The organism is Amorphoplanes digitatis (assembly GCF_014205335.1).
Classification (GTDB): Bacteria; Actinomycetota; Actinomycetes; order Mycobacteriales; family Micromonosporaceae; genus Actinoplanes; species Actinoplanes digitatus.
The window spans coordinates 7,586,199-7,811,172 of the sequence record NZ_JACHNH010000001.1 but is presented as its reverse complement, the minus strand read 5'-3'; the positions used below and the strand labels follow the sequence as shown (position 1 = coordinate 7,811,172).

The 224,974-nt window shown below is 71.7% G+C and carries 216 protein-coding genes, 3 tRNA genes, 1 other RNA gene and 3 pseudogenes (2 of these 223 only partly in view); 119 read left to right on the top strand and 104 right to left on the bottom strand.

Features of this window, described 5'->3' with window-relative positions; all coding sequences use genetic code 11:
* Window positions 1-163: the 3' end of an acetoacetate--CoA ligase gene (locus tag BJ971_RS34440; protein ID WP_184997473.1), read on the top strand. It extends 1,781 nt beyond the left edge of the window; 163 of the gene's 1,944 nt are visible here — the last part of the coding sequence; its start codon lies beyond the left edge, outside the window; its stop codon occupies window positions 161-163.
* Here the strand turns inward: BJ971_RS34440 and BJ971_RS34435 are convergent.
* Window positions 134-862: a TIGR03089 family protein gene (locus BJ971_RS34435; protein WP_184997472.1), complete on the bottom strand. Its 729-nt coding sequence runs from the start codon at window positions 860-862 to the stop codon at window positions 134-136. The two genes, BJ971_RS34440 and BJ971_RS34435, sit on opposite strands and share 30 nt — an antisense overlap.
* A gap of 172 nt (window positions 863-1,034) precedes the next feature.
* Here BJ971_RS34435 and BJ971_RS34430 point away from each other — a divergent pair, with 172 nt between their 5' ends.
* Together BJ971_RS34430 and BJ971_RS34425 are read left to right on the top strand one after the other, a co-directional pair.
* Window positions 1,035-2,180, top strand: a complete 1,146-nt coding sequence (locus BJ971_RS34430) for a glycosyltransferase family 4 protein (protein WP_184997471.1) — start codon at window positions 1,035-1,037, stop codon at window positions 2,178-2,180.
* 46 nt (window positions 2,181-2,226) lie between these two features.
* Window positions 2,227-3,345 carry a mannose-1-phosphate guanylyltransferase gene (locus BJ971_RS34425; protein ID WP_184997470.1) on the top strand — a complete coding sequence of 373 codons (1,119 nt, stop codon included), beginning with the start codon at window positions 2,227-2,229 and terminating at the stop codon, window positions 3,343-3,345.
* Between the two features lie 9 nt (window positions 3,346-3,354).
* Here BJ971_RS34425 and BJ971_RS34420 read toward each other — a convergent pair whose 3' ends face one another.
* Genes BJ971_RS34420 through cofD form a run of 3 tightly spaced genes read right to left on the bottom strand, consistent with a single transcriptional unit; the run spans window position 3,355 to window position 5,896 of the window.
* Entirely contained in the window at window positions 3,355-3,906 is a 552-nt protein-coding gene (locus tag BJ971_RS34420; protein ID WP_184997469.1) for an NUDIX hydrolase, read from the bottom strand.
* Complete coding sequence (locus tag BJ971_RS34415; protein ID WP_184997468.1) at window positions 3,903-4,940, bottom strand: coenzyme F420-0:L-glutamate ligase; 1,038 nt, start codon at window positions 4,938-4,940, stop codon at window positions 3,903-3,905. The genes BJ971_RS34420 and BJ971_RS34415 overlap by 4 nt, the downstream gene beginning before the upstream one ends.
* Window positions 4,937-5,896, bottom strand: a complete 960-nt coding sequence (gene cofD / locus BJ971_RS34410; RefSeq protein WP_184997467.1) for a 2-phospho-L-lactate transferase — start codon at window positions 5,894-5,896, stop codon at window positions 4,937-4,939. The genes BJ971_RS34415 and cofD overlap by 4 nt, the downstream gene beginning before the upstream one ends.
* A gap of 116 nt (window positions 5,897-6,012) precedes the next feature.
* Here cofD and BJ971_RS34405 point away from each other — a divergent pair, with 116 nt between their 5' ends.
* The 3 genes from BJ971_RS34405 (at window position 6,013) to BJ971_RS34395 (ending at window position 10,220) form a co-directional block, all read left to right on the top strand.
* Window positions 6,013-7,041 carry a hypothetical protein gene (locus BJ971_RS34405; protein WP_184997466.1) on the top strand — a complete coding sequence of 343 codons (1,029 nt, stop codon included), beginning with the start codon at window positions 6,013-6,015 and terminating at the stop codon, window positions 7,039-7,041.
* Window positions 7,042-7,156: 115 nt separating this feature from the next.
* Window positions 7,157-9,673 (top strand): bifunctional FO biosynthesis protein CofGH, encoded by a 2,517-nt coding sequence (locus BJ971_RS34400; RefSeq protein ID WP_184997465.1) that lies wholly within the window; start codon window positions 7,157-7,159, stop codon window positions 9,671-9,673.
* Window positions 9,674-9,962: 289 nt separating this feature from the next.
* Window positions 9,963-10,220 (top strand): WhiB family transcriptional regulator, encoded by a 258-nt coding sequence (locus BJ971_RS34395; protein WP_015619224.1) that lies wholly within the window; start codon window positions 9,963-9,965, stop codon window positions 10,218-10,220.
* A 33-nt stretch (window positions 10,221-10,253) separates the two neighbouring features.
* On the opposite strand, the gene BJ971_RS34390 is transcribed toward BJ971_RS34395, so the two are convergent.
* Entirely contained in the window at window positions 10,254-10,739 is a 486-nt protein-coding gene (locus tag BJ971_RS34390; protein ID WP_377885551.1) for a metallopeptidase family protein, read from the bottom strand.
* 175 nt (window positions 10,740-10,914) lie between these two features.
* Between BJ971_RS34390 and BJ971_RS34385 the strand changes: the two genes are divergently transcribed.
* Window positions 10,915-11,280, top strand: coding sequence for a DUF3499 domain-containing protein (locus tag BJ971_RS34385; RefSeq protein ID WP_184997464.1), 366 nt, complete (start codon window positions 10,915-10,917; stop codon window positions 11,278-11,280).
* A 4-nt stretch (window positions 11,281-11,284) separates the two neighbouring features.
* Here the strand turns inward: BJ971_RS34385 and BJ971_RS34380 are convergent, their stop codons facing one another.
* On the bottom strand, window positions 11,285-12,094 hold the full coding sequence (locus BJ971_RS34380) for a polysaccharide deacetylase family protein (protein WP_239087627.1): 810 nt from the start codon (window positions 12,092-12,094) through the stop codon (window positions 11,285-11,287).
* A gap of 168 nt (window positions 12,095-12,262) precedes the next feature.
* Complete coding sequence (locus tag BJ971_RS34375; protein ID WP_184997463.1) at window positions 12,263-13,699, bottom strand: aldehyde dehydrogenase family protein; 1,437 nt, start codon at window positions 13,697-13,699, stop codon at window positions 12,263-12,265.
* 98 nt (window positions 13,700-13,797) lie between these two features.
* Between BJ971_RS34375 and BJ971_RS34370 the strand changes: the two genes are divergently transcribed.
* The 14 genes from BJ971_RS34370 (at window position 13,798) to hpf (ending at window position 30,725) form a co-directional block, all read left to right on the top strand.
* Window positions 13,798-15,114, top strand: coding sequence for a GAF domain-containing protein (locus BJ971_RS34370; RefSeq protein ID WP_184997462.1), 1,317 nt, complete (start codon window positions 13,798-13,800; stop codon window positions 15,112-15,114).
* Between the two features lie 59 nt (window positions 15,115-15,173).
* Entirely contained in the window at window positions 15,174-16,697 is a 1,524-nt protein-coding gene (adh, locus tag BJ971_RS34365; RefSeq protein ID WP_184997461.1) for an aldehyde dehydrogenase, read from the top strand.
* Window positions 16,698-16,700: 3 nt separating this feature from the next.
* The gene (locus BJ971_RS34360; protein WP_184997460.1) at window positions 16,701-17,075 is read left to right on the top strand and encodes a DUF779 domain-containing protein; all 375 of its coding nucleotides are present in this window, start codon (window positions 16,701-16,703) and stop codon (window positions 17,073-17,075) included.
* A gap of 70 nt (window positions 17,076-17,145) precedes the next feature.
* Complete coding sequence (locus tag BJ971_RS34355) at window positions 17,146-17,832, top strand: endonuclease V (RefSeq protein WP_184997459.1); 687 nt, start codon at window positions 17,146-17,148, stop codon at window positions 17,830-17,832.
* 80 nt (window positions 17,833-17,912) lie between these two features.
* A complete protein-coding gene (locus BJ971_RS34350; RefSeq protein ID WP_184997458.1) occupies window positions 17,913-19,292 on the top strand; it encodes a phosphomannomutase/phosphoglucomutase in 1,380 nt (459 codons plus the stop codon).
* 51 nt (window positions 19,293-19,343) lie between these two features.
* Complete coding sequence (locus BJ971_RS34345) at window positions 19,344-19,526, top strand: Trm112 family protein (protein ID WP_023358964.1); 183 nt, start codon at window positions 19,344-19,346, stop codon at window positions 19,524-19,526.
* On the top strand, window positions 19,526-20,749 hold the full coding sequence (locus BJ971_RS34340; protein ID WP_184997457.1) for an SIS domain-containing protein: 1,224 nt from the start codon (window positions 19,526-19,528) through the stop codon (window positions 20,747-20,749). The genes BJ971_RS34345 and BJ971_RS34340 overlap by 1 nt, the downstream gene beginning before the upstream one ends.
* A complete protein-coding gene (locus BJ971_RS34335; protein ID WP_184997456.1) occupies window positions 20,746-21,708 on the top strand; it encodes a cation diffusion facilitator family transporter in 963 nt (320 codons plus the stop codon). Before BJ971_RS34340 ends, BJ971_RS34335 begins: the two co-directional genes overlap by 4 nt.
* Before the next feature lie 20 nt (window positions 21,709-21,728).
* On the top strand, window positions 21,729-22,916 hold the full coding sequence (gene manA / locus BJ971_RS34330; protein ID WP_184997455.1) for a mannose-6-phosphate isomerase, class I: 1,188 nt from the start codon (window positions 21,729-21,731) through the stop codon (window positions 22,914-22,916).
* 1,860 nt (window positions 22,917-24,776) lie between these two features.
* Window positions 24,777-25,466 (top strand): MtrAB system response regulator MtrA, encoded by a 690-nt coding sequence (gene mtrA, locus BJ971_RS34325; protein WP_184997454.1) that lies wholly within the window; start codon window positions 24,777-24,779, stop codon window positions 25,464-25,466.
* Between the two features lie 54 nt (window positions 25,467-25,520).
* Window positions 25,521-27,209, top strand: coding sequence for an MtrAB system histidine kinase MtrB (gene mtrB / locus BJ971_RS34320; RefSeq protein ID WP_184999258.1), 1,689 nt, complete (start codon window positions 25,521-25,523; stop codon window positions 27,207-27,209).
* A complete protein-coding gene (locus BJ971_RS34315) occupies window positions 27,206-29,029 on the top strand; it encodes an LpqB family beta-propeller domain-containing protein (RefSeq protein ID WP_184997453.1) in 1,824 nt (607 codons plus the stop codon). The genes mtrB and BJ971_RS34315 overlap by 4 nt, the downstream gene beginning before the upstream one ends.
* Before the next feature lie 9 nt (window positions 29,030-29,038).
* Window positions 29,039-29,863, top strand: coding sequence for a ComF family protein (locus tag BJ971_RS34310; RefSeq protein WP_184997452.1), 825 nt, complete (start codon window positions 29,039-29,041; stop codon window positions 29,861-29,863).
* Window positions 29,864-30,104: 241 nt separating this feature from the next.
* Window positions 30,105-30,725 carry a ribosome hibernation-promoting factor, HPF/YfiA family gene (gene hpf, locus BJ971_RS34305; RefSeq protein WP_184997451.1) on the top strand — a complete coding sequence of 207 codons (621 nt, stop codon included), beginning with the start codon at window positions 30,105-30,107 and terminating at the stop codon, window positions 30,723-30,725.
* A gap of 42 nt (window positions 30,726-30,767) precedes the next feature.
* Here the strand turns inward: hpf and BJ971_RS34300 are convergent, their stop codons facing one another.
* Both BJ971_RS34300 and BJ971_RS34295 read right to left on the bottom strand, forming a co-directional pair.
* Window positions 30,768-31,901, bottom strand: a complete 1,134-nt coding sequence (locus BJ971_RS34300) for a GNAT family N-acetyltransferase (RefSeq protein WP_184997450.1) — start codon at window positions 31,899-31,901, stop codon at window positions 30,768-30,770.
* Complete coding sequence (locus BJ971_RS34295) at window positions 31,898-33,040, bottom strand: GNAT family N-acetyltransferase (protein WP_184997449.1); 1,143 nt, start codon at window positions 33,038-33,040, stop codon at window positions 31,898-31,900. The genes BJ971_RS34300 and BJ971_RS34295 overlap by 4 nt, the downstream gene beginning before the upstream one ends.
* 183 nt (window positions 33,041-33,223) lie before the next feature.
* Here BJ971_RS34295 and secA point away from each other — a divergent pair, with 183 nt between their 5' ends.
* Window positions 33,224-36,112 (top strand): preprotein translocase subunit SecA, encoded by a 2,889-nt coding sequence (secA, locus tag BJ971_RS34290; protein WP_184997448.1) that lies wholly within the window; start codon window positions 33,224-33,226, stop codon window positions 36,110-36,112.
* A gap of 114 nt (window positions 36,113-36,226) precedes the next feature.
* Here the strand turns inward: secA and BJ971_RS34285 are convergent, their stop codons facing one another.
* The 3 genes from BJ971_RS34285 to BJ971_RS34275 all read right to left on the bottom strand — a co-directional run bounded on the left by BJ971_RS34285 (window position 36,227) and on the right by BJ971_RS34275 (window position 37,662).
* Window positions 36,227-36,808 carry an Rv3235 family protein gene (locus tag BJ971_RS34285; RefSeq protein WP_221478899.1) on the bottom strand — a complete coding sequence of 194 codons (582 nt, stop codon included), beginning with the start codon at window positions 36,806-36,808 and terminating at the stop codon, window positions 36,227-36,229.
* A gap of 108 nt (window positions 36,809-36,916) precedes the next feature.
* Window positions 36,917-37,129: a helix-turn-helix domain-containing protein gene (locus tag BJ971_RS34280; RefSeq protein ID WP_184997447.1), complete on the bottom strand. Its 213-nt coding sequence runs from the start codon at window positions 37,127-37,129 to the stop codon at window positions 36,917-36,919.
* 26 nt (window positions 37,130-37,155) lie between these two features.
* Window positions 37,156-37,662, bottom strand: coding sequence for an Lrp/AsnC family transcriptional regulator (locus BJ971_RS34275; RefSeq protein ID WP_184997446.1), 507 nt, complete (start codon window positions 37,660-37,662; stop codon window positions 37,156-37,158).
* 93 nt (window positions 37,663-37,755) lie between these two features.
* On the opposite strand from BJ971_RS34275, the gene BJ971_RS34270 reads away from it, so the two are divergent.
* Complete coding sequence (locus tag BJ971_RS34270) at window positions 37,756-38,178, top strand: rhodanese-like domain-containing protein (protein ID WP_184997445.1); 423 nt, start codon at window positions 37,756-37,758, stop codon at window positions 38,176-38,178.
* Between the two features lie 97 nt (window positions 38,179-38,275).
* A complete protein-coding gene (locus BJ971_RS34265; protein ID WP_377885585.1) occupies window positions 38,276-38,779 on the top strand; it encodes a DUF6912 family protein in 504 nt (167 codons plus the stop codon).
* Between the two features lie 5 nt (window positions 38,780-38,784).
* Here the strand turns inward: BJ971_RS34265 and BJ971_RS34260 are convergent, their stop codons facing one another.
* A complete protein-coding gene (locus BJ971_RS34260; RefSeq protein WP_239087860.1) occupies window positions 38,785-39,831 on the bottom strand; it encodes a hypothetical protein in 1,047 nt (348 codons plus the stop codon).
* A 127-nt stretch (window positions 39,832-39,958) separates the two neighbouring features.
* Here BJ971_RS34260 and pruA point away from each other — a divergent pair, with 127 nt between their 5' ends.
* The 10 genes from pruA to BJ971_RS34210 all read left to right on the top strand — a co-directional run bounded on the left by pruA (window position 39,959) and on the right by BJ971_RS34210 (window position 49,336).
* Complete coding sequence (gene pruA, locus BJ971_RS34255) at window positions 39,959-41,587, top strand: L-glutamate gamma-semialdehyde dehydrogenase (protein WP_184999254.1); 1,629 nt, start codon at window positions 39,959-39,961, stop codon at window positions 41,585-41,587.
* A 278-nt stretch (window positions 41,588-41,865) separates the two neighbouring features.
* The gene (locus BJ971_RS34250; protein WP_184997444.1) at window positions 41,866-42,381 is read left to right on the top strand and encodes a PadR family transcriptional regulator; all 516 of its coding nucleotides are present in this window, start codon (window positions 41,866-41,868) and stop codon (window positions 42,379-42,381) included.
* A 66-nt stretch (window positions 42,382-42,447) separates the two neighbouring features.
* On the top strand, window positions 42,448-43,560 hold the full coding sequence (prfB, locus tag BJ971_RS34245) for a peptide chain release factor 2 (RefSeq protein ID WP_184997443.1): 1,113 nt from the start codon (window positions 42,448-42,450) through the stop codon (window positions 43,558-43,560).
* Window positions 43,561-43,723: 163 nt separating this feature from the next.
* Window positions 43,724-44,404, top strand: coding sequence for a cell division ATP-binding protein FtsE (ftsE, locus tag BJ971_RS34240; protein WP_184997442.1), 681 nt, complete (start codon window positions 43,724-43,726; stop codon window positions 44,402-44,404).
* Between the two features lie 63 nt (window positions 44,405-44,467).
* Entirely contained in the window at window positions 44,468-45,343 is an 876-nt protein-coding gene (ftsX, locus tag BJ971_RS34235; protein ID WP_184997441.1) for a permease-like cell division protein FtsX, read from the top strand.
* A 134-nt stretch (window positions 45,344-45,477) separates the two neighbouring features.
* The gene (locus BJ971_RS34230) at window positions 45,478-46,740 is read left to right on the top strand and encodes a M23 family metallopeptidase (protein WP_239087861.1); all 1,263 of its coding nucleotides are present in this window, start codon (window positions 45,478-45,480) and stop codon (window positions 46,738-46,740) included.
* Between the two features lie 57 nt (window positions 46,741-46,797).
* Window positions 46,798-47,274, top strand: a complete 477-nt coding sequence (gene smpB / locus BJ971_RS34225; RefSeq protein ID WP_184997440.1) for an SsrA-binding protein SmpB — start codon at window positions 46,798-46,800, stop codon at window positions 47,272-47,274.
* Window positions 47,275-47,319: 45 nt separating this feature from the next.
* Window positions 47,320-48,015 carry a cellulose binding domain-containing protein gene (locus BJ971_RS34220; protein ID WP_184997439.1) on the top strand — a complete coding sequence of 232 codons (696 nt, stop codon included), beginning with the start codon at window positions 47,320-47,322 and terminating at the stop codon, window positions 48,013-48,015.
* A gap of 54 nt (window positions 48,016-48,069) precedes the next feature.
* Window positions 48,070-48,448, top strand: a transfer-messenger RNA (tmRNA) gene (gene ssrA, locus BJ971_RS34215).
* A 279-nt stretch (window positions 48,449-48,727) separates the two neighbouring features.
* Window positions 48,728-49,336 (top strand): hypothetical protein, encoded by a 609-nt coding sequence (locus BJ971_RS34210; RefSeq protein ID WP_184997438.1) that lies wholly within the window; start codon window positions 48,728-48,730, stop codon window positions 49,334-49,336.
* Between the two features lie 57 nt (window positions 49,337-49,393).
* Here BJ971_RS34210 and BJ971_RS34205 read toward each other — a convergent pair whose 3' ends face one another.
* The 6 genes from BJ971_RS34205 to BJ971_RS34180 form a co-directional block, all read right to left on the bottom strand.
* Window positions 49,394-49,843 carry a SitI3 family protein gene (locus BJ971_RS34205; RefSeq protein WP_184997437.1) on the bottom strand — a complete coding sequence of 150 codons (450 nt, stop codon included), beginning with the start codon at window positions 49,841-49,843 and terminating at the stop codon, window positions 49,394-49,396.
* A gap of 32 nt (window positions 49,844-49,875) precedes the next feature.
* Window positions 49,876-51,081 (bottom strand): CdiA C-terminal domain-containing protein, encoded by a 1,206-nt coding sequence (locus BJ971_RS34200; RefSeq protein ID WP_184997436.1) that lies wholly within the window; start codon window positions 51,079-51,081, stop codon window positions 49,876-49,878.
* Entirely contained in the window at window positions 51,078-51,389 is a 312-nt protein-coding gene (locus BJ971_RS34195; protein WP_184997435.1) for a type VII secretion target, read from the bottom strand. Before BJ971_RS34195 ends, BJ971_RS34200 begins: the two co-directional genes overlap by 4 nt.
* On the bottom strand, window positions 51,386-51,766 hold the full coding sequence (locus BJ971_RS34190; RefSeq protein WP_184997434.1) for a YbaB/EbfC family nucleoid-associated protein: 381 nt from the start codon (window positions 51,764-51,766) through the stop codon (window positions 51,386-51,388). The genes BJ971_RS34195 and BJ971_RS34190 overlap by 4 nt, the downstream gene beginning before the upstream one ends.
* 68 nt (window positions 51,767-51,834) lie before the next feature.
* Complete coding sequence (locus tag BJ971_RS34185; RefSeq protein WP_184997433.1) at window positions 51,835-52,200, bottom strand: GntR family transcriptional regulator; 366 nt, start codon at window positions 52,198-52,200, stop codon at window positions 51,835-51,837.
* Window positions 52,197-52,976 (bottom strand): hypothetical protein, encoded by a 780-nt coding sequence (locus BJ971_RS34180; RefSeq protein ID WP_184997432.1) that lies wholly within the window; start codon window positions 52,974-52,976, stop codon window positions 52,197-52,199. Before BJ971_RS34180 ends, BJ971_RS34185 begins: the two co-directional genes overlap by 4 nt.
* Window positions 52,977-53,115: 139 nt before the next feature.
* Here BJ971_RS34180 and BJ971_RS34175 point away from each other — a divergent pair, with 139 nt between their 5' ends.
* Complete coding sequence (locus tag BJ971_RS34175) at window positions 53,116-54,231, top strand: hypothetical protein (RefSeq protein ID WP_184997431.1); 1,116 nt, start codon at window positions 53,116-53,118, stop codon at window positions 54,229-54,231.
* Between the two features lie 51 nt (window positions 54,232-54,282).
* Here BJ971_RS34175 and BJ971_RS34170 read toward each other — a convergent pair whose 3' ends face one another.
* Window positions 54,283-54,957 carry a DUF6891 domain-containing protein gene (locus tag BJ971_RS34170; RefSeq protein WP_203709736.1) on the bottom strand — a complete coding sequence of 225 codons (675 nt, stop codon included), beginning with the start codon at window positions 54,955-54,957 and terminating at the stop codon, window positions 54,283-54,285.
* A 169-nt stretch (window positions 54,958-55,126) separates the two neighbouring features.
* Here BJ971_RS34170 and BJ971_RS34165 point away from each other — a divergent pair, with 169 nt between their 5' ends.
* Window positions 55,127-57,220 carry a GGDEF domain-containing protein gene (locus tag BJ971_RS34165; protein ID WP_184997429.1) on the top strand — a complete coding sequence of 698 codons (2,094 nt, stop codon included), beginning with the start codon at window positions 55,127-55,129 and terminating at the stop codon, window positions 57,218-57,220.
* Window positions 57,221-57,319: 99 nt separating this feature from the next.
* Entirely contained in the window at window positions 57,320-58,324 is a 1,005-nt protein-coding gene (locus BJ971_RS34160) for an esterase/lipase family protein (protein ID WP_184997428.1), read from the top strand.
* A 31-nt stretch (window positions 58,325-58,355) separates the two neighbouring features.
* Here BJ971_RS34160 and BJ971_RS34155 read toward each other — a convergent pair whose 3' ends face one another.
* Entirely contained in the window at window positions 58,356-59,162 is an 807-nt protein-coding gene (locus BJ971_RS34155) for an S-methyl-5'-thioadenosine phosphorylase (RefSeq protein WP_184997427.1), read from the bottom strand.
* 125 nt (window positions 59,163-59,287) lie between these two features.
* On the opposite strand from BJ971_RS34155, the gene BJ971_RS34150 reads away from it, so the two are divergent.
* The 7 genes from BJ971_RS34150 to BJ971_RS34120 all read left to right on the top strand — a co-directional run bounded on the left by BJ971_RS34150 (window position 59,288) and on the right by BJ971_RS34120 (window position 63,066).
* Window positions 59,288-59,845 (top strand): YqgE/AlgH family protein, encoded by a 558-nt coding sequence (locus BJ971_RS34150; protein ID WP_184997426.1) that lies wholly within the window; start codon window positions 59,288-59,290, stop codon window positions 59,843-59,845.
* Window positions 59,846-59,917: 72 nt separating this feature from the next.
* Window positions 59,918-59,990, top strand: a tRNA-Ala gene (locus BJ971_RS34145).
* Between the two features lie 661 nt (window positions 59,991-60,651).
* Window positions 60,652-61,170 carry a hypothetical protein gene (locus BJ971_RS34140; protein ID WP_184997425.1) on the top strand — a complete coding sequence of 173 codons (519 nt, stop codon included), beginning with the start codon at window positions 60,652-60,654 and terminating at the stop codon, window positions 61,168-61,170.
* A gap of 4 nt (window positions 61,171-61,174) precedes the next feature.
* A complete protein-coding gene (locus BJ971_RS34135) occupies window positions 61,175-61,531 on the top strand; it encodes a hypothetical protein (protein ID WP_239087613.1) in 357 nt (118 codons plus the stop codon).
* Between the two features lie 90 nt (window positions 61,532-61,621).
* Window positions 61,622-62,035: a YbaB/EbfC family nucleoid-associated protein gene (locus BJ971_RS34130; protein WP_184997424.1), complete on the top strand. Its 414-nt coding sequence runs from the start codon at window positions 61,622-61,624 to the stop codon at window positions 62,033-62,035.
* Between the two features lie 4 nt (window positions 62,036-62,039).
* The gene (locus BJ971_RS34125) at window positions 62,040-62,351 is read left to right on the top strand and encodes a type VII secretion target (RefSeq protein ID WP_184997423.1); all 312 of its coding nucleotides are present in this window, start codon (window positions 62,040-62,042) and stop codon (window positions 62,349-62,351) included.
* 13 nt (window positions 62,352-62,364) lie between these two features.
* Window positions 62,365-63,066, top strand: coding sequence for a WXG100 family type VII secretion target (locus BJ971_RS34120; protein WP_184997422.1), 702 nt, complete (start codon window positions 62,365-62,367; stop codon window positions 63,064-63,066).
* On the opposite strand, the gene BJ971_RS34115 is transcribed toward BJ971_RS34120, so the two are convergent.
* Complete coding sequence (locus tag BJ971_RS34115; protein WP_184997421.1) at window positions 63,044-63,451, bottom strand: hypothetical protein; 408 nt, start codon at window positions 63,449-63,451, stop codon at window positions 63,044-63,046. The genes BJ971_RS34120 and BJ971_RS34115 overlap by 23 nt on opposite strands.
* Window positions 63,452-63,541: 90 nt before the next feature.
* On the opposite strand from BJ971_RS34115, the gene BJ971_RS34110 reads away from it, so the two are divergent.
* A complete protein-coding gene (locus BJ971_RS34110; RefSeq protein ID WP_184997420.1) occupies window positions 63,542-64,447 on the top strand; it encodes a TIGR03621 family F420-dependent LLM class oxidoreductase in 906 nt (301 codons plus the stop codon).
* A gap of 12 nt (window positions 64,448-64,459) precedes the next feature.
* On the opposite strand, the gene BJ971_RS34105 is transcribed toward BJ971_RS34110, so the two are convergent.
* Window positions 64,460-65,107 (bottom strand): GntR family transcriptional regulator, encoded by a 648-nt coding sequence (locus BJ971_RS34105; RefSeq protein ID WP_184997419.1) that lies wholly within the window; start codon window positions 65,105-65,107, stop codon window positions 64,460-64,462.
* 73 nt (window positions 65,108-65,180) lie between these two features.
* Between BJ971_RS34105 and BJ971_RS34100 the strand changes: the two genes are divergently transcribed.
* Window positions 65,181-66,482, top strand: coding sequence for an outer membrane protein assembly factor BamB family protein (locus BJ971_RS34100; protein WP_184997418.1), 1,302 nt, complete (start codon window positions 65,181-65,183; stop codon window positions 66,480-66,482).
* Between the two features lie 7 nt (window positions 66,483-66,489).
* On the opposite strand, the gene BJ971_RS34095 is transcribed toward BJ971_RS34100, so the two are convergent.
* The 13 genes from BJ971_RS34095 to BJ971_RS34035 all read right to left on the bottom strand — a co-directional run bounded on the left by BJ971_RS34095 (window position 66,490) and on the right by BJ971_RS34035 (window position 79,748).
* On the bottom strand, window positions 66,490-67,998 hold the full coding sequence (locus BJ971_RS34095) for a ricin-type beta-trefoil lectin domain protein (RefSeq protein ID WP_184997417.1): 1,509 nt from the start codon (window positions 67,996-67,998) through the stop codon (window positions 66,490-66,492).
* Complete coding sequence (locus tag BJ971_RS34090) at window positions 67,995-68,672, bottom strand: prepilin-type N-terminal cleavage/methylation domain-containing protein (RefSeq protein WP_184997416.1); 678 nt, start codon at window positions 68,670-68,672, stop codon at window positions 67,995-67,997. The genes BJ971_RS34095 and BJ971_RS34090 overlap by 4 nt, the downstream gene beginning before the upstream one ends.
* Window positions 68,672-70,456 carry a putative Ig domain-containing protein gene (locus BJ971_RS34085; protein WP_260415192.1) on the bottom strand — a complete coding sequence of 595 codons (1,785 nt, stop codon included), beginning with the start codon at window positions 70,454-70,456 and terminating at the stop codon, window positions 68,672-68,674. Before BJ971_RS34085 ends, BJ971_RS34090 begins: the two co-directional genes overlap by 1 nt.
* 111 nt (window positions 70,457-70,567) lie before the next feature.
* Entirely contained in the window at window positions 70,568-70,789 is a 222-nt protein-coding gene (locus tag BJ971_RS34080; protein ID WP_184997414.1) for a hypothetical protein, read from the bottom strand.
* A gap of 2 nt (window positions 70,790-70,791) precedes the next feature.
* Window positions 70,792-71,394 carry a type 4a pilus biogenesis protein PilO gene (locus tag BJ971_RS34075; RefSeq protein WP_184997413.1) on the bottom strand — a complete coding sequence of 201 codons (603 nt, stop codon included), beginning with the start codon at window positions 71,392-71,394 and terminating at the stop codon, window positions 70,792-70,794.
* Window positions 71,394-72,104, bottom strand: coding sequence for a PilN family protein (locus tag BJ971_RS34070; protein WP_184997412.1), 711 nt, complete (start codon window positions 72,102-72,104; stop codon window positions 71,394-71,396). Before BJ971_RS34070 ends, BJ971_RS34075 begins: the two co-directional genes overlap by 1 nt.
* Window positions 72,104-73,129: a type IV pilus assembly protein PilM gene (gene pilM / locus BJ971_RS34065; RefSeq protein WP_184997411.1), complete on the bottom strand. Its 1,026-nt coding sequence runs from the start codon at window positions 73,127-73,129 to the stop codon at window positions 72,104-72,106. The genes BJ971_RS34070 and pilM overlap by 1 nt, the downstream gene beginning before the upstream one ends.
* A gap of 17 nt (window positions 73,130-73,146) precedes the next feature.
* Window positions 73,147-73,932 carry a prepilin peptidase gene (locus tag BJ971_RS34060; RefSeq protein ID WP_184997410.1) on the bottom strand — a complete coding sequence of 262 codons (786 nt, stop codon included), beginning with the start codon at window positions 73,930-73,932 and terminating at the stop codon, window positions 73,147-73,149.
* Between the two features lie 78 nt (window positions 73,933-74,010).
* On the bottom strand, window positions 74,011-74,484 hold the full coding sequence (locus tag BJ971_RS34055) for a type II secretion system protein (protein WP_184997409.1): 474 nt from the start codon (window positions 74,482-74,484) through the stop codon (window positions 74,011-74,013).
* A 98-nt stretch (window positions 74,485-74,582) separates the two neighbouring features.
* Window positions 74,583-75,812: a type II secretion system F family protein gene (locus BJ971_RS34050; RefSeq protein WP_184997408.1), complete on the bottom strand. Its 1,230-nt coding sequence runs from the start codon at window positions 75,810-75,812 to the stop codon at window positions 74,583-74,585.
* A 1-nt stretch (window position 75,813) separates the two neighbouring features.
* A complete protein-coding gene (locus BJ971_RS34045; protein WP_184997407.1) occupies window positions 75,814-76,950 on the bottom strand; it encodes a type IV pilus twitching motility protein PilT in 1,137 nt (378 codons plus the stop codon).
* 128 nt (window positions 76,951-77,078) lie between these two features.
* Complete coding sequence (locus BJ971_RS34040) at window positions 77,079-78,761, bottom strand: GspE/PulE family protein (protein ID WP_239087615.1); 1,683 nt, start codon at window positions 78,759-78,761, stop codon at window positions 77,079-77,081.
* A 21-nt stretch (window positions 78,762-78,782) separates the two neighbouring features.
* A complete protein-coding gene (locus BJ971_RS34035; protein ID WP_239087616.1) occupies window positions 78,783-79,748 on the bottom strand; it encodes a GlxA family transcriptional regulator in 966 nt (321 codons plus the stop codon).
* A gap of 71 nt (window positions 79,749-79,819) precedes the next feature.
* On the opposite strand from BJ971_RS34035, the gene BJ971_RS34030 reads away from it, so the two are divergent.
* Together BJ971_RS34030 and BJ971_RS34025 are read left to right on the top strand one after the other, a co-directional pair.
* A complete protein-coding gene (locus tag BJ971_RS34030; protein WP_184997405.1) occupies window positions 79,820-81,145 on the top strand; it encodes an MFS transporter in 1,326 nt (441 codons plus the stop codon).
* A gap of 98 nt (window positions 81,146-81,243) precedes the next feature.
* On the top strand, window positions 81,244-81,774 hold the full coding sequence (locus tag BJ971_RS34025; RefSeq protein WP_184997404.1) for a snapalysin family zinc-dependent metalloprotease: 531 nt from the start codon (window positions 81,244-81,246) through the stop codon (window positions 81,772-81,774).
* Window positions 81,775-81,807: 33 nt separating this feature from the next.
* Here the strand turns inward: BJ971_RS34025 and BJ971_RS34020 are convergent, their stop codons facing one another.
* Window positions 81,808-82,125, bottom strand: coding sequence for an STAS domain-containing protein (locus BJ971_RS34020; RefSeq protein WP_184997403.1), 318 nt, complete (start codon window positions 82,123-82,125; stop codon window positions 81,808-81,810).
* 102 nt (window positions 82,126-82,227) lie between these two features.
* On the opposite strand from BJ971_RS34020, the gene fxsT reads away from it, so the two are divergent.
* Window positions 82,228-84,648: an FxSxx-COOH system tetratricopeptide repeat protein gene (gene fxsT / locus BJ971_RS34015; protein WP_184997402.1), complete on the top strand. Its 2,421-nt coding sequence runs from the start codon at window positions 82,228-82,230 to the stop codon at window positions 84,646-84,648.
* Between the two features lie 9 nt (window positions 84,649-84,657).
* Here the strand turns inward: fxsT and BJ971_RS34010 are convergent, their stop codons facing one another.
* The 3 genes from BJ971_RS34010 to fxsA are packed head-to-tail and all read right to left on the bottom strand — an operon-like array spanning window position 84,658 to window position 88,030.
* On the bottom strand, window positions 84,658-86,343 hold the full coding sequence (locus BJ971_RS34010) for a putative bifunctional diguanylate cyclase/phosphodiesterase (RefSeq protein ID WP_239087617.1): 1,686 nt from the start codon (window positions 86,341-86,343) through the stop codon (window positions 84,658-84,660).
* Between the two features lie 57 nt (window positions 86,344-86,400).
* Window positions 86,401-87,867, bottom strand: a complete 1,467-nt coding sequence (locus BJ971_RS34005; RefSeq protein ID WP_184997401.1) for an aKG-HExxH-type peptide beta-hydroxylase — start codon at window positions 87,865-87,867, stop codon at window positions 86,401-86,403.
* A 7-nt stretch (window positions 87,868-87,874) separates the two neighbouring features.
* Complete coding sequence (fxsA, locus tag BJ971_RS34000; RefSeq protein WP_184997400.1) at window positions 87,875-88,030, bottom strand: FxSxx-COOH cyclophane-containing RiPP peptide; 156 nt, start codon at window positions 88,028-88,030, stop codon at window positions 87,875-87,877.
* A 241-nt stretch (window positions 88,031-88,271) separates the two neighbouring features.
* On the opposite strand from fxsA, the gene BJ971_RS33995 reads away from it, so the two are divergent.
* Window positions 88,272-88,487, top strand: coding sequence for a hypothetical protein (locus BJ971_RS33995; RefSeq protein WP_184997399.1), 216 nt, complete (start codon window positions 88,272-88,274; stop codon window positions 88,485-88,487).
* Complete coding sequence (locus BJ971_RS33990; RefSeq protein ID WP_239087618.1) at window positions 88,477-88,872, top strand: hypothetical protein; 396 nt, start codon at window positions 88,477-88,479, stop codon at window positions 88,870-88,872. Before BJ971_RS33995 ends, BJ971_RS33990 begins: the two co-directional genes overlap by 11 nt.
* 37 nt (window positions 88,873-88,909) lie before the next feature.
* On the opposite strand, the gene BJ971_RS33985 is transcribed toward BJ971_RS33990, so the two are convergent.
* Entirely contained in the window at window positions 88,910-89,194 is a 285-nt protein-coding gene (locus BJ971_RS33985; protein WP_184997398.1) for a DUF427 domain-containing protein, read from the bottom strand.
* A 154-nt stretch (window positions 89,195-89,348) separates the two neighbouring features.
* Between BJ971_RS33985 and BJ971_RS33980 the strand changes: the two genes are divergently transcribed.
* Genes BJ971_RS33980 through BJ971_RS33970 form a run of 3 tightly spaced genes read left to right on the top strand, consistent with a single transcriptional unit; the run spans window position 89,349 to window position 92,436 of the window.
* The gene (locus BJ971_RS33980; RefSeq protein WP_184997397.1) at window positions 89,349-89,933 is read left to right on the top strand and encodes a hypothetical protein; all 585 of its coding nucleotides are present in this window, start codon (window positions 89,349-89,351) and stop codon (window positions 89,931-89,933) included.
* Window positions 89,930-90,994: a hypothetical protein gene (locus BJ971_RS33975; RefSeq protein WP_184997396.1), complete on the top strand. Its 1,065-nt coding sequence runs from the start codon at window positions 89,930-89,932 to the stop codon at window positions 90,992-90,994. Before BJ971_RS33980 ends, BJ971_RS33975 begins: the two co-directional genes overlap by 4 nt.
* Window positions 90,991-92,436, top strand: coding sequence for a hypothetical protein (locus tag BJ971_RS33970; protein ID WP_184997395.1), 1,446 nt, complete (start codon window positions 90,991-90,993; stop codon window positions 92,434-92,436). The genes BJ971_RS33975 and BJ971_RS33970 overlap by 4 nt, the downstream gene beginning before the upstream one ends.
* Window positions 92,437-92,496: 60 nt before the next feature.
* On the opposite strand, the gene BJ971_RS33965 is transcribed toward BJ971_RS33970, so the two are convergent.
* Both BJ971_RS33965 and BJ971_RS33960 read right to left on the bottom strand, forming a co-directional pair.
* A complete protein-coding gene (locus tag BJ971_RS33965; protein WP_184997394.1) occupies window positions 92,497-93,351 on the bottom strand; it encodes a bifunctional DNA primase/polymerase in 855 nt (284 codons plus the stop codon).
* A gap of 23 nt (window positions 93,352-93,374) precedes the next feature.
* Window positions 93,375-94,382: a beta family protein gene (locus BJ971_RS33960; protein ID WP_184997393.1), complete on the bottom strand. Its 1,008-nt coding sequence runs from the start codon at window positions 94,380-94,382 to the stop codon at window positions 93,375-93,377.
* 104 nt (window positions 94,383-94,486) lie between these two features.
* Here BJ971_RS33960 and BJ971_RS33955 point away from each other — a divergent pair, with 104 nt between their 5' ends.
* Complete coding sequence (locus BJ971_RS33955; RefSeq protein WP_377885559.1) at window positions 94,487-95,806, top strand: AAA family ATPase; 1,320 nt, start codon at window positions 94,487-94,489, stop codon at window positions 95,804-95,806.
* Here BJ971_RS33955 and BJ971_RS33950 read toward each other — a convergent pair.
* A complete protein-coding gene (locus BJ971_RS33950; RefSeq protein ID WP_184997392.1) occupies window positions 95,784-97,055 on the bottom strand; it encodes a gluzincin family metallopeptidase in 1,272 nt (423 codons plus the stop codon). The genes BJ971_RS33955 and BJ971_RS33950 overlap by 23 nt on opposite strands.
* A gap of 137 nt (window positions 97,056-97,192) precedes the next feature.
* Here BJ971_RS33950 and BJ971_RS33945 point away from each other — a divergent pair, with 137 nt between their 5' ends.
* Genes BJ971_RS33945 through BJ971_RS33935 form a run of 3 tightly spaced genes read left to right on the top strand, consistent with a single transcriptional unit; the run spans window position 97,193 to window position 99,853 of the window.
* Window positions 97,193-97,570 carry a hypothetical protein gene (locus BJ971_RS33945; protein ID WP_184997391.1) on the top strand — a complete coding sequence of 126 codons (378 nt, stop codon included), beginning with the start codon at window positions 97,193-97,195 and terminating at the stop codon, window positions 97,568-97,570.
* On the top strand, window positions 97,567-98,844 hold the full coding sequence (locus BJ971_RS33940; protein ID WP_184997390.1) for a hypothetical protein: 1,278 nt from the start codon (window positions 97,567-97,569) through the stop codon (window positions 98,842-98,844). The genes BJ971_RS33945 and BJ971_RS33940 overlap by 4 nt, the downstream gene beginning before the upstream one ends.
* Before the next feature lie 40 nt (window positions 98,845-98,884).
* Complete coding sequence (locus tag BJ971_RS33935) at window positions 98,885-99,853, top strand: S8 family serine peptidase (protein ID WP_239087623.1); 969 nt, start codon at window positions 98,885-98,887, stop codon at window positions 99,851-99,853.
* 16 nt (window positions 99,854-99,869) lie between these two features.
* Here BJ971_RS33935 and BJ971_RS33930 read toward each other — a convergent pair whose 3' ends face one another.
* Window positions 99,870-101,102 (bottom strand): hypothetical protein, encoded by a 1,233-nt coding sequence (locus tag BJ971_RS33930; RefSeq protein ID WP_184997388.1) that lies wholly within the window; start codon window positions 101,100-101,102, stop codon window positions 99,870-99,872.
* 384 nt (window positions 101,103-101,486) lie between these two features.
* On the opposite strand from BJ971_RS33930, the gene BJ971_RS33925 reads away from it, so the two are divergent.
* The 4 genes from BJ971_RS33925 to BJ971_RS33910 all read left to right on the top strand — a co-directional run bounded on the left by BJ971_RS33925 (window position 101,487) and on the right by BJ971_RS33910 (window position 107,836).
* A complete protein-coding gene (locus BJ971_RS33925; protein WP_239087619.1) occupies window positions 101,487-102,119 on the top strand; it encodes a hypothetical protein in 633 nt (210 codons plus the stop codon).
* 101 nt (window positions 102,120-102,220) lie between these two features.
* Window positions 102,221-102,982 carry an SDR family NAD(P)-dependent oxidoreductase gene (locus BJ971_RS33920; protein ID WP_184997386.1) on the top strand — a complete coding sequence of 254 codons (762 nt, stop codon included), beginning with the start codon at window positions 102,221-102,223 and terminating at the stop codon, window positions 102,980-102,982.
* A gap of 63 nt (window positions 102,983-103,045) precedes the next feature.
* On the top strand, window positions 103,046-107,341 hold the full coding sequence (locus BJ971_RS33915; protein WP_184997385.1) for a PDDEXK-like endonuclease domain-containing protein: 4,296 nt from the start codon (window positions 103,046-103,048) through the stop codon (window positions 107,339-107,341).
* Window positions 107,342-107,425: 84 nt separating this feature from the next.
* Window positions 107,426-107,836, top strand: a complete 411-nt coding sequence (locus BJ971_RS33910) for a cupin domain-containing protein (protein WP_184997384.1) — start codon at window positions 107,426-107,428, stop codon at window positions 107,834-107,836.
* Here the strand turns inward: BJ971_RS33910 and BJ971_RS33905 are convergent.
* A complete protein-coding gene (locus tag BJ971_RS33905; RefSeq protein ID WP_239087620.1) occupies window positions 107,798-109,363 on the bottom strand; it encodes a restriction endonuclease in 1,566 nt (521 codons plus the stop codon). The two genes, BJ971_RS33910 and BJ971_RS33905, sit on opposite strands and share 39 nt — an antisense overlap.
* Window positions 109,364-109,829: 466 nt before the next feature.
* Here BJ971_RS33905 and BJ971_RS33900 point away from each other — a divergent pair, with 466 nt between their 5' ends.
* The 5 genes from BJ971_RS33900 (at window position 109,830) to BJ971_RS33880 (ending at window position 114,459) form a co-directional block, all read left to right on the top strand.
* The gene (locus tag BJ971_RS33900; protein WP_184997382.1) at window positions 109,830-111,527 is read left to right on the top strand and encodes an EAL domain-containing protein; all 1,698 of its coding nucleotides are present in this window, start codon (window positions 109,830-109,832) and stop codon (window positions 111,525-111,527) included.
* Between the two features lie 18 nt (window positions 111,528-111,545).
* Entirely contained in the window at window positions 111,546-111,935 is a 390-nt protein-coding gene (locus tag BJ971_RS33895; protein ID WP_184997381.1) for a cupin domain-containing protein, read from the top strand.
* 240 nt (window positions 111,936-112,175) lie between these two features.
* Window positions 112,176-112,643, top strand: a complete 468-nt coding sequence (locus tag BJ971_RS33890) for a MarR family winged helix-turn-helix transcriptional regulator (RefSeq protein ID WP_184997380.1) — start codon at window positions 112,176-112,178, stop codon at window positions 112,641-112,643.
* A 137-nt stretch (window positions 112,644-112,780) separates the two neighbouring features.
* Complete coding sequence (locus BJ971_RS33885; protein WP_184997379.1) at window positions 112,781-113,866, top strand: S-(hydroxymethyl)mycothiol dehydrogenase; 1,086 nt, start codon at window positions 112,781-112,783, stop codon at window positions 113,864-113,866.
* On the top strand, window positions 113,866-114,459 hold the full coding sequence (locus BJ971_RS33880) for an MBL fold metallo-hydrolase (RefSeq protein ID WP_184997378.1): 594 nt from the start codon (window positions 113,866-113,868) through the stop codon (window positions 114,457-114,459). The genes BJ971_RS33885 and BJ971_RS33880 overlap by 1 nt, the downstream gene beginning before the upstream one ends.
* Window positions 114,460-114,462: 3 nt before the next feature.
* Here the strand turns inward: BJ971_RS33880 and BJ971_RS33875 are convergent, their stop codons facing one another.
* Together BJ971_RS33875 and BJ971_RS33870 are read right to left on the bottom strand one after the other, a co-directional pair.
* A complete protein-coding gene (locus BJ971_RS33875) occupies window positions 114,463-115,809 on the bottom strand; it encodes an MGH1-like glycoside hydrolase domain-containing protein (protein WP_184997377.1) in 1,347 nt (448 codons plus the stop codon).
* Between the two features lie 111 nt (window positions 115,810-115,920).
* A complete protein-coding gene (locus BJ971_RS33870; RefSeq protein WP_184997376.1) occupies window positions 115,921-117,015 on the bottom strand; it encodes a DNA polymerase ligase N-terminal domain-containing protein in 1,095 nt (364 codons plus the stop codon).
* Between the two features lie 71 nt (window positions 117,016-117,086).
* Between BJ971_RS33870 and BJ971_RS33865 the strand changes: the two genes are divergently transcribed.
* A complete protein-coding gene (locus BJ971_RS33865) occupies window positions 117,087-117,749 on the top strand; it encodes a helix-turn-helix transcriptional regulator (RefSeq protein ID WP_184997375.1) in 663 nt (220 codons plus the stop codon).
* Here the strand turns inward: BJ971_RS33865 and BJ971_RS33860 are convergent.
* Window positions 117,742-118,125, bottom strand: coding sequence for a VOC family protein (locus tag BJ971_RS33860; protein WP_184997374.1), 384 nt, complete (start codon window positions 118,123-118,125; stop codon window positions 117,742-117,744). The genes BJ971_RS33865 and BJ971_RS33860 overlap by 8 nt on opposite strands.
* Before the next feature lie 141 nt (window positions 118,126-118,266).
* On the opposite strand from BJ971_RS33860, the gene BJ971_RS33855 reads away from it, so the two are divergent.
* Both BJ971_RS33855 and ctaD read left to right on the top strand, forming a co-directional pair.
* Entirely contained in the window at window positions 118,267-119,376 is a 1,110-nt protein-coding gene (locus BJ971_RS33855; protein ID WP_184997373.1) for an FAD-dependent monooxygenase, read from the top strand.
* 123 nt (window positions 119,377-119,499) lie between these two features.
* Entirely contained in the window at window positions 119,500-121,257 is a 1,758-nt protein-coding gene (gene ctaD, locus BJ971_RS33850; protein ID WP_184997372.1) for an aa3-type cytochrome oxidase subunit I, read from the top strand.
* Between the two features lie 858 nt (window positions 121,258-122,115).
* On the opposite strand, the gene BJ971_RS33845 is transcribed toward ctaD, so the two are convergent.
* From BJ971_RS33845 to BJ971_RS33825, 5 genes and pseudogenes are all read right to left on the bottom strand, one after another.
* On the bottom strand, window positions 122,116-122,661 hold the full coding sequence (locus BJ971_RS33845; RefSeq protein ID WP_184997371.1) for an NUDIX domain-containing protein: 546 nt from the start codon (window positions 122,659-122,661) through the stop codon (window positions 122,116-122,118).
* 965 nt (window positions 122,662-123,626) lie between these two features.
* Window positions 123,627-124,814: pseudogene (locus tag BJ971_RS33840) on the bottom strand (MFS transporter); the annotation flags it as partial.
* Between the two features lie 68 nt (window positions 124,815-124,882).
* Window positions 124,883-125,458 carry an isochorismatase family protein gene (locus BJ971_RS33835; RefSeq protein ID WP_184997370.1) on the bottom strand — a complete coding sequence of 192 codons (576 nt, stop codon included), beginning with the start codon at window positions 125,456-125,458 and terminating at the stop codon, window positions 124,883-124,885.
* 11 nt (window positions 125,459-125,469) lie between these two features.
* A complete protein-coding gene (locus BJ971_RS33830) occupies window positions 125,470-126,756 on the bottom strand; it encodes a nicotinate phosphoribosyltransferase (RefSeq protein WP_184997369.1) in 1,287 nt (428 codons plus the stop codon).
* A 54-nt stretch (window positions 126,757-126,810) separates the two neighbouring features.
* Window positions 126,811-129,402 carry a helix-turn-helix transcriptional regulator gene (locus BJ971_RS33825; protein ID WP_184997368.1) on the bottom strand — a complete coding sequence of 864 codons (2,592 nt, stop codon included), beginning with the start codon at window positions 129,400-129,402 and terminating at the stop codon, window positions 126,811-126,813.
* A gap of 281 nt (window positions 129,403-129,683) precedes the next feature.
* Between BJ971_RS33825 and clpS the strand changes: the two genes are divergently transcribed.
* Window positions 129,684-129,974: an ATP-dependent Clp protease adapter ClpS gene (gene clpS, locus BJ971_RS33820; protein ID WP_184997366.1), complete on the top strand. Its 291-nt coding sequence runs from the start codon at window positions 129,684-129,686 to the stop codon at window positions 129,972-129,974.
* 20 nt (window positions 129,975-129,994) lie between these two features.
* Complete coding sequence (locus BJ971_RS33815) at window positions 129,995-130,504, top strand: DUF2017 domain-containing protein (protein WP_184997364.1); 510 nt, start codon at window positions 129,995-129,997, stop codon at window positions 130,502-130,504.
* Here BJ971_RS33815 and BJ971_RS33810 read toward each other — a convergent pair.
* Window positions 130,501-131,361, bottom strand: coding sequence for an aldo/keto reductase (locus BJ971_RS33810; protein WP_184997362.1), 861 nt, complete (start codon window positions 131,359-131,361; stop codon window positions 130,501-130,503). The two genes, BJ971_RS33815 and BJ971_RS33810, sit on opposite strands and share 4 nt — an antisense overlap.
* A gap of 87 nt (window positions 131,362-131,448) precedes the next feature.
* On the opposite strand from BJ971_RS33810, the pseudogene BJ971_RS33805 reads away from it, so the two are divergent.
* From BJ971_RS33805 to BJ971_RS33795, 3 genes and pseudogenes are all read left to right on the top strand, one after another.
* Window positions 131,449-131,951 (top strand): annotated as a pseudogene (locus tag BJ971_RS33805) (M67 family metallopeptidase).
* A gap of 64 nt (window positions 131,952-132,015) precedes the next feature.
* Window positions 132,016-132,351: a MoaD/ThiS family protein gene (locus BJ971_RS33800; RefSeq protein WP_184997358.1), complete on the top strand. Its 336-nt coding sequence runs from the start codon at window positions 132,016-132,018 to the stop codon at window positions 132,349-132,351.
* 3 nt (window positions 132,352-132,354) lie between these two features.
* Window positions 132,355-133,320 carry a PLP-dependent cysteine synthase family protein gene (locus tag BJ971_RS33795; RefSeq protein WP_184997356.1) on the top strand — a complete coding sequence of 322 codons (966 nt, stop codon included), beginning with the start codon at window positions 132,355-132,357 and terminating at the stop codon, window positions 133,318-133,320.
* Window positions 133,321-133,358: 38 nt separating this feature from the next.
* Here BJ971_RS33795 and BJ971_RS33790 read toward each other — a convergent pair whose 3' ends face one another.
* The gene (locus tag BJ971_RS33790) at window positions 133,359-133,796 is read right to left on the bottom strand and encodes a hypothetical protein (RefSeq protein ID WP_184997355.1); all 438 of its coding nucleotides are present in this window, start codon (window positions 133,794-133,796) and stop codon (window positions 133,359-133,361) included.
* A gap of 289 nt (window positions 133,797-134,085) precedes the next feature.
* Here BJ971_RS33790 and BJ971_RS33785 point away from each other — a divergent pair, with 289 nt between their 5' ends.
* The 4 genes from BJ971_RS33785 to rdgB are packed head-to-tail and all read left to right on the top strand — an operon-like array spanning window position 134,086 to window position 137,478.
* Window positions 134,086-134,832: an MBL fold metallo-hydrolase gene (locus tag BJ971_RS33785; RefSeq protein WP_184997353.1), complete on the top strand. Its 747-nt coding sequence runs from the start codon at window positions 134,086-134,088 to the stop codon at window positions 134,830-134,832.
* A gap of 58 nt (window positions 134,833-134,890) precedes the next feature.
* Window positions 134,891-136,117: a glycosyltransferase gene (locus tag BJ971_RS33780; RefSeq protein ID WP_184997351.1), complete on the top strand. Its 1,227-nt coding sequence runs from the start codon at window positions 134,891-134,893 to the stop codon at window positions 136,115-136,117.
* A 24-nt stretch (window positions 136,118-136,141) separates the two neighbouring features.
* Window positions 136,142-136,870, top strand: a complete 729-nt coding sequence (gene rph, locus BJ971_RS33775; RefSeq protein WP_184997349.1) for a ribonuclease PH — start codon at window positions 136,142-136,144, stop codon at window positions 136,868-136,870.
* A complete protein-coding gene (rdgB, locus tag BJ971_RS33770; protein ID WP_184997347.1) occupies window positions 136,867-137,478 on the top strand; it encodes an RdgB/HAM1 family non-canonical purine NTP pyrophosphatase in 612 nt (203 codons plus the stop codon). Before rph ends, rdgB begins: the two co-directional genes overlap by 4 nt.
* Here rdgB and BJ971_RS33765 read toward each other — a convergent pair.
* From BJ971_RS33765 to BJ971_RS33735, 7 genes are all read right to left on the bottom strand, one after another.
* Window positions 137,475-139,481 (bottom strand): capsular polysaccharide synthesis protein, encoded by a 2,007-nt coding sequence (locus BJ971_RS33765; protein ID WP_184997345.1) that lies wholly within the window; start codon window positions 139,479-139,481, stop codon window positions 137,475-137,477. The genes rdgB and BJ971_RS33765 overlap by 4 nt on opposite strands.
* A 56-nt stretch (window positions 139,482-139,537) precedes the next feature.
* On the bottom strand, window positions 139,538-141,073 hold the full coding sequence (hutH, locus tag BJ971_RS33760) for a histidine ammonia-lyase (RefSeq protein ID WP_184997343.1): 1,536 nt from the start codon (window positions 141,071-141,073) through the stop codon (window positions 139,538-139,540).
* Complete coding sequence (gene hutI / locus BJ971_RS33755; protein WP_184997341.1) at window positions 141,070-142,218, bottom strand: imidazolonepropionase; 1,149 nt, start codon at window positions 142,216-142,218, stop codon at window positions 141,070-141,072. The genes hutH and hutI overlap by 4 nt, the downstream gene beginning before the upstream one ends.
* Before the next feature lie 73 nt (window positions 142,219-142,291).
* Window positions 142,292-143,566, bottom strand: a complete 1,275-nt coding sequence (locus BJ971_RS33750) for a formimidoylglutamate deiminase (RefSeq protein ID WP_184997338.1) — start codon at window positions 143,564-143,566, stop codon at window positions 142,292-142,294.
* Window positions 143,563-144,738: an allantoate amidohydrolase gene (locus tag BJ971_RS33745; protein ID WP_184997336.1), complete on the bottom strand. Its 1,176-nt coding sequence runs from the start codon at window positions 144,736-144,738 to the stop codon at window positions 143,563-143,565. The genes BJ971_RS33750 and BJ971_RS33745 overlap by 4 nt, the downstream gene beginning before the upstream one ends.
* Window positions 144,735-146,366, bottom strand: a complete 1,632-nt coding sequence (hutU, locus tag BJ971_RS33740; RefSeq protein ID WP_184997334.1) for a urocanate hydratase — start codon at window positions 146,364-146,366, stop codon at window positions 144,735-144,737. The genes BJ971_RS33745 and hutU overlap by 4 nt, the downstream gene beginning before the upstream one ends.
* 11 nt (window positions 146,367-146,377) lie before the next feature.
* Window positions 146,378-147,226, bottom strand: coding sequence for a MurR/RpiR family transcriptional regulator (locus BJ971_RS33735; RefSeq protein ID WP_184997332.1), 849 nt, complete (start codon window positions 147,224-147,226; stop codon window positions 146,378-146,380).
* A 147-nt stretch (window positions 147,227-147,373) separates the two neighbouring features.
* Here BJ971_RS33735 and BJ971_RS33730 point away from each other — a divergent pair, with 147 nt between their 5' ends.
* Together BJ971_RS33730 and BJ971_RS33725 are read left to right on the top strand one after the other, a co-directional pair.
* Window positions 147,374-148,177: an MOSC domain-containing protein gene (locus tag BJ971_RS33730; protein WP_184997330.1), complete on the top strand. Its 804-nt coding sequence runs from the start codon at window positions 147,374-147,376 to the stop codon at window positions 148,175-148,177.
* A 43-nt stretch (window positions 148,178-148,220) separates the two neighbouring features.
* A complete protein-coding gene (locus BJ971_RS33725; protein WP_239087621.1) occupies window positions 148,221-149,132 on the top strand; it encodes an expansin EXLX1 family cellulose-binding protein in 912 nt (303 codons plus the stop codon).
* 3 nt (window positions 149,133-149,135) lie between these two features.
* On the opposite strand, the gene BJ971_RS33720 is transcribed toward BJ971_RS33725, so the two are convergent.
* From BJ971_RS33720 to BJ971_RS33710, 3 genes are all read right to left on the bottom strand, one after another.
* Window positions 149,136-149,654, bottom strand: a complete 519-nt coding sequence (locus tag BJ971_RS33720) for a GNAT family N-acetyltransferase (RefSeq protein ID WP_184997328.1) — start codon at window positions 149,652-149,654, stop codon at window positions 149,136-149,138.
* 72 nt (window positions 149,655-149,726) lie between these two features.
* A tRNA-Leu gene (locus BJ971_RS33715) sits at window positions 149,727-149,809 on the bottom strand.
* A gap of 56 nt (window positions 149,810-149,865) precedes the next feature.
* The gene (locus BJ971_RS33710) at window positions 149,866-150,261 is read right to left on the bottom strand and encodes a helix-turn-helix domain-containing protein (RefSeq protein WP_275411384.1); all 396 of its coding nucleotides are present in this window, start codon (window positions 150,259-150,261) and stop codon (window positions 149,866-149,868) included.
* A 140-nt stretch (window positions 150,262-150,401) separates the two neighbouring features.
* On the opposite strand from BJ971_RS33710, the gene BJ971_RS33705 reads away from it, so the two are divergent.
* Window positions 150,402-150,776 (top strand): nuclear transport factor 2 family protein, encoded by a 375-nt coding sequence (locus tag BJ971_RS33705; RefSeq protein ID WP_184997324.1) that lies wholly within the window; start codon window positions 150,402-150,404, stop codon window positions 150,774-150,776.
* Between the two features lie 70 nt (window positions 150,777-150,846).
* On the opposite strand, the gene BJ971_RS33700 is transcribed toward BJ971_RS33705, so the two are convergent.
* From BJ971_RS33700 to BJ971_RS33675, 6 genes are all read right to left on the bottom strand, one after another.
* Window positions 150,847-152,499, bottom strand: coding sequence for a methyl-accepting chemotaxis protein (locus tag BJ971_RS33700; protein ID WP_184997323.1), 1,653 nt, complete (start codon window positions 152,497-152,499; stop codon window positions 150,847-150,849).
* 82 nt (window positions 152,500-152,581) lie between these two features.
* Window positions 152,582-153,052: a thioredoxin-dependent thiol peroxidase gene (bcp, locus tag BJ971_RS33695; protein ID WP_184997321.1), complete on the bottom strand. Its 471-nt coding sequence runs from the start codon at window positions 153,050-153,052 to the stop codon at window positions 152,582-152,584.
* Window positions 153,049-154,032 carry a hypothetical protein gene (locus tag BJ971_RS33690; RefSeq protein WP_239087622.1) on the bottom strand — a complete coding sequence of 328 codons (984 nt, stop codon included), beginning with the start codon at window positions 154,030-154,032 and terminating at the stop codon, window positions 153,049-153,051. Before BJ971_RS33690 ends, bcp begins: the two co-directional genes overlap by 4 nt.
* Complete coding sequence (locus tag BJ971_RS33685) at window positions 154,029-154,760, bottom strand: DsbA family protein (RefSeq protein WP_184997319.1); 732 nt, start codon at window positions 154,758-154,760, stop codon at window positions 154,029-154,031. Before BJ971_RS33685 ends, BJ971_RS33690 begins: the two co-directional genes overlap by 4 nt.
* Window positions 154,757-155,224, bottom strand: coding sequence for a MauE/DoxX family redox-associated membrane protein (locus BJ971_RS33680; protein ID WP_184997317.1), 468 nt, complete (start codon window positions 155,222-155,224; stop codon window positions 154,757-154,759). The genes BJ971_RS33685 and BJ971_RS33680 overlap by 4 nt, the downstream gene beginning before the upstream one ends.
* A 98-nt stretch (window positions 155,225-155,322) precedes the next feature.
* Entirely contained in the window at window positions 155,323-155,862 is a 540-nt protein-coding gene (locus tag BJ971_RS33675) for a sigma-70 family RNA polymerase sigma factor (RefSeq protein ID WP_184997315.1), read from the bottom strand.
* Window positions 155,863-156,008: 146 nt separating this feature from the next.
* Between BJ971_RS33675 and BJ971_RS33670 the strand changes: the two genes are divergently transcribed.
* From BJ971_RS33670 to BJ971_RS33640, 7 genes and pseudogenes are all read left to right on the top strand, one after another.
* Window positions 156,009-157,694, top strand: coding sequence for a copper resistance CopC/CopD family protein (locus BJ971_RS33670; protein WP_184997314.1), 1,686 nt, complete (start codon window positions 156,009-156,011; stop codon window positions 157,692-157,694).
* Between the two features lie 143 nt (window positions 157,695-157,837).
* Window positions 157,838-161,833 carry a hypothetical protein gene (locus BJ971_RS33665; protein WP_184997313.1) on the top strand — a complete coding sequence of 1,332 codons (3,996 nt, stop codon included), beginning with the start codon at window positions 157,838-157,840 and terminating at the stop codon, window positions 161,831-161,833.
* Between the two features lie 279 nt (window positions 161,834-162,112).
* Complete coding sequence (gene orn, locus BJ971_RS33660) at window positions 162,113-162,703, top strand: oligoribonuclease (RefSeq protein WP_275411392.1); 591 nt, start codon at window positions 162,113-162,115, stop codon at window positions 162,701-162,703.
* Window positions 162,704-162,813: 110 nt separating this feature from the next.
* Window positions 162,814-162,889: transfer RNA gene (locus BJ971_RS33655), tRNA-His, on the top strand.
* Between the two features lie 176 nt (window positions 162,890-163,065).
* Complete coding sequence (locus BJ971_RS33650) at window positions 163,066-163,431, top strand: Het-E N-terminal domain-containing protein (protein ID WP_184997312.1); 366 nt, start codon at window positions 163,066-163,068, stop codon at window positions 163,429-163,431.
* Between the two features lie 12 nt (window positions 163,432-163,443).
* On the top strand, window positions 163,444-165,741 hold the full coding sequence (locus tag BJ971_RS33645; RefSeq protein WP_203709532.1) for a tetratricopeptide repeat protein: 2,298 nt from the start codon (window positions 163,444-163,446) through the stop codon (window positions 165,739-165,741).
* A gap of 138 nt (window positions 165,742-165,879) precedes the next feature.
* Window positions 165,880-166,877, top strand: a pseudogene (locus BJ971_RS33640) (IS481 family transposase).
* 13 nt (window positions 166,878-166,890) lie between these two features.
* On the opposite strand, the gene BJ971_RS33635 reads toward BJ971_RS33640, so the two are convergent.
* The 13 genes from BJ971_RS33635 to BJ971_RS33575 form a co-directional block, all read right to left on the bottom strand.
* The gene (locus tag BJ971_RS33635) at window positions 166,891-167,721 is read right to left on the bottom strand and encodes an MHYT domain-containing protein (protein ID WP_377885574.1); all 831 of its coding nucleotides are present in this window, start codon (window positions 167,719-167,721) and stop codon (window positions 166,891-166,893) included.
* A gap of 171 nt (window positions 167,722-167,892) precedes the next feature.
* Complete coding sequence (locus tag BJ971_RS33630) at window positions 167,893-169,284, bottom strand: NAD(P)/FAD-dependent oxidoreductase (RefSeq protein WP_184997308.1); 1,392 nt, start codon at window positions 169,282-169,284, stop codon at window positions 167,893-167,895.
* 2 nt (window positions 169,285-169,286) lie between these two features.
* On the bottom strand, window positions 169,287-170,099 hold the full coding sequence (locus BJ971_RS33625) for an ABC transporter permease (RefSeq protein ID WP_184997306.1): 813 nt from the start codon (window positions 170,097-170,099) through the stop codon (window positions 169,287-169,289).
* On the bottom strand, window positions 170,096-170,959 hold the full coding sequence (locus BJ971_RS33620) for an ABC transporter permease (RefSeq protein WP_184997304.1): 864 nt from the start codon (window positions 170,957-170,959) through the stop codon (window positions 170,096-170,098). Before BJ971_RS33620 ends, BJ971_RS33625 begins: the two co-directional genes overlap by 4 nt.
* A 4-nt stretch (window positions 170,960-170,963) precedes the next feature.
* On the bottom strand, window positions 170,964-172,217 hold the full coding sequence (locus tag BJ971_RS33615) for a polyamine ABC transporter substrate-binding protein (RefSeq protein WP_239087688.1): 1,254 nt from the start codon (window positions 172,215-172,217) through the stop codon (window positions 170,964-170,966).
* A complete protein-coding gene (locus BJ971_RS33610) occupies window positions 172,217-173,350 on the bottom strand; it encodes an ABC transporter ATP-binding protein (protein WP_184997302.1) in 1,134 nt (377 codons plus the stop codon). The genes BJ971_RS33615 and BJ971_RS33610 overlap by 1 nt, the downstream gene beginning before the upstream one ends.
* A 9-nt stretch (window positions 173,351-173,359) precedes the next feature.
* On the bottom strand, window positions 173,360-174,796 hold the full coding sequence (locus BJ971_RS33605) for an aminobutyraldehyde dehydrogenase (protein WP_184997300.1): 1,437 nt from the start codon (window positions 174,794-174,796) through the stop codon (window positions 173,360-173,362).
* 271 nt (window positions 174,797-175,067) lie between these two features.
* On the bottom strand, window positions 175,068-177,140 hold the full coding sequence (locus BJ971_RS33600; protein ID WP_184997298.1) for a cellulose binding domain-containing protein: 2,073 nt from the start codon (window positions 177,138-177,140) through the stop codon (window positions 175,068-175,070).
* A 70-nt stretch (window positions 177,141-177,210) separates the two neighbouring features.
* Window positions 177,211-178,176: an acetylxylan esterase gene (locus tag BJ971_RS33595; protein ID WP_184997296.1), complete on the bottom strand. Its 966-nt coding sequence runs from the start codon at window positions 178,174-178,176 to the stop codon at window positions 177,211-177,213.
* Window positions 178,170-178,655, bottom strand: a complete 486-nt coding sequence (locus BJ971_RS33590; protein ID WP_307837417.1) for an NUDIX domain-containing protein — start codon at window positions 178,653-178,655, stop codon at window positions 178,170-178,172. The genes BJ971_RS33595 and BJ971_RS33590 overlap by 7 nt, the downstream gene beginning before the upstream one ends.
* Entirely contained in the window at window positions 178,645-179,433 is a 789-nt protein-coding gene (locus tag BJ971_RS33585) for an inositol monophosphatase family protein (RefSeq protein WP_184997293.1), read from the bottom strand. Before BJ971_RS33585 ends, BJ971_RS33590 begins: the two co-directional genes overlap by 11 nt.
* A 26-nt stretch (window positions 179,434-179,459) precedes the next feature.
* Complete coding sequence (locus BJ971_RS33580) at window positions 179,460-182,669, bottom strand: NACHT domain-containing protein (RefSeq protein ID WP_184997291.1); 3,210 nt, start codon at window positions 182,667-182,669, stop codon at window positions 179,460-179,462.
* A gap of 44 nt (window positions 182,670-182,713) precedes the next feature.
* A complete protein-coding gene (locus BJ971_RS33575) occupies window positions 182,714-183,814 on the bottom strand; it encodes a phytanoyl-CoA dioxygenase family protein (protein WP_184997289.1) in 1,101 nt (366 codons plus the stop codon).
* Window positions 183,815-183,886: 72 nt separating this feature from the next.
* On the opposite strand from BJ971_RS33575, the gene BJ971_RS33570 reads away from it, so the two are divergent.
* From BJ971_RS33570 to BJ971_RS33535, 8 genes are all read left to right on the top strand, one after another.
* Window positions 183,887-184,915 (top strand): LacI family DNA-binding transcriptional regulator, encoded by a 1,029-nt coding sequence (locus tag BJ971_RS33570; RefSeq protein ID WP_184997287.1) that lies wholly within the window; start codon window positions 183,887-183,889, stop codon window positions 184,913-184,915.
* 36 nt (window positions 184,916-184,951) lie between these two features.
* Window positions 184,952-187,162, top strand: a complete 2,211-nt coding sequence (locus BJ971_RS42385; RefSeq protein WP_184997285.1) for an AAA family ATPase — start codon at window positions 184,952-184,954, stop codon at window positions 187,160-187,162.
* A complete protein-coding gene (locus tag BJ971_RS33560) occupies window positions 187,159-188,331 on the top strand; it encodes an McrC family protein (RefSeq protein ID WP_184997276.1) in 1,173 nt (390 codons plus the stop codon). The genes BJ971_RS42385 and BJ971_RS33560 overlap by 4 nt, the downstream gene beginning before the upstream one ends.
* 32 nt (window positions 188,332-188,363) lie before the next feature.
* A complete protein-coding gene (locus tag BJ971_RS33555) occupies window positions 188,364-188,543 on the top strand; it encodes a hypothetical protein (RefSeq protein WP_184997274.1) in 180 nt (59 codons plus the stop codon).
* A gap of 452 nt (window positions 188,544-188,995) precedes the next feature.
* On the top strand, window positions 188,996-189,493 hold the full coding sequence (locus BJ971_RS33550; protein WP_239087686.1) for a CAP domain-containing protein: 498 nt from the start codon (window positions 188,996-188,998) through the stop codon (window positions 189,491-189,493).
* A gap of 175 nt (window positions 189,494-189,668) precedes the next feature.
* Window positions 189,669-190,391, top strand: a complete 723-nt coding sequence (locus BJ971_RS33545; protein WP_184997272.1) for an SGNH/GDSL hydrolase family protein — start codon at window positions 189,669-189,671, stop codon at window positions 190,389-190,391.
* Between the two features lie 193 nt (window positions 190,392-190,584).
* Window positions 190,585-191,166 (top strand): hypothetical protein, encoded by a 582-nt coding sequence (locus BJ971_RS33540; protein WP_184997270.1) that lies wholly within the window; start codon window positions 190,585-190,587, stop codon window positions 191,164-191,166.
* Between the two features lie 29 nt (window positions 191,167-191,195).
* Window positions 191,196-191,522, top strand: coding sequence for a TraR/DksA family transcriptional regulator (locus tag BJ971_RS33535; RefSeq protein WP_184997268.1), 327 nt, complete (start codon window positions 191,196-191,198; stop codon window positions 191,520-191,522).
* A 19-nt stretch (window positions 191,523-191,541) separates the two neighbouring features.
* On the opposite strand, the gene BJ971_RS33530 is transcribed toward BJ971_RS33535, so the two are convergent.
* Window positions 191,542-191,961 carry an MmcQ/YjbR family DNA-binding protein gene (locus BJ971_RS33530; protein ID WP_184997267.1) on the bottom strand — a complete coding sequence of 140 codons (420 nt, stop codon included), beginning with the start codon at window positions 191,959-191,961 and terminating at the stop codon, window positions 191,542-191,544.
* Between the two features lie 5 nt (window positions 191,962-191,966).
* Window positions 191,967-192,983 carry a HEAT repeat domain-containing protein gene (locus BJ971_RS33525; RefSeq protein WP_184997266.1) on the bottom strand — a complete coding sequence of 339 codons (1,017 nt, stop codon included), beginning with the start codon at window positions 192,981-192,983 and terminating at the stop codon, window positions 191,967-191,969.
* A 231-nt stretch (window positions 192,984-193,214) separates the two neighbouring features.
* Here BJ971_RS33525 and BJ971_RS33520 point away from each other — a divergent pair, with 231 nt between their 5' ends.
* The 4 genes from BJ971_RS33520 to BJ971_RS33505 all read left to right on the top strand — a co-directional run bounded on the left by BJ971_RS33520 (window position 193,215) and on the right by BJ971_RS33505 (window position 196,452).
* A complete protein-coding gene (locus BJ971_RS33520) occupies window positions 193,215-193,778 on the top strand; it encodes a 3'-5' exonuclease (RefSeq protein WP_239087685.1) in 564 nt (187 codons plus the stop codon).
* 98 nt (window positions 193,779-193,876) lie between these two features.
* Window positions 193,877-194,323: a hypothetical protein gene (locus BJ971_RS33515; protein ID WP_184997264.1), complete on the top strand. Its 447-nt coding sequence runs from the start codon at window positions 193,877-193,879 to the stop codon at window positions 194,321-194,323.
* Window positions 194,324-194,464: 141 nt separating this feature from the next.
* On the top strand, window positions 194,465-195,460 hold the full coding sequence (locus tag BJ971_RS33510; protein ID WP_184997263.1) for a calcium-binding protein: 996 nt from the start codon (window positions 194,465-194,467) through the stop codon (window positions 195,458-195,460).
* A 293-nt stretch (window positions 195,461-195,753) separates the two neighbouring features.
* On the top strand, window positions 195,754-196,452 hold the full coding sequence (locus BJ971_RS33505; RefSeq protein WP_184997262.1) for a DUF6082 family protein: 699 nt from the start codon (window positions 195,754-195,756) through the stop codon (window positions 196,450-196,452).
* Here BJ971_RS33505 and BJ971_RS42575 read toward each other — a convergent pair.
* A complete protein-coding gene (locus BJ971_RS42575; RefSeq protein ID WP_369076809.1) occupies window positions 196,363-196,641 on the bottom strand; it encodes a DUF397 domain-containing protein in 279 nt (92 codons plus the stop codon). The two genes, BJ971_RS33505 and BJ971_RS42575, sit on opposite strands and share 90 nt — an antisense overlap.
* 137 nt (window positions 196,642-196,778) lie before the next feature.
* Between BJ971_RS42575 and BJ971_RS33495 the strand changes: the two genes are divergently transcribed.
* A complete protein-coding gene (locus tag BJ971_RS33495; RefSeq protein ID WP_184997259.1) occupies window positions 196,779-197,288 on the top strand; it encodes a DinB family protein in 510 nt (169 codons plus the stop codon).
* Window position 197,289: 1 nt separating this feature from the next.
* On the opposite strand, the gene BJ971_RS33490 is transcribed toward BJ971_RS33495, so the two are convergent.
* From BJ971_RS33490 to BJ971_RS33480, 3 genes are all read right to left on the bottom strand, one after another.
* Window positions 197,290-197,754 (bottom strand): HIT family protein, encoded by a 465-nt coding sequence (locus tag BJ971_RS33490; RefSeq protein ID WP_184997258.1) that lies wholly within the window; start codon window positions 197,752-197,754, stop codon window positions 197,290-197,292.
* Window positions 197,755-197,847: 93 nt separating this feature from the next.
* Window positions 197,848-199,275 carry a calcium-binding protein gene (locus BJ971_RS33485; protein WP_184997256.1) on the bottom strand — a complete coding sequence of 476 codons (1,428 nt, stop codon included), beginning with the start codon at window positions 199,273-199,275 and terminating at the stop codon, window positions 197,848-197,850.
* 158 nt (window positions 199,276-199,433) lie between these two features.
* Window positions 199,434-202,610 (bottom strand): HAD-IA family hydrolase, encoded by a 3,177-nt coding sequence (locus BJ971_RS33480; RefSeq protein ID WP_184997253.1) that lies wholly within the window; start codon window positions 202,608-202,610, stop codon window positions 199,434-199,436.
* 280 nt (window positions 202,611-202,890) lie between these two features.
* Between BJ971_RS33480 and BJ971_RS33475 the strand changes: the two genes are divergently transcribed.
* Window positions 202,891-203,325, top strand: a complete 435-nt coding sequence (locus tag BJ971_RS33475; protein ID WP_184997251.1) for a hypothetical protein — start codon at window positions 202,891-202,893, stop codon at window positions 203,323-203,325.
* A gap of 12 nt (window positions 203,326-203,337) precedes the next feature.
* Here the strand turns inward: BJ971_RS33475 and BJ971_RS33470 are convergent, their stop codons facing one another.
* A complete protein-coding gene (locus BJ971_RS33470) occupies window positions 203,338-203,976 on the bottom strand; it encodes a hypothetical protein (protein WP_184997250.1) in 639 nt (212 codons plus the stop codon).
* A 245-nt stretch (window positions 203,977-204,221) separates the two neighbouring features.
* Between BJ971_RS33470 and BJ971_RS33465 the strand changes: the two genes are divergently transcribed.
* The gene (locus BJ971_RS33465) at window positions 204,222-204,836 is read left to right on the top strand and encodes a lytic polysaccharide monooxygenase auxiliary activity family 9 protein (RefSeq protein ID WP_239087683.1); all 615 of its coding nucleotides are present in this window, start codon (window positions 204,222-204,224) and stop codon (window positions 204,834-204,836) included.
* A gap of 71 nt (window positions 204,837-204,907) precedes the next feature.
* Window positions 204,908-205,489, top strand: a complete 582-nt coding sequence (locus BJ971_RS33460) for a hypothetical protein (protein WP_184999240.1) — start codon at window positions 204,908-204,910, stop codon at window positions 205,487-205,489.
* A gap of 10 nt (window positions 205,490-205,499) precedes the next feature.
* On the opposite strand, the gene BJ971_RS33455 is transcribed toward BJ971_RS33460, so the two are convergent.
* The gene (locus BJ971_RS33455; RefSeq protein WP_203709528.1) at window positions 205,500-205,916 is read right to left on the bottom strand and encodes an AAA family ATPase; all 417 of its coding nucleotides are present in this window, start codon (window positions 205,914-205,916) and stop codon (window positions 205,500-205,502) included.
* A 64-nt stretch (window positions 205,917-205,980) separates the two neighbouring features.
* On the opposite strand from BJ971_RS33455, the gene BJ971_RS33450 reads away from it, so the two are divergent.
* Window positions 205,981-206,754, top strand: a complete 774-nt coding sequence (locus BJ971_RS33450) for an MBL fold metallo-hydrolase (RefSeq protein ID WP_184997244.1) — start codon at window positions 205,981-205,983, stop codon at window positions 206,752-206,754.
* Here the strand turns inward: BJ971_RS33450 and BJ971_RS33445 are convergent.
* Together BJ971_RS33445 and BJ971_RS33440 are read right to left on the bottom strand one after the other, a co-directional pair.
* On the bottom strand, window positions 206,726-207,316 hold the full coding sequence (locus BJ971_RS33445) for a GNAT family protein (protein WP_184997241.1): 591 nt from the start codon (window positions 207,314-207,316) through the stop codon (window positions 206,726-206,728). The two genes, BJ971_RS33450 and BJ971_RS33445, sit on opposite strands and share 29 nt — an antisense overlap.
* Window positions 207,317-207,320: 4 nt before the next feature.
* A complete protein-coding gene (locus tag BJ971_RS33440) occupies window positions 207,321-208,028 on the bottom strand; it encodes a 4a-hydroxytetrahydrobiopterin dehydratase (RefSeq protein WP_184997239.1) in 708 nt (235 codons plus the stop codon).
* Window positions 208,029-208,112: 84 nt separating this feature from the next.
* Here BJ971_RS33440 and BJ971_RS33435 point away from each other — a divergent pair, with 84 nt between their 5' ends.
* From BJ971_RS33435 to BJ971_RS33425, 3 genes are read left to right on the top strand one after another with little or no spacing between them, the layout of a single operon-like run.
* Entirely contained in the window at window positions 208,113-208,460 is a 348-nt protein-coding gene (locus BJ971_RS33435) for a PadR family transcriptional regulator (protein ID WP_184997237.1), read from the top strand.
* Between the two features lie 31 nt (window positions 208,461-208,491).
* Complete coding sequence (locus tag BJ971_RS33430; RefSeq protein WP_184997235.1) at window positions 208,492-209,496, top strand: hypothetical protein; 1,005 nt, start codon at window positions 208,492-208,494, stop codon at window positions 209,494-209,496.
* 52 nt (window positions 209,497-209,548) lie between these two features.
* On the top strand, window positions 209,549-210,568 hold the full coding sequence (locus BJ971_RS33425) for a hypothetical protein (protein ID WP_184997233.1): 1,020 nt from the start codon (window positions 209,549-209,551) through the stop codon (window positions 210,566-210,568).
* Between the two features lie 79 nt (window positions 210,569-210,647).
* Here BJ971_RS33425 and BJ971_RS33420 read toward each other — a convergent pair whose 3' ends face one another.
* The 4 genes from BJ971_RS33420 to BJ971_RS33405 form a co-directional block, all read right to left on the bottom strand.
* Entirely contained in the window at window positions 210,648-211,286 is a 639-nt protein-coding gene (locus BJ971_RS33420; RefSeq protein WP_184997231.1) for a hypothetical protein, read from the bottom strand.
* A gap of 35 nt (window positions 211,287-211,321) precedes the next feature.
* Window positions 211,322-211,702 (bottom strand): excalibur calcium-binding domain-containing protein, encoded by a 381-nt coding sequence (locus BJ971_RS40770; RefSeq protein WP_203709526.1) that lies wholly within the window; start codon window positions 211,700-211,702, stop codon window positions 211,322-211,324.
* 147 nt (window positions 211,703-211,849) lie between these two features.
* Complete coding sequence (locus BJ971_RS33410) at window positions 211,850-212,362, bottom strand: hypothetical protein (RefSeq protein ID WP_184997229.1); 513 nt, start codon at window positions 212,360-212,362, stop codon at window positions 211,850-211,852.
* Between the two features lie 196 nt (window positions 212,363-212,558).
* On the bottom strand, window positions 212,559-213,383 hold the full coding sequence (locus BJ971_RS33405) for a hypothetical protein (RefSeq protein ID WP_184997228.1): 825 nt from the start codon (window positions 213,381-213,383) through the stop codon (window positions 212,559-212,561).
* A gap of 288 nt (window positions 213,384-213,671) precedes the next feature.
* Between BJ971_RS33405 and BJ971_RS33400 the strand changes: the two genes are divergently transcribed.
* Window positions 213,672-214,499, top strand: a complete 828-nt coding sequence (locus BJ971_RS33400; RefSeq protein ID WP_184997226.1) for a hypothetical protein — start codon at window positions 213,672-213,674, stop codon at window positions 214,497-214,499.
* A 7-nt stretch (window positions 214,500-214,506) separates the two neighbouring features.
* On the opposite strand, the gene BJ971_RS33395 is transcribed toward BJ971_RS33400, so the two are convergent.
* From BJ971_RS33395 to BJ971_RS33380, 4 genes are read right to left on the bottom strand one after another with little or no spacing between them, the layout of a single operon-like run.
* Complete coding sequence (locus tag BJ971_RS33395) at window positions 214,507-214,914, bottom strand: arsenate reductase ArsC (protein ID WP_184997223.1); 408 nt, start codon at window positions 214,912-214,914, stop codon at window positions 214,507-214,509.
* A complete protein-coding gene (locus BJ971_RS42380) occupies window positions 214,914-215,672 on the bottom strand; it encodes an aquaporin (RefSeq protein ID WP_184997221.1) in 759 nt (252 codons plus the stop codon). Before BJ971_RS42380 ends, BJ971_RS33395 begins: the two co-directional genes overlap by 1 nt.
* A 48-nt stretch (window positions 215,673-215,720) precedes the next feature.
* The gene (locus BJ971_RS33385) at window positions 215,721-216,410 is read right to left on the bottom strand and encodes an arsenate reductase/protein-tyrosine-phosphatase family protein (protein WP_184997219.1); all 690 of its coding nucleotides are present in this window, start codon (window positions 216,408-216,410) and stop codon (window positions 215,721-215,723) included.
* A gap of 33 nt (window positions 216,411-216,443) precedes the next feature.
* A complete protein-coding gene (locus BJ971_RS33380) occupies window positions 216,444-216,800 on the bottom strand; it encodes an ArsR/SmtB family transcription factor (RefSeq protein ID WP_184997217.1) in 357 nt (118 codons plus the stop codon).
* Between the two features lie 127 nt (window positions 216,801-216,927).
* Here BJ971_RS33380 and BJ971_RS33375 point away from each other — a divergent pair, with 127 nt between their 5' ends.
* From BJ971_RS33375 to BJ971_RS33350, 6 genes are read left to right on the top strand one after another with little or no spacing between them, the layout of a single operon-like run.
* Window positions 216,928-217,167 carry a hypothetical protein gene (locus BJ971_RS33375; protein ID WP_184997215.1) on the top strand — a complete coding sequence of 80 codons (240 nt, stop codon included), beginning with the start codon at window positions 216,928-216,930 and terminating at the stop codon, window positions 217,165-217,167.
* On the top strand, window positions 217,164-218,414 hold the full coding sequence (locus BJ971_RS33370) for a M28 family metallopeptidase (protein ID WP_184997213.1): 1,251 nt from the start codon (window positions 217,164-217,166) through the stop codon (window positions 218,412-218,414). Before BJ971_RS33375 ends, BJ971_RS33370 begins: the two co-directional genes overlap by 4 nt.
* A 15-nt stretch (window positions 218,415-218,429) precedes the next feature.
* Entirely contained in the window at window positions 218,430-218,762 is a 333-nt protein-coding gene (locus BJ971_RS33365; RefSeq protein ID WP_184997211.1) for an ArsR/SmtB family transcription factor, read from the top strand.
* Window positions 218,759-219,271 carry a GNAT family N-acetyltransferase gene (locus BJ971_RS33360; protein WP_184997209.1) on the top strand — a complete coding sequence of 171 codons (513 nt, stop codon included), beginning with the start codon at window positions 218,759-218,761 and terminating at the stop codon, window positions 219,269-219,271. The genes BJ971_RS33365 and BJ971_RS33360 overlap by 4 nt, the downstream gene beginning before the upstream one ends.
* A 27-nt stretch (window positions 219,272-219,298) precedes the next feature.
* Complete coding sequence (locus BJ971_RS33355; protein ID WP_184997207.1) at window positions 219,299-220,726, top strand: FAD-dependent oxidoreductase; 1,428 nt, start codon at window positions 219,299-219,301, stop codon at window positions 220,724-220,726.
* A 22-nt stretch (window positions 220,727-220,748) separates the two neighbouring features.
* The gene (locus BJ971_RS33350) at window positions 220,749-222,020 is read left to right on the top strand and encodes an MFS transporter (RefSeq protein WP_203709525.1); all 1,272 of its coding nucleotides are present in this window, start codon (window positions 220,749-220,751) and stop codon (window positions 222,018-222,020) included.
* Between the two features lie 89 nt (window positions 222,021-222,109).
* On the opposite strand, the gene BJ971_RS33345 is transcribed toward BJ971_RS33350, so the two are convergent.
* Window positions 222,110-223,036: a HEAT repeat domain-containing protein gene (locus tag BJ971_RS33345; RefSeq protein ID WP_184997205.1), complete on the bottom strand. Its 927-nt coding sequence runs from the start codon at window positions 223,034-223,036 to the stop codon at window positions 222,110-222,112.
* A gap of 139 nt (window positions 223,037-223,175) precedes the next feature.
* Here BJ971_RS33345 and BJ971_RS33340 point away from each other — a divergent pair, with 139 nt between their 5' ends.
* The 3 genes from BJ971_RS33340 to BJ971_RS33330 all read left to right on the top strand — a co-directional run.
* Window positions 223,176-223,433, top strand: coding sequence for a hypothetical protein (locus BJ971_RS33340; RefSeq protein ID WP_184997203.1), 258 nt, complete (start codon window positions 223,176-223,178; stop codon window positions 223,431-223,433).
* A gap of 14 nt (window positions 223,434-223,447) precedes the next feature.
* Window positions 223,448-224,032: a hypothetical protein gene (locus tag BJ971_RS33335; protein ID WP_184997200.1), complete on the top strand. Its 585-nt coding sequence runs from the start codon at window positions 223,448-223,450 to the stop codon at window positions 224,030-224,032.
* A gap of 106 nt (window positions 224,033-224,138) precedes the next feature.
* Window positions 224,139-224,974: the beginning of an NAD-binding protein gene (locus tag BJ971_RS33330; RefSeq protein ID WP_184997199.1), read on the top strand. The gene runs 991 nt beyond the window's last position; 836 of the gene's 1,827 nt are visible here — the first part of the coding sequence; the start codon lies at window positions 224,139-224,141; the stop codon falls past the right edge of the window.

The window sequence follows — 224,974 nt, the reverse complement described above, 5'->3', positions numbered from 1 at the left end:
GCGCACGCTGTCGGCCAAGAAGCTGGAGGTGCCGGTGAAGCGGATCCTCACCGGCACCCCTGCGGACCGGGCCGCGGCGCGGGGTGCCCTGGCCAATCCCGAGTCGCTTACCGCGTTCGAGGAGCTCGCCGCGTCACGTGAGGCGGTGCGTGACCCGCTCTGACTCGGCGCGACTCTCCACCTTGGCCGGATCGAGGTTGGCGCACAGCACGATGCTCGCGCCGGCGATCAGTGGCGCCAGCAGCCAGTCCGCCGGGTCCGGGTAGGCGCCGGCGTCGACAAGCACCCGATCGCCGGACTTGATGCCCAGCTCGGTGGCGCGCTCGGCGGCGGCCCGGCACACCGAGAGGTGGCTCTCCTCGATCGGGCCGGCCAGCGCCCGGTCGTTGGGGTCGACGGGTGCCGAGGAGACGAACCGGTCGCCGAAGCCGCGCACCTCGACCGTGTAGTCGAGGAAGCCCGGCGGCACCTCGCGCAGCGGGGCGGCGAGCGGCAGCAGGCCCGTCGCGTAGCGGTCGCCGGTGGCCCAGTCCGCCGCCGTCCCGGCCCGTTCCGGGCTGGTGAAGAGCACCTCCACCGGCTGCGGGTCCGGGCCGAGGTCCGCGGCGAGGCCGGCCGCCCAGGCGCCGAGCAGCACCGCCGCGGTCTGCCAGTGCGCCGGCAGCAGGACCGCCACCGCGTCGCCGGAGCCGAGGCCGACCCCGTCGACGAGCAGGTTGGCGGTCTTGGCGACCCAGTTGTCGATCGTCGCGCCGGACAGTTCGGTTCGGTCCCCGCTGGCGTCGTCGTACCAGGTCAGCACGGGGGTGGTCAGGTCGCGCCGCACGGCCGCCGCGAGGGCGGCCGGAATCGTCTCAATCATCGCTGACGACGATAGTCTGTTTACTGTCCGTGACGAGATGATCTCGGGTCGGCACGGCCGCGCGGAGCGCGGACAACGGCGCGATGTCTTGAGGTGTCGCGGTCGACACGGGACCCATCGAGCGGCGTACCCTTGCCAGTGGTCTGGCCCACTGCCCCCGAGGAGTTGCTACGTGACCGCCGGTCGTCCGCCACGAGTCCTCGTCGACGCCACGAGCGTCCCCGCCGACCGGGGTGGTGTCGGCAGATACGTCGACGGACTCCTGGGCGCGCTCGGCGCCATCGGGCCCGACCGCCTGGACCTCGCCGTGGTGGCGCAGCGTTCGGATGCGGAGCGTTACTCCAGGATGCTCACCTCCGCCGAGGTCATCGCCGGTCCGTCGGCGGTCGCGCACCGGCCCGCGCGCCTGGCCTGGGAGCAGACCGGCCTGCCGCTGCTGGCCCAGCAGGTCGGCGCCAAGGTGCTGCACTCGCCGTTCTACACGTGTCCGCTGCGGGCGGGATGCCCGGTCACGGTGACGGTGCACGACGCGACCTTCTTCACCGAGCCGGAGCATTACGACAACACGCGGCGCACGTTCTTCCGCAGCGCGATCAAGACGTCGCTGCGCCGCGCCGCCCGGGTCATCGTGCCGAGCAAGGCGACCCGCGACGAGCTGATCCGGCTGCTCGACGCGGACCCCACGCACATCGACGTGGCCTACCACGGCGTCGACCAGACGGCGTTCCACGCGCCGACCGAGGAGGAGAAGGCCCGGGTCCGTGCCCGGCTCGGCCTCACCGACGCGGGCTATGTCGCGTTCCTCGGCGCGAAGGAGCCCCGCAAGAACGTCCCGAACCTGATCCGCGGCTGGGCCCGCGCGGTGGGCGACTGGCCGCACCCGCCGGCGCTCGTCATCGCCGGTGGCCAGGGCCACGACGACGACATCGACCGGGCGGTGGCCGAGGTGCCGTCGCACCTGCGCCTGCTGCGCCCCGGCTACCTGCGCTACGCGGACCTGCCCGGCTTCCTCGGCGGCGCGCTGGTGGCCTGCTATCCGTCCTTCGGCGAGGGTTTCGGCCTGCCGATCCTCGAGGCGATGGCGTGCGCCACGCCGGTGCTGACCACGCCGCGGCTGTCGCTGCCGGAGGTGGGCGGCGACGCGGTGGCATACACCACCGAGGACCCGGACCGCATCGCCGAGGACCTCGCCGACCTGCTGCACGACGAGCCGCGCCGGCTCACGCTGGCGAAGGCGGGCTTCGACCGCGCCAAGGAATTCAGCTGGACGACAAGTGCCGAGATGCACGTCGCGACCTGGAACAGGGTGGCACCGTGAGGGGTTCGACTCCCGAGTCCATGATTGATCGTTACACTGCGTGCGCATGAGTGAGAACCCGGGAACCCTGTACGCCGTAATTCCCGCAGGTGGCAGTGGTACCCGTCTATGGCCGCTGTCCCGGGCCGGTCACCCCAAGTTCCTTCATCCGTTGACCGGCACCGCGGCGTCGCTGCTACAGGCGACCGTCACCCGGCTCGCCCCGCTGACCGAGCCGAGCCACGTCCTGATCGTCACCGGGGTCGCGCACGCGGCCGCGGTGGCCCGCCAGCTGACCGCGCTGCCGGAGGAGAACATCGTCGTCGAGCCGTCGCCGCGCGACTCCTGCGCGGCGATCGCCCTGGCCGCCGCGGTGATCGCCCGGCGCGATCCTGAGGCGATCATGGGCGCGTTCGCGGCCGACCACCTCATCTCCGACGACGACCGTTTCCTCGGCGTGATCCGTCAGGCGATGGCCGGGGCCCGGCAGGGCCTGCTGATGACGCTGGGCATCTCCCCGACCCGCCCGGAGACCGGCTACGGCTACCTCCAGTGCGGCGGCCCGGTCCTCGGCGCGGACGGCGTGCTCGCGGTCGAGGAGTTCAAGGAGAAGCCCACCTACGACGTGGCCGAGAGCTACGTGAAGTCCGGCAACTACCTGTGGAACGCGGGCATGTTCGTCTGGCGTGTCGACGTCTTCCTGGCGGAGCTGGCGCGCCAGCAGCCGCAGCTGCACGCCGGCATCGCCCGGATCGCGCAGGCCTGGGACACACCGTCCCGCGAGGAGGTGCTCGGCGAGGTCTGGCAGACCCTGCCCCGCATCTCGGTCGACTACGCGGTGATGGAGGGCGCGTCCGCGGTCGGCCGGGTCGGCACGGTTCCCGGCGACTTCGGCTGGAACGACGTCGGCGACTTCCACACCCTCGGCGAGGTGCTTGCCGCGGACGGCGCGGGCAACGTGGTGGTCGGCCACGACATGTCGGCCCGCCCGGACGTGCTGCTGCGCGAGACGGAGAACCTCGTCGTGGTCCCGAACTCCGGCCGCCTGGTGGCCGCGCTCGGCGTCCGCGACCTGGTCATCGTGGACACCCCGGACGCGGTCCTGGTGTGCCCGCGCGACCGCGCCCAGGAGGTCAAGTCCCTGGTGGACGAGCTCAAGGAGAAGGGCGACCTGCACTACATCTGACGGGCCGCGTCACAGCCGGGCGAAGGCGGGCGCCAGCTGCTGCACCACGCCGCCGGCCAGGGGCGTCGGCAGCGCGTCCGCCGTGAACCACGCCAGGTCCGCCGACTCGTCGCTGATCCGCTCGACCGCGCCGGCCGGGCAGACGGCGAGGAACCGCACGTCGAAGTGGTGCGACGGCCCGGCCGGCGCGCCGTCGCCCGGCGCGCAGCGCACGGCGTGGATGTCGACGTCGATCGGGTCCGGGTCGAGCCGCAGGCCGGGGATGCCGGACTCCTCGCCGGCCTCGCGCAGCGCGGCCTCCGCGAGGGTGTCGTCGCCGGGCTCGCAGTGCCCGCCGACCTGCATCCACATCCCGAGCCGACCGTGCAGGCACAGCAGCACCCGGCGCCGCTCGTCGACGATGAGGGCGCTGGCGGTCACGTGCCCGGCCCGGTGCGCGCGGGTCAGCGCGACCGGCCCGGCGCCGAGCAGTTCGAGGGTCCGCTTCCGGGCCAGGTCGGCGGCCTCCGAGGTGGCCCGCCAGCGGCCCAGCGTGTCCACGGCGTTTTGCAGCAGGGTCACGCCGGCGTCTCCCCGCCGATGGTGACGGTGGCGCCGGCATCCGTGTAGGCGACGGCCGACGACAGTCCCTCGGCGGCCAGGGCCGCGCGCAGCCGGTGCAGGTCGGCGCCGAAGCGCATGAGCGCGGCCGCCGTCGCCGCCGGGGGAGCACACGTCAACACGCCGGGCTGGCCGGCGTCGATCAGGGTCCCCTCGGCGATCACGCCGGCCACCAGGGCCCGCGCCCGCGCCACCGCGGCAGCCCGGTCGGCGGTAGTGCCGGTCGTGCCGGTCGGCAGCGTCGCCGCCGCGCGCAGCCCGTCGGCCCGCGCCTCCGCCGTGCCGAGGGAGAACATGTCGCTGGCCGCGTCCCGCAGCAGGGCGACGGCGCCGGGCGTTCCGGCCGTGCCCGCGCCCGGGTAGCCGCGGACCACCGCGACCGGCACCTGGTCGCACTTGCCCTTGACCAGCTCGCCGGCCGCCGCCAACTCGTCGATCACGGCCATCTGGGTGAGCTCGAGCTCGTTGCCGTACGGGTCGATCTCGCCGCGGTGGTCGCGGAACGGCTCGATGCCCGCCGCGCCGAGCGCGACGTCGGTGAGGCCGTTGCGCCATGCCCGGCCCATGGTGTCCGACACGATCACGCCGACCCGCAGGCCGCGCGCCGCCAGCGCCGCGTGCAGCGCCCGGGCCGAGGCGTCCGGGTCCGCCGGGAGCAGCACCAGGTGGGTCTTGTCGACGTTCGACGCGTCGATGCCCGCCGCCGCCATCACGAAGCCCTGGTGGGTCTGCACGATCGCGGTCGGCCCGCGCCGGGCCACCACCCGCCGGGTCTGCGAGGCCAGGGCCGCCTCGCGCGCCGCCTCGCGCTCCGGGCCGTCCGCCGGGACCTCGACCAGCCGGCCCTCGGCCTTCGACACGATCTTGCTGGTGACGACCAGGACGTCGCCGTCGCGCAGCCAGGGCGCGTTCGTGGTGATCAGGGCGGCCAGGTCGTCGCCCGCGGTCACGTCGCCGATGCCGCGCACCGGCAGGACCTCGAGGCCGTCGATCAACGCGCCACCTCCGCGAGCTCCAGCGCGTGTGCCACCATCGCCGCGGTCGCGTCCTCGTCCGTCATCCAGAGCGGCACGGCCCGGGTCGTCACCCCGGGCACCTCGGTCGCCTCGTCCGCGGTGTCGACCAGCCAGCCGTCCAGCAGGCCGCCCTCGCGGCGGGCGCCGTAGAGCCCGGCGACCCCGGCCGCGCTCACCTCGGCGCCGAGCGTCGCCAGGCAGCGGTCGGCCATCCCGCGCACCGGTGCGCCGCCGATGATCGGCGAAACCCCGACGACCGGCGCCGGGCCGTTCTGGACGGCCTCCTTGAGCGCCTGTACGGCCAGGATCGGCGCGATGCTCACCACCGGGTTGCTCGGCGCCACCAGCACCACGTCGGCGGCGGAGATCGCCTCCAGGACGCCCGCGGCCGGCTTGGCGGTCTCCGCGCCGACGAAGACGAACCGGTGCGTCGGCACCTCGCCGCGGTGGCGCACCCACCACTCCTGGAAGTGGATCGCCTTGCGCTCGCCCTCGACGTCCGCTACCACGTGGGTCTCCAGCCGGTCGTCGCTGGCCGGGAGCATGGTGATGCCCGGCTGCCACCGGTCGCACAGCGCGGCGGTGACCGCCGACAGCGGGTAACCGGCGTTCAGCATCGTCGTGCGTACGAGATGGGTGGCGATGTCCTTGTCGCCCAGGCCGAACCAGGTCGGCTCGGCGCCGTACCGGGTCAGCTCCTCCTTGATCGCCCAGGTCTCGCCGACGCGGCCCCAGCCGCGTTCCGGGTCGGCCGCGCCGCCCAGCGTGTACATGACGCTGTCGAGGTCGGGGCAGATCCGCAGGCCGTGCATCCGCACGTCATCGCCGACATTCACCACCGCTGTCACCTCGGCGCCGTTGCGCCGCGCATGTGCGCGCACGCCCATCAGGAACCGGGCGCCGCCGATCCCTCCGGTAAGGACCACGATCCGCATTCGGCCATCCTTGCGCACCGCGACCGGATTCGTGGCCGGTGGGTACCGGGTGTGACGTGTGTATCGGGTCTAGGCTGAGCCGACCCGCCCATATCCGAAGCGTCAGGAGTCCAGCCGTGACCAGCACACCGTCGCCGCAGCCGCCGGGGCGACCGGTCCTCGAGGTGATCCGGCCACTGCGTGACCTCGCCGCGTACGCCCTGGTGGGCGCCCCTGCGGTCTGGCTATTCGTGGCGATGATCCGCCTCATCCCGTCCGGGGTCGGTCAGGACTTCCTCACCCGGACACAGAACGCCTTCTACAGCTTCGTCAACATCGAGCACGTCGTGCTGCCGCTCGCGGCGGTGCTGCTGGCGACCCTGGTCCAGCCGGTGCACAAGCACGCCAAGCTGATCACGATCGTCGCGCTGGTGGAGTACGCGGTGGCGGGCTTCTTCGCCATCCTCTTCGGCTTCCTGATCGCCCTGGTGCGGCTGGTGGACTGGAGCGTCCGGGTGGCGTTCGAGGAGTTCCTGGTCCGTGCGGCGTGGCTGGCGGTCTTCGCCGCCGCGGCGTACGCGGTGTTCCTGATCTGGCGCAACCTCTACTACACGCCGAGGCCGAAGGCCCAGCCCGGCGTCTACGGCCAGCCGCCGCAGAACTGGCAGCCGCACCAGCCGTACGGCCAGCCCGGTTACGGCCAGCCCGGTCAGCCGCCGGCCGGCCCGACCCAGCCGGTGCAGACCCAGCCCGCGCACGGCCAGCCCGGCTACGGCCAGCCGGACTACGGCCAGCCCGGTTACGGCCAGCCGGGCTACGGTCAGCCGGGCTACGGTCAGCCCGGTTACGGTCAGCCCAACCCGGGTCAGCCGCAGCCCGGCCAGTGGGGTCAGCCGCAGACCCAGCCGGCCTGGGGAGCGCCGCAGGAGGCCGCGCCCTCGTCGGCGCCGCCGACCCAGCCCGTCTCGGCGCAGCCGGCCTCCGGCGGTGCCCCGCCCGGGCCGTTCGCGCCGCAGCCGGGCCACCCGCAGGGGCCCGGCGCCTACGGCCCGCCGTCCTACCCGCCGCCGGGCGGCCCCGGCGACCCGACGCAGGCGATGCCGCACCGCGACGCGGAGGACGACCGCACCCAGATCGTGGGCGAGGAGTACCCGCCCCGCCAGTGATCGACCCGCCGACGGGCGCCCCCGGCCGGGGGCGCCCGCCGATCGTGTTCCACGCCACTGCGGCTACCAGGACGCCTCGAGCGCGGCCGGCCTTTTTCCGGCCTAGGCTGCACGGGTGGCAGATGTGACTGAGGCCAGCGTCCGACGCGCTCTCAAGCGCGCCTCCGACGGCAAGGCGGTCGATGCCGACGAGGCGACGGCCCTGCTCGCGGCCGAAGGGCCGCTCCTCGACGAGTTGCTGGCGATCGCCGGCGGGGTGCGGGACGCGGGCCTGCGGGAGGCCGGCCGGCCCGGCGTCGTCACGTACTCGAAGAAGGTCTTCATACCGCTGACCCGGCTCTGCCGGGACCGCTGCCACTACTGCACGTTCGCGACCGTGCCGCACCGGCTGCCTGCGGCGTTCCTGGAGCGCGACGAGGTGCTGGCGATCGCCCGGGAGGGCGCCGCGCAGGGCTGCAAGGAGGCCCTGTTCACGCTCGGCGACCGGCCCGAGGAGCGCTGGCCGGCGGCCCGGCAGTGGCTGGACGAGCGCGGCTACGACTCGACCCTTGACTACGTGCGGGCCTGCGCCATCGCCGTCCTCGAGGAGACGGGCCTGCTGCCGCACCTGAACCCGGGCGTAATGAGCTGGGCCGAGTTGCAGCGGCTCAAGCCGGTGGCGCCGAGCATGGGCATGATGCTGGAGACGACGGCGACCCGGCTCTGGTCGGAGCCGGGCGCGCCGCACTACGGCTCGCCCGACAAGGAGCCCGCGGTCCGGCTGCGGGTGCTGGACGACGCCGGCCGCGTCGGCGTCCCGTTCACCACCGGCATCCTGATCGGCATCGGCGAGACGCCCGCCGAGCGGGTCGATGCGATCTTCGCGATGCGCCACACGGCCCGCGAGTTCGGCCACATCCAGGAAGTCATCATCCAGAACTTCCGCGCCAAGCCGGACACGGCCATGCGCGGCATGCCGGACGCCGAGCTCCGCGAGCTCGCCGCCACGGTGGCGGTCGCCCGGATCATCCTTGGCCCGCGCGCCCGGATACAGGCGCCGCCGAACCTGATCGCGGGGGAGTTCGCCCTGCTGCTGCGCGCGGGCATCGACGACTGGGGCGGCGTCTCCCCGGTGACGCCCGACCACGTCAACCCCGAGCGCCCGTGGCCGCAGATCGAGGCGCTGCGGCAGCACTCGGCGCGGGCCGGCTTCGAGCTCCGCGAGCGCCTGACCATCTACCCCGAGTACGTCCGCAGGGGCGAGAACTGGCTGGACCCGCGGCTGGCCGCGCACGTGGCCGCGCTCGCCGACCCGGCGACCGGCCTGGCCCGCGAGGAGGCCGTGCCCGTCGGGCTGCCGTGGCAGGAGCCGGACGACGCCTACGCGGCCGGTGGCCGGACCGACCTGTTCGCCGCCATCGACACCGAGGGCCGCACGAGTGACCGCCGCGGCGACTTCGACAGCGTCTACGGCGACTGGGACGAGGTGGCGTCGCACGTCTCCGCGGAGGCGGTGGCCGCCGGGCAGGGCGCGGTGGTGCCGCGCGTGGAGTCCGACGTGCTTGCGGGCCTGAGGCTGGCCGCCGAGGACCCGGGCGCGCTGCTCGACCCGGCGCACGAGGACAAGGCCATGGCCCTGTTCAACGCCGACGGCTCCGCGCTGGACGAGCTCGTCCGCCTCGCCGACGACCTGCGCCGGGAGGTAAACGGCGACGACGTCACCTATGTGGTGAACCGGAACATCAACTTCTCGAACGTCTGCTACGTGGGCTGCCGGTTCTGCGCGTTCGCGCAGCGCGAGAAGGACGCCGACGCGTACCGGCTCTCGGTCGAGCAGGTGGCCGACCGGGCCGAGGAGGCGTGGAAGGACGGCGCCACCGAGGTCTGCATGCAGGGCGGCATCGACCCGAAGATGCCGGTCACCGCGTACGCGGACCTGGCCCGGGCCGTGAAGCGCCGGGTGCCCGGCATGCACGTGCACGCGTTCTCGCCGATGGAGATCGTCACCGGCGCGGCCAAGGCGGGCGTCTCGGTGCGCGACTGGCTCACCGAGCTGCGCGAGGCCGGCCTCGACACCATCCCCGGCACCGCCGCCGAGATCCTCGACGACGACGTGCGCTGGGTGCTCACCAAGGGCAAGCTGCCCGCGTCGGCGTGGATCGACGTGGTGACCACGGCGCATCAGGTCGGCATCCGCTCCAGCTCGACGATGATGTACGGCCACGTCGACCACCCACGCCAGTGGCTGGGCCACTTCCGGGTGCTTGCCGGTATCCAGGACGTGACCGGCGGCTTCACCGAGTTCGTCGCGCTGCCGTTCATCCACACCAACGCGCCGATCTACCTGGCCGGGATCGCCCGGCCGGGCCCGACCTGGCGGGAGAACCGGGTCGTGCACGCGATGGCGCGGATCTTGCTGCACGGCCGGATCGGCAACATCCAGTGCTCCTGGGTGAAGCTGGGTGACGAGGGCACCACCGCGATGCTCAACGGCGGCTGCAACGACCTGGGCGGCACGCTGATGGAGGAGACCATTTCGCGGATGGCCGGGTCCGAGCACGGCTCCGCCCGTACGGTCGCGCAGCTGAAGGAACTGGCCGCCGCCGCGGGGCGTCCCGCCGCCGAGCGCACGACCGTGTATGGCCGCCGGTAGTCATCAGGTCACAAAATGGGGTAATTTGGACTCGACGCGCCGACCTCGCGTTACCTTCCGGTGGCCCTGAGAGATAGGGCTGGAACGGGACCACGAGGCGGCGACGGAGCCTCGAGGAAACGGGCCTATTTATCAGGTTCGGCTTGACGACGCACGTCTTACACGCGTGTAATTTCGGTGGGGTTGTGGGAATGGCGGGTCGCGAACCGTCACTTTCCGCAAGAAACACGCCGCGTGCGTGGGGGGTCAGCGCAGGCATCGCTGCCGGCGCGGAAAAGGAGGCACGCCGATGGAAGCGCAGGTTGAAGGGGTAGACCTGCTCGGGGACGCGCCCGAGTGGCAGGAACGGGCGCTGTGCTCGCAGACCGATCCAGAGGCTTTCTTTCCGGAGAAAGGCGGTTCGACCCGCGAGGCGAAGCGGATCTGTGGCCGCTGCGACGTCAAGGCCGAGTGCCTGGAATACGCGCTGGGACATGACGAGCGCTTCGGCATCTGGGGCGGTCTGAGCGAACGCGAGCGGCGCAAGCTGAAGCGGCGGGTCGCCTGACCGGATTACTCCTGCTGACGCCGGGGGGTCGTCTCAGGAAAGTTCGTCAGGATCCACGCCGAGCAGGTTGGCTACCTGCTCGATGATCACATCGTGAACGAGGTCGGCGAGGTCCTCGCGGTCCATCGCCCGGAACTCCAGCGGCCGCCGGTACAGCACGATCCGCGGCGGCAGCTCCTGGCGTCCCGGACGACCCGGCAGCAGCCGGGCCAGGGGCACCTCGCCGTCCTCGAGCACATCCGAGTCGTAGACGTTCAGGTCCGGCGGCACGTCCTCGACGGCGAACTCGACGCCCGCCAGCTCCTTGGCGTAGCGCCGCTCGAGGCTCTCGACGGTGTCCAGGACCAGGTCGTCGAAGATCTCGGCCTTGGTGCGGGCGAGCGGCACCGTCGCCGGCACCAGGCGGCCGCGGAGCCCACGCCCGTGCCGGTCACGACGGGCGGGTCGCCCGGGTCCGGCGGCGCGGGCGGACCGGCCGGGATCCGAGCCGGACCGGCGGCGGTCGGGGCTGGTAGTCACGCCAGCCAGCCTAGCCCGCGCGGGGCGCCGGAGTCGGTCAGGCCGTGCCGGGCGCGTTTCCTCCGGGGAATTCGTCCCATTGGGACGGCGTGTCGGTGCGCCATGTCAAAATCGTGATGGATGGTGGGTCGGCGTGTCGCGGCTGTGCGCAGCCGCGGGGAGATAACGTGCCGCCGTGAGGTCACCACGGCGTTGCTCCCGGAACGGCTGTCCACGACAGGCGGTCGCCACGCTGACCTACGTCTACAGCGATTCGACCGCCGTCGTCGGGCCGCTGGCCGCGTTCGCCGAGCCGCACACCTATGACCTCTGCGAGCCGCACGCCCGCAGCCTGACCGCGCCCCGCGGCTGGGAACTGGTGCGTCACGACGGCGACTTCGCCCCGCCCCCGCCCACCACGGACGACCTGGTCGCCCTGGCCGACGCGGTCCGCGAGGCCGCCCGCCCGGCGCCGCCGCCGCGCCCGGAGGGTCACGACCATCTGCCCGGCCACCAGACCGGCCGCCGCGGACACCTGCGGGTCATCCCGCCCTCGCACTGAGCCCTCAGGGCAGCGCGACCAGCCGGTAGCGGCCCTTGAGCCAGGGGAGAAGCTGCTCGTAAGCGGCGATCGTCTCCGGCTGCCCGTAGTCGTGCGAGAGCACGATCGCGCCCTTGTGCACGTGCTTCTTCACCGAGCGGACGACCTTCGCCCGGTGCGCCGCGCCCGACTCGCCGCCCGGATGCTCCCAGTCCCGCGGGTCGACCTGCCAGTAGATCGACTTCATGCCGAGCCGGGCGCCGGCCGCGACGAAGGCGCCGGTGAAGTTCCCGCCGGGCGCCCGCACGTACCTGATCTGCGCGCCGGGCGCCGCCGCGCGGATGGCGTCGTTTGTGCGCCGCAGGTCCGCCTCGATCACGGCTGCCTTGCGCTTACCGAGAGTCAGGCTGTGCCGCCAGGTGTGGTTACAGAGGGTGTGGCCCTCGGCGACGATCCGCCGGACCAGGTCGGGGTGCGCCGCGGCGTTGCGCCCCACCAGGCAGAAGGTCGCCTTGACCCCGTGCCGGCGCAGCAGGTCGAGCATCCGCGGTGTCTGCACCGGGTCGGGGCCGTCGTCGAAGCTCAGCGCGACCCCGGCGTCGCCGGTCCTCATCAGGCTGTCGGCCGGCCCGCGCACGGTGCCCGCGGCCGGCCGCGTCCGGGCCGGCTTCTTCCGCACCGGAACGGCCGGCCGGGTGCGGGACGTCGCGGCGGGAGAGGCCGAGGGCGAAGCAGCCGGCGACGTGGACGTCGCGACTCCGACCTGGACGGGTGCGCCCTCTCTCGCGGGACCGCAGCCGGACAGGGCGGCCAGCGCGAGCCCGATCACCAACATCACGCGGGTACGCATAAGGCACGAACTCCGTCCGAGGGGTACAAACGAGGACGGGATAAATATGGTCCCGCGAACCCCCGGAAACATCGATCACCCGCAGGCGTGGCACTGATCGGGGAGACGAAAAAGCGGCGGCCCCCGATCGGGGACCGCCGCACAGTTCCGGACCTAAAGGTCCACTCCGGTCAGCACCATGACGCGGGGCTCGGTGTAGTCGTCCATCGCGCTCGCCAGGCCCTCGCGGCCGACGCCGCTGCCCTTCATCCCGCCGTACGGCATCTGATCCGCCCGGTACGACGGGACGTCGCCGACGATGACGCCGCCGACCTTCAGCTCCCGGTGCGCCGCGAACGCCGTCTGGATGTTGTGGGTGAACACCCCGGCCTGTAGCCCGTACGCCGAATCGTTTATCGCCGCGAAGCCGGCGGCGTCGTCGCCGACCTCCGAGACCACCAGCACCGGGCCGAAGACCTCCTCGGCGACCACCTTGGCGCCCGGTGGCACGTCCGTGAGGATCGTCGGTGCGTAGGTCGCGCCCTCGCGCTTGCCGCCCGCGACAACGGTGGCGCCGGCCGCCACCGCCTCCTGCACCCAGTCCTCGACCCGCCGCGCCGCGTCCTCGCTGATCATCGGGCCGACCTCGACCTCCGGGTCGTTCGGGTCGCCGGTGCGCAGCGCCGAGACCGCGTCGATCAGGCGGGGCAGGAAGCCGGTCAGCCCGGCGTGCACGTACACCCGCTGGACCGCGATGCAGCTCTGCCCGGCCTGGTAGGTGCCGAACGTCGCCACCCGCTGCGCCGCCCAGCCCAGGTCCGCGTCGCTGCCGTAGTCCGCGCAGAGCAGCACGGCCGCGTTGCCGCCGAGCTCGAGCGTCACGTGCTTCTCCGGCACCGCGCGGCGGATCTGCGCGCCGACCGGCCCGGACCCGGTGAACGACACGATCGGCAGCCGCGGGTCCGCCACCAGCGCCGCCGCCCGCTCGTTCGGGACCGGCAGCACCGAGAACATGCCGGCCGGCAGGTCCGTCTCGGCCAGGAGTTCGCCCAGCAGCAGGGCGGTCAGTGGGGTCGCCGGCGCGGGCTTGAGCACGATCGGCGCGCCGACCGCGATCGCCGGGGCGATCTTGTGCGCGACCAGGTTCAGCGGGAAGTTGAACGGGGAGATGCCCAGCACCGGGCCGCGCGGCACGCGCTTGACCACGGCGATCCGGCCCGTGCCGCCGGGGTCGGTGTCGAGCCGCTGTAGGTCGCCGGCGAACCGGCGTGCCTCCTCGGCCGCCCAGCGGAACACCGACCGGGCCCGGTCGGCCTCGATCCGCGCCCACTTCAGCGGCTTGCCGTTCTCGGCCGTGATCAGCGCGGCGATCTCCTCGCGGCGCTCGCCCAGGCGGGCCGAGACGTGGTCGAGGGCCGCCGCGCGGACGTGCGCGGGCAGGGCCGCGGCCCGGTCGGCGACCTCGGCCGCCGCCGCGACGGCGGCCTCGACCTGCTGCTCGCCGGCCCAGGTGGTACGCCCGACCACCCGGCCGTCGTACGGGTGCGTCACCGTCACCTCGTCGTCGCCGTGCACCGCAACGCCGGCGACATAGAACGCTGTCGTGTCCACCACCGCAGCCTATGCCGCCTGTCCCGGGGCGCCACCGGCGAACGGACGGTTGTCGCCGGGCGTGTTGCAGGACACGATGGACGGGACTGGAGGTGCGCATGTCGAACCCGTGGCTCGCACTCACCCTCGGCGACGACCCCACCGAACACATCAGCCAGGTGGGCCGGGCACACGAACGTTTCCTGACGGGTGAGCAGGCCGTGACGCAGGTCCGGCCGGTCGTGGCCGACTCCTGGCGGCGCTCCGCGGGCGCGCTGGTCAGCCCGGACGGCACCGCGCCCATCGACCTGAGCGACGGCGAGCTCGAGGCGTACCGTGCGGCGCATCCGCTGGCCCGGGTGCTGCCGATCTTCCGGGACCTGCTCGGCGGGCTCGCCGACGACGGCGGGCACCTGATGGCGGTCTGCGACGCGCACGGCCGGCTGCTCTGGGTCGAGGGCGCCGCGGGGGTCCTGCGCGGCGCCGAGTCGATGAACTTCGTGCCGGGCGCCCGCTGGGACGAGGCGCACGCCGGCACCAACGCGCCCGGCACGGCCCTGGCCGTCGATCACCCGTTGCAGATCTTCGCCACCGAGCACTTCACCCGCGGCGTGCAGCGCTGGACCTGCGCGGCCGCGCCGATCCACGATCCCGCGACCGGGCGGCTGCTCGGCGCCATCGACGTCACCGGCGGCGACCACCTGGCCAACCCGCACAGCCTCGCGCTGGTCCGGGCCACCGCGCTCGCGGCCGAGGCGTACCTGAGCGCGAACCTGCCGGAGCCGGTGACGGGCACCGCGACCGTCTCGGTGTCCGGGCGCGAGGAGGCCATCCTGTCGGTGAGCGGCCGGCGGCTGCGGCTCGGGCGCCGGCACTCCGAACTGCTGGTCCTGCTGCTGGTGCACCCGGAGGGCCGGACGGGAGATCAGCTCGGCTTCGACCTGTACGCCGGCGATCTCAATCCGGTGACCGTCCGCGCGGAGCTCTCCCGGCTGCGCCGGATCCTCGGACCCGAGCTGCTCGACTCGCGGCCGTACCGGCTGCGCGGGAACATCGAGGCGGACTTCCTGACCGTGACGCGGCTGCTGGAGCGCGGCCGGGTCGCCGACGCGCTCGAGGCGTACGCGGGCCCGCTGCTGCCCTCCTCGGACGCGCCCGGCATCGTCCGGCTGCGCCGGCTGATCGACTCCCGGCTGCGGGCGGCGGTGCTGACCGGCGGCGACCCGCGGCTGATACTGGCCTTCCTCAGTGCGCCCTGGGGCGCCGACGACCTGGAGATGTGGGAGGCGTACGCGACCGCGCTGCCGCCCGGCTCGCCGGCCCGCCCGCTGGCCATGAACCGGGTCGCCCAGCTGGCGGCCGAGTACGGCCTCACCCTGGCCGGGCGGACCGCCCGTAGCCTCCGTGCAACGTCTGTGCAACGTCCCCGTATCTAGCGTCCTCCATATCCGCGTCGCCCAATGTCGGGCGGCGGCCCAGGTATGGAGGACCCCCCGTGACCATCTACTCCCCACCCGGATCAGACGGCGCGATCGTCAGCTACGAGTCGCGGTACGACCACTGGATCGGCGGCGAATACGTGCCGCCCGCCGAGGGCCGGTACTTCGAGAACCCCTCACCGGTCAACGGACAGAACTTCTGCGAGATCGCCCGCGGCACCGCCGCCGACGTCGAGCGGGCCCTTGACGCGGCGCACGCCGCGGCCGACGCCTGGGGCCGCACCTCGGTTGCCGAGCGCGCCAACATCCTCAACAAGATCGCCGACCGGATGGAGGCCAACCTCGAGAAGCTGGCCGTCGCCGAGACCTGGGAGAACGGCAAGCCGGTCCGCGAGACGATGGCCGCCGACCTCCCGCTGGCGATCGACCACTTCCGCTACTTCGCCGGCGCGCTGCGCGCGCAGGAGGGCACCCTCGGCGAGATCGACGACGACACCATCGCCTACCACTTCCACGAGCCGCTCGGCGTCGTCGCGCAGATCATCCCCTGGAACTTCCCGATCCTGATGGCGGTCTGGAAGCTCGCGCCCGCGCTGGCCGCCGGCAACGCCGTCGTGCTCAAGCCGGCCGAGCAGACCCCGGCGTCGATCCACCTGTGGATGTCGCTCGTCGCCGACCTGCTGCCGCCGGGCGTCGTCAACATCGTGAACGGCTTCGGCGTCGAGGCCGGCAAGCCGCTGGCGTCCTCGAAGCGGGTCGCCAAGGTGGCGTTCACCGGCGAGACCACCACCGGCCGTCTGATCATGCAGTACGCCTCCGAGAACATCATCCCGGTGACGCTGGAGCTCGGCGGCAAGAGCCCGAACATCTTCTTCGACGACGTCAGCGCCGCCGACGACGACTTCATGGACAAGGCGCTCGAGGGCTTCACGATGTTCGCCCTGAACCAGGGTGAGGTCTGCACCTGTCCGTCCCGGGCGCTGATCCAGCGCGGCCACTACTCCGACTTCCTGGCCGCGGGCGTCAAGCGCGTGGAGAACCTGAAGCAGGGCAACCCCCTGGACACCGACACCCAGGTCGGCGCGCAGGCCTCCAACGACCAGCTCGAGAAGATCCTGTCCTACTACGACATCGGCCGGCAGGAGGGCGCCAAGGTCCTCATCGGCGGGTCCCGCGCCGACCTCGGCGGCGACCTGTCCGGCGGCTACTACGTGCAGCCGACCATCTTCGAGGGCGCCAACTCGATGCGGATCTTCCAGGAGGAGATCTTCGGCCCGGTGGTCTCGGTGACCTCGTTCTCCGACTACGCCGACGCCATCAAGATCGCCAACGACACCCTGTACGGCCTCGGCGCCGGCCTGTGGACACGCGACATGAACACGGCGTACCGGGCGGGCCGGGAGATCAAGGCCGGCCGGGTCTGGACGAACTGCTACCACCTCTACCCGGCGCACGCCGCGTTCGGCGGTTACAAGCAGTCCGGCATCGGCCGGGAGAACCACAAGATGATGCTCGACCACTACCAGCAGACGAAGAACCTGCTGGTCAGCTACTCGCCCAAGGCCATGGGCTTCTTCTAGGCCATGGGCGCCCGAGTAGACGTGACCCCCGCCGCGGCCGAACTGATGCGGTCGCTGCGGGGGCAGCACGGCCCGCTGATGTTCCACCAGTCCGGCGGCTGCTGCGACGGCAGCTCCCCGATGTGTTACCTCGAGGGGGAGTTCCGCACCGGATCGAGCGATGTGCTGCTCGAGGAGCTGCGAATCGACGGCGTGGACGAACCGATCTCCTTCTGGATGAGCACCTCGCAGTTCGAGGCCTGGAAGCACACCCACCTCACGGTGGACGTGGTGCCGGGCCGCGGCAGCGGCTTCAGTCTGGAGGCGCCCGAGGGGGTGCGCTTCCTGATCCGCAGCCGCGTGCTCACACCCGAGGAGCTGGCGGCGCTCGCGTCGTGAGCCCGGGCCGGCCGCGGGGGACGGAAAACCACCCCGCGGTCGGCCCGCGGCTGCGCTAGCGTCTGCGCCCGTGACCGGTTCCCCGCGTACGGAGGCAGAGGCCCTCGCCATCCAGGACGCCCTGCGTCCACAGGTGATCGACGCACCCGGCCCGTCCGACCCGGCGACGGTCGCGGGCCTGGACGTGGCCTACCACGAGGACGGTGAGCGGCTCGCCGCGGCGATCGTGGTGCTCGACGCGCGGACACACGCGGTCCTCGACAGCGCGGTGGTGCACGGCCGCCCGGCCTTCCCGTACGTGCCCGGGCTGTTCGCCTTCCGGGAGGTGCCGACACTGCTGGAGGCGCTGGACCGGCTCCGCGTCCGGCCGGAGGTGCTGATCTGCGACGGGCACGGGCTGGCGCATCCGCGCCGGTTCGGGCTCGCCTGCCACCTCGGCGTGCTGACCGGCCTGCCGTCGTTCGGCGTCGGCAAGACGCCGCTGGTCGGTGCGTGGGAGCCGGTGGGCGAGCGGCGCGGCGCCCGATCGGAGCTGGTCGACGGCGGCGAGGTGGTCGGCGCGGTGCTGCGGACCCGGGACGCGGTGAAGCCCGTCTTCGTCTCGGTGGGGCACCGGATCAACCTCGGCACCGCGTGCGGGCTGACGCTCGCCCTGACGCCGCGGTTCCGGCTGCCGGAGACCACCCGGGCGGCGGACCGGGCCTGTCGCGACGCTCTGGCCGGCGGACCCCGAGGTGTAACGGTCCCGAGACGGTGACGCCGCGTCGTTGGGACCGTTTGGTTACCGACGCTCCGTTACGCTCGGCGAGTCTGAATTGCCGTGCCGAGGAGTGAGCGTTGACTGATCTGTCCCAGCTGGTCAAGGCGTACGACGTCCGTGGCGTCGTGCCGGAGCAGCTCAACGAGACGGTGGCCCGCGCGCTGGGTACGGCCTTCGTGGAGATGCTCCGGGAGTCCGGCGACGAGGCCGAACGGATCGTGATCGCCCACGACATGCGCGAGACCGGTCCCGCGCTGGTCGCCGCGTTCGCCGCCGGCGCCAACTCGGCCGGCTCGGTCGTCGTGCACATCGGGCTCGGCTCGACCGACCAGCTCTACTACGCCTCGGGCGTGCTGGGGCTGCCCGGCGCGATGTTCACCGCCAGTCACAACCCGGCGCAGTACAACGGCATCAAGCTGTGCCGCGCGGGCGCCCGGCCGGTCGGCCAGGACAGCGGCCTGGTCATCGTCCGCCAGCGCGCCGAGGAGCTGCTCGACGACCTCGACGCGGTGGGCGAGGTGCCGTCGGCCATCGAGCACCGCGACCTGCTGGCCGACTACGCCGGGCACCTGCGCTCGCTTGTCGACCTCTCGGGCATCCGCCCGCTCAAGGTCGTGGTCGACGCCGGCAACGGGATGGGCGGCCACACCGTTCCGGCCGTGCTCGGCGACCAGGTGCTGCCGGCGCTGCCGCTGGAGATCGTGCCGCTCTACTTCGAGCTCGACGGCTCGTTCCCGAACCACGAGGCCAACCCGCTCGACCCGGCCAACCTGGTCGACCTGCAGGCCGCGGTCCGCCGGCACGGCGCCGACCTGGGTCTCGCGTTCGACGGCGACGCCGACCGCTGCTTCGTCGTCGACGAGAAGGGCGACCCGGTCTCGCCGTCGGCGGTCACCGCGCTGGTGGCGAAGCGGGAGCTGGCCAAGTTCCCCGGCAGCACGATCATCCACAACCTGATCACCTCCGCCGCGGTTCCAGAGATCATCAAGGAGAACGGCGGCGTGCCCGTGCGCAGCCGGGTCGGCCACTCGTTCATCAAGGCCGAGATGGCCCGGACGAACGCCGTCTTCGGCGGCGAGCACTCGGCCCACTACTACTTCCGCGACTTCTGGTTCGCCGACACCGGCATGCTCGCCGCGCTGCACGTCCTGGCGGCGCTCGGCGAGCAGGAGCAGCCGCTGTCGGCGTTCGCGGCGGAGTTCGAGCGCTACTCCGCGTCCGGCGAGATCAACTCCAAGGTCGCCGACGCGGCCGCGAAGGTGGCCGAGGTGCGTGCCGCGTTCCCGGACGCCACATTCGACAACCTGGACGGCATGACCGCGGAGCTCGCCGACGGCTCCTGGTTCAACCTGCGCGCGTCGAACACCGAGCCGCTGCTGCGTCTCAACGTCGAGGCGGCCAAGCCGGACCGCATGGCGGCACTCCGCGACGAGGTGCTCTCCATCGTTCGCGGTTAGGATCATCTGGATCCACGACCCTGTCCGCGTATGCCTTTAAGGAGCCGTTCGGTGGCCCTCGACCCGCAGTTGCTGGAGATTCTGGCCTGCCCGGACACACACCACGCGCCGCTCGACTACGACGCCGGCGCACAGACGCTGACCTGCACGGAGTGCGGTCGCGTCTTCGAGGTGCGCGACGACATCCCGGTGCTGCTGCTGGACGAGGCGACGACACCCGGAAAGGCCTCTTGATGGCGGGCCCGTTCGAGGGGACAGCCGGCCTCACCGGCCGCCGGGTGGCGGACGAGGCGCTGCTCGAGGACGAGAAGGCGATGGCCGAGAACGACCCGGGCGGCATGCTGCGGGCCACCGCGTCCGCGGGCGCCCAGGTCCGGGAGTCGGCGGCGCTGGCCGCCGAGGCCAACCTGAGCGCGCTGGCCGACGAGGGCCGGCCGCGCGCGGTCGTCGTCGCCGGCATCGGCACCGCCGGCCTGACCGGCGGCATCCTCGCCACCGTCGCGGGCCCGCGCTGCCCGGTCCCGATCATCGGGCACCGCAGCGCCGGCGTGCCCGGCTGGGTCGGCGCGGCCGACGTGGTCATCGCCGTCTCCGCCAGCGGCCGCAGCCCCGAGGCGCTGGCCGCCGCGGACGCCGCCGCCCGCCGCGGCGCGCGGCTCGTGGCGATCGGCAACCCCGACTCCGAGTTGCAGGCCATGGCCGAGCGTGCCCGGGCGCCGTTCATCCCGGTGCCGCGCCGCGCACCGGCCCGGGCCAGCCTCTGGGGCCTGGCCGTTCCGGTCCTGCTGGCGGCCCGCAGCCTCGGCCTGGTCAAGGTCAACGAGGCCGACCTCGCGGAGACGGCCGCCCGCCTCGACGCGGACGCCGAGCGCTGCCGGGTCAGCGCCGAGTCCTTCGTGAACCCGGCGAAGTCCCTGGCCCTCGGCCTGGCCGGCTCGATCCCGATCGTCTGGGGCTCGTCGCCGCTCGCCACGGTCGCCGCCCGCCGCTTCGCCGACACGCTGGCCGCCAACGCCCGCTACCCGGTGATGGCCGGCGCGCTCGGCGAGGCCGGCCGGGGCCGGGTCGGCCTGCTCGACGGGCCGTTCGGCGGCCTGGCCGAGTCGGCGCACGACATCTTCGCCGACCCGGACGCCGACGCCGAGCTGGCGACCCGCCTGCGCCTGGTGGTGCTGCGCGACGGCGGCCTCAACCCGGAGGAGGAGGCCGACGAGCCGGTGGCCGTCGAGGAACGCCGCGCCGACGCGGTGCAGACCCTCGCGGAACGCCGGGGCGTGCGCTGCGACGTGGTCACCGCCGAGGGCGGTTCGGCCCTGGAGCGGCTGGCGTCGCTGGTGGCGGTGCCCGACTTCGCCTCGATCTACCTGGCGCTGGCGCACGGCCTCGACCCGATGGCGGTCCCGGCGATCAACGAGATGAAGGAGCTGAGCAACCCGATGCCCGAGGGCCTCCAGTGAGTGCCGGAGGCGGCACCAAGGCGATCGTCGCGGCACTCGGCGCCAACCTGGGCATCGCGGCCACCAAGTTCATCGCGTGGGCGCTGACCGGCTCCTCCTCGATGCTCGCCGAGGCCATCCACTCGGTCGCCGACTCCGGCAACCAGGCGCTGCTGCTGCTCGGCGGCAAGCGGTCGACCCGCAAGGCCACCCCGCAACACCCCTTCGGGTACGGCCGTGAGCGTTACGTCTACGCGTTCATCGTCTCGATCGTGCTGTTCAGCGTCGGTGGCCTGTTCGCGCTCTACGAGGCGTACCACAAGCTGCACGATCGCCACGGCATCGAGAGCTGGCAGTGGGTGCCGATTACGGTGCTGCTCATCGCCATCGGCCTGGAGAGCTTCTCGTTCCGTACGGCGATCCAGGAGTCGAACCTGATCCGCGGCAAGGCCTCGTGGGTCTCCTTCGTCCGCCGCGCCAAGGCACCCGAGCTGCCGGTCGTGCTGCTCGAGGACGCCGGCGCGCTGCTCGGCCTGGTCTTCGCCCTCTTCGGCGTGACGCTGACCCTGATCACCGGCGACGGCCTCTGGGACGGCATCGGCACCGCGGGCATCGGCTTCCTGCTGGTGGCCATCGCGATCGTCCTGGCGATCGAGACCAAGAGCCTGCTGCTCGGCGAGGGCGCCAACCCCGAGGACGTCACGAGGATCGAGCAGGCCGTGCTGGCCGGCTCCGGCGTCGAGCGCATCATCCACATGAAGACGCTCTACCTGGGCCCCGACGAGCTGCTGGTCGCCGCGAAGATCGCGGTGCCGCCGACGGAGAACGCGGCCGAGGTGGCACAGCACATCGACGAGTGCGAGGCCCGGATCCGCGAGGCGATGCCGGTCGCCCGGGTGATCTACCTCGAGCCGGACATCTACCACCCGGAAGCGGCGGCGTCGTCGTCGGAATCCGCCGCGGAACCCGCGACGGCGTAACTCTCAGGAACGGGGCTGCTGTGGCCGCTGTCTTCCCACTTCGCGGCGTCGTCCGGCCGTACGCCTGGGGCTCGCGCACGTCGATCGCCGAGCTACAGGGCCGGCCGTCGCCGAGCGAGACCCCGGAGGCGGAGCTGTGGCTGGGCGCCCACCCGGGCGACCCGTCGACCGTCACCGGCCCCGACGGCCCGGTCAGCCTGGCCACGCTGATCGAGGACGACCCGAAGGGCCAGCTCGGCGCGGACGTCGTCGACGAGTTCGGCGCACGCCTGCCGTACCTGATGAAGGTCCTGGCCGCCGCGGCGCCGCTGTCGCTACAGGCACACCCGGACGCGGACTACGCGAAGCGGGCGTACGCCGCGCAGGAGGCGGACCCGGAGGCCCCCCGCAACTACACGGACGCCCACCACAAGCCGGAGATGCTCGTCGCGCTCACGCCGTTCGACGCGCTCTGCGGTTTCCGTGCGCCGGACGTGTCGGCGGCGCTGCTCGCCGACCTGAACATCCCGCGCCTGGCACCGGTGGTCGCGGCACTGCGCGCCGGCCCGGCCGGCCTCCGCGACGCGGTACGCGCCCTGCTGACCTGGCCGGCCGCCGACCGCCCGGCCCTGATCGACGAGGTCGTCGCGGCGGCGAGGTCCGCGGTACCCGCCACGCGGGGCCACGAGCTGGCGATCGACCTGGCCGGCCACTACCCGGGCGATCCGGGTGTGCTGGTGGCGCTCCTGCTCAACCACGTCCGGCTGGCGCCCGGCGAGGCGATCTGGATGCCGGCGGGCAACCTGCACGCGTACCTGCGCGGCACCGGCATCGAGATCATGGCGGCCAGCGACAACGTGTTGCGCGGCGGTCTGACCCCTAAGCGGGTGGACGTGGAGGAGTTGCTGCGGGTCCTGCGCTTCGAGGTCCTCGACGACCCGATCCTCCCGGCCACGGAGGTGGCGCCGGGCGTGCGGACCTGGCAGGTACCGGTGCGTGAGTTCGCCCTCTACCGGATGACCCTGACCCCGACGACACCGCCACTACGCCTACCGGGCACGGGCCCCCGCATCGTCCTGGGCACCCGAGGCGACGTGTTCGTGGCGGAGGCGATCGACGGGACGCCGGCGGAGGTCGTGCCAGGAACCGCGGCCTACGTCCCGGCCCAAACCGGCCCCGCCACAGTGGCCGGCGTAGGCGAGATCTTCGTCGCCTGCCCAGCCACCTAACCCAACCACCTTCCCCACCCCTCCGACCCACCCCGCCTTCCCGACGCGCCTACCCCGCCCCTTTGCGCGCCACGCCACCCCGCCCACCCGGCCCCACCTCCCGCCTCACCTCTCCACGCGCCCCTCTCTCCGCGCCTTGCCCCGTTCCGCACCCCCGCGCCTGCCCCGCTTCGCGCCCCCGCGTGCCAGCTCGCGGCCCGCCCCGCGCCTTGCCCCGCTCCGCGCCCCGAGCTTTGCCTCGTCTCACGCTCCGGCTCGCGGTTCGCCCCGCGTCTTGCCTCGCCCCGCGCCCCGCACCCCGCGCCTCGCCCAGATCCGTGCCTCGCCCCGTTCCGCGCCTCGCCTCGTTCGGGGCCTCGCCCCGCTCTGCGCCACGCGCCGCGCCTCGTCTCGCTCCGCGCCGCGTCTCGTCCCGCGCCGCGCCGCGTCCCGCGTCTCGCCTCGCTCCGCGCTGCGTCTCGCCCCGCGCCTCGCCCCGTTCCGCGCCCCGCGCCCCGCGCCTCGCCCCGTTCCGCGCCCCGCGCCCCGCGCCTCGCCCCGATCCGCGCCTCGCCCCGTTCCGCGCCCCGCGCCCCGCGCCTCGCCCCGATCCGCGCCTCGCCCCGATCCGCGCCTCGCCCCGATCCGCGCCTCGCCCCGATCCGCGCCTCGTCTCGCTCCGCGCTGCGTCTCGCCCCTCGTCTCGCTCCGCGCTGCGTCTCGCCCCTCGTCTCGCTCCGCGCCGCGTCTCGCCCCTCGTCTCGCGCCGCGCCGCGTCTCGCCCCTCGTCTCGCTCCGCGCCGCGTCTCGCCCCTCGTCTCGCGCCGCGCCGCGTCTCGCCCCGCCCTTCGTGCGCCCGGGCGCCCCTGCGCTTCGGCGCCCCGTCGTTTGCGAAGGGGTACAAAACAGGAAATTTCTGGATTTGCTTGACAGGGTTATGTGCGGAGTGTGAATCTATAAACACGCAGCGTCATTGGTGATCGGGGGGTCCCACGGGCGCGCGCGGTACCAAACCGGGGGGATGAACGGGGCGACGGGTCTTTGACCCGCCGCCCCGTTCGCTGTATGGGCGATCTCCGCCCGGCGGTCGGTCCCCTTGGCGTGACGCCACGCCTACCGGTCCGGTGTGCTGGTCGGCCCCGATTCTGCGTTTGTTGACCACGTTGCCCGTACCTGGGTGGCGGTCTGATGTACGACAGGCCGGCGCCGTCTCGCGGCCTGCGTTTCGCCGGGGTGGTCGGTTCGCCGCACATGACCATTCGGATCGCGGACCTGATCGGATGCGGACCGCGCTCCTGCGTCATCTCCACTCAGGACCGCGCTCGGCTCGCCGATTTGACCAGGGCGGGCGCCTTTGGTGTCGCGGTCGCGGCCCGGCAAGTCCAGAACCCGGCAAATCGGACCATTGCTGCGGCCGATCCGCGTGGCAGGCCGGCCCTCGCGGTGGCCGCGCTCGGCTCGCCGGGAGCTGATCAGGAAGCGGGCGTCTTTCGCGTCGCGGTCCGAGGCCCCGGCAAGTCGATGCCCCGGCAAACCGGACCAATGCCGCAACCATCCGCGTGGCAGAGCGGCCCTCGCCGTGGCTGCGTCCGGCTCGCCGAGCTGACCAGGGAGCGGGCATCCTTGGCGTCGAGGTCGAAGTCTCGGGATGTCGATGGCCTCAGAAAAATGGACCATTGCCGCGATCGATCCGCGTGGCGGGACCGGGCCGCTCGCCATCGGTGGTTCCGGGAGGTTGAACGCGTGTCTCCGGCTCTGTCGTCGCCCGCGCCCTCTAGCCTGGCTTTTTACCGTTCGCCGGTCCATGATCAGCAGCGCCGCCGCCAGATGATCGCCGGGCGGTCACACGGGCCGAAAGGGGACAGTGCAATATTGGATCGCATGAGAGCCCGGGTACTCGTCGTCGATGACGACCCAGCGCTGGCCGAGATGCTCGGCATCGTCCTGCGCAGCGAAGGTTTCCTGCCGTCCTTCGTCGCCGACGGGGAGCGCGCCCTCGCCGCGTTCCGGGAGAACCGGCCCGACATCGTTCTGCTGGATCTGATGCTGCCCGGCATGAGCGGCATCGACGTGGCCCGGGCCATCCGGACCGAGTCGGGCATTCCGATCGTCATGTTGACGGCCAAGAGCGACACGGTCGACGTCGTGCTCGGGCTGGAGTCCGGCGCCGACGACTACGTGGTCAAGCCCTTCAAGCCCAAGGAGCTTGTCGCGCGGATGCGCGCCCGGCTGCGCCGGGGCGAGGACGCCGCGCCCGAGCTGCTCACCATCGGGCCGCCCGGCAACCAGATCACCATCGACGTGCCGGCGCACACCGTCGCGCGCGACGGCGAGGAGGTGAAGCTGACGCCGCTCGAGTTCGACCTGCTGGTCGCGCTCGCTCGTAAGCCGCGCCAGGTCTTCACCCGTGAGGTGCTGCTCGAACAGGTCTGGGGCTACCGGCACGCGGCGGACACCCGGCTGGTGAACGTGCACGTCCAGCGGCTGCGCGCGAAGATCGAACCGGACCCGGAGCGGCCGGAGATCATCCTCACGGTGCGCGGGGTCGGCTACAAGGCGGGAACCGGATAGTGCCCCGGAGGGGCTAACCTTGCCCCCGATATGCATGCTCCCGCCTGGCTCCCGATGCCCGTCCGCCGCACCCTTCGCACGGTGCGGCGGGAGTGGCGCGTCGGCGTGCGCCGGGGCCGGCGGGTCGCCGCGCCCGCCCGGCGGGCCTGGCGCCGCTCGCTGCACCTGCGGGTCGTCACCCTGACGCTCGTCGCGTCCAGCCTGCTGGTCGGGGCCTTCGGGTGGTTCATCGCGAACCGGAGCACGCAGATCCTGCTGGATCGCGCCGAGGACGAGGTGCACGCCCAGATGCTGGGCAAGGTCGAATATGCGTACCAGCAGCTCACGGTGCACCGGCAGGTGTTCGACCGGACGCTGCCGGCGACGATCATCGACACGGTGAACCGGCTCGCCGACGGCGACTCGGCGCAGAGCGGCGGGGCGATCGTCTCGCTGCGTGCCGACAACTTCCCCGAGCTCAAGCCGGTCACCTCGGTGAAGGTCGACACCACCTCCTTGATCACCCCGGAGATGGTGCACGCGGTCGCCGACGGGCAGGTCGCCCAGCAGATCCGGACCGCGACCATCGGCGGCGTGCGGACCAAGTACCTGGTCTACGGGTCGCCGGTGCCGACCAGCTTCGGCCACGTCGAGCTCTACTACCTCGTGCCGCTCACCACCGAGGACCAGGCGGCCAACGAGATCAGGACCACCGTGCTGGTCACCGGCATGGCCCTGGTCATCCTGCTCGGGGTCGTCGCGGGCCTGGTCACCCGCATGGTGGTGACGCCGGTGCGTGTCGCCGCGCGCACGGCGCAGCGGCTCTCGGCCGGCCTGCTCGACCAGCGCATGAAGGTCGACGGCGAGGACGACCTGGCGCTGCTGGCGGCCTCGTTCAACCAGATGGCGGCCAACCTACAGCGCCAGATCGTGCGCCTGGAGGAGATGTCCCGGCTCCAGCGGCGCTTCACCTCCGACGTGTCGCACGAGCTGCGCACCCCGCTGACCACCGTGCGGATGGCGGCCGACCTGCTCTTCTCCGAGCGCGAGGACTTCGACCCGGCGGTGGCGCGCAGCGCCGAGCTGTTGCAGGCCGAGCTGGACCGCTTCGAGAGCCTGCTGACCGACCTGCTGGAGATCAGCCGCTTCGACGCGGGCTTCGCCGCGCTCGACGCGGAATACACCGACCTGGTGCCGATCGTCGAGCGGGTCGCGGAGCGCCTGGCCGGGCTCGGCGAGCGGGTCGGGGTGACCATCGACCTGCGGCTGCCGGAGACGCCGGTCATCGCCGAGGTCGACCCCCGCCGGATCGAGCGGGTGCTGCGCAACCTGGTCGGCAACGCCGTCGAGCACGGCGAGGGCCGGCCGGTCGAGGTCACCCTGGCGACCGACGAGGCCGCCGTCGCGGTCACCGTCCGGGATCACGGCGTCGGGCTCAAGCAGGGTGAGGAGCGGCTGGTGTTCAACCGGTTCTGGCGCGCCGACCCGTCCCGCGCCCGGCAGACCGGCGGCACCGGGCTGGGCCTGTCCATCGCGGTCGAGGACGCCCGGCTGCACGGCGGCTGGCTGGAGGCGTGGGGCGAGCCGGGCGGCGGCGCGCAGTTCCGGCTGACCGTGCCCGTGCGCTCGGGCGACCGCCTGGTCGCGGCGCCGCTGCCGCTGATACCTCGCGACCGCGCCGTCGACGCGCGGCCCGCGGCGATCGAGGCCGCGCCCGCACCGGACGACGACGTCGCCGGCGAGCCGGCGGGGGTGGCCCGATGAGCACCCGCCTGCGTGCCCTGCTGGTCGCGCCGCTGCTTGCCGCGCTCCTGCTCGGTGGCTGCGGCATCCCGGACGGCACGGACGTGCGGCGCATCGGCCCGGGCCCGTCGACCGGCACGTCCGCCGGCGACGACGTCGCGCCGACCCGGCACGGCCGGGAGAGCACCCTTGAGCCGAAGACCTTCGTCCAGTACTACCTCGAGGCCGCCGCGGGGGATCCGAGCGGCGCGATGGAGCGGGTCAAGGATTTCCTCTCGCCGTCGGCCGCCGCCAAGCTCAGGGCGCCGCTGCCCGACATCCGGGTGGTGCACCTGGTCGAGGACCCGCTGGTCAACCCGGGCAGCGACGCGGTGACCCTGCGCGCGCAGACCATCGGCTCGCTGGGTCACAACGGCACCCTCGACCCGGTCTCGGACGGCCGGACGATCGAATACAAGCTCACCGTCGGATACATCAGCGGCAAGAACGGGCTGTTCGTGACGAACGCGCCCTCGGTGCTGCTGATCAGCGACAGCGCGCTCAACGCCTTCTATGAGCGCCGCAACCTCTACTTCTGGAATCTCGAGCAGACCGGCCTGGTGCCCGACCTGCGGTACCTGTCCAAGGACCTGCCGTCGGAGCAGGCGCCCAACGAGATCCTCAAGTGGCTGATCGAGGGCCCGTCGCAGTTGCTGGAGGGCACCGTCGTGGAGCTGCCGGAGGGCACCGCGCTGGACGGCAACGTGCCCGCGGTCAGCGACGACACGCTGCAGATCAACCTCAGCGGCCAGTCGGTGCAGCCCGCCGACGATCCGGACGCGCTGGACCGGCTCCGGCGCCAGCTCATGTGGTCGCTGCGGCCCAACCTGCCCCGCACGCTCAAGCTGCGGGTCGGCAGCCAGGACCAGCACAGCTACGAGGGCAACGAGTACCTCACCAGCAACCTGGCGTACTCGCTGGCGTCGCGGCCGGAGCGCTTCCTGATCTACAACGGCCAGGTGCGCCGGATGTCGCGCTTCGCGAACCCCACCGAACCCGTGCCGGTGCTGCGCCCGGAGGCCAACCGCAACATCCGGGCCGCGGCCCTGGCCGCCGCGGGCGACCGCCGGTTCGCCGCCCTCGTGGTCGACGCGGGCGCTCGGCAGGAGCTGCGCGTCGCCGCGGCGCCGGCCGGCGAGCAGGCCGAGCCGGCCCGGGTCAGCCTGCCCGGCGGCAGCACCGGCCAGCCGGTCTGGGCGATCACCTCGGAGGACCCGCACATCCCCGCGGTCGGACTGATCACCGTCGGCGGGCGGCTCTACAGCTTCGCCTCGGACGGCTCGCCGGTCGCCGCGGTGGCCGTGCCGGGCGCGTCCTCGGGCATCACCGCCGTCGCGGTCGCGCCGGACGGGCGCCGGATCGCGCTGGCGGCCGGCGGCCGGGTCTTCATCGCCTCGCTGGCGACCAACGGCGACGGCGTGCAGGTGCGCCAGTCGCGGCACATCCTGACGTCGCCGCTGCGCCAGGTGACCGCGCTCGACTGGAGCAGCGAGACCTGGCTGACCGTCGCCGGCGCCCGCGCGGACCGCAACCGGGTGGCGATCTTCGAGGTGACGCTCGACGGCACGCAGGTCTCGGCCCGGCTCGACGACATCGGCACCGCGAACGTCAGCTACCTGGCGGCCTACCCGGTCGGCCCGACCGCGGGCAAGGACAGCTCGGACAACGTGGCCTACGTGGCCAACGGCGCCGCCTTCGACGTGCAGTACGGGCCGATCCGGATCATCGTCGGTGATCTCGCCGAGCCGGTGGCGAATCCGCCGTCCGGTGTGGCACCCACCTCGCCGTTCTTCCTGCGCTGAGCGTGGCGCGTGGTCCCGTCGTGGTCGTCCGGTCTCGGCGCCGACCTCGCCGACCTGATCCTGCCGGGCGCCTGCGCCGGCTGCGGCGCCGAACGGGTGCCGCTGCGCCTCGGGGTGTGTGCCGGCTGCGCGGCCGCGCTGGAGGCCCTGACGCCCTTTCCGACGGCCCCGGTACCCCCGCCGCCCGGGATGCCCGCCTGCACGGCCGTCGGCGCGTACGAGGGCGCGCTGCGGGGCGTGCTGCTGGCGTACAAGGAGCGGGGCCGGCACCGGCTCGCCGGGCCGCTGGGCGCGCTGCTGGCCGTCGCGGTCGCCCGGGCCGCGCCGCGGGGCGTGCCCGTGTGGCTGCTGCCGGTGCCGTCGACCGCGAGCGCGGCGCGCGAGCGGCACGGCGATCACATGGCGCGGCTCGCCACACAGGCCGTGCGACGCCTGCGCGCGGCGGGCTGGGAGGCTGGTGTCGGCCGTCCGCTGCGCGCGTTACCCCGGCCGGACTCCGCGTCACTGCATGTAGCGGCCCGGGCCGCCGCGGCTGAGAGTTCCCTGCGAATCAAGGGTACTTCGATCCGCGTTTTGCGACGCCGATCGACGATGAGAGGCACCCTGATAGTGGTTGACGACATCGTCACCACCGGGGCCACGTTGGCAGCGGTCACAAGTCGTCTCCGGGAGGCGGACATGCAGGTCACGGGTGCTGCGGTGCTCGCGGCGACCAGGCTGCGCGGCGGCCGGGCGCCGACCGGGGCGCGGGCCGCCGACGGGGCACCGCCAGGGCCGAAAGTCCTTGCGTCCGTTCCCCGAACGAGGGGTGACGAGCGGGCGTCGGCAGGTTAGCGTCTAGTGACGAGGGTAAGCGTCCGCACTTACCCGCCACCGGCGCGAAACCGGCGTTCCCTGTCTCAGGGTCCGGCCCGCCGCACCGGAAAGGAGTGTCCCCGTCGCCGATTCGGCCTGATGCGTGGTTCGCTCCGCGATCCGGGCGTCGCCGAAATCAGCACACCACGTTGTAGTACGGCGCCCCCGACACCCCGTCGTCCGGGCGCCCGCATGAACGAAACGTTGGGGGAGGTCACGAGTGGACATTGTCGTCAAGGGCCGCAACGTAGAGGTTCCCGATCACTATCGGGAACATGTCGCCGACAAGCTGGCAAAGGTCGAACGCTACGACCAGAAGCTGATCAGAGTCGACGTGGAGCTCTTCCACGAACGCAATCCCCGGCAGTCCGACAACTGCCAGCGCGTGGAGATCACCGTGGTGACCCGCGGACCGGTGATCCGCGCGGAGGCCACCGCCAAGGACTTCTATGCGGCGCTTGACGTCGCGATCAACAAGCTTGACGGCCGCCTGCGCCGTGCGGCCGACCGCCGCCGCGTGCACCGTGGACGACACGCGCCGGTGTCCGTCGCCGCCGCAACCGCCGGGCTACCCACCGACCTGCCGAGCCTGACGCAGGCCAACGGGGACTCGCACCTGGCGACCGACCTGATGGAACACGACGACAGCCAGCCCTGGCGCATCGTGCGGGAGAAGGAACACTCCGCCGACCCGATGACCGTCGACGACGCCCTCTTCCAGATGGAGCTCGTCGGCCACGATTTCTACCTGTTCCATGACAAGGAGAGCGGCCGGCCCAGCGTCGTCTACCGGCGCCGCGGGTACGACTACGGCATTCTCAGCCTGGAGAGCAACGGATAGCTGGGAAGAGGCCCTCTGGCTGGCGTGCGGCCATCCCGCGCGTCAGCCGTCGAGGCGCGAACCATCCGTCAGCAGGTCCTCCGCCACCAGCGCGAACTGCACGTCGTCGTTACGCCGGCCATCGTTGCCCGGCAGCCGCGACCGCAGGTATGCCTCGCGCTTGAATCCCGCCTTCTCAAGCACCCGCTGCGAGCCCAGGTTCGTGGGCAGCGCGCCGGCGATCAGCCGCGCGATGCCCGTCTCGGCGAACGCCCATAACGAGACGAGCTGGGCCGCCCGGGTGGGGTAACCGCGCCCGCGCCAGGCCGGCATCATGCTGTAGCCGATCATCGCCTGGCCGGTGCTCGGCTCCTGGTAGTACAGACCTATGTCGCCGGTGGGCGTGCCCGTGGCGGCGTCGACGATGACCAGGTCGGCGCGCTCGCCGGCCAGCCAGTGCGACTGCGCGCAGGCGCAGCGCCGGAGGATCTTGTCGCGGCTGGGCGCCACCGGCGGCACGGTGGTCGCCACGACGTCCTCCAGGCCGTGCAGCTCGGCGATGAAGTCGACGTCGCCGGGTGCCAGCGGCCGCAGCGTCACCACGCCGTCGGTCAGCTCGCCGCCGGGCAGGTCCGGCAAGGCCCGCTCGGCGGGCCCGGGCTCGTCGCCGGCCAGCCGCGCGTAGGCGAGCAGGTCGTCCCTGCCGCCGTCGCGGTTGGGCAGCACGCCGCGGCGCACGCCCTCGAGCCCGAAGCCGTTGGCGAGCGCGACCCGCTGGCTGAGCGGGTTCTCCCGGTGGGTGAGCAGCTCGATGCGCTCCACGCCGGTGTGGAAGGAGTGCTCGGTCAGCGCCCGGACGGCCGCGGTCGCCACGCCGCGCCCGCGCGCCCACGGGCCGACCCAGTAGCCGAGCTCGGCCTGGCCCCGGTTCGGCACCACCTTGTCCAGGCCGACGCCGCCGAGCAGGCGGTCGGTGACCGGGTCGGCGATCGCGTAGAGCCCGCCGCCGAAGGCGAACATGCCGGGCGCGACGTCGCCGACGTACGACTCGGCCTGCGCGCGGGTGAACGGCACCGGCAGCGGCGGCAGGAAGCGCTGCACCGCCGGGTCGGCGTAGCCGGCCAGCAGGTCGTCGACGTCGCGCTGGGCGAAGCCGCGCAGGCGCACGCCCTGGCCCGGGATAGTGGGAACGATCATGCCGACTCACCCTTCAACAGCGAACCGACCCAGCAGTCCCGCCGCACTCCGTTGATCTCCAGAGCCTGCCTCAGCATGCCCTCCATGGTGAAGCCTGCCTTCTCCGCCGCCCTTCGCGAGGCAAGGTTGCCCACCTCGGCGCGCCACTGGATGCGGGCCAGCCCGAGTGCCTCGAAACCCCAGCCGCAGACGGCCCGGATGGCCGCGGTCGCGTAGCCGCGCCCGCGGGCCCACGGTGAGACCAGGTAGCCGACCTCGGCCACCGACGGATCGTGCGGAAGGAGGTGGAGATCGATCGAGCCCGCGTACGCGCCGGTCTCGTCCGCGATCGCGAAGACCGCCTCGGTGCCCCGGGCCCACCGGTACGGCACGTTGCGGCCGACGTGCACGCCGGCGTCCGCCTCCGTGTACGGCTGCGGCACATCGAGCCACCGGACGGCGTCGGGGTCGCTGCGGGTCGCCACGATGCGCGACAGGTCGCGCTGTTCCGGCGGCCGCAGGGTGAGCGCCCCCGCGGGCAGCGCCGGGTGCGCCGCGCCGAACGTGCGCGCCGCCCGGCGTACATGATCGGGAACGTCCGTGCCCGCGGCGGTGAGGTCGCCGGGCAGCAGGGCGGCCAGCCACTTCTCCCGGCCGGCCCCGCCGCCGGCGGGCTGCTCGCCGATCATCCGGAAGCCGAGCCGGAGCGCGGTGAGCCGGGAGGCGTGGTTGCCGATCGTGGCACGCCAGTCGACGCGGGCCAGGCCAAGCCCCTCGTCGCCGAAGGCCCACCCCAGCAGCGCCCGGGCGGCGCGCTCGGTGACCCGGTTGCCCCGGGCCCAGGGCGCGGACCAGTAGCCGAGCGCGGCCGTGCCGGCGTCGCGGTCGACCGCGTTCAGGGCGACGCTGCCGGCCAGCGCGTGCTCCCCGCCGGCCGCCGGGTCGAAGATCCCGAGGTGCAGGGCGGTGCCCGCGGCGAGCAGGCGCGGCGCGAGGCCGCCGACGAAGGCCTCGGCGTCCGCCGCCTCGTACGGCCAGGGCAGCCCGGAGACCCGGCGGTGCAGTTCGCGGTCCTGGCAGGCCCGGTGCAGCGCCGGGGCGTCGTCCGGCCGCCAGGGCCGCAGGAGCAGTTCGCCGGCGCGGATCTGGACCGTCTCCACGCGGCCATCCTGCCCGACACGCCCCAGGCCGCCAAAAGGTTGCAGCGCCCCCGCGGATGCGCTCTCAGCGAACTTCTTACCCCTTTTAGACCATTTCGCGAGTTTAGCTGGAGGCTCGGGTCACGGTCGCCCAGAGAAGACGCCTACGATGGTTCGGCAGACCGTCTAGGGGAGCGTTGACCCGTGTCGATTTTGGAAAAATTCCTACGCGCCGGCGAAGGCCGCATGGTGCGACGGCTCAAGGCGATCGCTAACGCGGTCAACTCGATCGAGGACGAGTACACCGACCTCAGTGATGACGAGCTGCGGGACTGGACCCAGCAGTTCAAGGAGCGCTACGCCGACGGCGAATCGCTCGACTCGCTGCTCGTCGAGGCGTTCGCGGTGGCCCGCGAGGGCGCCCGGCGGGTGCTCGGCCAGCGTGCGTACGACGTCCAGCTGATGGGCGGCGCCGCCCTGCACTTCGGCAACATCCCCGAGATGAAGACCGGTGAGGGCAAGACCCTGACCGGCGTGTTCCCCGCCTACCTCAACGCGCTCAGCGGCGACGGCGTGCACATCATCACGGTCAACGACTACCTCGCGCAGCGCGACGCCGAGTGGGTCGGCCGGGTGCACGTCTTCCTCGGCCTGAGCGTCGGCGTGATCCTGCCGAACCGGCCGTCCGCCGAGCACCGCGCGGCCTACGAGTGCGACATCACGTACGGCACCAACAACGAGTTCGGCTTCGACTACCTGCGCGACAACATGGCGTGGTCGGCCGGCGAGCTGGTGCAGCGCGGCCACAACTTCGCGATCGTCGACGAGGTCGACTCGATCCTGATCGACGAGGCGCGCACCCCGCTGATCATCTCCGGCCCGGGCGAGCACTCCGCCCGCTGGTACGGCGAGTTCGCGGCCCTGGTCGGCCGCCTCCAGAAGGGCACCGACGGCGAGGGCGACTACGAGGTCGACCACGCCAAGCGCACCGTCGCGATCACCGAGCGCGGCGTCGCCCGGGTCGAGGACCGGCTCGGCATCGACAACCTCTACGAGTCGGTGAACACGCCGCTGGTGGGCTACCTGAACAACGCCATCAAGGCCAAGGAGCTCTACCGCAAGGACAAGGACTACATCGTCGACGAGAACGGCGAGGTCCTGATCGTCGACGAGTTCACCGGCCGCATCCTGCACGGCCGGCGCTACAACGAGGGCATGCACCAGGCCATCGAGGCGAAGGAGGGCGTGGAGGTCAAGCAGGAGAACCAGACCCTGGCGACCGTCACGCTCCAGAACTACTTCCGGCTCTACAACAAGCTCGGCGGCATGACCGGTACGGCGCAGACCGAGGCCGGCGAGTTCAACCAGGTCTACAAGGTCGGCGTCGTCTCCATCCCGACCCACCGCCCGATGATCCGCATCGATCACCCGGACGTCATCTACAAGACCGAGAAGGCCAAGTTCAACGCGGTCATCGAGGACATCGCCGAGCGGCACGCGACGGGCCAGCCGGTGCTGGTCGGCACGGTCTCGGTGGAGAACTCCGAGATCCTCTCGACGCTGCTGCGTAAGCGCGGCATCCCGCACAGCGTGCTGAACGCGAAGTTCCACGCGCAGGAGGCGACGATCATCGCCCAGGCGGGCCGCAAGGGCGGGGTCACGGTCGCCACCAACATGGCGGGCCGCGGCACCGACATCCTGCTCGGCGGCAACCCCGAGTTCCTCGCGGCGAGCGAGCTGCGCCAGCGCGGCCTCGACCCGGTCGAGGAGCCGGAGGAGTACGCGAAGGTGCTCGAGGAGATCCTTCCGGGCTGGAAGGAGGCCTGCGAGGCCGAGGCCGCCGAGGTCATCTCGGCCGGCGGGCTCTACGTGCTCGGCACCGAGCGGCACGACTCCCGGCGCATCGACAACCAGCTGCGCGGCCGCTCCGGCCGGCAGGGCGACCCGGGCGAGTCCCGGTTCTACCTGTCGTTGCAGGACGACCTGATGAAGCGGTTCCGCGCCGGCGCGGTCGAGGCGGTCATGGAGCGCTTCAACATCCCCGAGGACGTGCCCATCGAGTCGAAGATGGTCACCCGGCAGATCCGCAGCGCGCAGACCCAGATCGAGGGTCAGAACGCGGAGATCCGCAAGAACGTCCTCAAGTACGACGAGGTGATGAACAAGCAGCGCATGGTCATCTATGCCGAGCGCAAGCGCGTGCTCGACGGCGAGGACATGCACGACCAGGCCGAGCACATGATCAACGACGTGGTCGCGGACTACGTCAGGGCGGCCACCTCCGAGGGCTACGCGGAGGACTGGGACCTGGACCAGCTCTGGGTCGGCCTCAAGCGCCTCTACCCGGTCGGCGTCACCATCGACGAGCTCGTCGAGGAGTCCGGCGGCGAGCGCGGCACCCTCGATCAGGAGTTCGTGATCGAGGAGCTGAAGAAGGACGCCCTGGCGGCCTACTCGGCCCGCGAGGAGGAGCTGGGCGAGGAGGCGGTCCGCGAGCTCGAGCGGCAGGTGCTGCTCGCGGTGATCGACCGCAAGTGGCGCGAGCACCTCTACGAGATGGACTACCTCCAGGAAGGCATCAGCCTGAGGGCGTACGCCCAGCGCGACCCGGTGGTCGAGTACCAGCGCGAGGGCTTCGACATGTTCAACCAGATGATGGAGGGCATCAAGGAGGAGGCCGTCGGCTTCCTCTTCAACCTCGAGGTGCAGGTCGAGGAGACGCCCACCGTCACGGTCGACCCGACGCAGGCGGTTCCGCTGCCGGGCTCGCAGTCGGCCGACGAGTCCCGCGTCGAGGTGCGGGCCAAGGGCCTGGGCGGCAACCGCCGGCCGCAGGGGCTGCAGTACACGGCTCCGACGATCGACGGCGCGGCCGGCGCCGGCGCCCCGCAGGTCCAGGAGCAGCAGGCTCCCGCCCTCGGCCTCGGCGGGTCTCCCATCGTGCCGGCCGGGCCGGCGCACACCGGCGCACACCGCGCCCGGCCGTCCTCCGGCCAGGCCGAAGCGAGCAACGGCCCGTCCCGGAACGCGCCCTGCTACTGCGGCTCCGGCAAGAAGTACAAGCGCTGCCACGGCGCCCCCGGCGCCGTCTGATCCACTCCGCTTTTCCCGGCCCGCAGGCGCTTCGCCTGCGGGCCGGTCCCGTTCGCGGGGTGAGTCCCAGGGCGGCCGCCGCCCGCGGTGCTCGGCGGACGCCCCGGGTGCCGCTCAGATCAGGCGGAGCGCGGTCGCCACCCAGGAGGCCTCGTGGAGCTCCAGGCGCAGGGCCATGGCCCAGACCCGGTCGGCGATCATCAGGACCACCGCCGCCTCGACGGCGCCCGCGCGGGGCTCGCACAGCCGCAGCCTGAGCACGGCCACCGGGGCCGGGCGGCGGGGGCGCGGCCGGCCGGAGGAGGCCGGCCTGACCCCGGCCACCCGCTGCGCGCCCGAGAGGCCCTCCGCCACCACCGTGGCGGCCTCGCGCGGCTGGGAGAACCGGCGGAGGTGCGCCGGCGGGCGGTAGCCGTTGAACACCTCGACGCACAGCTTGACGAAGCGGCGGACCGCCAGCTTGGCGTCGGCCGAGACGCCGGACACGACGGTGCGGGTCACCGGCGGCGGTGGCTCCGCGGCCGTGGCCGGGCGGGCGCCGGCCGCCATCAGGTGCGCCCAGTCGAGGGCGAGCTGGTCCGGCGACGGCAGGCTCGCCGGGTCCCGTTCGTCGTCGAAGAGGGGCTCGCGGCGGGGCGCCGGGCGGAGTCTGATCGCCGGTCTGGGACCTTGCCTCGTCACCTCGATCGTCGACATGCGCCCGCCAATCCTTGCGTTTGCCTTCGTTTGCCTGTGATAGCGAGTCTGACGCGGCGGGTCGAGGCGCGTCAATGCCGGGCGGGAAGGCTGTGGACAACCGTCCGTTCAGTCGAGGTCGCGCTCGGTGAGCGGATTGTTCTCGACCCAGGCGGCGGTTTCGGCGTATTTCTGCTCGATGTACTGTTCGAGCCGGGCGCGCTCCACCCGCCACTGCCCGCGCCCGCCGATCTTGATCGCGGGGAGTTCGCCGCTGCGGACCATGTGATAGACCTGCGAGTCCGAGACGTTCAGTTCGGCCGCCACGTCCGACAGCAGCATGAACCTGGACTCCACGCCTGATCTCCCTAATCCTCCGGTGACAGTAGTTTGCCACCGTTTGCCTGCGGTGGCTGTCCTGGTTCTCCCGCCGAGAGCGCGCGGCCGGGCAGCGGACTCGAGTAGACGACGCTCGTCGTCACCGCGCCCAGGCCCGAGATGCGGCCCGTGACCTCCTCGAGGTGGCGCATCGAGCGGGTCAGCACCTTCAGGACGAAACAGTCCTCGCCGGTCACGTGGTGGGCCTCGATGATCTCCGGCGTGGTCTCCAGGAGGGCATGGAACGGCCGGTAGTTGCCGGTCGGGTAGCGCAGCCGGACGAACGCCATCACCTGTAGCCCGACGCGCTCCGGGTCCACCGCGGCGCGGTAGCCGGCGATGACGCCGGCCTCCTCGAGGCGGCGGACCCGCTCGGCCACCGCGCTGGGGGACATCGCGACCACCCGGGCCAGGTCGGCGTACGAGGCCCGGCCGTCGCGCTGGAGCTCCGCCAGGAGGCGCCAGTCCGTCCGGTCGAGTGTGGGATCCACGGGCATGGCGGGAAACTACCGTTGATTCGAGCGCGGGAACAATCCATTGCAGCGTTCCGGCGGTGCCCCGGACGTCTTGGCGCCAATAGCGTCTTGGTCATGAAGATGACCACCGAGCGGGCCGCCGAGCTCTTCGCCGAGCGGCTCGCCACGCAGACCGACGTGGCCGACGTGCAGGCCGCGATGACGACCCCGACACCCGGCTTCGTCCTCGTAGACACCCGGTCGGCCGCCGCCTGGGCGCAGGGCCACCTACCCGGCGCGGTGCATCTGCCCGGCGCCGACATCGCCGGCCGGGCCGCCGAGGTGCTCGACCCGGCGGTGCCGGTGGTGACGTACTGCTGGGGGCCCGGGTGCAACGGCGCGACAAAGGCGGCGCTCGCGCTCTCGCTGCGGGGCTACCAGGTCCGGGAGATGATCGGCGGCGCCGAGTACTGGGTCCGCGAGGGTTTCCCGCTGCGGACGCCGGCCGGTGACGTGGCGCGCGACGCCGATCCGCTGGTCATCGCCTGCGGATGCTGAAAAACACCGAAAGGGACACGACCCGGGAAACGTGCCTCCGGTAGCCTCCCCGGCGGTGTACTACGGGGGACGGGCGACCGCAGGGGGAAGAGTGCCGATCACCGATCTGGTCCGGGTCTACGTACCGGCCACCGTGCCGATGCTGGCCGACATGCGGGTTTCCGGGCAGCTCGGCGCGGGCCCGGCGGTGGCGCACGCGGTCACCCCGGCGCTGCGCGAGTGGTACGCCGAGGGCGACGAGGAGGAGCTGGAGTACGTGGCGTTCACCCGCGCCGCCCAGGCCGCCCTCCAGCTGCTGCGGCACGACCCCGCCGCGCCGCGCCGCCGGGTCGTCGTCTCCGCCGACGTCGACTCGACCGCCCTGGTGCGCGAGGACGTCGAGCTGGGGTCCAGCACGGTCCGGCTGCCGCAGGCGATCTCGCTGAAGGAGGTCGCGTCGATCCACGTCGACGGCGTCGCCGCCGCGGAAGAGGTCGGCGCGGCCGCCGAGGTGGTCGAGGAGGCCCTGGCCGGCGATCCCGACGCACAGTTCACCGTCGACGGCGCCGAGGACCACGAGCTCGAGTGGTACGCCGTGAGCGAGCTCGACGAGCTGCTCTGAGCGGGTCAGTCGTCCTTGCCCGACGGTACGGTCTGCGGCTCCTCGGCGCGCGCGTCCCGCTCGATCTCGTCGGGGTCGGCCACCGCCTCGGTCTCCGGCCCGGTCCCGGTCTCCGGCTCCGGCTCGGCGGCCGTCGGGCCGCCCATGGTCCGGCCCACCGCGATGATCGCCGTGAACGCGCCGACGAACGTGACGATCAGGGCGCTGTTGAGGCGCGCGGTGCTCAGCATCTGCTGGACGGTCAGCTCCAGCTCGCTGACCTTGCCGGCCAGCTCGAGCACGCGGGCGCCGGCCGTGCGGGTCAGCACCTCGCCGACCATCAGCAGCAGGCCCGGCCCCGCGCCGGCGAGGGCGTACAGCGGCCAGCCGACGTCCTCGCCGCTGCGGCCGCGGGCCCGGCGCAGCACGCGGTAGGCCACGACGGCGCCCACCAGGCCGCCCAGGACGGACTGGAGCAGGCTGAACCAGCCGGCCGCGCCGGCCTGTGACTCGGCGGTGTCACCGGCGCCGAGCGCCGGCAGCAGCGAGTCCTGCAGGAAACTGAGCACGACGCCGACCACGAAGACGGCCACCGCGCCCCAGCACGCCGCCGCGGTCACCCGGGTGTTGCGCAGGCCCGCCAGCGCGCCGCCGATCGTCGCCGCGGCCGCCACGGTGCCGCCGACGACCGCGTACAGCCAGCCCTCGGTGTTGATCGTGATGATCGAGAGCGCGCCCAGCGCGCCGATGCACAGCCCGGTCCCGGTCGCGAGGGCGAACCGGACGGTGACGCCCGGGGTCCGGCCCGCGCGGGCCAGCAGGGCGAGGACGGCGAGCGCGACGGCCGCGCCCGCGACGAGGCTCGCCGAGACCGCGCCGGGCATCGCGTACGCGGTGGAGGTGACCTCCATCTCGGCGTCCGCGCGCCCGGTGATCGTGGCCCGGGCGGACCACAGCATCCCGGCCATCCAGAGGGCGCCGACGGCCGCCAGGAGCACGCCGTTGGAGGGCGCCCGTTCCGGGCCGTCGTGGGCGCTTCCGGCCGCCTTGACCTCGCTGTCCGCCTCGTTCATGGGCCTCAGGGTACGCGGCCCGTGGTGCGCACCGAGGCCCCGGCCAGGGCGTTCGCTGCGTGCGAGGATGGAGCGCGACACACGATGTCACCACATGCGAGAAACCCACGAGGTCGAGGAGTACGTGATGGACGCCCTGCTTGCCGTGCCGGAGCCGAGAAACGAGCCGGTTCGCAGTTATGCACCCGGTAGCCCCGAACGGGACTCGCTGCGGGCGCGACTGGACGCGATGGCCGGCGAGCGGCTGGACCTGAGCATGACCATCGACGGCGCGCAGCGGATGGGCGGCGGCGACCGGATCGACGTCGTGCAGCCGCACAACCACCGCCACGTGCTCGGCGTCGCCGGCAACGCCACCCACGCGGACGCCAGCGCGGCCGTCGCGGCCGCCAAGCGGGCGGCGCCGGGCTGGCGCGCCCTGCCGTTCAGCGAGCGCGCCGCGGTCTTCCTGCGCGCCGCCGAGCTCCTGGCCGGCGGCTGGCGCGACACCCTCAACGCCGCGACGATCCTGGGCCAGTCGAAGTCGGTACAGCAGGCGGAGATCGACGCGGCCTGCGAGCTGATCGACTTCCTGCGCTTCAACGCCGCGTTCGGCGAGCGGATCCTCGGCGAGCAGCCGCTGTCGTCGCCCGGCGTCTGGAACCGCTTCGACCACCGCCCGCTCGAGGGCTTCGTCTACGCGATCACCCCGTTCAACTTCACCGCGATCGCGGGCAACCTGCCGGCGGCGCCCGCGCTGATGGGCAACACGGTGGTCTGGAAGCCGTCGCCGACCCAGCAGTTCGCGGCGCACTTCACCATGCGGCTCTTCGAGGCGGCCGGCCTGCCGCCGGGCGTCATCAACATGGTCACCGGCGACGGGCTCGCCGTCTCCGACGTCGTGCTGGCCGACCCGGACCTGGCCGGCATCCACTTCACCGGCTCGACGGCCACCTTCCGGCACCTGTGGCGCGAGGTGGGGTCGAACATCGACCGCTACAAGACGTACCCGCGGCTGGTCGGTGAGACCGGCGGCAAGGACTTCGTCTTCGCGCACGCCAGCGCCGACGCCGACATGCTGCACACCGCGCTGATCCGCGGCGCGTACGAGTACCAGGGCCAGAAGTGCTCCGCCGCGTCGCGGGCCTACGTGCCCCGCTCCATCTGGGAGGGCGGCCTGCGCGACCGGCTCGCGGCCTCCGTCGCGTCCATCCGGTACGGCGATGTCACCGACCTGTCCACCTTCGGCGGTGCGGTGATCGACGGCCGGGCCTTCGCCAAGCACGCCGCGGCCCTCGACCGGGTCAAGAACAGCCCCTCCTGCACCGTGCTTGCGGGCGGCACGGCCGACGACAGCGAGGGCTTCTTCGTCGCGCCGACGCTTGTGGAGTCGTCCGACCCGGCGCACGAGCTGTTCACGACGGAGTACTTCGGGCCGATCCTCGGCGTGCACGTCTACGATGACGGCGGTTTCGAGGCGGCGGTCGCGCAGGCCGAGTCCGTTTCACCGTACGCACTGACGGGCTCCATCTTCGCCACCGACCGTACCGTGGTCGACTGGGCCGCCGGCGCCCTGCGCAACGCGGCGGGCAACTTCTACATCAACGACAAGCCGACCGGTGCGGTCGTCGGGCAGCAGCCCTTCGGCGGTGCCCGGGGCAGCGGCACGAACGACAAGGCCGGCTCGGTGCTGAACCTGCACCGGTGGGTCTCGCCCCGGACGATCAAGGAAACTTTCGAGGCTCCGACCGAGTGGCGTTATCCCCATATGGGTTGATTATCGCGCTTTGGGGGCCGCTGCGTGTTCTTCACGTGGCGGCCCACCGCGAATCGATCCGAGTTATGGGACCTTTGTGGTGGTTACCGCCCCGGAGCGCCGTCTGACCGTTTTCGTGAACCATTGTACCCGGCGAGAGTCCCCCGCACCGATAAAACGCCCGGTCCCGACCCTCGTGGTCGGACTGTCTGTGCGGGACAGTCGCTTGTGGAGACGCAAATTGGACGGATCGGGCGAAATCCTGGACGCCGCGACGACAAAGTGGCAGCTTAGAAGGCATGCCCGACTCTCAAATCAATCCCACGGCTGCCGCCCTGCTGGGCCTGCTCCACGAGGGCCCTATGACCGGTGGACAGCTCATGGCGGCTGCCGAACGCCGCCTCGGGCCGTACTGGTCGATGACGCGGAGCCAGGTCTACCGCGAACTGCCGGTGCTCGCCGAGATGGGCTTCGTCCGTCTTGGCAAGCCAGGACCACGGTCCAGTCAGCCCTATGCAATCACCGCCGCCGGCAAGCGTGCCTTCAGCCGGTGGCTGACCGAGTCCCCGGGCCGCGACGCGATCCGGAATCCGGTCGCCCTGCGGGTCGCCTTCGGCCAGCAGCACTCCGGCAACCAGCTCAAGACGCTCTACACGGGCGCCAACGAGTATCACGCCGAGGCTCTCGCGATGGCGCGCGAGCAGGCCAAGGAGGCCAAGAAGGCGGGCGACGCCTATGGCGCGGCCGCCCTCGAGTTCGCGGTCGCGTACCACAAGGCGGCCCTGAGCTGGCTCAAGGTTGCCCCTGCCGAGTAATCACGGATTCACGAACTACCGGCCGCCCGGCCGGTTGACCGGCCGGGCGGCGTATTCTCGACAGTCGTGAGTGCAGCCGACTTTCCTGAACAGCTCAAAGCCCTCGACGCCACCCTGCGCAACATCGAGAACGTCCTCGATGTGGACAAGCTGCGCCGTGACCGGGCGGAGCTCGAGGAGCAGGCCTCCGCACCCGACCTGTGGGACGACCAGGCGCGCGCCCAGGAGGTCAACTCCCGGCTCTCGTACCTGACCGGTGAGATCTCCCGGATGGAGCGCCTGCGGCAGCGCATCGACGACGCGGAACTGCTGCTCGAGATGGCGCAGGAGGCCGGGGACGAGGACTCCGTCGCGGAGGTCGGCCACGAGCTCGTCTCGCTGACCAAGGCCGTCGACGAGATGGAGGTCCGCACCCTGCTCTCCGGCGAGTACGACTCCCGCGAGGCCGTCGTGGCCATCCGCGCGGGCGCCGGTGGCGTGGACGCCGCGGACTTCGCCGAGATGCTGATGCGGATGTACCTGCGCTGGGCCGAGCGCCACGGCTACCCAACGGAGGTCTACGAGACCTCCTACGCCGAGGAGGCGGGCCTCAAGTCGGCCACCTTTGCCGTCAAGGTCCCGTACGCCTACGGGACGCTCAGCGTGGAGTCGGGCACCCACCGGCTGGTCCGGATCAGCCCGTTCGACAACCAGGGCCGCCGGCAGACCAGTTTCGCCGGCGTCGAGGTGATGCCGGTGGTCGAGCAGACCGACCACATCGACATTCCGGACAATGAGATGCGGGTCGACGTCTACCGTTCGTCCGGGCCCGGTGGACAGAGCGTTAACACGACCGACTCCGCTGTGCGCCTCACGCACATTCCGACGGGCATCGTCGTGACATGTCAGAACGAGAAATCTCAGCTTCAGAACAAGGCCTCCGCGATGCGGGTGCTCCAGGCGCGGCTGCTCGAACGCAAGCGCCAGGAGGAGGAGGCGAAGATGGCCGGCCTCAAGCAGGACACCACCGGATCATGGGGTGACCAGATGCGCAGCTACGTCCTTCACCCGTACCAGATGGTCAAGGATCTGCGCACTGAGCAGGAGACGGGCAACCCTTCGTCGGTCTTCGACGGCGAGCTGGACGAGTTCATCGAGGCCGGCATCAGGTGGCGCAAACAGACCCAGATCAAGGGCTGACGGTGCGCGACGCGCCGCCTGAACGAACGGTCAGGCGGCGCCCTCCGGGACGGTGAACCGGGCTGCCCGCATGGGGGAGGGCCGCCTTGTCGGCACCATCCGCACGAAAATCCGTTGACCGCCGGGGTTGGAGTTTTCGTTACACCGCGTAGACTCTCGACCCGTGATTCAGCTCGAGAACGTGACGAAGACGTATCCGAAGGCGTCTCGGCCGTCGTTGGACGATGTCAGCGTCGGTATCGAGAAGGGTGAGTTCGTCTTCTTCATCGGCCCCTCCGGTTCCGGCAAGTCGACGATCATCAAGCTCCTGCTGCACGAGGTGGCACCCTCGCGCGGCAGGGTCGTGGTGAACGCGAAGGATGTCACCACGATGCGGTCGTGGAAGATCCCGCACTTCCGGCGCTCGATCGGCTGTGTGTTCCAGGACTTCCGCCTGCTGCCCAACCGCACCGCGTACGAGAACGTGGCCTTCGCCCTAGAGGTGATCGGCAAGACCAAGGCCGTCGCCCGCCGGGTGGTGCCGGAGGTTCTCGAACTGGTCGGGCTCGGTGGCAAGGAGCACCGCTACCCGCACGAGTTGTCGGGTGGTGAGCAGCAGCGTGTCGCCGTGGCCCGGGCGTTCGTCAACCGGCCGCTGATCCTGCTGGCAGACGAGCCCACCGGTAACCTCGACCCCGACACCTCCATCGAGATCATGCGCCTGTTGGACCGGATCAACCGGACCGGCACGACGGTCGTGATGGTCACCCACGACTCCAACATCGTCAACCAGATGCGCCGCCGGGTCATCGAGATCGAGAGCGGACGGATCGTTCGCGACCAGGCCCGCGGCGTCTACGGCTGACAGCCGGGCACCGACACCCATTGCTTCTTGATGTAAGCCGCGGAGTCCCGGAAGGAACCCCCGATGCGTTTCAAGTACGTCCTCAACGAGGTGCTGGTCGGTCTGTGGCGCAACGTCACGATGACCATCGCCATGATCATCACCATGTCGGTCTCGCTGACCATGCTCGGCGCCAGCGTGCTGATGTACATGCAGGTCGACCAGATGAAGACCTACTACTACGGTGAGATCGAGGTGTCGATCTTCCTGCGTGAGGACGTCACCGAGGCGCAGCGCACCGCGATCAACCAGGCGATCGAAGCCGACCCGCTGGTGCTCTCGAAGACCTACGAGACGCGCGAGCAGGCGTTCGAGAAGTTCAAGGTGCTCTGGCGCGACTCGCCCGACTTCGTGAAGTCGGTCGGTCCGGACAGCCTGCCGGAGTCGTTCCGGGTCAAGCTGAAGGACCCGGAGCAGTACCAGGCGTTCTCGGGACAGATCAAGAACCTGCCGGGCATCCAGGACATCGTCGACCAGCGTGAGTTGCTGGACAAGGTCTTCAAGATCTTCAACGCCATCCAGGTGATGGCACTGGTGGTGGCCGGCTTCATGGCGCTGGCGGCGCTGTTGCTCGTCGGAAACACCATCCAGGTCGCGGCGTACAGCAAGCGGCGCGAAGTCGCCGTCATGAAGCTCGTGGGTGCCTCGAACTGGTTCATCCAGGCGCCCTTCGTGCTCGAGGCGGTGGTGGCCGGCCTGATCGGCGCGGTCCTGGGCTTCGTGTTCATCTTCGTCGGCAAGGTCGTGCTGCTCGACGGCCGGTTGCAGGCGCTGACGAACGTGCTCACCCCGATCCCGAACGGCAACGTGTGGCTGATGCTGCCGCTGCTGGCGGGCGTCGGCGCCGGCGTCAGCGCGATCACCGCCTGGATCACGCTCCGGTTCTACCTGAAGGTCTGAGGCCTTTAGCGCCTGTTTCGTTTCTCCGGTCGCCGCGCATCCCTTTCGGGTGATGCGCGGCGATTATGGTTTTCCGGCGTTTAACGGCGTGATCTAGGGGATTGTCACTAATAGTCGGAGTACGGTGACTCTTCGTGGAGCCCACTCGTCGTCGACATCGCCGGTTCACCGCCGCCCTGGCCGCCTGTCTGAGCGCGCTCTGCACCGCCGGACTCGTACTCGCCGCGCCCGGCGCCGCGGCCGCCGACCCGAAGGACGACGCCCGGCGCGCCGCGCACGCCGTGAACCGGGCGGAGGCGATCCTCGAGGCCGCCACCGTCACCGCCCGCAGCGCCGCGCGCCGCCTGGAGGCCGTGACCGCCGCGCTGCCGTCGGCCCGGAACAAGGTCGCCGTCTCCCGCGGCCTGGTCGTCGCCGCCTCGGTGGAGGCCGGCACCGCCCGCCGCCGGGCCGACATCGCCCGCGCCACCTACGGCCGCGCCGCCGGACGCTTCGCGCAGGCGCAGAAGCGCCTCGACGTGGCACACCACCGGGTCGGCGAGATCGCCGCCGCGTCGTACATGGGCGGCAACTTCGCCGCCATCAACGTCCTCGTCGGCGCCCGCGGCCCGCAGGACGCCATGGACCGCCTCGGCATGGTCGACCAGGTCATGCGCAAGCAGCAGGAGAGCGTCGACCAGTTCCTGGTGGCGCGGCGGGAGGCCCGTACCGAACAGGACCGGGCCGGGCTCGCCAAGCGGACGGCCGAGGAGGCCGAGCGCAAGGCCGCGGAGCGGCTCACGGCCGCCAAGACCGCACAGGTCGCCGCCCAGCAGGCCCGTGCCGCCATCATCCGGCTGTCGCAGAGCCGCCGCGCGGCGCTGACCACCGCCCGGTCCCAGCGCGCCGCCGTGCTCGCCCGGTACGAGGCCGCCCAGGCCGAGGAGGCCCGCATCCAGGACGCGCTCCGGGTCTGGGACAAGAAGACCGGGCACGGCGAGTACCTCGGCGGCAAGCTGCTGATGCCCGTGAACGGCTGGAAATCCAGCGACTTCGGCAGCCGATTCGACCCGTACTACCGGGTCTGGCAACTGCACGCGGGCACCGACTTCGCCGCCGGCGGCGGCACCCCGATCCACGCGGCGGCGAGCGGCCGGATCGTCCAGGCCGGCTGGAACGGCGGGTACGGCAACTACACGTGCATCAGCCACGGCAGGAGACAGGGCCGGGGCTTCTCCACCTGCTACGGCCACCAGTCCAAGATCCTCGTGCACGTCGGCGAGTTCGTCCGGCGCGGCGAGGTCATCGGCCGGGTCGGCACCACCGGTGCCTCCACGGGCTTCCACCTGCACTTCGAGACGCGCTTCGACGGCACGCCCAAGAACCCGCTGAACTATTTACCCGGATGCCTCTGCTGATGGTCCGCGGGTAACATTCGGCCGGACCTTTCCCTTTCACACCCGCAGGGGGCACCGATGCCGCGCGAACAGGGGCGCAAGGTCGTGGCCTCGAACCGCAAGGCACGGCACGACTACGCCATCCTCGACACCTACGAGGCCGGCATGGTGCTGACCGGCACCGAGGTCAAGTCGCTGCGCGCCGGCCGGTCGTCGCTGGTCGACGCGTTCGGCCACGAGAACAACGGCGAGATCTTCCTGCACGGGATGCACATCCCGGAATACACGCAGGGCACCTGGACCAACCACGAGCCCCGGCGCGTGCGCAAGCTGCTCCTCAAGCGCGCCGAGATCCACAAGCTGTTGGGCAAGCTCCGCGAGGACGGCCTCACCCTGGTCCCGCTCTCGGTCTACTTCAACAACGGGTACGCGAAGGTCGAGCTCGGCCTGGCCAAGGGCAAGAAGTCGTACGACAAGCGCCAGGACCTCGCCAACCGGGACGCCCAGCGGGAGATCAACAAGGCGATGGGTCGCCGTAGCAAAGGCATGGACTGACGGGTAATGTCGCCGCGGCCACCCGTCGCGCGAAGGGACCGCAGTTTGTCCGCCAAGCACTCCACGCCCTATCCCCTGCGGCGGTACGGCTTCATCGGCGGGGCGTCGACGCTCCTCGTGGTCATGGTCGCCTGGGTCGCCGTGCGCGCGGTCGGACCGACCCAGGACGAGCAACTCGGGACGCCGCTGATGGTGCAGCCACCCATCGCCGTCGCGGAGACCGAGAACAGCCCCTCGGTGATCCCCTGGAGCTCCCCGGCGGCCTCGGCGTCGCAGTCCGCGGCGCCGACCCTGTCCGCGGCGCAGAGCGCCTCCCCAACGCCATCGAAGTCCTCGGCCCGCCCGACCACGACCACGGCCTCGCCGAAGCCGACCGAGAAGGCGACGACCAAGCCGGCGCCGCCGAAGCCGGCACCCCCGCCGCCCGCGTCGTTCACCGCCCGGTATGCGGTGGGTGCCAGCTGGGACCGCGGCTTCGTCGCCATGGTCCGGGTGACGAACACGGGCACGACAGCCCGAAACTGGACGGTAACCGTGAGTTACGACTCGCGGGCCGAGGTCCGGATCACCAACGCCTGGAACGCCCAGCTAGACCGCCAGGGCGACACCAACGTGCTGACCGGCGGCCCGCTGGCACCGGGCGCCTCCTTCAGCTTCGGCTTCGAGGCGACCAAGCAGACCAGGAACAGGATTCAGCCCTCCGGCTGCACGGTCGACGGCACGCCGTGCCGGCTGGACTGATACCGGAGTGAAGCGTCGGCCCGGACACGTTAGAGTTGTGCGGGTACATGACTGGGGGGTGACTGGTTTCGACTTCGTACGTGGAGACAGGGGAAGCGAGCCGAGGAAGCCGACGTCGTCTCGAGAATCGGTCGTCGGAAATTTATAAGCGCCAAGCAGAACAGCGCTGACTCTTACGCTCTCGCCGCCTGAGGCGAGTAGCGGAGTCTGTCGGTCTGGGAGTACCTCCGGCCCAGTAACCGGCATCAGCTAGGAGGTTGGCCAACCGGATCCGGTCGCGGGGTCCGCACGGCGAGATTAATCAGCGACTGGGCCCGTCACGGCAACTTGCTCACGTGATCGCCGGGGCCGAGTAGAGGCATAGTGAGCTGCGCTCGGAGAAGCCCTGACAAAGCAGCGAAGGACCCGGGTTCGATTCCCGGCACCTCCACGAGAGAGGGCTTACTTGAACCCGCGACGGCGGGGGAGGGTTCGCTCGAAGCGGCGGCATCACCCACCAGGGTGGCGCCGCCGCTGTCGCTCCTGGCCTCAGCGACCAGCGGCGACACGTGCCCCCGCCCAACCGCGTCTTGCCGGACGTCCCCGGGCCGCCTTGTCGTCCCTATCCGTCCGGCGCGGCAGGCCGAGTTCGTCAGGTCATGTCCCGCCGAGGTTAGGGTCCGCGGCCGGCGCACCCGGCCGGGCAAGCTCGGCGAGGGCGGTCCGTAAGGCTTTGACCTGGTCATCGAGGTTCAAGTCGGAGCCCTGGGATGTGCCGCCGGATTTGGCTCCCAGGCTGCTGACTCTGCTTTCCGCTGCCGTCGTCGTCGCCGCGCTGGTGCTGGCAGCCAACGCTTTGCTGGTGTCGGGCCGCTTACGCCGGCAGGCAGGCGTGGGGCTCTTCGCCATCACGATGCTGGCGGTTGCCGGGCTGTACAACTTGGAAGACAACAAGTTGTTCCAGCCCAGGATCGATAACGCGATCTGGAATACCTACCACCCCGCCGAGGCGGCGGAAATTCGGGCGTATTTCGTGTTACCTCCGCTGCTGGGGTCTGCTCCGGAAAGAGTACGACTGATGCTGTCTCAGGATGTCGCCGACGGCGGCACGGGAGTCCTCGCCGCTTTGGTGCCGGAAGGGGAGCACGGCATCAGGGCCGTCTCGGGCCCGCCGTCGTGGACATTCAACCCCTGGGAGGGTGAGTCCGACTGGTTCCGCGCCATCCCCGCCCTGTACGCCACCCTCTTGCTGGCCGGCCTTGTCACGCTCGTCACGGCGATGTTCCCGCCAAGGCCGCACCGTTTCGATGAATGCGTCTGGGAGTCACCCCGATCTAGCTGATCGCCTCCACGAGTCCCTGAGCCCCCGGGCCTTGCCGTCTTGGGTGCGGTTGTCAGATCAGAGCAAGGGCTGGGGGAGCGGTGTGACTCTGTGTGCTCTCCTCAGCGCGGCGACTTCGGGCATGTCGTCCCAGTCCCCCCAGGCCGCAGCGAAGATCGCCTCGCCCTCGACGATTCGCACGACGGCCTCCTCGCCGTTGAACAACAACACTCCGTCGGCGGGAGCGAGGCTGAGGACGGTGCCCACCATGAGTGCTGTGTTGTGGTCCTCCAGGTCGTGCCTGGTCGAGGAGAACCGGAACGACACGGTCGCCCGATGCGGGAAACCGAACAGGCGAGGCGCCGTCGCCTCCCCGCCGGGCTCCACCCGGTGAGCGCTCACCCACAACCCGTCTCGAAACATCGAGCCGTCCTGGGAGAGTGTCGCGCCGAGCACCGCCGCCACCCTGGACCGCAGGCTCTCGGTGTCCAGATCTACCGCGCTGTAGTAGGTGTACTCGGTCGCCATCACGTTCCTTCCGGAATTGGGCGGGATCGTCACTAGGAGAACGGGTAGAACGGCACGACGTTGCCATCCTTCACTACGAGGACTTCCTTGAGTCCGGCGATCGGTTTGCGCTCCATGACATCCCGAATTTCCTCCATCGACCGGGGGCAGTCGTCGAGGTTGAGCACGATCCGGTCCGCCTGCCCGTCTTTCACCTTTCCACTCACCTGATCCCGGATGTTGTCGAGGTCCTTGCTGCTCGGCGCGTAGTTGTCGAAGTACTCGCCCTCGATCTTGTAGTCGGGCTCCTTGCCGTTCGGTTTCGGCGGCGGGTTCTGTTCGACGTCGTAGCCGTGCCGCGAGAGCGCGTCGGCCGACTCGTTCTCCCGCCGCAGCGGACCGTCCTTCTTCTTCGTGGGGTGCGCGTCGGTGCGGCGTCCGCGCGGGCTGCGGCCGGGATCGGGCTTGCCGGACGGGGTGGTCGGGCCTCCTCCACGGCCGCGGTGGAGGCGGGTGAGCAGCCTTTTGATCGCCTCGATCGCCGAGCCCAGCTTTCCGGTCAGGCCGCGCAGGTGTTCGAGGCTGCGCACCAGCCCGCGCAGCCATCCCGCGATCCGCGCTCCCCACGAGGCGCACAGGGTGCTGACCTGCTCGACCACCAGGGGTGTGGCCAGGCCGAGGCTGAAGACCTCCTCGGCGGCGTACGAGATCAGGCGGGACACCAGCACGGCGATCGCGTCACGCACCATCAGGCGTACGCCCGCCACCAGCATCCCGGCGCTCTCGGTGATCGCGGCCATGGTCTCGGCGGCGCCCGCCAGGGCGGCGACGGCGTCCTTCTGCTGTCCCGCCCACGTGCGGTACGCCGCTGCGGCGCTGCCCTGCCACTCGCTGGTGTCCCAGCGCACCGCGCGGGCCAGGTCAGCCGAGCGGTTGTTCAGGGCGCCCGCGACGTTGCGCCATGTCTGCGCGTGCGCCGCGATCTGGCCCGGGTCGCCGGCCAGCCAGTCCAGCGCCTCCGACAGCGGCTTGACGTGCTCGATGATCCAGGCGACGCCGTACTGGAGCAGACCGCCGATCGGGTCGGAGATGAGGGCGAGCGCGTCCAGGCCCGCCGAGACGGCGCCGAGCGTGACGTCCACCCAACTGCCGTTCTTGACGCCGGCCAAGATCGTCTCGATGTCCTCGGCGATCCACACCCCCGCCAACGGGTCGGTGGCCGCACCTGAGTTCGCGGCGGCGACCAGCGGCGGCCTCATGGCGTGTTCGGCAACCGCTCGGCGGCGCCGGCGTCGGCAGTGTCGTAGGCGGCGGCCACCGTGCGCAGTGAGTTCGCGGTGTCGTGGGCGGCGGCGGCCGCAGTGGTCATGCCATCGACCATCGCCTGCTGTAGGCCGTTGAGCAGCGCTGGCACGAACTGGCACAGCTGTCCGTACGCCCCGGTGTCGGTCTGCACGGCTTGCCCGGCCTGTGCCGCGGTGGTCAGCCCGTCACCGATCCGGTCGACCTCGCCGGCATGCGCCACGAGGTCACCGGCGTGAACCTGGAACGCGCCCGACTCGTTCATGGAGCCTCGTCACCGAGGCGGCGGCGTAGCCCGGCCGTCAGCATCCGGCCGGTTTCGCTGTCCGCGCCCACCGTTTCGGCCGTCACCTCGTCGAACTGACGGATCAGTTGTGCCCGGGCCGCCCGCAGCGTCTGCATGATCTGCCTCGCGGTGGCCGCCGCCGGCTGCTGCCGGGTCTGCTCGTCCAGGTGCAAGCGCGCGATCTGGCCCTCGGCGCCGACGGTGACCTCGACCAGCCCGTCCCGGCTGCGTGCCGTGGCCGACATCTCCGCTGCTCGCCGGGCGAGCGCCTGAGCCTGCTCGGCACGGCGAGCAATAGATCGCTCCCAGTCGTCGATCCGCTCCAGCGCCTCGCTCGCCGACTCATCGTCGAACATGCATCGCATGCTAGCGACGCGCGTCCATGTCGCTGGGCCACTGATCGCGATGGCGGCTGGGTGGGGGTTTATGGGGTTGGGGCGTGGCCCAGGGCTGCTTCGACGATTTGGATTGCTTCGGTGGGGTGGATGCCGAGGCTGGTGATGACGGCAGCGTAGTCGCGGGCGGCGCGGTGGGCCTGTTCGCGGGATTGTTCGCCGGCGGCTGAGACGAATGAGCCGGCGCGGCCGTGGGTCTCGATCAGGCCCGCCTCCTCCAGTTCGCGGTAGGCGCGGCCGACGGTGTTCACGGCGAGGCCGAGGTCGGCGGCGAGCCGGCGGATCGTCGGCAATCGTGTGCCGACGGCGAGGGTGCGGTCCTGGATCTGCCGCGCGAGCTGGGCGCGGAGCTGCTCGTACGGCGGCATCGGCGAGGCCGCGTCGATGACGATCATCGGGTCGCCAGGGCTCGCCGTGCCGCCGTTCCGACGCGGGTGGCGCGGAGTTGGATCAGGGAGAGCGCGAGGGCGCCCGTCACCACGAGTGCCAGTGCGACCGCGTTCCACCAGCCGAGGGACTCCCCGTACAGGAAAATGGCCGGCATTGTCCACACCAGGCTGGGTGTCACCAGGGCGCGGGCGTCCTCGACCCGCATGATGACGTCGGCCGTGAGGGAGGCCTCGTCGTCCGCTACGGCCGGGCTCGCCAGCACCTGGCGTAGCTGTAGGACGGTGCCGACGCCGGCGCAGGCGAGGCCGATCAGCACGAAGATCGCTCCGTTCCGCAGGCCGGAGTCCGGAATCGGCAGCACGCTCAGCGCGAGCAGGAACGCGCCGGCGAAGGTCGCGACCGCGAAGACGGCGTGCGGCCGGCCCAGCACCGCCGGCCAGCCGAGCTCGGCCGGGTGGGCGACGCGCCGGGCCAGTTGCGCACCGGCCCGCTGGTCGACGCGCCGCACCCACCAGCCGAGCAGCCACTGCGCCACCAGTAGGCCGACCGCCAGCGACGCCAGCACCAGCAGCAGCAACCACGAGGACGTGACGGTGGTGGGTAGCCCCAGCGCGTGGGTGAGTGCCGCGCCCATCATGAACGCGGCCAGCAGGAGGGCGTCGGCCACTTTGGCGCGCCGCCGCACCGCCAGCCTTGTCGCGAGCAGTGGAGTGGGCTCGGCGTCGGCCAAGCCGTGCCGGGCCAGCCACCGCTCGACCTCGGTGTGTTCCGCCGGGTGCATGCCGCCTCCTCCGAATGTCGCAACTGTTGTCTCAACAGATTGAGTCATAGGATGCGACAATGTCAATGGATTTGACGGGGTCTCCGGGAACTGCAAGATCCTTTACGATGGCGGTCTTGTCACTCGTACGGGGGAAATCTTGCTTACTCACTTTGGACGGCTGGGCGCGTTGTTGCTCGCCGCAGGGTCCCTTTTGCCCGGTGGGCCGGCTGCTGCGGCCCCGCCGGCCGGCAACTCGCTCACCTACGGCAACGTCACCATCTCCGGTGCGGCGGGTGACCGGGTCGATGCCGTCTTCACCGTCCGCAACGACGGTGACTCGCCGGTCTACGGCGCGAGCATCGATCTCGCCCTGGGCGAGTCCCGGCTCACGCCGCTGTTCGACGCCGCCAACTGCTACCACCCCGAGGCGGCGCGCCTGGCGTGCGACTTCGCCGGTACGTTCGCCCCGCACACCGCCTACCGGCTGGTCCTGCCCTATCGGGTCGTGGACCGGTATCCGCATCAGATCATCCCGGGGGTCTACTCCTGGGACGCCCTGCCGGAGCACCCGGCGGGCGGGGGCGGGACCGACCTCGTGCTGGATCCGCCGCTCGGTGCGCTGCCGGCCGACGCGCCGCGGACCCGGAGCGGCACGACGTACTGGGTCCTCATGGACATCACCGGCGGTGCTGCCCCGGATGTCGCGGTGACCTCGGAGTCAGGGGTGACGGCGGCGAAGGGCGACATCGTCCGGCCGGTGTTCACCGTGCGCAACGTTGGCGCGATGAGCATCAATCTCCCGCAGCCATGGCCCGAGACGGAGCCGGCCAGCCGGCCGCGGCAGCCGCTGCTGCGCGTCGCCGTTCCGGCCGGTGCTGCGGTCGTCACCGCCGCGGACGGCTGCAAGCCGGCGGCCGACGACCCGGCGGTGTACGACTGCCGCAGCCCCCGGGAGATTCCCGCGGCCGGCACCATCGCGTTTCCGTTCGAGCTGCGCCTCGACGACGACCTGGCGAACGCGGCGGTGACCGGCACGACCGTCGTTCCCGACGACGGCGTACCGGCGAACAACGTCGCCCGTTTCATCATCAACCCGTCGGCCGATACCCCCTCCACGCCGCCGAGCACGCCGTCGGCCACACCGACGGCTGCTGCCGGGGGGAGCGGCGGATCGCTGCCGATCACCGGGCCGGGCTCGATCCTGCCGGTTGCCGCCGCGTTCCTCGCCGTGGGCGTAGCCCTGCTCATCGGGGCACGCCGTCGGCGGACCTAGACCGCTGCACGAGACGCTGGTGGCCCGGTCCGCGGCAAGCGCGGGCCGGCCTCAGGCGACGGGCGCGTACCAGTTCGCGCCGGTGAGCAGGATCCGGGTGGCCTGGTCCCGGTCCCATTCGACATGCATGCCGTGGCGGCGGAGCACCGGAAAGACCAGGTCGTCCAGCATGCGCTCGACGTCGGCCTCGTACCGGGACCGCTGCTTCTTCTTCGACAGGGCGTCGTAGGCGGCCTTGTCGAAGTCCGCGGGCTGAAATGCGCCGTACCCGAGGTAAACCGAGCCGTCGGAGCTGGCGACCAGGGACTCGGTGTCCTGCTGGTGGTACCAGAGGTACCCGTGCCAGTGCCGTGACTCGTCGCGCTCGTCGTGGATCTCGGTGGCCGCGCAGGTGCCGCAGCAGGTGAAGTCCTCCCTCGCCAGCACGCCGAGCTGGTTCAGCTCGGCGAAGGCGGCGGTCAGGTTGCTCCGCACCACACCCCACTCGCGCTGCTGGGCTCGCCGGACGTCGAGGGCCTTCTCGTACGCCGCCGTGAGCTCCTCGTCGGTGACGCCCTCGCGCAGCTCGTCGCCTTCGAGGTATTCCAGGAACTCTCCGGCGTCGGCCTGTCCGCGCACGATCCAGGACCAGATCTCGTCCTCGATCTCCCCGCGCGCGGGCTCGGCGATCCGGTCGGGCAGGGGGCGGAAACCGTCAGGACGGTCGTTGTAGGCCCATTCATTCACGCGGGCGATCATGGCACGAGCGCCCTGATCCACGCGAATGGGCGTTTGGGCCCGACCGCGCCCGCAACCGGTGATGCTCCCGCTCTGCTCCCGCGCGCTAATTCAGTCCCGCCTTTAGCTACCGATGAGTAGGTCGCAAGCGGATTAATCCCAGCGGGAGTGGGTGAGCATGACGACGGCGCCGGGGCCCAGCGGCATGCCGCGCCGCCGCCTGCGCACCGTCCGGGGCGGGGCGGCGCTCAGCACGCTCGTGCCGCTCTGCGTCCTGCCCTACCTCGCCACCACCTGGTCGGCCGGACACCGCCCCGCCATGCTGGCGGTCTGCGTGGCGATGCTGCTGCTCGCCGGCGTGGCCGTCGTCTTCGCTCGGGTCATCGAACGGTCGGGGCGCCGCGCCGGCGTCCAGATGGCCGGGATCATTCTCAACGTGCTCGGATTCTCCGCGCTCGGGCTGCTCGGCGGCGGGGTGCGGGACACCCTCGGCGCGCTGCTGCCGCTTCTGATCATCTTCCTGGCGGTCGGCATGCCGGTGCGGCCGTTCCTGGTCGTCGCGACGATCGCCGCGGCCGGATATTGGGCGACCGCGCTGGTCGGCGGCCCCGACGAGTACGTGTACGCGCTGATCTACACCATCCACGTCGCGGGCATCTCGGCGCTGACCATGCGGTACTCCGCGGCCATGGTGTCGCTGAAACGGCGCCTGAGCGACCTGTCGAGGATCGACCCGCTGACCGGCTCCCTCAACCGCCGCGGCTTCGAGGAGCGCCTGACGGCAGAGCTCGCCGAGGCGGACCGCACCGGCGCCGGCGCCGTGCTGCTCCTCGTCGACCTGGACGGATTCAAGGAGATCAACGACAGGTACGGCCACCAGGCCGGCGACGACCTGCTGGCGTGGACCGGCCGTACCCTCGCCGACCAGTTGCGCACCCACGACGCCGTGGGCCGGGTCGGCGGCGACGAGTTCGCCGCGGTGCTCGGCGGCATCGACGCCGACGGCGTGCCCGTGGTGCTCGAACGCGTGCGCGCCGCCCTGCGGGATGTCGCCGACGCCGGCCTCGGGTACGCCTGCTACCCGAGCGAGGCGAGCACCCCGGAGGCACTCCGGGAGCTCGCCGACCAGCGCGTCTACCGCGACAAGGCCGCACACGACCGGCAGGTGCCGGCGGAGGCGGCCGTCGCCGGCGTACGCGGCGACGGCGCGCGGCGCCAGTCTGCGACGGTCTCCCGGCACGAGCGCCGTCGTCGCGCGATCACCGACTCCGGGCGGGTCGGCATCTTCACCTCGGTCATCGCGCTCTTCTACATCACGCTGTTCGCCGCCGGTCAGCCGCACCGCTGGCTGATGGCCGGCCTGCTCGCGGGCTCCTGCGCCGTGGGGCTGGCCACCTGGGCGTGCTCGGGCTGGCTGGCCCGGAACCTTGCCGTCGGGAAGATCATGATGGTGGTCGGGGTGGTGCAGTTCAGCCTCTGCATGGCCGTGATGGGCCTCAACGGCGGCATCAGCGGGACCCTCGGCTTCGGCATGCTCACCTCGATGCCGCTCGTCGCCCTGGTCACCCCGCAGGTGGGCCGTACCCTGCTGCCCCTGACGACGGCCTGCTACCTGGCCACGGCCGTGCTGGTCGGCGTACCCACCCCGTGGTACGTCGTCTCACACCTCGGCGGCGCGCTGATCGTGTCCCTGGCCTTCGCCGTCCGGGGCCGCATCGCCGCCGCCCAGCGGCACCGCCTGCGCGAGCTCTCCCGGGTGGATTCCCTGACCCAGTGCCTCAACCGGCGCGGCTTCAACGAGCGCTCCGTCGCCGAGCTGGCGCACGCCCGGCGCTCCCACCGCGACGTGTCGCTGCTCATCCTCGACCTCGACGGGTTCAAGGAGGTCAACGACTCCGGCGGCCACGCGGCCGGCGACGAGCTGCTGTGCTGGGTCGGATCCACCCTCAAGGAACGGTTGCACCCGCACGACGTGGTGGGCCGCCTCGGCGGCGACGAGTTCGTCGTCCTGCTCGCCTCGCACGCCGCCGACGAGACCGCCGCCGTGGTCGGCGACCTCGCGACCGCGCTGGCGGAGCGCATCGAGGTCAGCATCGGCGCCAGCATCCTCGGCCGCCACGGCGCCGATCTCGACGAGCTGTACACCCACGCCGACGCGGAGCTGTACCGGCAGAAGCTGGCCAGGGGCCGGGGACGCAGCCGCCGTCCGTCCACCCAGGGTGAGGGTGAACCCGCGGCGGAGGTGCCGCCCGGGGTCGGGCTTGTTCGCTGAGAGCGAAATTCTGGGTCGTGGCTCCGTCACCATGCGGATCAGTGGCTCGTTCCATCGGTCGAGTAACCGGTAGCCACTCGACGAGGAGCCCCCAGCGCCATGTTTCTGCCCTCGCTGTCGGCCACCGTCGCCGGCCTCGTCGCCGGGGCCGCGCTCGCCGTTCCGGCCGCCGCCACCCGGCCGGGTCCGCCGCTGTCCGAGCCGGCGGCCCTGCTCGCCGCCTCCCTGCACTGCATCGGCGATCCGGCCGCCAGCGCCCGCGCCGGCCGTACCCCCGTGCTCATGATCCACGGCACCACCTCGAACTTCCGCGCGAACTTCTCCTGGAACTGGGATCGCGCCTTCGCCGGCGAGGGCCGCGCCCGCTGCTACGTCGACCTGCCCGACAGCGGCAACAGCGACATCCAGGTCGCGGCCGAGCACGTCGTAAACGGCATCCGCCACCTGTACGCCGCCACCGGCTCGCGCATCGACCTGCTCGGGCACAGCCAGGGCGGCATGATCGGCCGCTGGGCGCTGAAATACTGGCCGGACACCCGCGGCATGGTCGACGACTACGTCTCCCTGGCCGCGTCCAACCACGGCACCACCGTGTTCGCCGTACAGTGCGCGACCACCCCGACCTGCACGGCGGCGAACTGGCAGCAGCGCACCGACTCGAACTTCCTGACCGCGCTCAACCAGGGCCCGCAGACCTGGCCGGGCATCAGCTACACCCAGATCTACACCCGCCACGACGAGATCGTGGTCCCGAACCGCGACGAGAGTGGCTCGTCCTCGCTCCCGCTAGCGCCCAACGTCAGCAACATCGCCGTGCAGGACCTGTGCCGGTACGAGACCGTCGAGCATTTCGGCATGGCCTACGACAACGCCGCGTGGCTGCTGGGCATGGACGCGCTCACCCACCCGGGCCCGGCGGCCCTGCACCGGACCAGCACCGCGACCTGCGGCCGGCTGCTCATGCCCGCGGTCAACCCGGTGACCTTCCTCAGCGACGCCTCCGCCGCGCTGACCCAGTCCGTCGCCTCGACGGCCGCCGCGCCCGTCCTGCCGGCCGAGCCGCCCCTGCGCTGCTACGCCGCACAGGCCTGCCCACGACGCTGACCGCGTCCACTGTGCGCCCGCCCCGGGCCCCTCAGGGCAGGTCGAGCGGGAGCTTGATCCCGTCGAGGGCGGTTCCGCAGGCGCAGGCGCGCTCGGTGGGCAGCATGCCGACGGCGTCGAGCAGCACCCGACGGAGCCTCGCGGTGTTCTCGTTGAACACCTTGAATACCTCCTCCTGGGTGACACCGTGGCCGCTCTCGACGCCCGCGTCCAGGTCCGTCACGAGCGCGATCGCGGTGTAGCAGAGCGCGAGTTCCCGGGCGAGAACGGCCTCCGGATGCCCCGTCATGTTGACGATGGTGCCGCCGATCGAGGTGAACCAGCGCGACTCCGCCCGGGTCGAGAACCGCGGCCCCTCGACGACCACCATCGTGCCGCCGTCCACCGGGCTGAGCTCCGCGCCGGCCCGCAGGACCGCCTCCCGGCCGTCGGGGCAGTACGGGTCGGCGAACGAGACGTGCACCGCGCCCGAGTCGTAGAACGTCTGTTCGCGTCCGCTGGTCCGGTCGATGAGCTGGTCAGGGACGACGAACGTGCCCGGACCCAGCTCCGGAAGCAGGCCGCCGACCGCGCAGGGCGCGATGATCTGCCGTACCCCGAGCGCGCGCAGCGCCCACAGATTGGCCCGGTAGGGGATCCGGTGCGGGGGAAAACGGTGATCCCGGCCGTGCCGGGGCAGGAACGCCACCCGCCGCCCGCCGACCTCCGCGACGGTGATCGGATCCGAGGGCGGACCGTAGGGCGTGGACACCTGGTGCTCGGTCGCGCCGTCGAGGAGCGCGTAGAGCCCCGATCCACCGATGACGCCGATGTCCGCCTCTAGGGGTCGCTCGTTCATGCGCAGACCTTATCGGTGGCCTGAAACCCAGGCTAATGTGCGATGCATGGCGTTGACCGAGGGCCTCTCGCGACCAAGGGTGGGCTGCCGTGTTCAGTGAAGAGCAGCGCATCGGAGGTCGGTCTATGGAGTCGATGACCGGTCAGCTACTGGTCGCGACCCCGACCCTGAAGGACCCGAACTTCGACCGCACCGTGGTGCTGCTGGTGGCCCATGAGACCGGCGGGGCGCTCGGGGTGGTGCTGAACAGGGCGACGGAAGTGCCGGTTGCCGACGTCCTGGGAAACTGGGGCGAGCTGGCCGGGGACCCGGCGGTGCTCTTCGAGGGCGGCCCGGTGCAGCCCGAGTCGGCGATCTGCCTGGCCCGGACCCGGCCGCAGGTGACCAAGCGGGTGTCGGGCTTCCACCAGGTGTCGGGCGCGCTGGGCACGATCGACCTGTCGGCCGACCCTGACCTGCTGCGGGAGAGTGTCGCGGGCATCCGGGTGTTCGCCGGATACTCGGGGTGGTCGCCGGGTCAGCTGGAGGATGAGATCTCCGCCGGCTCCTGGTTCGTGTTCGACGCCCTTCCGGGTGACCCGTTTGTGAACCGGCCGGACGACCTGTGGGCGATGGTGCTCAGGAGGCAGGGCGACATCCTGGCGGCGGTGGCGCACTTCCCGCCGGACGTCTCGCTGAACTGAAGGGGCCTCCGCACGGGGTCGCCGGGCGGTGTGTAATATTCCGTGAGTGCCCGGGAGTCCCGGGGACGACAAGGGGCTGTGGCGCAGCTGGTAGCGCACCACACTGGCAGTGTGGGGGTCAGGGGTTCGAGTCCCCTCAGCTCCACCCTTGTGAAACACCCGGACAGGCGTCCGGGTGTTTTTGTTTTTCCAGGGTGCTCGGGCATGGCGCCGGCATGGCGCCTGGCCGCGATGCCGGGAGCTGGGCGGGCCGACCAGCACGCTGTGGGACGTCGTGTCGGTGGACGCCACGCACGCCGGTTCGACCTCGTCGCGGCAGACTCGCCCTCGAACGTCTGGGCGGTCGGCAGCACGGCCAGGCGCGTCGTCTGAGCCGGGCGCCGGGTTTGTCAGTTCTGGGCGCGCCGAAGTCGTAGACACGGACCCACTGCGGCGCGATCGCGATCCGGGCCATTCTGCGGGTCCAGAAATATCCGACCGGGACCACCCGGGGCGTTCCGTCCTTCCCCGTAACGGGAACTTCCATATTGGAGGAACCTGGCCGGTTGTTAGACTGTGCCGCCTGCGAGCACGGCTGCGAAACGGGCAGGACTGTGACGGGTCGACCCAGGGGTCCCCACGGCGACGGGACCGGCGAAGGTGGGAGACCGCCGAGACGCCGTGGATCGGATGGGGATTCAACGGGGCCGCACGCGGCCGGCAATCTGGCCGAGGCGCAGCAGTTCATTGCCCGGGTCGCACGACAAGGGCGGGCCACGGCAGACGGCGGCACGCCGGGCCGGGGCGGCGAGCACTCGGCTCCAGCCATGCATCCGGACGACGTCCGGCTTGCCGAGATCATGCGTCGTCGCGACCAGCTCGGCGCGGAACCACCGACATTCAACATCGCGGCCAATGACGCCGCTTACGGCATTCATGGTGCGCACACCGAAGGTCGACACGGCCCCGGCATTCCACTGCCGAGAGATCCCGGTCGGCAGACGATCGAGGGCCGGATCTACGGCGACAGTCCTTGGCGGAACCCGGAGAACTGGTCTTATCGGTGGTCCGATCCGTCGACCATGAATCGGACCGTCAACGACTATGTCGAACGCAATTGGGACCGGATCCGCGACGATCTGGCCCTCGAAGGTGCGCACGACAGCAGCTTCGACGCGGGGCACCGTGTCGGTCAGGGGTACTACAACGACGGGATGTATGGCGCCGGACCTCGGAATTCGCACTATTCCGAGACCAGCTTCGTCAAGGTCAGGATCCGGCTGGTCCCAGGGGCGGATCCGCCGGAGCTCTTCATACTCACGGCCTTTCCGCAGGGGATAATGTGAGTTGATGGACATCTCCCGCCTTCCGGAGTCGATGCGCGCGCGAATCGAGGCGCGGAATGCGCTCTCCTCGCTCGACCGGGTCCGCGAGTTCCTGGGTAGCCATGTCCAGGACGCCGACGGCCTCGACGAGGTCCGCGCGGATCTCCGGCGGACGGCGCATTTCGGCACCGTGCGGCATCACGGGGACCTGGCCGCCCTCGAAGCCGTCGTGGCAGAGCAACACCCCCCGGGCACGCTGGCGCGGCTGGTCGGGTGGGAGGCGAACTGGGTGCTCGACGATCCGTCGGACGCCGGGGCCGCGCGTTTCCTGACGGATCTCGCCGAGATGCTTCGCGAAGTGATCGGCGAGGTGGAGCGGTAGGGCGCGAAGTCGGAGGCCCCTCCCGCACGGTGTCGCGTTGGTAGAGTCCAGCCAGTTCTCGTTGGTCCTTCATGGGTCTGGAGGCCGTGGATGGATGAGGGCGGCATCCTCGGCCCGGACGGGGCGAGGGACTATCTGCGGGGCTGGCAGGGCCGTGTCGATCGGATGGCCGTCGACGCGCGGGCCGTGAGCGAGCGCCTCGGTAACCTGCGGGTCACCGCCGAGGACGCGAACGGGATCGCCGAGGTCACCATCGATTCCACCGGTGCGCTGGTGGACATCCGGTTCAGCGAGCGGATCCAGCACGCCCAGCCGGACGTCGTCTCCCGGGCGGTGCTGAACGCGGTCCGCGAGGCCAGGTCGAGCGCCGCCGACCGGTCCCGGCAGATCGTGCTGGACATCATGGGCGGCGAGTCGGCGGCGGGGCGGGCGATCGCCGACCGCATGGCCGAGCAGCTGCGCGGCCCGGACTCGGGCGGCGCCGGGCGCGGCGTGGAGGGGTGACGCGGTGGCGGACGAGTTCTCCGTCGACGTGCGGCAGCTGCGGGCGCACGCGGCCAAGGTCGACGCGGTGCAGCAGCGGTTCGGGGCGGTGAAGGCGGCCAGCGCCGCCATCGCCCGGGACGACGCGGCCTACGGGCTGCTGTGCGGATGGATCGCCGGGATTCTCCAGGGGCGGCACGCCACCCAGGACGAGCTGATCGCGTACGTGGAGGAGAACCTGCGGCTGGCGACGGACGCCCTGGCCGGGGCCGGTGAGGACTACGACCGGGTCGACGACGCGGCGGCGGAGCGGGTGCACCGGGCCGGCCGGGTCTGAGGGCGGCGCCGCGATGACCGACGAGTCCCTGGTCGCCGACGTCACCTCCCCGCGTACGGCGTGGACGGGTGTCTCGCTGGCCGGCAGCTTCCAGGGGCTGCGACAGGCGGTCGACGGCGGCGGCTGGGTCGACCAGGCCCTCGCCGGCGGGTCGCTGGCGCTCGAGGCGACGGCGGCCGTGCTCGACCCGTTCAGCGCGTTGCTGTCAAACGGCCTCGGCTGGGCGATGGAGTACTTCGAGCCGCTGCGCGAGATGCTCGACCGGCTCGCCGGCATCCCGGACGCGGTCGCCGCGCACGCCGTGACGTGGAACAACATGTCCGGCGCGCTGGAGGCGATGGCCGTGGATCTGCGGTCGTGTCTCGCCGCGGACCTGCCCGACTGGCGTGGGCCGGCCGCCGCGGCGTACCAGGGGCTGATGGCGAACAACGTCGAGGCGATCGACGGCCTGGGTGTGCTGGCGGCGACGATGTCCTCGGCGACGCGGGCGGCGGGCAACCTGGTCTCGTTCACCCGCGACCTGGTGCGAGACCTGATCGCCGACCTGGTGGCCCGGGTGATCGTGTGGGCGGCGGAGTCGCTGCTGGTGGTGACGATCCCGGTGGTCGCCGCCCAGATTACGTCCGCGGTCGTCAAGTGGGCCGGCCGGATCGCCGGCTACACGAGCGCCCTGATCATCAGCCTCACCAACCTCACCCGGCTGCTCGAGGGGTAGCCGCTCCACCGCGGCCGCGGCCGCGGGTCCGGTTCAGGGCAGCCAGCACCGCGTCCGCCGCTCTCACCAGGATCATCGTCTCGACGGGGCCGGCGGGGCCGGGCCGCTCCAGCCACAGCGTCACGGTGCCCACCGCGACCGACATCCATTCCGGGTCCGGTGTCCCGTCCCGCCATTCCACCCGTCCCGCGCCGGTCACCCGGACCCGGACCCGGCGGGCCGGGTCCAGCAGCCGGGCGGGGCAGTCCGCGAGGATCGCCGCGCCCCGCACGATCGGCGTCAGGTCCGCCCGGGCGCCGGCCAGGGAGTCGAAGTACGAGATCACCCGCAGCGCCGCGCAGGCGTCGGCGTCAATCGCGGCCAGCCGCAGCGCCAGATCCTCCATGCTCCGAGGCTAGTAAAGATCACGTACGCCGACAGCGAAACCGGGTCGCCGGGGTCAGCGGGCCGCGCGGAGGGCGGCCAGAATCGCGAAATGGCCGACTTCGCGCTCCAGGCTCAGCCCACCTCCGCCGCCGACTGGCTGGACCTCGCTCGCCGCGCGGAGGAGGCCGGCTTCGACACGCTGCTCGCGGCGGACCACCCCGGCTCCTGCGCCTCGCCGTTCGTCGCGCTCGCGGCGGCCGCCGCCGTCACCACGCGCATCCGGCTCGGCTCGAACGTCTCGAACGCCGCCGTCCGCGAGCCCATCCTGCTGGCCTCGGACGTCGCGACGCTCGACGTGATCTCCGGCGGCCGGGCGGTGCTGGGCCTTGGCGCCGGGCACACGCCCGCCGAGTGGGAGGCGACCGGCCGCACCCGGCCGGACGTGCGCGGCCGGGTCGCGCGCTGCATCGCCGTCGCGGAGGCCACGATGGCCCTGCTGGCCGGCGAGAAGGTCACCGCGGACGGCCCGGAGCTCACCATGTCCGGTGCCGAGCTCACGCAGCCGCGGCCGGTGCAGGAGCGGATTCCGCTGACCATCGGCACGGCGAACTCGCGGCTGCTGCGCTGGGCCGGCGAGCACGCGGACATCGTGGGCCTGACCGGCTTCGGCCGCACGCTGTCCGACGGGCACCGGCACGAGGCCCGCTGGCGGCTGTCCGACATCGACGCGCAGGTGCGGCTGGCGCGCGAGGGCGGCGACGCGACCCTGGAGGCGCTGGTGCAGCAGGTCGAGATCACCGACGACGCGGGTGCCGCGCTCGCCGAGAACGCGGCAGAGCTCGGCATGAGCGAGACCGAGTTGCAGGCCGTGCCGTTCGTGCTGGTGGGCACCGCGGACGAGATCGTCGCGGCGGTGCGGGCGCATCGCGAGCGGTGGGGGATCACCCGCTATGTCGTACGCCGTCCCGGGCTCGAGGCGCTCGCCCCGCTGCTGCCGCGGCTGGCCGAGCTGTAGAGCCGGCCGGGGTCACTCGTCGAGGAGCACCCGTTCGACCTCGGCGCGATGGTCCACAAAGATCTGGCGGTAGCGCTCCAGCGCCCCGGCCGTGTCGCCCGCGTCGAGCAGCCGCAGGATGTCGTCGTGGCCGGTGACCCAGGTGTGCCAGAGGCCGTCCACCGAGCCCGCCAGGATGCGGGTCGTGCGGGCCACCACCAGGTCGAGCATCGCCTGTAGCTCGCGGTTGCCGCTCGCCTGGATGACGATGGTGCTGAAGTCCGCGCCGGCCTCGCCGGCCGCCAGCACGTTGCCGGTGCGCACGCTCTCGACGAACTCCTTCTGACGCTGGCGCATCAGGTCGATGTGGGTCTCCGTCAGGCTGTGCACGCCCCACTCGAAGCCGGCGCAGGCCAGCACCCTCATCACGTCGATCAGCTCGAGCGCGTTCTGCTGGGTCACCTTGGTGACGTGCCGGGTGCGGTTCGGTGCGATGTCGATCAGGCCCTCGACCGACAGCTGGGCGATCGCCTCCCGCACGGGCGTGATGCTGACACCGAGGCGGCCCGCGAGCTCGGCGTCCTTGATCAAAGTCCCGGGAGGCAGCTCACCGGTGACGATCTCGTTGCGCAGCTGGCGGACGACCGCCGCCGTTCGGGTCGGCGGGACCGTGTAGGACATACGGGCAGCCTACCGACAGTGATGATCGGGTACGAACCGGCCCTGTGCGGGTTTCCCGGGGCATGCTTGGCACATGGCCGACGCCGTACCTCTCATCGATCTCGATGTGGCGCCGCGCGCGGCGGCCGGCGCCGAAGCGCCGGGACCGCGCATCGCCGTGCCGCGGCCGGTCCGCCTGCTCGGTGTCCTGGTGGCGGCCCTGCTGACGCTCGCCGCGGCCGCCGCGCCGCGGCCGGCCATGCGGCCGGTGCTTGCCGCCGGCGGCACCGCCGCCGCGGCCTTCACCCTCGGGCCGGACGCCCTCTACACCGCCGCCTTCGGCCAGAACCCGAACAGCGAGTCCGGGGTACGCCGGTACGCGCTCCCGGGCGGCGAGCAGGTGTGGGCGACCTCGCTGCCGCAGAACGTGCAGAACCTGGTGCTCGACGGCGGGATCCTGCTGGCCCGCTCCGGCGCCGAGCCGCGGGTGTCGTTCCTCGACGCCGAGGACGGCAAGGTCCTCTGGCGGCTGGACTCGCCGAACACGTCGGTGGTCACCATGACCGGCGGCCGCGTGCTCCTGCGGGCGGACACCGAGGACGGGGGTACGGCGCTGCGGCTCGTCTCCGCCCGTACGGGTGCGACGGCCTGGAGCCGGGCGATCGACGGTGCCGGGGAGATCCGCAACGACGACCTCTTCGAGGACGACCCGGACCGGATCGTGTTCGTCGGGGTCGACGGCCACGTCACCACGCTGCGGTTCGCCGACGGGAGCGTGCTCGGCGAGGGCGACCTGGGCGTGCGGCTGCCGATGGAGTACACCGACGACTACCTCGCCGACTTCGTCGGCGTCACCGTCTCCGGCGACCGGCTGTACCTGTCGCGCGGCGACGACGGCCGCGCCTCGCTGACGGCGTTCGGGCTGCCGGGGCTGACCGAGAGGTGGCGGACGGTGGATGGGCCGGCCGGGTGGGTGAACGACTGCGGGCCGGTGCTCTGCATCTCCGACGGCGCCCGGCTGAGCGGCCTCGACCCGGCGGACGGGTCGGTGCGCTGGTCCGATCCGGCCTGGGGCGGCGGCGCGTCGCTGGGCGACGGGACGCTGCTCGCCTACGACCGGCAGGAGGAGCCCACGTCGGCGATCCTCGACGCCCGCACCGGCGCGTTGCGGCGCGGGCTCGGCCGTTCGATCGTGATCGGCGGCATGGAGCTGCGGGCCGACACCGAGATCCTCGGGCGGACCTGGGTCAACGTCGCGGACCCGGCCGCAGGCGACGGCGCGGTGCACGTGGTCGGCGCGATGGACACGACCGCGCCGTACGGCTGCACGGCGCGGGTGCCGTACCTGGCGTGCCCGACCGCCGCCGGTCCGACGACGGTCTGGCGGATTCCCTGACCCTTGCCTATTTCTCGACGGTGTTGGTCAGGGTGTCCGGATCGGTGAGGTTCGCGGGAGCGTTCCATTTCTGCAGCAGGCTGCCGTCGCAGACGGCGACCTTCGTCTTCGCCGTGCCGTCGCCGTGGGTGTCAGGGTTGTCCACCGTCAGGTCGGTCGGGGTGAGGCAGTTTCCCATGAAATCGACGACGGTGTAACTGGTGGCGTACGTGCCGGTGTCGCCGAGCATCTTCCACTTCATGTCGTTGTCCAGCGCGCCGGTCGCGGTGCAGGTCTTCACCGTCGCGTAGACGTTCGAGGCGGTGGACAGCGGACTGCGCAGACAGACGCCGGGGCTGTTGGTGCCGGTCGTGCGGATGCGTCCCACCTCCGCCTGAGCCTCCGAGGCGGACGGCTTCGGCATGGTCCACCGCTGGTTCCACGAGACGTCGCCGTTCGGCGCCTGCTTGCAGAACCACACGATCATGTACGACATGTTGATGTCGTGATTGGTGACGTCGAGGCACCGGCTGAACTGCTTGAAGTTGATCAGCTGGCCGGTGGCGGACTCGCCCGTCGGGGTCTTGGCCGCGGCCATGCCCGCACCCACGGAGGCCTGCGGCCGGAACACCCGCTGGTCGGAGCCGCCGCCGCACCCGCCGATCACGAGAGAGCCGCCCGCCTTGCCGGGAGTGCTGAGGTTGAGGCAGTAGGCGTCCAGATCGACGCCGTTCGTGGTGCTGCGGAAGTTCGAGCTGTTGTCCAGGCTCCACTGCTGGCGGGCGGTCTTCAGGGCCTCGCACGGCTTGAAGGTCACCAGATCACCGGTGTTGCGCGGGACCGGGGCGTCGAGGCACATCCCGTTCAGTGCCGTCGGGCTCTCCGAATTGACCAGCTTGATGTAGAGAAATTCGGTGTACGCGAACCGCTGGTCGGTGCTGACCGTATACACCAGCTTGCCCTTGCTGTCGGGCTTGCGGTCGCACTCCTCCATCTTGACGGCCGCACCCGAGACCGGCCTCCGGGTGCCGCCGGAGTCCATGCACAGGTACGGGCTCGTCGGCTGGTCGAGGCGGATGTTGCCGCCGCTGATGTTCTCGTTCGTCGTCTTGAAGGTGTACGTCGCGCTCAACGTACGGGTGTCCGAGGCGCCCGTACCGGTCACGGACAGCTGGGCCGTCACGGGTATGCCGTTCGGGGGGCAGCCCAGGTCCACGCCGGACGCGCCGTAGTACCTGATGCTCACGGTGTACGGCTCGTCCGCGCCGGCCGGGCTGGCCATCTCGCACGGCGGCAGCTTCGTGTAGTCGCCCAGGGAGGTGCGGATCTGGCCGAGCGCCACGTCGATGCCGCTGCGGGCGGCGTCGAGCGCGCTGTTGCGGCTGGAGACCGTTGCGGTGCTGCCGGCCTGCAGGACGACGATGGGGACCATGATGGCGGTCAGCCCCATGACGACCGTCGTGAGGAGCATCGCCAGGGGCATCGAGCCCCGGTCGTCGATGTCGTGGCGCGGTCCCGGCCAGCGTGCGAACCTCATGGCGTCGGCCTTCCCTCACTACATCCGTTGCTCTGTGTGGCCTTCGCGGAGTTCACCGCGGAAAAGGTCGTGTCCACCGCCGCGGTGTTGTTCCCGACGCGTGTCGTCAGCCTGAACCGAAGCCGCTGGAAGGCAGTCTTGAAGTCCTGGCCGGCGACGGCGGTCGCGTACGGCATGGCACCGACGTTCTGGGTGTCGAACGGCGGATCCGTGCCCACGACGAGATTCGAGGCGATCGTCGCCCACGCGCTGGTGGCCGGTTTCGGATCGCCCGTCGGCCAGGTGCCCCGGGTCCACCGGATGAGCTGCAGGACCCCGGCGCCGTTCTGTCCGCCGGCCGAAGGTTGTGCCGTCGTGTCCAGGCGCAGCCGGTTGCAGCGGGTCGGGTCGGCCTCGGCGAACTCGACATACCAGAGATGGGAGTCCACCAGCTCCGGCTGGCCGATCCAGGACGCGTAGCGCAGCTCCCGGTCGAAGCGCTGGAAGGCCACGTTCAACTGCGACTGGGCGACGGCCGAGTTCTCGATCCGGCCGTTCGCCCAGTAGACCTGGGCGATACCCGTGGTGAAGACGATCATGACGATGCTCATGACGCTCATCGTGATCAGCATTTCGATGAGGGAGAGACCCTCATCGTCCGGCCGCGGCGCGGCCGTTTCGACGGTCCGGCGCATCACTTCACCGTCCAGGTGAACATCAGCACGGACGTCTTGCTCCCGTTCGTCACGGAGAACTTCACCGGGTAGGTGTCCCGCCTCGTCGGACTGCCGGTCACCGTGCCGCTGACGGTCATCGTCAGTCCGGGCGGCAGCCCGGTGGCGGTCCAGCGCGGCGAGTAGGGGTTGTTCGACATGCTGGTCGTGGCGGTCAGGTTCACCACGGCGCCGAGCAGGGTGGTCTGGTCCGGCTTCGACGGGCTCGGGGAGGTCACCCGCGCGCTGCTGCAGTTCTTCAACAGCCAGACGAGCTCGGTGGACGACGTCTTGCCGGCGCTGTCGGTGACGGTCATCGTGCTCACGTATCGGGTACAGGAGGTGGGCTTGCCCGTTACCGCTCCGTTGGACGAGTTGATCGACAGTCCGGGCGGTAGGTTCTGCGCCGACCAGGCGTAGGGCGTCTTGCCGCCGAACGCGGTCATGGTGACGTTGACGTTGGAGCCCAGATTCACGGTCTTCTGGTTCTGGCGGTTCGCCGTCAGCGGGGTTCCTGGTGGCGGAGTCCCGACGATCCAGGCGAACGACGTCGACTCCGTCCTGCCGTTGGCGTCCGTGACGGTGACGACGACGTTCTGCGCCGATGCCGTCGAGACGGTGCCCGTGATGACCCCGGTCGCCGGGTCGATCGTCAGCCCGGCCGGCACGTCCTCCGCCTCCCAGGTGTAGGGCGTCCGGCCACCGGCCGCCGTGACGGCCCGGGTCACCTTGTCGCCGACCTGGCTCGTCTGGTCACCGGGGGAGGTGACCGTCAGCTGTGGGTAGATGGTGAGCGTGAGCGTGAAGGTGTCGGACTCGTCCGAGCTGTCTGTCACCTTCACCGGGATCGAGTAGACGCCGATCGTCGTTGGCACACCGGTGAACGCGCCGGATTCCGGCACGATTGCCAGGCCAGGAGGCATCTTGGCGGGATCGGCCGACCAGGTGAGCAGCCCGGGCGCGCCGCCCTTGCTCAGCATCTGCAGGTTCAGTTCGTCGTTCCCCTCCACCTCCTCGTCCACGTAAGCGAACGCGGTGCTGGGACCGAGGATCGTGGGCGGCGGCGTGTTGAGGCTGAACACCGGGTCGGCGCCGATGCTGGCGAGCGTCGAGGTGACGTACATGCACTGTTTCGCGGCGGTGTCGGTGCAGCTGTTCGCCGTCCAGGTCACCGAAACCACTACCCGGATGTACTCCGCGTCGCCGGCGCCGCCGGTCTTCGTGCAGTTGTCCGCCGAACCGGAGGCGGACTTGTGCTGCCAGCACTTGCCCACGAACCATTGCTGGTCGTAGGACTGGCCGGGCAGCGACACGCTGACGGCAGTGGTGGGCAACGGCGCCCGCACTCCGGCCGGCGAGCTGGCCGACGGATCCCAGGCCTCTTCCATCGTGGCCAGCTCCAGGGCCAGCTTGGTGGGCTTGTCGTCCGGGGTCTTTCCCGCCTTGGCGAGGTCCGACTGCTGCCGGGTCTCCTGCTCGCTGCGCCCCTGCACCAGCGACGCGGGTTTGATCGCGCGTACCCGCTCCACCGCGTCGTTGGCGACCTGCACGGCGGACTGCATCGAGCGCTGCTTGCCGACCACGACGACGGATTTCACCATGAACGGCGTGGCGGCGAGCATGACGACGCTGATGATGGTGAGGGCGAAGAGCACCTCCATGAGCGAGAAGCCTTCGTCGCCCGGGCAGGCCGGCGTCGAGCCTGACGACCGGGGCGCATGACGCGTCCCGGGCCGCGTGCTGGCGCGGTCGTGACCGGCTGACATGCTTCTCCGTCCCTGTGGTGGCATCGGGGCCGTGTGGCGATCCCCACTTCTCGTGCGACTCATCGGCCGGGCCGGGCCGAACCTGAGCAGATCCGCGCCGTATGCGGTCGCTCAGGCGGTTCGGCGCGGCTTCGGCGCGCTCGGATCGAGCTCCACCAGCAGCCGCCGGTCGACGCCGGCCTCGTCGAGGATGCGTTCCACCGCGGCGATGGACAGCCAGTCGATGACGTCCTCGCCGTGCACGATCCGGTACCACCGGGTCTGCCGGCGGCGGACGATCTCGACCCGCCAGGTGCCGTCGGGTGTCTGCATGCCGCCCTCGACGTCCGCCACGCTCAGTCCGAGGTGACGGTCGGCGCTCCGGCGCCGGGCGGGGGAGCCACGAACGCCTTGACGGTGAGGTTGAGGCTCATCGGCCGCGACACGCCCATCTCCTCGCCGCCCTCGCTGGCCAGGTTGGCGGTTTCGATAAGCACCGCCCGCTTCTGCGCGGAGCCCTGCAACCGTTGGAGGAAGGCGCCGAGCCGGGAGGCGGTGCCCTCCGCGGTGAGCTGGATCGGCAGTGCCCAGACCCCGGGCGCGGACTCCTCCGCCACGGGCTGGCCGACGGTGATGCCGCTGACGTCGACGTCGACCACGTTGCCGGACGCCTGCAGCTGGCGCAGGAACGCCGGCACGCCGGAGTCCGGAGGAAGCGCGGTCGCGAGAGCGTTGTACTCCTTGGTCAGCTGGTCGATCCCGGCCTGATCGGCCGCCAGCTCGGCGTTCTGCTTGCGTAGCTTGGCGGCCTGGGTGACATACGCGTCGGTCTGTTCCTCGAGGCTGGCGGCCTCGGTGTGCTGTGGGTTGACCAGCAACAGCCAGGTGACGACGACGAGCAGAGCGACGACGACTATTCCGGCGATCATCCACAGCCGGTCGGGGTGGCGGGTACGCATCAGTTGCCTCCCGTGCACTTAGTGGTGAACCGGCCGCAGAGTGCTGCCTGCGTGATGTCGGCGGTGAGGCTGAAGGTGACCCGGTCTTCGTTCTCGCCCTCGCGCGTCACGCTGGTGACGAAGGGGTTCGCCAGCACGGTCTCCTTGGCGAGGGCGTCGACATATGCGGCGACCGCGCGCTTGTCCGGTCCGGTTCCGGTCACCACCAGGGAGCCGACCAGGGGCTCGGTGCTGGTGCCGGGCAGCGGGTTGGCCTCGGTCGCGGCGGCGCCGTCGGCCGTGTTGAGCCGCCCGTTCACGCCGTCGACCTGAATGCCCGACCGGGTGCCGGCGTGGCGCACGGTGTCCAGCATCGCGTCCCAGTCGAGGTCGTTCGCCATCACGGCCTTGAGCTGGCCGCTGAGCGTGGCGATCCCGTTCTGGATCCGGACGGTCTCGGAGTACTCGGCCTGTTTGCGCTGCAGGTCCGCGACCGCGACGCTGGCCGCCTCGAGGTCGCTCTCGGCCGCCCGCGTCTGCTGGTAGGCCACGGTGAACCAGGCGGCGCAGAGCCCGGCGACGAGGACGACCACGACGGCGACCCAGAGCCCGGCGCGGCGGGCCCGCCGCGCGGCGCTGATCTCCTCGGGTAGCAGGCTCGCCGAGATCGTCAGGATCCGGTTGACCCGCTGTGGGGACACGGCCGGGTCGATGGGCAGCAGGGTGGTCATCAGGCTGCCGCTCCCAGGGTCAGGCCGATCGAAACCGCCGCCGACGGGACAAAACTGTCGAATCCACGCTGGCGGGCCTCGCGCGTGTCGCGGAGGCGGACGGCGGCGTCGGCGTACATGACCTGGACGCCGAGCTGCTTCTGTACATGGTCGGCGAGGCCGGGCATCAGGGCGGTACCGCCGCAGAGCGAGATCCGGGTGACCTGCTTCTGCCGCTCGCCGGAGGCGAGGTAGGTGAACGAGCTGCGCAGCTCGTTGATCAGTGGGCGGATCGCGTCGGCGACCGCGACCGCGGTGTCCGGCCGGTCGTCGCCGTGCAGGCCGAAGCGGCACTTGAGCGCCTCGGCCTCCGGTGCGGAGATGCCGAGCCGGGTGGCGATGCTCTCGGTGACCTCGACGCCGCCGCGCGGCACGGTACGCACGATCAGCGGCTCGCCGTCGGTGTGCACCACCACGCTGGTGACCTCGGCGCCGATGTCCACGATGGCCTCGACCTGCGCGTCCAGCCGGGAGGCGGCACGGAGCAGCGCGAACGAGGCCAGGTCGACGTCGACGACGTGCAGGCCGGCCTTCTGCACGGCCTGCACCAGCTCCAGCACGGCGTCCTTGGGCACGGCGATGAGCAGCCCGCGCACGGTCGGGTTGTCGCCCGGCTCCTCCAGCGGGCGGAAGTCCAGCAGCGAGCGCTCGACCGCGAGCGGCAGCATGTCGCGCACCTGGAACGGCAGCGACTTGCGCATCTCCTTGGCCGGCAGGTTGGAGACGGACACCTCGCGGACCACCAGCTGCGGGTTGGTGACGCCGAGCCTGACCCGCTTGGTGTTGAACTTGCAGGCCGCCCAGAGCTGCTTGAGCGCGGAGGTGAGCGCGATCGGGTCCTCGAGGACGCCGCCCTGGACGGTGCCGTGCGGGAGCGGCACCTGGCCGAAGTTGGTAAGCGAGTGCTCGTCCTTCGCGCGGCGGACCTCCACGGCGCGGATGGACGACGAGCCGATGTCCAGCCCGATCGGATTGACGCCAGCCATCGGTTTCCTTCCTTGGCTCAGGCAGTGGGGATGAGCAGGGACGTGTACCAGTCGGTGATCGGTGCCGCGGCGAAGACCGCCAGGAACGCGCCGGCGAGCATGTACGGGCCGAACGGGATGCGGCTCTTGCGTCCGGCCAGCCGGGTCGCCATCAGCACGACGCCGACGGCGCCGCCGAGCAGGAACGCCGCGAACCCGCCGATGGCCACCGCGCCCCAGCCGAGCCAGCCCAGGTAGAAGCCGAGCAGCGGGGCGAGCTTGACGTCGCCGCCGCCCATTCCGCCGAAGTGGGCGAGCGCGCGGTAGAGGAGCCAGAGCAGCGCCGCGGCGGCCAGCCCCCGCACGATCGGGGCGGGGCCGTCGCCGAGCAGCGCGGCCGGCACCAGCAGGGCCAGGGCGACCAGGTAGGACGGCAGCACGATGGCGTTCGGCAGCCGCATCACGTCGAGGTCGATGAGTGCGAGCGCGATCGCGACGGCGGCGAGGTACAGGTATGCCGGCAGCGCCCAGGAGGGGCCGAACTTCGCCGCCACGGCCACGAAGAGCGCGGCGGTTCCGGCCTCGACGAGCGGGTAGCGGATGCTGATCGGGGCGCGGCAGTCGGCGCAGCGGCCGCGCAGCAGCAGCCAGCCGAGTACCGGCACGTTGTGCCGGTTGCGGACCGCGGCGCCGCACTGCGGGCAGTGCGATCCGGGCCGGACCAGGGACTCGTCCCGGGGCACCCGATGGATCACCACGTTCAGGAACGAGCCGACGGCGAGGCCGAGCAGGGCGACGATGCCGATCAGCAAGGCCTGCGGCATGGCCGGCTCCTTCCCTGGTGGTGGATGCAACAGGTGCCGGGTGGCGGCGCTGAGGGCGCCGCCACCCGAAGGGAACTGTCAGACGCAGGTCGCCGGGCTGGCCGGCGCGGCCGTCATCGCCTTGACCGAGCCGCCGACCGCGCTGTCGTACAGGTACCACTTGCCGCTGCCGCCGGTGTTGGTCGCGCAGATCTTGTAGGTGGTCGACGGAGCAGCGCCGAGGGCGTAGTACAGCTGGGTCTTGTCCGACAGCGTGATCTTCTGGGTCGAGGTGCCCAGCGTCACGGTCGGCGTGGCACCGGCGCTGTTGTTGCCGGTCGTGGACGGCGGGTACACGTTGTTGTTCTCGGTGTAGTACTGCTCGACCGCACTGATCGCGCCGCGGACGTCGGACTGGGCCGACTTGTCGGCCGCGCCCGCGCGGTAGTTCAGGTAGACCGGGACGGCGATGGCGACCAGGACGCCAATGATGACCACGACCACCAGGAGCTCGATGAGGGTGAAGCCCTCGTCCTGCTTCTTGGCGCGCAGCCGGGCGAGAATGTCCTGCATTGGGGGTGCCTCCAGTAGGCGTCAGGGGTGGGGCGGGTATTGGTGTTGCTGTTCGGGCTCGGGTGCCCGACGTCGACCGGAGTGCGGCCGCTCCAGGTTCAGCCCTGGATGTTCTGGTAGATGGTGAACATCGGTAGGTACAGACAGATCACCATCCCGCCGACCACGGTGCCCATGACGAGGACCATGATCGGTTCGATCGAGGCGGTCAGGGAGTCGGCAGCGCTGTCGACCTCCCTGTCATAGAAATCGGCAACCTTGTCGAGCATCTGACTGATCTGGCCGCTTTCCTCTCCGACCTCGATCATCTGCGTGACCATCTCGGGGAAGACCTTGTGCTGGCGCAGGGCCGAGGACATCGGGCGCCCGTCGCGTACGGCCGAACCGACGTCGCGCATGGCCATGTTGATGACCTCGTTGCCGGTGGTCTCGCCGACCACGGACAGCGCCTGCATGACGGGCACGCCGACGTTGAGCAGCAGGCCGAGGTTGCGCGAGAACCGGCTCATCGCGAGCTTGCGGAAGAGCGATCCGAAGACCGGCAGCCGGAGCTTGAGCCGATCGACCTTCAGCCGGAAGTCCGCACTCTCCCGCGATTTGCGCTTGTAGACGACCGATCCGCTGATGCCGAGGGTCAGGACGAGCGGCCCGATCCACCACATGTTGTGGCTCGCGTCGACCAGGAACTGGGTGATGCCCGGTAGCTCGCCGCCCAGGTTCTTGAACATCGCCTCGAACACCGGAACGATGAAGATCAGCACGGCCGCGATCAGCACGAACGTGAAGCCCAGCACGATCGCCGGGTAGGTCAGCGCGCTCTTGATCTTGCCGCGGAGTGCGGTGTCCTTCTCCAGGCTCTCCGCGACCTGTTCGAGGGCGCGGTCGATCATGCCGCCCGCCTCGCCGGCGCGGATCATCGCGACCATCAGACGGGGGAAGACCTTGTCGTGCTTGGCCATGGCCGCCGAGAGCGACACGCCGCCGGCGACATCGGCGTTGATCTCGGCGGTCGCCCTCTTGATCGGGGCCGAGCTGGTCTGCTCCTCGAGGATCGACAGCGAGCGCAGCAGCGACATGCCCGAGGAGGTCATCGTGGCGAACTGGCGGGCGAAGACCGCCAGGTCCTTGAGCTTGGTCCGGTTGCCCAGCCCGGGAATCTTGAGGTCCTGGTTGAGCCCGCGACCCGCCTGGCTCATCTCCAGCGGCACCTCGCCGCGCCCACGCAGGATGTGCGTCGCCGCGGTCTCGTTCGCGGCCTCCAGCGTGCCCTTGGTCTTGTGGCCCTGCGCGTCGATGCTGCTGTAGTGGAACGTCTTGGTCGCCGCCATGTCACATCCGTCCGATCAGCCGCTTGAGCTCTTCCGGGGAGTGGCAGATCTCGAGGGCGGCCTGGACCGTGATCAGGCCCTCGCGGACGCGTTCGGCCAGATGCTGGTCGAACGCCAACATGCCGTCGTTGCCGCCGGCCTGCATGAAGGACGGGATCTGGTGCGACTTGCCCTCGCGGATCAGGCTCCGGATGGCGGGCGTCGCGGTGAGGATCTCGCAGATCACCGTGCGGCCCTTGCCGTCGGCACGCGGCGCGAGCGCCTGGGTGACGACGCCCTGGAGGCTCGCCGCGAGCTGCGCGCGGATCTGGAGTTGCTGGTGTGGCGGGAAGATGTCGATGACGCGGTCGATCGTCTGCGTCGCGCTCTGCGTGTGCAGGGTCGCCAGCACCAGGTGGCCGGTCTCGGCGGCGGTCAGCGCGGTCGCGGTCGTCTCGAGGTCGCGCAGCTCGCCGACCAGGATGATGTCGGGGTCCTGGCGCAGCGCGTGCTTGAGCGCCTGCGGGAAGGTCTCCGTGTCGGAGCCGACCTCACGCTGGTTGACCAGGCTGCGCTTGTGCGGGTGCAGGAACTCGATCGGGTCCTCGATGGTGATGATGTGTGCCGAGCGGCTGCGGTTCGCCAGGTCGAGCACCGACGCGAGGGTGGTGGTCTTGCCGGAGCCGGTCGGGCCGGTCACCAGGACCAGGCCGCGGGGCAGGTGCGCGAAGCGGGCGACGGACTCGGGCATGCCCAGCTCGTCCAGCGGCTTGATCTTGTGGGGGATGGCCCGGAAGACGGCCCCGCACGAGTTGCGCTGGATGTAGAGGTTTCCGCGGAACCGGGAGACGCCGATGATGCTGTGCGCGAAGTCCATCTCCTGGTTGCGCTGGAACGTCTGCCACTGCTCCGCCGAGACGGCCGCGCGGGCCAGCAGGGCGGTGTCGGCGGAGTTGAGCTTTCCGTAGCCGGGCAGCGGGGTCAGGCTGCCGTCGACCCGGATCATCGGCGGGGAGCCGACGGTCAGGTGCAGGTCGGAGCCGCGGGACTCGACGAGGGTGATCAGCATCTGGTCCAGCACCGCCAGGTCGCCCGCGCCGGGCGCGGCCGGATCCACCGGCCCCGCCTGGTGTGGGATCTCGTGATCTAGCGCGTACATGGGCTGCACCGGCAATCTCGTCGTGAAAACTGAATGCCCTTCTCATTCGGCACGTCGTGGCGATGGTTTAGGGCCTTTTTCACGGAAAATGTGCGAGTCTCCGCACGGAGGCGTAGCCTGCGGCCGGCTCAGACCGCGACGCGGGAGACCTCCCGGATGGACGTGAGGCCGCCGGCCGCCTTGGCCAGGCCGTCGGAGCGCAGCTCGTACATGCCCTGTTCGAGGGCCACCTCGCGGATCTCGTTGGAGGAGGCCCGGCGGATGGTCAGCGACTCGATCTCGGCCGAGATCGGCATGACCTCGTGCAGCGCGAGCCGCCCGCGGTAGCCGGTGTTCGCGCAGTTGCGGCAGCCGACCGGCCGGTAGAGCGCCTCCGGGATCCGCAGGTCGTGCAGCGGCCAGCGGGCGCCCTCCAGCTCCTCCTCGGTCGGCAGGTACGCCTCCTTGCACCAGTCGCAGAGCCGCCGGGCGAGCCGCTGCGCCAGCACGCAGTCCAGCGACGAGCCGACCAGGAACGGCTCGATGCCCATCTCGGTGAGCCGGGTGACCGCGCCGGGCGCGTCGTTTGTGTGCAGGGTGGAGAGCACGAGGTGGCCGGTCAGGGACGCCTCGGTGGCGATCTGCGCCGTGTTGCCGTCGCGGATCTCGCCGATCAGCACGACGTCGGGGTCGGAGCGCAGGATGGCCGGCAGCACCGCGGCGAAGGTCAGGCCGGCCTTGGCGTTCACCTGCACCTGGTTGACGCCGCGCAGCCGGTACTCGACCGGGTCCTCGACCGTGATGACGTTGATCTCGGGCTTGCTGATCCGGCCAAGGGTCGCGTACAGGGTGGTGGACTTGCCGGAACCGGTCGGACCGGTGACCAGGACCATGCCGTGCGGCTTGCTGAACGACTCCGCGAAGCGGTTCAGGTTGTGCTGGGTGAAGCCCAGCTTGGCCATGTCGAGATCGATGCCGCCGGTGTCGAGCACGCGCAGGACGATCTTCTCGCCCCACACGGTCGGCAGGGTCGCCGTCCGCAGGTCGACCTGGCGGTCCCGGATCAGGACCGTGATGCGGCCGTTCTGGGGCACCCGCCGCTCGGTGATGTCGACGCCGGACATGATCTTCAGGCGCGAGGTCAGCGCCGCCATCACGCCGCGCGGCACCGTGTCGAGTTCGTGCAGGACGCCGTCGATGCGGTAGCGCACCCGCATCTCGTCCTCGGTGGGCTCGAGGTGCAGGTCGGAGGCGCGGTTCTGGATCGCCTGCTCGATCAGGTTGTTCACGTAGCGCACGATCGGCGCGTCGTCCGCGCTTGTCGCCTGCGCCGCCATGGGCTGCTCGTCGAGCGACTGGTCGGCCAGGTCGCCGAGGTCGCTGTCCTCGCGCTGCAACCGCTCGATGATCCGGCGGACCTCGCTGCGGGCGACCACGACCGGGCGGATCGTCATGCCGGTGGAGGCGCGGACGTCGTCGAGCGCCACCACGTCGCCGGGGTCGGTGACGCCGACGACCAGTTCGCCGTCGGCCATCGACAGGCCGAGCACCCGGTGGCGCAGCACGACGGCCATGGGTATGCGCTTGAGCGCGGCCGGGTCGGGGGAGTAGCCGACCAGGTCGAGGGTGTTGATGCCGAACGCGGCCGCGGCCGCGGTGGTCAGCTGCTCCTCGGTGACGACCTGGTCGTTGATCAGGACCGCGCGCACCGACCGGCCGCTGCGCTGCGCCTCGTCGGCCGCGGCGTCCACCGCGACCGGGTCGATGCCGATCTGCTTGAGGGCGTCGAGCAGCGGGCGGAAGGTCTGGTCCACGTTCGTCCCATCGGACACTTACCGCGTTTACTGAGGCGGTTACGTCTGACGAAACGTCCGGCGGTAGGCGGTCGGCGGCACCCCGATCGTCGCCTGAAGATGCTGCCGCAGCGCCGTGGCGCTGCCCAGCCCGGAGCGCCGGGCGACCAGGTCGACGGTCAGGTCGGTCGATTCGAGCAGCAGCCGGGCGTGCGCCACCCGCTGCCGCAGCAGCCACTTCTGCGGGCTCAGTCCGGTCTCGTCGCGGAACCGGCGGGTGAACGTGCGCACGCTCATCCGGGCGTGGCCGGCCATCTCCTCCAGGCTCACCGGCTCGGCGAGCCGGCGCAGCGCCCAGGCCCGGGTCGGCTCGGTGCCGCCGCCCAGCGCCGCCGGTACCGGTTGCTCGATGTACTGCGCCTGCCCGCCGTCGCGCCACGGCGGCACCACGCAGCGGCGGGCGGCCAGATTGGCCACCGCGGTGCCGTGGTCCTCGCGCACGACGTGCAGGCACAGGTCGATGCCGGCGCCGACGCCCGCCGAGGTGAGCACGTCGCCGCCGTCGAAGAACAGCACGTCGAAGTCCCAGTCGACCCGGGGATAGAGGCGGCGCAGGCGCTTGGCCCAGGCCCAGTGGCTGGCGGCGGTGCGTCCGTCGAGCAGGCCGGCTGCGGCGAGCACCGAGGCGCCGGTGCAGATCGAGATGATCCGGGCGCCGCGCGCGTGTGCGGCGCGCAGCGCCTCGGTCACCTCCGGGTCGAGCCGGCCCGTCGTCAGCACAGGGCCGCCGCTCACGCCGGGTACGAGGACGGTGTCGGCCGTGGCGAGCGGCGTGAGGTCGTGGTCCGGCACGACCTGGAAGCCGCCGCGCTCGGGGCGCACCGCCCGGCCGCCCGGCGCGCAGGTGGTGACCGTGTAGAAGGGCCGGTCGCCGGGGTCCCGGGCGGCGCCGAAGACCTGCGGCGGCACGCCGAGGTCGAAGCCGACCACGCCGTCGAGGGCCACCATCGCGATCGCATGGGTCATGGCCTGATTCTTGCGCATCATGGCTCTCCGGCCACTCGTCGGATCGGGTCGCGATCCGCAGAATTGGTCGCGTGATCCTTCGCCGCCCGCACCCCGCCTGGTACGTCGCCGCCGTCGCATTCGTCGCTCTGGTGGGCGCGGCCGGCTTCCGAGCCACCCCGTCGGTGCTGCTCCGGCCCCTGCACGAGGAGTTCGGCTGGTCGCTGGGGACGATCTCCGCCGCCGTCTCCGTCAACCTGCTGCTGTACGGCCTCACCGCCCCGTTCGCGGCGGCGCTGATGGAGAAGTTCGGCCTGCGCCGGGTCGTGGCCGCCGCGCTGGTGCTCGTCTCGGCGGGCAGCGGCCTCACCGTCTTCATGACGCACAGCTGGCAGCTGGTCCTCTGCTGGGGCGTGCTCGTCGGCCTCGGCACCGGCTCGATGGCGCTCGCCTTCGTCGCGGTCGTGGCGAACCGGTGGTTCGTGGCCCGGCGCGGGCTGGTCGTCGGCGTGCTGACCGCCGGCGGCGCCGCCGGCCAGCTCGTCTTCCTGCCGCTGCTGGCCCGGCTGACCGGCGAATACGGCTGGCGGGTCGCGGCGCTCACGGTGGCGGCCGCCGCGCTGAGCGTCGTGCCGCTGGTCTGGTGGCGGCTGCGCGACCGGCCCGCCGATCTCGGCGTGACCGCGTACGGTGCCGGGCCGGACGACCTGGTCCCCGCGCCGCCGGCGGCTCCGGGCGGCGCGGCCCGGGCGGCGCTGCGCGCGCTCGGCCAGGCCGCGAGGACCCGGCCGTTCTGGCTGCTCGCGGGCGGGTTCGCGATCTGCGGCGCGACCACCAACGGCCTCGTCGGCACCCACTTCATCCCGGCCGCGCACGACCACGGCATGACCGAGACGACCGCGGCCGGCCTGCTGGCCCTGGTCGGCCTCTTCGACATCGCGGGGACGATCGCCTCCGGCTGGCTCACCGACCGGGTCGACAGCCGCTGGCTGCTGGGCGGCTACTACGCGCTGCGCGGGCTGTCCCTGCTGGTCCTGCCGTCGCTGTTCGCCGCGACCGCGCACCCGAGCATGGTCGTCTTCATCCTCTTCTACGGCCTGGACTGGGTCGCGACGGTGCCGCCGACCGTCGCACTCTGCCGCGAGTACTTCGGGGCGAGCGGCGCGGTCGTCTTCGGCTGGGTCTTCGCCTCACACCAGATCGGCGCGGCCCTCGCGGCGACCGCGGCGGGGCTGGTCCGTGACCGGCTCGGCGACTACGACGCGGCCTGGTACGGCGCCGGCGCCCTCGCGCTGGCGGCCTCGCTGCTGTCGCTGATGCTGCTGGCCGGCCGGCGCCGCGGGAACGTCGGCCCGGCGGGCCCCGGCATCGGCGTGGCGTTCCCGGCCGCGCCGGCCGCTCCGGCGGCCATCACATGACGATGAGGCCGCAACCGGTATGACCTACCTGCATCGATAACCGTCTCTTGATGGCTACGGTGTGGACACCCGTCCCACCACCCCCAGGGAGGTCATCGATGCTGCGTAAGAGACTGTCCGCCGCGCTGGTAGCCGTCGCGATGCTGGTCGGCCTACAGGTCGCCACGGCCGCGCCGGCCGCGGCGGCGGCCCGGATCCTGTACTACGACGCCAGCCAGGCGCAGGAGTTCGTGGCCGTCGTCAACCAGGGCGCACAGATCTGGAACAGCAAGGTCACCAACGTCCAGCTCCAGCCGGTCCCGGCCGGCCGGACCCCGAACATCAGGGTGTACGCGGACAACGGCTGGCCGCGCACCTACTCCACGTCGCTCGGCAACGGGCGCTGGTACATGGGCCGGGAGGCCGTGAACGACGGCTACTACACCCCGAGGATCGCGGCGCACGAGTTCGGCCACATCCTCGGCCTCCCGGACCGCCGCACGGGCCTGTGCGCGGACCTGATGTCGGGCAGCAGCGCGCCGGTCGCCTGCAAGAACGCCAACCCGAACGCCACCGAGGCGGCGACGGTCAACAACCTCTTCCGCTCGGCGGCGGCGGTACCGGCCCGCGAGTACGTCTGGGCCGGCTGACGGCACACACCGGCCGGGCACCGTGCGCGCCGTTCATTCGCTGAGTTCGACGACCTCGAGCAGGCCGCTCAGCACGAGGATCTGGCGCACCGCGGTGCCCGGCCGGGCGAGCCGGAAGCCGATGCCGGCGTCCCGGGCACGCTGGAAGCCGAACGTCAGCGCCCCCAGCCCGGTCGAGTCGATGAAGGACAGTCCGGACAGGTCCACCACGATGCCGCGCGGGCGGCTTTCGAGCGCCTCCACCAGCGAGACGCGGACCTGACCGACGTTGAGGACGTCGACCTCCCCGCGCAGGGCGACCGTCACCACGTCGTCCTCGCGGTCGATGCTCGTCACAGGTTCCTCGGACACCGGTGCCTTTCCGATCGGCGGTAGCTTCCGCTGTGGTGGCGGTTCCACGTACGGTAGTCGGGACCACGACAGTAGACGGCCGAGTCACCTGGGGAGGGCGGCGTGCCGATCCAGGGTGGCCTGCCGCCGCGCAATCCGCATTTCGTTGGTCGTGAAGGGCTCCTCGTCGACGTGCGCGCGTCGCTCGGCGACGGCCCGGTGGTCCTGCTGCCGGCGGCCGGGCACGAGATCGGCGGCACCGGGCGCACCCAGCTCGCCGTCGAGTACGTCTACCGGTACGCCGACGCCTACGACCTGGTCTGGTGGATTCCCGCCGAGCAGCCGGCCGGCATGCGCGCCGCCCTCGTCGGCCTGGCGCAGGAGCTGAAGCTGCCCGAGGCCCGGGACCTGGACTCGACGCTCGGCGCGGTGCGCGACGCGCTGAGCCGCGGCGAGCCGCACCGCAACTGGCTCATCGTGTTCGCCAACGCGAACCGGCCCGAGGACATCCGGCCCTACCTGCCGGACGGCGCCGGGCACGTGCTGATCACCTCCCGCAATCCCCGGTGGACGGCCGAGGTCGCGCAGGCGGTCCCGGTCGCGGCCTTCGACCGTACGGACAGTGTGGACCTGTTGCGGCGCCGCGGACCCGAGCTGTCCGCCGCCGACGCGGAGCTGCTGGCCGAGCGGCTCGCCGACGTGCCGATGGCGCTCGACCAGGCGGCCGCGGTGCGCAAGGCGACGGGCTGGACCGCCGCGGAATACCTGCGCCGCTACGACGAGCGCTCCGCCGAGCTCGCGTTCCCGACGCCGATCCGGGTGGCGTGGGGGCTGTCCGCCGACGCGCTGTCCGAGGCCTCGCCGGCCGCCTACGAGCTGCTCGAGCTCTCCGCGTTCCTGGCCAGCGCCCCGGTGTCGTGGGAGCTGCTCTGGGCCGCCCGGGGCCGGGTCTCGGCCGAGCTGGACCACACGGTCCGCATCGAGCGGCGGCTCAAGGCCGCGCTGCGCCTGATCGGCCGGTACGGGCTCGCCGACCTCGATCCGCCCGGCGAGAGCATGCTCGTGCATCCGCTGGTCCGCGGCATGGTCGGCCAGCAGCTCAGCTCGGAGCGGCACGCCGCCCTGCAACGCTCGGTGCGCGCGATGCTGGCCGCGGCCGACCTCGGCGACCCGGACAACCCGGCGCACTGGCCCCGATACTCGGCGATCGTCGCGCACCTGGTCCACGCGGACGTGCTCGGCGGCGAGGCCGAGGAGATCCGCCAGCTGGTCATCAACTGCATCCGCTTCCTGTACGCGCGCGGCGACTGGGACTCCAGCCGGGAGCTGGCGGCCCAGGCGGTGGCCCGCTGGCGCGACGACCTCGGCGAGGCCGACGAGCAGACGCTGCTCGCCTCGTTCCACCTGGCCAACGCCCTGCGGTCGGTCGGGCGCACGGCGGACGCCCGGGACCTGAACGCGCGGACGCTGCGCGCGCAGCGCGAGGTGCTCGGCGCGGACGACGAGACCACCCTCGCGACGGCCAACAGCGTCGGCGCCGACCTGCGGATGCAGGGTCACTTCGGCCAGGCCCGCCAGCTCGACGCGGACAACCTGGTGCGCTACCGCCGGCTGTTCGGCGAGAGCTTCCCGACCGCGCTGCGCTGTGCCAACAACCTCGCGGTCGACCTGCGGCTGCTCGGCGACTTCCGGGGCGCGCGGGCGCTGGACGAGCAGGTGCTCCGGCACCGCCAGATGATCTTCGTCGAGGGGCATCCGGAGACGCTGTCCTCGCGGGCCGGGCTGGCGTTCGACCTGCTCGGCATGGGCGACTACACCGGCGCGACCGAGGTGCTCAACGGCGGGCACGCCGAGGCGCTCGGCCCGGGGCACCCGATGGCGCTCTGGGCCGGCCGGTTCGCGGCGATCGCGGCCCGGCGCTGCGGCCTGCCGCAGGCACGGGAGCTCGCCGAGGCCAACGTCGAGCTGTTCCGGCAGCGGCGCGGCGACCAGAGCGTCGAGACGCTCGGCGCGGTGGTGTCGCTGGCGAACTGCGCCTGGGTGGACGGCGACCTCGACGAGGCGCAGCGGCTGCTGGAGCGCGCCGTGGCCGACTACCGGGCGGTGCTGGGCGCCGAGCACCCGTTCACGCTGGCCGCGGTGACCAACCTGGCCGGCGTCGTGCGCGCCGCCGGCCGGTTCCCGGAGGCACGCACGTTGGACGCGGAGGCGCTCGGCGGGCTGCGGCGCAGCGTCGGCGCCGACCACCCGTTCACGCTGAGCTGCGCCAACGGCGTGGCGGCCGACCTGATCGCGACCGGCGAGGCGCAGCGGGCCCGGGAGATCGCGCTCGACACGCTCTCGCGCTCCCGCGTGCAGCGCGGTGCGGAGCATCCGCACACGCTGGCGTGCGCGTTCAACGTCTCGCTGGACTCCGGGGACGAGCTGTCGACCCAGCTCGCGATCGACGAGCTCCAGAAGTACTGCGGCGACAGCCACCCGCTGCTGACCCGCGCGCTGGCGGGCGTACGCCTCGAGACGGAGATCGAGCCGCCGCCGCTGTAATGGCCTGGGTCAGGCCGAGAGGGCCGACTGGCGGTTCAGCAGCGCGGTCAGGTCGCCGGCCGGCATCGGCCGGGCGAAGTGGTAGCCCTGCGCCTGCGCGCAGTCGAGCTCGCGCAGGCGGGCGGCCTGCGTCGCATCCTCGACGCCCTCGGCGACCGGCGCCAGGTTGAAGGTCCGGGCGATCTGCAGCACGGCCTCGGCGACCGACGCGCCGCTGTTCTCCTGCATGGCCTGCACGAACGTCCTGTCGATCTTCACGACGTCGACGGGCAGCCGGCCGAGGTGGCTCAGCGACGAGAAGCCGGTGCCGAAGTCGTCGAGCGCGATCCGGACGCCGAGCGTCTTCAGCGCGCTCAGCACCCGCGCCGACTCGGTCAGGTCGACGAGCGCGACCGACTCGGTCAGCTCCAGCACCAGCAGCGACGGGGTGAGGCCGGTGCGCTCCAGCACGGAGCGGACCTCCTCGACCAGGTCGGGCTTGCCGAGCTGGCTGGCGGAGAGGTTGACGTTGAGCTCGAAGCCGGGCACCTGCTCCTGCCACTGCGCGGCCTGCCGGCAGGCCTGCTCGAGCACCCAGCCGCCGAGGCGGGGCAGCAGGCCGAGCGACTCGGCCATGTCCAGGAAGGCGGCGGGCGGCAGCATGCCCCGCTCGGGGTGGTTCCAGCGGACCAGCGCCTCGACGCCGACGGTGTTCTCGCCGTTCAGGTCGACGATCGGCTGGTAGTGCACCTCGAACTCTTCGTCGTCGAGGGCGCGGCGCAGGTCGGCCTCCTCGCGGCGGCGCTGCTCGGCCCGGGCGAACTGGGCCGGGTCGAAGCGGCGGGCGACGCCCTTGCCCTCGTCCTTGGCCTGGTAGAGGGCGAGGTCGGCCTCGCGCATCAGGTCGTCGACCGCCATGCCGCTGCCGCGGGTCAGGGCGATGCCGGCGCTGGCCGGGATGGTCAGCACGGTGTCGCCGACCACCAGGGGCTGTGCAAGGTCGCGCAGGATCCGGTTGGCCACCGTGTCGGCGATCAGGTCGTCGGCGAGCCGGGGGAGCAGCACCACGAACTCGTCGCCGTCGAGGCGGGAGACGGTGTCGTTGTTGCGGACGTTCGCGGTCAGTCGCTCCGCCGCGGTGCGCAGCAGCTCGTCGCCGGTGGCGTGGCCGTAGGCGTCGTTGACCTCCTTGAACCCGTCCAGGTCGACCAGGATCACGGCGGTCATCGTGTCCTCGGCGTGCGCCAGCGCGTCGACGGCGTGGTCCAGGAACAGCTTGCGGTTGCCGAGCTCGGTCAGCGGGTCGCGGCTAGCCTGATGCGCCAGCTGGGCGCGCTGCTGGGTGAGGTCCCGGACGAGGCCCTCGGTGGTGCGGGCGCCGAGGAACTGGCGGAGCAGGATGGTCGCGGCGACGGCGATGACGAGCCAGGTCAGCGCGGGGCTGATGCCGTCCCGTGCGGACCAGTAGCCGGCCATGGCGACCGCGGCGGCGACGGGCAGGAACTGCATCAGCGGCCGACGGCGGGCCAGCACGATCACGCCGATGCCGAGGAGGGTGACCGTGGCGAGGCCGGCGATCAGGTCGGGCACGCCCGCGCCGGGGTCGCCGAGGTCGGCGAACATCGCCGGCCACGCGAGCAGCAACAGCGACGTGAAGATCATGGCGTGGTCGACACCGCGTCGCACACGATCCATGGCCTTGTCGATCGGACCCATGACACCCACCTCCAACAGGGGGTCTCATCGGTGCCGGATTGCCCGATCTGAGCGAACTTACGAAGAAAGCCAGGTCGCGAGCGTGATCGGGTCCACATTTCGGTCGCCCAGCGCGCGGTAGGCGGCCGCGAGGACCTCCGGCTCGGCGCTCAGCCCGCCGGTCAGGACCAGACCCGCCCAGGCCGCGTCGTCACCCGGATCACCCATCAGACCCCTGGCGTACGCGTGGACGGCCGCATCCCGCTCGCCCCGGACGTACGCGAGATCGCCGCCCGTCCCGTACACCGGCTCGCCGCGGAGCACGGCGTGCGCCAGGTCCAGCCGGGCGCTCGCCTCCAGCGCCCGGCGGGGCTGTTCGCGCAGGTGGGATGCGACGCGCGGCGGGGAGTCCCCGCGGCGCCACGCCGCGGCCAGCGCGCGGGCGTCCGCCGGGTCGACGCGCAGGTTCCGCAGCCGCCAGCGCAGGCGGTGGTCCGCGTTCGCGCCGGCGGCGAGCCGCGCCACCTCGGGCGCGACCGGCTCGTCGAGCCAGGGCAGCGCCTCGGCCCGCAGCGCGGTCACGAATCGGGTACCCGCCGCGGTGAGCCGGCCCCGGCCCAGCAGCTCGTCCGCAGCGGTGACCACGGCCGAGCGCCACCTGGCGAACTCGAAGGCCGCCAGCGGATCGCCGTCGCGGGCCCGCCGGAAGCGGGCGACGTTCAGGTAGGCGTAGGCGCCGTGCAGGATTCCGGACGCCGGGCGGGGGTCGTCGCGCCACGGCGAGTAACCGAGGGCGTCCGGCTCCTCGTGCAGGTCGAAGAGGTAGTTCACCGCGTTCAGGACGCTGTGCTGTGTCTCGTGCAGCAGCCCGACCGCGAGCGCGGTGGCGTCGGCGGGCTCGGACATGGCGACGGCGCCGAACGCGTCCGCGGAGGTCGCGCTGATGCCCCGGGCGTCCGGGTCGGCCTCGACGGGAACGATGCAGTCCAGGACCGCGGCCAGCACCTCGGCCTGCGGCCGCAGCCGGCCGGCGAGCAGCCGCCAGGCCCCTGCGAAGAGCTCCTGCCAGCGTGCCGCCTGTGCGTCGGTGAGCCGGGCGGCCGGCGTCAGCCCGAGCCGGGACCGCAGCGGATCCTGATCCTCGACCCGTACCGAGATCGACAACCCGTCGTGGGTGGCGGTGAGCAGCCGCCCGGCCCGGCCCGGCGCCGCGGCGAGGTCCGCCAGGTATCCGGCGCCTGCCTCTTCGGGCAGACTTCCGAGCCGAAGCGCGCTGAGGTAACTCGCCGCCCACACCCCGGTCAGCGGCCGGGCGAGCATCTCGCGTACGCGCGGGGGGTCCGCACGCTCCTGCGCGACCAGGCTCGCGAACCCGGGTGTCGGAGCGGTCGCGGCGATCTCGCGCAGTAACAACATGTGGCGGCTGAGCTGGGCGCGGCGCAGCTCGCCGACGGTCGCGGCGTCGGGGCGGCCCGCGCCGAGCGCGGCGAACGCGCCGTCGCTGAGCCGGTGCGGGCGCGCGCCGGCGATCCCGGATCGCGTCATGATCTCCTCAGAGCGCCGAATTGAAGCCGGCGATCGGCTGGCCCGGCCGGACCAGGTCGTCCGCGAGCCGCCGCAGGCAGTGCGCCAGCGCCGAGTCGTCGACCGGGCCCGGTGCGGCATCCGCCGCCAGCTCGGCGAGCGACAGCCCGGATACGTCGATCATGGCCGATCGCCACTCGCGTGCCGGACCCGTGGTGTTCGTACCCCCGTCCACGGACACCTACTCTCAGTATTCGTCGACACTGTTTGCCGACCGACAAGTATCAATGTATTACCGCAACATTACGGCGGTCGTCGGGTCGGGTGATGTCGGGGAGTTACCGGAGGCTGCGGTCGCCGGGTTTGACGCGGCGTGATCTCATAGGGACGCCAACACAGCGAAAGTCGGCAACGGAGGACAAACTGTGCTGGGACGGAAAGTGGAGGACGCGGAGGACAGCGTGCGTGACCAGGTCGATGACGCGGTCGAGGAGACCGCCGACACCGATGCGGCCCCGGAACGACCGGAGCAGCCGGTGATGCCCTCGCCACCGTTCCCCACGTTCCAGAGCCGCCCGACGCTGCCGCACCAGGTGCCGGGCGTGGGTTTCGAGAGTGGGCGGGACAGCCGTGCCCGCTGAGGATTCCCCGGCGCGCCTGCCCCGGCGTGGCCCCGCGCCGCCCGTCGACCAGATGGACAACGCCGAGCTGGCCCGCCTGATCGAGGCCGAGCACCCCTATCGCGGCAAGGCGCTCTTCGAGCTGTCGGACCGGATCCCGCTCGACGACGACGCCGCGACGAAGGTGGCGATGCTGAGCCGGCTGACCTCGCTGCGGACCGCGCGGCTCTTCGACCGGGTCTCGCTGGCGTGGTCGGCGATCATCGCGCTGTTGGCGGCGGAGACCCCGCACTCGCGGTCCTCGGCCTACGAGGCGTTCTACGCGCTCGCGCCGGCGGAGCAGGCCGACATGCTGGACTACCTGGAGGTGTCGGCGATCGAGGAGGCCCACCCCAGGATCGGGTAGGCGGCGCGGGCCCGCGAGCCCGCGCCGGCGGCGAGCGTCAGGCCTCGACCTTGACCGTCTTCTTGAACGCGACCCGGTCGCGGACGGCCTTGGCGTCGGGCTTCGGCTCCGGATAGAACCAGACCGCGTCCTGGGTGACCTGCCCGGCGGCCTCGAGCGTGTAGTAGGAAGCCTTGCCCTTCCACGGGCAGACGGTGTGCGTATCCGACGGGCGCAGCACGTCCTCGCGCAGCGAGGAGCGCGGGAAATACGTGTTGCCCTCGACTACCACGGTGTCGTCGCTCTCGGCGATGATCTCGTCGTTCCAGATGGCCTTCGGCATACCCCGAACGTAGCGCGCCACCTGGATGCTGTCCGATACGCGCGATTTATTCACCTCCCGTGGGTGAAACGTACTGACTCGTCCCCACATTGCCTGCGTCCTGTATGAAGATCTAAAGTCGATCCGCAACGAGTCCCCCACGGAAGCGGCCGCCATGAACCGCCTGAGCACGCTGCCGAGCGCCCGCGAGCAGGCCCGTCGCACCCTGTTGCTGATCGGTGCGCCCGCCGCCGCGAGCCTGATAGTGGACGTGCACGGCGCGCTCTTCGACGGGGATCTCTCCACTGCCGCCCTGGCCGCGCTGCTGCGCGACGAGGAGCGGGACTTCGCGCAGGACGTGCCGGCCGCGTACCGGATCTGCCCGGCCCTGCTGCCGGACCTGGCCGCGGCCCGCGGGCTGTTCACCCTCTCGACCTGGCCGGTGATCGGCCGGATCGCGGCGCCGGCCACCGACGAGCTCGCGGCGGTCGTCCGGATCGCCGAATTCATCGCCATGCGCGAAACCGCCGGCCGCGCGGCGGCCGCGCTGCTGCGCCGGCTCGCCGAGCGGGTGCCCGGCGGCCCGGAGGCGTACGCGGTGCAGAATCCGGCGGCGCTGGCCGACGCGGCCCGGACCGCCCTCGCCGGGGTGGCCGTCACGCCGCCGCCGGAGGAGACCATCCGCCGCTGGGAGGAACTACCCGAGCGGCAACAGCTCTTCGGCGTGCGCGGCCTGCCGCACCAGCGGGGCCGCCGGTGAGCGCCGCGCTCGACCGGCTGCGCGGCGGCGCACCACCGAAGCGGCACAACGCCCGCACCATCGCCGCGCTCACCGGCAACCCCGGCTGCACCCGCCGGGCCGTGCTGGACGCGGCCGGCGTGGACAAGCCGAAGCTCGCGCAGCAGATCGGCTTCCCCGGCAACTTCGGCCAGTCCCGCTTCGCGCTGGCCCGCGGCAACGGCTTCGAGGCGATGCTCAAGGCCGACGGCTGCGCGCTGCTGCTCTCGGTGCTCGCCGACTGCCTGCGGCTCGAGCCCGCCGGGATCTCCTACGACGACCTCGGCGAGGACGCGGACGACACGCTCGCGGCCCGGCACGCTCGCACCCGCAAGCTGCTCGCCCAGGCCGCCGGTGCCGCGCTCATCGACCACCCGCTGCTCACCCTCGACGTCGCCGGCCAGCGGGTCTTCCTCGAGCCGGACCTGATCGCGTTCCAGGTCGAGGGCCGCCTGCACGTGGTCGAGATCAAATCGTTCGCGATCGTGGACGGCCAGGCCGACAGCGCCAAGGTCTCCGCGGCCGCCGTGCAGGCCGCCGTCTACGTGCTCGCGCTGCGCCGGCTGCTCGAGGAGCTGGGCCACGACCCGGAGCTGGTCAGCCACGACGTCGTGCTGGTCTGCACCGAGAACTTCTCGCTCAACCCGGCGGCCGTGGTCCTCGACGTCCGCAAGCAACTCGCCACCCTCAAGCGCCAGCTCACCCGCCTGGCCTCGGTCTCGGCGCTGGCCGCCGCCCTGCCGGAGTCGGTCAGCTTCGACCTGGTGCTGCCGAGCGCCGACCTGATCGCCGCGCTGACCGAGATCGAGGCCAGCTACGCACCGGAGTGCCTGTCGGCCTGCGAGCTGGCCGTCTACTGCCGGCACGAGGCCGCCGGCAGCACCGCGGCGCTGGGCCGGCCGGTCCGGGACGCGCTCGGCGGCGTCGGCACCGTCGACGAGGTGCTCGCCCTCGCGGCCGGCGACCGGACGCCGACCGAGGAGCAGGCCGAGGCCGCGGCGCTGCTCCGGGCCGCCGCGCGCCTGCGTGCCGAGCTGGAATGAGTACGCTCACCGCGCTCGCCCGCGCGCAGGCGTACGCGCAGGGCCGGGCGCAGCGGACCGCGACGGTACGCCACCTGCACGTACACCCCCGCCCGCTGGTGATCATTCCGCTGGCGATGGCCGGCGAGGCGAACGCGCCGCTGGCGGCGATGCTCGGCAGCGCCGAACACGATCCCCGGCTGCTGGTCGTGGCCCAGCCCCGCAACCGGGACCACCGCTTCGCCTTCGCCGCGGAGCTCGCCGACGTGCTGGTGCCCTACGTCGACGGCTTCGCGCAGGCGGCCGAGCCGGTCGCGGTCGACCGGGGGCGCGACGTGCGGTACCGCTTCACCGACGCGCCGCAGCTCTGGGTGCCCAACACCGGCGGCGTCGACTTTCTGCGCCTGTTCGGCCGGTCGACGCGTTTCCGCAGCACCGAGGGGGAGTACGCGGTACCGCCCTCGGTGCCGCTGCTCGGGCGCTGGCTCACGTTCTTCGCCAACTCCGCCGAGCTGCCGGGGTCGTCGTTGCTGCTCAACGCCGTACAGGCGCTCGGTCTGCACTGGGCGACCGGCCAGAGCAGTGCGGAGGACGCCCAGCTCGCGGCCCTGCTGGGGTGGATCTCCCCGCCGCCGGGGCGGACCGGCGCCGAGGCGGCGCGCGCGGCCGAGGATCCGGCGGTGTCCCCGCCGGCCGGCCCCGCCACCGACCCGGCGTTCGACAACCACGTGCTGGCGCCGCTGATGTCCACGGCGTCGCCGGACGTCGCGGCCCTGACCGAGGTGCTGCGCGCCCAGCTCCTGCCCACCTGGGAACTGATGTGGCGCGCCCTGCGCCTGCTGCGCGAGCTGCCGCCCGGCTCCCGGGTGGCCGGCCGCTGGGACGGCGACCGCGACACCTACTCGGGCTTCGTGCAGCACCTGGCCGACGGCGGCCCGCCACAGCCCCGGCGCGACGGCGCGGTCGCGGCCGCCGCCCGGCTGCACCGCCTGGAGAACGCCGCCACCCGGTACGCGGTGCAGCGCGCCTTCGATGACCCGCTGGTGATGGCCGAGTACCGGCTGACCGGCGCGGCCTTCGCCGGCGAGGTGACGCTGGCGAAGGCGGACCGGATCGACGACAGCGGCAAGCGGCCGGTGCTGCGCCCCCGGATCATGGTGGTCACCTCCGAGCCGGTACGCGTCGAGAAGGGCGCGACGCTGACCTCGCCGGTCCGGCCGGGCCAGAAGGCCCTTGTCGTCTCGGTGACGGCGGTCGACGAGGCCAGGACCGAGGTGCTGCTCGAGCTCTCCGGCGGGATGGGCCGCAAGCTGGTCGCCGAGCCCGGCAGCGTGCCCGGGGTCGGCGAGCGGCTGCTGCTCACCACGCTGAGCGAGGCCTATCGCCCGGGCGGCGCCTTCCCGGACCCGGACCAGACCCCGTGGACACACGGCGGCCCTCCGTCGTCGGAGCCGCGCGACTGACGGTCACGCCACGCGGCGTCGCGTCGTTTCGAGAGGGCGCAGGCGGCCCGCGTTTGACGGTCACGCCACGCGGCGTCGCGTCGTTTCGAGAGGGCGCAGGCGGCCTGCGTTCAGGCCGGAGCGGATCGTGCGGGTCGTCTCGGCGCGGCCCAGGCCCGCCCAGCGGGCAGCCGCGGTCAGCTCGCCGGTCACCGTCGCCGCGTCCAGCAGGCCCGCGCCGACGAGCCGGCCGAGCGCGAACGCCGCCCGGTTCAGGGTGTCGTTGCGGGTGCCGACCGGGGCGTTGGCGACCCGGGCGGTCTCGGCCTCCAGCGCGACCGCCGCGTAGCGGCCGGGATGGACGATCGCGTCGCGGCCCGCCTCCGGCGTCGCGGACGGCGGATCGGGGCCGGCGACCAGGTCCCGCAGCGCCGCCGGGACCGCCGCGGGATCGCCGGGACGGATCGCCCAGTAGTAGGTGGTGCCGTTCGCGTGCCGCGACGGCGGCGCGATCACGTAGCCGCCGGACCCGCGCCAGTCGACGCCGGGCAGCAGGCGCACCCGGTTTCCGTAGCCGATCGGGGAGAACCAGAAATGCCAGCCGCCGCCGCCCGTCCGGACCTGGGGCCCGCGCGGCAACTCGCCGCCGAGCAGATGCCGCAGGCCGTGCCAGCCGCCGGGGGAGTCGACGTCGGCGACGTCCATGACGACGCCGGTGCGCAGCCCGACGTTGGCCTGCGGCCACCGCGCCCACCACATCTCGATGCGCCGCGGATCGACGCTTGCCTCGGTGAGGCCGTGCCGCAGGCGCGGATGCTTGCCCGGCCGCTCGCAGCCCGCCCGCCCGCAGGAGCAGGAGCCGCCGGCCGCAGGCGTGTGCACCGGCAGGACGGGGATCCCGTGCCGGGCGTAGGCGAGCGCGGCGTCGAACAGCATTGGCACAAGTGTACGAAGACTCGTCAGGGTGGCGCCAGGGCCTGGAGCACATGCGCGATGTGGTGCGAGGTGCTCCAGGCCATCCAGCTCGCCGGGCTGCCGCCGCCCCGCGCGCTGCGGGCCTGCCGGGCGATCTGCGCGTCGCCCCAGGAGAACCGCGCGCCGGCCGCCGGCCACTGCGGCGAGGCGACCAGGGTGCGGCACAGGTCCTGGCACCGGTCGTCGCTACGCCCGCCGCGCCGGGCCCAGCGGTAGATCCACCAGTCCAGGTCGGCGGTGTAGCGCAGCGTGGGAAGCTGCCGGTGGTTGATGCCCAGCCGGCGGATCGGCGAGGTGACGCCGTAGTCGGCGTAGCCGATGCCCGGCTCGCGCAGCCGGGACCAGACCTGCGCGTCGAGCCGCCCGACCGTGACCGGCTCATCGGTCGGCAGGTCGTCGAGGTTCGGCGGCATCGCGCCGGCCGCGATGGTCACCGACCGCCAGGGCGACGCCCGCGCCCAGCGCAGCACGCTGCGGGCCCGCTCCTCGAACCGGTTGGCGTGCGCGGTGCAGGCGGTCTCGGCCAGGTCGATCACCAGGTCGACGCGGTCGAACTCCAGGCCGGCGCCGGCGAGCATCCGGTCGGTGAGCGCGGTCGCGGTGACCGCGTTGCGGGCGTCGAGGTGCGGCTGTAGCCGCAGGACGGCACGCATCAGGTGCATCCGCGCGGCCAGGCCGTGCTCCAGCAGCCGCCGCGGACTGTCGTACGCCCGGAGCACGGGCAGCATCGCCACGCCGACGTCGGCGAGCTCCTCGGCGAGGTCGAGCGGCGGCGAGGAGAGCGGATCCCAGGGATCCCCGATGGCGCCCAGGTCGACGGCGATCGCGCCGGTACGCGGCGGCATCTTGCGGACCAGCTGCGGAAGCTGCTCGGTCGGGGAGAGCTCGATGATGGGCATCACCAGCTTCGCGGCATCGGCATCGAGATGATGCAGGGCGGCGAGCTCGCCACGACGAGGCCGCAGGATCGGCCTGTAGACACCATCGGTCATTTACTCAAGGTAACGTCGGAAACTCGACAGGTAACAATGTGGACGGGGTTACTCACATCTGGTGACGATCCTGCGCCGCGGGCGTGACGGGATACGGTGCGTCGGTGATCCTGTCTCCCGAGACTCCCGGCGCCGAGGCCACCCGCGTGGTGGATGCGGTGCTGCGGGACCTGGCAACGACCGACCACCGCGGCGTCGTCGTCGACTCCCCGCCCGGCGCGGGCAAGAGCACCCTTGTCGTCCGCGCGGCCGGCGTGCTGGCGGCGACAGGCACCTCCCTGATGATCGTGGCGCAGACGAACGAGCAGGTGGACGACCTGATAGCCCGCCTGGGCGTGGCGTCGCCGACCCTGTCGGTCGGCCGGCTGTCGGCGGTCGACTACGCGGCGACCGAGCGGGTCCGCGAACACCCCAGCTGCCGGGTGGGCGCCAAGGTGGCGGACCTGGGCGGGCCCCCGGTGACGATCGGTACGGCGGCGAAGTGGGCGACGGTCACCGAGGGCACCTGGCCCTGGGCGATCGTCGACGAGGCGTACCAGATGCGCTCGGACGCGCTGCTGCGCGTGGCGCCGCGCTTCGAACGGGCGCTCTTCGTCGGGGACCCCGGGCAGCTGGACCCGTTCTCGACCGTCGAGGTCGATCGCTGGACCGGCCTGTCCTGGGATCCGATGCAGAGCGCGGTGGCGGTGCTGCTACGCCACAACCCGCAGCTACCGGTGCACCGCCTACCCGTCTCGTGGCGCCTGCCGGCGTCCGCGGCCCCGGTCGTCGCGGCGGCGTTCTACCCGTTCACCGGCTTCCGCTCGGGCACCGGGCCGGGCGAGCGGTCCCTGAGCTTCGCCGCGCCGGCCACCACCGACCTCGACACGGTGCTGGACACCGCGGCGGCAACGGGCTGGGGCCTGCACGAGCTGCCGGCGCGGTTCACGGTCCGCACCGACGCCGAGGCCGCGGCGGCGTGCGCCGACCTCGCGGCCCGGGCGCTGACCCGGGACGCGGTCGCCGTGTCCGAGGCGGGCTCGGCGCCGCTGACCGCGTCGCGGATCGCGATCGGCGCCGCACACCGGGACCAGGTGGCGGCGATCCGCGCCCTGCTGCCGGAGCACGCGCGGGACATCACGGTCGACACCGCGAACCGCCTACAGGGCCGCGAGTACGACCTGACCGTCGTGCTGCACCCGCTGTCCGGGCGGCGGGACGCGACCGCCTTCCACCTGGAGTCGGGGCGGCTGTGCGTGCTCACGTCCCGGCATCGGCACGCCTGCGTGGTGGTGGCCCGGGCGGGCATCGCGGAACTGCTGGACGCGCACCCGTCGACGGAGCCGGTCCACCTTGGCGTGCCGGTGAAGTTCCCGGACGGCTGGGAGGCGAACCAGTCGATGCTCGCCCACCTGAGCGGGCTCACCGCCGCAGCCAGGCCCTGATCCTCGGGGCGCAGGTGCGCTCGGCCGCCGCCCAGGAGACGCCGAAGGCCTCGCCCGACGCCTGCGCCGGCCCGCGCCCGCCGTGCGCCATCCGGTCGAAGAAGTCGAGCATCCGCGCCTCCCCGAACGTCTCGCTCAGGCAGCGCATCGCGAAGAAGCCCATCCCGTAATAGCCGCTGCGCAGCGCCGACGAGTGCGACCACCCGAGATCGAGCTGCCGCGTCCAGCGGAGCTTCGCCGCCAGCGCGCGGGCGTCCCCGGCCCGGTCGTACTCCGATACCGGACGGCCGGTCCACGCCACGTACTCCGCGATGCCCTCGGTCGCCCACTCGCCGACGCGGGTCGAGGGGCCGTACCGGGTCGCGATGTGCGCCATCTCGTGCCTGAGCACGCTCTCGCCCTTCGCGCCGGGCCGGACCTTCGTCGTGTCGATGACGATGAAGCCGGAGGTGTCGCTGGGCCGCAGCGCGTACCCGAGGACGTCGCGATCGGTGAAGGCCGAGAACCACGTCCGCCACTCGGTCCGGCCGGCCAGGAAGACGAGATAGCTGCCCACCCGCGGCTCGGCCAGGGTGAACCGGTCCGCGACGACGGCCGCACGCTCCGCAGCGGCCAGCCACGCCTCCGGCCGCAGCACGCCCCGCGGCGCCGCAACGATCACCCGGCGGCCGGCCGCGAAGGTGAGGGTGCCGCGCTCCCAGGGCGTCGGACGGCTCGGCAGCCCGCGGGCGCCGTCGAAGGCGAACCGCGTGACCACGGCCCGGTCCGCGGAGACCCGCCAGGCGGTGCTCGCCGTCAGCAGGTCGGTGCTCCGCCGCGGGACGTGGTCCCGGGCGCAGGCCGGGCCGGTGAAACAGACCCGGATCCTGACGTCGGTCTCCCACACCGGGCCGTCCCGCCCGGCGGGCAGGCCGGCCGGGTCGGTCACCCAGCCGGAGATCCGCAGGCCGCGGAGGTTGCGGTAGAGGCGGTGCATCTCGGCGGCCAGGGGCGGGTCGACGTCGCGCAGCCAGCCGCGCTCGTCGCCGCCGATCAGGGCGGCGGACTGCCGGTCGAGCGTCCTGCGGATGATCTCTTCGGCGTGGGCGGCCGGCGGCGCAGGATCGAGTGGGCGTGCGGCGCGGGCGCTGTCCGGGTCCAGGCGGTGATCCGCACCGGGCAGGGCAAGGCTTCCGCAGACCAGGACGAGGACCAGGGCGAGCAGGGACCACGGGTGGCGTTGCCGCCCGTGTATCTCGTGCCCACTCACAGTGTTGGACATTACCGTCGGCCTGTGGCGAATTCAGCCTCCATCGTGGATCTCTGTGTGATCGGGGGGCAACGGAACGTCGTACTCCTTCGGTATTCTGGGCGGGTTCTCGGGCGGGGTCGGCGCGGGAGGCTGCGATGGGCGACGGATCGATCAACGTGGAGACCGGTGGGCTGGACAGGTTCGCCGGGGACGTGGGCTTTTACGCCGTCGAGGTCGATCCGATGGATGTCGAGCGGGCTCGGCGGTCGTTCTCCGCGGGGATCACCTTCGGGCAGCGGAATGCGAGTGTGCCGCTGCTGCGGACCAAGGAGAACTACGGGAAGGCCCTGGCCAACTCCCTCACCAACCTCGGCCGGTTCGTAGAGGCGGCGAAGATCCTGGCGGACGCCGCCGAGCAGGCAGCGAGGGATTTCCGGACCGTCGACGACCGGTCCGCACGCGACATCAACCACCTGCTGACGGCCGCGACCGAGCGGGCGCGGACGGCCCGCGACGGCGGGACGACGCCATGAGCGACGGAGTCTTCGTTCCGAGCGGAGCGACGCCCTGGTCGGCCTACAACACGCCGAGGATCTGGGCGATGGTGGCGGGCGAGGACGATCCGGAGTCCTGGCGCCAGGTCGCGGCGCTGGCCGCGATGGCCGGACTCCTCGACGATCAACGCAAACGATTGGAATCAGCAAAGGAATCCCTGGCACGAGCCTGGCCTCCGGAGCGGAACAAGGCCGCAGCGGCGTTCGTCGACATGATCGATGACTTGCTCCTCAACATGGCGGAGAACAAGCGGATTGCCGACTCGAACGCAGGTGCTCTGAGTCAAGTGCTTGAGGCGCTGCGGCAGGCGAAGACGACAATCGAGCCGCTGTATCAGTCATATCTGGATAAGAGCGACGACTGGGTGCCAGGTTGGTGGGACAACGCCGAGGACGAGTTGGACGAGAAGGCGCGCGAGCAGATGCGCGAGGCCGAAAGGGTCGTGGCTCACCCCGACAACACGATCAAGCCACCGGACCTCTATGAGTTCAAGCCGCGCGCCTATGTCAGTGATCCGGTGTCGGATCCCCGCGATCGCGGATCGGGCCCGGACGGACACTCGGCTGCCGGTGGGTCGGCCGGCGTTGTCGACGTTCCTCATGATCCGCCCCCTCCGCTGCCGAACTCCGGCTTGGCGGGGCCCAACGGTGCGGCACCAGGACCGGGGTTAGCAGAGGTGGTGACCTCCCCGGGTCTTGCGCCGTCGGGAACCGCGCCTGCTCCGCAGCCAACTCCGACCCCGGGCCCGGCACCATCGGGCCTGGTCATCGGTGGCGGTGCGCCGGGCGCACCCGGCACGGTGCGCTCTCCCCTCGGCCGAGGTGGGCCGCGTGCGCTGCCCGGATCGGTGATCGGCATGGTGGCGCACGGGGCGGCGGAAGCCCTTCGGGCAAACCGGCGACGCCGTCATGGCTACCGCAGAGCTCTGGGCCGCCCGGTGCTCGTGCGAACGGCCAGGCGAACCGTGGCAGCGCAGCCCGCGGCGCGGTCCTGCCGGGATCGCCGATGGCAGGATCCCGTAACCGCGGCGGCGAGGACGGCAGAGCGTTGCCCTTCGATCCCGACAACCCATGGGCAACTGCGGAGGGGGTCCCTCCCGTCATCGAGCCTTCGCGGGCGCAACCCCGTCATGATCCTGGGCCTGGCGTCATCGGTTGGTATGAGTGAGGACGCCGTCCGCCTGCCGAGCAGCAGCGGCGATCCTGGCATCCCTCGCCACGCTCGTCGTGTGTGCGCCGCCGGCACATGCTGATCAGTACCGGGACCAGCAGTGGTATCTGAAGAGCTTGCGCGTGCAGGAGGCGCACCGGTCCACCAAGGGTGCCGGCATCACCGTTGCCGTGATCGACAGCGGGGTATGGGCCGCGCATCCGGATCTGAAGGGCGCTGTGCTGCCCGGGTTCGACGTGTTGGGCAAGGGCGATGGTCGCGATGATCTTGAGGGTCATGGCACGCAAATGGCGGGCGTCATTGCCGGCCGAGGACGGTCCGGAGGCAACGGAGTGCTGGGCATCGCGCCCGCTGCGAAGATCCTGCCGGTGTCACCGGCCGGCAGCCCATTGGTAGTCAGCAAGGCGATCGATTGGGCGGTCGAGCACGGGGCCACGGTGATCAACATGTCGTTCCTCACCGTGGGGAGTGACGGTTTGGCGGTGGCGATCAAGAAGGCCGCCGAGGCGGATGTCGTGCTGGTCGCCGGTGCGGGAAATGGCCACGAGGCTGATGCCGACAGCGTGTATCCCGCGGCATATCCCGAGGTGATTGCCGTCGGGGCCACGGACCGCGCGGGGAAACACGCATCCTTCTCTCGCGAGGGTCCACAGCTCGATCTGTCCGCACCCGGCGCTGATGTGGTGGTGGCGAACGGTGATGAGGGCAAGCCGTATGAGCGGGTCGAGGGCACGAGCGTTTCGGCGGCGATCGTGTCCGGGGCTGCTGCTCTGATCAGGTCCGAGTATCCCGGGCTCACCGCCGCCCAGGTCGTCCAGGCGCTGGAGGCCGCCGCCGTGGACAAGGGCCCCGCCGGCCGCGACGACGCCTACGGATACGGCGAGTTGGACCTGGTGGCCGCGCTGGACGTGGCCGCCTCCCTGACACCGGGCTCCGCCGCCTCGGCGTCGACCGGCACTCCGCCGATCTCCGGCCCGGAGGAGGACGACTCCGGCATCCCGCCGGTCGCGATCGCCGGGATCGGTGTCCTTGTCGTCGCGGGCGTGGGTGTGGTGCTGGCGTTCGCACGGCGCCGTTCCCGGTCCGGCTGACCGCCCGGTCAGCAGCTCAGCGTTTGACCCAGCCCGCGATGATCGGCCGGCAGGTGCGCTCCACCGCCACCCACGGCGCGCCCAGCGCCGACCGCGACGCCTCGTCCGGCGATTCGCCGCGCCGGACCACCTCCGTGAAGAAGTTCAGCAGCCTCGGCTCCCCGTACTCCTGCGCGATGCAGCGCATGGCCAGGAAGCCCATCGCGTAGAGCCCGAACCGTTCCGAGGGGTCCGTCGACCACTCCAGATCCAGCCTGCCCCGCCAGCCGGTGTGCTCGACGTGCCAGCGCGCGTCCAGGATCAGTTCGTAGGAGCTCACCGGCCGGCCCGCGTACGCGATGTACTCGGCCATGCCCTCGACCGCCCACTCGTCGCCGTTGTCCAGCGTGCCGAGCAGCGTCGCGATGTGGCCCAGTTCGTGGCGGAGCAGAATCTCGTCCGCGAAGTCGGCGCCGAGGCCGGTCGCGTCGACCACCGCGAACGCCGTCGACTCGCTGGTTCTGTCGACGAAGGCGGCGGCCTCGCGGTCCGTTCCCACGGCCGTGTCCCACTCGGGCCGGCCGGCCAGAAACACCAGGTAGCGGCCCGGTTTCGGCTCGGTGAGGGCGTAGCGGTCCGCGACCTGGGCGGCCCGCTCGGCCGCGGGCAGCCATTGTGCGGGTGTCGCGCCGGGCAGGTGTTCCGGCGCGGCGACCACCACCCGCCGGCCGGTGGCGAACGTCAGCGTCTCGCTCTTCCACGGCACCGGGCCGTCGGTCGCGGACTGCTCGAAGCCCGTCAGGACCGCGCGGTCACCGCGCACCGTCCATTTCGTACGGGCGGAGATGACGTCGCCGAGCGGAACGTACGTCTCCGGCGTGCGGGCGCACGACGGCGCGGCGAAGCAGACCCGGATCTGTACCTCCGCGTCCCACACCGGTCCGCCCGCTACTCCCCGGGTACGCGGTAGCCAGCCCGACACCTGAAGCCCGCGCAGGTTGGCGTACAGGCGGGCCCAGTCTCCGGACAGGGACTCCTCGACGGTGCTCAGCCATCCGGTTCTGTCGCCGCGCAGCAGCGCGGCGCCCTGGCGGTCGAGCGTGGCGCGGATCGTCCGCTCGGCGCTCTGCGACCGGGTCGCGGCGGCGCGGCTGTAGGTCAGGCTGAGGGTGAAGAAGCCTCCGCAGAGCAGAGTCAGCACCCCGAAGACTGCCACCCAGCGGTCTGTCCGCCGGGTGGCCGGCCGCGCGATGTTGACCTCGCCGATCACAGCCGGGCACCCTACCAACTGGCGTGCGCCGCGACGAGGGGTTGAGCACCGTCCGTAGCTGTTTGCAGGACGGTCACCCGCTCGAAATGTGGGAGCGGTTTACTGTCAGATAGAGGACAGATCATCGATCTCACATGCAACTTGCACGAGCGGTTCGCCGTGCAATTTGCATGTGATGCGGGTCACGGACCTGCTGATCCACCTCTGCGGCAACAGTATGGCTGTCCTGCTTATTTTCATTCATGGATGTTTTTGAAAACTGGTCCTGATTGTCTTCCTGTCGATCTCCGGGAGTGGAACTCTTCTAGCCAGACGTAGCGCCAGCGACACGGACGGTGGTGGTAGCGAATGCGTCCAGACGTTCTGGTCGGTCCTAGTGAGTGGGTGGTCGAGCAATTTGGCGACAAGATCGCAGGGGAGCTCTGGACCCGAGTACCCGAAGCATTGAGCACCGCGATCGACCGCGAGGTCAACGCTCACCCCGCCACGACGACTACCACCGAACGAGTGTTAGCGAACCCGCGCTGGCCTTTGCCGTACGAGGAGCTGGTCCTTTTTCTCGGCACGCTGCCCGGCGCCGAGGTGATCAGCGTTCCCAAATCCGTCTATCAGCTCGTCGTCATCAATGGCCATGTCGTGGTGCCCTGGTGTTACGGCCAGTCGGCGCGCATGTCCATGCGCGACGCCGAGGTGGGCCGCTCGTTCGGGCGGCTGGCCCGCGAGCTGCTGCGCCGCTTCGGACCGCCGTGGCGGCGCTCGCAGGGCGAGGCCCCGCTGCCGCTCGACGCGGTCGATGAGCGTGAGGTCGCCAAGATCTGCGCCGCCATCGCCATGATCGAGCCGACGCCGGAGGTCGTGATCGCCGGTTTCGCGGGCGCGGCCAACCTCGGGCTGCTGCGCGCCTGCCTCGGCGAGATCCAGTCGACCGCGAACGGGGCGCTCAGCTGGAGCCACCTCGACGACCTGCCCCTGCCGCCACCGGTTATCCCGCGGCCCCGCCGCATGCGCTTCCCCTGACACGCCGGCAATCTCCGTCCGTCGCCCGCCACGGTGGGCGGCGGACGGCCTGCGTCCGGAGGGATTCGCGCGGCCGGCGCGCCGGGCTGGCAGGCTGAGGCATGGCTTCCTACGTGGTGACCGGCGGCGGGCGCGGCGTCGGCCGGGCCGTCGTGGAGCGGCTGGCCGGCGCGGGCCACGACGTCGCGGTGATCGAGTTCGACGCCGCCGCGCTCGGCTGGGCGGCCACGCATCCGGCGGCCGGGCGGATCGTGCCGGTGATCGGTGACGCCGCCGATCCCGCGGTCGCCGGGCGCGCGGCGGACGCGGTGCCCGCGCCGCTCGCCGGCTGGGTCAACAACGCCGCGGTCTTCGCCGACGTGTGGCTGCACGAGGCACCGCCGCACCAGGTGGCCACGCTGATTCACCGCAACCTCGACCCGGTGGTGGTCGGCAGCGCCGCCGCCGTCCGTGCGTTCCTGCCGCGCGGCGCCGGCGCGATCGTGAACATCTCCTCGCACCAGGCGCAGCGGGTGGTACGCGGTGCGCTCGCCTATGCCACGGCGAAGGCGGCCATCGAGGGGCTGACCAGGGCGCTCGCGGTCGACTATGGACCGCGCGGCATCCGGGTCAACGCGGTGGCGCTCGGGTCGATCGCGACCGAGCGGTCCGACGCGCATCTCGCCGGGCTCACCCCGGCCGGTGCCGAGCGTTTCGCGCGGGAGATCCGGCTGCTCCAGCCGCTGGGCCGGATGGGGCGCCCGGAGGAGGTCGCCGACGTCGTCGCGTTCCTGCTGTCGGAGTCGGCGAGCTTCATCAACGGCGTGGTGCTGCCGATCGACGGCGGTCGCGCGGCGCAGGGCCGGGACCCCGAGGAGGCCTGACCGAGCCGGTGGCGCGGCGCCGTATCGAGCGCCCGGCTGCGAACGTCGGATAACCTGCGAAGAATGTCCCCGCCGCAGCCGGAGTCGTACACGGTCATCCGGGATCGGGCCGTCTCCGTCGCGGATTACCTGCTCGCCGTCCGCGCACACATGGAACGTCCCGCGCGGACCGTGCCCGCCGACGCGCACCGCCTCGACTCCCTGCCCGTGCACCCGGCCGTCGAGCTCGGGCCCGCGCCCGACGGCACCAGCTGGCTGCGCGTGGGGCTGCCGGACCTGCCCGGCCCGGTCGCGGTGCCCGCCGAACTCCGGCGCCGGCTCAACGAGATCAGCGCGACCGACGAGCCCAAGGCCGACGACGCCGACGACGCCGCGGACGGCCCGGCCGACGCGGGCTTCGAGGCCTGGCGCGACCAGGTCTGGCGGCCGTGGGCGCTGCTCAGCCGCGAGGCCGAGAAGGCCCGCACGCTGCACCGGCAGCTCTTCGACCTCATGCACCAGATCGACATGACCGCCGCGACCACCGAGCTGGTCTGGGGGCACGGCATCCTGGAGACCGCCGTCGGCGACCAGCGGGTGCGTTATCCGCTTGTCGCGACCCCGGTGATCATCGAGTACGAGCCGGACCGCTCCCTGATCACCGTCTCGCCGCAGGGCCCGTCCCGGTTGCAGACCGACGCGCTCGCCGGGCTCGACGAGCGCTACCTCGGCCAGCTTCTCGCCCTGGCCGGGCCGGCCGGCACCCTCGAGGTCGACCTGTGGAACGACCTGGAGCGCCGCGAGTTCTTCGAGCGCGCGCTCGGCCGGCTCGGCTACGAACGCCGGCTGGTGGCGCCGGGGCAGAGCGCGACCGGGCCGCACCTGGTCGACACCGGAATCCTCTTCGCCCGGCCCCGGCAGCGACTGCTGCGCGGCTTCCTCGAGAACCTGCGCGACCGCCTGCTGGCCGGCGAGACGGGCAGCGTCGGCGCGCTTGCCGCGATCGTCGCGCACGAGCCGAGCCGGCTCCGGATGCCCGACGACCGGCCCGAGGACTGGCACCGGGTCGGCGAGCGGCTGCTCATGCCGCTGCCGACCAACGCGGCGCAGGAGTCGATCGCGCGCCGCCTCGCCCTGCACCGCAACGTCGCCGTGCAGGGCCCGCCCGGCACCGGCAAGACGCACACCATCCGCAACCTGATCTGCCACCTGATGGCCAACGGCAAGCGGGTGCTCGTCGTCGCGCAGAAGGAGGATCCGCTGCGGGTGCTGCGCGACGGCCTCCCCGAGGAGGTGCGGGCGCTCTGCCTGGCCGTCCTCGGCCGCACCACCGACCAGCTGGTCCAGCTACAGCTCGCCGCGCGTGAGCTCTCCGACCGGGCCGCCACCCTGGACAAGACCGCCGAGGCGGCCCGCGTCGAGCGGCTCACCCGCCGCCTCGAGGAGGCCGAGCGGGACCTGGCGACCGCCCTGGGCGGCCTGCGGGCGATCGCCGAGAACGAGGCCGCGACGTACCGGATCGACGATGTCCAGCTCTCGCCCGCCGACGTCGGGGCCTGGCTGCGGGAGCGGGCCGCCGCCGACGGCGGCATCACCGACCCGGTGACCCCGTCCGAACCGCCGCCGCTGTCCGCGGACGAGTTCGCGGCGCTGCTCGACCTCGCCGCGCGCCTCGCGCCCGCGGACCGGGCGGCCGCGCTGCGCCCGCTGCCGGACGTCGCGGACCTGCCCCCCGCGGAGACCGCACGACGATCGCGAGCCGACCGGGACGCGGCCGCCGACCGCGCGTCGCGCCTGGAGATGGCCGGCGTCGACACCGATTCCGTACGCGCACAGGGGCCCAGCCTCGTATCCGAGCTGCTGGAAGGGCTGCGGGACGCGGTGGCGTGGCTGCACCGGCGCGAGGGCACGTGGACCGACCGGCTCGGGCGGCTGCTGTCCGACCCGCACTGGGCCACGATGTGGACCGACCACGTCCGGGCGACCGGTGAGCTCCAGCGCGCGCTCGCCGAACTCGCCCGCGTCCTCGGCGGGCATCGTGTCACCGCCGCGACCGCGCTGGTGGCCGAGCCGAAGCGGCTCCTCGCCGGCGTCGGCGAGCTGCGGGAGCGGTTCGCCGCGGGCCGGGGCGTCAACCGGCTGCTCGCACCCGGGCTGTGGCGCATCGCCGACGAGGTCCGCGTCGACGGCGAGCCGCTGCGCACGGTCGAGGACGCCGAGCTGGCCGCGGCCTGGATACGCCGGGCGCAGGCGCAGCGCCGGCTGGGCGAGCACTGGGCCGAGTGGGTCCGGCGGCTCGACATCCCCGAGCGCCAGGGCGACCCGGAGGTGTGGGCGGGAACGCTGCTCGCCGAGGCCGAACGCTCCCTGGGCTGGGACGCGCGCCAGTGGCCCGAACTCTCCGCGCGCCTGCGGGTGCTCGTACCCCAGCAGGAGCTGGAGCTGGACGCGGCCCGGCTGGCCGAGGTCTCGGCCCTGCTGGACGACAGCCCGGTGGTCTTCGAGCTCGACGAGCTGGACGCGCGTGACCGCGCGGTCGCCGACGGCCTGGTGCCGTGGCCGGAGCTCGCCGCGGCCTGGTTCGACCCCGAGCTGGTGCAGTGGGACGCCCTGGTCGCCGAGGCACGCCGGCTGGTCGCGCTCGGGCCCGACGCGGCGCGCTACGCCGAGCTGCTGGACCGGCTGGCGCGGGTGGCGCCGGAATGGGCCGGCCAGGTCGACGCCGGGCTGGTGCCGGCCGTCTCCGGCGCCGCCTGCATGCGGGCCTGGCAGTGGCGGCAGGCGCAGACGTGGTTCGACCTTGTGGTCGGCAGCGTCGACCCGGCAGTGCTGAACCGCCGGGTCGAGCTGGGCCGCGACAAGATCCGGCGGCTCACCGGGGACCTGGTCGTCGCGTCCGCCTGGCTGGAGGTCGCCCGGGCGCTCGACGACCGGCGGCGTGCCGCGCTGGCCGACTGGACCACGGCGCTTCGCAAGATCGGCAAGGGCACCGGCCGCACCGCGGCGGCCTGGCAGGCGCACGCGCAGCGGGCGATGGCGTCCGCGGTCGAGGCCGTGCCGGTCTGGGTCATGTCGGTGGACCGGGCCATCGAGCAGTTCGCCGGCGGCGCGCACTTCGACGTGGTGATCGTGGACGAGGCGTCGCAGGCCGACCTGTTCGCGCTGCCGGTGCTGTCGCTGGCCGAGCGGGCCGTGGTGGTCGGCGACGACCAGCAGATCGGGCCGCAGCTCGGCTTCGTCGGCTCGGTTTCCGCGCTGATACACAGCCACCTCGGCGACGTGCCGTCCGCCGAGCACTTCGACCCCGAGTCCTCGCTGTACGACCACGCGGTGCGCCGCTCGCCCGAGCGGATCCTGCTCACCGAGCACTTCCGCTGCGTGCCGCAGATCATCGAGTTCTCCTCCCGCCACTACTACGACGGAAAGATCCAGCCGCTGCGCGCGGACCGGCCGCTGTCGGCCCCGGTGCGCGCGGTCTTCATCCCGGACGGCGTGCGCCAGCCGCTGGCACCGTACGGGGACGTGAACGTCGCGGAGGCGGACGCGCTGGTCGAGCAGGTGGCCGCGCTGGTCGCCGACCCGGACTACCGTGGCCGGAGCATCGGCGTGATCAGCCTGCTCAGCACCAGCGGCCAGGCGAACTACCTGCTGGGCGCGCTGCGGGAGGCGATCGGCGAGGACGAGATGGAGGCGCGCCGGCTGCGGGTCGGCGACGCGTACACGTTCCAGGGCGACGAGCGCGACGTGGTGCTGGTGTCGATGGTGGTCTCCGACAACGACGGGCGGCCGGCCGCGTTCACCAAGCGCGAATATCACCGCCGGGTCAACGTCGCCGCGTCGCGGGCCCGCGACCAACTCTGGATCTTCCACTCGGTCCGGGCGTCGTCGCTGCTCGCCGACGACGCGCGGGCGCTGCTGCTGAACTACGCCGTGAACCTGCCGGTGCAGACCACGGCGCCGGACCTGGAGCTGCTCTGCGAGTCCGACTTCGAGCGCGAGGTGCTGCGCCGCCTGGTGAAACGCGGCTACCGGCCGACGCCGCAGTTCCGGATCGGCGGCTACCGGATCGACTTCGTGCTGAACGCGCCGGACGGGCGGCGCCTGGCGATCGAGTGCGACGGCGACGCGTACCACGGGCCGGAGCAGTGGGAGGGCGACATGCGCCGGCAGGCGGTGCTGGAGCGGGTGGGCAACTGCGTCTTCGTCCGCATCCGCGGCAGCATCTTCGCCCGCGAGCCGGAGGCGGCCCTGCGCCCGCTCTGGCAGCGCATCGAGGAGCTCGACGTGGCGCCCTGGCGTGCCGACGAGCCGCCGGCGCTCGTCGGCGATACTCCGTCGGACTCAGAGACGACTCCCAGCGAAGCGGCAGCCGCGGACTAGTCGCCGTTCCGGTGCGAGGATTCTTGCGACATGTGCGATTCCTGGCACTCCCGCGCGCGGGCTGCCAGGCCGGACGATGGCCGGATGAGCAACGTTCCGATCTCCCTCGCCGCGGCCCTCGCCTCGTTCGACGACCTGTGGAGCCCGCGCATCGTCACCCGCGTCAACGACTACGACGTCCGCGTCGCCAAGGTGTCCGGCGAGCACCTCTGGCACACCCACGACGACACCGACGAGTTCTTCCTGGTCCTCGACGGCGAGCTGCGCATCGCCCTGCGCGACCGCACGGTCGTGCTGCACACCGGTGACGTCTTCACGGTGCCCCGCGGCACCGAGCACAAGCCGTCCTCGCCGGGCGGCGCCCAGATCCTGATGTTCGAGCCGACCGGCACGCCGACCGTCGGCGACCGGCACGACGAGATCCCGGACCACGTGGACGCCACCATCGGCCACGAGCTAAGCCGGGACCGCCTCGATCCGCGCCTTCACCCGTGAGTGCTCGGCGAGCAGGTTGAGCAGCGCGGGCCCGTCCAGCAGCTCCACCGGCCGGCCGGCGACCGTCTCGTGCGCGGTCGCCTCGTACCCGTCGAGGGCGACCAGGATCCCCTTGGTCGCCCCGGCGTCGGCGACCCGCTCGGCCAGCTCGGTCACGTCACCCGGGCCGGCCGGCGCACCGCGTACGGCGTGAATCACCACCTGGCCGCCGAAGAGCGGCCGCGGATCCGTGGCCAGCCAGCGCGGGCCCGGTTCGGCCTCGCCCATCTCCAGGCCCATGTTGCCGAACAGGTCGCGGAGCAGCTGCTCGAACTCCGGGGCCGGCATGGTCGCCAGGTTCGGCCGCTCGTCGATGTCGGCGAGCACGTTGAACTCGCCGGTGAAGTCCTGTTCGGCGTCGAGATCGGTCAGGGGCGTGACGCCCTCCAGCTGATCCGGCCGGGGGGAGATCCCGGCCCGCAGGTGCTCGAGGCAGGCGACCGGGTCGACCCGGCGCAGCTTGATCGCGGCGAACGTGTCCCGGTCGGTGCGCACCGACACCAGGCAGGGGCGCACGAACTGGCCGGTGCGCCGGTCGACGGTGTCCACGATGCCGTTGAACAGCACCTCCGCGACCAGCCCGCCGCGGTCCGCCTCGACGATCTCGTGCACGGTCCGCAGCGCCACCATCGAGATGATCTCGGTGTAGCGCCGCCGGATCTCGCCCTCGTCGCGCGGCACCGCCGTCAGATCGTCGCGGACCCGGTCGTGGCGGTACTCCTTCACCACCGGGACCACCTCGACCGGCGGCAGGTGGTACTCGACAAGCAGGTGCCGCTGCTTCGGCAGGTAGGCGAGCCGGAAGTGCTGCGGGAAGTCGTCCGGGTAGACCGAGTTGCCCAGCACCATGGCGAAGTACTCGACGACCGAGGCCGGATCGGCGGCCGCCACCGCGGCCGCGAAGCGGTCGACCTCCGCGTTGTACGAGATCAGCTTCGCCTCGTAGCGCCGGCGGTTCTCCTGGTACTGCCGCTCCCGCGCGGCCAGCTGCCGCTGCCGGCGCTGCTCCGCGGCGGCCCAGCGGTCGCGGGCGTCCTGGAAGGCCAGCTTCGCCGCGGCGACCTGCTGCTGGTGGCTCCGCTCGCCGCCCAGGATCCGGCCGACGCCGCGCGGCTCCGGCGGCGTGAAGCTCTCCCACCTGGGCTCGGGCAGCGGCCGCCCCAGCCGGCCCGGATCGAACGGCGGCACCCGCACCGGCTTCTTGAACCGGTCCAGGTCGATGTGGTCGTCGACATCCAGCGTGGACAGCAGCAGCAGGTCGAGGTCGGTCAGCCGCGCCCGCACGTCCGCGTTCGCCGCCGCGGCGCCGGCGGCGCGCGCCTCCGCGTACAGCCGGCGCTGCTCGCGCTGGCGCGCCGCGTCGGAGGCGGCCCGCTGCGCCGCCGCGACCGCGAGCTCGGCGTTGCGCCGGATCAGCTGACGCTGCTGCTCCGCCGCGGTGCGCGCCCGGTGCTCCGCGGCGTCCTGAGTCGCCTGCGCCCGCTGCATGTCCCGAATGATGCCCATACGTCGTCGTCCTCGCTCATCTGCCCGAAGGGCCACCATATCCACGGCCCTCCGATCTCGTTACGGGCTGCATATCCACTACCGCGTTGCGTACACATCGGCCCGGCTCGCGGCGCGAGCGTCGCGGTAGGTTCCACAGTCAACACTGGCAGTGACTGTCTGTCATGGACGCGCAGGTCACGGGCCGAGATCGTGGCGCGGTGGGGCGTTCATCCGATCGGCTAAATTCACACTCTGAACGGTGGAGAAACCGCTGTTCTGTGTTTTGTTGGGCCAGCTGCGAAAACATTGTCGCGGGCGTGCACTGTTACATCGACCCGTGACGGGTCGTAATAGGTCAGGGACATCGACTCACTCGGGCGGGAGGTAACGACGGCGCATGACGGCACCCGAAGAAGGCTCACCACGCCCTCGCGCGCTGCGCGACCGTCCCGCCCGCCGTTCCCGGATGAGTCCCAACCAGGGCCCCCAGCTGCCGCTTCCCGAGCCGCGCCCGCCCGCGGACGACGAGGCGTGGTTCACCTACCGGGCGGACGGCGATGAGATCGTCTGGTCCGACGGGCTCACGGCGCTGCTCGGCCGGCCACCGACGGGCGCCGGGCTGAGCCGGCAGATCCTCGCCCGGCACGTGCACGCCGACGACCACGCCAAGGCGCTCGGCGCGGTCACCCAGGCCTGGACGGCCCGCGAGGCGGTGCGCACGACGATCCGGCTGCTGCGCCCCGACGGCGGCTGGTTCGACGTGGACTGCCGCCTCGAGCCGATCTCCGAGCCCGACGGCACCGTGCACGGCATCCGCGGCCAGCTGCGCGACGTCTCCGTCCGCGAACGCGCCCGGCGCGAGGTGGCCCGGCTCAGCCGCCGGGGCGAGACCGTGCGGGCGTCCGTGGTCGAGCGCGACCCGGCGACCGGGCTGCTGACCCGTGGCCGCTTCGCCGACGAGCTGGACCGGGCGCAGCGGCGCGGCGGCGGAGCGCTGGTGGTCATCCGGATCGAGCCGGACCACGCCGACGGTGTGCGCGCGGACGGCAACGCCGACCTGCTCCAGCGGGCCGCCCGCCTGCTGGAGAGCATCGCCCGCCCGGACGACCTGCTGGGCCGCGCCGGGCCCAACGAGATCGCCGTGCTGCTTGCCGGCGCCTCGTGGGTGATGGCTCGGCGCCAGTCCGACCTTTTCGTGGAGGCGCTGCGCACGCAGTCCTTCGTGCTGCCCGACGCGTGGCTGCGTGCCCGCGTCTGGGGCGGCCTGGTCCGGTTCCGCCCGGACGGCGAGGCCGGCAGCCACGACCTGCTCATCGACGCCGACCACGCGTGGCGGCTGGCCCGCGAGGGCGACCGGCCGCTGACCCTGGTCGCCGACCCGGTGGCGGCCCGCGACCGGCAGGGTTCCTACCGCGACCGGGTGGCCGGCGCGCTCGGCACCGACCGGTTCACGCTCTTCGCCCAGCCGATCCTCGAGTTGCAGACCAATCGGGTGCTCCGGCACGAGCTGCTGCTGCGGGTGCTGGACGAGGCGGGCACGCCGCAGTCGCCGACCCAGGTGCTCGACGCCGCGGAGCGCCTCGACGCGATCTACGACATCGACCTGTGGGTCGTCGAGCGGGCGCTGGAGCTCGCCGCCGCGCGCGGCGACCTCAGCCTCCAGATCAACCTCTCCGGCCGCTCGGTGGGCGACCCCCGGCTGACCGCCGAGGTGGAGACCCTGATCGAGCGATACGGGGTGAACCCCGAGCAGCTCACGTTTGAGATCACCGAGACGGCGCTGATCGGCAACCTGAGCGAGGCGCGCCACTTCGCGGACCGGATCCGCGACCTGGGCTGCCAGCTCGCCCTTGACGACTTCGGCTCGGGCTACGGGTCCTTCCGCTACCTGCGGCTCTTCCCCATCGACCTCGTCAAGATCGACGGTGAGTACGTGGTCAACCTCGTCCACAACGAGGAGGACCAGGTGCTGGTCCGGGCGCTGGTGCAGGTCTGCCAGGCGTACGGGATCCACACGGTGGCCGAGTTCGTCCAGGACGAGCCGACCCTGCGCATGCTGCGCGAGCTGGGCGTCGACTACGTGCAGGGCTACCTGATCGGCCGGCCGGCACCGGCCGAGGAGCTGCGACCGGCCTCGAGACTGCGGCGTTCAAAGCGCCCCTGATCTGGGTACCTGTTGGTCATGGAGCACTACACGATCGCCACCGTTGCCGAGAAGAGCCCGGACTTCCGCCGCGTGCTGTGGACGGGCAAGCACACCCAGCTCGTGGTCATGACGATCCCGCCGGGCGGCGAGATCGGCGAGGAGGTCCACGAGGTGGACCAGATTCTGACCTTCGTGAGCGGCGTCGGCCAAGCCGTCGTCAGCGGCGCGACCCGCAAGGTCGTCGCCGGTGACCTCGTCGTCGTCCCGGCCGGCCACAAGCACAACTTCACGAACGAGGGCCCGAACCCGCTCGTGCTGTACACGGTCTACGGCCCGCCCGAGCACGCCGACGGCGCGGTGCACAAGACCAAGGAAGAGGCCGACCGGCTCGAAGAGGCCGGCAAGGACGAGCCGCCGGCGTCCTGACCCGGGCGCGGACGACGGACCCCGGCGCGGACAACACAGCGCCGGGGTCGGCCGAGGCCCCCCAGCCAGCCGGCCCCGGCGCTGTATCGGAGTGGAAAGTCCGTGCGCGACCCTACTCCCGGGGTTCACGAACGTCGATTGACGTGCCCGATTGTTTGGCCTTCGTTTCCCGAAGTTTTATGCGGAAGATCGATCCACCCGGCCGCCGGGGCGCGCGGCGCGGGAAACTAACCTGCTGGCATGGGCGAGCCGCGGTGGTTGACCGACGATGAACAGCAGGCCTGGCGCCGCTTCGTCGAGGTCCTCATCAAGCTCCCGGCGTCGCTCGAGGGCCAGCTACAGCGCGAGGCGGGCCTGACGCACATGGGCTACCAGGTGCTGGCGACCCTCTCGGAGCGCGAGGACCGCCGCCTGCCGATGAGCCACCTTGCGGGGCAGGCGAGCGCCTCGCTGTCCCGGCTGTCCCACGTGGTGGCCCGGCTCCAGGAGCAGGGCTGGGTCCGCCGCGAGCGGGATCCGCGGGACGGCCGGGTGCAGATCGCGGTACTGACGGACGAGGGCCTCCGGAAGGTGGTCGACTCGGCGCCGGGCCACGCGGAGGCGGTACGCAGGCTGGTGTTCGACAGGCTGAGCCCGCCGCAGGTCCGCGAGCTCGGCGTGCTCTGCGAGACGCTCCTCGAGGCACCCGCCGAGCCGCGGTCCATTTAGGGTCGAAGATCCCCCGGTCCGGCACTCGGCGATCGCGGCGTGAGGTGAGAAAGTGTGCTCATGAGCGAGCCTGCGAGCGAATCATCAACTCTGCGCCCGACGAATGTCATCGCCGGAGCGCCAGCGGAGGCGATGGCATGAGCCAGCGAGTCAACGGAGTCATCGCCCGGGGCAAAGGCGCACCCGTGGAGGTTGCCACCATCGTCGTGCCGGATCCCGGTCCCGGGGAGGCCGTCGTCAAGATCCAGGCGTGCGGGGTCTGCCACACCGACCTGCACTACCGCGAGGGCGGCATCAACGACGACTTCCCGTTCCTGCTCGGCCACGAGGCCGCCGGCATCGTGGAGTCGGTCGGCGCCGGGGTCACCGACGTCGCGCCGGGCGACTTCGTCGTCCTGAACTGGCGTGCGGTCTGCGGCAACTGCCGGGCCTGCCGCCGGGGCAAGCCGTGGTACTGCTTCAGCACACACAACGCGACGCAGAAGATGACGCTCGAGGACGGCACCGAGCTCTCTCCGGCGCTGGGCATCGGCGCGTTCGTGGAGAAGACCCTGGTGCACGCGGGCCAGTGCACCAAGCTCGACCCGCGTGCCCGGCCCGCCGCCGTCGGCCTGCTCGGCTGCGGCGTGATGGCCGGCATCGGCGCGGCGATCAACACCGGCGGTGTCACCCGGGGCGACTCGGTGGCCGTGATCGGCTGCGGCGGGGTCGGCGACGGCGCGGTCGTCGGCGCGGCCCTGGCCGGCGCGACGACGATCATCGCGATCGACACCGACGACCGGAAGCTGGAGTGGGCGCGCGGCTTCGGCGCCACCCACACCATCAACGCCCGCGGCACGGACGTGGTCGAGGCCGTGCGGGCGCTCACCGACGGCAACGGCGCCGACGTGGTGGTCGAGGCTGTCGGCCGGCCCGAGACGTACAAGCAGGCGTTCTACGCCCGCGATCTGGCCGGCACCGTGGTCCTGGTCGGCGTGCCTACCCCGGAGATGACCATCGAGCTGCCGCTGCTTGACGTCTTCGGCCGCGGCGGGGCGCTCAAGAGCAGCTGGTACGGCGACTGCCTGCCGACCCGCGACTTCCCGATGCTGACGGAGCTCTACCTGCAGGGCCGGCTCGACCTGGACGCGTTCGTCTCCGAGGAGATCCGTCTCGACCAGGTCGAGGACGCGTTCGCCAAGATGCACACCGGCGGCGTCCTGCGCTCGGTGGTGCTCTTCTGATGCGAATCGACCATTGCGTGACGAACGGGACATTCTCGCTGGACGGCGAGGTGTTCGACGTCGACAACAACGTCTGGGTGGTCGGCGACGACGATGAGTGCGTGGTGATCGACGCCCCGCACGACGTACCGGCGATCCTGGATCTTGTGGGTGACCGCCGGGTCGTCGCGATCGCGCTCACCCACGCGCACGACGACCACGTCCGGGTCGCGCCCGAGCTGGCGCGGCGGACCGGCGCGCCGCTGCTGCTGCACCCGGCGGACGAGGTGCTCTGGAAGCTGGTGCACGGCGGCGAGCCGATGCCGGCGCCGCTCGCCGACGGCCAGGAGATCACCGTGGCCGGCGGCGTGCTCCGGGTGCTGCACACCCCGGGACACAGCCCGGGCGCCGTCTGCCTGTACGCACCCGCGCTGGGCTGCGTCTTCACCGGCGACACGCTGTTCAACGGCGGGCCGGGCGCGACCGGCCGCTCCTTCAGCGACCGCCCGACGATCGAGCGTTCGATCAAGGACCGGCTGCTCACCCTGCCGCCCGATACGGTCGTGCACACCGGGCACGGTGCGGACACGACCGTGGGCGCGGAGATGTTCTGATCCTCAGGCGGCCCGGGCGTAGGCGGGCACGCTGCGGTCGGCGAGCAGGTCGAGGGAGAGGGCGGCGGTCCAGCTGAACGCCGGGGCGCCGATGCCCTCGCCGGTGACCGGGTGGAAGTACTCGAAATGCCCGGAACCGTGCACCAGGCGGACCATGGCGGTCCGCAGGTCCTCGGCCTCGCCGTGGTAGCCGTGCACGAGCATGCCGCGGCGCAGCAGCCAGTTGACGTTGATCCAGATCGGCCCGCGCCAGTACCGCAGCGAGTCGAAGTCCGGTGCGGTCCGGTCGTAGCTCGGCACCGGTAGGCCGGTCCGCTCCGGCAGGCCGAAGCGCGGCGACGCCGCCTCGGCCATGATCGCGGCCGCCTGCGCGGCGGGCAGCCCGGGCAGCAGCAGCGGCACCAGGCCGTTGACACACCGGGCCGGGCTGAGCGTACGGGTGCGCACGTCACGGGCCCGGAACGTCTGCGTGCCGGCGTCGAACAGGTGCTCGGAGATCGCCCTGGTGATCCGCTCGGCGCGCCTGCGGTGCACCTCGGGATCCGCGCCGACGACGCCGGCGATGTGCACCAGGGCGTGCTCGGCTGCCGCGAGGATCGAGTTGAACGACGGGCACTCGACCACGAACGCGTGGCGGTCCGCCAGGCCGGTGTCCGCGTAGCCGCCGGCGCGGTAGTTGAGGACCAGCCCCAGGTACCGCGCGTAATCGACGTCGGTCGGCCGGTGCGCCGCGTCCGCGTTCTCGATGTCCCGGCGGGTGTACCGGGTGAGCAGCTCCAGGTCGGCGGGCACGGCCGACATCGCCGCGTCCCAGGAGGGGCTGTTGTCGAGCCCCGATTCCCACGGGTGCACGATGCTGGCCAGCCCGTCGCCGCCGGCGTCGCGGCGACCGGTCAGGTACTCCTGCTGTGCGACGAGGCGGGGGTACAGCCAGGCGAGCTGGTCGCCGGCGGCGCGGGCGCACTCGGCGCCGTGCGAGGCGGCCCGGCGGTAGACCTCCCACGCGGCGATCGCGTGCAGCGGCGGCTGCACCAGCCCGGTGCTGCCACGGGCGGGGCGCCCGGCGTACGCGGGGACGTCCCAGAAGCCCGGACCGGGGAAGTAGTCCTCCTCGGCGGTGCCGGGGTCGAAGACGATGTGCGGCACCCGGCCGTCGGGCCACTGCGCCTCGAAGAGGCTGCGCAGGTCGCGCCAGGCGCGGGTGGGGTTCACGTAGGCGAGCCCGATCGCGATGAACGCGGCGTCCCAGCTCCACTGATGCGGGTAGAGGCGGCGGGACGGAACCATATGGTCGTGTGACCAGTTGGTGTCCAGGACGTTGGTGGCGGACTTCCAGAGATCAGCAGACATGTCCGTGCTCGCAGTGGGGGTCGGGGGCGCCGGGCGGTGCATCATGTATAGCCCTTTCCGCCGCTCGATCGGTATCCACCTAGATCGGGTGACGCGGGCCGGGCTGAAGAACTATCGAGGATCTTCGTGCGCGCCGTGATCGGCGTCGATCGAGCGCCAGAGCCGGCTGCGGCGGCCCGGAAGGTAGGGGGAGTCGAGGCGCTTCGCGACGACGCCGGGCAGACCCTGCGCCCGGGCCGCCTCGAGCGCGAACGCGCCGCCGCCGGGGAAGTAGGGCGGCGTCTGCCAGTTGTCGCCGGCCAGCTCGAGCCCCTCCAGCAGCTCCCGTCGCTCGGCATAGCGGACCAGCTCCACCGTGGAATGGCCCTCGAGCCAGAGCAGGTCGTAGGCGAGGAACTGCGCCGGCGTGCGCTCGGCGGCCCGCCGCGCGGCCGCGGCGTCCCGCGGCGCCTTGCGGCGTTCCAGCAGCTCAGGGCTGACTCGGGCGCCGTCGAAAGCCACGATCTCGCCATCCAGTACGGCCTCGAGCGGCGCCAGCGCGTCGCCGAGCGGCCGCAGCTCCGGGTACCACGACGTGACGTCCGTACCCTCGGCGTCGCAGACCCTGACCCGCCCGCCGGAGACGAAGAGGGCCGCGCGGCGCCCGCCCCAGCTCAGCTCGTACCCCCAGTCCGGATCGTCGGGCGGCAGCCCGGCGGCCCGGGTCGCGAGCATGGGCTCGACCGCCTCGGGCATGCTCTGCCAGCCCGGCTCGGGCGGGTCCATCCGGCGGACCATCCAGTCGTTGCCGCCGGTCCGGAAGAACACGTACCGCCCGCTGGTGCGCTCGCCGTGGAACGTCACGCCGATCTCGTCGTCGCGCCACTTGCCGGTCTCGAAAGTCCCCCGATCGTGGATGATCATTTTGCCGCCGCCGTACTCGCCGGCCGGGATCTCGCCCGCGAAGTCCAGGTATTCGAGCGGGTGGTCCTCGGTGTGCCGGGCCAGGTGGTTGCGGGCCCGATCGCGCGGCAGGCCGCGCGGGACGGCGAACGAGACGAGCACGCCGTCGCGCTCCAGCCGGACGTCCCAGTGCAGGCTGCGGGCGTGGTGCTGCTGGATGACGAACCGGTTGCCGGTGGTCCTGGGCGGCCGGGCACGGGGCACGGGCTCCGGTGTGCGCCGGGCGTCCCGCCGGCGCCGGTACTCGTCCAGCTGGTCGGTCATATCGCGATTGTCCGCCGGAATTACACGGGCGTCATTCGCAGAGTGTCGTACCCCCGTGCCAGGGTCGGACCATGTACGCCGAATGGGCCGCGGAGTTGCCGCACGTCATCGCCTGGCGCAGCACGATGCCGCCCGGCGCCGTCAAGCGCGTCCTCCCCGACGGCTGCCTCGACCTGATCTGGCAGGACGGCTCGGTCTTCATCGCCGGCCCGGACACCACCGCCCAGGTCGGCGTGGCGCCGGCGGCCAGCCGGCTCTTCGCGCTGCGCTTCGCGGCCGGCACCGGCCCCGGCGTGCTCGGCGTCCCCGCCGACGAGCTCACCGACCGGCGGGTCCCGCTCGCCCAGATCTGCGCGCCCGCCGAGGTCAGGGCGCTGGCCGAGGCCGACGACCCGATCGCGGCGCTGTCGGGGTTCGCCCGGCGCCGCTGGCGGGATCCCGACCGGGCGATGGTCGCGGTCGCCGCCGGTGCGCGCGCGGGCCGGCCGGTCGGCGCGATCGCCGACGAGTGCGGCCTCAGCGCCCGCCACCTCCAGCGCCGGTGCCGGACCGCCTTCGGATACGGGCCCAAGACGCTCGCCCGGATCATGCGGCTACAGACGGCGGTCGGCCTGGCCCGGTCCGGCCGGCCGTTCGCCGACGTTTCCGTCGTCGCGGGCTACGCCGACCAGGCACACCTGTCCCGCGACGTGAAGGCGCTGGCCGGCGTGCCGCTCGGCGAGCTGGTCACTTAGGTGCGAAGAGGTCGACGCTGTTGCCGTCCGGGTCGGACACGACGGCGTAACGCTGACCCCAGAAGGCGTCCCACGGCTCCTTCCGGGACCGGTACCCGGCGCTGACCAGGTCGGCGTGGGTGCTGTCCACTTCGGCCGGACCGGCGCAGAGGAACGCGAGGGATACGTTTCCGCCGCCCGGTGTGAAGTCGGGATCGAACGAGAGAATCGTCTCGTGGGTGTCGATGAGCAGCCGGAGGCCGCCGGGAAGCTCGGTCTCGGCGTGCGGTTCCCGCTCCGCGCCGGGCGGGAAGTCCAGCCCCAGCCGGCGATAGAACGCGAGTGCTTTCTCCATGTCGGCCACTACGAGGCCGACCGCATTGAAGGTAGGTGCCATGGCAAGGACGCTACGACCATCTCGGACCGGTCGTCTTGAACAAATCGGACGCGACCATGATCGTGGGTTCCGCGCTTCGACGGCGGCGGGTAGTGTCTTGGCTCCGGCGCGTATCGAACACCCCTCGGAGGCGTTGCTGCGATGACCTTGCGCATCCTCGTCGTGGGCGCCGGCATCAGCGGCCTCGCGGCGGCCCGAGGCCTTCGCATAGCGGGTTTCCGTCCGGACGTCGTCGAGGAGCTTCCGGCGACGACCATCCCCGGCGCCGGCATCTACCTTCCCGGCAACGCGTCCCGGGCGCTGCGGCTGCTCGGCCTCGACGCCCCGCTGCGGCCGCTCGGCGACCTGATCTTCCGGCAGGTCTTCCAGGACTCCGACGGCGGCGAGCTGTTCGAGCTGGACGTCGCCGCGCTGTGGGCGGGCGTCGGCGAGAGCCGCGCGCTGTCCCGCGGAGATCTACAGCAGGTCCTGCTCACCGGAGTCGGCGGCGAGGTGCGCTACGACACCGCCGTCCGGGATCTGGAGATCATCGACGGCGCCGTCAAGGTCGAGTTCGACAGCGGCGCCGGCGCCGAGTACGACCTGGTCGTCGGCGCCGACGGCCGGCGCTCCACGATCCGGGCCAAGGCCGGGCTGGGCGGTGCGGCGACCCCGACGGGCCAGATCGTCTACCGCAGCGTGGTCACCGGCGGCCCGCCGGTCAGCGACTGGACCGCCCTGCTCGGGCGCCGGTCACAGTTCGTCGTGATGCCGATGGGCGGCCGCCGGCTGTACTGCCACGCCGACGAGACGGTCGAGCCCGGTGCGCCCAACCCGGCGGACCCGGTGGCCCGGGTGCGCGAGCTGTTCCAGGGCTTCGGCGGCCCGGTGCCGGCGATCCTGGACGCGATGGAGAAGGTGCAGGTCGCCCGCACCGACGAGGTGGTGCTCGAGGGCTGGTCCAAGGGCCCGGTCCTGCTCGTCGGTGATGCCGCTCACGCGACCGCGCCGACGCTGGCGCAGGGCGCCGCCATGGCGTTCGAGGACGCCGTGGTGCTCGGCGAGGTGCTCAAGGCCGGCGCCGACGACGTGCCGGCGGCGCTGCACGCGTACGAGAAGCGCCGCGCGGCCCGATGTGACCAGGTCAGGGGCTGGACCCAGGAGCGTGACCGGACCCGCGACGTGGCACCCGCGCAGCGCGACCCTATGCTGCGCAGGCGGGGCCAGTCGATCTTCGCAGATCAGCTACGGGGGCTCGTAGAGCCGTTCTGAGATCTGGGTGAGCTTTGGTCACCCCGCGCCCGCCGGGGGTCGGCGGGGGACTATTCTGCCTGCGAGGTACGCCTTTCCACTTGGGTGTACGCAGTGGGACGAACGAGACACCGGAGGCTATCCGTGACGACCGTTGCGCCTAAGCCGATCGTGACCCGGCCATGGCCGGTGCGACAGCAGGTAAAGGGCTCGGCCCTCGCGCGGATCCTGCGGACGACGGACGCGAAGCAGATCGGGATCATGTACATGATCACCGCCTTCGTGTTCTACATCCTGGGCGGGTTCATGGCCCTGCTCATGCGCAGTGAGCTGGCCCAGCCGGGCATGCAGATCCTGTCGCCGGAGCAGTACAACCAGCTGTTCACGATGCACGGCACGATCATGCTGCTGTTCTTCGCGACGCCGATCGTGTTCGCGTTCGCGAACTTCGTGGTGCCGATCCAGATCGGCGCGCCCGACGTGTCGTTCCCGCGGCTCAACGCGTTCGCGTACTGGCTGTACCTGTTCGGCGGCATGATCGCCATGGGCGGGTTCCTCACGCCGCAGGGCGCGGCCGACTTCGGCTGGTTCGCCTACACGCCGCTGAGCGACTCGCTGCACTCGCCGGGCTTCGGCGGCAACATGTGGGTCGTCGGCCTCGCGATCTCGGGTCTCGGCACCATCCTCGGTGGCGTCAACATGATCACGACGATCATCACGCTGCGCGCCCCCGGCATGACGATGTTCCGGATGCCGATCTTCACCTGGAACATTCTGGTCACCAGCCTCCTGGTGATCATGGTCTTCCCGTTCCTCGCCGCGGCGCTGTTCGCCCTCGCCGCCGACCGCGTCCTCGGCGCGCACGTCTTCGACGTGGAGACCGGCGGCCCGATGCTGTGGCAGCACCTCTTCTGGTTCTTCGGCCACCCCGAGGTCTACATCGTGGCGCTGCCGTTCTTCGGCATCATCACCGAGGTCATCCCGGTCTTCAGCCGCAAGCCGGTCTTCGGCTACAAGGGCCTGGTCGGCGCGACCCTGCTGATCGCGGCGCTGTCGATGAGCGTGTGGGCGCACCACATGTTCGTCACCGGCCAGGTGCTGCTGCCGTTCTTCAGCTTCCTGAGCTTCCTCATCGCGGTACCGACCGGCATGAAGTTCTTCGTCTGGATCGGCACGATGTGGCGCGGCCAGATCAGCTTCGAGACCCCGATGATGTTCGCCCTGGGCTTCCTCGTGACGTTCCTCTTCGGCGGCCTGTCCGGCGTGCTGCTCGCGGCCCCGCCGATCGACTTCCACGTCTCGGACTCCTACTTCGTCATCGCGCACTTCCACTACGTGCTCTTCGGCACGATCGTGTTCGCGGTGTTCTCGGGCATCTACTTCTGGTTCCCGAAGATGTTCGGCAGAATGCTGGACGACCGCCTCGGCAAGATTCACTTCTGGCTGACGTTCATCGGCTTCCACGCCACCTTCCTGGTCCAGCACTGGCTCGGCGCGGAGGGCATGCCCCGCCGCTACGCCGACTACCTGGCAAGCGACGGCTTCACCTTCCTGAACTCGTTCTCGACGGTCGGCTCCTTCGTCCTGGGCGCCTCCACCCTGCCGTTCATCTACAACGTGTGGAAGTCCTACAAGGTCGGCCAACTCGTCACGGTCGACGACCCGTGGGGCGCCGGCAACTCCCTGGAGTGGGCAACCAGCTCCCCGCCCCCGCTGCGCAACTTCGACAAGATGCCCCGCATCCGCTCGGAACGCCCAGCCTTCGACGCGAAGTTCCCAGAACTCGCCGCCGGCTCCCAGTCAGTCGCCGGCCCACCGGAGGGCGGCGCCCGCCCCCTGACTGCCGAGTCCGACGGCGGCGCCACCTACCAGGAAGACCTCAGCGACCACGGCAAGCACTGACCGCTCGCCCCTCGAAGCGCTGATGGCCCGCCCCCGACTCCACTCCAAGGAGCCGGGGGCGGACCCATTCACCACCCCAAACCACTCCTTCGGCGGGGCGCGTCGAGGTGCTCGGCGCCGGCCGGAGTTGGCCGCAGACCCCCGGTCTCGGACGGCATGCGAATCGGCGTCGTTGGCCGGTCGGTCGCGGGCCTGCCGAGGGCGGCGCCCGCCCGCCGGCGGCCGAGCCGGACGGCGGCGCGACCTGCCAGGAAGATCTGAGTGACCACGGCAAGCATTGACCGCTCGCCCTGAAGCGCCGACGGCCCGCCCCGGCCACACCACAGCGCCGTTGGCCGACCTTTCACCACCCCAACCGCCTTTCACCACCCCAACCGCTCCGGGTCGCGATCCGCTCGGCGGCCCGAGCTCTGTGCGGGCGGCTCCGGGGCCGGGTAGGTCTCGCTTAGCTTGGCGGTCGGGGCAGGTCTGGCGGGCCGGGCCCTAGGCGGGAGTGCCGGAGTCGGCGGCGGGCTTGTGCGACTTGCGGGGCTGGGCTTTGGGTGGGGAGTCCCGGAGTCGGCGGCGGGTCTGTGGGACTTGACGGGCTGGGCTTTGGGTGGGGATTTCTGGAGTCGGCGGGAGGTCCGTGCGGCCTGGCGCGCGGGGTCTTTCATGAGGAGGTGCGGAGTCGGCGGCGGGTCCGTGCGGCCTGGCGGGCCAGGTTCTTGGGGGTGAGTTCCCGGAGTCGGCGGGTGCCAGCGGATACCGGGATGTTGGGTTAGACGACGGGCCGCTGGCGATGGGCGGACGGTTGGCCGCCGGGTGGGCGGACAACGTGTCACAGACCGTAGCTGCCGGTCCGGCATGTCTCGTAAGTCAATCGCGTAAGCGTGTTGGCCGTTCAGGAGTAGCAAGGCCGGCCAGCCACTGCGCATGCTGGCGAATGCGGGGCAGGTCGTCGGGGAAGTAGCTCTCCCACGATTGAGCCAGGTTCATCCATGCGGCGGGCTGGCCGGGCTCGGGCATCAGCGGAGCCGCGGGGTCGGCGATCGCGGCGTAGGACAGTCCTAGGGTCGCTGGCTTGTCGGGATGGTAGGAGCGGACGCTGACGGCGGCCGGCTGGGCGAGGAGATCGGCGTCCAGTCCGGTCTCCTCGCACAACTCACGACGAGCTGCTTCGCGGGGCGACTCCCCAGGTTCGACCCGCCCACCGGGCGGAACCCAACCCCGCCACGGATGACGCACCAGCAGAACCTGGGACAGGTCCGCGTCGAACACCCAGACCTCGGCCGCCAGCGGATCCTCCGGACTGGCACCAGCGGAGGCCACCCAGCCTGCGACGTCGTCATATTCGACCCGTGCAACGCCAACGTCGCCAAACGCGGCCTCCAGCGACTGCCGTTGCAGCTCCTCACGACCCATGGCTGCAACCTAGCGAGGGGGTACGACACCGCCGGCCCACGATCCCCAGGTCCAACCCCATTACGGTCGGTGACTGCCGTCAGGACCCGGCTTCATGCCCCTCCACCCGGGATTCTCGTGTCCGCTGCCAGCGGGAGGTCAGCGCGGCTCGGTCGCCCGGCTCGGGTGGGGCATCCCGGAGTCGGCGACGGGTCCGCACGGCCGGGCGGCTGGGTCTTTCGTGGGTCCCCCGTATCGGTGGGAGGTCTGTGCGGCTTGGCGGGCCTGGCTTGGGTGGAAGTTCCGGAGTCGGGGGTCTCCGCGGGCTGGGCGGCTGGGTCTTTCGTGAGGGGTTGCCTGTCGCCAGGGGTCCGTGCGGCTTGGCGGGGCTTGGGCGAGGAGCCCCGGGGTCCCGGAGTCCCGGAGTCCCGGAGTCCCGGAGTCCCCGGGGTTCGCGGGGCCTGGCGGGGCGTCCTGTGTGAGGAGTTCCCCGAGTCGGCGGGAGGCCTGCGCGGCCTGGAGAGCCGGGCGCTAGGCGGGAGGCCCGGAGTCGGCGGTAGGGGCACGGCGGGCTGGGAGCACTCGGGCTTCGGCGCGAGGTTTCCGGGCGGGCATCGAGCATGCGCAAACCTGGTGAGCGCGGTCAGTGCCCGCCCGCCGCGTCAGGGGGCCAGGAATTCGCCCGCCGGGCCGGGTGCGGTGGAGGCCAGCGCGGCATCGGATTGCGGAGCACCAGCCGCCAGGCCTCCCGGGCCGGCCGCCGCGGCCGAGCCGCCTGCGGGAGCGGAGCCGACCGTAGAAGCAGAGCGGGCCGCGGGAACGGAGCCGGCCGCGGGAACGGAGCCGGCCGCGGGAACGGAGCCGGCCGCGGGAACGGAGCCGGCCGCGGGAACGGAGCCGGCCGCGGGAACGGAGCCGGCCGCAGGAACGGAGCCGGCTGCGGGGGCGGAGCCGGCTGCGGGGGCGGCTGCGGGAGTGGAACCGGCCGGGGGAGTGGTGGTCGCTGTGCGGCGGCGGTGGAGTTCGGCGGGCAGGGTCAGGGCCGCCACCAGGAGGCCCACGCCGCCGACGGCTGCGAAGCCCCAGGCCGGGGACCAGACGTCCATCACCACGCCTGCCAGTGGGGCGCCCAGGGCCACCCCCACCGTCAGTGACGAGTTGTGCAGGCCCATCGCCTCGCCGCGTGCCGATGCCGGGGTCAGGCGGCTCACCGCGTCCGCGGTCGCCGTGATGGTCGGGGCGCAGAGGGCGCCCGCGGGGAGCAGCAGCAGGCCCAGCAGCCACCAGTGCCCGCCGGCCAGGCCCACCGGGATCGTCAGCAGCGCCATCGGCGCGAACAGCGTCAGCGGCGACAGGCCCTGCCGCACGGTGCCGTATGCGAACCCGCCGACCAGCGAGTAGGCCGCCCACATGCCGAGCACCGCCCCGGTCCATTCGACCTCCCCGGCGTTTTGCAGGACCGCGACCACCGCCACGTCCGTGCCGCTCAGCACCAGCGTCGCCGCGCTGCTGATCGCAAGGACCGCCACCAGGCGGGGGCGCAGCCAGGTGTTGCGGTGCACGCGTTCGCCGGCCGAGATCGGGGCCTCGTCCTTGCCGCGGACGGGCGGGTTGAGCAGGTAGAGGCCGATGCCGGAGATCAGGATGCCGGCGCCGACGGCCAGCATGCCCGCCCGGGCGCCGGCGGTGGTGCAGATCAGGACGCCCAGGGCCGGGCCTGTCATGAACGACAGCTCGGTGGTGATGGAGTCCAGGGCGAAGGCCGGCAGGCGGTGGGACTCGGGCGCCAGCGCGGCGATCGACTGGCGGGCCACCGCGAAGGCCGGCAGGGTCAGGAAGCCGCCGACCAGGGCGGCGAGCAGCAGCGCCCAGTAGGGCATGGCCTGCGCCGTCGTCCAGAACACGACCTCGGCCACCGTGGTGAGCAGCAGCACCGGGCGCAGGCCCTTGCGGTCGGTCATCCGGCCCATTAGCGGGGCGCCGATCGAGTTGCCGACGGTGAAGGCCGCGCCGATCAGGCCGGCCGCCGCGTAGCCCAGGTGAAGGTCCTGGGTGACGTGCAGGGTCAGGGTGACCGTGCCCGCCGTGATCGGGATGCGGGCCAGCGTCGCCACGATGAGCAGCGAGCGGATGCCGCGCAGGGCCAGCGTCTCCCGGTAAGGCGTCAGTGTCATAGCGGTCCTAACCTCCGCGGGACAGTCTGCGCCAGGGGTACGACAACCCCAACCGGATTAGACCGAGGTCACGTCGCGAGGACCACCGGGGTGCCGGTGGTGCGCACCTCGGCCTGCGTGAACTGGGCCAGGGCGGCCGTCGTGGTCGCCGCCGCGACGCCCGCGGTCAGGTCCAGCAGGACGGTCGTGGCGAAGCCCGCCGCCGCCGCGTCCAGCGCCGTCGCCCGTACGCAATGGTCCGTCGCGATGCCGACCACGTCGACCTCGGTCACCTCGCGGGCCCGCAGCCAGTCCGCGAGCCGTTCGCCGTCGGTGGTGTTTCCCTCGAAGCCCGAGTACGCCGCCGCGTGCGCGCCCTTGTGAAAGACCGCCTCGACCTTGTCCGTCCGCAGCGCCGGGTGGAAGTCGGCGCCCGAGGTGCCCACCACGCAGTGCGCCGGCCACGAGTCGACGAAGTCCGGGTGTGCGCTGAAGTGCGCGCCCGGATCGACGTGGTAATCCTTTGTCGCCACGACGTGGTCCCAGGCGCCGTCGGTCAGCGCCGACGTGATCCCCGCGGCCACTCCGGCCCCGCCGAGCACGGCCAGGGAGCCGCCCTCGCAGAAGTCGTTCTGAACGTCGACGATGATGAGCGCGCGCGACATGTCATGCCCTCTCAGGAGGTCGGTACCACGGTGACCGGGATCGCCGGGTCGCCGGCGGACAGTTTCAGGCCTTCCCAGGGGATCGAGATCAGGCACTGGCGCAGGTGGCCGCGGGACTCCGCGAGCGTCGGCGCCGGCAGGATCTCGCCGCCGGCGACGAACGAGCGCTGGAGGAGCCGGTCGTTGGCGACGTGGTCGGGCACGCCCTGGGACACCACGATCTCCTCGGTGGCGGTGCCCGTGGGCTTGTGGCGCCGGATCGCGGTCTTGCGGCCGCCGACCGTCGCCTTGTTCTCCGAGCGCTTGACCACCGCGCGGCCCTCGACCTCGACCAGCTTGTAGACCAGCCCGGCCGTCGGCGCGCCGGAGCCGGTCACGACCGCGGTGCCGGCGCCGTACATGTCGACGGGCTCGGCGGCCAGGGTGGCGATCGAGTATTCGTCCATGTCGCCGGAGACGATGATCTTCGTCTCCGCGGCGCCGAGCGAGTCGAGCAGTTCGCGGGAGTGCTGGGCCAGCACCGACAGGTCGCCCGAGTCGATGCGGACCGCGCGCAGGCCGGGCCCGGCGACCGCGATCGCGTTGCGGATGCCCTGCGCGATGTCGTAGGTGTCGACGAGCAGCGTCGTGTTCTTGCCGAGGGCCGCCACCTGCGAGGCGAACGCCGCGGGCTCGTCGTCGTGCAGCAGCGTGAACGCGTGCGCCGACGTACCGGTGGTCGGTATGCCGTAGCGGCCGCCGGCCGCCAGGTTGGACGTGGAGGCGAAACCCGCGAGGTAGGCCGCGCGGGCCGCGGCCACGGCGGCCTCCTCATGGGTACGGCGGGAGCCCATCTCGATGATCGGCCGGCCCCGGGCGGCGGTGACCATCCGGGCCGCTCCCGCCGCGATCGCGCAGTCGTGGTTGAGCACCGACAGGATGAGCGTCTCGAGCACCACGCACTCGGCGAAGCCGCCGGACACCGTCATGATCGGGGAGCCGGGGAAGAACAGCTCGCCCTCCGCGTACCCGTCGATGTCGCCGGTGAAGCGGTAGTCCGCGAGCCAGGCCGCGGTGGTCTCGTCGACGATCCCCGAGCCGAGCAGGAACTCGATGTCGACGGCGGTGAAGCGGAAGTCGCGGATGAGCTCCATGAGGCGCCCCTGGCCGGCGACCACGCCGTAGCGGCGGCCGGTGGGCAGCCGCCGGGCGAACACCTCGAAGACGCTGCGGCGGTTGGCCGTGCCGTCCTTGAGGGCGGCGCCGACCATGGTCAGCTCGTACTGGTCGGTCAGCAGCGCGGGCGCGAATGGTGTCACCGGCTCACCTTAGGCGTGCCCGCCGCGCCCGGTCCGCCCGCGTGCCCCCATTGCTCATTGCGGGAAGAGGCGCAGCGCGGGAGCCAGCTCCACTCGCCCGTTCACACCCAGCTTCGTGTAGACCCGCTGGAGGTGGTTCTCCACCGTGCGTGGCGACAGGTAGAGCCGGTCGGCGATCTCCCGGCTCCGCACCCCCTCGGCGGCCAGCTCGGCCACCTGGCGTTCGCGGACGGTCAGCGCGGGCTGGATCGCCAGCAGCGCGGGCGTGCGCATGGTGCCGCAGCGGCCGAGGACGTCCGCCATCAGCGTGCTCGCGGCCAGCGCCCGCGGGTCCCGGGCCTGGCGGAAGATCCGGACGGCGCCGGCCGCGGCCTCCGCAGCGAAGAGCTGGTAGCCGAGCACGGCGAACTCCCGGGCGACCGCGAACAGGTCCTCGGGTGCCTCGTCCGCGCAGGCCCGGGCGTGTCTGATCAGCAGCGGCGCGGCGGCCCCGCCGACGGTCCCGCCCAGGGCGGCCATCCGGTCCGCGGCCAGGTCCGGGCGCCCGAGCCGGACCAGGTCGTAGAGGGCGAGCAGCTCGTGGCCGTGGAAGCCGTCGGCCCGCGCCCGGGCCGCGGAGCCGCGCAGCACCTGTACGGCCGGGGCGAGCTCGCCCCGGCACGCCAGCGTCCACGCGCGGGCCTGCTCCCACCACGGGTAGAAGAGCCCGACGGCGCCGCCGGCGGCCGACTCCGCGACGGCCAGCGCGTCGACGGCCAGCGTGACCTGTCCGAGCAGCGCCGCCACGTTGGCGCGGGCGAAGTGTGCGCCGCCGTCGTAGACCCGGGCCGGGGCGAGCGCCGCGCAGGCCTGCTCGGTGGCCCACAGCGCCTCGTCGGTCCGCCCGCGCAGCAGCGCGGCCCGGGCCTGGAGCAGCGACACCCAGCCGGAGCCGAACCCGAAGCCGCCGGCCTGTGCGAGGCGGGCGAACTCGGCCGCCAGGATCCGGTCGATGGCCGTCAGGTCCATCGACACGCTCACCATGGTGCCCTCGGCCATCTGGAGCGCGTACTGCACCGCGGGGGTCTCGCGCCGCCAGGCCGCCGTGTCCGCCACGACCGCGGCGATCAGCTCGGCGCTGCCGCCGGGGTCGCCGCCGGCCGCCGCGAGGAACGCCAGCACGCACCGGGCGAGCGCCCTGGTCGCGGTGCCGGCCGCGGGCTCGTCGAGCACGCCGCGGGCCAGGGCGCGGGCCGCCGCGAGCTCGTCGAGCTGGAGCCGGAGGAACGCCTCGAGCGCGCGCACCCGGGCGGCCTCGGCCGGCTCGTCCGGTTTGGCCCCGGCGAGCGTGTCGACGGCGTCGGTCCGGCCGAGCCCGAGGAACTCGACCGCGGCGCGGGAGGTGAGCGCGCGGGCGTTGTCGTCCGGGGTGCCGTCCAGGACGGTGAGGGCCTCCTCCGGCTGGTCGGCGAAGAGCAGCACGGCGGCGAGCAGCTCGGCGGCTGGGAAACCCCCGCCGGCGTCGTACGCCGCCTCGGCCAGGCGCAGCGCCAGGCCGATGTCGAAGCGGTCGAACGCCTGCCGGGCCGCGTCGAGCAGCAGCGTGGCGTCCTGCGCCGTGCCGGAGTCGAGCCGCCAGACGGCGACCCGCAGCAGGTCGTCGCGGCGCCGGGCGCCGGTGCCCTCGACCAGGTCGGCGAGGCCGGCCAGCAGCCGCCGGGACCGGGTCACCGGGCAGCGGCGGCGGACCACCTCGCCGTAGAGCGGGTGCGCGAGCCGGACGTCGCGGCGGCGCTCCTCGGCGACCACCCGGATCAGGCCGCGTTCCTCGGCGGCCTCCACGTCCCGGGGCTCCGCACCGCGCAGCAGCAGCGCCAGCCCCAGCGGCTCGCCGAACGAGACCAGCTCGAGCACGTCGCGGACGCCGGCCGTCAGCCCGCCGAGCCGGGCGTCGACCAGGTCGGCGAGGCTCGGTGCCAGCGTCAGGCGGCCGGTCCAGCGCCAGAACCCGTACGTCCGGATCAGCTCGCCGCCGCCGACCGCCGCCAGCACCAGCTCGCGCAGCAGCAGGGGGTTGCCGCCGCCCAGGCGGGCGAGCCGCTGCGCCGAGCCGCCCTCGACGGGCCCGCCGACCAGCGCGATGAGCAGTTCCCGCGACTCCTCGTCGGTGAGCGGCGCCAGCTCGGCGTGGCTCAGCAGGCCCTCGGTCCACAGTGCGCTGATCGGCGTCGGCACCGGCTCGGCGATCCGCAGCGCGCCCAGCAGCGTGGCGCCCTCCCGGACCAGCAGGTGGGTGAGCGCGGCGGAGGGCGGGTCGAGCAGGTGCGCGTCGTCGATCGCCAGCACGATCGGCCGGTCGCCCGCCGCGGCGTGCAGGCCGTCGACCGCCCAGCGCAGCATCCCGGCCGAGGAGAGCCCGGCGGGCACGTCGGGCGGCAGGATCTGGGCGAGGCCGCCGAAAGGTAGGCCGGAACTGGCGATGTTGGCCGAGGCGCGGTGCACCGAATATTGCTCGGCGGGCAGCATTGAGACCGCCTGCTGTAGCAGGCGGCTCTTGCCGATGCCGGCGGCCCCACTGAGGATCAGACCGCGGTCCGAATCGATCGTCACGGCGCTCGTGAGACGGGCCAACTCGTCGGCGCGACCGACGAATTCCCAGTGCTCCACCGAGCCAGCATATCGAGATCCGTCATCTTCAGGTCACGCTCGTACTACGTTCGAAAATGAGTATCCGAGGTCGAAACGGTGAGTATTCAGACATCTGTCTGGGCATTCGGCGGTCCCATACGGTTCGGCGGTGCCGGCGTGACTGCCCGGGCCCAGCCTGGCGGGGCGGGCCCGGGCGCCGCCCGCGATCTTCCCGGTCAGCGGCCCGCCGGGTGCCGCCTCGCAACGCGCATGCCTCGGCGGTTCGACCCCCGGCCGAATCGGCGTGGCACGATGGGGGGATGGCGTTGCCTCAGGTCGCTCCCGCAGAGACGCCGCAGATCGAGGAGGTGCCCGCCGATGACCGGCCGTGGGTAACGATCGTCTGGGACGATCCGGTCAATCTGATGTCGTACGTGACCTGGGTCTTCCAGAAGTTGTTCGGCTACAGCCACGACAAAGCCGAGCAGCTGATGATGGACGTGCACAACAAGGGCAAGGCGGTCGTCTCCGCCGGCGCGCGCGAGCGCATGGAGATGGACGCCTCGCAACTCCACGGCTACGGTCTGTGGGCAACCGTTGACCGGGCGTGAGTTGGCAGGTGGACTGACAGATGTTCCGACGCAACGGCAGCCAGTGCGTTGCCATGTTCGCCGTCGACGAGGTGCGCGTGCTGCGCAAGGTCGCCGGCGAGGTCGTGGGACTGCTCATGGACGGCTTCGACCACACCGATCCGGTGGTCAGCCGGCTCTTTCCGGACATCTACCCCGACCGGCCCGAGGACTCCGCCGAGTTCCGCCTCTACACCGAGGGTGACCTCAAGACCGGCAAGATCGACCAGGCCGGCGCCATCCTCGCCGCGCTGCCCGACGACGGGCCGGGCGAGGTCCGCCTGGACGGCGAGGAGGCCGAGGCCTGGCTGCGCGCGATAAACGACGCGCGGCTGGCCATGGGTACCCGGCTCGACATACAGGGCGACACCGACCTGAACGACGAGCTGGACGAGGCCGTCATCCACGACCCCGCGTCGAGCCGGGTATTCCAGCTCTCCGTGTACGCGTACCTGGGCTACCTGCAGGAATCCCTGCTGAACGCGCTACCGGAGATCGACGAAGAGGGCTAGGCGGCGTCGAGCAGGGCCTGCTCGGCGTCGGTCAGGGCCAGTTCCGGCGCCTGGGCGGAGTCGATGATCGACTCGGGTCGGCTGGCGCCCGGGATCGGGACGACCCGCGGGCTCTTGGCCAGCATCCAGGCGAGCGCCACCCGCTGCGGGCTCACGCCGTGCGCGGCGGCGACCTGCGCGAACCCGCCGAACCGGTCGCCCAGCTCGCCGGCCCGGGCGATGCCGCCGAGCGGCGAATACGGCAGGAAGGCGATGCCCAGCTCGTCGCAGAGCCGCAGCTCGGGCTCCGAGGAGCGGAACGCGGGCGAGAACTGGTTCTGCACCGAGGCGAGCCGGCCGCCGAGAATCTGCCGGGCCTGCCGGATCTGCTCGACGTTCGCGTTCGAGATGCCGGCCAGCCGGATCTTGCCCTCGTCGAGCAGGTCGCGGACGGCGCCGACCGACTCCTCGTACGGGACACCGGGGTCCGGGCGGTGGAACTGGTACAGGCCGATGGCGTCGACGCCGAGCCGCTTCAGCGAGCCCTCGACGGCCTCGCGCAGGTGTGCGGGGGAGCCGTCGACGGTCCACGACCCGTCGCCGGGGCGCAGGTGCCCGCCCTTGGTGGCGACCAGCACGCCGGAGGCGTCGCCGCCCCAGCTCGCCAGCGCCTGCGCGATCAGCGTCTCGTTGTGCCCGACCTCGTCGGCATGGAGGTGGTAGGCGTCGGCCGTGTCGATCAGGGTGACGCCGGCGTCGAGCGCGGCGTGCACGGTCCGGACCGAGCGGCCGATCTCGGGGCGCCCCTCGATGGACATCGGCATCCCGCCGAGCCCGACGGCGCCCACCTGGACGTTTCCGATTCTTCGCTGCTTCATCACCAAGGCATACCCCGGTCGTCGATCGGTACGCGCGTGAGCACGGCCACGCCCGGCGCACCGCCGCGTCACGGTAATGTGAACGGTGTGCTGACCATCGACAGCGCGATCGTTTCCGCGATCGTCGCCCACGCCCGCCGGGACCACCCCGACGAGGCCTGCGGCGTGGTCGCCGGCGCGATCGGCAGTGACCTGCCCACCCGGCACATCGCGATGGACAACGCCGCCCGCTCGATGACGTTCTACGAGTTCGACTCGATGGAGCAGCTGCGGGTCTGGCGCGAGATGGACGACAACGACGAGGAGCCGGTGGTCATCTACCACTCGCACACCGCGACGGAGGCGTACCCGTCTCGCACCGACATCTCGTTCGCCGGCGAGCCGGGTGCCCATTACGTGCTGGTATCAACCCGCGAGCCGGACTCCGAGGAGATCCGGTCGTTCCGTATCGTGGACGGTGTGGTGACCGAAGAAGAGGTCAACATCGTGGATGCGACGGTGGACGCGTGAGTGGGAGTGCGGACGGCTACGCCGTCCAGTCGTACATGTTCGGGCAGAGCCCCGCATCGGTCTACTACGAGTGTCGCTGACGCGACGCTGCCGACCTGCCCCCGAACTCTTTCGACTTCTCTCTTTACTAGGAGCATCACAGCCATGGCTATCGAAGTTCGCGTACCGACCATCCTGCGCAGCTACACCGGCGGCTCGAAGGTCGTCGAGGGTTCCGGCCAGACCCTGTCCGGCCTGATCGACGACCTCGACGCCAAGCACTCGGGCCTCAAGGGCCGGCTGCTCACGCCCGAGGGTGGCCTGCACCGGTTCGTCAACATCTACGTCAACGACGAGGACGTCCGCTTCCTGGGCGCGCTCGAGGCGAAGCTGGCCGACGGCGACGCCGTGACGATCCTGCCGGCCGTCGCCGGCGGTGCACTGGGCTTCGCCGCCGCTGCGGCCCTGCTCGGCAGCCCGAAGCTGACCGAAGGCCAGTAGCCGATGGCTCGCTACGAGAGCCTGCTGGACGCCTGTGGGGGCACGCCGCTGGTCGGCCTGCCCCGCCTCTCGCCGACGGTGCCCGAAGGGGCACCGCCGGTGCGGCTCTGGGCCAAGCTGGAGGACCGCAACCCGACCGGCAGCATCAAGGACCGCCCGGCGCTGTTCATGGTGCGCGAGGCGGAGGAGTCCGGGCGGCTCCGTCCGGGCGACACGATCCTGGAGCCGACCAGCGGCAACACCGGCATCTCCCTGGCCATGGTCGCGAAGCTGCGCGGCTACCGGCTGGTCTGCGTGATGCCGGAGAACGTCTCCTCGGAGCGCGTGCAGATGCTCCGCATGTACGGCGCGGAGATCATCTTCTCGCCGGCCGCGGGCGGGTCGAACCAGGCGGTCGCGACGGCGAAGCAGATCGCGGCCGAGCACCCCGACTGGGTCATGCTCTTCCAGTACGGCAACCCGGGCAACGCCCGCGCCCATTACGAGACCACCGGGCCGGAGCTGCTGCATGACCTGCCGACGATCACCCACTTCGTGGCGGGTCTCGGCACCACGGGCACGCTGATGGGCACCGGCCGGTTCCTGCGGGAGAAGGTCGACGGCATCCAGATCGTCGCGGCCGAGCCGCGCTACGGCGAGCTGGTCTACGGCCTGCGCAACATCGACGAGGGCTACGTGCCCGAGCTGTACGACGAGACGGTGCTGACCAGGCGTTTCTCGGTCGGCACCCGCGACGCGGTGCTGCGGACCCGGCAACTGGTCGAGGTCGAGGGCATCTTCGCCGGCTTCTCCAGCGGCGCGATCCTGCACGCGGCGCTGGCGGTCGCCCACGAGGCGGTCAAGGCCGGCAAGCGTGCGGACGTGGCGTTCGTGGTCTGCGACGGCGGCTGGAAATACCTCTCGACCGGCGCATACGGCGGCACCCTCGGCGAGGCCGAGGAGGCCCTGGAGGGTCAGCTCTGGGCGTGAGCCCGCGGCGGCGGCGCGACCACGGTCGCGCCGCCGGCTCAGTAGGCCGCGGCCAGCATGAGGTCGGCCGCCAGCGGTACGGCCGCGCCCAGCAGCAGTAGCCAGGGCAGCACCCGCCGGTGGATGGACAGGAACGCGCCCACCGAGAACGCGACGCTGACCATGCCGAGGAAGGCGAGCACCGGCACGTACCAGTCGGGCACGCCGCCGCCGATCTGCGACACCATCCCGCGCACGCCGACTCCGACGCCGCCGAGGCCGAGGAACGACGCGTAGACGGACATGGCCAGCAGCCGCCGGGCGCCCGGCGCGGGATCGTCGGCGGCCGGGAAACGGAAGAAGGCCTCGTCCTCGTCGGCCGCGCCCGCCGTGTTGGCCGGGTCCGACTCCCATCCGAACGGGACCACGTCCGGGGCGGGGGAGTCCTGAACCGGAACCCGGGTCCGCCGCGGTTCTTCCACGCCCGTCGTCGCCACGCTGCCTCCGATTTGACCGGTGTTGTTACTTCACCCTGTGCAACGAAATTGACTCACTTGGCGTAACGGACAAGAAAATGACCCAGGTCACGGCGCGTGTGACTTACGTTGTCGATTTGGCGACAAATCGATCAGACGTTTATGTGACGTGCTGGTCCCGGCGTAGGCTGCGCAGCGTGATTGACTGGTCTGCCGTCTCGACCGAGGGCCGATTCTTGGGGACAAGTGTCTTTCAAGGAGCAGGAAACTTGGCCGAGTGGACGACCGAGCGTGAACCAGAGGTACCCATATGCGACTGACCGTTCTCGGCTGTGCCGGCAGTTTTCCCGGCCCCGAGGCGGCTTGTTCCGCCTACCTCGTCGAGGCCGAGGGCTTCCGGCTGCTGATCGACTTCGGCTCCGGATCGCTGTCGGCGCTTCAGCGCTACGCGGGCATCGGGGCCGTCGACGCCATCCTGCTGACCCACCTGCACTGCGACCACATGCTGGACGCGTGCACCTACGTCGTCGTGCGCCGCTACGCGCCGGGCGGCCCGATGCCCCCGCTGCCGGTGTACGCGCCGATGGGCGCCGCGGAGCGCATCTCGGCGGCGTACAGCTCGGAGAACGAGCCGGTCGACGACGTATACACGTTCTACGCGTTGCAGCCCGGCACCTTTCCCATCGGTCCGTTAACGGTCACCGTCGACCGGGTCAACCATCCGATCGAGACGTACGGCGTCCGCGTGGAACACAACGGCGGTGTCCTGGCGTATTCATCCGATACCGCTCCGTGTGATTCGCTGCTGCGCCTGGCGCAGGGCGCGGACCTCTTCCTCTGCGAGGCCAGCTACCTCGACGGCGTGAACAACCCGCCTGACCTGCACCTCACCGGCGGCGAGGCGGGCGAGGCGGCCACCAAGGCCGATGTCCGCAAGCTCCTGCTGACCCATCTCGTACCCGCGTGGGTCAGCGAGGCATCTACTGTGGAGGCCGCATCGGCGGCTTACTCGGGTCCGGTGGAGGTCGTCCGGCCGGGTGCCCGCTACGATCTCTGAGCCTGCCGAGGGGACGGCACGACGGACCACCGATCAAGTGACTCTGGAGTGGGCTTGCATGAGCGGGTTGCGCATCGTCCGACTGGCGAACTTCGTCTCACCTCGGTCGGGCGGGTTGCGTACCGCGCTGCGTAACCTCGGTGAGGGCTATCAGCGGGCCGGTCACGAGCCCATCCTGATCGTCCCCGGGCGCGAGCGCTCCGACAAGATGACCACGCAGGGCCGCGTCATCACGCTGCCGGGCCACCGCCTTCCCCGTACGGGCGGCTACCGCGTGCTGGCCTCGCGCCGCGAGCTGACCCGGCTGCTCGACCACCTGGAGCCCGACCGGCTGGAGGTCTCCGACCGGGCGACGCTGCGCTGGACCGGCCGCTGGGCCCGCGATCGCGGGGTCGGCTCGATGATGGTGTCCCACGAGAGCCTGGCGGGCCTGCTCGGCGTCTGGGGCATGCCGGCCCGCGACTCGCTCGCCGACCGGCTCAACCGGCGCACCGCCGAGGCCTTCGACCAGATCGTCTGCACGACGGCGTTCGCCGCGGCCGAGTTCCGCCGCCTCGGCGTGCCGAACCTGGTGGAGGTGCCGCTCGGCGTCGACCTGCGCCAGTTCCACCCCAGCCGCGCCGACGCCGCGGTCCGGTCGCGCTACGCCCGCCCGGACGAGCTGCTCGTCGTCTATTGCAGCCGGCTCTCCGCGGACAAGCGCCCCGAGCTGGCCGTCGACACGGTCGCCGCGCTGCGCGCCGCCAAAGCGCCGGCCGTTCTGGTCATGGCCGGCGACGGCGCCCGCCGCGCCGCGCTCGCCTACCGGGCCGCCCGGCTGCCGGTGCGCTTCGCCGGGCACATCTCCGACCGCGACGACGTGGCCGCGCTGCTGGCCAGCGCCGACGTCGCCGTCGCGCCGGGACCGGTCGAGACGTTCGGGCTCGCCGCGCTCGAGGCCCTGGCCTGCGGCACGCCGGTCGTGGTCAACGCGGCCAGCGCCCTGCCCGAGGTCGTCGGCGACGCGGGCATGGCGGTGCCGGGCACCCCGGACGCCTTCGCCGAGGGCGTACGCAAGCTGATGGACCGTCCGGAGGGCGAGCGGCGCGCCGCGGCCCGGGCCCGCGCCGAGCTGTTCGGCTGGCCGCAGGCCGTCGAGGGCTTCCTGCGCACGCACGATGCCCTGCCGTCCGGCCGCAGCTCAGCCGTCATGGCCCGGCAGCAGGTGCCGGCCCCGGCGTCCGAGCGGGCGCTGCGCCCCGCCGTGCCGGCGGTCGCGGCGGCGGCACCCGGCGACGCCCGGTAGCGCCGATCCCCCTAGGCTCTTGGCATGGCGCGACCTGACGGCCGAGAGTCCGGCCAACTACGACCCGTGACCCTGACCCGCCGGTGGAGCATCCATCCGGAGGGATCGGTGCTCGTCGAGTTCGGCGACACCCGGGTCCTCTGCACCGCGAGCGTGACCGAGGGCGTTCCGCGCTGGCGCAAGGGCTCCGGCCTCGGCTGGGTCACCGCGGAGTACGCGATGCTCCCGCGCGCGACGAACACCCGCGGCGACCGGGAGAGCGTCAAGGGCAAGGTCGGCGGCCGTACCCAGGAGATCTCCCGGCTGATCGGCCGCAGCCTGCGGGCGTGCATCGACCTGAAGGCACTCGGCGAGAATTCGATCGTGCTGGACTGCGACGTGCTCCAGGCCGACGGCGGCACCCGGACGGCGGCGATCACCGGTGCCTACGTGGCGCTGCACGACGCGGTGACCTGGCTCGCCGAGCGCAAGTCGCTGGCGGGCAAGCCGGCCGCGGTCATGCACCGCTCGATCCAGGCCGTCAGCGTCGGCGTCATCGACGGCGAGCCCCGCCTCGACCTGATGTACCTCGAGGACGTCGCCGCCGAGGTGGACATGAACGTGGTCTGCACCGGCGACGGCGACTTCGTCGAGGTGCAGGGCACCGGCGAGGCGAACGTCTTCCGCCGCGACCAGCTCGACGCGCTGCTCGACCTGGGCGTCCTCGGCTGCGCCGAGCTGGCCGCCGCCCAGCAGAAGGCCCTGGCGTCGTGACCGCCCGGCTCCTGCTGGCCACGGCGAACCCGAAGAAGCTGCTCGAGCTCCAGCGGATCCTCGACCGGTCGCTGGGCTCCGGCGGCGTCGAGCTGGTCGGGCTCGGCGACTTCCCGGGCTACCCGGAGGTGCCGGAGACCGGGCTGACGTTCGGCGAGAACGCGCTGATCAAGGCCCGCGAGGGCGCGTCCCGGACCGGCCTGCCGACCGTCGCCGACGACTCCGGCCTGTCGGTCGACGCGCTCAACGGGATGCCCGGCGTCTTCAGCGCCCGCTGGTCCGGCGGCGGCGACGACAACGCCAACCTGGACCTGGTCCTGGCCCAGATCGGCGACGTGGCGGACGAGCACCGCGGCTGCGCGTTCGTCTGCGCGGCGGCCTTGGTGCTGCCCAACGGCCGGGAGCACCTGGTCGAGGGCCGGCAGCGCGGCCAGATCCTGCGGTCGCGGCGCGGCACGGGTGGCTTCGGCTACGACCCGGTCTTCCTCGGCGACGGGCAGAGCCGGACCAACGCGGAGCTGAGTCCGGCGGAGAAGGACGCGATCAGCCACCGCGGCCAGGCGTTCCGCGCGCTCTCCAAGGTCATCGCCAAGGAGCTTCCCCGCTAGGACCGGTGGTCGCCGCGGACCAGGTGCGCGAGGTAGGACTCGCTCGTCACCTGCTGCGGCTGGTACTTGTACCGCAGCTTGTGCGCGAACGAGCCGCTCAGCAGGCGGTCGAAGTCCGCGGCGTCGTACGGCTGCAACATCGCCTGCTGCAACGCGTGCGCCGGCCGGGTGCTGATCCGGTTGCCCTTGTCCCACTCGGCGGCGAAGTCGGCGTCGAGGTGGTACAGCATCTCGAAGACGTGGTGCGCGAGGAAGTAGTCGATCAGCTCGCCGCGCTGCTCCCACCACAGGTACATCGCGGCGCGCCACAGGTGTGCCACATAGCTGCCGGGCCGGGCGGCGAGGAACCAGTTCGAGATGTACGGCCCGTGGTAGTTGAAGGCGAAGAAGCCGCTGTCGCCGAGCGCGGCGGCCACCGGCTCGCTCAGCGCCACCGGTGCGTACACGGTCGCGTCGACCCAGATGCCGCCGAACTTCTCCAGCAGCGCCAGGCGTACCAGATCGGAGAAGTTGGTCTTGTTGTCGCCCAGCGCGTCGCACAGGTCGGCAGGCATGTCCACGTAGTAGGCCAGGTTCGCGTCCGACAGCTCGTGCACCTGCGCATGCGGGTTGTTCTCCCGCAGCGTCTGCGCGCAGCGCCGCACCAGCGGCGGCGCGGACTCGAAGCCCTGCGCCCAGTAGATGAAGATCGGCATCTCGAGCGCGGTGACGGCCGGGCGGTCGAGGCGCTGACGGGCCTGCCGGCGGATCTGATCGAGGTGCTCGGCGAGGAAGAGGCCGACCTCGCGCCGCGCGCCGAAGCACTTCACGTCCAGGTCCAGCACGGCCCTGCCGTCGAACGGCAGGTCGCTGTCGACGGCCAGTCCCTGGCCGGCGGCCTTCTTGCTGTCGTCGCGGCGCTGGAGCTTGTCCAGCATGTATGCCCGGCGGTAGAAGCGCTCGCGGTCGTCCGGCCGCTTGGCGGCGGCCTCCCGGTAGAGCAGCTCGGCGCCGGCCCAGTCGCGCCTGCGCTCGTGCAGGCGGCCCAGCTCGACGGCGGCGTCCCCGGTCTCGTCGTCGGTCTTGATCATCTTGCGCAGCCGGTGCCGGGCCGCGGCGTACTCACCGCGGTCCACCAGGCGGCGCGCGGCGGCGAGCCGGTAGACCGGGTCCCGTTGGGCGGCGAGGCCGGCGACCAGCGCGTCGGCCTCGGCGGCCGCGCCGGCTCGCCCGAGGCGCGCGGCCTCGTCGGCGATCGCCCGGCGGTCGGTCCGGGCGAGGATCTCCCGGTACGGCCGCAGTGTGCGCCGCGACGGCGAGGCGCCGGGTGTCCCCAGCCAGACGTAGGTGAAGAACACGTCGTCGTCGGTGTCGCCGTCGAAGTACGCCACGGGCGCGTCGCCCTCGGTCAGCGAGAAGGAGTGCCAGTACGCCTCGCCGTGGCCCTGCGACATCCCCGCGAGCAGGCGTATCCAGGCGGCGGTGGCGTTCTCCGGCAGGGTGAAGGTGACGCTGACGCGGTGGTCGCCGTACTCGTTGCGGGCCGGCGGCGACGCGGCCAGGTGGAAGTTCGCCGTGCCGCCCCGCACGCAGCCGGGGATGATCCGCAGCGCGTACGGGTTGAGCGCGCCGGTGAGCGGCCCGGGCAGGAAGACCGAGACGCCGGCCGTGTAGGTGCCGCCGGGCCGCATGCCGAGCCGGAGGTCACCGGCCTGGTCCCGGCCGCCCGGCGCGATGTGGCTGTCGTTGTTCGCGCCCGCGCCGGTCACCAGGGCGCCGGTGACACCCAGGCCGGGCACCGGCGCCGAGCGGGCCGCGCTGTGCGGGTGGACATAGACGCCGTCCGGGTCGAGCGGCCGGTCGAACGTGCCGTCCGCGCGCCCGGACCGGAACGACGGGTTCGGCGCGAGATTGACGACCGTGACCGGCGCCGCGGCGGGGCGTACTGGCAGTCGCAGGTTGCCGGACGCCGCCTGGCCGGCCCGGGCCAGGCGGCGCCGAAGACCTGTCGTGTTCGGACGCATCGGTGCAAGCTAGCCCCGTTCGGTTTCACGGAGCCACCCCGCGGGTTCAGACCCTGTTACCGCAGCGGCCCGACCGTGGTCTCGATCGCGCCCCGCAGCGCCTGCCCGGAGACGACCCCGCGGGCCTGCTCCATCACCGGCGCGAGGAACACGTCCGGGCCGGGCTCGCCGGCGAACGCGGCCACCGCGGCGACCGCCTCACGCCCGGCGGGCGACGGCGTCAGCGGCGCACGCAGCTGGATGCCCCGCACCGCGGCGATCAGCTCGACCGCGAGCACGCTCGTCAGGTTGTCGAGGATGGTCCGCAGCTTCTTCGCCGAGGCCCAGCCCATCGAGACGTGGTCCTCCTGCATGCCGCTGGTCGGCAGCGAGTCCACCGAGGCCGGCGACGCCAGCCGCCGGTTCTCCGCGACGATCCCGGCGGCCGTGTACTGGGCGATCATCAGGCCCGAGTTGACGCCCGCGTCCGGCGCGAGGAACGGCGGCAGCGACCGGTTGCGGGTCACGTCCAGCAGCCGGTCGACGCGGCGCTCGGCGATCGCGCCGACCTCGGCCGCGGCGATACCGAGAAAGTCCGCGGCGAAGCCCAGCGGGGCGCCGTGGAAGTTTCCGGTGGACTCGACCCGGCCGTCGCCGAGCACGACCGGGTTGTCCACCACCGAGCGCAGCTCCCGCTCGGCCGTGGTCCGGGCGAACTCGCACGTGTCGCGGGCCGCGCCGGCCACCTGCGGTGCGCAGCGCATCGAGTAGGCGTCCTGCACGGCGTGCGCCAGGTCGTCGCGGTGCGAGTCCATGATGGCCGAGTCCTGTAGCAGCCGGTGGATGTTCGCCGCCGAGTCGGCCTGCCCGGGGTGCGGCCGGATGGAGTGCAGCTCGGGCATGAACGGCCGGTCGGAGCCGAGCATCGCCTCGATCGCCAGCGCCGCGGTCACGTCGGCCATCGCGAACAGGTGCGTGGCGTCCTCGACCGCGAGCAGCAGCATGCCGAGCATGCCGTCGGTGCCGTTGATCAGCGCCAGGCCCTCCTTGGCGGCCAGCTCGAGCGGCTCCAGCCCGGCGCCGTGCAGCGCGTCGGCCGCCGACAGTCGCGCGCCGTCCTTGCCCAGCACCCAGCCCTCGCCGAGCAGCGCCAGCGCGCAGTGCGCGAGCGGCGCGAGGTCACCGGAGGCGCCCAGCGAGCCGTGCTCGGGCACCCACGGCGTGATGTCGTTGTTGAGCAGGTCGACAAGGCCCTGCGCGAGCACCGGCCGGACACCGGACAGGCCCATGGCGAGCGAGCGCACCCGCAGCAGCATCATCGCGCGGACCACCTCGCGCGGCATCGGCGCGCCGATGCCCGCGGCGTGCGAGCGGATCAGCGCGTGCTGCAACTCCGCCCGGCGCTCCGGGGCGATGGAGGTGTTCGCCAGGGCGCCGAAGCCGGTCGACACCCCGTAGACCGGCCGGCCGGAGGCCTCGATCGAGTCGACGATGTCGCGGCTGCGGGCCATCGCCTCGCGGGCGGCGTCGGTGAGCTCGACCCGCGCGTCGTGGCGGGCGACCGCGACGACGTCGGCGGGCGTGATGCCGGTGGGTTCAACAAAAACTGTCATTGGGGCACTCCGTCGTGCAGAACTGTCTTGATCAGGGGAACGCCGGGCCGGTAGGCCAGGTGCAGGTAGGAGGGGGCGTCGAGGACGACGAGGTCGCCGCGCGCCCCGGCGCGCACGACGCCGATGTCGTCGCGGCGCAGCGCGCGGGCGCCGCCCGCGGTCGCGGCCCACAGGGCCTCCGCCGGCGTCATCCGCATCTCGCGGACGGCGAGCGCCAGGCAGAACGGCATCGAGGACGTGTACGACGAACCCGGGTTGCAGTCCGTCGCCAGGGCGACGGTCACGCCGGCGTCGAGCAGCCGGCGGGCGTCCGGGTACGGCGAGCGGGTCGAGAACTCGGCGCCGGGCAGCAGCGTCGCGACGGTCTCCGAGCCGGCCAGGGCGGCGACGTCCGCGTCGCTCAGGTGGGTGCAGTGATCGGCGCTGGCGGCGCCGAGCTCGACGGCGAGCCGCACGCCCGGCCCGGCGACGAGCTGGTTGGCGTGCACCCGCGGCATCAGCCCGGCCTTCACGCCCGCGGTCAGCACCTCCCGGGCCTGGTCACCGTCGAAGGCGCCCCGGTCGCAGAAGACGTCGATCCATTTCGCGTACGGCGTGACGGCCTCGAGCATCGGCCCGCTGACCAGCGCGACGTAGCCGTCGGGGTCGTCGGCGTACTCGGCCGGGACGACGTGCGCGCCGAGGAACGTGGTCTCGTCGGTGAGCTGCCGGGCGATCCGCAGGCTGCGGGCCTCGTCCTCGACGCTCAGGCCGTAGCCGCTCTTGATCTCGACCGTGGTGGTGCCCTGCCGCCGTGCCTCCAGCACGAGCCGCCGCGCACCCGCCAGCAGCTCGTCGTCGCCGGCGGCGCGGGTGGCGGCGACGGTCGTGCGGATGCCGCCGCCGGTGTACGGCTCGCCGTTCATCCGCGCCTCGAACTCGCCGGCCCGGTCGCCGGCGAAGACGAGGTGCGCGTGGCTGTCCACGAAGCCGGGTATTACCGCCCCGCCGCCGGCGTCGAGGCGCTCGTCGGCGTCGGGTGCGCTGAGCCGAGGCCCGGCCCAGACGATCCGCTCGCCGTCGAGAACCACGGCCGCGTCGAGCAGCACCCCGGTGTCGGGATCGTTGGTGACCAGCTCACCGATGTTGGTGACCAGAAGACTCATGCCGCCACCTCCGCTGGCGCTCCGGCGACGACATGAGCTCGGAACTGAGTTGATGATTCGCTCGCAAGCTCGCTCATGACAGGGCCTCCCGCAGTGCTGAGGCCACGTCGAAGCCGGTGTGCCGGCCTTCGTCCACGATGAGGCGGCCGTCGGCGACCACGTGGGTGACGTCGGCGGCCGTCGCCGCGAACACCGCGCCGGCCGGGTCGACGCCGGCCGTGCGGACGCTCTCCAGCGAGACCGCGACCAGGTCGGCCCGGTCGCCGACGGCGATGCGGCCGGCGTCCGACCAGCCAAGCGAGCCGTGCGCGGTCGCCGCAGAGAGCAGCTCGGCCGGGGTGAAGTGGCCGCGCCGCTCGGTGGCGAGCCGCTCGTCCAGCTCGACGCCGCGGGCCTCCTCGAAGAGGTCGATGACGGCCTGGCTGTCGCTGCCGAGGCTCAGCGTGACCCCGGCGTCGGCCAGGTCCCGGCCGCGGCCGATGCCGTCGGCCAGGTCGCGTTCGGTGGTCGGGCACAGGCAGACGTTCGTGCCGCTGCCGCCGAGCGCCTTGACGTCGGCGTCGGTGAGGTGGGTCGCGTGGACGGCGGTGGTGCCCGGGCCGAGGATGCCGTGCCGCAGCAGCAGCTCGGTGGGTGTGCAGCCATGCACGGCCTTGCACTGTTCGTTCTCGGCGCGCTGCTCCGACAGGTGCACGTGCAGCGGGGCGCGTCCGGCGAGCCCGGTGAGGAAACGCGCGGGCACGGCCCGTACCGAGTGCACCGCCGCGCCGATCAGCGCGTGCGGCGCGGGCCGCAGCGCGGCGACCCGGTCCTCCCAGCCGTCGAGGCCCCGGTCGCCGAAGCGGCGCTGCACGCCCTCGAGCGGCTTGCCGTCCACGCTGGACGTCAGGTAGAGGGTGTCCAGCAACGTGATCCGGATGCCGGCCTCGCGGGCTGCCTCGATGAGCGCGTGCCCCATCGCGTTCGGATCGTCGTACGCGGTGCCGTCCGGCCCGTGGTGCAGGTAGTGGAACTCGCCGACGCAGGTGATCCCGGCCAGGGCCATCTCGCCGTACACGGCCCGGGCCAGGGCCAGGTAGCTGTCGGGGTCGAGGCGCCCGGCCACGGAGTACATCAGCTCGCGCCAGGTCCAGAAGCTGCCGCGGTCGCCGTGCGTGCGGCCGCGCAACGCCCGGTGGAACGCGTGCGAGTGCGCGTTCGCCAGCCCGGGCAGCACCAGGCCGGGCAGCCGGGTGCCGCCGGCAGGCGAGTCCGGGGTCACCGCGGTGAAGCGGCCGTCGCTCACCTCGATCCGCACGTTGCGCGCGACGGCACCGCCGACCCACGCGTGCTCGGCGAAGTAGGTCATGTCAACTCCGCGAGAACGGTCGCCAGCGCCTCGACGCCGGCGCCGCAGTCCTCATCGGACGCGTGCTCGGCGGGTGCGTGCGAGACCCCGGTGGGGTTGCGGACGAAGAGCATCGCGGTCGGCACGTGCGCCGACAGCACGCCCGCGTCGTGACCGGCGCCGGTCGGCAGGATCGGCGCGCCGCCGAGCAGGGCGGACAGCCGCCCGGCCAGCGAAGTGTCGAACGCGACCTCCGGCGAGACCGACTCGGGCTCGACGCTGACCTGCGTGCCGTCCTGGCCGGCCCGCTCCACCGCCTGCTTCACCACGGCCTCGACCAGGCGTTCCATCGTCGGTGTGTCCGCCGCGCGGGCGTCCAGCCAGCCGCGGACCAGCGACGGGATCGCGTTCGTGGCGTTCGGCTCGACCGAGACCCGGCCGATCGTGGCGTGCGCACCGGCGAGCCGCGCCTCCCGGTCGGCGGCCAGCACCGTGTGCGCGAACGTCAGCATCGGGTCGTGCCGGTCGATCATCCGGGTGGTGCCCGCGTGGTCCCCGTCGCCGGTGAAGTCCATCCGCCAGCGGCCGTGCGGCCAGATCGCGCTCGCGACACCGACCGGCACCTCCAGGGCCCGGCCCTGCTCGATGTGCAGCTCGACCACCGCGGCCACCCGGGACGCCAGCAGGGACGACGCACCCGCCGGCCGGGCGCCGAGCGCCTCGCCGAACGTCACGCCGTCGCGGTCGCGCAGCGCCGCCGCCCGGTCCGGGTCGATCGCGCCGGTCATCAACCGCGAGCCGAGGCAGGGCACGCCGAAGCGGCCGCCCTCCTCCTCGACGAAGGCGGCGACGCCGATCGGCCGCGCGGGGGTCACCCCGCGCTCCCGGAGCAGGTCGACGGCGAGGAACGCGCTGACGATGCCGAGCGGCCCGTCGTACCCGCCGCCGTGCGGCACCGAGTCGAAGTGCGAGCCGGTCAGCACGGTCCCGGGCGCCCACGGCGTGCCCCACCAGGCGAACAGGTTGCCGTTGCCGTCCTCGGTCACGGTCATGTCGCGCCGGTCCGCCTGGTCGCGGAACCAGTCGCGTAACCTCAGCTCCGGCTCGCTCAGGGCGTACCGGAGATAACCGCCGTTGTCTTCGCGGCCGATCGGCGCGATCTCGGCCCAGAGCCGCGCAAAGGCCGCGCTCATGAGTCCCTCATCGGGATGTGCACGTCCGCGGCGGCCGCGGACTCGTAGCCGGCGTCGACGTGCCGGATCACGCCCATGCCGGGGTCGTTGGTGAGCACCCGCTCGATCTTCTGGCCGGCCAGCGCGGTGCCGTCGGCGACGCAGACCTGGCCGGCGTGGATCGAGCGGCCGATGCCGACGCCGCCGCCGTGGTGGATCGAGACCCAGCTGGCCCCGCTCGCGGTGTTGATCATCGCGTTGAGCAGCGGCCAGTCGGCGATCGCGTCCGAGCCGTCCAGCATCGCCTCGGTCTCGCGGTACGGCGAGGCGACCGAACCGGCGTCGAGGTGGTCGCGGCCGATGACCAGCGGCGCGGAGACCTCGCCGCGGGCGACCATGTCGTTGAAGCGCACGCCGGCCTTGTCCCGCTCGCCGTAGCCGAGCCAGCAGATCCGCGCCGGCAGCCCCTGGAACGCGACCCGCTCGCCGGCCATCCGGATCCACCGGGCCAGCGGCTCGTTCTCGGGGAAGAGGTCCAGCACCGCGCGGTCGGTGGCGGCGATGTCGGCCGGGTCGCCGGAGAGCGCCGCCCAGCGGAACGGACCCTTGCCCTCGGCGAACAGCGGCCGGATGTACGCCGGCACGAAGCCGGGGAACGCGAACGCCCGCTCGTAGCCGCCGAGCTGTGCCTCACCGCGGATCGAGTTGCCGTAGTCGAACACCTCGGCGCCGCCGTCCAGGAAGCCGACCATGGCCTCGACGTGCGCCGCCATGCTCGCCCGGGCCCGCTCGGTGAACTCCTCCGGCTTGGCCGCGGCGTACTCGGCGTAGTCGGCCACGTCGACGCCGATCGGCACGTAGCTCAGCGGGTCGTGCGCGCTGGTCTGGTCGGTGACGATGTCGATCGCCACGCCCCGGCGCAGCAGCTCGGGGAAGACCTCGGCGGCGTTGCCCACCACGCCGATGCTCCGCGCGACGCGGTCCCGCTTGGCCGCCTCGGCCTGCGCGACGGCGTCGTCCAGGTCCGCGGCCACCGTGTCCAGGTAGCGGTCCTTGACCCGGCGGCGCAGCCGGGACTCGTCCACGTCGACGATCAGGCAGGCGCCGCCGTTCATCGTCACCGCGAGCGGCTGCGCGCCGCCCATGCCGCCGCAGCCGGCGGTCAGCGTGAGCGTCCCCGACAGGTCGCCGCCGTAGCGCTTGGCCGCGACGGCCGCGAACGTCTCGTAGGTGCCCTGGAGGATGCCCTGGGTGCCGATGTAGATCCAGGAGCCGGCGGTCATCTGGCCGTACATGGTCAGGCCGAGCTTCTCCAGGCGGCGGAACTCCGGCCAGGTGGCCCAGTCGCCGACCAGGTTCGAGTTCGCCAGCAGCACCCGCGGCGCCCACTCGTGGGTGCGGAACACGCCGACCGGCCGGCCCGACTGCACCAGCAGTGTCTCGTCGTCCGCGAGCACGTCCAGCTCCCGCACGATCGCGTGGAACGAGGGCCAGTCCCGGGCCGCGCGCCCGGTGCCGCCGTAGACCACCAGGTCGTCGGGGCGCTCGGCGACGTCGGGGTCGAGGTTGTTCATCAGCATCCGCTTGGCGGCCTCCTGGGGCCACCCCTTGGCGGTACGGGCGGTGCCGCGCGTCGCTCGGATCGACATCGAATGCTCCTTCACGCTTCAAAGATGTGGCGGCGGGAGGCGGTCGCCTCGAACTCCTCCAGGCGGGCCTGTGTCTGCTCGGGCGCGGCGTCGCACATCGCCTGCAGCAGCACCATCGCCATCGCCATCGGGCCGGTGTGCAGGTCGAACACGAGCTGTGTTCCGACCGGCGCGGGCAGGACGACGTCGGCGTGCTCGGCGGCCGGGCTGACCGCCGAGTCGGTGAGCGCCACGACGGCCAGGCCGGTGCTGCGGGCCTCACGGATCAATTCAAGTGTCTCGCGCGGATAACGCGGCAGCACGATCGCCAGCATCGCAGTCGCACCGGCCGCGCGGGCCTGATCCAGGCGGTCCAGCAGCATCGTGCCCCCGCCGTCGAGAACCCGCACATCCGGCAGCACCTTGGCGGCGAAATACCCGAAATAGGCCGCGAGCGGACCGGCCGCGCGCATGCCCAGCACCGGCAGCGGCCGGCTGGCCGACAGCAGCCCGGCCGCCTTGCGCACCGCGTCGAGGCTGCTCAACTGGTCGGCCATCTGCTCGAGATGCCGCGTCTCGGCCCGCAGCGCCCGCTGCGTGGCGTTGTCGCCGTTGTCGGCCGGCGCGGCGCCGACCCCGACCAGGGCGCGCAGCTCGCGCCGCAGGGCGGGGTAGCCCGGATAGCCCAGGGCCATGGCGAACCGGGTCACCGACGGCTGGCTCACCCCGGCCAGCTCCGCGACCTCGGCCGCGGAGAGATAGGCCGCGGAGGAGGCGTGCTGGACCAGGCTGTGCGCGATCCGCCGCTGCGTCGGTGTCAGCCGGGCGCCCTGGAAGAGATCCAGCACCCGCTCGGCCGTCCTGACAACTCCGTCATTCACAACAGCAGACTATGCATGAAAACTTTCACAGGCTAGGGGTCGTCCGCTTTGCGGGGGAAACGGCCGCCACCGTCCCGGAGATCATGACTCCGCCGCCCGGTCCGGCGGCGGACCGCGGGTGCGCGGCCACCCGCATACGCTGGTCGGATGCGGATCAGCTCGCTGCACACGTACCCGGTCAAGGGTGGTCACCGCCTGGACCACGACGAGGCGCTGGTGGAGCCCTGTGGTCTCGCCGGCGACCGCCGGTGGATGGTCATCGACCCCGACGGGGTCGGCATCACGCAGCGGGAGGCGCCGGGGCTGACCGGGCTGCGGCCGGTGCCGCGCCCCGGCGGGCTGGAGTTGAACGGGTTCCGCGTCGACGAGCCGGTGGACGGTCCGAAAGAGACAATCCGGGTCTTCGGCTCGAAACCCCCGCTCGCCGCGCGCATCGCGGTGCCCGCCACGGAGTTCGTCTCCGCGTTCCTCGGGCGGCCGGCCCGGCTGGCCTGGCTCGCCGACACCACCGCCCGGCCCATCGCGGAGCACGCGCTGCCCAGCGACCGGGTCAGCCTCGCGGACGGGTACCCGCTGCTGCTCACCAACGCCGCCTCCCTCGACGCGGTAAACGACTGGCTGCTCGAGACCGGCGACGAACCCGTGCCGATGACCCGCTTCCGGCCCAACATCGTCGTCGCCGGTGCGCCGCCCTGGGCCGAGGACGACTGGCTCGGCTCCCGCCTGCGGATCGGCGACGTGACGTTCCGCGCGGCCGACGCGTGCCGCCGCTGCGTGGTGACGACCGTCGATCAGGAGACCGGCGAGGTCGGGCGGCAGCCCCTGCGCGTGCTCGGCCGGCACCGCCGGTTCGCCGACGGGCTGCGCTTCGGCATCAACCTCATCCCGGACCTGGCGCCGGGGTGCACCGGGGTCATCCGGGCGGGGGAGACTTCCTTAGCTCTGTCTTAGGAGGGTTGCCCGCGGGTGGCGCGGCCGCGAAGGATGCGTCAGCGTGACCGGTCATCGCCTTCTCGCACCCCGCTGGCTCGCCACCGGCGGCGCCGTGCTGCTCGCCGGCGTCCTCGGCGTGGCCATGCTGCTGCAAAACGGCGGCTCCGCGTGCGCGGCCCCGCCGAGCAGCGCCAAGCACAAGGGCAAGGCGACGTTCTACGACCTGGCCGGCACCCAGGGCAACTGCTCCACCAAGCCACCCGCCGACGACCTGTACGTCGCCCTCGGCCGCACCGAGTACTCGGGCGCGATGGCCTGCGGCTCCTACCTCGACGTGACCGGGCCCAAGGGCAAGGTCCGCGTCAAGGTCTTCGACTCCTGCCCGGAGTGCCCCGCCGGCCACCTCGACCTGAGCCGCACGGCGTTCAACCGGATCGGCAAGGAGATCGACGGCATCATCCCGATCACCTACCGGGCGGTGCCGAACGCGCCGGCGCCCGGCCCGCTGAGCATCACCTTCGTCGAGGGCACCTCGCAGTACTACTGGGCCGTGACGATCGACAACCACTCCAACCCGATCAGGTCGGTGCAGGCCAAGGGCCCGGGCGGCGCGTGGAAGAAGGCGGCGCTCCAGGACTACAACGTCTGGATCATCGACGGGCAGACGGGCTCCGGCCCGTTCCAGGTCCGCATGACCGACGTCTACGGCAAGACCATCACGGCGAAGAACATCAGGCTGCTGCCGCAGAAGCGCCAGACGACGTCCGTACGGTTCGCGACCGGCTCGTCCGCCGAGGCGGCACCCGTACCGGCGAAGAAGAAGGCGTCGCCGTCGCCCTCGAAGGCGTCGCCGTCGCCGAGCGCTTCGGCCTCCTCGGCCGCGCCGCTGCTGGAATCGACGCAGGCGGCACCGGCCCAGGACGAGGTGGCCCTCGCCGCGGCGGAGCCGGCCGCCAAAGCCGCCTGCGGCTGAGGCTCAGCGCAGGTCGAGCCACATGAAGACCTCGTCGCGGTCGTCGCCCGGCGCCACCCGCAGGGCGCCCGGGATCCGGCCGACCTGCGTGTACCCGAGGCCGCGGTAGAAGGCGTCCAGGCCGTGGCCGTCCCGGAGGGTGACCTGTAGGCCGGTCAGGCCCATCTTGCGGCCCACCGCGGCGGCCTCCCGCATGAGCGCCGCGCCGTATCCCCGGCCCTGGCCGCCCGGCGCGACCATGACCCGCTTGAGGACGCGCCAGTGCGCCTTGAGCCCGAACCTGTTGTCGGCGACGAACAGCAGCGCCACCAGCCGGTCACCGTCCAGCCCGACGAGCAGCCGGTCGATGCCGGCCTCGACCCCGGCGAACGCCGCCTCGGCGACCGGCCGCACCTCGCCGGCGGTGACCGGCGCGACGAAGCCGACGGCCCCACCGGCGTTGGTGACCTCGGTCCAGAGCTCGACGATCCGCTCGCGCAGGGTGTCGGTCAACGGCGGATCAAGCACGAACGACAACGTCATGCTGTCAATCCTCGCGCCACCGGACGACGGGATCCGGTAGGCGCGAGATGATAGTGCGCAGCATTACATGGGTGCGGAAGAGGGGACTTGAACCCCTACACCCTCTCGGATATGGGCTCCTAAGGCCCACGCGTCTGCCATTCCGCCACTTCCGCCCGATTTGCCCGGCAGCAAATCGCTGTCAGCATTCTAATACCGAGATCGGCGGCGACTACACCGACGCGGTCGCTGTCATGCGTGCCTTGATCGTCTTGAGTCCGACCGCCTTGAGGACGACACGGACGGATGACGGCGACAGGTCGATCGGGTCGTCGCGGCGCTGCCGCAGCGCGGATGCCAGGTTTCGTTCACCCATCAACGGATGTGCGCGCGCGAATGCCAGGACCGCCTCCCGCTCGGACGCCGAGATGCGATCTCGGCGGGTGGCGAAGGCCAGCGTGCCCCGCTCGGCCAGGCGGCGCTTGAGCTGATAGACGTGATTGCGGCTGCAACCGATCGGCCTCGCCGCGTCCGAGACCGTCACCTCGCCGCGGTCGACCAGTGCCAGAACCTCGACCTTCTCCTGCTCGCTGAGCGGGGTGCGGGGTGCGCTCTCGTCGAACGCGATGCCGCACGAGCGCTGACGGTTGCGCCCGGCGTAGGTCGCCGTCTGGCTGTGGCAGTTCGGGCCGGTGGTGTCTGGACAGGCGGCGGTCCGGGGGTTAGCGTCATTCGCACCTATTCAATTTGTTGACTATGGGAGTGATCGTGCATCCGTTTCGCGCCGCTGTTGAAGCACGGGACATCGACGCCGCCGTCGCGCTCCTCGCCGACAAGGTCGTCTTTCACAGCCCGATCGCGTTCACGCCGTACGAGGGGCGGGCGGCTGTGGCCGTCGTCCTGCGGGCGGTGATCGAGGTTTTCGAGGACTTCACCTACGTGCGGGAGATCGGGGCGCCGGACGCGGTCGATCATGCGCTCGTGTTCCGGGCGAACGTCGGAGGGCGCCAGGTCGAGGGCTGCGACTTCCTGCATCGCGGAGACGACGGGCTGATCGACGAGTTCACGGTGATGGTCCGGCCGCTGAACGGCGCGATGGCCCTCGCCGAGGCGATGAAGGCGAAGCTCGCCGCGGGTCGCTGACACGGCACGGCGGCCGCCTTGCGGATCAAGCCGCATGACGGCCGCCGTGGGTCGGCGGTCCCCGGAGGGATCAGTAGCGGAACATCGCCAGGCTCTGCTGGAGCTCGTGGGCCACGCGGGCCAGTTCGTCGGCGGCCTGGGCGGTGTTCGACGCCGCGTTCGTCGTCTCCGCGGCGGCCTCGGCCACCTCGGCCACGTTCGACGAGATCTGCTGGGAGCCGATCGCGACCTCGCCGACGTTGCGGCTCATCTCGTTGGTGGTCGCCGTCTGCTCCTCGACGGCCGCCGCGATGGCGGACTGCGTTGCGTTGATCTTGTCGATGACCGAGCCGATCTCGGCGATCGCCGCGACCGCGGCGGACGAGTCGTTCTGGATCGCGCCGACGCGGGTCCGGATGTCCTCGGTCGCCCGGGCCGTCTCCTGTGCCAGCTCCTTTACCTCGCCGGCGACGACCGCGAAGCCCTTGCCCGCGTCGCCGGCGCGGGCGGCCTCGATCGTCGCGTTGAGGGCGAGCAGGTTCGTCTGCTCGGCGATGCCGGTGATGATCTTGATGACGGAGACGATCTCGGCGGAGGACTCGCCCAGCTTTTGCAGGATCGCGCCGGCGTCGGTGGAGATGCGCACGGCCTGACCGGCCACGTCGGCCGCGCTGGAGGTGCTGAGCGCGATCTCGGTGATCGAGCTGCCGATCTCCTCGGCCCCGGCGGACACGGTGGCGATGTTGCTGCTGATCTGCCCGGAGGCGGTGGACACCGCCTGTGCCCGGTCGGCCGAGCGGGCCGCGGACGAGTTCATCTGGCCGGCGACCGCGGTGAGCTCCTCGGAGGACGAGGCGAGCGTGGTGACGTTGCCGGCGATGTCGCGCAGCGTCGCGGTGAGCCGGTCGAGCGCGGTGTTCAGCGCCTCGGCCATGCGGCCCACCTCGTCGCGGCCCCGGACGGCGAGGCGCTGGTCCAGCCGGCCCTCGGCGAGCGCCTCCAGGATCTTGACGGTCTGGCCGAGCGGCCGGGCGATGGCCCGGCTGACCACCAGCGCGATGACAACGGCGAACGCCAGCGCGACGCCCATCAGCGTCATGGTGAGCAGCCGCGCCGACGTGGCGTTGCTGCGGGCGTCGGCCATCTGCCGCTGCGCGGCCTTGTCCTCGATGCCGGCGAGGTTGTTCAGCGCCACCGTGATCGTGCTGGTGAGCGGGTCGATGTAGTTGTTCTGCACGCCGAGGTAGGTGCCCAGGCTGTTGGCCTTGGCCGCCGGCACGAGTCGCTCGTCGCGGATCGTGCGGTACTTGGTCAGCCCCTCCGAGAAGGCGGCCATGTCGGCCTCGGTGCCTTTCGCCGGGTTCTTCGAGTACGCCGCCCAGTTGGCGTCGATGGCGGCGTCCAGCCGCCGGATCGCCGTCTGCACGCTGCTGACGTCCGCGAGCGGCGAGCGCAGGATCAGCTTGGTCGACAGCAGGTTCGCCTGCTGAACGTCGGCGCGGACCTGGCCGATCCGGGCGACGGACTGCAAGTTGTCGTTGTACATCTTGTTGAGCTGGCCGTTCGTGGTGCTCAGCGCGACGCCGTCGGCGACGCCGATGGTCACCACCAGCAGGCTGAGCACGCCGAAGGAGACGAACAGCTTCTGCGACACACGCAGGTTACGCAGGAGCCCACCGCGCGCGCTCGCCTCAGCGGAGTGGAGCGCCTTGCGCGAGCGGCGCGGCAGCTTGAACTTCGGCATCGGCGGTCTCCGTTAGGGGGAACGGTGGTCGCCCGCCTTAATCGGCACCGTTCCCCGGAATCCGCGAGTTTTGCCGCAGTAGTCAGTCGATGCCGAGATCGCGCCGCAGCTTGGCGACGTGACCCGTCGCCTTGACGTTGTACAGGGCCCGCTCGACCGCGCCGTCCTCGTCGATGACGAACGTCGAGCGGATCACCCCGGTGACCGTCTTGCCGTACAGCTGCTTCTCGCCGAAGGCACCGTACGCGGTCAGCACGCTCTTGTCCTGGTCGCTGACCAGCGGGAAGGTGATCGAGTCGCGTTCGCGGAACTTGGCCAGCTTGGCCGGGGTGTCCGGCGAGATGCCGACGACCTCGTAGCCGGCCGCCTGAAGTGAGCCGAGCGAGTCGCGGAAGTCGCAGGCCTGCTTCGTGCAGCCCGGCGTCATCGCGGCCGGGTAGACGTACAGGATGACCTTGCGGCCGCGGAGGTCCTTCAGCGTGAGGGTGTCGCCGGTGTCGGTGGGCAGGGTGAACTCGGGGGCCGGGTCACCCGGCGCGAGGCGCTCAGTCATGCGTCCGAAGATATCGGGGCCGCCCGCAGCCGCAGCATCCCCGTCGCCGCCATTCCCACCCCGGTGCCGACGGCCACCAGCACCGCCGCCCGGGCGAGCCAGGACGGACCGGGGAACAGGACCACCGCCTGGCCGAAGACGCCCGCGTCGGCGAGGCCTCCGAAGACCAACAGCACGACGCCGGCGAGGGCGAGCAGGAACGGCGCCCGCCCGAGCCAGGTCAGCACGCCCGCGGCCACGGCGAGCGCCGCGGCGACGTAGACCGGCGCCTGCCCCTCCACGCCGGCGCTCGTGCGCGCTGCCGCGTACCCGAGGGTGATCATGCCTCCGGCGGCCGCGGCCGGGCCGATCCAGCGCGGGCGGCGCAGGCCGAGGGCCGTCAGGCCCGCGCCGAGCGCGAGCGCGCCCGCCCACCACAGCCAGGCGGGCGGGGGCGGCTCCCAGGTCAGGGTCCCGTGTACCTCCAGCGTGCGCGCACCCTCGCGCAGCGGAACCACCCAGTCGCGCAGCTTGTGGCTGCGCGAGTCGTCGGCGCGTGCCTGCGGCGGCGGGTCCTCGCCGAGCCACATCGTGCGCTGGTCGTGCCAGCGCACGACCGGGTCGGTGGAGACGCGGCGCCACTGCGGGGCCGCGGCCGGCGAGGCGGCCGGCGGCACCGGGGTGTCGCCCTCGACGGTCTGATTCCGGTACGTGGCCGGCGAGTTGATGTTCTCGAACGCGCCGTCCGGCCGCACCTCGAGGTAGGGCTCGCCGGCGTAGCCGAGCACCTCGACGGTACGGCCGGTCCGGTTGACGAGTTCGAGCCGCGCGCCCGCCTCGACGGTCCGCACCGTCAGCCCGGGCTCGGCGGGACTGATCCCGCTGACCTGGCTGCGGTACGCGGTCGCGTCGGGTGCGTCCCCGCCGTGTGCGTGCGCCGGGCCGGCCGGCACCAGTAACGCGCCGGCCAGCACGGCGCCGAACAGGGCGGTACGCCTCACGCGCCGGCCGCCTCCACCGCCGCGGTCAGCCCCTGCGGCGTGCGGTCCGTCAGGTCCTTGCCGCCGACCCGCACGGTCGGCGTGCTGTTCACGCCCCGCGAGGCCGCCGTGTCGGTGGCCTTGGTGGCCCAGGGGTAGTAGGTGCCCTCGTTGACCGCGTCGGCGAACGAGGCGTCGGTCAGGCCGACCGACCGTCCCAGCTCGATCAGCTTGCCGTTGTCGAGGCCCGGCCCGCCCTCCTGCGGCTGGTTGGCGAAGAGCACCCGGTGGTACTCGGCGAACTTGCCGCCCTGCGCGGCCGCGGCCGAGGCGCCGGCGGACCGGGTCGAGTACTCGGTGGTCGAGGCGTGGTCCAGGATCGCGATCGGGTGGTACAGCACGGTCACCTTGCCGTCGGCGACGAGCTGGTCGATCGTGGTCTGCGCCGAGGCCTCGAACTGCCCGCAGGCCGGGCACATGAAGTCCTCGTAGATGTCGATCTTCACGGGGCCGGTGCCGACCGCGAACGCCGTACCCTCGTCCACCGCGACGCTCGGCGTCGTGAGGCCGGCGGTCTTCTCGTTCTCCTGGCTGGCGGCGAAGCCCCAGCCGATCAGGCCGGCGATGACCAGCACGGCGACGACGCCGAGGCTGGTCCAGAGCGTGACCCGCCGGCGGCGCTCGCGCGCCAGTTGCTCCTGCACGATCCGCTTGGCCTTGCCGCGGTCGCGGTTGCTCTTGCCGCTCACTCTTCCCCCATCAAGACGCCGTCGATCGAGTAACGGGTCCGCGGCTGCCACAGCAGGATCCCGGCGAGCACGAGAAAGCCCAGGTCGCGGGCGATATCGAGCAGGTACTGCGGTGTCTGACCCGCGCTCAGTGTCCCGCCCGAGCCGAAGCAGCCGCAGTCGATCTGGAGGCCCTGCGACCAGGCCCAGGAGATGCCGGCGATGAAGATCAGCAGCAGTGCGGCCGAGATGCCGGCGATGAGCCGCACCGCGAGCCCCGCCAGCAGCAACAGGCCGAGCGTGATCTCCAGGAACGGCAGGACCGCCCCGATGACCTTGGCGATCTCGTACGGGAAGATCTCGTACGCGTTCACGGCGCGCCCCGACCCGGCCAGGTCGCCGATCTTCAGCAGGCCCGCGCCGAGCCACACCGCGGCCAGCCCGAGCCGGGCAACGGTCGAGATCCAGGGCCAGGTGGCCGTCATCCGGGCAGGCTGACTCGTCTCCATGCTCACGCCCCCTTAGTCGGCGCTCACCGGCCGTCGGTTCCGCCGACTGCCTGTGTATCGGCTGAGTGCCCCGATCAGCTCGCCTGCGCCGCGGCGACCGCGGTCACCAGCTCCTCGCGGGCGCGGGCCACTCGCGACCGGATCGTCCCCACCGGGACCTCCTCGACCTCGGCGGCCTCCGCGTAGGACATGCCGAGCACCTGGGTGAGCACGAACGCGGTGCGGCGCTCCTCGCCGAGGCGGCGCAGCAGGTCGGCGGCGCCGAGCCGATGCGCGGGGTCACTCTGCTGAGGGATGTCGGTCCAGGCCTGCGCGGCGAGCCGGGCGTCGAGGCGGCGCCTGCGCACGACGGCCCGCAGGTGGTCGGCGCAGACGCGCCGGGCGATGCCGAGCAGCCAGGTACGCACCGCCGCGCGGCCCTCGAAGGCGGGCAGCGCCTTGAAGGCGCGCAGGTAGGTCTCCTGGGTGAGGTCGTCGGCGGCGCCCGGGTCGACCAGCGCGGCGGTGAACCGCCACACCTCGGCCTGGGTGCCGCGGACGAACGCGACCTGCGCGCCGGCGTCGCCGGCCCGCGCCCGCAGCGCGAGCGAATCGAGTGCTTCAGCCGCCGTCACAACCGGAGATGGTACGCCCGGCCGGAATTGTCAGCGGTTCTGGGAACTATCGTCACCATGCCGACGACAACCCTCCAGTCCTCACTTTCCGCCTCGCGCGCGACCGCGCTGCGGGGCCCGGCGAGCCATCGGGGAGCATTGCACGCATGAACGTTGATCTGCCCGGGCCCGGCGACCGACTCCGGCCGGGTGCCCGGCGGCTCGCGGCCGCCGTCCTCGGGCTGCTGGCCGGCTTCTTCTGCGTCCTGCTCGGTCCCGCGGCGCCGGCCGCCGCGCACGCCGCGCTGGTCGCCAGCGACCCGGCGAGCGACACGATCGTCCCGGACGCCCCCAACAAGGTCACCCTGACCTTCAGCGAGTCGGTGCAGCTGATCTCCGGCAAGATCCAGGTGCTCGCGCCGGACGGCAGCCGCGCGGACCAGGGCGAGCCGCAGGCGACCGGCGGCACGGTCGTCATTCCGCTGCGCACCGGCGGCGGCCGCGGCACCTATCTGGTCAGCTACCGGGTGGTCTCGGCCGACAGCCACCCGGTCGCCGGCAGCCTGACCTACTCGGTCGGCGAGGCCTCCGCGCCGCCGGCCGAGCCGGGTACCGCCGACTCGGTCGACCCGGTCGTGCGCGGCCTGATCCCGGTCGCCAAATACCTCGGGTACGTGGGCCTGGTGCTGCTCGTCGGCCCGGTGCTGGTGCTCGCCCTGCTCTGGCCGCACCGGCTCTCGCGCCGCGGCCCGGCCCGGCTCGTCTGGACCGGTATCGGGCTGGTCGTCGGCAGCACGGTGCTGGCGCTCTGGTTGCAGGCGCCGTACACGACCGGATCGGGGCTGTTCGAGGTCAGCGGCGCGGACCTGCGGGACGTGCTCGGCAGCACGTTCGGCGCGGTAATGCTCGTGCGGCTCGGCGTCGTGGTCGCGGCGGCGTTCCTGCTGCGCCCGCTGCTGAACGGCGAGGGCGGCGGGTCCAAGGCCGACCTGGCGCTGCTCGGCGTGCTCGGGGTGGCGGCGCTGGCGACGTGGCCGCTGACCGGGCACCCGACCGCGTCCCCGGTCGCCGGCGTCTCCGTCGTGGTGGACGCGATCCATCTGGGCGCAATGGCGGTCTGGCTGGGCGGGCTGGTCATGCTCGTCGGCTACCTGCTGCGCCTGGCCGACGAGCGCGAGCTGGGCGCGATCCTGCCGATCTGGTCGCGCTGGGCCGCGACCGCGGTGGCCGCGCTGATCATCGCCGGCTCGGTGCAGGCGCTGATCGAGGTCGCCTCGTTCGAGGGCCTCGTCGAGAGCACCTACGGCCGGCTCATCCTGGTGAAGATCGCGCTGGCCGCCGTGGTGATCGGGATGGCGGCCTACTCGCGCAAGCTGGTCCGCAGCCGCCGGGCCGAGTCCGGGCCCGGGCCGCTGCGCCGCGTGGTGATCGCCGAGCTGGCCGTCACGGCGGTCGTGCTGGGCGTGACCGCCGCGCTCGTGCAGATCCCGCCACCGCGTACGGCCAGCGCGGCCGAGAGCGCCGGCACGTCCACGACGATCTCGCAGACCGTCGCGGACGACTCGGTGTCGCTTCAGGTGGACGTGTTCCCGGCGACCGTCGGCAACAACTCCCTGCACCTGTACGCGTACACGCTGGACGGCAAGCCGCTGCCGGTCGTGGAGTGGACGGCCACCGCCGCGCTGCCGGCCAAGGGGATCGAGCCGATCGAGGTGCCGCTGCTGAGGATCACCGACTTCCACGCGATCGGGGACATCGCGCTGCCGGCCGCGGGGGAGTGGACGCTCAAGTTCACCGTGCGTACCAGTGAGATCGACCAGTCCACGCTGACGATGACGGCCAAGATTTCCTAGCTCGCGAACTCCCTGATGGCCCGGTCTGCGTCAGCAGACCGGGCCATCGTCATACCTCTCGGGGCCTAACTAACCATTTATCCATTTTGGGTTATTTAGGTCTGTATGGTCTGCCCAGTACCACCGAGAAGAGGGAGATCGCGATGCGGGTGTTCCGCACGATCCTCGGCATGCTGTTGCTGACCGTCGGGCTACCGACGCTGCTGGCGGGCGCCGCATTCTGGGTCGCCATGCAGCACCGGGACCCGGACGGCGCCTTCACGGGCGACATGCAGCGTGTGGCCACGTCCGGCTATGCCGTCGTGGTGGACGATGTCGACGGCCTGCTCGAGAACGACGCGCCGTTCGCCCGCCTCCGCGACACCCGCCTGCGCCTGACCGCGGAGTCCGGCGACGCACCGGCGTTCATCGGCATCGCCCCGGCGGCCGACGTGAGCCGCTACCTGGCCGACGTGCCGCAGATCGCGGTCGCCTCGATCGACCTCGGCACGGGCGCGCTTCCGGTGACCTTCGACCTGCGCCCCGGAACGGTCGCACCGGAGCAGCTTCCCGACCGCCAGACGTTCTGGCTGGAGTCGGGTCTCGGCACCCTGGACTGGAAGCCGGCGGCGCTGCGCGGCACCGGGTACAGCCTGGTGGTGATGAACCAGGCGGCACAGCCGGGCGTCCGCCTGGAGGCCACGGCGGCCGTCGTGCCGGCGTGGCTGAACCAGGTGACCTGGGCCCTGCTGATCCTGGGCAGCCTGCTGGTGATGGTCGGCATGATCGTGCTGGGCTGGCCGTCCCGGCGCCGCGAGGTGGTCTACATCGTGGAGCCGAGCCAGGTACCCGACCTGATGCAGGCGATCGGCGCTCCGCTGCCGCTGAGCCGCACGGGCGGCGGGCGCCACGCGGGCACGCACCGGCCGCGCACCCTCGCCGATTCGCAGCCGCGCTCCCGGCCGCCGGTATGGCCGCCGTCCTCGTCCTCGCCGTCGTCCTCGTCCTCGTCCGGTCGTGGCGCGGTCATCCCGATGCCGACGGCGCCGGTTTCCGGTGCGGAGACCTCGACCTCGACCTCGACCCCGGTCGCACCGGCCGCCATCTCTCCGGCCGAGGCTGCCGCGCCTGCCGCCGCTGTCTCTCCGGCGCCGGGTGAACCGCTCAGCCTGATCGCGGCCGACTCGGTGCCGGAGTCCACGGGGGAGTCGGCGCTACAGATCTCGCCCGTGGATCCGCTGTTCGGCCGGATGGCCGACCGCCCGGGACGGCGCCGTCCGGCGCCGCAGCCGACCGATCTGCCGATCTTCCAGGCGTCCGCGGTGGGCGCGTGGGTGGCGGAGACGGCCGCCGTCCGCGCCCGCGAGGCCGAGGCGCTCGCGGAGGCGGCGCTCAGCGCCTCCCGAAAGCCGGCCACCGCCACGGCATCGGACGGCTCTCCTGTGAAGACCTCCGGCCCGGACGCGGCCGCCGCGACCACCCCGGCGCCGGACGCCGGCGACGTGGTGGCTGCCGGCAATGCCACCGGATCCGGATCCGTCCCGACCGGTGCCGAGCCGGCGCGGACGAAGACCGCTGCCAAGACCGGCACCCCTGCTGCCGCGGCTGCCAAGTCGGGTTCGCCGGCGGCTGAAGTCGCCAAGTCGGGTTCGCCGGTGGCTGACGTTGCCATGGCTGGTTCCTCGGCGGCCGCGGCTGCCAAGTCGGGTTCGCCGGTGGCTGACGTTGCCATGGCCGGCTCCTCGGCGGCCGCGGCTGCCAAGTCGGGTTCGCCGGTGGCTGACGTTGCCAAGGCTGGTTCCTCGGCGGCCGGGACTGCCAAGTCGGGTTCGCCGACGGTTGACGTCGCCGCGAACAAGTCGGCCCCTGCGACTCCGGCCGTCCCGGCCGCTGCGGCCGGGAAAGCAGCCGGATCGGATGCGGCCGGCGCCGCGGTCGAGGCGGTGCCGGGTCGGAACCTCGCCGCCGGAGCCCCGGCGGCGGGAAGCCCGGGACGGAGCGCCACGGCCGCGAAGTCCGAAGAGCCGAACGTCATCGCCGCCGTAGCCGCGCGCCTACAGCCGGTCTCCGGCGCCGCCGCCCAGGCCGCCGCCCAGGCCGCGGCACAGACCGCGGCACAGACCGACGTCACGACCGGGCCGTCCGCGGCCAGGGAGGCCGCGGCCAAGGCCGGGTCGGCCACGTCCGCGACTTCTCGAATCGCCGCAAGTTCGCGGCCCGGTGCCGGTGCCGGTGCCGGTGCCGGTGCCGAGGGCGTCGCGTCGCGGCCCGCAGCCGAGGGTGCCGCGTCGCGGCCTGCCGCCGAGGGCGTTGGTGCTGCCGCGCGGGCTGCCGCCGACGGTGCGTCCGCCGCGCCTCGGGGCGCCGCGGCCAGGCCGAAGGACGCCACCCCGTTCGGTGGCGACAGCGCCGCCGCCGTCTCCGGAGAGGCGGCCGGCGCCACCGCGGCGGCGAAGGCCGCCCGGCCCGCCGCCGCGACACCGAGGAACGCCCTGTTCGGCGGCTCCGCCACGCAGGGCTGGGCGGCCACCGGCCTGACCCGGGCGGACTCGGGTCGCATCGGCCTGCCGAAGGCCCCGGCCAAGGACCCGGCGAAGGACCCGGCCCCAGCGGCCGGCGCGCGCCGGGCCGACGACAAGCCGTTGACCCGCGAAGAGCCCCAGCCGACCGGGACCGTTGCCCCACCCGCCGCGGCCTCGCGGCCACCGGCGCAGTCCTCGGCGGCCGGTCCGGCGCGGGGTGCCACCCCGGCCGGCGGCACGCCGCCCAGGCCGGGCGGGTCCGGCGAGGACCGTCCGCCGGCCGTCCCGGCGGAGCGGCAGGCCCCGAAGCCCGACCCGAACCGGCCGACCCCGGCCACACCGGCCCGCGTCACGGCGGCCACGAAGACGCCGCCCCCGGCCGGTACCGCCGCGGGCACGCCCGGATCGGCGGCTCCGGCCACGGCGCGCGCCGCGAGCCCTGCCGCCCCGTCGGCACCGGCACAGCCGACCGGGGCCCCGTCGGCCCCGGCCCAGTCGACCGGCCCGAGCAGGTCGGGCGGGCAGAGCAACCCGGCCGCCCCGCACCACGTCGCGCCGCCCTCGCCCGGTTCGGCCGGCAAGGCGGCCACCCCGGCTCCGTCCGGCGCCAGGACGGCCACCCCGGCTCCGTCCGGTGGCAAGGCCGCCCCGTCGGGCGCCAGGACGACCGCCCCGACTCCTGCCAGCGCCAGGACGGCCACCCCGGCTCCGTCCGGCGGCAAGGCGGTCACCCCGGCGCCGCCCGTCATGAAGGCCGCCGCCACGCCGCCGGCCACCGCGAAGGCCGCCGCGCCGGTCGCGCCCCCGCCGCCGACCGCCGCGAAGGCCGCGACGCCGGCCGGCGCGGCGCGGAACACGGCGCCGACGCCGACCCGCCCGGCGCCCACCGAGCCCAGCCCGACGCCGCCGACCAGCCCACCCGTGCCCCGGCCCTCGGTGCCCGGCCCGTCCCGGCCGACGGATCCGGACCGCGAGCCGTCCCAGGCCGCCCGCGGCCCCGCCGTGATCCGCTCCTCGAGCCCGGCCGCACCACGCTCGACCTCGGCGGCCGAGCCGCGGCGCGACGTCCAGCACCCGTCGGCCCGGCCGGTGAACCCGCCCAGCGCGACCGCCGAAGCCGTCCGTCCCGCACCCAAGGCCGACCCGCGCATCGCCGGACAGCGCAACGCCAGCCTCCGCCCGATGGCCGAGCCGCCGAAGACGACGACCCAGCCGCCGAAGACCACGACCCAGCCGCTGAAGACCACGAACGAGCCGCTGAAGACCACGAACGAGTCGCCGAAGACGACGAACGAGTCGCCGAAGACGACGAACGAGTCGCCGAGGACGGTCGAGCCGCGGAAGACGACGGTCGGGGCACAGTCGGCCGACCAGGCCGGCGCCCAGGCGGCGAAGGCCAAGGCGGACGCCGACGCCAAGCCTGCTGCGGCGCGCCGAACCGGCGGCGCCCTGTCCAGCCTGGGCAACTACAAGGCGGAGGTCGCCGAGCTGCTCGGCGGCGACTCCGCGGCCCGCCGCCGGCGCGCCACCACCGCCTCCGGCCTGCCCACGCCCGATCCCGCGACCCAGGTGCCGCCGATCAAGCTCACCCGCCCGCCCCGCAAGGGCGGCCCGCGCCAGCAGTCCACCGAGGAGTAGCCGGCGAAGACCCGGGCGGCCGCGGCACACCACCACGCCAAGCCGCGGCCGCCCGCCACAACTACCGAAAGGGCCCTCCGCGCTGCCGACGCGGAGGGCCCTTTACCGGGGGAACGGAGTAACCGATAGGGGGTTTCGTCCGTTAAGAACAGTTTAAACCCTCCTAGGCGGAACTGGGTAGCCCTATCCCGAATACGGCCCCGTGCGGGTGTTGCGCCCGCGCGGGTGTGCCGAGCAGACGCGGCGGCGCGCCGTCCACGCGACGCGTAGGCTGGCCCTGTGGCGGATCTTCTGGTGTGGATGGACTGTGAGATGACGGGTCTCGACCTGGGCAAGGACGCCCTGATCGAGGTGGCCGCCCTGGTGACCGGGCCCGATCTCGAAATTCTCGGCGAGGGTGTCGACCTCGTCATTCACGCCGACGACGCGGCCCTCGACGCGATGCCCGAGGTGGTGCGCGAGATGCACGCCAAGTCGGGCCTCACCGACGAGGTGCGCCGGTCGACGGTCACCATGGCCGAGGCCGAGGACGCCGTCCTGACGTACATCAGGGAGTTCGTGCCGAATCCGCGCACCGCCCCGCTGTGCGGCAATTCGATCGCCACCGACCGGGGCTTCCTCGCCCGCGACATGCCGGCGCTCGACGACTTCCTGCACTACCGGATGATCGATGTCTCATCGATCAAGGAGCTGACCCGCCGCTGGTACCCGCGGGTGTACTTCGGCCAGCCGCAGAAGGGCCTGGCGCACCGCGCCCTGGCCGACATCCGCGAGAGCATCCGCGAGCTGGAGTATTACCGCCGCACCGTCTTCGTCCCGCTGCCCGGCCCGGACGTCGACCAGGCCCGCGCCATCGCCGCCGAGTTGTAGCCGAAACGTCGGGGCGCGCCGCACGGTAACCCGGTCGACGACCGGGCGGGTGTTGCCGCTATGCTTGTCCGGCACCCGCCGCGGAGGTCCTTCCACGGCGAGGCGGCATGGTGGTCGTAGCTCAGCTGGTAGAGCACCGGGTTGTGGTCCCGGGGGCCGCGGGTTCAAGTCCCGTCGATCACCCCAAGAGAACGAAAGAGCACAGGCCTCGGCCGCGAAAGCGGTCGGGGCCTGCGTCGTTCGGCCCTGTCGAACTCGGATGCGGACTGTCTGGGTGTCGTGTGGTTTGCCGCGGCCCGTTAGTCTGCGACTCTGCGTGTTGCTCTCGCAGCGCGTGGTGATCAATTAGGGGGTGGCGGCCCATGGTGGATGTGATCGTGGCGGCGTTGGCGGCCGGGGCGACCGCGGGCGTGTCCGGCACCGCGACCGATGCCGTCAAGGACGCCTACGGGTTGCTGAAGGCGTTGATCCGGCGCCGGTTCACCGGCCGTGAGACGGCGCGGGCGGCGTTGGAGGCCGAGGAGACCGAGCCCGGGGTGTGGCAGACCAGCATCGGCCAGGACCTGCGGGACTCGGGCGCGGCGACCGACGAGCAGGTTCTCGCGGCCGCGCGGGAGCTGCTCACCCTGGCCGGCGCGGCCGGGGGTCAAACCGTCCAGGTGGATGCCTCGCACGCCAAGGGCGTGCAGGTCGGGGACCACAACACCCAGACCAACACCTTCAACTGATCCGGCCCTCTGATGGAGGCCTCGCGCGATGCCAGGGACGGCCCGGCCGGCTCGGTGAACGCCGCGCGCGCCAAGGGTGTGCAGGCCGGTGACGGCAACGTCCAGCACAACTACTTCGGGCGGCGGCTGGAGGTGACCTGGCCGTGCCGGGTGGGTGCGGTGCCCCGGCTGGCTCATCAGCGGCAGCGGCGCCCGGCCGATGATCTGCTGGCGGACGCGGCCGTCGGCGGGGGCACGGCGGTGGTGTGTCAGGTCCTGGCCGGGATGGGCGGGGTCGGCAAGACCCAGCTGGCGGCGAACCTGGCCGAGCACCTGTGGCAGGCAAGGACGGTGGATCTGCTGGTGTGGGTGACCGCCGGCAGCCGCGACAACGTGGTGAACACCTATGCGCAGGTGGCGGCGGATGTCACCGGTGCGGAGGACTCGGACCCGGCGCGGGCGGCGCAGCGGTTGCTGGCCTGGCTGGCCGGTACCGGCCGGCGGTGGCTGGTGGTCCTCGATGACGTCGCCGATCCGCAGGACCTGGCCGGGTTGTGGCCGCCCGACACGGCGTCCGGGCGCACGGTGGTGACCACTCGCCGCCGGGACACGGCGTTGCTCGACGGGCGGCGTCTGGTCGACGTCGGCATCTTCACCACGCAGGAGGCCGTCGACTATCTGCGGGGACGGCTCGGGGACAGCCCGCACCGGCTGGATGAGGCGGAACAGTTGGCCGCCGACCTCGGGTTCCTCCCGCTGGCCTTGGCGCAGGCGGCGACCTACATCCGTGACCAGGATCTGACCTGTGCCGGTTATCGGCTGCGGCTGCGCAAGCGGAACCTCGACGGGCTGCATCCCGCCGCGTTGCCGGACGGGCAGCAGCGGGCCGTCGCCGAGACGTGGGGTCTGTCGATCGAGCTGGCCGACACCGATACCGGTGGGCTCGCCGGTGTGGTGCTGCAACTGGCCGCGATCCTGGACCCCAACGGCATCCCCATCAGCGTCTTCACCGCCGGTGCGATGCTCGGCTACTTCCGGGGCCGTCTCGGCCGTGACGTGGACGGCGACGACGCACATGACGCGGTGCGTGCCCTGTACCGGCTGGGTCTCGCCGACACCACAAGCGACCCCGACCTTGGCGAATCACTGCTGCGGGTGCATGCCCTGGTCCAACGTGTCGTCCGCGAAGCCACCCCGGAACAACAGTGGCCCGCGCTGACGCACACCGCCGCCGACGCCCTGCTCCAGTTGTGGCCCGACATCGAACGCGACGCCGCCACCGCCCGGCTCGGGCAGCTGTTCCGCGCCAACACCACCACCCTGACCGCCGTCACCGGCGGCCGCCTGTGGCAGACCCTCGACGGCGGCGCCGGCACCCACGCGGTGCTGTTCCGCACCGGCCGGAGTCTCGGCGACATGGGCCTGGTCGCCGCCGCCCGCGACCACTTCCAGCAACTGCACGCCGACAGCGTGCGGGAGCTCGGCCCGGACCACCCGCATGCCCTGGCCAACCGCGACAGCCTCGCCCGGTGGCAGGGTGCGGCGGGGGATGTGGCCGGTGCCGCCGCCGCGTCCGAGTCGTTGCTGGCGGACTACCTGCGGGTGCTCGGCCCGGATCACCCGGACACGCTGGCCACCCGCAGCAACCTCGCCTACTGGCGGAGCGCGGCCGGGGATCCGGTCGGTGCGGCCGCCGCGTTCGAGTCGTTGCTGGCGGACTACCTGCGGGTGCTCGGCCCGGACCACCCGCACACCCTGGCCAACCGCCATAACCTCGCCCGGTGGCGCGGCGCGGCGGGGGACGCGGCCGGTGCCGCCGACGTGCTCGAGTCATTGCAGGCCGACTACCTGCGGGTGCTCGGCCCGGACCACCCTGACACCCTGGCCACCCGCCACAACCTCGCCTACTGGCGGAGTGTGGCGGGGGATCCGGCCGCTGCCGCCGCGGGGTTCGAATCGCTGCTCGCCGATTACCTGCGGGTGCTCGGCCCGGACCACCCGCACACCCTGGCCGCCCGCCACAACCTGGCCCGGTGGCGGGGCGACGCGGGCGACGCGGCCGGTGCGGCCGCCGCGTTCGAGTCGCTGCTCGCCGACTGCCTGCGGGTGCTCGGCCCGGATCACCCGGACACCCTGACCACCCGCCACAACCTGGCCGGGCGGCGGGGCGACGCGGGGGACGCGGCCGGTGCGGCCGCCGCGTTCGAGGTGCTGCTCGCCGACCGGGTGCGGGTGCTCGGCCTCGACCATCCGGATACCCGGACCACCCGCAACAGCCTTGCCTTCTGGCGGTTCAGGGCGGCGGGCGCAAGGGACGGAAACCGGCCCTAGCTGTGATGTTCGGGGACGTTGGTCGAGGAAGTGTGACCACTCGATCTGAGGATGTAGGTCTGATCCCGTGAACGGATGAGGGCCTCCAGCGGTGCAGTGGAGCTGCTAAGACCACCACTGACCAGGCCGGAGGCCCTCATGTCCCACGCTAACGCCGCCTTGACCGTACGAGCACGATTGCGGCTGGCGCGTCTTGTCGTCGACCACGGTTGGTCGCCCGCACGGGCAGCGGAACGCTATGACGTCTCCTGGCGCACCGCGAACAAGTGGGCCGACCGCTACCGCGCCGAAGGCGAAGCAGGCCTGCACGACCGCTCGTCACGCCCACGCCGGCAACCGAACCAGACCCCGGCACCCGTCGTACGCAAAATCCTGCACCTACGCCGTAAACGACGCTGGGGACCGGTCCCGATCGCCGGCCAGATCGGCCTGGCCGCCTCCACCGTGCACACCATCCTGACCCGCCACCGGGCCAACCGGCTCTCCCACCTCGACCGCGGCACCGGCGAGCCGATCCGCCGCTACGAACACCCCGCACCCGGCGACATGCTGCACGTCGACGTCAAAAACTCGGCAACATCCCCGACGGTGGCGGGCACCGCTTCCTCGGCCGCACCGCCGGCGACCACAACCGCCAAGCCACCGCCCGACGCACCGGCCAACGCCGCGGCGACTACGAACCGCGTATCGGCACCGCGTTCGTGCACACCGTCATCGACGACCACTCCCGCGTCGCCTACGCCGAAATCCACGACGACGAAACCGCCACCACCGCCACCGGCGTGCTACGCCGCGCCGTGGCTTGGTTCGCCCAGCGCGGCGTCACCACTGTCCGGGTGCTGTCCGACAACGGCTCGGCCTACAAATCAGACCTCTGGCGCGACACCTGCGCCGAGCTCGGCGTCACCGTGAAGAAGACTCGCCCCTACCGGCCCCAGACCAACGGAAAGATCGAACGCTTCCACCGCACCCTGGCCGACGGCTGGGCCCACGCCAAGCTCTACACCAGCGAAAAGACCCGCCGAGCCGCCCTACCCGCGTTCCTGCACGACTACAACCACCACCGACCCCACACCGCCATCGGCGGCCTGCCACCCATCACCAGGTTGAACAACCTGGCCGGACATCACACCTAGCCCCGGCGCGGGTCTACTGGTTCGTGCGGTCCCGGAAGGTCCAGGCCGTGCTGGTCGTCGGCGTGCGCAGGCTGCCCGCCCGCGGCGCCGGAACCTGCGGGGCGCCGGCCCCGGTCTGCTCCAGCCGCGAGGCCAGGTAGGCCGCGGCCGCCCGGTCCTCGTCGGTCGGGGCCGCCATCAGGGCGTAGGCCAGGCCGAGGACGCCGAAGATGACCGCGAGTCCGATCGGGATGAGCAGCGTGCCGGCGGTCGCGCCGGTCGGCGGGTCGAGGCCGACGGCGGTCGGCCGCACGGACATCGCGGACATGCCGGTGAAGTGCATGCCGTTGACCGCGACGCCCATGACCAGCGCGGAGGCCACAATGGCCGACGGGCGCCGCACGGTCATGGCGAGCCACAGCGCCACCGTCGCCGCCACCACCGCGATGATCACGGCGGCCACGACGCGGCTGGTCAGGTACTCGATGGTGCCGTCGAGGCGCATCGCGTACATGCCGGTGAAGTGCATCGCGGCGACGCCGAGGCCGGCGAAGAGGCCGCCGATGATGAAGCGGACGGCGTGCGTCCTGGTGCCGCGGGCGACGATGAACAGGCCGATGCCCACGGCCGCGATCGCGAGGACCGCGCTCAGGGCGGTCACGGTCACGTCGTAGCGGATCGGCATGCCGGTGACGCTGAAGCCGAGCATCGCGACGAAGTGCATGGTCCAGATTCCGGTGCCGCCGATCGCCACCGCGGCGAGCGTGAGCCACCACGTACGCCAGCCCGCGCTGTGCGCCGTACGCACCCGCGACGCGCAGATCAGCCCGAGCAGCGAGCCGAGCACGGACAGCGTGTAGCTCACGGTCGGAGTGATCCAGCCGTGTTCGAAATGATGGATCTGTGCCACCCCGGTACAACCCCCTTGATTGACGTGCCAGAGGCATCGTGCCTGGTGCGGGTGATTTCTGCAGGGCAGTGTGAGACAGGTTGCGGCCGATGGGTGGGTATCCCATCGGCTGTTCGGTCCGGATGATCAGGAGTCGAAGCCGAGACCGACCCGGTCCAGGGTGCGCAGCCAGACGTTGCGGCGGCCCTCGTGGCGGTCCGCCCGGGCGATCGACCAGCGGGTCAGCTCGATCACACCGGTGCGGACCGGCTCCGGCGGGAACGGGATCGGCTTGCGGCGCACCATCTTCAGCTCGGTCAGCTCGGTCGGCCGGTTCGCGAGCAGGTCAAGCATCACGTTCGCGCCGAAGCGGGTGGCGCCGACGCCGAGGCCCGTGTAGCCGGCCGCGTACGCCAGCCGCCCGCCGTACGCCGTACCGAAGAAGCTGCTGAACCGGCTGCACGTGTCGATGACGCCGCCCCATTTGTGGGTGAAACGCACGTCCGCGAGCTGCGGGAAGGTCTCGGCGAAATGGTCGGCGAGCACGGCGAAGGTCGACTCGCGCTGGTCGCGTTCCGGGCTGATCCGCCCGCCGGAGTAGTAGATGGCGTCGTAACCGCCCCAGAGGATCCGGTTGTCGGCGGTGAGCCGGTAGTAGTGGAACTGGTTGCCGCCGTCGCCGACGCCCTGCCGGTTCCGCCACCCGATCGCCGCCAGCCGGTCGGCGGTCAGCGGCTCGGTCATGAGCGCGTAGTCGTAGATCGGCACGACGTAGTGGTGCAGCCGGCGCAGCAGGCCGGCGTGCGCCCCGGTGGCCAGCGCGACCTGCGCCGCGTCGACCCGGCCCCGCCAGGTGTGCAGGCGCAGCCCGCCCCGCGCCGTGGTGATCCGCTCGACGGGTGAGTTCTCGTAGATGCGCACGCCGAGGTCGAGGCACGCCCGGCGCAGGCCCCAGACCAGCCGGGCCGGGTCGATCATCGCGCAGCCCGCGCGGTCCCAGACCCCGCCGAGGTAGGTGGGCGAGCCGACCTCGGCCCGCGTCTGCTCCCGGTCCAGCAGCCGCACGTCAAGGCCGCGGGCCGCCGCCTCGTCGTGGTACGCGGTCAGCTCCCGCAGCTGCCACTCGGCCGTGGCGACAAGCAGCTCACCGGTACGGGCGAAGTCGCACTCGATCCCGTACCGAGCGACGGTCTCCTCGATCTCGTCGAGGTTGCGGCGCCCCAGCCGCTCCAGGGTGTCCATCTCGTCGGGGAACCGGCTCAGCCCGTTGTCGAACCCGTGGGTGAGGCTCGCCGAGCAGAAGCCGCCGTTGCGCCCGGACGCCGCCCAGCCGGCCGTGCCCGCCTCGACGATCACCACGTCGCGCCCGGGGTCGCGTTCCTTGGCGAGCAGCGCCGTCCACAGCCCGCTGTAGCCGGCGCCGACCACCGCCAGGTCCGCGGACTCGACGCTGTGCAGGGGTTCCGCGGCCGCGGGCGCGCCGGCCTGGCCGAGCCAGTACGGCTCGGGCACCGCGTCGGCGAGCGACCGGTTCGCCATGATCAGCGACGCCGGCCCGGCCGGGACCGGATGCTGGTCACCACCGCGATGACCACGCCCGCCATGAAGATCAGCGTGCCCATGACGTTTACCTGCGGCGGCAGGCCGACCCGGGTGGCGCCCCAGATCCACAGCGGGAACGTGACGGTGGTGCCCGCGGTGAAGTTGGAGACCACGAAGTCGTCGATCGACAGGGCGAAGGCCAGCATCATGCCGGAGGCGACGGCGGGCAGGATGATCGGGAAGGTGATACGCCAGAACGTCGTCCACGGGCTCGCGCCCAGGTCGGCGGCGGCCTCCTCGATCGAGCGGTCCAGGGTCAGCACCCGGGCCCGCACCACGACCGCGACGAACGAGATCGAGAACATGATGTGCGCGATCGTGATCGTCGTGACGCCGAGGCCGGCGCCGAGCGACACGAAGAGGGTCAGCAGCGAGGCGCCCATCACGAGCTCCGGCGAGGACATCGTGGCGAACATGACCAGGTTGACCGTGCCCGAGCCGCGGAACCGGTGCCGGCCGAGCGCGTACCCGACGCCGGTGCCGAGCGCGCCGGCGACGACCGCGGTCACCACGGCAACCACCAGGGAGATCACCAGCGCCTTGGTCAGCTCGTCGAGGGCGAAGACCTGGCCGTACCACTTGAGGGTGAAGCCCTCCCAGGTCTGGTTGTAGCGGCCCTGCGTGTCGTTGAAGCCGAACAGGATCATGATGAGCACCGGCAGCGTGAGCCACGCGATGATCACCCACGTGTAGATGTGCAGCGCCCGGCCGCCGCTGATCCTCGGCCCGCGGGAAGCGATCGGGGTCGTCATCGTGCCGCCACCTTCATGACATCCTCCGTGCCCAGCGCCTTGGCGTAGGCGAAGACGCCGATCAGCAGCACCGCCATCAGCGTGAAGGACAGGGCGGATGCCGTCGGGTAGTTGGAGCTGACCAGGTACTGCGACTGGATGACCTGGCCGATCATCGTGGTCGTCGAGCTGCCCAGCACGGCCGAGTTGACGTAGTCGGAGCTGGCCGGCACGAAGGTCATCAGCACGCCGGCGAAGACGCCGGGCAGCGCCAGCGGGAAGATCACCTTGCGGAAGGCGGTGGCCGGGTCGGCGTACAGGTCCCGGGCGGCCTCGACGACGCGCGGGTCGATGCGCTCCAGCGCCACGTAGATCGGCAGCACCATGAACGGCACGAAGTTGTACACCAGGCCGCCGATCACCGCTGCCGGCGTACCGAGGATGTGGAATGTCTCGGGCAGCAGCCCGATCTGCTTGAGCGGACCGAGCAGCATGCCCTCGTCGGTGAGGATCTGCCGCCACGAGATGGTCCGCAGCACGAAGGAGACGAAGAACGGCAGCAACAGCAGGAAGAGGTAGGTCGGCTTGCGGCGACCGCCGTAGAAGGCGATCCAGTACGCGACCGGGAAGGCCACCACGATCAGCACGATCGTGGTGATCGCCCCGTAGATCAGCGAGCGCACCAGCTGGACGCGGTAGTTCGTGATCGCGTCGACGTAGGTCTGCCAGTGGCCGGTGAAGACGTACCCGGAGACGATGTCGCCCTCCTGCAACGACAGGGACAGCATCGTCACCATCGGTATCACGAAGAAGAGCAGCAGCCACAGGCCGCCCGGCAGGATCTGCAGGTAGGGCGCCAGCACGCGCCGAGTACTGGACACGGCGTCAGGCCAGCACGATCGGTTCGAAGATGCTCTGGTACTCCTGCTGCTCGGCGACCGTCTTGAAGTCCCGGTAGTAGTGCAGGTTCGCGTAGTCGGTCGGTGCGGGGAAGACCAGCGGGCTGACGGCGACGGCCTCCATGGCGGCCTTGTCGTCGCCGGAGAGCTTGGCCGCGTCCTTCTTGATCTGCTCCTGCGCGGCCGGCACCGGGCAGACGAAGTTGATGTACTCGGCCAGCGTCGCCGCGTTCTCGACCTCGTAGAAGAAGTCAATCAACTTGATCGCGTCGAGCGGGTTCTGCGCCGTCACCGGGATCGCGAAGTTGTCGGTCCAGAGGGTGCCGCCCTCCTGCGGGATGACGAACTTGAAGTCCGTTCCGTCGGAGACGTTCTTCTGGAATACGTCGCCGGACCAGGCCTGGGTGATCCAGACCTCGCCCTTGCCGAGCGCGTCGATGTAGCTCTGGTCGTAGTAGTTGCGGACCATGCCGGCGCTCTTCTGCTCCTTGAGCTTGTCGGCGGCCTTGCGCCAGTCGTCCGGCGTCGACTCACCGGGTTTGATGCCGGCCGCCATCATGCCGAAGTTGCCCAGCTCCTGGGTGTCGGAGAACATGCCGACCTTGCCCTTGAACGCCGGGTCCCAGAGGTCGGCGAGCTTGGTGATGGGCCGGCTGACCTTCTTCGGGTCGTACGCGATGCCGGTCATCCCGGAGGTCCACGGGACGGTGTAGACGTTGCCCTTGTCGAAGGCCTCGTTCGAGTACGCCTTGTCGGCGTTGGCCACGTAGTTCGGCAGCTTCGAGTGGTCCAGCGGCGCGAGGAAGCCCGAGTCGACGAACTGCTTGAACTGGATGCCGTTGGTGATGACCATCAGGTCGTAGCCGATGGACTGGCCGGCGGCGAGCTGCGGCTGGACCTTGGCGAACCAGGGCCCCATCTCCTGGATGACCTCCTGGTAGTTCACCTTGACCCCGGTGGCCGCGGTGAACTTCTTGAGCTCGGGCTGCTTGGGGTCCATGTAGAGCGGCCAGTTGGCGAAGTTCAGCGTGCCGGTGCTGGTCTTGCCGGCCCAGTACTTGGCGACGGCGTCGGGTGGCGGCGCGCTCTGGGTCGACTGACCGGTGCCCTTGACGCCGCAGGCGGACAGCGCCGTACCGAACGCCGCCAGACCGGTCAGGCGCAGGGCGTCACGCCGGCCGAGCCGCCGCTGGGTCATCCCGCGGATCAGGGCGGGGTCGGGGGAGAACGGCTGACTCATCAGACTCCGATCGGGTACGAGTGCTGGGGACTCCAGGTGAGGAACACCCGGTCGCCGGGACCGGCCAGGTCTTCGGCGGAGTACGCGTTCTGGTCGAAGACCACGAGGTCGGGGCCGACGGAGGTCTTGACGGTGTAGTTGGTCGAGGTGCCGTGGTAGACCACGTCGGTGACGACGCCGGTGAGCACGCTGTCGCCCGTGCCCGTCGGCGCGGCCTGCGACAGGTCGATCTTCTCGGGCCGGACCGACACCTCGATCTCGTCGCCGGTCGCCATCGCGCCGGACACCGGAACCAGTACCCGTTCGCCCTCGCCGTACGCCAGCACGGCCACGCCGTCCGCGATGCTCTCGACGGTGCCGTCGAGCAGGTTCGACGTACCGATGAAGCCGGCGACGAACCGGGTGGCCGGCCGCTCGTAGATCTCGCGCGGCGTGCCGAGCTGCTCGATGCGCCCGGCGTCCATGACCGCGATCCGGTCGGACATCGTCAGCGCCTCGCCCTGGTCGTGCGTCACGTAGACGAACGTGATGCCCACCTCGCGCTGGATGCGCTTGAGCTCGACCTGCATCTGCTGGCGCAGCTTGAGGTCGAGCGCGCCGAGCGGCTCGTCGAGCAGCAGCGCCCGCGGCCGGTTGACGAGCGCCCGGGCCAGGGCGACGCGCTGCTGCTGCCCGCCCGACATCTCCCGCGGCGCCCGCTTCTCCATGCCGGTCAGCGAGACGATCTCCATGATCTCGCCGACCCGGCGGTGGATCTCGCCCTTGGCGACCTTCTTGCGCTCCAACCCGAAGGACACGTTCTGGTACGCGTTCAGGTGCGGGAAGAGCGCGTAGGACTGGAAGACCATGTTGACGTCGCGCTTGTTCGGTGTGACCCGGGTGACGTCCTTGCCGTCGAGGAACACCGTGCCGCCGGTGGGCTCCTCGAAGCCGGCGATCATCCGCATCGTGGTGGTCTTGCCGCAGCCGGAGGGTCCGAGCAGGGAGAAGAACTCGCCGGAGGCGATGGCCAGGTCCAGGCGGCGCACGGCCTGCACCTTCTCGCCGTGCGACAGGTACTCCTTGTGGACGCCGGCCAGTTCGATCGCGGGCCGGGCGACGTCGTCGCCGGGGTCTTCGTTCACGATGGACATTCGTACCTCTCAGCCGAGGTGGCTCATCACGTGTTTGATCCGGGTGTATTCCTCGAAGCCGTACATCGAGAGGTCCTTGCCGTACCCGGAGTGGCCGAAGCCGCCGTGCGGCATCTCGGACACGAAGGGCAGATGGGTATTGATCCACACGGCGCCGAAGTTCAGCCGGCGCGTGACCCGCATGGCCCGGCCGTGGTCGCGCGTCCACACGCTCGCGCTGAGCCCGAAACGCACGTCGTTGGCCCACCGGACGGCGGCGTCCTCGCCGGTGAACTCCTGGACGGTGATGACGGGGCCGAAGACCTCGTCCTGGATCATCTCGTCGGTCTGTAGCAGGCCGGCGACGACGGTCGGCTCGACGAAGTAGCCGCGGTCGCCGACCCGCCCGCCGCCGGTGACGATCCGCGCGTGGTCGGGCGCCCGGTCCAGGAAGCCGCGGACCCGCGCCAGCTGGGCGGCGTTGTTGACCGGCCCGAAGTAGGCGTCCGGGTCGGCGGGGCCGCCGACCCGGGTCTGCTTGGCCGCGGCGGCGAGCGCGGCGGTGAAGTCGGCGGCGATCCGGGCGTCGACAAGGACCCGTGTGGCCGCGGTGCAGTCCTGCCCGGCGTTGAAGTAGCCGGCGCCGGCGATGACCGCGGCGGCCGCCTCGACGTCGACGTCCTCGAAGACGATCACCGGGGCCTTGCCGCCGAGCTCGAGGTGCACCTTCTTGAGGTCGGCGGCGGCCGCGGCGGCGACCTCCATGCCGGCCCGGGTGGACCCGGTGATGGACACCAGCTGCGGCGTGGGGTGTGCGACCAGGGCGCGGCCGGTGTCGCGGTCGCCGCAAACGACGTTGAGCACGCCCGGCGGCAGGAACTCGGCGGCGATCTCGGCGAGCAGCAGGGTGCTGACCGGGGTGGTGTCCGAGGGCTTGAGCACCACGGCGTTGCCGGCCGCGATGGCGGGCGCGAACTTCCACACCGCCATGACCATCGGGTAGTTCCAGGGTGTGACCTGCGCGCACACGCCGATCGGCTCGCGCCGGACCCACGAGGTGTGGTCGCGCAGATACTCGCCCGCGGACCTGCCCTCCAGCACCCGCGCGGCCCCGGCGAAGAACCGCAGCTCGTCGAGGAGTGGCGCCATCTCCTCGTTTCGTGTCGCCTCGATCGGTTTGCCGGTGTTGCGGCATTCGGCGGCGATGAGCTCGTCCGCCCGGGCCTCGACGGCGTCGGCGATCCGCAGCAGCGCGCGCTGCCGCTCGGCGGGCGTGGTGTCGCGCCAGGCCTCGAAGCCGGCCTCGGCGGAGGTCATCGCGGCGGCGACGGTCTCGGCGGGTGAGACCGGCGCGTGCGCGTACGCCTCGCCGGTGCACGGGTCGACCACCTGCGAGGTCTCCCCGCCGGCGGGGTCGACATAGGACCCGCCGATGAAGTTGCGGAGGACCGGTAGGTCAGTGCTCACGAGGTGGCCTCCCGCCCGGGGCTGTGACAGCCCCCACACGAAGAGGTGGACCTTGACATAGTCAAAGCCCTAAAAACAAGGGAATCCGAAGGATTTTGCAAAGATGAAACGGAATCAGATGCGCGGATACGCGTCAGCCACGTAATCCGGCGTCGAGGGGCCGGAATCGCCCGGTTTCCGCACCCGTCGTCCCCGGGGGTTCGATCGGGCCCCGACCGGGACCCTAACCGGCCCGGACGGATGCGCTCCGCCCGGGCCGGTCGCGGCGTGGTCAGGCGGTCGAGCAGACGGTGCCGTTGAGGGTGAACACGCCCGGCAGCACGTTCGGGCCGCTGTAGGCGCCGACGAACCCGACCGTGGTGGTCCCGCCCCCGGCGGCGAGCACGCCGTCGCTTGTCACCCGGACCTTTGTACCGGTCTGTTCCCAGGTGGCGCTCCATCCGCTGGACACGCTCTGCCACTTGGTCGGCCAGGTGAAGGCCAGGGTCCAGCCGCCGACGGGGGCGGCCGAGTTGTTCGTGATGTCGATCTGCCCGACGAACCCGTTGCCCCAGTCGTTGGTGTCGGTCAGCCGTACCGTGCAGCCCGCCGCCGCCGGGCCGGTGGTGGTGAACGTCAGCGGGAGCGAGGACCAGGACGTGCCACCCGCGGTGTCGCGGGCCAGCACGTTCACCGTGTACCGGCGGCCCGGTTCCAGGTTCTGCACGGTGAACGACGTGCCGGTCGTCTCGCCGAGCTGCTCGGCGGCGCCGCCGTTCTGCCGGTAGAGCTCGTACTTGGCGATCGGACGGCCGCCGGCCTGCGCGGCGGGCCAGGAGATGGTCGCGGTCCGGTCGGTGACCGTGCCGGCCGCCGGACGGCCCGGCGCCTTCGGCGCGGCCCCGCCGGTGTTGGCCGGGCGCAGGGTCAGGAGCGTGAGCGAGTACGCCGGGAGCGTCTGGCCGGTCGCCGTGCCCGCCGGTGCGGTCTGCACCGCGGCCGCGCCGTTGGTGTACGTCGACACCGTCGGCACAGCCCCGGCCGGCGTCCAGCCGTGGTAGCGCAGGTCGACCGTGTGCGCGTTGTCCGGGTCCTTGTTGACCAGCAGGACGCCCAGGTCGCCGTTGGGCCGGCGGGACGCGTGCGCGCTGACCAGCGGGTTGTTCGCCCCCGCGCGGACCAGTTGATCGCCCGCGCGGGCGAAGGACCCCATCAGCTTCAGGGCGTGGTACGGCGCGAACGGCGTGTTCATCGGCGGCTCGCAGACCGATCCGTCGGAGGTGCAGCCGCCGCTGGAGAGCAGCCCGAAGTCGCCGTAGTCGCGCTGCCCGGCGACGGTCGACACCGTGCCGATCCCGTTGTGCGTGTTCCACCACTGGACGGTGAAGACGCCCTGCTCCAGCAGGCCGCTGTAGACGTCCGCCAGGAACAGCGCACCCGGCTGGGTGTTCTGGCCGACGCCGACGTTGGTCTCGGTCATGCTGATGCCGATGCGGCCGGCGTTCGCGCCCGCGTACCGCGCGAGCTGGCCCCGGAGCAGGTAGACCGCGTCCTCGATGTGCTCGGTCCTGGTCAGGGACTCGGCGGCGGTGCCGCCGCCGGGATACCAGTGGACGTCCACGAAGTCGATCGACGCACCGGCACGGGTGAGCACCTCGGCGTTCCAGGTGCCCTGGTCGCCGGTGCCGACGATGCCGTCGGGCCAGTTGCCGGGCATCGTGAGGACCGCGCCGACCTTGATGCTCGGGTCGACGGCCTTCATGGCCGCCGCGTACGCGACAACGTTCGCCGCGTACTCCTTGGGGCTCTTGTCGGCGTGGTCGTCGGCCTCCCAGGCGGCGCCGTAGTGGCCGTTGCCGTAGTTCTCGTTGCCGATCGTCCAGTAGGTCGCGCCGTAGCCCTTGGTGACGTTGGCGTACCGCACCCAGTCGGCGGCCTCCTGCGCGGTGCCGGTCCCGTAGTTGGCGATGATCATCGGCTGGGCGCCGGTCCGCTTGGCCCCGGCCATGAAGGTGTCGAAGTCGGTGTTCGGGGCGACGTAGCCGCCGGGCGCGGTGTGGTCGCGCCAGTGGTAGATGTCGGCGTATGAGCCGCCCGGGTACCGCAGCATCTCGACGCCGGCGTCCTTGAGCAGGCCGGAGACGGCGGTGGTGCCGAGCTCGGCGTCCCAGATGGCATGGTTCAGGCCGAGCGCGGTGCCGGGCACGGTGGCGAGGCCGGCCCGGACGTCGACATCGACCGCGGTGTCGGCGGCGGCGAGGGCGGCCTGCGCGCTGGGCGGCGCGGCGGTGGCGGCGACCGCGGCGAGCAGGACGATGCTCGCGAGGGCGCGCCGGACGGGGGAGGGATGCACGGCAGTCTCCATGGGTGAGAGCGAGTGTTGGGAGCGCTCCCATAGTCGGCATCCAAAGAGACGTCTGTCAATGATCTGCGGGCTACGCGGCCAGGTGTTCGCGTAGGAACTCCAGCGCGCGGACCTCGTCGAGGATGCCGCCGCCCTCGTGGCCGTTGTACTCCCACAGCAGCATCCGGCGCGGGCCGGCGTACTCGTGGAAGGCGCCGTAGACGGTGGACGGCGGGCACGTCGCGTCCATGAGCGCCGCCGAGAACAGCGCCGGCGCGCCCGCCCGCCGGGCGAGATTGACCCCGTCGAAGTACCCGAGCGTCCGGTGCACCCGCTCGACGCTCTCCCGGTGCGTCTTGAGGTAGTCGGCGATCTCCCGGTACGGGTACGAATCGGTGATCCGGGTGGCGCGCGGGAAGTCGCACAGGAACGGCACGAACGCGACGGCCGCCGCGAGATCGGCGCGCAGCCCCGCGACGGCGATCGCGAGCCCGCCGCCCTGGCTGCCGCCGAGCACGGCGACGCGGTCCGCGTCGACCTGCGGCAGCGACCGGGCGGCGTCGACTGCCCGCACCGCGTCGGTGTAGAGGCGCCGGTAGTAGTAGCTCGCCGGGTCCAGGATGCCGCGGGTCATCACGCCCGGCACCTGCGGGCCGGCCGGCGCCGGGTCCGGGGTCTCGCCGACGCTCCACCCGGAGCCCTGGCCCCGGGTGTCCATCTGCAGGTGTGCGAAGCCGGCCGAGGCCCAGAACAGGTTCTCGCAGGCGTGCCCGCGGCCGCCGCCGTAGCCCACGTACTGCACCACCGCCGGCAGCGGGCCGGGGTGCCCGGCCGGCACCCGCAGCCAGGCGCGGACGTCCTGGCCGGCGTAGCCGCGGAACGTCACGTCGTAGGTGTCGATGGTGGTGAGCCCGGTCGCGACCGGGCTCAGGCGCAAGCCGATGTCGTGACCGGCGGCCTCGGCCAGCGTGCCGGCCCAGAAGTCGTCGAGGTCCGGCGGCTCGGTCTGCGAGCTCCGGTACGACTCGAGCTGGTCGAGGGGCAGATCGGTCAGCATGGCTGTTCCTCCAGGTCGAACCCGTTCTCGAGATACGCCGCCGTGCCCCGGTCGCGGGCACGGACCGCGGCGGCCAGGCGACGGGCCAGCAGCTCCGGTAGCCGCTCGCCGGCCTCCGGCTCGTCGCACCAGGCCCAGCTGCGCAGCTCGTCGGCCGGCAGCCGGATCCGCGCGGCCTGCTCCGGCGTGAGGATCCCGCCGTCGAAGACCAGCATCAGGCCCTCGGTGCGGTCCGGCCGCGGCGGCACCCAGTCGGTCACCAGCAGCCGGCCCGGCCGCACCGGCAGGCCGAGCTCCTCCTCGATCTCGCGTACGGCCGCGGCGTGCGGCGACTCGCCGGCCTCCACCGTGCCGCCCGGTATCTCCCAGTAGGGCTTGTAGGTCGGCTCGACGAGCAGGACCCGGTCGCGCCCGTCCGACAGCAGCACCCCGGCGGCCATCCGCTTGCGGGGGAGCGTGGCGGTGAAGTCATCGGACAAGAGTCAGCTCCATCAGGGCGGCGTGCGTCGGCTCGTCGGCGGCCACGACGAGGCCGCCGACGCCCGCGTGTGCCGGCCGCCCGTCGATCCCGGTGACCACGCAGCCGGCCGCCCGGCAGAGGGCGATGCCGGCCGCGAAGTGGACGCTGTCACCCAGCCGGCTGTCGCCGTCGGTGACGTATGCGGCGCGGCGGCCGGCGGCGACCCAGGCCACGGCCAGGGTGGTGGAGACGACGCGTGGGCGGAACTGCCGGATGAATCCCGGGTCGGCGAGCATCCGGGCGGCCGAGAAGGCCTCGGCGTTGGGGAACGGCGGGTCGAGGTTGACGTCGACCAGCCGCGAATCGGCGGACGGGGTGAGTAGTCGGTCCACGCCGTCGAGGCGCACGTACGCGGCGGCGCCGTCGGTCCAGAACACCTCGTCGGCGAACGGGTCCGCGACGGCGGCGACCTGCTCCCCGCCGCGCAGGGCCACGTTCACCGAGGCGAGCATGTTGCCCACGGCGTAGTTCAGCGTTCCGCACAGCGGGTCGACCAGCCACATGCGACCGTTGCCGGCGGTGCCCGTGCGCCCGCTCTCCTCGCCCAGGACGACGTCGTCCGGGCGTGCGCCGCGCAGGACGTCGAGGATGGCCTTCTCGGCCTCGATGTCCGCCGTGGTGGCGAAGTCGCCCGCGGATTTCTCGAAGTGCGTCAGCGCGGTCCCGTGGTGTGACCGGACCACCGCGGCCCCGGCCTGCGCCGCCGCGATGGCCAGATCCTGGTCGGTGATCGACATACGGACACCCTAGAGGTGCGTGATCGCTAGGTCGGGAAGCCGAGCACTCGATACAGGTGACTCCGGTGACGCCGTACGGGATTGTCCGACGCGTCCGACAGGCCCCAACTGACTATGCCGAGCAGGGCCGCGGCCAACGCGATACCGCTCTCCGGGCGCGCCGCCAGATCGGTCAGGATCCGTTCGCCGTCGGCGGCGCTCCGGTAGAGGTCGCCCCCCGACAGCTGGCCGAAGATCGTCAACAGGCTCCGGTCCGAGAGCATGGCGGCGTCATCGACGAGTTGGCGGATCAGCAGGCGTCGTTGTCTCGGCTCGGCCATGAGCGCGAAGGCCCATCGGTACTGATCGGCGCGCAGGGCACGCTGCGCCGGGTCCGCCGGTGTGAGCAGAATTTGCAGCAACAGCCCCGCCTCGGAGACCGGGAACGGCTGGCCCTCGACCTGGTGCAGCAGCGGCGTCGTTCCCGTGCCCCGCCAGTACGGCATCAGGTCGTAGAGACACTCGCGCACGTCGTGGGCGGTCTGCACGAAGGCCGACCAGCGCAGTGTCCGGCCCAGGCGACTCTCGGGCGCGACCGACACGTCCGGTGCGATCACCGCTTCGTGCTCGTCGGGCCGGAGGGTGGGCGGGCGGTCCTCCGGTGGCCACGGCAGCGACTCGTAGACGCCGATCATGGCGCCGTCCTCCGGGCGTACCTCGAGGCGGGTCGGGTCGGCGTCCAGCCGCCACGCCACCCGCAGCGCCTGCCACAGCCGCTTGCGGTCCTCGGGTTCGAGCTGGCTCTGCCACAGCAGCGCCTGCCGCCGCCAGTTGATGACGACCGGCTCCCCGACCAGCTCGACCGCGTCGACCGGCCCGTCGCTGAGCAGCACCGCGAAGCAGACCAGGTTCGCCGAGAACGCCGCGTGCCGCGCCGCCGCCGGCGTCCGGTACGGCTCGTAGGCGCCCCTGGTCCAGGTCGGGTGCGGGTACCCGGCGTCGGGCAGCAGCTCCAGGACGAGTTCCCGGCAGGCCCGCCGCCGCTCGGCCGGCAGGCGTGCGAGCATGCGCCGGCAGAAGTCCCACAGCGGTGGACGCCGGGCGATGGTGACGAACGACGTCGCCGAGTGCAGCGGGCCGGGGTCGATGACGCCCTGGCGGCGCCGCTGGTGCTCGCGCTCCTCGGCCAGGTCGACGAGGTACGCCACGATCTGGCGGGCGGCGAGGAAGTCCCCGAACGTGGCGTGCAGGAACTCAAAGCTGCGCTCCGGCCCGCCGGTGTCCCGGGTGGCCCGGGACTCGTGGACGAAGAAGAAGCGGCCGACCATGAGCTGGCCGACGGTCAGGGCGCGGTGCACCGCGTCCGCGCGCGCCGGGCTCAAGTCGCGCTCCGAGAGCAGTTGCGGTATGTCGGCGTCCAGTTCGGCCTCGAGGATCACGTCGCCGCCGCGGTTCAGGATGGCGACGGCGACCGCGCCGAGGCGCCGCCACTCCGCCTCGATCTCCTCGCGCCGCCGGTCGTCGGTGTGGTCCCGGCGCTGCTTGTCGACCTCCCGCTCGACGAAGTCGGCGAAGAGCCGTTCGTAGAGGTCGACACCGCGGATGTCGCCGCCGGCGGATTGCAGGGCGTTGGCGCCCGCGTCGTAGAGCGCGAGCAGGAGCAGCAGCAGCGGCTGACTCGCCAGTTCGCCGTGCGCCAGGACCGTCTCGGCGGACAGCGGCCGCAGGCCCCGGCCGGCGAGCCCGGCGGTGTTGTGCGCGTTCCACACCTCGAGCCAGGCACGCACCTGCGGCTCGTCGAACGGCTCCAGGCGCAGCACCACCGTTTCGTTCGGGAAGCGCGCGCGGTCGGCGACCACCGTGCGGCTGGTGACCAGCACCGCGACCGGCCGGTCGAGTTCACCCTCGCGCTGCTGGAAGCGCCGGATCTGGTCGAGGTAGTCGGCCCGGTTCATCCCGGTGGCCTGCAACAGCTCGTCGAAGCCGTCCAGGATCACCACCGGCAGCGCGTCGCCGGCCCGGCGGGCGAGATCGGGCCAGGAGACCCGCTCGCCGAGCATCTGGAGCAGGGCCTCCTCGATCTGCGCCTGTATCGAGGCGTCGGCGGGCACGTTGCGCAGCTCGACCCGGACGACCAGGAAGTCGGCGGCGGGCAGCCGGGCGGCGAGCGTCCTGGTCATCGCGGACTTGCCCGAGCCGGGCTGACCGAGCACCACGAGCGGGGTCGCGAGGGCGTCCGGCCCGGTGAGGTGTGCCAGCAGGAAACCCTGCACGTCGTCGACCGCGGTGGACCGTTCCCACCACTGCTCGGTGGCCGGCAGGTCGTGGGGTCCGGCCACCGCGGTCCGGCCGTGCGGATTGATGTAGCCGTCGCCGAGGCTCGGCAGCACGACGTACGAGTGCGTGTGTGCGGAGCCGAGAATCGCCGACTCCAGCCCGATCCGGTACCGCCGGCCGAGCCCGGTGAGCACGGCGTCGACCGCGACCGCGCCGGAGACCGCACGCAGGTCGGCGAGCTGCGCGGACAGGTCGGAGACCGAGTCGCGCAGCAGGGTCCGGGTCGCCTGGGCCTCGACCATGCCGGCCCAGACGCCGAACTCGGGTGCCTGGGTGACGAGGGTCCGGTACGCCTGCGTGTACCGCTCCACCGCGACCCGGCGCACCTGCTCGTCGACCGCCTGCAGGGTGCGGCCGACCGCGTCGTCGTGCCCCTCGAAGGCGCTCAGCCCACTCAGGAAGTCGCGCAACGCGGACGAGGCCGACCCGTAGTACTCCGCCAGGGCGCCGACGGTCGTCTCGAACGGACGGTGCGGCGCGGGCATCGGCGGCGGGGTGTCGACGAGCACCTGCACGAGGTCGGCGTACCGGGTGCTCGCCGCGGTCGAGGTGGCGATGGCCACCTGCTCGCCGGCGGACAGCCCGGCGAGGGCCAGGTCGACCTCGGGGTGATCGGCCAGGACCGCGTCGAGCGCCTCGTAGAACGCGGTGACCACGATGATCGCGTGCGCGGCGACGAGGCGCTGCGTACGGTCGAAGCGGCGCACGCCGGTCACCCGCTCGCGCAGGCCGGTCGCCAGCGCGTTCCCCCAGGTGATCAGCTCGCCGCGCAGGGCGAAGAAGTCGTTGGCGCCGAGGCTGCCGACGGTGACGGCGGCCGCGGCCGCGCCGGTCGCCGCGCTCAGCGCCTTGATCACGGGGCTGTCGGCGCCGCCGAGCAGCCGGACGGCATCGGCGTAGCCGAGCGGGCGGGAGCGCATCTGCCGCAGGGTAGTTCCAGTGTGGAGGCGCGGGCAACAATCCGTCAGGCGACCGTCGCGCGCCGTTGATCCTGTGCGTGCAGGGCCTGCCGGAACCTGTCCTCCTCCCACCCCTCGGACAGCGCCTGCCGCACGAGCCCGGCCTGGGTCTGCGGTGCGAGGCCGTCGAGGGGCTGGTCCCGGTCGAGGTTGGTGGGGAAGGCGTAGCCCTCCGCGGACGCGGCGATGACGTTGTCCACCGAGCCGGCGTACCCGCGAAGCACCGGGTACAGCGCGGCCGTGACCGCGACCCGGTCGACGGTCTCCATGGCGCGGCCGAACGCGGACGAGACCTGGAGCAGGTTCGCCATGCGCCGGATGCCGGCGGACCGGTTCGTCCCGGCGCCGTGGAACAGCGCCGGGTTGAAGAACGCGGCGTCGCCCTTCGCGAGAGGCAACTGCACGCGATGGTCGTCGAAGTAGGCCGTGAACTCCGGCTGGTGAAACGCGACGTAGCCGGCCGGGTACTTCTGCGAGTGCGGCAGGTAGAGCGTCGGTCCGCTCTCCAGCGGCATGTCGACGTGCGCCACCGCACCCTGGAGGGTCAGCGCCGGCGACAGCGTGTGCACGTGCGCCGGATACCGCAGCGCCTGCTCCTGAGACATGAACCCGAGGTGGTAGTCGCGGTGCGCGACCTGCGCGACGCCGCCGGGGTTGACCACATTGACCTGCGAGGTCACCTGGTAGCCGGCGCCCAGCCAGGCCCGGCAGATCAGCGCGAGCGTGTCGTTGTCGTAGTAGGCGGCGAACGCGGCGGGGTCGCGCAGCGCGAACTTGTCAAGCGCGCCCCACACCCGGTCGTTGGCGCCGGCCTTGGCGAAGTGGTCGCCGCCCGCCACCCCGGCGGCCTTCTGCTCGGCGATCAGCTCGGTGAACACGGCGCTCGCGCGGTCCACCACCGCCGGCGCGAACGCACCGGCGAACACCACCACGCCGGGCCCGTCCATCAGCGCCCGGGCGAGCTCCGCCCGGACCTCCGGGGTGTCGGCGAGCTCGCCGGGATAGATGAGCACGTTGTCGACGACGTCGACGGCGTGCGGGTAGTCGGCCGGTTCCGTCTTGGTCTCGCAGACGGCCCGGAAGTCCTCCAGTCGGCAGGTTGTCATACGGCAACGCTAGGTGCGGCAACAACATCAAAGACCCTTGAAAACCCCTCAAAAACCCATCACCGTGTACGCGTGAAGCACCCGTACCGGATCCGCGAGATCGCCGCGCAGTCCGGCCTCAGCGAGGCCACCGTCGACCGGGTGCTGCACGGGCGCGGCGGGGTCCGGGAGAGCACGATCCGCGAGGTCCGCCAGGCGATCTCCGATCTGGACCGGCAGCGTTCCCAGGTGCGCCTCGGCGGCCGCACCTTCATGATCGACGTGATCGTGCAGGCGCCGCCGCGCTTCTGCGCGGCGATCCGCGCCGCGCTCGAAGCGGAGCTGCCCGCGCTGCGCCCGGCGGTGATTCGCGCCCGCTTCCACCTGCTGCACCACCCGTCGGCGGCCGACGTGGTCTCGGTGCTCGAACGGGTGGGCCGCGGCAGGTCGCACGGCGTGATCCTGAAGGCACCGGACCTGCCCGAGATCGTCGCGGCCGCCCGCCGCGGGAACGTACCCCTGGTCACCCTCGTCACCGACCTGCCGGCCAGCCCGCGCGTCGCGTACGCCGGAATCGACAACCGCGCGGCCGGCGCCACCGCCGCGTACCTGATCCAGCAGTGGCTGGCCGACCGCGCCGGCGACGTCCTGGTGGTGCGCGGGCACGGGTCCTTCCGCGGCGAGGACGAGCGCGAGATGGGCTTCCGCGCCGAACTGCGCGGCCGGGGCCCGCACCGCCGCCTGCTCGAGGTCGTCGACGCCGAGGACAGCACCGCCGCGGTCGGCGCCGGCATCCGCGAGGTACTGGCCGCCAACCCGTCGGTACGCGCGATCTACTCCCTGTATGCCGGCGCCGGCGGCAACTCGGCGGTGGTGGCGGCGTTCGCCGCGCAGCGCCGCCCCTACGACGTCTTCGTCGCACACGACCTGGACGAGGAGAACACCGCACTGCTACGCGAACGGAAACTGTCGGCGGTGCTGCACCACGACCTGCGCACCGATCTCCGGCGGGCCTGCCACGCCATCATGCAGGCCCAGGGCGCCCTACCCGGCCCGATCCGCACCAACCCGTCGGCCATCCAGGTGATCACGCCGCACAACACGCCACCGGTGGAGTTCTGACCCTAGGGTGATTCGGCAGCCGACGAAGGAGCACACGTGGACGACGATGCCGTTTACGCCGCGGCGCGGCAGATCCTGGACGCGGGTTTGGCACGGGACGGTTCGTTGTTCACCCCGGGCGCCGAGGTCTGGTCGGCTGGCGCGGCGGACGTGCTGTACGCGGAGTTCATCCAGCAGCCGGACCTGGGCAAGCGCAGCTTCGTGCAGAAGCTCAAGGGACAGCTGGAGTCCGCGCCGGCCGACGCGATCCAGCTCATGGCGGAGCTCATCTATCTGCACCTGCTGCTGCCGCGGGACATCGGCGGGCCGGCCAAGCGAGCCGTGATCGACGGTGCGCTGGATCTCCTGCCGTCGCGGCTCGAGGTGCCGGCAGACCTCGACCGGCTGCTCGACAACGGACTCGTCCGCGCCGGAACGGCGTACATGACGCAGCGGGATCGGCAGATCGCGTTCCTGGTCCGGTTCGTGCAGGCGTGGAAGCGCCTGCCCGCCGACCGGCAGTCGGCGGCGCTGCACGATCCCTGGCTCTTTCGCGCGGTGGTGGACGATGTGCCCATCAACAGCGCATACAGCCAGCGCAACGTGCTGCTCAACCTCGCCTTCCCCGACACGTTCCCGGCCGTGGTGTCGCGGCGCCACAAGCGACAGATCGTCGACGCGTTCGCCGCGGAGATTCCCGCGCCGACCGGGGACGTGGACCGGGACCTCTTCGAGATCACCGACATGCTCCGGGAGCGGACCGGCGCGGCACCGAGGTTCTACGCGCCGCCCCTGCTCGACCGGTGGCGCGGTTCGGCCGACAACGAGGCCGCCACGGGCCCGCAGGGCTGGCTGGTCCGGGGCGCGAAGGTGCATGGCCACAACCTGATCGGCCAATGGCTCGCCGAAGGGTTCTGCTCCATCGCGTTCCCGGAGCTTCCGGAGGTGAAGCCCGGCACGTCGAGGGCCGAGCTGGACGAGCTGCTCCGCGAGCGCCTGCCGGAGTACTCGGCCTCACAGCGCGGCGTCCGCACCGGCGTCCTCGACCGGTTCCTGAACCGGATGCGGGAGGGCGACGTCGTCGTCACCCTCGACTGGCAGGGCGTCTACGTCGGCCGGGTCACCGGGCCGGCCGGCTGGACCGCCACGACCGAGAACATCTCGAATCGCCGGCGGCCGGTCGCCTGGGCGAACCCCGACGCGCCGATCGCCCGGGACCAGCTGTCGACCGCCGCCCGCAACAAGCTGGCCGGCCAGCTCACCGTCAGCGACCTCGGCCCGGCCACCGCCGAGTTCGCCGCCCTGGCCGCCCTGGACACCCCGGCCGACGACGAGGCCGAGGACACGACCGCGGCGGTCGACGTCGAACTGCCCGAGCCGACCGCAGCGTTCGCGGAGAAGCTCCTGCTCGACCGCGAGTGGCTCGCCGACACCGTCGACCTGCTCCGGGAGAAGAAGCAGATCATCCTGTACGGGCCACCCGGCACCGGGAAGACGTATCTGGCCTACGAGCTGGCGCAGTACGTCACCGGCGAGGTCGACGGCGCGTACCGGCTCGTCCAGTTCCACCCGTCGTACTCGTACGAGGACTTCTTCGAGGGTTACCGGCCCGTCCGCGGCGACCAGCGCGGCGGCATCGCGTTCTCGCTGGAGCCCGGCCCCTTCAAGCAGCTCGTCATGGATGCCCGCAACGATCCGGCGCAGCCCTTCGTGCTGATCATCGACGAGATCAACCGGGCCAACCTGGCGAAGGTCTTCGGCGAGCTGTACTTCCTGCTCGAGTACCGCGGGCGGCGGATACAGCTTCAATACTCGCCGACGGAGGAGTTCGAGCTGCCGCCCAACGTCTTCATCATCGGCACCATGAACACCGCGGACCGCTCCATCGCCCTGGTCGACGCCGCGATGCGGCGCCGGTTCCTGTTCCAGGCCCTGTTCCCCGGCGAGCACCCGCTGCGGGACATGCTGCGACGCTGGCTACGCGCCAACCAGCTGCCGGAGGAGCGAGCCGACCTGCTGGACGAGCTCAACCGCGCCATCGGCGACCGGGACGCCGCGGTCGGGCCCTCGTACCTGATGAACCCGCGCGTCGCCGACGAACGTGGGCTGGCGCGCATCTGGCGTACCGCCATCGAGCCGCTGCTGGAGGAGCGGCACCTCGGCGACGGCGTCGACGTCCGCGCCCGGTACGGCCTCGACGTCCTGCGCCGCCGCCTCGCTCAGGCCGCCGCGGCGGCGGACCCGGACGACATCGGATCGCCTGGATGAGACGGTTCGTCCTCGACGAGTACCAGACGGTGGCGTTCGGGGCCGGCGACGCGGCGCTGGCGCCGCTGCTGGCCGGCACCGGCCTGGTGGCCACCACCCTGACCGTGGACGGACGACTCCGGCTGACCGCGACCTCGAAGGTCGGCGTGCTTCAGTTCCAGGCCGGCGCCGACGCCGTCGAGCTCCGGGTCCGCCCCAAACTGCCGATCGACCGGCTGTTCTGGATGCTCGGCCACGCCCGCGACGACCAGGGCTGGCGCGAAGAGGTGGCCGACCTGGAGGCCGTCGAGGACTTCGTGCCCGCGCTCGCCGTGGCGTTCACCGCGGCCACGTCGCGGGCCCTGGCACCCGGCGTGTTGCAGGGCTACCGGGTCGCCGAGGAGGCGCTGCCGACCCTCCGCGGCCGGCTGCGCGAAGCCGATCAACTTCGCGGCCGGCTGGGCCTGGCCCCGCCGCTCGAGGTCAGATACGACGACTACTCCGTCGACATCCCCGAGAATCAGGTGCTGCTCGCGGCCGCCGACCAGCTGCGCCGCACCCTCGGCGTACCGGCGCGGGCGCGGCGGGGGCTGCACCGGATCGCGCAGGCGCTGGCCGAGGTGTCCCGGTGGACGCCCGGCACCGCGATACCCGAGACCGCCGCGAACCGGCTCAACGCCCGGTACCGTCCCGCCCTCCGGCTGGCCCGCCTCGTGCTCGCCCGGCACGGCACCGAACATCACGCCGGCGCCACGCGGGCCGCCGGATTCACCTTCGACCTCAACACGGTGTACGAGGACTGGCTCACCGCCGTGCTCCGCGCGGCGGTCACCGCCCGGCACGGCGGCACCGTGGTCGCGCAGCACCCGATGAACCTCGACGACACCGCGCTTGTCGACATGTACCCCGACATCACCTGGTGGCGGCATGACGCCTGCGCCGGCGTCGTCGACGCCAAGTACAAAAGGGCCGGCGGGAACGCCGACCTCTACCAGATGCTCGCGTACTGCACGGCGCTCGGGCTCGCGGAGGGGCACCTCGTCTACGCCACCGGGGCGCCCCGCCGGGAGTACCGGCTCGTCGGGAGCGGCGTCCGCGTCGTGACGCACGGCCTCAACCTGGCGGCACCGCTGCCGGAGGTGAAAAGCCAGGTCGAGGCGATCGCGGATCGGCTGGCCGCCGGCGCTTGAGCCGAGGTCAGCGGCGCTGCGAGAATGCCGGGATGGAGGATGTGCGAACCACCTCAGAGGACGACATCCGGGCCGGCGGCGCGATGAGCCGGCGACTCTTCTTCGGCCGTGCGCTCGGACTCGCCGGTGCCGCCGGCGCGCTGCTCGCACTCACCGGCTGCCCCGGCGGCGACGGGGACGACGACGATGGCGACGACGAGGACGACGACTGAGCCCACCCGCGGCGCAAAACCCCAGGCAAGTTCGTTACGTGGGCGCCGCCGTCCTCCGGCCTTTCTAACGTTCGAAGGCCGCCACCAGCTTGCGCAGTCCGACGGCCCATGGTGGCCAGGCCGGTGGCGGCACTCTGTGAGCGGTTGACGCCCGCTGCGGCCCATCTCGGCGGTCGTGGCGCTCTGCTGCGCTCGCGCAGCGGCCGGACCACCGAGCGGGTAGCGGCCACGCTCAACGCCACGGCGGCCAGCGTCTGCGCCTGCGAACGCCGGCGCCCCTCGCCGTAGCCGCTCGGAGGGGTGCGGCAGGACGCATCGCCACCCTCGTCCGGCCGAAAGTATGGCGTGCAACCGGTAGGCAACCTCTCGGGAACGAGGCGCGCACCGAACGACCGCGAATCTTATTCATGTGACCGGCCAACGGGGGCCGGACCGAATGGGGGAGATTCGCTGTGGGTCGCAAGACGGTGCGCAAGGTTGTGTCGACGGTCGGCGTCATGGTGGCCGGTATCGGAGCCTCGCTGGTCGCCACGGTCGTGACCGCGGCGCCCGCGCAGGCCGCCCCGGTCGCCACCTCCACCCTGCAGACGCAGCTGGTGACCTATACCAACAACACCCGCGTGCGGGCCGGCTGCAAGGCGATCCGGGTCGACGCCCGGCTGCTGAAGGCGGCGCGCGGACACAGCGCCTACCAGGCCCGCACCAAGAAGATGAGCCACATCGGCTCGGGCGGTTCCACCTTCATCCAGCGCGGCAAGGCGGCCGGCTTCGCCAACCCGCGGAGCGAGAACGTCGCGTACGGCTACCGCACCGCCTCCGAGACGATGAAGCGCTGGATGGCCAGCCCCGGACACCGGGCGAACATCGTCGACTGCAAGGCCAAGACGTTCGCGGTCGGTGTGGCCTACGCCACTGACGGTGCCCCGTACTACACCCAGATGTTCGGCTGAGTCTGATACCTCACATATGACGAGCACGAGCCGCCCGGCACCACGCCGGGCGGCTCGCCTCGTCTAGGGGTGGAGCCCGGCGCGGCGCAGAATTGCCCCGTCGGCCGGATCCACGGCCTCGGCCGTACGAGGGCGGGGGATCGCGGTGGCGATCAGTGCCGTTGCCGACAAGAGCGTGAGAGCCGGACCGTTCGGGACCGGACTGCAACCCCCGGTTATCCGGTACGCCGCCCTGGGCGACTCGTACTCGTCGGGCACCGGCGCCTCGCCGTACACGGACGAGCTCTGCCGCCGTTCGCCCGTGACCTACTCGAACCTGATCGCCGGCACCGTGGTCAACGGCCTGCCCGTCGACCGGCCGAACCTGGCGGCCTGTCACGGTGCGAAGACCATCGACTTCTACACCAGCCAGCAACCCGGGGTGCCGCCCCAGCTCGACGCGGTCCAGCTCAACACGCGCCTCGTCACGCTGACCATCGGCGGAAACGACCTCGGCTTCTCGGCCAAGTTCACCGGCTGCTACCTGGGCGCCGACTGCTCCACCATCGGCCCGCTGGCGACACCGCAGGAGCTGTACGAGACGCAGGTCAAGCTCACCTCGCTGTACCAGCAGATCCGGGCCGAGATGAACCCCGACGGGCGGCTCATGGTGATCAGTTATCCGAGCATCCTGCCCGTCACCGGCGAACCCGCGGACCCGCAGCCGACCCCGGCCCGGTGGCCCAACCTGGGTGAGAACCTCATCCTGCCGGAGCGCAACGCCATCAACGACGCGACCGCACAGGCCGACCGGATGATCCGGGACGCGGTCATCGCCACGGGCGACTCACACGTCACGTACGTGAACGGGCTGGACCTGTTCCGCGGTCACCGGCTGTGCCGCGAATCCGGCGTCTGAGCCAACGGCCTGGCGTCGCCGATCAGCGACTCCTTCCACCCCAACGCCGCCGGCTACCGGTCCATCGCGACCCGGCTGGCCCAACTGCTCCAGCCCCTCTGACGCCGTACCTGTGGACGGACGGCCCACGGGATCGGGCCGGCCGTCGTACCGTTGCCTGCCTGCCCACGACGTCGAAGGATGCCGCCGCCGCATGAAGATCACCGCAGCGCAAGCCGACGAATTGCTCGCCCGCGCCTGGTTCGAGGACTACGCCGGCGAGGTCGAGCTGTACGAGGAACCGGTCACGGTCGACGAGTTCGACGTGGCGGCCCGCTGCGACGAGCTGGGCGACACCGAGATGGTGCTGTTCGGCGGCGGGCTGACGGTCCACGGCACCCTCGACCTCGGCGAGGAGGTTCACTCGATCTACGCGGTGCGCGGGCACCTTCGGGCGCGGCGCCTGATTCTCGGCGACGCGATCCTGGTCGTCGACGGCACGGTGGAGATCGGCGAGTGGATCGTCGGCGGGCAGACCGAGGGCCTGTTCGAGGTCGGCGGCCTTCAGATCGAGTCGGGACCCGACGCGATGCTCGTCAACATCCAGGCACCGGTCGTCGCGATGTACGACCGCGGCCGGGGCGCGCTGGTGCTCCGCGAGAACGGCGAGCTGCGCGAGACCGGGCAGTTGGTGGCGCGGGCGTTCGACGACCTCGACCCCGACTCGCGACCCGAGCCGCTGCTCGGCGACCGGCTGCGGCAACTGCTCGTGGCCGGCGAACCGATCTTCCGCTGACCCCGGAGCCGGGTCGTTAGGCTGGCGGGATGGTTCGGCATGAGCTGCTGCGGCTGCGAGCGAGCGCACAGGCCGAGGCGGCGACGCTGGCCGAGGACCTCGAGGCGCTGTTCACGGCGTCGCGGGGCTCGAACGCCGACGACGAGCATGACCCGGAGGGCGCCACCATCGGCTTCGAACGCGCCCAGCTGACCGCGTTGCTGGCCGCCGCGCGGGACCGGATCGCCGAGATCGACGACGCGCTGCACCGGGTCGACGCGGCGACCTACGGCGTCTGCGAACGCTGCGGGCAGCCGATCGCCGAGGAACGGCTCGCCGCGCGGCCGTTCGCCCGCTGCTGCATCGCCTGCGCCTAGAACATCCCCGCTGAGGGGGTCAGCCGCCCGGCGGGGGGAGCGCCACCCGGGCGGCGAGGAACTTCGGGGCCATCTCGCGATAGCTGTCGGTGATCAGTTCGGCGATCTCGGCCCAGTCCGTGTGGTCACCGAGGAAGGCGGCGACCACGTTGTGACCCCACGGGGCCTGGAAGAACGGGAAGCCGCCGGCGGTCAGGCCGAGCAGGTCGTCGACGGGCACCCGGAACGTCATTACGGTCGGCGCCTCGCCGGCGACCAGATGCCGGGCGTAGAACGGAGAACGCTCCGGGTCCGGCGTGTAGACGTGCGCGATCGTCCGCGCGCGGATCCGCCACCGGACGCCGATCCAGGCCGGTTCCTCGTACGCCTCGGGCAGCCGCCGGCAGATCGGTCGCAGCCGATCGAGGATCTCCGGTGGCACGTCTCCAGGGCCGGACATGGTTGTCAGCGCCCGTCCACGAACGTACGCATGCCTTCGGGATTGAAGGGGAGACCGTAGCCGAGCACCATCCCCATGAAGTTGCCGAACACCGGCGCCCCGCCCCATCCCCAGGTGCCGGGTGAGTCGGCCAGGGCACGCAGGAGCCGCTGCTGCCGGCCGTCCAGGTCGGCGAAGCGAACACCCGGCGCGAGCCGCCCGTCCGGGAAGGCGCGGCGCAGCGCCTCGCCGACGATCGGCAGCGCCTCCGGCCCGCTGACCGCGGGAATCCGCGCCAGGAGCGCGTCGAAACCCGCGCCCGCGTACGCGTCGCCGACCTGGCGCAACGCCAGCCCGGCGAGGCCGGACACGTCGCCGTCGAGGAACGGAACCTCCCGCCGAGTCGGGCCGTCCCCGCCGGCCCAGCTCAGCAACTCGGCCGCCGCGGCCGGATCGGCCGCCGGTCCGCGCAGCCGGGCGTGCGCGACGGCCGCGCCCCACCGAACAAGGTCCCGGTCGTCGGCCAGCGCCGCCCGGACAACGCGCTCTGCGGCCGGGTCGCCGGTCCCGACCAGCCCGAGCGCGACAAGCGCCGTCGCGGCGATCTCCGCCCGGGCGTCGCCGGCCGCGGACGCCAGCGGCCCGCCGACGGCGAGCGCGTCCTCACCGAACCAGGCCAACGCGTACGCGGCGGCGAGCCGCACCGAGGGATCCTCGTCGGCCAGCAACGCGCAATAGAGCGGCACGCCCGCGCGAACCGCGTCGTACACACTGAGCTCGACGTGCGCGAACATCCGATCCTGGTCCTGCTCGTCGAGCGACTCCCAGTACCGGTAACGGCCGTCGTCCTCATCCCCGGTGGGCGCCGGCGCCGCCCGCAGCACCTGTCCACCGCCGACTGCCCGCCGCCGGTAGGAGGCAACGGGAAACGGGTCGGGCAACCACGACTCGTCATATCCGATCGCCAGCGAGGTCAGCAGGCCCAGGATCTCGTCGCGCTCCGACGTGGCGGGGTCCGCCAGCAGCTCGATCAGAAAAGGCACGGCATAAGCGCTCGCCTCATACCGCGTACCTTGGTGAAAGATGTTGCCGTAAAGACCCCGGCGCGCCTTCTGGCGCGCCGCCGGGTCATCGGCCCGCAGCGCCCGAATGAGATCCGGTACGTCCGCAGCGGACCCGTAGGCATGCTCCAGTTCCGCCCATGCCACTCCGGAAAGCCCCTCCAACACGAGCGGCAACATACCGCAGCCCACCGACAGTTAGAGTGCTCATCCGTGCATGAGCCTTTCGAACGGTTCCTCAACGTCGTCGACGTGGAGGCGACCTGTTGGGGCGACGGGCCGCCGCGTGGTGAGTCGAGCGAGATCATCGAGATCGGGATCTGCGTGGTCGACACCGCCGACTGGCGGCGGGTCGAGAAGCGGCGACTCCTGGTACGGCCAAGCCGGTCGCGGGTCAGCGCGTTCTGCACGGAGCTGACCGGGCTCACCCAGGCCGACGTGGACGGCGGGTCGGATTTCGCCACGGCCTGCGCCCGTGTCCGGGACGAACTGCGCGGACGCCACCGCACCTGGGCGAGCTGGGGCGAGTACGACCGGCGCCAGTTCGAACGCCAATGCGTGGGTGGCGCCGGATATCCGTTCGGCAGCCGCCACATCAACGTCAAGGAACGGTTCGCGGCCGCGTTCGGCCTGCGCCGAGGGGTCGGCATGAGCCGCGCCCTCGCGCTCGCCGGCCTGCCGCTGGAGGGCCGCCACCACCGCGGCGACGACGACGCGTGGAACATCGCCGCAATCGTCGCCGAGTTGGCACGCCGCGGACAGCCGGTAACCGCCTGAGCAGCGCCGTTCGCGGCCGATGACGGCCTGGCGGCAAGGGATTGTCAGGATCGATTGTCGCGCCTAGCCTGCCACCAAGATCAACACGGGGGGCGGGAATGGGCGCATCGCATTGGGACTACTACGTTCCGTACCAGCCGGACCTACAGGCCGCACTCGATGAGTTGCGACGGCACGTCTTCGAGACGGGTGACTACTGGTGGGCGGTGCCGTATGAGATCGGCACGTCGGCCGCCGATTTCCCGAACCGCCCGCAGAGCGAGGACGAGTTGTGGGCCGACGAAACCGTTCAGGAGTGCGGTACCCACTCGATCCTCGACATGCAACGGGTGGTCACCGAGCTCAAGGACGCCGACTACGGAACGGTTCGGACGGTCGGCGAGGCGGAGGCGCTCGAGCGGTTGGGTGTCGCCAAGCTGACCCGGGCACACGTCGAGGCCCTGGGGCCGCTGGCGGAGGAGCGATGGTTCGGTAGGTGCGCGGTCCTGCACAGCACCGCCGGGATACCCGAGGAGATCTACTTCTGGGGGTACTCCGGGGATTAGTCGGCCGGTAACCGCATTCGCCGTCTCTTGAGCGGGACATGGTCGCTAGATCAATTCATCTATGATCGCGATCATTGCACCGTCCACATTCACCACGGGGGAAATTAAATGGTGGCTTCTACTCATCTGTCCCGAATAGGGATGGTCCTGCTTACCGCGATCGGCGCCGGCGTGCTTGCCTCGCCTGCCGAGGCGGCGTCCACCGGCGTGGTTCGCGTGATCAAGACGACCGAGGTCGAGTACAAGGCCGCTTCCGGTAGGGCCAACAAGGTCGTCGTCACCCGCTCGGGCCGTACCGTCACCATCGACGACAACGTCCGGATCAAGGCGGGCAAGGGCTGCAAGGCCGTTCGCGGCGACAAGACCAAGATTCGCTGCAAGCTGCCCAAGAGCCCGACCAGGGTGCGGGTCTTCGCCGGCACCAGGAACGACACCGTCACCAACAAGACGGGCATCGCGTCGCTTCTCGACGGCGGCACCGGCAGCGACGTGCTCGCCGGCGGCACCGGCAACGACAAGCTCTACGGCGGGTCCGGCAACGACATCCTTGGCGGCAACGAGAACGCCGACAAGCTGTACGGCCAGGGCGGCAACGATTCCCTGGAGGGTGGCATCGGCAACGACCTCCTTTCCGGTGGCGCCGGTGACGACCACCTCGAGGGTGACGTCGACCCCGAGGACTCGCACGGTCCGTACGGCGCCGACGTGCTGCTCGGTGGCTCCGGCCGGGACACGGTCGACTACTACCGTCCGAAGGCGATCGTCGACCTCGACGGCGCGAAGGGCGACGACGGCGCGCCCGGCGAGCGGGACACCGTCGGCGCCGACGTGGAGAACATCACCGGCGGCGACGGCGACAACGTCTTCACCGGCAACGGCGCCGCCAACCGCCTCACCGGCGGTGAGGGCAAGGACGTCTTCCGCGGCGGTGCCGGCAACGACGAGCTCTACGGCGGGTACGGCTCGAACCGTCTCTACGGCGAGGCCGGCGACGACACCATCTACACCCGCTACGTCGGCGACACGCCGCACACGTACAACGCCGACGAGGTCGACGGCGGCGCCAACACCGCGGTCGGCGATCTGTGCCACGTCAGCCCCATCGACGTGGTGACCGGCTGCGAGCGACTCGGCTGATACACACCGGCGGGCCGGCGACAGCCGGCCCGCCGGGCTCATCAAGCAAACTCAACGTAGTCTCCGGATCGGCGATATTCGCCATGAAGCGTTTTGCCTTTACGCAATCTGCCATATCGCAGATGACGTGCTGGCAGATCACTTTACGACCCGAAGCGAACGCGTGAATGAGTCATGAGGGCTATAGGTAGGGCATTGTTCGGCTGCGCATAATGATTGAAGGAGCCGAGCAGGGAGTCCAGATGGCGGCTGGCGAACTTCAGGTCCCGGGTGGGCCTGCCCGAAGACCATTCATGATCCTGATCGCCATGCTGTCGATCATCATGTTCGCCGGAACCGTCGCCGGCGTCGTGATCTCGCCCGTTCTCCTGGACACGTACTACGCCGGGGATCGTGATTTTTCCGTGAGTGCCGATGTCGGTCAGGCATTCGGCGGAGCTTCCGCGCTGGTCGCGTGCATGACGCTGTTCGTCGTGCTGACCTCGGTCATCCTTCAGCATCAGCAGCTGAAGGAGATTCAGCGGGACAAGCACTCGGAGTTCAATGAGGCGCTCGTCCTGATGGCAATCGAGAATCCTCGGTATCAGCAATGCTGGGGCGGCCGGGTGGCCCCGGACGGCGTCGAGGAGGACCTTTTCTACTATTGCAGCAACGTCCTCAAGAGCTGGACCCGGGCCTGGGAACTCAAGAAGATCGACGAACAGCAGGCGAGGGAGTACCTTCGGGGCTTCTTCGACAGCGAGATTCCCCGGCTGTTCTTCGAGAAGCACGGCGACTGGCATCGGCGCGGGCAGAACAGAACCCACCGCGAACGATTTCAGGAATTCGCCAACGAGGAATACCTGCGGGCGATCAAAGCCGGGCCGCCGCATCGGAGGTACGAGAGGTACCCGGCGCGGCAGTCAGTGCGCGAGCCGCAGCTCACCAGACTTGAGACCGTCGATGAAGTGCTGCCACTCCACCCCGTCGAAGGTGAGAACCGTTTCGGGTGACCTGGAGTTGCGCAACCCGGCACCGCCGTCGACGGCCTTGAATTCCACGCAATGGCTCTCCCCGACGCAGCGCCGGCTCCGGCGCCACGCGCTCTCCGTCGTGGCAAGACGATCTGCGGGCACGGCTGAACTCCCTGACGGCTTATTGGGGTAGGTGTGCCCCAGGAACGGGGCATCCAAGGCGGACATCGAGCAAACAGCGCCACCTGCCGGTGCGGCCGGAGAACGTTATCAAGGCCGCCGTCCTTTATGCGTACCACCCCCCGCGCGCCCTCGCGTGGCACTTGGGCTAAACGAGGTCCGGGTAGGTGACGGACAATGGTGCGATGACGATGCCGTTTCCCTCGCCGATGCTGCCGGCGGCAGGGCATACCGAGGTGTTTCTGCGCTACCTCGACTACTTCCGCGAGACCGTACTGGCGAAGATCGCCGCGCTGCCCGACGAGAAGCTGCGCCGTAGCGGGCTTCCGTCGGGGTGGACTCCGCTCGAGTTGCTCAAGCACCTGCGCTACGTCGAGCTGCGGTGGATCGAGTGGGGATTCCAGGGCCGCGACGTCGGGGATCCGTGGGGAGACCGGCGCGGGGACCGGTGGTATGTCGCGCCCGGCGAGACCCGCGACGCTCTCCTAGCGGCGCTGCGCGCTCAGGGTGCGCACACCACGGCCGTGGTCTCCGGCAACGATCTCTCGACCGTCGGGGCTCCCGGCCCGCGGTGGGACGGCGAGCAACCGGCGACGCTGGAGCGGGTGCTGTTCCATCTCCTGCAGGAGTACGCCCGGCACGTCGGGCACCTTGACATCGTCGCCGAGCTCGCGGGCGGCCCGGTCGGCGAGTAGGTCACTGTGCGGCCAGGTGGCCGGTGATCGCGGCGCGCAGCTCGTCGTGCTGCGGGCCGAGGCCCGAGGCGGGATCACGCCAGTTATCGGGCGGGTAGAGCCAGACCGGCATGCCGACCAGGTGCGGCGGTTCCCACTCGTACCGGGGCCAGATGTGTGCGTGCAGGTAGGGGTCGGTGTTGCCGAGTATCTCCAGGTTGATACGGCGAAACGCCGGATCGCGTTCGGCGCAGGCGCGTTCGACGGCCTCACCGAGGCGGGCCATGCTCTCCAGGAAGTCCGATCGGGCCGATCGGGGTAGATCACTCAGGCGCTCCACCTCGGGGTCGTCGGTGAGCAGCAGGCAATATCCCGGCAGCCACTGGACGTCTCCGATGACGGCGAAACCAGCCGGCAGACGACCGAGCACCGTGGGATTCTCGCCGTGAAGCGCCGAGCGGATTCGATCTTCACGCCAGTCCGTCATGGCGCCATGGTGCCCACGAAAGCCCATCAAGATCAATGCCGGCGCCGACTCGGCGCACGACAACCGTCGCGTCCACGCGGTCCTGTCCTACCTTCAGGCGGGAAAGCCGATTCCGCCTGGCACCGGATCCGGCCAGTAGAGCTGGGAATACTCGCAGTTGGTCGCGACATCCGGCGCGTCGACCCAGCAGTCGTCGCCGGTTTCGGTGGCATTGTCGCCGCCGTCCAGGTGGTCCGATTCCGGGTATGAGCCACCACCGGTGTCCAGCCAGTCGTCGCCTGCCTCGCCGTACAGCGTGTCCGCGCCGTCGTCGCCGGAGAGCAGGTCGTCGCCGCCGCCTCCGCGGAGTACGTCGTTGCCGCTGCCGCCGAAGATCCGGTTGGCGGCTGCGTTCCCGGTCAGGTGGTCCGAGCCCCGGCCGCCCTCGAGGATCTCGACGTCCGAGCCGACCGTGTCGTGTTCGCCGGCCTGGCCGTCGTCCCGGGACGCGCCGTCCAGGTCCACGGTGATCGGCCGGGTGTACTGGGAGTAGTGGACCGAGTCCACGCCGCCGCCGCCGAGCAGGACGTCCGCCGCGGCATCCGTCGAGTCGTAGTCGCCGTCGAGCATGTCGTTGCCGTCGCCGCCCTCCAGGCGGTCCTGGCCCTGATGTCCGGTGAGGTAGTCGTTGCCGCCGAGGCCGCGCAGGGTGTCGTTGCCCGGGCCGCCCGCCAACGAGTCGTGGCCGGAGTGGCCGGTGAGACGGTCATTGCCGTTGCCGCCCTCGACACCCTCCAGGTCGGCCAGGAGGGTGTCGTGCTCGCCGGCCTCGCCGTCGTCACCCGTGGCGCCGTCGAGGTCGGCGGTGATCGCCTTGCTGCGGCCCTGGTAGGTGACGTAGTCGACGCCACCGCCTCCGCTGACCCGGTCGGCGCCGGTCTTGCCGTACGGAATCGGGTTCTGGAAGAAGTGGTCCGAGCCGGTACCCCCGTACTCCTTGTCGTTGTCCTCGTCGCCGGAGATGTTGTCGTCGCCGGCGTCGCCGTACAGGAAGTCGTTGCCGTAGTGGCCGTGCAGGGAATCGTTGCCGGCACCACCGTGCACCCGGTCGGCGCCGTCTCCGCCGTCGAGAGCGTCGTTACCGCCGCCACCCCAGATCTGGTCCTTGCCGGTGCCGCCGCTCAGCAGATCGGCGCGCGCGCCGCCGGTGATCTTGTCCGTGCCGTCGCCGCCTGCGGCGGTCATCGGCAGGTCGGCCTTGTTGACCACCGAGTCGTTCTTGGCGCCGAGATAGACGCGGACCCGGGTGGGCGCCTTCCGGGTGGTGCAGCGAACCTTGGTCCTGTCGACCTTCTTGCAGCCCTTGCCCGGCTTGACGGCGACCACGTCGTCGATCGTGACGGCGTTGCCGGAGCGGGTGACCACGACCTTGTTGGTGGTCTTCGACCCGGCCTTGTACTGAATCTTGGTGCCTTCCACCACGGACGCGACGCCGGCGGTTGCCGCCTGCGCGGGCGCGACGAGGACAGGGACCGTGGCCAAGGAGGTGATCAGGGCCAGACCGGCACTGCGGAACCAGAAAGAGCGGGACACCGAATTCCCTTCGAGGGAGCGAGAACCGCCAGGATCATAGATGTACGGCGGTACGCGCGCTGTCCCGTTTCGGGTCCGGCTGATCCGGGGCACCCCACCCCGGGTGGTCACACCGCCGCGGGGTCCGCGGAGCGTGGTCCGGCGTCGTGCGTGCGGTATTCGCCGGGGAAGGAGACCGGCGAGGTCGTGGTGACGGTGAACTCGTGTCCGTTGTGCTGCGCCGTCATCGGATCCCCGCTTCGCAGCGAGTAGGTGACGAGGTGCTCTTCGATGTCCACCTCGAGCAGCGATCCGCGGATCTGCAGCGGAATGCGCAGGCGGCTGGTGCGGGTGGGCAGCATCGGGGAGAACTGTGGCCGTTGTCCGCGCCAGCGGTAACCGGCGAACGCGTACACGAGCGCCATCCAGGTGCCGCCGGCGGAGGCGACGTGGACGCCGTCTCGCAGATTGCCCGCGGTGTCGGCCATGTCCACCGCCGCGGCGTCGAAGAGGTACTCCTCCGCGCTGCGGTACTTGCCGACATCCGCCGCCGCGATCGCCTGGATGCATTCGGACAACGACGAGTCCCCGGTGGTCAGCGGGTCGTAGTAGTCGAAGATCTGTCGCCGCTCCTGCGCGGTGAAGCGGTCGGGCAGGAGCACGGTGGCGAGGACGACGTCGGCCTGTTTGATCACCTGGTGGCGGTAGATGACCAGCGGGTGGTAGTGCAGCAGGAGCGGGTAGCGATCCAGGGGCGTACCGGCGAAGTCCCACTGTGCCTGGTCGAGGAAGCCGTCGTCCTGGAGATGGACACCGGCCTGCTCGTCGTACGGGACGTAGATCTGCTCGGCGGCCCGGAGCCAGGTCTCCGGCTCCTCGTTGCGTAGGCCGGTGCGATCGACTATCTGGTGGTATTGCATCGGGGATTCCACCCGTACGCGCTCAACGGCGTCCGCGGCGATTCTCAGGTTCTCGGCGGCCATGAGGTTGGTGAACAGGTTGTTGTTCACCACCGTGCTGTACTCGTCGGGTCCGGTCACCTTGTGGATCACGAACCGGCCGCCGCGGCGCTCGGAGAAGAAGCCCAGGTCCGTCCACATGCGCGCGGTCTCGATCAGGACCTCGACGCCGTGCCTGAACAGCAGGTCGGTGTCGCCGGTCACGCGGACGTACTGGTCGAGGGCGTGGGCGATGTCGGCGTCGATGTGGTACTGGGCGGTGCCCGCCGCGTAGTAGGCCGAGGCCTCCTCGCCGTTGATGGTGCGCCACGGGAACAACGCACCGGCGCAGCCGACCTCGCGCGCCCGGCGGCGGGCGTACGGAAGCATCCGCACCCGGTGCATGAGCAGGCTGCGGGCCAGGGCCGGCGCGGTGTGGATCAGGAACGGCAGCACGTACACCTCTGTGTCCCAGAAGTAGTGGCCCTCGTAGCCGGTGCCGGTCAGGCCCTTCGCGGGTACGCCGTGCCCCTCGGTGCGCGAGGTCGCCTGCATGATGCTGAACAGGTTGAAGCGCAGGGCGTGCTGTACGGCGGGGCGGCCCTCCCATGCGATGTCGCTGCGCGTCCAGAAATCGCCGATCTGACGTTCGTGTTCGGCCAGTACTGCCGCGTAGCCGGCGGACCGCGCCTGATGCAGCGTCGCCTCGGCGCGGTCGGGCAGATCCGTCGCATCCGCGGCGTCGTAGTGGTAGGCCAGCCATTTGGTGAGCGTGGCGGTCTGCCCCGGCCGGGCGTCGACGTCGAACACGACGTGTGCGCGGTCCGCGTCGAGCGTGGTACGTGCGTACGTGATCACGCTCTCGTCGAATTCGTGGTCCATCCCGGCCGCGACCATGAGCCCGCTGCGCAGCGTTCGATAGGTCCGGATGACCCGAACGTCCTCGACAGAATCGGCGTCGGGCGCGAGCGCCTCCCCGGTGAGGACCCGGCTCCGTCTCGGATCATCCGCCGGTTCGTGGGCCGCGGGATGACGGGTGACCAGCTCGGAGGAGAGCGTCAGCTGCCCGGGCGCGTCGAGAGCGGTCAGTTCGTACCGAATGCACGCCAGATGCCGCTGAGCCAGCGACACGAACCGTGTGGTGTGCAGCCGGAACCGCCGGCCATCCACCAGCTGGTAGACCACCGAGCGCTCCAGGACGCCGCGGCGCATGTCCAGCGTCCGCTCGAATTCGTGTACCTCCGTCGTCTCGCAGGTCACCGGGTCGTCGTCGACCAGCAGACGGATCGTGGTGCCGTCGGGAACCGGCAGGATGGTCTGGCCGGTGCTGGCGAACCCGTGCGCCGACTCCGGATACACGATCGGCCACGTCTCGTGGAAGCCGTTGAGCAAGGTCGTCGGCCGGTACGACGGCTGCCCCTCCTCGAACGAGGCCCGGATGCCGAGAAAGCCGTTCGATACCGCGAACAGCGTCTCGGTCTGTTCGACGTAGTCGGGGTTGTAGGCGCGCTCCACCATGCGCCAGGGGTCGGGCGGGTAGTCACCGGTGTCCGCGATGATCCGCCGCGCCGCGGCCACCAGCCGGTGGTCCCGCGGACCGGCCCGGTGTACCTCGGCGGTGGACGCGGCGAGCAGTTCGCCGACATCGGCGACCACGATGTCGGCGCCGTGGGCGGCCAACTCCTCCGGGTGCCCGTCCCGGTCGACCCCGACGATGAGCCCGAACCCGCCGGCTCGGCCGGCCTCGATGCCCGCGATGGCGTCCTCGACCACGACCGCCCGCTCAGGCGATACGCCGAGCTGACGGGCGGCCTCCAGGAAGCCGCCCGGCGCGGGTTTGCCCCGCAGGCGCGGTGCCGGCGAGGTCTCGCCGTCGACCCCGATGTCGAACAGATTGGCGATGCCGGAGCGCTCCATCACCTGCGCAAAGTTGCCGCTGGTCGACACCACCGCGGTCTTGAGCCCGGCCTCACGCAACTCCCGCACCCAGGCGATGGACCCCGGGAAGACCTCCACACCGATCCGCTGCAACTCGTCGTCGACGAGCGCCCGTTCCCGGTTACCCAGCCCCCAGACCGAAACCTCCTCCGGCCGGGAGTCCGGGGTGCCCTCCGAGAGCTCGATCCCGCGGGCGGCCAGGAATCCGCGCACGCTCTCCTGACGCGATCTGCCCTCGACGTAGGTGGGGTAGTCGGACGCCTCGTCGAACCAGCCGCTGCTGCTGCCGTGCCCGTCATCCCAGTCACGCAGGAAGTCGTCGAACGTCCGCTTCCACGCCGCCGCATGAACGGCACGGGTGGCGGTCAGAACCCCGTCGAGCTCGAACAGAACCGCCTCGAAATCGTCGAGGGCAACTGAGGACGGCATCGTGATCCTCCCGCTCGAGACGGCGACGGGTGGCGCTGATTGAGTCTGAGTCGATAGCGAACCGTGCGGGTCTCGCCCGAACCCGATCCGAATGCCGCTTCGCGATCAACTCGAAGATCAGAAGCCTGGCTGACAACACATTACCAAGCAAAAGGTTCACACCGAGGCATTACCGGCTCTGTTGCACAGCCGGCTCAGGCGGACAGGATGGCGCTCGTGGGACCGACGTGCTCCGTACCCTGCTTGAGGTCCTGCGGCCGTCCGGGCTCACACTCAGAGCATGACCGGAGCTCCGACTGACTCCCGCTCGGGCCCATTCCGGCGGTGGGCGCGCGGGAATCCGAGCGATGTGATCGATGTGTTCGTCTACGTGGTGGTTCTGAACCTCGCCATCGAGTACGTCCCGTCGGTGATCAGCGAGGGTTTCACCCTGTCGTTGCTCACCGCCGTTCTGCTCAAGGTCGCCCTGGAAGTCGTACTCGTCGTCAAGGCGAGGGTCGTGAACCGATTGCACAGCGCGACCACCCCGAGCGGCAAGGTGGCCACGGTGCTCCTGCTCTGGGTGGTCGCCGCCGGGAGCAAGCTCGTTGTTCTGGAGCTTGTGGACGTCGTCTTCGGGGATGCCGTGAGCCTCGGCGGATTCGTGTCGGTGACGCTGCTGGTGATCGCCCTGCTCGGCGCGCGTGCCGGGGTACGTCGCCTGCTTCTTCCCTGATCGCGCGCCGCGTCAGGCGCAGGTGTGCTGCCAGTTCCAGCCGATGAAACTGTGGCGCAGCTGCACCGCCTCGGTGCAGGTCGCCGACCCGTCACCGTTCAGGACCACCGAGGTGTCGTGGACGTTGGCGTAGTAGGTACCCGTCGGGTCGAAAATGCCCCGGTAGGAGAACTCCGCGTGGCCGGCGTAGGTGGCTGCGGCGCACTCGGCCCGGCAACCGCCGCTGGTGCTGGTGGCCGTCACCGACCAGCCGGCGTTCCACGGTTCGCGGTTGTGGTGTGTCGACATCGTGGTGGAGCTGTCGGTGACCATGCCGCCCGAGGTGCTGACCGTGCTGTCGGTGTAGAGCGCGGTCATCAGGATGCGGCAGCAGTCGTACATCTCGGACGACGTGTGGTACGTCGCCGTCGCGTCGAACGCGTTCACGGCCGGTGCCGTCACGAACTCGACCGGGCCACGGACGATCCGGCAGTTCGCGCCGATGGAGACGGCCCGCCGGGCGATCTTTCCCGCCGGAGGTGCGGGCAAATCGCTGGTCAGGCGCACCGCGCCGCAGTCCTCTGCGGAGGGTTGTGCGGCGGCGTTGGCGGGGCCGGCCGCGACGATGAGCCCGGTTGCGGCCAGCAGCAGGATGGTGATCTTTAGTCGCATGTGTCTCCCCAGGCCGGATTTACGTACACCCGATCTTGCGGGAACGGCACGAGCCGCCTTCGCGCGGGGCTCATGCGACTGCGCGTCTTCGAAACAAATCGACATTGGTTGATATCTGTAAACATGGGTGCAATGCTGATGGGAGCGCTCCCAATCCCCCATCCCCGAAGCCGAAGAGTGGAGGACGAACCATGCGTACGCATGAGTCCAATCAATCCGGCCGGCAATCCCGCTCAGCTGTCCGAGTGCTTGTCGTGCTGCTCGCCATCGTGGCCGGCATGGTGGCCTGGCCCGGCGCCGTCCAGGCACACGGCACCATCATCAACCCGCAATCGCGCGCCTACCAGTGCTGGAAGACCTGGGGAAACCAGCACATGAACCCGGTCATGCAGACGCAGGACCCCATGTGCTGGCAGGCGTTCCAGGCCAACCCCGACACGATGTGGAACTGGATGAGCGCGCTGCGGGACGGCCTCGGCGGTCAGTTCCAGGCCCGTACTCCCGACGGGCAGCTGTGCAGCAACGGGCTCGCCCGCAACGACAGCCTGAACCAGCTCGGCGCCTGGAAGACGACAAATGTCAGCCGCAGCTTCACCGCGCAGCTGTACGACCAGGCCAGTCACGGCGCCGACTACTTCAAGGTCTACGTCAGCAAGCAGGGGTTCAACCCGGCCACCCAGCGCCTCGGCTGGGGGAACCTCGACTTCATCACGCAGACCGGTAGGTATGCGCCGGCGCAGAACATCTCGTTCAACGTCTCGACGTCCGGATACACCGGGCACCACATTCTCTTCGTCATCTGGCAGGCCTCGCACCTCGACCAGGCCTACATGTGGTGCAGCGACGTCAACTTCGTCTGACCGGCAGAGCGGCCCAGGGCGTCGGCTGACGTCCTGGGCCGAAACGTCCACCCGGCGAGGGAGAGGCGATGATGATTTCCCGTGCGAGTCTCGCGCGGTGGTACCGCAACCGCTTCCTGTGGGTGGCGGTGATCCTGGCGGTGACGGGCGGTGCGGTCGTGCTGTTCCGCGCGACCGGCCCGGACGCGCAGCCGGCGGATCTACAGGGGCAGATCGTCGCCCGGATGCGTACCACGCTCGAACAGTCGAACCCGGAGCAGCACCAACACGCCGGACACACTGCCCAGCAGGCGACCACCGGGGAGCAGGCGAAGCCGGCGGTGATATGCGGTGTCCGCGTCTACGGCCATGAGCCCGCCGGGGCCACCACGCTCGCCGAGGTGCGGACGGTCTACGGCTTCCACCTCTGCGGGGTCGCCGGGCAGGGGTATCCCTGGGACGTGGCGGTCAAGCTGGCCGGCCCGGTGATCCTGGACATGTCCACCGAGCCGGTGGGCATCCGGGTTGTCGAGGCGACCGCCGACACCAAGTTCGTCGATCGGCTGCGGGAGATGTTCCCGCCCAAGTACGCGGAAGTCGCGCTCAAGGAGGCGTTGTCCGACTCGGAAATGGCCGACCTGCGCCGCCGGTACGACGCCGCGGCCGGCCTCTGACCACAGCCGTTCACGTGTCGCGGGCGAGGACCAGCATGCGTTCCTCGCTGACGTCGGCGACCAGCTTCCCGTTGGACATCAGCAGCAGGCGGTCGCACTGCTGGGCCTCTTGCATGTAGTGGGTGGTCACGAGTACCCCGACCCCGCGGTCGGACTGTGCGCGGATGGTGTCCCACAGGGAGGTGCGAGCCAGCGCGTCCACGCCCGAGGTGGGCTCGTCGAGCAGCAGCGCCTCGGGCCGGTGTGACAGCGCGGCGAGGAACGCCGCCTGCCGTTGCGCACCCAGTGGCATCGCGCCGACGAGTACGTCGGCATAGCGGCGCAGGTCGTCCGGGAGCGGGGGCGGGACGGCGCCGTAGCAGGCGGTGATGAAGTCGAGGTTCTCGGCAACGGTCAGGTCGCGGTACAGGCCGAGGTTCTGCGGCACGTACCCGAGGCGGCGCCGGTGCGCACGGTCGGGAGGTCCGCCGACCGATGGCACACTTACGAGAATGGTCGACTGGTATTCACAGACCGAAGTGGACAGTGGCGTCATCCGGATCTCGGAACCGCACGTCAACGAACTGTTGTCGGCCAACTTCTGGTGGTTGCGCGGCGACGATCGCGACATCGTGATCGACGCCGGCCTCGGTGTCGTCCCCTTGCGGGAGGCGATTCCGGGCATGTTCGAGCGCGATCCGATGGTCCTGCTCACCCACGCGCATCTGGACCATGTCGGTGGGGCACCCGAGTTCGGCGACCGCGCCGCCCACCCCGCCGAGGCGGAGCTCCTGGCGGCGGGCGTACCGGCGAGCCTGTACGGCCCGGAGCTCTACGACAAGCTGGGGATCGACGCAGCGGGAGAACCCGTCCCGGAGCTCATGATCGACGTCCTGCCCGGTCCCGGCTACGACCCGGCCACCTACCGCGTCGAACCCATGACCCTGAACCGCGTGCTCGACGACGGCGACCGCATCGACCTGGGCGGGCGGGTGCTGACCGTGCTGCACCTTCCCGGCCACACGCCGGGAAGCATCGCCCTGCTGGAGGAGCGCACCGGGACCCTGTATTCCGGCGACATCATCTACGACGGTTTCCTGATCGACGACCTGCCGAACTCCGACGTCGCTGCCTACCGGCGAAGCATGGCGTTCCTCGCCGGCCTCGACGTGTCCGTCGTCCATCCCGGCCACGGGCACAGCTTCGACAGGACACGCCTTCGCGAGTTGGCCGAGGCCTACCTGCGCAGGACAGCCGTCATGCGGGATCGACCGTCTTCACCATGACGCAGTTCTTCAGCCCCTTGGGCCGGTCATAGGTGAAACCGAGCCGCTCGTAGAGCCGACGGGTGCCGTTGTAGAGGAACGACGACGACATCTTCTTTGTCTGGTTGGTCAGGTCGTGGGGATAGCTCTCGACCCGCCCGCCGCCGCTCCGCGCGATCAGGTCGAGCGCACCGGTGATCGCCAGCTCCGTCACGCCCCGTCGCCGGTGGCGCTTGTCGACGAAGACGCAGGTGATCCGGTAGTCGGGATCCGCGGTCTTGGTGGCCTCGTACTCCTTGCGGTGTTTGAGGGTGGGCAACTCGACCGGGGTGCCGTACTCGGCCCACGCGATTGCCTCGTCACCGTCCATCACCAGTGCGGCGTGCGCCTTGCCCTGCTCGACGTAGGCCTTCTTCAGCGCCCGGTTGGCCTCCGCGCCCTGGCCGCGCTCGGGCCCGTCGGGATGGAACCAGATGCACCAGCAGCCCCCGAAGATGCCGTTGTGCCGTTGCACCAGCGCATCGAAGGCCGACCAGGTCTCGGGGCTGAGCGCCGCGATGGTGTACGACGACTCGGCAGCCACCGGTTCACTCCTTCTTCGCCGCGGACGCGTCGACGCAGACGATTCCCTTGTTGCCGTCCTGGTCGGCGATCACGGTGAGCGCGGGGGCTTCGCTGTCATCGACGATGGCCCCACCCGCGGCGACGGCGGCGGCGATCCGTTGCTCGGCCACCTCGGGCGCCACGTAGACCTCGATGTGGAACCGCTGACCCGGTGCCGCGTGCTCGTCGGCGTCCCCGAACCACAGGTTCGGCACCCGGCCCGTGGCATCCCGGATCTCGTCGCCGGGTGTCCCGCGACCCTGTGCCTCGGCGCTCCCGGTCAGTAGGGCGGCCCACACCGGGGCGATGGTCGCGGAGCGCGCCGTATCGAGGCCGAGCTCGATCACGCTGACCGAGGCCGGGTCGGCGTCGGCCTGGTGACCGGCGGCGATCTCGGTGATCCGTCGCGCGAGGTCGACGTCCTGCTGGGTCACCCATTCGACGAGGTGCTCGGTGCCCTCGTCGTCGCGGTAGACGGCATCGTCGGTGGCCAGCTTGAAGTCGACGTACCCGTTGCCGATCGACACGCGCGGGTGGTGGCCGAGCGCGTCGCCCGCCTCGCCCACCGCGGCGACGAACCGAGCGGCGGCGCCGAAGTCGTCGATCAGGTAGCGGGCATGCAGCCCCTGGGCCAGCTTGCGCCAGTCGGTCAGGTCAGCCGCGGCGATCTGTGCGCCCCTCAGCATATCCATGGACGGTCACCCTAGCCCTGAGCCGCCGACATTCCACAGTGTCTGGTCTCTACATATGCTTTCTATCTGTATATGCTTCCGGTCATGACTGATTCGGCCATGCGTGAGCCGACGTTCCTGGTGCTCACCGCGCTCGCGGTCGAGCCACTGCACGGCTACGCCGTCATCGAGGACGTCCGGCGCATCACCGGCGGACGGGTCACGTTGCGGGCGGGCACGCTCTATGCCGTGCTCGACCGCCTCCGCAGCGACGGGCTCATCGAGGTGGAGCGAGAAGAGGTCGTCCAGTCCCGGCTGCGGCGTTACTACCAGCTCACCGCGCTCGGCGAACGCCGGCTGGCCGAGGAGAGCAAACGGCTGCTTCAACAGGCGACGGTCGCCGACCGGCGGCTCCGCGAGCGCCGTATCCGGCTCGGCAACGCGCCGGCCTGAGATCCCGATGATGACTGGAGACGGGGATTCCATGACCGCGCACGACGAGCTCGAGGGCCGCTACCGCCGCCTGATGGCGGCCTACCCGTTGCGACACCGGCGGGAATACGAGGAGGAGATGGTGGGCGTGCTGCTGGCCGGGGCCGAGCCGGGACAGCGCCGGCCGAGCGCCCGGGACCGCGCCGACATTCTGGTCAACGCGCTGGCCGTCCGCGTACGTGGGTGGGTCGGCGACCTGGGCGACCCGGCGTGGCGCCGGGCGGCGTCCGCGGTCCAGATCGTCGGAACGCTGTTCCTGCTCGTCGTGGGCATTCGCTGGGTGCTGCCCGGCATGACCTACTACTCCGGGGTGGACCTGCTGGAATTCGCCCGGCCGGCCGTCTGGGCGGTCGTGCTGACCCTGGCGCTGGCCGGTCTGCGCCGCCTCGCCGCCGGCGCCGCGGCGGCCGGCGCCCTCGTCGAGATCGCGCACGTCGCACAGTGGTACGACTACTCGCCGAGCCAGGTCCTGCGATCGAGCTGGCTGGTGACGGTGGCGCTGATGGTCGCGGTCAGCTCGGCGTGGCTCGCCGTCGGTGAGCGGACAGCCGCGCCGCGCGGCCTATGGTGGTTCGCCGCGGCGCTGGCGTTCGCGGGCGGCGGCGACCTCATCGACCGGCACCAGGGCATGTTCAACGGCTTCACCTACGCGGTCACCATGAACGATCAGTTCCTTTTCCGGTACGCCGTGCCGCTGTACCTGACCGCCGCAGCGCTCGCCGTGTGGGCCTGGTGGCGGCAGGGCAGCCTGGTCCGCCGCCGGATCCTGGCACTGACCGCGCCGGTGGTCGCCATCGCCGCGATGGTCACCTACGGATTCGCCGGCTTCATGTACTCCAGCCAGCAGTTCCCCTCGCCGATCCTGCTGCGCCCGTCCCAGTGGGCGATCCTGCTGGCGACCCCCGTGGCGGCGCTCGCCGTGGCGGTGGTCGGCCTCAACCGCTGGGAACGGCTGAGCGCGCTGGTCGAACTCGGCCGCCGAGCCGAGAAGACCTGAGCCCAGCCGGATATGCAGCTCCAGGCCGGCCCCCGGTGTTAGCGTCCCCGCCATGCCGATCAAGCCGCTGCGCGGTGGGGAACCGATCCCGCTGGACAGCCCCGACGACGTCGCCGCTCTCGTGGGGCACCTGTCCCGGGGCGACCGGGAACCGGCCTGGCTCGGTACCCACTTCGCCTACCTGGCCGGCACCCGGCCCGAGTGGTTCCAGCCCCATCAGGAGACGGTCATCGCCGATCCGCGCCTGCTGGCCCGCCTGGATCTGAGCTTTGCTGACCTGCGGGTGCTGTTCGACGGAGCCTCCGATCGCTGTGTGGAGCTCCTCTACCGGCGGCTGCGTGACCGGTGGTCGTTCGGGGAGGCTTGGGCGCTGTCCGCGATCGGCACCGACGCCGCCCTGGTCGCGATCGCCGACGACGTGCGGCAGGGCGGTGACCGGGAGGTCTACGAGGAGTCCGGCATCTGGATCCCGCCGGCCGGCCCCGCGGAGTACAGATTCACCCCACACCGGCAGGTCATCACGCTGGAGGCCGGCGACTTTCCCGCCGCCGATCACCCGGTCGGCCTGCCGCTCGACCGGGTCGTGCGCGACCCGTCGACGAGCCCGGTCAGCTGGCACTACCTGTCACTTCGGCTCGCCGACATACCCGGGCTGCCGGCGTGGCCGGCCACCCATGCACACCTGATCGGCCTCAACTCCTGGTGCATGTGGACGCTGTTCGCCGAGGTCGACAGCGACGGCCGCTACGAGGCCGAGCAGGCTGTCTTCGAGGACGAAACGGACGACGAGATCGGCGGCGACCCGACGACGGGTCGAGCGGTGCTCCGCCCATACGGTCCCGATCTGCTCTATTGCAACGGGCACGTCGACCTGACGCCGGGCGTGGTCGGGACGGTCGGTGGTCCGCCGCTCGGCATCTATCCGAACCCGTCGTGTCCGTCCTGCAAGCGCCTGATGTTCCACACCGCCACCGTGTCCCACCACATCCGTGAGTACGGCGACGGCTGGCGCAGCCTCTACCTCTGCGAGGACTGCCACACGGTCGCCGTAACCGCCACCGGCTGGAACTGACCCACGGAATCGGAGAGCTTCGCCTGCCGCACCGGAAAATGTCGAGCTTGCAGTGTGCGCAGGCGAGCGGTGGCTCGCCTCACCAGCCCGTGGCGGGCTCGCCCATGACCCGACCGCCGACCGTTGCGGCGAGTTCGTGCGCCTGCTCCGGCCAGCGTGGGGCGACGTGTACGTAGACGCTGTGCCCGGCCGGGGTCTCCGGATGCCAGAGTTTCCTGCCGTTGATGCCGAGTTCGAAACCGGAGCGGCCGTGGTTGTCCGGCCAGCAGACATCCCAGCTGACTGACGCCTGGTCTCGGTTCACCACAGCGAGGAACACGTCGGACAGGTCGTTGGGCAGCCGAAGCTCAGGGGTCTGAATCTCGGCGGCCATCGGCGGCAACTGCCGCAGGGCGGCGATGAGCGCCGGTGTCAGATCCGTCATGAGGTACGCGCCGCCGTCCCGGTGCCGCGACGGCGGATCGTGTGCACCGAGGTGCGGCTCCAACGTCTCCATCACCTGTGAGACCAGGTCCGCCGGGATGGACAGAGCCACCGAGGCGGAATCGATGGCCAGGTAGCGGTCCAGCGCCGTATGTGTGCCGGTCTGTGCCTCGGCATCGATGTCCGGCGGGCAGCCGCACGTGGTTTCCGCGAGGGCCAGAAGGCGCTGCGCCATCTCGTACGCTTCGTGCACATCGTCACCGGTATGAATGCGATACACCGCCGAGTTGCCCACGCCGGAGCACTCTTCCAGCGATCCGTTTGCCGCCGCTACTCGCAGGCCACTCCGTCACCGTCACGGTCCAACTTCCGTGAGTACCCGGGGTCGCCGCGGTGGATCGGATCCGCCCCTGCGTCCCGTACCTCCGTGCAGTTCGCGTAGTACACATCGGCGGGCTCGGGCGCCGCAGTGGTCTTCCTCGGCTTCGGTTTGGGTTTCGGCGCGGGCTTGGTGGTCGCGACCGTCTTGGGCCGGGTCGTGGTGGGGGTGGCTGTCGGCGCCGTGGTGGTGGCGATCGGAGACGCCGAGGTGGCGACGACGGCGGGGATCTGGTCCCGGTTCTCGTCGACGACCTCATCAACCTTCGACGTTTGCCCGCAGCCTGCGAGGATCAGCACGGCGGTGGGCAGGGCGATCCAATGTGTTCGCATCGGCGCATAGTCCCAGCCTGTGAGGGTGGGGCGTATCAGCTGTCGAGACCGGAGCGCGCTTCTGTTGATGCGATCACCTGCCGATAACGGTGAACCGGCATCGCACCGATAGCGTCGTCCAGGTGAGCGAACGGTTCCGGTCACCTGCTAGTCGGTTGCCAGTGAAGCTCGACGGGTCCGCCGGTAATACGACCAACCGGCGGCCGGCAGCGCGACCGTCCAGGCCAGAAGAATCGGCAAGCCGATCAGTGCGCCGGTGAGCGTGAACGGATCGTCCGGGCTCGCATCGGCAATCGCCCGGGGTAGCTGTATGGGCAGAGCGAGCGAATAGGCGACCATCAGGCCCGAACCGAGCACGGTCGGGGTGAGAGGGAACCACGGAGGGACTCGATGTCCGGCGAGCCACGGCACCCAACGAGGAAAGACCAGGCCCCAGCGGCTGATCAGGCCCATTGACAGGACACCGCCCAGGATGGCGAGCAGCACCAGTATCCCCAGATAAAGAGCGCCCGCGGGTACGCCCATGATTCCGTCTGAAAATCCTTGCGTGCCGTTGCTGCGGCCGTTGTACCAGGACTCGAAGCTCGCCTTGTTGGCCAGGACGGGGATTCCGAGAATCCATGGAATATGCAGCGGTACGAATCCCAGGATGGGTGCCATCCAACCCACCGTTCCCGCAAGACGCGCCCACCGAGGCGGCGCCGGGACCGCTGTCCGGGACGCCGAGTCTGCGGTGCCCACTGATTCCGTTCCGACGTCGGTGTTCGATGGAATCGCAGGCTCAAGTGATCTGCCCATAGGGTGCAATCTATGTATCTCCGGCTGTGGCCAACCTGAGAGACCACAGTGCTCCGGTTCAGCGGAAGCTGAAGACCTGGTCGGTGGCGAGATCGAGGACGAGGTTCTCGTCGTCGCCGACCCACAGCCCGCCCAGCCGGTGGATCTCCATGTACCACGCGGATATGTCGCGCCGGCCGAGGCCGTTCGGGTCCATGAGCGTGCCGCCGAAGTGCACATGGGAGAAGCGTTCGTCGACGTCGATGAAGTCGGCGTCATCGTCGTCCAGGAGGCGGACGTCGACGTAGTCGGCCTGCCCCGGAGCGCGACCGGCGTTGGGATCGTTGTCGCGCTCGACGAGCCACAGGTCACCGAAGCGGCCGAACCGGACCCGCTCATCGCTCGGCGGGAGGTCCTCCGCGGGCGCCAACTGACGGCCCTGGCGTGGACGCTCGGTCCGCGGCCCGGTGAACTCGGCGGCGGTGAGCCAGACCGCGCCGTAGAACGAGCCGGTGTCCGGGTCGCAGACGACGCTCCCGTGCGGGTGCGGGCGGGCGGCGGCGACGTCGCCCCAGAACGGGTCGTCCGGGTGCGCGACGTAGGACAGGTCGCCCGCCAGGGCCGCGGCGAAGTTCGCAGGGGCGGGCAGGAAGCCGGACTCGTCCGGCCAGTCGAAGACCGCCATGGCGACCAGGTTGGGGGAGCGGTACCGGTACTCCGGGGGCAGGGCGATCGTCGCGTCGTGCACGAGGGGCTGCCCGGTCCGCGGCGAGCGGGGCCAGGTGGCCGGGTCGATCGCGGGCCCGGCCGGCCCGGCCCATCCGGCGGGCCGCGGCGGAGGCCCGACCCGGTGGGCGGCGACGGCGATCTCGTACGTTCCGAGCACCACGTCGTACGCCTTCACAAACCAGTCCTTCGTCGGGTCGGCACACGGCAGGATAACCCCAGACACGCCGCGGACGTGATCGTCGCGGCTTACTACCCGGGCTCCGCGTAGTGGGTCAGGAATGCGGCGGCGCGGTCGCGCAGTGAGGCGCGTAGCCATCGCAGGCGCGGCTGGGTGCCGCGGGCGCGGTGCCGACCATGACGCTGCTCGGCGTGACCCGGCTCACGCTCCCCGAGCTGATGGTCGAACTCGAAGGCACCGCGGTCACGTGACGGATGGGTCGTGGCGTGTGTTGAACTGGGTGGCGTGCAGATACGTCCCGCAGAACTGGCGGCGATCCGGGCCGGCGACATCGACGTGGCGTTCCGCCGGTGGGAACGGCCACGGCTCAAGGTCGGTACCCGGATGCGTACCGCGGTCGGACTGGTCGAGGTCACGTCCGTCGACCGCTTACCGGTGAGGTCGCTGACCGCCGCGGACGCCCGCCGGGCGGGCGCGGCGTCGCTGGCCGCGCTCCGCCAAGGCCTGGAGCGCGTACACCCCGACCGGCCGGTGTATCGGATCGGGCTCCGGTACGCGGGCGCCGACCCGCGGCAGGCGCTGCGGGAGGCGGTACCCGACGCCGCGGAGATCGGCGCGATCGTCGCGTGGCTCGACCGGCTCGACCTCGCCTCGCCGACCGGGCCGTGGACCCGGGCAACGCTCCTGCTGATCGACGAACTGCCGGCCACCCGGGCGCCCGACCTCGCACAACGGATGGGACGGGACACACCGTCGTTCAAACAGAACGTACGCAAGCTGAAGGAGCGCGGCCTGACCGAATCGCTCGACATCGGGTACCGACTCTCGGCGCGTGGCGCCGCCATCCTCGACCACGAGGGTCATCCCCGGTCGGCCCAGGACCGGGCGGCACTGGAGCCGGGCACCCCGCTGCCGCACATCGGCGCCCCCGCGACACGTGCGCTTACCGCGTACGGCGTCGTCCGGCTCGAACAGGTGGCCAGGCTCAGTGAGAGCGAAGTGCTGGCACTACATGGAGTCGGTCCTTACGCCCTTCGCCACCTGCGAACGGCGATGGACGCGGCCGGGCTGTCCTTCCGCGACGATCCCGGCGCCACGCCGGAGACGCCCTGACGGCCGATCAAGCCGCCGGGATCAGGTCGGCCAGCAGGACCTCGATCCGGGTCTTGATCTCGTCGCGGATCGGCCGGACCGCGTCGACGCCCTTGCCGGCGGGGTCCTCGAGCTTCCAGTCCTCGTAGCGTTTGCCGGGGAAGATCGGGCAGGCGTCGCCGCAGCCCATGGTGATGATGACGTCGCTGCTCTCGGCGGTCTCCCACTCGAGTTTCCTCGGCGTCTGGTCGGTGATGTCGATGCCGACCTCCCGCATCGCCTCGACCGCGGCCGGGTTGATGGTCTCGGCCGGGGCCGAGCCGGCCGAGCGGACCTCGACCGCGTCGCCGGCGAGGTGACGCAGCCAACCGGCGGCCATCTGCGAGCGGCCGGCGTTGTGTACGCAGACGAACAGGACGCTGGGCTTGTCACTCATCAGGGAGACTCCTCGACGCAGAAAGAGAGGGGTTCGTCGGCGGTCTTCTCGACCACGACCTCGCCGGCGGTCGTGCCGACGCTCGGGTAGAGGGCCAGCAGCAGGCCGACCCCGACAAGCAGGCCGCCGAGCTGGGCGACGACGAACCAGGGCACCGAGGCCGGGGCGATGCCGGCGAAGGTGTCGGTGAACGCCCGGCCGATGGTGACGGCGGGGTTGGCGAAGCTGGTGCTGCTGGTGAACCAGTAGGCCGCGCCGATGTAGGCGCCGACCGCTGCCGGGGCGACTGCGGCGCGGCCGGACCGGGCCAGGGCGAAGATCAGCAGAAGCAGGCCGGCGGTGGCGACGACCTCACCGAGCCACAGGTGCCCGGCGGCGCGGTCCTTGGTGGAGAACGTGACCGCGGCCAGGTCGAACATCAGGTTCGCCAGGATTGATCCGGCGATCGCCCCGGCGGTCTGCGCCGCGAGGTATCCGGTGAGGTCCGTGCCGGTCAGGCCGGTGCGGGTACGGCGGCCGAGGAACCAGTCCGCGGCGGAGACGACCGGGTTGAAGTGGGCGCCGGAGACCGGGCCGAAGGTCAGGATCAGCGCGCCGAGCGCGAACGCGGTCGCGACCGAGTTTTCCAGCAGTTGCAGGCCGATGTCGTTCGGCGAGAGCGTGCTGGCCATGATGCCGGAGCCGACGACGGCGGTGACCAGCAGTGCGGTGCCGAGGAACTCGGCAAGCAGGCGTCGCCACGGTGCGATGGAATGCATGGAAGTGGAACTCCGGTCTGTGGCGGGCAGGAGGGGATCGGCAGGGGGTCAGTCGCGGTCGGAGGGGTGCGCGACGGCGGGCGCCAGGCGGTCGACGCGTCCGGACAGGTCGGTGTAGGCGGCTTCAAATGCGGCGTCGGTGTCGAGGCGGACCGGGTCGGGAACCGACCAGTGGAGCCGGGGCCGGACACCGCCGGTGAGGTCTTCGTGTGCGTTGTCGCAGACGGCGATCACCAGGTCGCCGTCGTGCACGACGTCAGTCACGTGTGCGGTGCCGGTCGGGTCGAGGGTCAGCCCGTGCCGGTGGGCGACCTTGACCGCTCGTGGGTGGACCCAGGCGGCGGGTTTCGTGCCGGCGGAGGCCACCGGCCCGCCGACCCGCTCGCGCCACAGGGCGGCGGCGAGCTGGGAGCGGGCCGAGTTGTGGGTGCAGACGAACACCACCCGATCCGCGCCGGCCAGCGGCGGCGGAGCCAGCAGGGCCAGGACGTCGGGTTGCAGCCGCAGGTAGGTGCGCCGTCGATCACCCTCGGAACGGGTCCGCACGATCAGGCCGGCGTCCTGCAACACCTTGAGATGGTGCGCGACCAGGTTCGTCGGCATGCCCAGGCCGTGGCCGATCTCGCTGGGGGAGGCGTCGCCGAGGGTGAGCGCGTCCACGATCGCCAGGCGCGCCGGGTCGCCCAGCGCCGCGTGGATACGCGCCCGCACCTGGAGCGAAGAAGCATCATCATTCATTGAGTCAATGATCGCTGAGTGATGGTGTTTGCGTCAAGCGGTGAGCAGGGTCGCGAGCTGGCGCATCAGGTCCGGTCGGGCGCGGTAATAAACCCAGCTGGCCCGGCGCTCGGCGTCGACCAGCCCGGCTTCCCGCAGCACCTTGAGGTGGTGCGAGATCGTCGTCCCGGAGACCTCGAACGCCGGGGTGAGATCGCAGACGCAGACCTCCCCGCCCTCGGCCGAGGCGATCATCGACATCAGCTGCAACCGGATCGGATCGCCGAGGGCCTTGAACGCCCGCGACAGCGCCGCGGCGGACTCCGCCGGGATGCGGCTCGTGGCCATCGGTGGGCAGCACGGCGCCGCGTCGGTGTCGATGACGGTGAGCGGCGTCCCTGATTTCGACATACGTCGAGGTTGACAGATATCGAAACCGCGTGCAAGTCTTGGTTTCGACAAACGTCGAACTCGACAGCCGTCGAACCCGAGCCGATCCGATCGTCCAGCCATTCGCTACCTGTGAGGGAGTACGACCATGAGTGACACCCGGACCCCCGGCGGTTTCACCGGCGACCCGGCCGCGGCGCTGACCGCCGCCGGCACCGGCGGCTGCTGCGGCAACCCGCCCCGGGCCACCGCCACCCTCCCGGAACCCGCCCAGGCCACCGCCGCGCCGTGTTGCGGCACCGCGACCGAGGCCGCGGCGGAGGGCTCCTGCTGCGGCAGCGCCGCCAAGACCGACGCCGTCGCCTCCGGCAAGGGCTGCTGCGGATGAACACCCCGACCGTCCCGGTGAGCGGCCTCGACCCGCTGCTGAGCGCGGTCGACGGCGTACGCATGGCCGCCACGGTCGCTTGCCTGGCGGGCGCGCCGTTCGCCGGGCGGCGCGTCGGCACGCCCGGCGGCGCGGCGGCCCGCGCCTGGCTCGGCCGGCACCTCGCCGACCTGGACGCGGCCGTCAGCTTCGCGGCCTTCCCGGTCGCCTCGGTACCCGAGGTGTACGCGGTGCCGGCGGTGTCCTGGCACGACGGCGACCTCGTCCGGGAGCTCGAGTTCGGCCGCGACGTCGCCGTGCATCCGGCCTCGGCGCAGCAGCCACTGCTGCTGCGCGGGGACCTCGCCGTCGCCGGGTACGGCGAACCGACCGGGCGATGGCTGCTCGTCCCCGCCGGGATGAGCCTGTTCGACGCGTACGGCCGCGCCGACCGGGCGGCCGGGTTGCTGGTCGGCCGCGGTGTGGACGCCGACGGCTGGCAGTACACGGTGCTCGCCGGTCCGCACCCGGGGCCGCTGCCGATCCTGACGCTGGACGACGCGACCCATACCGCGCTGCGGCGGGTGGCCGAGGCGGGCCGGGGCCGGCTCGCCGGGAACACGCCGATCCGTCGCATCGATGTGAGCGCCGCGAACGTGCACGGCCGCTGGCGCACCCCGACCGGTGGCGGGACGGACCTGTTGCTGACCGCGCACTACGACGGCGTCGGCGACCACCCCGGACTGCGTCAACCCGGGGCGGCGGACAACGCCGGCGGCGTCGCCGTCGTCCTGGAAGCCGCCCGCATCCTCGCCCCGGCGCTGCCCGCCGGTGCCGGACTGTCGGTGGCGTTGCTCGACGGCGAGGAGACCGGCGCGCTCGGCTCGGCTCACCACGCCGCCCAACTGCGGGGCGACGGCGCGACGCCGCTGGTCATCAACGTCGACGGTGCCGGGCACCTACAGCGGGCCGCCGCCGTCGAGGCCGGTGGTCCGGCGCACGCGCTGCTCGCGGCCCTCGATCAGGCGGCCCGGCACACCGGCCTGCCGCTGACGGCCGGGCCGGTGGCCTCCGACAACCGCCGATACGCCGCCGCCGGACTGGCGGCGGTCGGGATCGGCGCGGGGATGGCCGGCTACCACAGCCCGGCCGACACCGCCGACCGCGTCGAGCCCGCCACCCTCGCCGCCATCGCCCGGCTCGTCGTGGCCACCGCATGGCTGATCGCCACCGCACCCGCTACGATTTCATCGGTAATCGGCGATTAACGATGAAGATGGTGAATGATGGCCGACCTACTCGACCGGAGCATCGCGCAGGAGTACGCCTCCTGGTTCCGCGCCCTGGCCGACCCCACCCGGGTGCAGATCGTGGAGTACCTGGCCCGGCAGAACCGGCCGATGCCGGTTGCGGAGATCGTCGCCGCGGTCGGCCTGGCCCAGTCCACCGTCTCGCAGCATCTGAAGATCCTCACCGAGGTGCGCTTCGTCCTGGTCGAGCCCGTCGGCACCGCCCGGCACTACCGGATCAACGCCCGCTGCATCGACTGCTTCCCGTCCGCCGCCGACGTCGTGATGGGCCGCCCCGCACCGAGCCCGACCGGAGGCTGTTCATGACCGCCGTCGCGATCCGGGCCATGCGCGCCGACGACGCCCAGCAGGTCCTCGCGATCTACCAGGCCGGCATGGACGCCGGCAACGCCAGCTTCGAGCACACCGCCCCCGACTGGGCGGCGTTCGACGCGGGCAAGCTGGTCCACCACCGCCTCGTCGCCGTCGAGGACGACGCCACCGACACGGTCCTGGGCTGGGCCGCGGTCTCCGCGGTCTCGGCGCGCCGGGTGTACGCCGGGGTGGTCGAACACTCCGTCTACGTCGACCCGGCCGCACGGCGGCGCGGCGTCGGCCGCGCCCTGCTCGACGCGCTCATCGCCTCCACCGAGGCAGCCGGCATATGGACCATCCAATCCGGGATCTTTCCCGAGAACACCGCCAGCCTCGCCCTGCATCGAGCCGCCGGGTTCCGCACCGTCGGCGTCCGCGAACGCGTCGGCCGTCATCTCGCCCAGGGCAACCGGTGGCGCGACGTGGTCTTCATCGAACGCCGCAGCCCGCACATCACCTGACCTGCCCTACAAATGAGGAGTCCCATCATGAGCACCCCACTGGACGGCCTGCCCGTCGTCGTCATCGGCGCCGGGCCGGTCGGCCTCGCCGCCGCCGCGCACCTCGCCGAGCGCGGCATCGCCTACACCGTCCTGGAAGCCGGCGAGACCGCGGCCGCCGCCGTGCGCCAGTGGGGGCACATCCGCGTCTTCTCGCCATGGCGCTACAACATCGACGCCGCCGCCCGGCGACTGCTCGCCGCCGGCGGCTGGGTCGAGCCCGACGCCGACGTCCTGCCGACCGGCGCCCAGCTCGCCGCCGACTACCTCCAGCCCCTGGCGGACCTGCCCGCGCTCAAACCACACGTGCGGTACGGCGCCCGGGTGGTCGCCGTGACCCGGCTCGGCCTCGACCGGGTCCGCACCGCCGGCCGCGACACCACCCCGTTCCTGATCCGCCTCGCCACCGGCGAGGACGTCCTCGCCCGCGCCGTCATCGACGCCGCCGGCACCTGGGACACCCCGAACGTGCTCGGCGCCTCCGGCATCCCCGCACACGGCGAGACCGGCGCGACGGCCTTCCTCGAGCACGCCCTGCCCGACGTTCTCGGCGCCGACCGCGACCGGTTCGCCGGCAAGCGGGTCCTGGTCGTCGGCGCCGGATACTCCGCAGCCAACACCCTGCTGCTGCTCGCCGACCTCGCCGACCAGGCGCCGGGCACCCGGGTCACCTGGGCGATCCGGGCGGCCGGCCCGGCACGCACCTACGGCGGCGGGGCCGCCGACGCGCTCCCCGCCCGCGGCGCCCTCGGCACCGTCCTACGCGAACACGTCGAGGCCGGCCACATCGAACTGATCACCGGCTTCTCTGTCGGCGCGCTCACACCGCGGCCCGACGGAATCGAGGTCTCCGACGGCACTCGCAGCGTGGTGGTCGACCGGATCGTGTCCGCGACCGGGTTCCGCCCCGACCACGGCATCGCCGCCGAACTGCGCCTCGACCTCGACCCGATCATGGGCGCCGGCCGTACCCTCGCACCGCTGATCGACCCGAACGAGCACTCCTGCGGCACCGTGCCACCGCACGGCGTCGACGAGCTCGCCCACCCCGAGCCCGGCTACTACGCCATCGGCGCCAAGTCCTACGGGCGGGCACCCACGTTCCTGCTCGCCACCGGCTACGAGCAGGCCCGCTCGGTCGTCGCCGCCCTCGCGGGGGACTGGCAGGCCGCCCGCGACGTCCAGCTCGACCTGCCCGAAACCGGAGTGTGCAGCAGCAACATCGCGGTGGACGCCGACCGCGTCGACAGCGGTGACGGTGGCTGCTGCACCACACCCGCCGACGAGACCGTCACGGTGCCGGCCGGGCGGGGTCTGGCGACCGGGATCGCCGGCGGGCTGCTGTCCGTACCGCTGACCCTCCAGCCCGTCGCCGCAGCCGGCACCGGTGAGCAGGCCGGCGGCTGCTGCGGCTGACCGGGTGACACGAGGAACAGCGGTGGCCGGGCGCGGTTGGTGGATCGTCGCTGCCCTGGCGGTGACCCAGACCATCGGCTACGGCGTGCTCTACTACGCCTTCGCGGTACTGCTGCAACCGATGGCCGCCGACCTGCACACCTCCGCCACGGCCGTCACCGGCGCGTTGACCGCGTCGGTGCTGGCCGGGGCGGTGATGGCGGTGCCGGTAGGGCGGTGGCTCGACCGTCACGGCGGCCGGGCCCTGATGACCGCCGGATCCGTCGCCGCCACGATCCTGGTCGCCGCCTGGTCCCAGGTGCAGACCGTCGCACAGCTCTACACGGTGCTCATCGGCATCGGGATCTGCGCCGCGATGGTGCTCTACGAACCGGCCCTCGCCGTCGTGGTCTCCTGGTTCGACCCGCGGCGACGCGGCAGGGCCGTCCTCGGGGTCATCGTCGTGGCCGGCTTCGCCAGCACCATCTTCATGCCGCTCACCGGCCTGCTCGCCGACCGGTACGGCTGGCGCACCGCACTCCTGCTGCTTGCCGCGCTGTACGGCGCAGTCGCCGTTCCGCTGCACGCCCTCTCGGTCCGCAGACCACCACGGCCCGCCTCGCAGGCGCGGCAGCCCACGCGCCGCGACCGCGCCGAGGTGGTGCGCGCGGCGATGCGCGATGCCCGGTTCTGGTGGCTGGCCGTCGCGTTCGTCGCGCACGGCGCGGCGATGAGCGCGATGACCGTCCACCTCGTCGGGTTCCTCGTCCACGAAGGCCATCCGGCGACCTTCGCCGCCACGGTCGCCGGGCTGCTCGGCGTGCTGTCGGTGACCGGCCGGCTGCTGCTCACCGGCGCCCAGCGCCGCCTTCGGCTACCGGTGGTGGTCGCGGTCGTCTTCACCGTCCAGGCCGCCGCCGCGCTCAGCCTGCCGATCGTCGGCGCCGGCCGGATCGGCGCGGCACTCGCGGTGGTCGGTTTCGGGATCGGCTTCGGCGTGGCCAGCCTCGTCAAACCCGCGCTGCTGGCCGACCGGTACGGCACCACCGCCTACGCGACGATCGCCGGCATCCTCGCCACCCCCATCACCGTCGCCAAGGCCGTCGCACCCCTCGGCGCGGCCGGCCTGTACGCCGCCGTCGGCTACCCGCCGGTCCTTGCCGTGATCGGCGCGGCCTGCCTCGTCGCGGCCGTCGGGATCGTGGCACGGGCAACCTCCCCCACGCCGGTACCCGCGGATCAGCTGACCGGCGCCGCCGTCCTCGCCGGCAGCAGCGCGGCCGGGACCGACAGCGCATACATCAGTAAGCCGTAGGCCGGCAGCGCGGGTTTGACGAGGCTGGCCGCCTCGGCGACAGGTTGCCACCGCACCCGATCGGGGACCGCCCACCAGCCGTCGACGAGTCAGCCAGCCTTGGCCTGGGCTTCGACTCGCTCTCGTTCGGCGATGGCAGCTTGAATGCGACGGAGCGTGCGCAGGGCCTTCTTCGCCGCGGTGCGAACTTCCCCGTCGAACACGGTCACGCCACGGTCGCCGGCCATCAGCCGCTCCAGCGTCGGTACCGCCCGATCATCGCCTGTCGATCCGAGCGCGACGGCAGCCCAGTACCGTTGATCCGGATCCGTGCTGTCGGCCGCGGCCAGCAGCCGGGGTACCACCTCCGGCGTGAACAGGGCCAGCGTGCTGGCGAGATAGCCGATCCGGGGGAACCGCCGGTGCTCGAACTCGTGCCAGAGCGCATCGAGCGCGGCGTCGCCGCCGATGCGGGCCAGGGCGTCGGCGGTTCGCTGGCGTAGCCAGTCGGCCTGGTCGTTGAGCAGTGGTCGCAGCGAGGGCACGACCGAGGCGTCGCCGAGCCGGGCGAGCGCGGTCACCGTCTCGCCCCGGACGATCCACTGCTGGTGGTCGAGGAGCGTGATGAGCTGTGGCACGGCGGCCCGGATATCCATTGCCGCGCAACCCATCGCAGCCCAAGCCTGACAGTTGTACCGGGTGTCGCCGAGCGCGGCGAGCAACGGCTCCTGCAGTCCGGCGTCCGCGAAGACGGCCGCATGGTTCATCGCCCGCGAATACAGGGACCTGTGAAAATCTCGGTAGTCGCGGACCAGCGTGTGCAGCGCCGCGATGGCCGATTCATCACCGTGCGTCCTGGCCCGGTCGAGCAGCTGGTGCACATGTGCTTCGCGGGTTTCGAGGTCTCCCGAACGAAGGCCCTGCAGGTCAGCGGGATTCACCGCCCGAACATACGCGCCGCCATCCCCACGGCCGAACTCGGCCGTCAGCAGGCGCGTTACCCCGAGCAGGTGGACTCGACGGTCGTTCGTCGCCACGTGAACTGACAACGGCCGAGGCGGCCTCCTGAACGGGATCTGGCAGCGGGGCGGCCGCGCGAGCGATCCCAAGGCGTCCTGACCTGATCCTTACAAACCGCTCGCGGTTCTCTGACAGTTGGTCCCGAAGATCGTCGGCATGAGACGAACCCTCGCCGTCGCGTTGGCGGCCGCCGTGCTGCTGACCGGCGGCTGTGCCCGTCACCCCGCGGCCACCGAATCGGCCCCGACCCAGCGGCCGCCGGTGGACGCTCCCGCTTCACCCTCGCCGCGTGGCACGACCGGCGCGTCGGCCACCACGTCGAGCGCCAAGTCGAACGCCGACGTCGGCGGCCTCCTCGACGAGATCGACCGGCAACTGCACGGCGACGACCAGCCGGCCCAGGACCAGGACTGAGAAAGAGGACACTGATGAGCCGCACCCTGCGTACCGCCGTGGTGACCACCGCCGCGTTCGCCGTCGCCATTGTCGCCGGAGCGCCGGCACAAGCCGCGGAAAGGCCACTCGACAAGGCAAAGACCGTGGTCACCGCCCGGATCGACAAACGCCTCGCCGCGCTTAAGCGTTTCGACACCACGCTGGGCAAGGCCGAGCGGGTCCAGAGCGCACACCGCGCCACGCTGGCCAAACTGATCGACGACCAGACGGCGGGGCTCACCGCCCTGCGTACCAAGGTCGCCGGCGAGACCACCGCGGCCGCGGTGAAGGCCGACGCTCAGAGCATGGTGAACGACTTCCGCGTCTTCATCCTGACCGGTCCGAAGGTCCGGCTCACCGCGGCGATCGACACCGAACTGGCCGTGATCGACAAGCTGGACGACCGCTCGGACGTCGACCAGGCCAAGCTCAAGTCGGTGACGACGTCGGTGAACGGCCAGGTCGACAAGCTGCTGGCAATCCAGCCCGGACCGGACGGCGACGCGATCCGCGCCCAGGTTCAGCCGATCCGCGAGGCGGCCCGCAGCGCACGGACCACGCTGCGATCACTGAAGTGACCGGCCCGGTCCGGGCGGCACGCCGCCCGGACCGGCGCCCACTGGCCCGCGGTGCCAGGGTGACACCGTTAACCTCGCCGACACGGTCGCGGTTGATTCTGCTCCGATGAGTGGTAGCTGTGCGAGCTGGCGTGGACACATCATCGTGTACGGGCTGGACGACGTCGGACTGCGCACGGTCGAACAGCTATACCTCGCCGGCGTCAAGGTCGTCGTCGTCGAGGACGACGCCGATCCGCGGCTGGTGCGGGTGGTACGCGGCTGGGGTGTGCCGGTCGTGATCGGCAGCCCACGGCTCGTCGAGACCCTTGACGAGGCCGGCCTGGGCGGAGCCGTCGCAGTCATCTGCGTGCTCGCCGACGACCTGCACACGATCGAAGCGGCGTTGTTGACGAGAGAGAACCGGCCTGACATTCGCGTCGTGGTGCAGCTCCGCAACCCGGCCGTCGGCCGAGCCCTGTCCGCCCTGTCGATCTCCGTGCTGGACGTGGCGGGTCTGTCCGCACCGTCGCTGGTCGAGTCGTGCCTGCGTACAGGAACGCACGACCTGGACCTCGACGGGCACCCATTCGTGGCCACCCAGGTGGTCGCCGACGTCTCCAGCCGTTTACGCTCCCGCTACGGATCCCTCGCCCCGCTCGCCGTGACCGGCGCCGACGGCGGCGACATGGTGGTGTGCCCCGGCCGCGACCACCGGGTGCGCACCGGCGACCTGGTCACCCTCCTCGGCACCGCCGCCGAACTGGCGCGGGCCGGTCTGCATGGCACTGCCGGCGCCCCGGTACCGGTCCGGTCCGGTCGGCTGCGCAGCAAGTGGCACCTGGCAAGGTCGGTGTTCAGTGCGGTGGACCGCCGCTTGATGTATGCCCTCGCCGGCCTGTTTTTGCTGGCCACGGCCGCGATGGTCGTGCTGCGCCTTGGATACCGGGAACCCGACGGCAC

Excerpts from the sequence above, each read along its gene's own strand:
- BJ971_RS34435 (WP_184997472.1), bottom strand. The coding sequence starts at position 862 with ATGATTGAGACGATTCCGGCCGCCCTCGCGGCGGCCGTGCGGCGCGAC.
- BJ971_RS34425 (WP_184997470.1), top strand. The coding sequence starts at position 2,227 with ATGAGTGAGAACCCGGGAACCCTGTACGCCGTAATTCCCGCAGGTGGC.
- cofD (WP_184997467.1), bottom strand. The coding sequence starts at position 5,896 with ATGCGGATCGTGGTCCTTACCGGAGGGATCGGCGGCGCCCGGTTCCTG.
- BJ971_RS34395 (WP_015619224.1), top strand. The coding sequence starts at position 9,963 with ATGGAAGCGCAGGTTGAAGGGGTAGACCTGCTCGGGGACGCGCCCGAG.
- BJ971_RS34380 (WP_239087627.1), bottom strand. The coding sequence starts at position 12,094 with ATGTTGGTGATCGGGCTCGCGCTGGCCGCCCTGTCCGGCTGCGGTCCC.
- BJ971_RS34370 (WP_184997462.1), top strand. The coding sequence starts at position 13,798 with ATGTCGAACCCGTGGCTCGCACTCACCCTCGGCGACGACCCCACCGAA.
- BJ971_RS34360 (WP_184997460.1), top strand. The coding sequence starts at position 16,701 with ATGGGCGCCCGAGTAGACGTGACCCCCGCCGCGGCCGAACTGATGCGG.
- BJ971_RS34340 (WP_184997457.1), top strand. The coding sequence starts at position 19,526 with ATGGCGGGCCCGTTCGAGGGGACAGCCGGCCTCACCGGCCGCCGGGTG.
- mtrA (WP_184997454.1), top strand. The coding sequence starts at position 24,777 with ATGAGAGCCCGGGTACTCGTCGTCGATGACGACCCAGCGCTGGCCGAG.
- mtrB (WP_184999258.1), top strand. The coding sequence starts at position 25,521 with ATGCCCGTCCGCCGCACCCTTCGCACGGTGCGGCGGGAGTGGCGCGTC.
- BJ971_RS34315 (WP_184997453.1), top strand. The coding sequence starts at position 27,206 with ATGAGCACCCGCCTGCGTGCCCTGCTGGTCGCGCCGCTGCTTGCCGCG.
- BJ971_RS34300 (WP_184997450.1), bottom strand. The coding sequence starts at position 31,901 with ATGATCGTTCCCACTATCCCGGGCCAGGGCGTGCGCCTGCGCGGCTTC.
- BJ971_RS34285 (WP_221478899.1), bottom strand. The coding sequence starts at position 36,808 with ATGTCGACGATCGAGGTGACGAGGCAAGGTCCCAGACCGGCGATCAGA.
- BJ971_RS34280 (WP_184997447.1), bottom strand. The coding sequence starts at position 37,129 with ATGCTGCTGTCGGACGTGGCGGCCGAACTGAACGTCTCGGACTCGCAG.
- BJ971_RS34275 (WP_184997446.1), bottom strand. The coding sequence starts at position 37,662 with ATGCCCGTGGATCCCACACTCGACCGGACGGACTGGCGCCTCCTGGCG.
- BJ971_RS34270 (WP_184997445.1), top strand. The coding sequence starts at position 37,756 with ATGAAGATGACCACCGAGCGGGCCGCCGAGCTCTTCGCCGAGCGGCTC.
- BJ971_RS34260 (WP_239087860.1), bottom strand. The coding sequence starts at position 39,831 with ATGAACGAGGCGGACAGCGAGGTCAAGGCGGCCGGAAGCGCCCACGAC.
- pruA (WP_184999254.1), top strand. The coding sequence starts at position 39,959 with ATGGACGCCCTGCTTGCCGTGCCGGAGCCGAGAAACGAGCCGGTTCGC.
- BJ971_RS34250 (WP_184997444.1), top strand. The coding sequence starts at position 41,866 with ATGCCCGACTCTCAAATCAATCCCACGGCTGCCGCCCTGCTGGGCCTG.
- ftsX (WP_184997441.1), top strand. The coding sequence starts at position 44,468 with ATGCGTTTCAAGTACGTCCTCAACGAGGTGCTGGTCGGTCTGTGGCGC.
- smpB (WP_184997440.1), top strand. The coding sequence starts at position 46,798 with ATGCCGCGCGAACAGGGGCGCAAGGTCGTGGCCTCGAACCGCAAGGCA.
- BJ971_RS34205 (WP_184997437.1), bottom strand. The coding sequence starts at position 49,843 with ATGGCGACCGAGTACACCTACTACAGCGCGGTAGATCTGGACACCGAG.
- BJ971_RS34200 (WP_184997436.1), bottom strand. The coding sequence starts at position 51,081 with ATGAGGCCGCCGCTGGTCGCCGCCGCGAACTCAGGTGCGGCCACCGAC.
- BJ971_RS34195 (WP_184997435.1), bottom strand. The coding sequence starts at position 51,389 with ATGAACGAGTCGGGCGCGTTCCAGGTTCACGCCGGTGACCTCGTGGCG.
- BJ971_RS34190 (WP_184997434.1), bottom strand. The coding sequence starts at position 51,766 with ATGTTCGACGATGAGTCGGCGAGCGAGGCGCTGGAGCGGATCGACGAC.
- BJ971_RS34185 (WP_184997433.1), bottom strand. The coding sequence starts at position 52,200 with ATGATCGTCATCGACGCGGCCTCGCCGATGCCGCCGTACGAGCAGCTC.
- BJ971_RS34180 (WP_184997432.1), bottom strand. The coding sequence starts at position 52,976 with ATGCACCCGGCGGAACACACCGAGGTCGAGCGGTGGCTGGCCCGGCAC.
- BJ971_RS34165 (WP_184997429.1), top strand. The coding sequence starts at position 55,127 with ATGACGACGGCGCCGGGGCCCAGCGGCATGCCGCGCCGCCGCCTGCGC.
- BJ971_RS34160 (WP_184997428.1), top strand. The coding sequence starts at position 57,320 with ATGTTTCTGCCCTCGCTGTCGGCCACCGTCGCCGGCCTCGTCGCCGGG.
- BJ971_RS34155 (WP_184997427.1), bottom strand. The coding sequence starts at position 59,162 with ATGAACGAGCGACCCCTAGAGGCGGACATCGGCGTCATCGGTGGATCG.
- BJ971_RS34150 (WP_184997426.1), top strand. The coding sequence starts at position 59,288 with ATGGAGTCGATGACCGGTCAGCTACTGGTCGCGACCCCGACCCTGAAG.
- BJ971_RS34140 (WP_184997425.1), top strand. The coding sequence starts at position 60,652 with ATGCATCCGGACGACGTCCGGCTTGCCGAGATCATGCGTCGTCGCGAC.
- BJ971_RS34135 (WP_239087613.1), top strand. The coding sequence starts at position 61,175 with ATGGACATCTCCCGCCTTCCGGAGTCGATGCGCGCGCGAATCGAGGCG.
- BJ971_RS34130 (WP_184997424.1), top strand. The coding sequence starts at position 61,622 with ATGGATGAGGGCGGCATCCTCGGCCCGGACGGGGCGAGGGACTATCTG.
- BJ971_RS34120 (WP_184997422.1), top strand. The coding sequence starts at position 62,365 with ATGACCGACGAGTCCCTGGTCGCCGACGTCACCTCCCCGCGTACGGCG.
- BJ971_RS34115 (WP_184997421.1), bottom strand. The coding sequence starts at position 63,451 with ATGGAGGATCTGGCGCTGCGGCTGGCCGCGATTGACGCCGACGCCTGC.
- BJ971_RS34110 (WP_184997420.1), top strand. The coding sequence starts at position 63,542 with ATGGCCGACTTCGCGCTCCAGGCTCAGCCCACCTCCGCCGCCGACTGG.
- BJ971_RS34105 (WP_184997419.1), bottom strand. The coding sequence starts at position 65,107 with ATGTCCTACACGGTCCCGCCGACCCGAACGGCGGCGGTCGTCCGCCAG.
- BJ971_RS34100 (WP_184997418.1), top strand. The coding sequence starts at position 65,181 with ATGGCCGACGCCGTACCTCTCATCGATCTCGATGTGGCGCCGCGCGCG.
- BJ971_RS34095 (WP_184997417.1), bottom strand. The coding sequence starts at position 67,998 with ATGAGGTTCGCACGCTGGCCGGGACCGCGCCACGACATCGACGACCGG.
- BJ971_RS34090 (WP_184997416.1), bottom strand. The coding sequence starts at position 68,672 with ATGCGCCGGACCGTCGAAACGGCCGCGCCGCGGCCGGACGATGAGGGT.
- BJ971_RS34085 (WP_260415192.1), bottom strand. The coding sequence starts at position 70,456 with ATGTCAGCCGGTCACGACCGCGCCAGCACGCGGCCCGGGACGCGTCAT.
- BJ971_RS34075 (WP_184997413.1), bottom strand. The coding sequence starts at position 71,394 with ATGCGTACCCGCCACCCCGACCGGCTGTGGATGATCGCCGGAATAGTC.
- BJ971_RS34070 (WP_184997412.1), bottom strand. The coding sequence starts at position 72,104 with ATGACCACCCTGCTGCCCATCGACCCGGCCGTGTCCCCACAGCGGGTC.
- pilM (WP_184997411.1), bottom strand. The coding sequence starts at position 73,129 with ATGGCTGGCGTCAATCCGATCGGGCTGGACATCGGCTCGTCGTCCATC.
- BJ971_RS34060 (WP_184997410.1), bottom strand. The coding sequence starts at position 73,932 with ATGCCGCAGGCCTTGCTGATCGGCATCGTCGCCCTGCTCGGCCTCGCC.
- BJ971_RS34055 (WP_184997409.1), bottom strand. The coding sequence starts at position 74,484 with ATGCAGGACATTCTCGCCCGGCTGCGCGCCAAGAAGCAGGACGAGGGC.
- BJ971_RS34050 (WP_184997408.1), bottom strand. The coding sequence starts at position 75,812 with ATGGCGGCGACCAAGACGTTCCACTACAGCAGCATCGACGCGCAGGGC.
- BJ971_RS34045 (WP_184997407.1), bottom strand. The coding sequence starts at position 76,950 with ATGTACGCGCTAGATCACGAGATCCCACACCAGGCGGGGCCGGTGGAT.
- BJ971_RS34035 (WP_239087616.1), bottom strand. The coding sequence starts at position 79,748 with ATGACCCATGCGATCGCGATGGTGGCCCTCGACGGCGTGGTCGGCTTC.
- BJ971_RS34025 (WP_184997404.1), top strand. The coding sequence starts at position 81,244 with ATGCTGCGTAAGAGACTGTCCGCCGCGCTGGTAGCCGTCGCGATGCTG.
- BJ971_RS34010 (WP_239087617.1), bottom strand. The coding sequence starts at position 86,343 with ATGGGTCCGATCGACAAGGCCATGGATCGTGTGCGACGCGGTGTCGAC.
- BJ971_RS34005 (WP_184997401.1), bottom strand. The coding sequence starts at position 87,867 with ATGACGCGATCCGGGATCGCCGGCGCGCGCCCGCACCGGCTCAGCGAC.
- fxsA (WP_184997400.1), bottom strand. The coding sequence starts at position 88,030 with ATGATCGACGTATCCGGGCTGTCGCTCGCCGAGCTGGCGGCGGATGCC.
- BJ971_RS33985 (WP_184997398.1), bottom strand. The coding sequence starts at position 89,194 with ATGCCGAAGGCCATCTGGAACGACGAGATCATCGCCGAGAGCGACGAC.
- BJ971_RS33980 (WP_184997397.1), top strand. The coding sequence starts at position 89,349 with ATGAACCGCCTGAGCACGCTGCCGAGCGCCCGCGAGCAGGCCCGTCGC.
- BJ971_RS33970 (WP_184997395.1), top strand. The coding sequence starts at position 90,991 with ATGAGTACGCTCACCGCGCTCGCCCGCGCGCAGGCGTACGCGCAGGGC.
- BJ971_RS33965 (WP_184997394.1), bottom strand. The coding sequence starts at position 93,351 with ATGCTGTTCGACGCCGCGCTCGCCTACGCCCGGCACGGGATCCCCGTC.
- BJ971_RS33960 (WP_184997393.1), bottom strand. The coding sequence starts at position 94,382 with ATGACCGATGGTGTCTACAGGCCGATCCTGCGGCCTCGTCGTGGCGAG.
- BJ971_RS33945 (WP_184997391.1), top strand. The coding sequence starts at position 97,193 with ATGGGCGACGGATCGATCAACGTGGAGACCGGTGGGCTGGACAGGTTC.
- BJ971_RS33940 (WP_184997390.1), top strand. The coding sequence starts at position 97,567 with ATGAGCGACGGAGTCTTCGTTCCGAGCGGAGCGACGCCCTGGTCGGCC.
- BJ971_RS33920 (WP_184997386.1), top strand. The coding sequence starts at position 102,221 with ATGGCTTCCTACGTGGTGACCGGCGGCGGGCGCGGCGTCGGCCGGGCC.
- BJ971_RS33915 (WP_184997385.1), top strand. The coding sequence starts at position 103,046 with ATGTCCCCGCCGCAGCCGGAGTCGTACACGGTCATCCGGGATCGGGCC.
- BJ971_RS33910 (WP_184997384.1), top strand. The coding sequence starts at position 107,426 with ATGAGCAACGTTCCGATCTCCCTCGCCGCGGCCCTCGCCTCGTTCGAC.
- BJ971_RS33905 (WP_239087620.1), bottom strand. The coding sequence starts at position 109,363 with ATGCAGCGGGCGCAGGCGACTCAGGACGCCGCGGAGCACCGGGCGCGC.
- BJ971_RS33900 (WP_184997382.1), top strand. The coding sequence starts at position 109,830 with ATGAGTCCCAACCAGGGCCCCCAGCTGCCGCTTCCCGAGCCGCGCCCG.
- BJ971_RS33895 (WP_184997381.1), top strand. The coding sequence starts at position 111,546 with ATGGAGCACTACACGATCGCCACCGTTGCCGAGAAGAGCCCGGACTTC.
- BJ971_RS33890 (WP_184997380.1), top strand. The coding sequence starts at position 112,176 with ATGGGCGAGCCGCGGTGGTTGACCGACGATGAACAGCAGGCCTGGCGC.
- BJ971_RS33885 (WP_184997379.1), top strand. The coding sequence starts at position 112,781 with ATGAGCCAGCGAGTCAACGGAGTCATCGCCCGGGGCAAAGGCGCACCC.
- BJ971_RS33880 (WP_184997378.1), top strand. The coding sequence starts at position 113,866 with ATGCGAATCGACCATTGCGTGACGAACGGGACATTCTCGCTGGACGGC.
- BJ971_RS33875 (WP_184997377.1), bottom strand. The coding sequence starts at position 115,809 with ATGTCTGCTGATCTCTGGAAGTCCGCCACCAACGTCCTGGACACCAAC.
- BJ971_RS33870 (WP_184997376.1), bottom strand. The coding sequence starts at position 117,015 with ATGACCGACCAGCTGGACGAGTACCGGCGCCGGCGGGACGCCCGGCGC.
- BJ971_RS33865 (WP_184997375.1), top strand. The coding sequence starts at position 117,087 with ATGTACGCCGAATGGGCCGCGGAGTTGCCGCACGTCATCGCCTGGCGC.
- BJ971_RS33860 (WP_184997374.1), bottom strand. The coding sequence starts at position 118,125 with ATGGCACCTACCTTCAATGCGGTCGGCCTCGTAGTGGCCGACATGGAG.
- BJ971_RS33855 (WP_184997373.1), top strand. The coding sequence starts at position 118,267 with ATGACCTTGCGCATCCTCGTCGTGGGCGCCGGCATCAGCGGCCTCGCG.
- BJ971_RS33845 (WP_184997371.1), bottom strand. The coding sequence starts at position 122,661 with ATGGGTCGTGAGGAGCTGCAACGGCAGTCGCTGGAGGCCGCGTTTGGC.
- BJ971_RS33835 (WP_184997370.1), bottom strand. The coding sequence starts at position 125,458 with ATGTCGCGCGCGCTCATCATCGTCGACGTTCAGAACGACTTCTGCGAG.
- clpS (WP_184997366.1), top strand. The coding sequence starts at position 129,684 with ATGGCGTTGCCTCAGGTCGCTCCCGCAGAGACGCCGCAGATCGAGGAG.
- BJ971_RS33815 (WP_184997364.1), top strand. The coding sequence starts at position 129,995 with ATGTTCCGACGCAACGGCAGCCAGTGCGTTGCCATGTTCGCCGTCGAC.
- BJ971_RS33810 (WP_184997362.1), bottom strand. The coding sequence starts at position 131,361 with ATGAAGCAGCGAAGAATCGGAAACGTCCAGGTGGGCGCCGTCGGGCTC.
- BJ971_RS33800 (WP_184997358.1), top strand. The coding sequence starts at position 132,016 with ATGGCTATCGAAGTTCGCGTACCGACCATCCTGCGCAGCTACACCGGC.
- BJ971_RS33795 (WP_184997356.1), top strand. The coding sequence starts at position 132,355 with ATGGCTCGCTACGAGAGCCTGCTGGACGCCTGTGGGGGCACGCCGCTG.
- BJ971_RS33785 (WP_184997353.1), top strand. The coding sequence starts at position 134,086 with ATGCGACTGACCGTTCTCGGCTGTGCCGGCAGTTTTCCCGGCCCCGAG.
- BJ971_RS33780 (WP_184997351.1), top strand. The coding sequence starts at position 134,891 with ATGAGCGGGTTGCGCATCGTCCGACTGGCGAACTTCGTCTCACCTCGG.
- rph (WP_184997349.1), top strand. The coding sequence starts at position 136,142 with ATGGCGCGACCTGACGGCCGAGAGTCCGGCCAACTACGACCCGTGACC.
- BJ971_RS33765 (WP_184997345.1), bottom strand. The coding sequence starts at position 139,481 with ATGCGTCCGAACACGACAGGTCTTCGGCGCCGCCTGGCCCGGGCCGGC.
- hutH (WP_184997343.1), bottom strand. The coding sequence starts at position 141,073 with ATGACAGTTTTTGTTGAACCCACCGGCATCACGCCCGCCGACGTCGTC.
- hutI (WP_184997341.1), bottom strand. The coding sequence starts at position 142,218 with ATGAGTCTTCTGGTCACCAACATCGGTGAGCTGGTCACCAACGATCCC.
- BJ971_RS33750 (WP_184997338.1), bottom strand. The coding sequence starts at position 143,566 with ATGACCTACTTCGCCGAGCACGCGTGGGTCGGCGGTGCCGTCGCGCGC.
- BJ971_RS33745 (WP_184997336.1), bottom strand. The coding sequence starts at position 144,738 with ATGAGCGCGGCCTTTGCGCGGCTCTGGGCCGAGATCGCGCCGATCGGC.
- hutU (WP_184997334.1), bottom strand. The coding sequence starts at position 146,366 with ATGTCGATCCGAGCGACGCGCGGCACCGCCCGTACCGCCAAGGGGTGG.
- BJ971_RS33730 (WP_184997330.1), top strand. The coding sequence starts at position 147,374 with ATGCGGATCAGCTCGCTGCACACGTACCCGGTCAAGGGTGGTCACCGC.
- BJ971_RS33720 (WP_184997328.1), bottom strand. The coding sequence starts at position 149,654 with ATGACGTTGTCGTTCGTGCTTGATCCGCCGTTGACCGACACCCTGCGC.
- BJ971_RS33700 (WP_184997323.1), bottom strand. The coding sequence starts at position 152,499 with ATGCCGAAGTTCAAGCTGCCGCGCCGCTCGCGCAAGGCGCTCCACTCC.
- bcp (WP_184997321.1), bottom strand. The coding sequence starts at position 153,052 with ATGACTGAGCGCCTCGCGCCGGGTGACCCGGCCCCCGAGTTCACCCTG.
- BJ971_RS33680 (WP_184997317.1), bottom strand. The coding sequence starts at position 155,224 with ATGACGGCCACCTGGCCCTGGATCTCGACCGTTGCCCGGCTCGGGCTG.
- BJ971_RS33670 (WP_184997314.1), top strand. The coding sequence starts at position 156,009 with ATGAACGTTGATCTGCCCGGGCCCGGCGACCGACTCCGGCCGGGTGCC.
- BJ971_RS33665 (WP_184997313.1), top strand. The coding sequence starts at position 157,838 with ATGCGGGTGTTCCGCACGATCCTCGGCATGCTGTTGCTGACCGTCGGG.
- BJ971_RS33650 (WP_184997312.1), top strand. The coding sequence starts at position 163,066 with ATGGTGGATGTGATCGTGGCGGCGTTGGCGGCCGGGGCGACCGCGGGC.
- BJ971_RS33645 (WP_203709532.1), top strand. The coding sequence starts at position 163,444 with ATGGAGGCCTCGCGCGATGCCAGGGACGGCCCGGCCGGCTCGGTGAAC.
- BJ971_RS33630 (WP_184997308.1), bottom strand. The coding sequence starts at position 169,284 with ATGGCGAACCGGTCGCTCGCCGACGCGGTGCCCGAGCCGTACTGGCTC.
- BJ971_RS33625 (WP_184997306.1), bottom strand. The coding sequence starts at position 170,099 with ATGACGACCCCGATCGCTTCCCGCGGGCCGAGGATCAGCGGCGGCCGG.
- BJ971_RS33615 (WP_239087688.1), bottom strand. The coding sequence starts at position 172,217 with ATGAGTCAGCCGTTCTCCCCCGACCCCGCCCTGATCCGCGGGATGACC.
- BJ971_RS33610 (WP_184997302.1), bottom strand. The coding sequence starts at position 173,350 with ATGTCCATCGTGAACGAAGACCCCGGCGACGACGTCGCCCGGCCCGCG.
- BJ971_RS33600 (WP_184997298.1), bottom strand. The coding sequence starts at position 177,140 with ATGGAGACTGCCGTGCATCCCTCCCCCGTCCGGCGCGCCCTCGCGAGC.
- BJ971_RS33595 (WP_184997296.1), bottom strand. The coding sequence starts at position 178,176 with ATGCTGACCGATCTGCCCCTCGACCAGCTCGAGTCGTACCGGAGCTCG.
- BJ971_RS33585 (WP_184997293.1), bottom strand. The coding sequence starts at position 179,433 with ATGTCGATCACCGACCAGGATCTGGCCATCGCGGCGGCGCAGGCCGGG.
- BJ971_RS33580 (WP_184997291.1), bottom strand. The coding sequence starts at position 182,669 with ATGCGCTCCCGCCCGCTCGGCTACGCCGATGCCGTCCGGCTGCTCGGC.
- BJ971_RS33575 (WP_184997289.1), bottom strand. The coding sequence starts at position 183,814 with ATGACAACCTGCCGACTGGAGGACTTCCGGGCCGTCTGCGAGACCAAG.
- BJ971_RS33560 (WP_184997276.1), top strand. The coding sequence starts at position 187,159 with ATGAGACGGTTCGTCCTCGACGAGTACCAGACGGTGGCGTTCGGGGCC.
- BJ971_RS33555 (WP_184997274.1), top strand. The coding sequence starts at position 188,364 with ATGGAGGATGTGCGAACCACCTCAGAGGACGACATCCGGGCCGGCGGC.
- BJ971_RS33540 (WP_184997270.1), top strand. The coding sequence starts at position 190,585 with ATGAAGATCACCGCAGCGCAAGCCGACGAATTGCTCGCCCGCGCCTGG.
- BJ971_RS33535 (WP_184997268.1), top strand. The coding sequence starts at position 191,196 with ATGGTTCGGCATGAGCTGCTGCGGCTGCGAGCGAGCGCACAGGCCGAG.
- BJ971_RS33530 (WP_184997267.1), bottom strand. The coding sequence starts at position 191,961 with ATGTCCGGCCCTGGAGACGTGCCACCGGAGATCCTCGATCGGCTGCGA.
- BJ971_RS33515 (WP_184997264.1), top strand. The coding sequence starts at position 193,877 with ATGGGCGCATCGCATTGGGACTACTACGTTCCGTACCAGCCGGACCTA.
- BJ971_RS33510 (WP_184997263.1), top strand. The coding sequence starts at position 194,465 with ATGGTCCTGCTTACCGCGATCGGCGCCGGCGTGCTTGCCTCGCCTGCC.
- BJ971_RS33505 (WP_184997262.1), top strand. The coding sequence starts at position 195,754 with ATGATCCTGATCGCCATGCTGTCGATCATCATGTTCGCCGGAACCGTC.
- BJ971_RS42575 (WP_369076809.1), bottom strand. The coding sequence starts at position 196,641 with ATGTCCGCCTTGGATGCCCCGTTCCTGGGGCACACCTACCCCAATAAG.
- BJ971_RS33495 (WP_184997259.1), top strand. The coding sequence starts at position 196,779 with ATGACGATGCCGTTTCCCTCGCCGATGCTGCCGGCGGCAGGGCATACC.
- BJ971_RS33490 (WP_184997258.1), bottom strand. The coding sequence starts at position 197,754 with ATGACGGACTGGCGTGAAGATCGAATCCGCTCGGCGCTTCACGGCGAG.
- BJ971_RS33480 (WP_184997253.1), bottom strand. The coding sequence starts at position 202,610 with ATGCCGTCCTCAGTTGCCCTCGACGATTTCGAGGCGGTTCTGTTCGAG.
- BJ971_RS33475 (WP_184997251.1), top strand. The coding sequence starts at position 202,891 with ATGACCGGAGCTCCGACTGACTCCCGCTCGGGCCCATTCCGGCGGTGG.
- BJ971_RS33470 (WP_184997250.1), bottom strand. The coding sequence starts at position 203,976 with ATGCGACTAAAGATCACCATCCTGCTGCTGGCCGCAACCGGGCTCATC.
- BJ971_RS33460 (WP_184999240.1), top strand. The coding sequence starts at position 204,908 with ATGATTTCCCGTGCGAGTCTCGCGCGGTGGTACCGCAACCGCTTCCTG.
- BJ971_RS33450 (WP_184997244.1), top strand. The coding sequence starts at position 205,981 with ATGGTCGACTGGTATTCACAGACCGAAGTGGACAGTGGCGTCATCCGG.
- BJ971_RS33440 (WP_184997239.1), bottom strand. The coding sequence starts at position 208,028 with ATGGATATGCTGAGGGGCGCACAGATCGCCGCGGCTGACCTGACCGAC.
- BJ971_RS33435 (WP_184997237.1), top strand. The coding sequence starts at position 208,113 with ATGACTGATTCGGCCATGCGTGAGCCGACGTTCCTGGTGCTCACCGCG.
- BJ971_RS33430 (WP_184997235.1), top strand. The coding sequence starts at position 208,492 with ATGACCGCGCACGACGAGCTCGAGGGCCGCTACCGCCGCCTGATGGCG.
- BJ971_RS33425 (WP_184997233.1), top strand. The coding sequence starts at position 209,549 with ATGCCGATCAAGCCGCTGCGCGGTGGGGAACCGATCCCGCTGGACAGC.
- BJ971_RS40770 (WP_203709526.1), bottom strand. The coding sequence starts at position 211,702 with ATGCGAACACATTGGATCGCCCTGCCCACCGCCGTGCTGATCCTCGCA.
- BJ971_RS33410 (WP_184997229.1), bottom strand. The coding sequence starts at position 212,362 with ATGGCACCCATCCTGGGATTCGTACCGCTGCATATTCCATGGATTCTC.
- BJ971_RS33395 (WP_184997223.1), bottom strand. The coding sequence starts at position 214,914 with ATGAGTGACAAGCCCAGCGTCCTGTTCGTCTGCGTACACAACGCCGGC.
- BJ971_RS42380 (WP_184997221.1), bottom strand. The coding sequence starts at position 215,672 with ATGCATTCCATCGCACCGTGGCGACGCCTGCTTGCCGAGTTCCTCGGC.
- BJ971_RS33385 (WP_184997219.1), bottom strand. The coding sequence starts at position 216,410 with ATGAATGATGATGCTTCTTCGCTCCAGGTGCGGGCGCGTATCCACGCG.
- BJ971_RS33380 (WP_184997217.1), bottom strand. The coding sequence starts at position 216,800 with ATGTCGAAATCAGGGACGCCGCTCACCGTCATCGACACCGACGCGGCG.
- BJ971_RS33375 (WP_184997215.1), top strand. The coding sequence starts at position 216,928 with ATGAGTGACACCCGGACCCCCGGCGGTTTCACCGGCGACCCGGCCGCG.
- BJ971_RS33370 (WP_184997213.1), top strand. The coding sequence starts at position 217,164 with ATGAACACCCCGACCGTCCCGGTGAGCGGCCTCGACCCGCTGCTGAGC.
- BJ971_RS33365 (WP_184997211.1), top strand. The coding sequence starts at position 218,430 with ATGATGGCCGACCTACTCGACCGGAGCATCGCGCAGGAGTACGCCTCC.
- BJ971_RS33360 (WP_184997209.1), top strand. The coding sequence starts at position 218,759 with ATGACCGCCGTCGCGATCCGGGCCATGCGCGCCGACGACGCCCAGCAG.
- BJ971_RS33355 (WP_184997207.1), top strand. The coding sequence starts at position 219,299 with ATGAGCACCCCACTGGACGGCCTGCCCGTCGTCGTCATCGGCGCCGGG.
- BJ971_RS33340 (WP_184997203.1), top strand. The coding sequence starts at position 223,176 with ATGAGACGAACCCTCGCCGTCGCGTTGGCGGCCGCCGTGCTGCTGACC.
- BJ971_RS33335 (WP_184997200.1), top strand. The coding sequence starts at position 223,448 with ATGAGCCGCACCCTGCGTACCGCCGTGGTGACCACCGCCGCGTTCGCC.